We start from the raw sequence: 178572 nt of genomic DNA, 5'->3' as shown, positions 1-178572 counted from the left end.
CGAAGCAGCTTTATTATCTTACCACTCAGCTTCTTTTATGTCAACAACTTTTTTTAAGTCGTTTTTGAAGCTTTTTGTTGTTGTCTGCTGTTCATCAGCGACGTTTAATAATATAACACCCTTTTGAAAGTATGACAATAGTTTTTTTAAAAAAAGTCTCCGTTTATTTTCTTTCTTACTTATTTCAGTTTCTCTTCTATAGAAAGAATGCAGTCTTGTGGTTTGGTATATTTTCTTGTATAGTAAGATTGAACTAAATACTTGATGACCACAAGGGGAGCATTAAAGCTGAGAGTGAACGTTTTGTTCTGACCCTTTGAACCTGTTAGTTAACGCTGGCGTAGGGATGTGGCAAAGCCAAATGAATTGCAGTTTTGTAAGCAGCGCGCGGACCTTTTCCCATCCTTCCCCGCGCTGCTTTTTTGTTTATCCTTGATACGGTTGTCTGACCAGGGGGAAAACTATGAATCATTCAACACAGCTTGTGCGCTTAATAGAAATAGCGATTATGACCGGAGCGGCCGTCATTCTGGACATTGTGTCAGGTATGTTTCTCCGGATGCCCCAAGGCGGATCAGTCTCTATTATGATGATTCCGATTTTTTTGATTTCATTCCGCTGGGGAGTGAAGGCCGGGCTTACGACAGGCTTTTTAACAGGGATTGTCCAGATCGCCATCGGCAATTTGTTTTTACAGCATCCGGTGCAGCTATTTCTTGATTATATCGCGGCGTTTGCAGTTCTCGGTTTCAGCGGCTTGTTTGCTTCCGGTGTCCGTGAAACGGCATTGGCTAAAAAAAGAGGCGCATTAACGGTGTATGTGGTAAGCGGCGTTTTTATCGGCAGTGTACTGCGGTATGCGGCACATGTAATCTCCGGAGCGGTCTTTTTCGGAAGCTATGCTCCGAAGGGCACTCCGGTCTGGATTTATTCGCTCGTCTACAACGCGACTTATATGATTCCTTCTTTTATCCTTTCAGCCATTGTCCTTATCTTATTATTCATGACGGCGCCGCGGCTTCTTGAATCCAAGCGGGCAAATTGAAACAGCAGGCGGGTTACGCCTGCTGTTTTTTTATCCAGAGCTGCGTTCTTCTTTCGAATCGCTCAGTTCTTTTGTAAGTTCATTTATGCTTTGTTTTATGTTTCCTTTGCCTGAAAAATTCTCAATGATCTCTTTTACATTGATTCCGGAAGATGCTTTTAAACTTTCCTGAAGACCGGCCATTAAATTGGTTGCATAGCCCGTGACTTTATTGGCTCCGCCGTTTTCACCGCTTCCTCCCGTATCAACGACGGTTATTTTATCAATGTTGGAAAGAGGCGCCGAGACTTGCTTCGCATACTCAGGCAGCATTTTCACAATCATATCGAGGATTGCGGCCTGACCGTATTTTTCGAAAGCTTCCGCAATTTTCTCTTTAGCTTCCGCTTCCGCAAGACCTTTCAGGCGGATGACTTCCGCTTCGGTTTTTCCTCTCGCCTTTTCAGCCTCCGCTTTAGCAAGACCGTCAATTCTCACGCGTTCAGCTTCCGCTTTGGCCATCGCTTCAATACTATACTGTTCGGCATCTGCTTCTGCGAGCTGCTTCGCCTTTGCAGCTGCGGCCGCTTGCTCTACCGAATAACGGTCGGCATCGGCTTTTTTCTTCACTTCAGAGTCATACTGGCGCTCACGGCGGAGAATTTCTTTTTCTTCCAATTCAATCTGCTTTTGCCGCTCAATAATTTTAATCTGCATTTCCTGCTCTGTCACCTGCTGGCGGGCTTTTGCTGTTTCGAGGTCATATGCCTGGTCGGCATTGGCTTTTGCTGTGTCCTGCTCTCTTCTGTATTCCGCCATTTTCAACTGATTGATTTTTTCCGCTTCAGCTATTTCCGTCGCCCGCTCCAGCTCTGATTTTTTTGCGTCTTTATCAGCCGCCGCGCGTTTAATTCTCGTCTCTTTATCCGCTTCTGCCGTGGCAATGTCCGCATCCCGCTTGACTTGGGCGATTCTCGGCTTACCTAACGATTCTAGATAGCCATTTTTATCGCGGACATCTTTAATCGTAAAGGAAACGATCATAAGCCCCATTTTGGCAAGATCCTGAGACGCGACCCGCTGGACTTCCTGAGAAAACTTTTCCCTGTTTTTATAAATCTCTTCAACGGTCATGGAGCCGAGAATGGAGCGCAGATGGCCCTCCAGCACCTCACGCGCCTCCTGCTCGCGGTCTTGCTTAGACTTCCCTAAAAATTGTTCAGCGGCTGTTGCGATTTCCCCGATGGAGCCGCCGATTTTTATAATGGCGGTTCCGTCGGCCATTACCGGCACGCCTTGCTCTGTATAAACTTCAGGTGTAGAGACATCAAGTTTGCTTGACAGTAAACTGAGAGGTTCTGCCTGCTGGAATACCGGGAGCACGAATGTTCCCCCGCCCCGGACGATTTTCAAACGATTTCCGCCTTCATCAACGTGGACGTTCTTATTTCCCAAATAGCTTCCGGTTACGATAAGGGCTTCGTCCGGCCCCGCCGTCCGGTACTTCGTAATAAATACAGCAATAAGTGCGATGAGTAAAAAGAATACGATTCCGATAACAATGATAATCGGCATAGTCATAACAGTTCCCCCTTAGATATCAGATTGGTTCATGCGGCGTCACAAAAAGCACTCCGTCTTTCACATCAATCACTAATACGGCCGTTCCGTACTTGATCTGTTCTTGATCAAAGCTGACCGCAGATTTAGAAATGGCGCCTCCGATTCCCTCTATGATCACTTCCCCATAGCCATCTTTCGGAACGGAAGTAATAACCCTGCCGATTCTGCCCTTTAAATCCGACTCCCGATATACGAGCGATTCTTCCGCAGATGAAAGCGGTACAAGGATGAAGAAGTAAAGCAGGCTGACCAAAAAAACTGAAAGCACAAATGAAAGTAATGCAATGACAGGATTTGAAAGCGAAGTTGCGATTTCGCCGATGTAACCTGAGGCTGAAAAGATGGTCAAAAACGATAAAATCAACGTTGGATTTACGAATGAAACAGGAATGGCTTCCGAGAGGCCGTGAAACACATCTTGAAAAAACAGAATCAAAAGCGTGAGGCTCCCCGCAATAATCAGTGTGTAAAGATAGATCGTTTCAAGCGGCAGATGAAATATGTCCACATACTTTCCTCCTTTCGGCCGGGTCTCGGAGTGTTACTTTATATACGGGTGTAAAGGGAAATGGTTTCAATTTTCTGATAAAAAAGGCTGATTACATGATTATCCAATCCGGATATGGTATGTTTACTCCAAAGGAGGAGATAGAATGAGCATTTTTAATGAAGCCAGACAGCAGACTTGGGAAGAACTGAAAGGACTCTCTGATGAGGAATTCAACCAAAAGCCTGCGGCTGATGAATGGAGCGTGCGCGAAGTCCTTGACCATTTAAAGAAAATTGACGAATCAGCGCAGAATCTTTTAACAAAGCAGGCAAAAGACGCACCGTTTAAAAAAATCGAAGAAAAACCGATGGAGTTTATAGAGGACAGAACAAATAAACGGCCGGCGCCGTCACAGCTTGAACCTGAGCAAAACCGAATATCAGTCATTGAAGCGAAACAAGAATTAGATACGGCAAGACAGCAGCTGACCGCCGTTATTTCATCATTAAACGAGGAAGACTTTGAACGGGTGCTTCCGCATCCCGTTTTTCAAGAACTGACGATCCGCCAGTGGATTGATTTTATCGGCCATCATGAAAAGCGTCACATCAATCAAATAAAAGAAATCAAACAAAAAATCGAAAAGGTCTGAATCAGACCTTTTCGATTTTTTTCTTAACGCGTTTCGGTTCATAAGAATGAATGTCGACCGAATCACCCGTGCATATGTCTCCCGGCCGTTCAACAATACACACAATTCCCCTTCTGCCCATCGCGTGCCTCACAAACGCCGCAGCGAGTTTTGGCTGATCCGGGTAAAAGGATTGAATGATTTCTCCCGGCTGAATGCACGGATCATTTTCTCCCTCGCACAACAGAGACGCACCGCTTGGAAATATTATTCTGCTTCCTTCTTTAAGCGACGTCAGTGCAGAAAAACCGCTGATTGCGATATTAGCGCCGAGCCATTCGGGAAAGATATGAGAAACCCCCATCGCCGCCGCAATCTCATCACATTCCTCCATGGACACGATTGAAATTTGTCTCCGGTTAAAAATTTCCGTCCCTCTTTGATACATCGGCTCCCGCGCACCGGCTTTTTTTGTCAGTCCGAAATGAAGGTCACCGGGAAACCCGCCGTATTCCGCACGAAGCTTGTCCATCTTTTTGGTAACAAATTGTTCCGTATCCGCTATATATACGCCTTCCGCCTTTGCTGTTATGCACTTCCACATCACCCGTCACCGCCTTTTTCTTGACATTATCCTTAAAAAAACCCCGCTCTGTAAAGAAGCGGGGTTCAATTATTATACCGTTTTCGGCGTTAAGTCAAAGCAGCGTTTGTAAATCCAGTTGTATGCTTTCTCATTCAAGTCTCTTGGATTTCCGAAGGTTTGCGGATCTTTCATGGCTTCTTTTGATAAGCGCTCAATCATGTCCGGAGACACACCTTGTTCTTCTAAGCTCGGCACCTCTAAATCTTTTACAAGGTCATACATCCAATTGACGGACGCTTTGGCCGCTTCTTCGGTTGTCATTTTGCTTGTATCGATTCCGAATGCTTTGGCGATGCGGGCAAATTTTTCCGGATATCCCTTCCAGTTATATTCCATTACCGGCCCCATCATAGCTGCGACGCATTGCCCGTGAGCGACAGGGATGATGCCGCCAAGTGTCTGGCTCATTGCATGCGCAGCGCCTGCGGATTCACTGCCGTATGAAAGTCCGGCAAGCATCGCCGCCTGCGCCATGCCGTATCTCGCTTCCAAATCCTCTCCGTCCGCGAACGCACGCTTAATATAATGCGCCGCATATTCAATTGCCATTAAAGCCACAGCATCAGTGATCGGCTGCGCGAATTTCATCGTATAGCACTCAATGGCGTGCGCGAGGGCATCGATACCTGTCATAGCCGTCACATGCGGAGGCATGGACGTATGCAGCTCAGGATCAATGACTGTTAAATGCGCGGCGATAAGCGGTCCGCCCGTATTGAATTTAAATTCTCTTTCCTCATCTGTAATGACCGCCCATTGTGTGACCTCTGAACCTGTTCCCGCAGTCGTCGGGATCGTTGTCAGCGGAGGAATGCGGTTTTCCAGCGGCTTTTTGCCTTCCGCTGCTTCATAATCAAGCACGCTTCCTTCGTGTGTTGCTTCTACCCCGATCGCTTTCGCCGTATCCATGGAGCTTCCGCCGCCGACAGCCACAAGGCCGTTGCAGTTTTCTTTTTTATACAGTTCAGATCCTTCGTTCACAAGACGTACAGGCGGGTTCGGCTCCACTTTGTTAAACAGGACGACTTCGATGCCCGCTTCCTGCAAGGATTCAATAACCGGGTTTGCCACTCCCGCATTATAAATTCCCGGGTCTGTTACGAGCAGCGCTTTTGTGACACCAAGCGCTCTGACTTCTTTTCCCGCATGCTGAATCGCGCCGATTCCGTGCTTAATAACTGTCGGGATTTCGAATGTATGGAATTTATGCATGCTTTCTACTTTCATATTTAATGTCATATTATATCTCCTCCTTGTTATGCTTGAAACCAGTTAACAGGTGCAGGTTTCGTATTGCGGTAAATATGTTTGATTTCCGTGTACTCTTCCAGACCGATTTTGCCGAGTTCGCGGCCGAAGCCTGATTGTTTGTACCCGCCCCACGGCGCTTGCGCGAAATACGGATGAAAATCATTGATCCAAACCGTACCCATCCGCAGTTTCGCGGCTACGCGTTCGCATTTTTCAATATCCTTTGACCATACCGCTCCGGCCAGCCCGTAAATGGTATCGTTGGCGAGTCTGACCACTTCTTCTTCAGAAGAGAATGACTCGACTGTTAAAACGGGGCCGAAGATTTCCTCTTGGACAATTCTCATGTCAGACTTGCAGTTTGAGAAAATAGTAGGTTCATAGAAGAAACCGTTTTGAAGAGCGGGATCATCAGGACGTTTGCCGCCTGTTTCCAGCTTTGCCCCTTCTTCGATGCCGATTTCTACGTATTTTTCAACTTTGGCCCGATGCTCGGCGGAAATCAGCGGACCGCTTTCCGTATCTTCATGAAAACCGTTTCCTAATTTGATGCTTTTCGTGCGCTTGATCAGCTCGGCTAAAAATTCATCATGAATGGCTTCGTCCACTAAAAGGCGCGAGCCTGCAGAACAAACTTGGCCGGCATGAAAAAACACGGCGTTGAGCGCTTGATCTGCAGCTGTTTCGAGATCCGCATCTTTAAACACGATATTCGGATTTTTGCCGCCAAGCTCAAGGGCAATCTTTTTCACATTGCCGCTTGCCGCCTGCATGATTTTTTTGCCTGTTTCAATTCCGCCCGTAAAGGACACCAAATCGACGTCAAGGTTTCTCGCCAGCTCATCCCCGACAGAAGCGCCCGGTCCAAGCACAAGATTGGCGGCTCCTTTCGGAATACCGGCTTCTTCTATTAATTGAAAGACTTTAATCGTTGTCAGCGGAGTTATCTCGCTCGGCTTTAAAACGATCGTGTTTCCGGCCGCAAGAGCGGGAGCAATTTTCCAGCTCGCCTGAAGGAGCGGATAGTTCCACGGCGTAATTTGTCCGCATACGCCGATTGGCTCTCTGACGATTTTACTTACGGAATCGGGAATAGGAGATGAGATGACCTCGCCTCCGTCTTTATCCGCCAAACCGGCATAATACTGAAAAACATTTGCGATATCATCCATGTCGGCTTTGCTTTCTTCAATGGTTTTACCTGTGTCCAGCGATTCCAGCTCAGCTAATTCGTTCAGATCGCGTCTGATTAATTCCGCAATTTTCAGAACAAATTGACCGCGCTCCAGTCCGGAAAGCACCGGCCACTCCCCTTCATCAAATGCTTTTCTGGCTGCGGCGATGGCTTTCACCGCATCGTTCCGGTCTCCTTCGCATACTGTTGCAATTTCTTCCTGATTAAATGGATTGATGATACGGCGGGTCTGCTTTTTTTCTGCACTGATCCATTCGCCGCCGATATAAAGCGTTTTGCTCATAAGAGTCCTCCTTACCGAAAAGTAAGTTTGTTAAATAAAAATTTAATGTTTTTAACAATGTTAATTTAACACATGTTTTTTAACCTGTCAAAACCTTGTTTGTCCGCTTAGGTTTTGACATTTCGCCATGATTCGTTAAGATTAAGAACATAAAGAAATGACTTAATCAATTTAATCTTCAAGAGGAAAAGAGGGACAGTATGGATGAGAATCCAGAATTTGCAGCTATAGAACAAGCAAGGGATCTTGTCATTGATTCCATTGCTGAGACGATGGATCTGTACGGAATTACCCGGAGTGTCGGGATTTTATACGGAACAATGTATATGAGGGATGAAATGACGCTTGATGAAATGCGTGAGGAACTGCAGATGAGCAAACCGAGTATGAGCACAGGCGTCAAAAAGCTGCAGGATTTAAATGTGGTCAAAAAAACCTTTCACCGCGGCACGCGGAAGCATACATTTGTAGCGGAAAAGGATTTCTTTACGTTTTTCACGAATTTCTTCCCGCCGAAATGGGATCGGGAAGTTCAGGTGAATTTGTCCGCCATCGTACAGGCCCAGGCGGATTTGCAGGCCGTTTTGCTGGCAGAGGAAGGCAGCGCGGAATTACAGGAAGAAGCGCGGCAGTTATATGATCAGCTTGAAAGCTCGAAGGCCTATTATCATTGGCTGAAGCGGCTCGCCGATTCAGTCCGGAGCGGAGAGATTTTTAACTTTATTCCGATAGAAACAGACGAAAAAACGCCTGAATCGTAATCAGGCGTTTTTTCTTCGTCATTTTTCGACACGATTTGATCATTTTCGAGGAAATATAGGAACATAACCCCATTTACTTCCATTAAAATTGATGGTAAATTTTTATAGGTACGGTCGTTCTTTTTTAAGAACGATCGGCAAATTTTTTTAAGGGGGATTTTGATATGAAACAAAAGTTTTTCTCAACTGTCATGGCAAGTTTATTCGGCTTGGCTTTACTGCTTTCTCTGCCGACAGCGTCATTCGCCGCTGAATCAGGTTCAACCGTTCACGAGCCGGAAATGTCCACAAAGGCGACCGCTACTTTATTTGCAAAATACACAGGTGCCAGCCAGCAGGAATGGTCATTTTCTGATATCGAATTGACGTACCGCCCGAACACGATCCTAAGCCTAGGCGTTATGGAATTTACCCTTCCTAGCGGATTTGCGGCTACAACAAAAGATACAATCAACGGACACGCTTTGCGTGAAAGACAGATTCTGAATAACGGCAAAACAGTCAGACTTCCGTTAAACATTGATTTGCTCGGCGCAGCGGAATTTAAGCTTTCTCTTAATAATAAAACATTGCCTGCTGCAGGTACATATAAGTTCCGTGCAGAAAATAAATCATTAAGCATCGGCTCTAAATTCTATGCTGAGGACACAATTGTTGTTCAAAAACGCAGCACACCGCCGACACAGCCTTGCAACTGCAAATAATTGCGAAAAACGGACCGGCACAAGCTCCGCTTGTCAGCCGGTCTTTTTTTGTGCCGTTTTATCTTCCGGCTCTCACATTGACAAACCTTTGAAACAGGAGTACATTCTTGTTTGTTGTATTTGGAGTGACGAAAACAGTTTCTTAAGGAGTTATGAGGATTGGGAAAAATCAAAAATAAACAATTTGCCGTCATCGGACTCGGCCGTTTCGGCGGAAGCATCTGCAAAGAGCTTTTTAAAATGGGGCATGAGGTGCTGGCCGTCGATATCAGCGAAGAGCGGGTCAACGCATACTCCTCTTATGCCACTCATGCCGTGCGGGCAAATGCGACGGAAGAAAGCGAACTTCAATCGCTCGGCATCAGAAATTTTGAATATGTCATCGTGGCAATCGGCGCCAACATTCAGGCAAGCACGCTGACGACGCTGTTATTGAAAGAACTGAACATCCCTAACATTTGGGTGAAGGCGCAAAATTATTATCATCACAAAGTGCTTGAGAAAATCGGCGCTGATCGTATTATTCATCCGGAAAAGGATATGGGCGTAAGGATTGCGCAAAGCCTTTCGGATGAAAACGTCTTAAATTATATTGATCTGTCAGATGAATACAGCATAGTAGAACTGTCAGCCACGAAAAAACTCCATTTAAAAACCATTCTTGACCTCGGCGTCCGTGCCAGATTCGGCTGCACCATTCTCGCCGTGAAACATAATGGAGACATTCAGCTGTCCCCTTCTCCGGAGTCTGTCATCCATGAATGTGACTGCCTTGTGCTGATGGGGCATAAACGTGATATTAAAAGGTTTGAAACAGAGGGAATGTAAAAAAAGCCGGCTGCGGCCGGCTTTTGTGATGCTTATGTTTCTTCATTTAACTGGACGGCGGTTTGGTCAACCCAGCCGATCAGCTTGTCTTTCACCTGAAATTGATACCAGACAGATCCGCCGTTTTGCTTCTCAGAGACAACTTTAATATGCTGGCCGGTAAACTTTTGCGCCGATGCCAGTTTAATAGAATGCTGCTCTTTCGACGGCTTGGACCAAATGTCTTCCATGGCGTAGTCTTTGATGGCGCCTTTCTTATCAACTGCTTTAAGAGAGGCATTGATTTTGTCAAATTCATTCAGGTTATAGGTTTCTATGACATCTTTAATTTTTTCCGCATAGTCGGGATCTGTGGCATAGCCGGATTTTTGAAGGGCTGCCGCAGCTGATTTATAATCGTCCGCTTCTATGACGGGTTTATACTTCTTTTTATTCCAAGACGTTCCTTTGACAAATAATTTGGCGTGGTCATCCATGGATTCAAAAAACGTGTTGTACTTACGAAATTTTGCCCGAATCGTTTTTCGTTTCCCTTTTTCAAATTCATCTGTTTTCATCGTGACGTGTTTTCCTTTATAATCACCTTTTACACCGAACAGGTTGCGCGCTTTTCCCGCAAGCTCACTGTTCCCCCAATCCGATTCGAGAATGGCCTGTGCAAGGGTGATGCTCGGAAGGACATGATATTTCTCATATAAAATCTGAGCATGCCCGGAAAGGCTGTCAATAAAGACCTGCTGCCCGTCCACCTCTTCAGGCGGTTTTTCTTCCGTCGCTATGAATTTCGAAAACACCATTGATACCAGAAATAATCCGAATATAAGAGATACAGCAAAAAGGCATCCAAGCACCCTTTTGGTCTTTGCTTTCTTTTTCATATCAACCTTCCTTTAATTCCGGAATCACTAGATTTATAATTTTACTGGTCATTGATGAAAATTTCAATAAAATAGGGAAAAAGACGGAGAAAGAACATGTATGCAAAAAAAAAAACCCTCAAAGAGGAGTCTTTTTTTTTATGCCATGCTCAGCTGAGGACCGAACAATTCAAATTGAACGGATTCAGAGTTAAACCCGAGTGCAAGAATCATATCTTTCATTTGCGTCATAAACGGTGCTGAACCGCACAAGTAAAATTCAGCATCTTGATTCAGATGAAGCTGCTCTAAAAAGCTTTGATCAATCCGGCCGCTGTAAAAAGGCTTGTCTCCTAAGCGGTCTTGTTCTGACGGTTCACTGTATACATAAATGACGTTAATATTCGGATTGCCTGCCGCAGCTTGCTCAACTTCTTTGCGGAACGCGGCGTACTCTCCGTTTTTCGCGGCATGAATAAAAGTAATGGAACGCTCCGGCTGTTTTTCGGCGGCTGTTTTCAGCATGCTCATCATCGGCGTGATTCCGGAACCGGCACTGAGAAGGACAGCCGGTTTTTCGGCGGAAGACAGTTTGAAATCCCCGGCGGGTGCGCTGACTTCAAGTTTATCTCCTTCTTGAACTTCATTGTGGAGATGAGAAGAAACCGCCCCGTCCTTTTTCACGGAAATTCGATATTCGCCTTTTCGGGCAGCATCAGAAAGGCTGTATTGGCGAATGTGCGTATAAGGAGAATCTGCAATCCGCACTTTAATGCTGATATATTGCCCCGCTTCAAATTCAGGAAGCGCAGAGCCGTCGCTCGGTTTGATATAAAATGATGTGATGTCTTTGCTTTCTTCGGTTTTCTTTATCACCGTAAATTCTTTATATCCCTGCCATCCGGCCGCATTGTACATATCTTTTTCAATGCCGATGAAAGCCTCTGCAATGACGCCGTAAGCTTTTTCCCAAGCCTCCATAATGTCAGGAGTTGCGGCATCCTGCAGCACATCCTTGATCGCCAGAAGCAAATATTTTCCGACAATCGGATAATGCTCCGGCTTTACCCCGATGCTAGTATGTTTATGGCCGATCTGTCTGACTGCCGGAATGATTTGTTCTAATTGATCAATATTCGCCGCAGCCGCAATGACTGCATTTGCCAATGCTGCGCGCTGCGTCTGTTTCTTTTGGTTCGTTTGGTTAAACATATTTAACAGTTCGGGATGATCTTGAAACATCAGGTTATAAAAGCGTCCTGTGATGTTTTCTCCATGTGTTTTCAATACGGGTACTGTGCTTTTGATGATGTCTATTGTTCTCTCATCCAGCATGTTAATCCTCAACCCTTCTAAAGATGTATTTATAATATATCTTTATAGTAAGAGATATTTCGAATAAAAGATATATCTTAAATGAATCTTTAGAAAAGTCGTCACAATATTGTGGTCAGTTTGGAATCATTGGTTTTTATTCCCTTTTTCACCTATTGGAACCGGGACACATATTCTAGAAATTATACGTTTACACATGAAAGCAGGGGATTGTATGGTTTCTTATATGGATTACACGTCTCCGAATACACAGTTCACATATGATGTGAATGAGAGCCGTTTTTTCACTAAAGATCATCGGAACTTTATCAATGTATTGGGGATTAAACAATTAAACACGCTTGAAAATATTTCATTATTGGATATCTTTTTGAGCAAGACAAATGTGATTGAACCGCATACCCATCAAAATGCCGCTGAATTGGTGTACTGTATTTCGGGTTCCGCAACCGTGTCGATGCTGAATCCGTTCACCCAGAAAATACGTAATTACCCGATTACCCCCGGGCAAGTGGCGAATATTCCGCAGGGGTGGTGGCATTATGAGATCGCGACTTCAGATAATACCCATCTTTTGGCCATATTTGACGCCCATACGCCTGAAGTGATTTACGGGTCGGATATTCTCCGCCTCACACCGCCCGAGATCATGGCGCATACGTACTGTCTGAATGAACAGGAATGGGAAAAAGCTGTTTCACCGATCTGCAAATCAACTGTGATAGGTCCCGATAAATACTGCGGGCAGTCTGAAAATACGGGTATTCACGATATGAATAAACCTTATCAGCCAAATACGCATTATCCGAATGATCCGTATCGGCATTATGATCCGCCGTTATATTGGGGGTATTAAACGGAGAGCAGGAGCGGCATTAAAAAAAGCCCCTCATGAAAGAGGGGCTCTTAATCATTACGGTCCGGTTCCGCAGCTTACTTTGTACTCACCTTCGGGCAATTTTTTCGAATAACATAAGTGCGGCGTCTGTCCGGTTTCATCTTTCCAATCGAACCAATTTACATCATAAAGGTTCCCGGCCTCATTGCTGTTTTCTTCTTTTCGAAGAATCGCAAAGTAGCTTTGATACGGATAGCCTTTTTTATAAATGTCATGCCTGATGGCTCCTTTTTCTGAAGCAGACGTGAAGACGACAGGAGAAAGAGCGGGGAGCGCTGTTAAAAGAAGTGCCACTGCCGCTGAAAGAGTTAGTAGAAGATAGATTTTCTTTTTCATTTTCCTCTTTTTCCTTTCATTTAGTTGTTAAAAATGAAGCAGAACACAGAGGCTGCTGCAGAGGATTAAAAACTTATAAAGGTATGGAGCCAAGGGGCTCGCACCCCTGATCTCTACGCTGCCAGTGTGGAAATGATAGGGGTTGCTGACGAATCTTTCTGATAAAAAATCTTCTGTTTGGCGAAAAATGAACAAGTTGGTCCCCAAATAGGATTGTAAATGAAAGTTAATTCCCCACTAGACCTGCCATCAAAACGCCCATCACAATCAATAATAATAGTAAAAGTAAACAAAGTGCCAGGATAACAAAAGAAATATTCTTTGCGATTCCTTTAGGCGATTTGATTGCCAGAATACTCCCCGCGACAATTCCTAGCATTCCAAGCGCCCAATGAATATGAGGCAGAAAGCACAATGTGAATAAAAGGATGATAAGCGACACGATCCAAAAATACTTTCTCATTTCTCTCCTTTCTATTTTCCCTCCATTAAATTGATAAATTGAAAAGAAAATTGAACTTATAAATATTGAGTGCCATATTTTTTAAATATTAGCATAGATTTATCGTTCGAGCTGATGGCGACCGATACATACGCAAAGTTATCTGCGCAGTTCATTACGGGACCACCTACGGAAGGATTTCGTGTGAGGGACTTAAAGGGGGATACATGGCTTATTGTATTTGATTCTTTTTTATCCGTTGAGACTTATGAAGTTGGGGGATGATCAAATGACTGATTTTGAACGAAAAGTTATTATATGTCCCGCTTTGGGAAAAATCCCTCCATGGAACAATTGAAAAGAAAAACCAGGTGGATGTTTTGAATACGTTATAATGAAGAAACTAAAAAAGCCTTTTCCGAAGAAAAGGCTTTTTACGTTCAAGTTTGAAAACGATCAGAAGCTACTTTGATTGTATCCTGTGCTTGTTTTTCTACCGAGTTCATACCCATCCCACATACTAAAGTCAATGTCAGCCCAGGACGATGAAGATGCTCTTTTTAAAATTCATACAGGCACTCTCCTTCTTAGGTTTGATTACGATCAGATGAAACTTGATATGATCCATCAAATGAAACAGCCGAGGCCGTTAGACCGACCCCTGACATTAAAACGACAGCCGATACAATGATAAATACGCCTTTTCTAAAATTCATACAGGCATCCCCCCCTCTGAATTTGTTTTTGCGTTTGAATCATTTTTTGATGATAAACATAAGATTTGTCATATTGTTTTGACTCTGCATAAACAGCAGCCGTATCAAGAGCAATATCTTCCACATACGAATAGTTTTTATTTTTCTCAAGGTAATCAATTGTTTTTTTGATTCGCATTTGGTCTATTGCATTAATATATAAAGCATCCAAATATTTTTGCAGAGATTCAAACAGCTTATCCCCGTGATGTATCGCTGATGAAAGTCCCTTTTTGCTGATTTGAATCGCCTCATTTGTTTTCCCTTGTTTAAATAGAAGCTTTGCGTATGTAAACAAGGAATGCGGGAGGTTACCCAATTTATACTTTTCAGATATCTCCGCTGCTTTTTTTAAGTAGATTTCAGCTTTACTGTATTCTTCTAGGTCTCCGTAATTCTTTCCTATGTTGTAATAAGCAGAACTGAGCAGCCTTTCATTATTATTTAGTTGTTTCGACAACTCTAAAGCTTTTTCTAAATGCGGCAAACTTTTTTCAAAGCGTTTAAAGTCAACATAATTCCCCGATATGACGAATAGACATTGAATTTTCCGGACTTTATACAACTCATACTGATCGTAAATATCGAGCGCTTGCTTTACGTGATGCATGGAGACGTGGCTTTGTTTCATACCGTAATATGCTTCAGCCAATTTAAAATGAAACTCCGCTCTCTCAATTTCATCATGCACATGAACAAGTTGTTTTTCAGCCTCTCTATAAAAACCGATCGCCTTTACATACTGCTTTTGATCAAATTCATACATGCCGCGGAAAAATAAAGAGTAATAGCATAGCAGTCCGGAAATTCCTTTATTTGATGCTTCGATTTTTTCCAGCAGCTCGTCAATTGTCGGTCTCACGCGGGTAGTCACCGGTTCTAAATAATCCAGCATGAGCTGATGGCGGAATTTCATGAGGGTGTAGTAAATCAGTAGATACTCGTCTTCTTCCATCTCATTTATTTCTTGCTCCACTTCCGCTTTCAAAATTTCCGCATCCGGAACACTGAACTGACGTATCATTTTGTACCATTCATTAATTTTAACGCCTACCTCCGATGATGGTAAAACAGAACTCACAAGGCCACTCCTCCTTTTATATAATATTCTAACATTTCCAAATTATGTTTGGATAAAAAAACCGCAATTTGTTTACGGTCTGCCATATTACTTATTTTCACATAACTGTTGGAATCGTCCATTCCGTTTGCGATAATAAAACTAATGTATGGGGAATATAATTGGGAGGATTAAGGATGTGTCATTTTAAAATGAGCATTACTTGATCACTCAAATGATTTAAGCTCTATGAAAGTGTGTACTTTGAAATAGGTTTATAAGTAGACTCTCTACAAGTCTACTTTATTTTTTCTCATAAATAAACGAGGTGAAAATCAATGGATGGTATAGAATTTTTAGAAAATATGACACGACTCGGAGTAATCATTTTGGTCTTCTCCGGCTATGCTGTTTACTGGAAGTTAGGTAAAACAAAAAGAGAGCGAGGGCTTACAAAATTTGAAGCTTGTCTTAGGTTCTCTGTGATGTTCGGTATATTAGCTTGGGGGTTTTCGACTCTTGCTTTTAGTTTATGGTCATAATCCTTTTTGTCAATATTCGACTTATCCTGTCTAAACAGATTAAAACCAGATAAATGTACCCTAATTCGGAAAACCACCTAGACTCTCCTTATAGAAGCCGGTGAAAATATGAACGCCATTCGAAATGCGCCGGTCATGCAAGCCGAAGACATGTAACCGAAAAACTTGAAAATGAGACAGCTCAATATTTTGAACCATTCAATCTTAATTTGAAGGCGAGGCTTTTTTGGGGCTGTTGGCTCTGTTCCTGACAAATAAAAAAACCCTTGTAGAATAAGGGTTTAAAGGTATGGAGCCAAGGGGGCTCGAACCCCTGACCTCTACGCTGCCAGCGTAGCGCTCTCCCAGCTGAGCTATGGCCCCGTGCGGTAACGTCATGTTTTATTATAGACGAGTTTCCTTCGAATTTCAAGCCGAAAATTCAGTTTGCTTACATTTTTCCGAGACGTTTTTCAAACATAGAAAAGACCCTCCGGGGGCCTCTTCGTTTATCGCACGAGCATGATTAAAATGATGCCGAGGATGACACGGTAAATGGCGAACGGGACAAGCTTAATCCGATTAATAAGCCGAAGAAAAAATTTGACGACTAAGAGAGCGACGACAAAGGCGCAGATAAAACCGACAAGAAAAAACGGAATCATGTCAGGAGAAAGACTGCTCCAGTATTTCACCAGCTTCAGAAGGCTTGCACCCGCCATAATCGGAATGGCCATGATAAATGTAAAGTCTGCGGCTGCCCGGTGATTCAAGCCGAGAATGACACCTCCGGCAATCGTTGAGCCTGAGCGGGAAAAGCCGGGCCACAAGGCGAGACATTGGAATAAACCGACACAGAAAGCCTGTTTGTAGGTGATTCTGTCTACCGTATTGATCGTATCTTTTCTTTTATTGACCCAGTCCGCAATCAGCATAAGCACGGCTCCGGCAATTAGTCCGTAAGCGACCGTTCTGACGGAGAATAGATAGCGGTCAATGAAATCCTCAAATAAAAAGCCGAGCACTGCGGCCGGAACAAGACCGACAGCGATTTGCGCGATGGTCAGCCTGTATCCTTTCTGCTGGTCGCGCGTCACGTTTTTTTTGAGGCCGAGTAAATTTAATATCCGATCCTTAAACACAATGGCCACCGCCAGGATCGAACCGAGCTGAATCACCACTTTGAAGGAATTGGCGGCTTCAGGATTCATCAGGCTTCCGGATTTCAGCCAGATGTCATCCGCTATGATCATATGTCCCGTGGAAGAAACCGGCGCGTATTCCGTCAGCCCTTCCACGATTCCCAAAACGGCTGCTGTGAACATCTCCCATAGTGTCATCCTATTCTTCCCTTCATTTATCATTTACAAAAGAGAAGCTCTCCTCTGAAGGAAAGCCTGTCTTATAATAAATATCATGTCGGTTCCGATTTTATGACTTCGATACTTCATCATTTTTTTCTTCTTCATATAAATGCGAGCGCATTTTGAACCAATCAAACAGATGGGTCGTGACCACTTTGATGACCGCGTAGCCCGGGATGGCTAAAATAATGCCGACAACCCCGAACAGCTTTCCGGCGGTTAAAAGAACAAAGATGATGGTAATCGGGTGAATGTGAAGATTTTTCCCCATGATCTGCGGAGAAATTAATTTTCCTTCCACGAGCTGGACAACGGTCCATACAATCGCAAGCTTCAGCAGCATAAGGGGCGAAGTGACCAAAGCGATAATAATCGCCGGCGTGATGGCAATGGTCGGCCCTAAATACGGAACAACGCTCGTACAAGCGGCAATGACCGCAAGCAGTGACGCATAATCAAGTCCGATAATCAGATAGCCGATAAATAATAAAAACCCGATGCAGAAGCTGACGATGACCTGTCCTCTGATATAGGAGCTTAATCTGTGGTTCATTTCGCTCAGCATCGTATACGTTTGTTCTTTCAGACGGGTGGGCACAAATTTCAAGATATAGATTGGCAGTTTTTTGCCGTCTTTCAGCAAATAGAACAGAATAAACGGCACGGTCACAATCGAAATAATCACTTCCGTCAGCGCACCGATAAAATTCCCGACTCCGGTAAATGTGCTGTTTGCAATTGTCGCCGCCTGCGCCGATACTTTATTGGCAAGATCGGAAATGTTGATATTCATCGTCTTTTGCGCCTGATTTACAAAATCGCTTCCGATCAGGCTTTTCGTCTGATCTTCAACGATGTCCACATATTTCGGCAGATTGTCGATCAAACTCATGATCTGTTCCTTTAAAAACGGAATAATAGAAACGATCGTAATTGTAATCAGCCCTATAATAACGAGGTAAAGGAGCAGGATGGAATAGACTCTTTTCACTCTTATTTTTTCCAATATATCTACAATCGGATTAAGCAGATAATAAACAATTCCTGTCAAAATAACGGGGAGCGCAATCGTTTTGAGCAGGACGATAATGGGTGTGAAAATAAAAGATGTCTTCATAAAGACAAGGATATTGAGACCGATGAGCAGCAATACAAGCAAAAACAAGACAAATTTATTGTCTAAGAAAAACTGTTTAAATCTGCCGCCCCATGTTTGCAATGTTTCCACTATTGTTCCTCCATCATATGTATTTTACTTAAATTGTACACTATCGTTCCTGTAATGAAAAATAATAACCGGTCTCTATGGGAATTTTTCCTATACTTTTGGCGGACAGTCTTTTTTCCATTTATGTTTCCTTGAAAAAAAGCTATAATGTAAGCCAATACATAGAAGGAGCGATAGCAATGATTCGATTTGCAACAGTCGGAACGAATTGGATTACAGAACGATTTCTAGAGGCGGCTTCTGCTATTGATGATTTTCAATTAACGGCGGTTTATTCCAGAACTGAGGAACGCGCGGCGGAATTCGCCGGCAAACACGGCGCTGCTCATTATTTCACCAGCCTGAGAGAAATGGCGGAAAGCGAAGCCTATGATGCGGTGTATCTCGCCAGCCCGAATGCATTTCACAAAGAGCAGGCGATCCTTTTTATGGAACACGGCAAGCATGTACTGTGCGAGAAACCGTTTGCGTCTAACACAAGGGAAACGGAAGACATGATTCACGCAGCCAAATCAAACGGCGTTCTCTTGATGGAAGCCATGAAAACGACGTTTTTGCCGAACTTCAGCATGCTTCAACACCACTTACATAAAATCGGACCGATCAGGAGATTCACGGCAAGCTACTGCCAATATTCATCACGATATGATGCATATAAAAACGGAACGGTGCTTAATGCGTTTAAGCCTGAATTATCGAACGGTTCGTTAATGGACATCGGCGTATACTGCATTTATCCGGCCGTCGTCCTGTTCGGCAAACCGAAAAACGTCATTGCGACCGGTCACAAACTAGCATCCGGCGTTGACGGCGAGGGCACGGTTATTTTGTCATACGACGGGTTTGAAGCGGTACTGATGCATTCAAAAATATCAAATTCGTTTGCCCCGGCGGAAATCCAGGGTGAAAACGGTACAATCGTGCTGGACAGCATTCACGGGCCGGAGCGGGCGGAAATCCGCTATCGTGACGGACGGATGGAGGACATTTCCGTTCCTGATCTGAAACCGGCGATGTATTATGAAACGGCTGAATTCATCAGCCTTCTTCGGAACGGACAGCAGGAGTCTTCCGAAAATACCTTTGAACGTTCTTTCATTACGGCAAGCATTATGGAAGAAGCGAGAAAACAAATCGGAATTGTCTTTCCCGCCGATCAAAACTAAAAACATCCGCCCGGGTTTCGGGCGGATGTTTTTTATTTGGACGCTAACAAGTCAGCGAACGCTTTTGCATACTGCGGAAGGTCGGGCGGGCGGCGGCTTGATACAATGTGGCCGTCAGTTACGACAGCTTCATCCAGCCACTGTGCCCCGGCATTTGTCATGTCGTCTTTGATGCCGGGCGTGCTCGTTACTTTTTTTCCTGCGAGAATTCCGGCAGATATGAGCACCCAGCCAGCGTGGCAGATCTGGCCGATCGGCTTTTTCTGCTCGTTCATCGTACGGATGATGTCCAAAACTTCCGGATATCTTCTCAGTTTGTCAGGAGCCCAGCCGCCAGGCACGAGCACGGCATCATACTCCTGAATAATCAGGCTCTTAAAATCGTAATCCGCCGTCGCGGGCACGCCGTATTTTCCTTTGTATGAACGGCCGGCTTCTTCTCCTATTAAATGGACAATCGCGCCTTCCTCCCTCATCCGGTAGACGGGATACCAAAGCTCTAAGTCTTCAAAGTCGTCACTGACAAGCGCTATGACTTTCTTGCCTTCTAATCTCATCACTGCCACTCCCTTCTTTTTTTCAAGTGTATCGCTTTTTTCAGCTGAGGAAAAGAAACAGCTCGTTACAGCTGTTCTTCGTCTTCAGACTGAATCGTAAATTTCCGTGTGACCTGCTGCAGTTCTTCGGCCATGTGCGCAAGCGTTTCAGCAGAGGAACTGATTTCTTCCATGGAAGCCAGCTGCTCTTCGGCTGACGCGGCGATGTCTTGAATGCCGGCGGACCCTTCTTTGGCGACTGAGGTAATGTGCTCCACCGCGTTTGTCACGTTTTGCGACCCGGCCGCAAGCTGCTCAAGCGTTCCGTTCATATGCTGCAAAGCGCCTGAAATCTGAGTCGTCATTTCCGAGATTTTTTTGAAGCTTTCGGCCGTTTGGTCCGTAATATCAAGGCCTTCTTTCACGTCTTGATTCACCGCTTGGAATACAGAAAGCGATGTGGCGATTTCTTTGACGATTTCCTGAATCAGCGTTTCGATTTCTTTGGCGGAGTCGGCTGATTGGACAGCAAGCTTTCTCACTTCTTCCGCAACGACGGAGAAACCGCGTCCGTATTCGCCGGCTCTGGCTGCTTCGATAGCCGCGTTTAGAGCAAGCAGGTTTGTTTGATCGGCAATGCCGTTAATGACGTTCAGAATGCTCTTAATGTCGTGCGACTTCGTTTCCAGTCCTTTTACGACGGCTTCCGCCTGCTGTACGGAACGATCAATTGTTTTCATCTGGCCGACCGTTTTCGCCACTAATTTTTCTCCGCTTCCCGCCGTATCAGAGGTTTGAATGGCCGATTCGGTGATTTCCGCCGATACATTCGCCGTCTCGGCAATGCCCGTATTCATTTGGGACAGGTGATCAGCACTTTCTTCCAATTTCTCGCTTTGTGATTCGTTTCCGTTTGAGAATTGTTCAATCGCCAGTGTGATATGCTCGGTTGCCTTGCTTGTCTGACCGGCAGATGCCGTCAGCTCTTCGGATGAAGAAGCGACATGTTCGACGGATGATTGAATGACGCCGATGACAGACCGGAGTGATGCCGACATCTCATTGAAGCTTTGGCTGAGCTGACCGAATTCATTTTTCGACCTGATGTTAATCACTTCGGTTAAATCGCCGTCGCTGATTTTAGCTGATGTCGAGACAAGTTTTTTGAGCGGTTTTGAAATCGAGCGAATGATAAAGAAGATTAAAATCCCGCCGACGATAAGAGAAATCGCAAGAATGATCAGCGCCATTTTCATGACAGGCGCGGCTGCGTCATGTATCTCACTGACAAAGAATGTGCCGGCGATTTTCCAGCCCGTCAGTTTATTTGTCGTGAAGGCCATTTTCTTTTGCTGTCCTTCAAACATGTATTCAAACGATCCGCTTGATTTCGAAAATACTTCTTTCGTCCAGTCTCCGGAGCCTTCCGTTCCCGCTTTGATGGTCGGATGGGCGATGTATTTTTTATCTCCCGTTGTAATGAAAGCAAATCCTTTATGACCGATCTGTACGCGTTCGGAAGCGTTCAAAAGGTCGCCCAGTTTAATATCCAGCGCTACAACGCCTGAGCCGTCTTTTGTCTGCTGGGCAATCGTAACGACCGTTTGTCCGGTTGCAGCGTCCTTATAAGGCTCGGTAAACACCGGCTGTCCGCTTTTTTCAACCGCTTTTGTATACCACTCGCGTGTGAGCGGATTGAAATCGGACGGCACGTCAGCGGACGGATATGTCACAAACGCTTTGTCGGCGGACGCGGCATAAATTGATGTGACATCGTCATTTACGGTGACATACTGCTTCATATTTTCAAGCAGGTCGGATTTATTTTTTTTGTTCATTTTGTCCTTTGTGATTAATTCACTGTAATAGTCAAGTCCTTTCAGCTTGCCTTCGAGCATGTTTTCCAGCACGCTGTTCAGTTCGCTGACATTTCCTTGCGCGCTGTGGGTCAGTTCGTTTTCTAATGTACTTCCTGCCGTTTGGTAGCTGAAATAGGCAAGTATGCCGACCGGAAGCACCAATACGGCTAAAAATGCCGCGATAAGCGGCTTGCTGATGGATGGCTGTTTGATCCAATGTATCAGTTGTTTCATTTTTTCAGTCTCCTTCTTTGAAAAGCTAAATCTATTATCGACAGCTAGGACAAAAGATTTATTAAAAAAACTAAAAAAAACACCCAAACAGCACATTTGGGTGTTCTATGGACTATTATTCTATTTTAAATTGTTTCGTCATATCACGTAATTCTTCCGCCATCTGGGATAACGTTTCTGAAGACGAACTGATTTCTTCCATGGAAGCCAGCTGTTCTTCGGCGGATGCCGCGATATCCTGAATGCTGGCTGAACTTTCTTTTGCGATGGACGCGATTTGCTCGGAAGCACCTGAAATCTGCTGCGAACCGGCTGTCAGCTGTTCTACCGTGGCATTCATGTTTTGAATTTCTCCGGCGATCTGGTTCGTCATTTCCGAAATCCGCCTGAAGCTCGTTTCGGTCTGATTCGTAATATCCAGCCCGCTCTCCACCTCTTTGTTGACGGATTGGAACATGCCGAGAGATGTATTGATTTCGTTGACGATTTCTATAATTAAGCTTTCGATTTCTTTCGCTGAATCAGCAGACTGCACCGCAAGTTTTCTCACTTCTTCTGCGACGACGGAGAAGCCCCGGCCGTATTCACCGGCACGCGCGGCTTCAATTGCCGCGTTCAGCGCAAGCAGATTTGTCTGATCGGCGATTCCGTTAATGACACGGAGAATGTTTGTAATGTCTTTTGATTTTGTTTCAAGCCCGCGCACCACTTGTTCAGCTTCTTTCACTGACCGGTCAATGACGTTCATTTGACCGACTGTCTGATGAACGAGCTTTCCGCCTGAATTGGCGACTTCCGCTGATGTGACAGAGGATTCGGTAATGACAGCAGATGCTTTCGCCATATCTTTGAGCCCGCTGTTCATTTGGTAAATATGTTCCGCGGCGCTTTCAATTTTTTCACTCTGGCTTTCATTTCCGTTAGAAAATTGTTCGATTGCCAGTGTGATATGTTCGGTTGCCCTGCTTGTCTGCTCCGCTGAAGCCGTCAGCTCCTCTGAGGAAGACGCGACGTTATTCACGGAATCCTGAATGGCATGGATGAGAGACCTGAGTGAAGCTGCCATATTGTTAAAGCTTTTGCCAAGCTCTCCTAATTCGTCTTTTGACTGAATCTCGATCGTTTCGGTTAAATCGCCTTCACTGATCTGTTTCGATGATGTCACAAGCTGCTTGAGCGGTTTTGTGATTGAACGGATAATCAGCACCATGACGATGGTTCCGATGACAATTGCTAACACCAGAACGAGCAGGGACAGATGAAGGATCGGCAGCGCCGCTTCATGAATTTCGTCCAGATACATCGTTCCGCTGATTTTCCAGCCTGTCAGCTCGTTCGTATCATAAGCCATTTTCTTTTCCTGGCCGTCGTATTTGTACTGAAAATCACCTTTTTTGCTGCCGTACAGCTGTTCAGCCCAATCTCCGTCTAATGCTGTGCCTGACGTGCGGTTCGGGTGGGCGACCACTTTTTTGTCTTTCGTCAGGATGAAAGCATAGCCGGATTTTCCGAGTTTTACTTTCTTTGTCGTTTTCAGAAGTTCTTCGATTTTCATATTGATGGCGACGACCCCTGAGCCGTCTTTCGTCTGCTGGACGATCGTCACGACCATCGTATTGGTGGAAGCCGTGCGGTAAGGATCTGTTACAACAACTTTCCCCTTGTTTTCCACGGCTTTTTTATACCAGTCCCTTTCAAGCGGATTATATCCTTTAGGCATCTGCAGATCGGGATACCGTGTGAAATGGCCTTCCGTGTCACTCGTATAGATGGATTCCACATCTTTATTGATTTTCATATACTCTGTGAATTTATCGGTAATTTGCGATTGGTTTTTCGGCTTGTACCGATCCTTGGTGAGCCAATCGCTGAAATATGCCGTTCCGTCTTCCTTCTGGCTGATGCTGGTATTGATCATATCATTAATCTGCTGCACATTATCTAATGCGCTTCCCATCATCTGCTTGTCAAGCGTGCTTACCGCCGATTGATATGCGATAAAAGCCAGCGTTGAAATCGGCAGAATAAGAATGGCCAAAAAAGAAATGAGCAGTTTTCTTGTAAGCGATCTCTGCTTGATGATTTGCATGATTTTTTTCATCTGCTATATCTCCTCTTACGTGTTTACCCTTCATATCGGCGATTATGGGTAAATATACATATCCAAAAAGAAGAAATATAACAAAACATACTTTTTACCTATTACAAAAGTAGTCTTTTAGACTTAATTAAAAACTTATTTTAAAGCGTTTTGTCAGCTCGCGTAATTCTTCCGCCATTTTTTCCAGCGTGACGGCGGATGAGCTGATCTCTTCCATAGAGGCGAGCTGCTCTTCAGCAGAAGCCGCAATGTCCTGAATGCCGGCCGCGCTTTGTCTGGAGACAGCCGCGATATCCTCTGAAGCGTTCGATACTTCCTGAGATCCGGCGGAGAGCTGTTCTACGGTTGCATTCATATTTTGCAGTTCACCGGCAATCTGATTTGTTTTGACGGAAATGTCCCGGAAGCTTTTTTCCGTTTCGTCCGTCAGCTGAAGTCCGCTTTTCACCTCGTGATTGACGGATTCCAGCATTCCGAGCGATGTATGGATTTCTTTAACGATTTCATGGATTAAGGTTTCGATTTCTTTTGCTGAATCGGCTGATTGGACGGCAAGCTTTCTCACTTCTTCGGCAACGACTGAAAAACCGCGTCCGTATTCTCCCGCTCTTGCCGCTTCAATGGCTGCGTTTAAAGCGAGAAGATTCGTTTGATCGGCTATGCCGTTAATGACGCGCAAAATGCTGGTGATGTCCTGCGATTTGTGCTCAAGCCCTTTTACGACTTGTTCCGCTTTACTTACGGATTGGTCAATGGTGTCCATCTGGCCTGCTGTTTTCTTAACAAGCCGCTCTCCGGCACCGGATATCTCCGCCGATTCAATAGAAGTCTCCGTTACAACGGCTGCCGCTTCCGCCAGATCGCTGAGCCCGTCTTTCATGTCATTCACTTGGGCTGTCGCTTTTTCAATGCTCTCACTTTGGTCTTCCGTGCCATTAGAAAACTGTTCAATCGCAAGGGTGATATGTTCCGTTGCTTTGCTCGTCTGCTCGGCGGAAGCCGTCAGCTCCTCTGAGGAGGAAGCGACATGTTCAACAGAGTCCTGAATTCCCTGAATAAGCGTCCGGAGTGAATCTGTCATATGATTAAAACTTTTACTGAGCACGCCAAGCTCATCTTGAGAGCTGACATCAACGGTTTCCGTCAGATCTCCGCTTCTGATTTTTTCCGCTGACGCTGCGAGACGTTTTAACGGTTTTGTAATAGAGCGGATGACAAAATAAATGAAGACCATTCCTGCGGCAACCGCTATGGCCAAAATGATAATGGCTGTGATCAAAACCGGTCTTGCCGCGTCCTTGATTTCATCAACGGACATGGTTCCGCTGATTTTCCAGCCTGTCGCCTCATTGGTGACATACGCCATTTTTTTCGCTTTTCCGTTCATCGTATATTCAAAATCACCTTTTTCCCCGCTGTATAATGTATCAACCCATTTTCCCGATACCGCCGCGCCGGATTTTTCATTGCTGTAGGCAACGGCTTTTTTATTTTTGCTGAGGATAAAGGCGTATCCTTCTTTTCCGATATTGACTTCTTTTGTCATCGTAATGAGATCGTCGATTTTAATATCAATGGCGACGACCCCTGAGCCGTCCTGAGCCGCACGGGCCATGGTGACGACCATCTTTTTGTTTGAAATGGACTGGTAAGGGTCCGTGATGATGGTTTGGCCTTTATTCTCCATGGCTTCTTGGTACCAGTTTCTCTCAAGCGGATTGAAATCGGCCGGCATATCGGCATGAGGATAACGTGTAAACGTGCCATCCTTGCTGCTTGAAAATACGGCGGCAGCTTTATCATTGCTTTCTATGAACTGCTTGAATCTGTCTTTCATTTCCGTTTGGTTTTTTTCTTTAAATTTTGCGCTTGTCGCCCATTCGCTGAAATATGCTGAGCTTTTTGTAAACGTCCCGATCCGGTCATCAATCATATTGTTTAAGATTTGCACATTCCCTTCGGCGCTTTCCATCATTTGATTTTCAACGGATGAGGCAGCCGAACGATAGGCGCTGGCAGCCAGCACTGCTACCGGAATGATTAAGATCAGTAAAAATGAAATGATGAGTTTTCTGGCTATTGATTTTTTTGCGATGTTTTTTGCTGTTTTTTTCAATTTTGTAAACCTCTTTCAATCATTTACTGTTTATATCGGCAATCTCCCTTTTTATTACATTGAAAATTTAGTAATAAATGAAAAATAGTTCTATATGCTCTTTTTACAAGTAAGACTTTTTATTTAATTTTCTCGATGAAGCCATAAAAAAAGACGCCTTCCATCCGGAAAGCGTCCTTTTTTACTAGTTGATTTTAAATTGTTTTGTTAATTCCCGCAGTTCTTCGGCCATTTGCGCCAAAGTGTCGGCGGATGTGCTGATTTCTTCCATAGATGCAAGCTGTTCTTCTGCGGATGCGGCAATATCCTGAATGCTTGCTGCGCTTTCCCGTGAAACGTCCGCAATATCGGTTACCGCGGCTGAGACGTGCTGAGAGCTGTCTGACAGCTGTTCAACCGTGCCGTTCATGGATTGCAGCTTCTCGGCGATGTCGTTTGTCATGCCGAAGATATTCTGGAAGCTTTCTTTTGTTCGGTCCGTCACCGCAAGTCCTGATTGCACTTCTTCATTAACGGATGTAAACATGTGAAGCGACGTATTAATTTCAGACGTGATTTCCTGAATGAGTTTTTCAATCTCTTTTGCAGAACCGGCGGATTGGACGGCAAGCTTTCTCACTTCTTCCGCTACTACTGAGAAGCCCCGCCCGTATTCACCGGCTCTTGCCGCTTCAATGGCTGCATTTAATGCAAGCAGGTTTGTCTGATCGGCAATGCCGTTGATGACTCTTAAAATATGAGCGATGTCTTTTGATTTGGCCTCAAGGCCTTTTACAACAGCTTCCGCCTGCTGGACGGATTGATTGATGAGATTCATCTGCCCGACGGTTTGCTGCACATATTCTTCCCCGGTGCCGGCAGCTTCTTTCGATTGTTTAGATGCTTCCGTAATGGATGATGATGTGCGGGAAACGGCGGCGAGCCCGTCATTTATATGATTCAGCTTGGCTGAGCTTGAATCGACTTTTTCACTCTGCTCTTCGTTCCCGTTTGAAAACTGCTCAATCGCCATCGTAATATGCTCTGTCGCTTTGCTTGTCTGCGAAGCTGAAGCAGTCAGCTCTTCTGATGACGCAGCCACGTTGTCGACCGAGCTTTGGATCGCGCTGATCAGTCCGCGCAGAGATTCTCCCATTTCATTAAAGCTTGCGCCCAGTTCGCCCAGTTCATCTTTCGAGCGGATCTCAATGGTTTCAGTCAGGTCTCCGCCGCTGATTTGTTTAGACGAGCGGACAAGACGTTTCAGCGGTGATGTGATGGATCTGACAATAAACAGAATTAAAATTCCCCCGATGATAATGGATGCTGCAAGGACGATCATTCCCATCGTCAGCACCGGTTGTGAGGCGTCTTTAATTTCGTTGAGCTCCATACTACCCTCTATTTTCCACCCGGTCAGTTTATTTGTCGTAAATGCCATTTTTTTATTTTCATCATCAAGCTTGTATGAAATAATCCCGCTGTCTTTGCTGTATACCTCGTTCAGCCACGGGGTTGAGACTTTATCGCCCGGTTTGTGGTCTTTATGCGCGACATAAGTTTTATTTTTAGATGTGATAAACACGAAGCCTTTTTGCCCGATTTTGATTCCCTGCATTTGTTTCAGCAGCTGGTCAATCGTAATATCCATGGCCACTACGCCTGTTCCGTCCTGCATCTGCTTTGCCACGGTGACGACCATGCTGCCGTCGCTTGCCGCAGTGTAAGGATCGGTGACAACGAGCGTGCCGCCGGCCTTTACAGCGTCTTTATACCATGTGCGTGTTCTCGGATCGTAATCAGCCGAAATATTTTCCTTCGGCGCCTGTGTGTAGCTGCCGTCTTCCGTTCCTCCGTAAATACGGGCTACGTCCTTATGAATAGACGTGTATTGCCCGAACTTTTCTTCAAGAGCGGACATATTTTTCTTTGAGAATGATGACCCTTTTAAGGTTTCACTGAAAAATTCAATCGCCTTTGCTTTTGCGCCGATATCATTTGTAATGGTTGTGTTAAAAGATTCGATGTTGTTTTTCGCGTTGCCTGAAATCTGATCATCCAGCGAATTGCTCGCCGTATGGTATGAACTGAATTCTAACACGAGAATCGGTATGATTAAGATCACGATAAATGAAATGATTAATTTACGTGAAATCGATGCCTTTGTGCACCAATTGATGAATTTTTTCATATTAAGCTGCTCCCTCATGTGTGATACCTTATATATCGGCTCAGACTTCACATTTTGTTAACATTTCCTCCTTTTTTATGACTTGATTTTCATTTCCCAAGCTTCCTGCATATCTTATAAAAAAAGATAGGGGGGGCGCGCAGATGATTATCATTTCCGGCCAAGTGCTTCGGCCCCAGGACATTGCGAACTGGCAGACGGAAGAAAGCCTTGTTCCGTATCTAAATGAACTGACCCATTCTCCCGTACAATTTGATTACGGATCGATTGCTGAACTGATGTTTGAAGCCCGGGTGCGGCGCCATATTGTGGAAGCCGCAAGGGAACTGCACGGATCAGGTGCAAAATTTGCAACTTTCGCCAAAACATACGGAAATACGGCTTATTGGAGACTGACGCCGGAAGGAGCCCTGGAGCTGAAGTACAGAATTCCCGCTTCAAAAGCGATTCGGGATATTGTTGAAAACGGGGCGTTTTATGCATTTGAATGCGCGACGGCCATTGTCGTGATTTATTATCTGGCCGTTTTAAAGACCATTGGTGAAGAACGGTTTGACCGCCTTTTCCGGGATATTACTTTGTATGACTGGCACTATGAGCATCTGCCGATCTACACGGAAACCGGCAGCCACTTTTTAAGGGGAGATTGTTTATATTTTAAAAACCCTGATTTTAATCCTGCAAAGGCCCAGTGGCGGGGAGAAAATGTCATTGTGATGGGGAATGACCAATATTTCGCCCACGGTCTCGGGATTCTGACCGCTGAACAGATTATCCAGAAATTGAATTCTTTAAGAAAAAGAGATGCCGTGCAGTCGGCTTATCTGCTTTCTCAGGCGACAAGGCTTGATGCGCCCGCGCTATATCGGATGATGCATTAAAACAATCCCATCGTCTGTCAATGTGACGATGGGATGTGAAATGCTTTTCTTTTTCGGTAAAAAGCCGTCGTGCCGAGCGCTTGATTTGCCGCCCATTCAAACTTCTCTAAATCATGGCTGGTGACGGCTCTGTCCCGTCTGCTCCATTTAATGGCCCGGACAAAGTAATACCCTTTAATCGGCGCCATGGTGACTTTGGAATGCGGAAAATCTTCAAAGACAAATTCAATATTTCCTCTTTTTTTATAGGACATTTGAAGAATCTTCATCTTCCATCACCTCACAGCATCTTGATTATGATCGGCACAAGCGGTCCAAAACGGCTTTCACATCTGTCGGCCCTTCAAGCTTCGCGGCGGACTGGCCCGCCCATAAAGACATATACTCCGCATCTCCTGATTGAGCCGCATGCCCGCGCATCGGCTTTGTGAGCGTATTATGCAGCGGATAAGGCAGCGTTTTTCCCTCGTCAGCTTCATATGTTTTCATGAACTGATTCACGATTCCGCGCGCCTGTTTTCCCGAAAACAAGGTGGTCAGCCGTGTGTCGGCTCCTTTTGATTCGGCAATGGCTTTTTGATATGCCGGTGAAGCGCTGCTTTCTTCACAAAGGAGAAACGGCGTGCCGACTTGAACGCCGTCCGCACCCAAACATCGGGCTGCCTGCACCCCGCGGCGGTCAAAAATGCCGCCTGCCGCAATGACCGGGATATTCAGCGCATCTTTAGCCTGCGGAATGAGCGCCATAAGACCGAGAGCCGGTTCTCCTTTAACCGGCAGAAACGATCCGCGATGTCCCCCGGCTTCTATTCCTTGTAGGATAACGGCGTCCATTCCCCGCTCTTCAAAAGCCTTCGCTTCCTCCGGCGTTGTCGCCGTGCCGAACAGGAAGCAGCCGTTTTTCTTCAGCTTTTCCGCCGTTTCTTCCGGCGGCAGGCCGAAGGTGAATGAGCACGCTTTGACCCCGTAACGGATCAGAAGCTCCGCTTTTTCTTCAAAATCGTTCCACTCTTCTTTCAGATCGGAGAACGGCTTGGCATCTTTTGCCCTCGGGATGCGCGCTTTCCATTGTTCAACCAGTTCCTCCTCAGGCATCTGCCTTTCTTCCGGGACGAACAGATTCACTTGAAAGGAGCAGCCGGTCAGGTCTTTCATCTCGATAAGCTGTTTTTCAAGCGCCGGCGGGCTGACGTATCCTGAAGCGAGGCTTCCGAGCGCCCCTTCATTTGATACCGCCGCAGCCAGGCGCGGCGTGACAAGCCCTCCGGCCATCGGAGCCTGAATGACTGGCTTTGTTAATGATAATGCGTCCATCCACTCACTCATTTGCGGCTGCCTCCGTTTCAGCGTGGATTTTGATATAACATGTTCTGTTTCGCGGACCGTCAAATTCGCAAAAATAAATGCCCTGCCACGTTCCGAGGATCAGGCGCCCGCCTTCTATGATGACATGCTGGGATGCGCCCGTTGTACTCGCCTTCATATGTGCCGCCGTATTTCCCTCCATATGCCGGTCCAGTTCGTGCTCCCACGGATACACTTCGTCAAACCTGCGGAGCATATCCCTTTTCACATCTGGGTCGGCATTTTCATTGATGGTAATGCCGGCGGTGGTATGGGGACAGTATATGAGCGCCAAACCGTTTTTCACGCCTGTTTCGCGGAGAAACGCTTCGGCTTCATGTGTGATGTCGATCATTTCATCCCGTCTGTTTGTTTGAATCTGCAATTGTTTCAGCATATGAATGCCTCCTCTCTTTTTCTCTTCCTTTCCCATATTCGTTTCTGTATTTGTCTTTTCCTGTCGGATCGCGATGATAAACGCAGATCATAAAAAACTTCAGCCCCAAAACTGAAGTTTTTCACCATATATATACGCGGGCCTCATAAGGCTTTAAAAGGAAGGATGTCACATGCCGATGCGGCGGCGTTTCCATGTTTGCGAGCACGAGCGCATCGGCGTCAAGCGGATAACCGGGATGCCTGTATAATGCGGGAGTTTTAGTCAGATTGGTGATGATCAGGGCGGTTTCCGTTCCGTTTTTTCTTAAGTAGGCATAAATCTGCCGGTCTTTTGGAAGCAGCAATTCATAAGTTCCGCTGATCAATACGTCATGTTCTTTCCTGAGGGCGATCAGCCGTTTGTAGAAATGGTATACGGAAGTTTCATCCTTCATTTGCGATGCAGCGTTCAGCCATGTGTGATTCGGATTCACCCCGAGCCACGGAGAAACTTCAGAAAACCCGCCGTTCGCCGTCCCGCTCCATTGCATCGGTGTCCGTGAATTATCCCGGCCCTTCTTCCAGATCGTCTTCATCACTTTTTCATGCGGAACGCCGCGGGACGTCTCTTTTTCATACAGCTGTTTGATTGTGACGTCGTCGTAATCTTCAATGGATGGGAACGAAACATTGGTCATGCCGAGCTCCTGTCCCTGGTAAATAAACGGCGTGCCTTTCATCAGCATATACATCGCGGCAAGTGCCTTAGCGCTTTCTGTCAAAAACCGTTCGTCACCCCATACCGAAACGGATCGGGGCTGGTCGTGATTTTCCATAAATAACGCATTCCAGCCTTTTCCTTCAAGGCTGTTCTGCCAGTCGGACAAAACGCGCTTAAGCGTCGGGATGCAAATGCTTTGATCATCATCCGTATCCCAAAGGCCGAGGTGTTCAAATTGAAAAATCATATGGAAGACGCCGTTTTCTTCACCGGCCCAATCAGCTGCCTCCCAAGCCGTCACCCCGTTCGCCTCGCCGACCGTCATGATCGGATAATGTGAAAATGTTTCCCGCTTCAGCTCTTTTAAGAGATCCACGATGCCTTCTGTATTCATATGATACGGGAAGGACGGGACATACGGGAGACCGTCCGGATTCGGCATGTCAGGGAGCCCTTCTTTTTTCTTGATGTGAGAAATGGCATCCACCCGGAAGCCGTCAATGCCTTTATCAAGCCACCAGCGGATCATCTCATAAACGGACTGCCTCATCGTTTCGTTTTCCCAATTTAAATCAGGCTGTTTTTTATCAAACAGGTGAAGGTAATACTGGTTTGTCTTTTGATCATATTCCCACGCCGATCCGCCGAAAATGCTTTCCCAATTGTTCGGCTCTTTGCCGTTTTTTCCGTCTCTCCAGATGTACCAGTCCCGTTTTTCGGAATCTTTCGCTGAGCGCGATTCGATAAACCAAGGATGTTCATCACTCGTATGGTTGACGACGAGGTCTATAATCAGCTTCATGCCGAGTGTATGGATATCCGCGAGGAGCCGGTCAAAATCCTCCATCGTCCCGAATTCTTCAGCAATTTGTTTGTAATTTCGAATATCGTAGCCGTTGTCGGCGCCCGGCGAGTCAAAAACGGGGCAAAGCCAGATCACATCAGCCCCCAACTCTTTTATGTAATGAAGCTTTGCTCTGATGCCGTTCATGTCGCCGATTCCGTCCCCGTTCGAATCCATAAAGCTGCGGGGATAAATTTGATAGACGGACGCCGTTTTCCACCAATCCGTTTTCATACCGTCCACTCCTTTCTTTACAGCATATGAAGAAGCGGGATGAAGAAGCATTTTTTTCGCAAAAAAAGCCTCATTGCAAAAGCAGGAGGCTCAGAAATCTGTTTTTTTAATTTCAACAAAGCGGATATGGTGGTCTTCTGCTTCAAGCACCTTAAATTCGCACCCTTCAGCATGAAACACATCACCGTTTTTCAGCTCCATTTTTTGTGTGAGGAGCCAGCCCGCAATCGTGTCTATGTCTTCATTTTCGATCGCGATATCAAGAAGATCATTCACCTCTTCTATCAGCGCTTTTCCGTCCATCACATAATGATGCTCGCCTTTTTTGACGATGTGGGGCATTTCATCCTGGTCATATTCATCACGGATTTCGCCGACGATTTCCTCCAATATGTCTTCGACAGTCACAAGTCCCGCCGTACCTCCGTATTCGTCAACAAGAATCGCCATATGAATCCGCTCCTTCTGCATGCGGATCAACAGCTCTTGAACAGGGATGCTTTCAATGACTCTGATGACCGGACGCATAATTTCTTTTAATTCGATGGAACGGCCGAGAAAATACGCTTTAAATAAATCCTTGTTGTTAATAATGCCGAGAATGTGGTCTTTGTCTTCCTTAATGACCGGATATCGCGTATACCGCTCGTTGATGATCAGATGAATGGCTTCATCAACTGACTGCTCGAGCGAGATGGCGGCGATTTCGGTGCGCGGCACCATGATTTCTCTGGCGACACGGTTATCGAATTCAAATATTTTGTTGACGTAACGGAATTCGGATTGATTGATTTGACCTTTTTTATAGCTTTCAGACAAAATCAGCCGCAATTCCTCTTCACTGACCACGACTTCATGTTCTTTCACCGAATGAAATCCGAACAGCTTGACCAAAAATCCGGCTGAGCCGTTTAACAGCTTGATAAACGGATACATCACTTTATAAAAGAGGATGAGCGGTTTTGCCGTCCACAGACTGACGGCTTCAGCTTTTTGAATGGATATCGTTTTCGGCGCAAGCTCGCCGATGACGACGTGCAGATACGTAACGGCGATAAATGCCGCAATAAACGTGACGACGTGCGTAATGGGTGACGGCATTCCGATCAGACTGAAAACAGGATGAAGAAGCCGCTGAATCGTCGGTTCCCCGAGCCAGCCGAGTCCGAGCGCCGTAATCGTAATGCCGAGCTGGCACGCTGATAAATACTCGTCGAGATTTGTAATCACCCGGTGCGCCGCAAGCGCCCGGCTGTCTCCGGTTTCAACCAGCTCCGCAATTTTTGAACCGCGGATTTTGACAATCGCAAATTCCGCAGCGACAAAGATGGCCGTTAATCCGATTAACAGCAAAATGAGAATCAGTTTTAATATAAGCAAAAAAACCCCTACCGCAAACGGTAAGGGGCCACCTCCTTCGTGTTAATTCTCATCACGACCATTTAAGAAAATCATCACAAAACGAAGCAGCTCGAATAATGAAACGAGCGCCGCAGCCACATACGTCAGCGCAGCGGCGTTCAGCACTTTATTCACGCCGTGTTCTTCACTGTTGCGAATGAATCCTTCCGACACGATAATCCGCTTCGCCCTCGCGCTGGCATTAAACTCGACAGGCAGTGTGACAAGCTGGAAAAAAACAGCGGCAGAAAACAAAATAATGCCGAGCCCGATTAAATTCAAGCTGCCAAGGAGCATTCCGCCCAAGAAAAGCAGAGGGGCGACCCCGGAGGCAAAATTGACGACCGGAAAAATTTTGTGCCTCAGCACAAGCGCGCCGTAAGATTCCTGGTGCTGCAAAGCATGTCCGACTTCATGGGAAGCGACGGAAATGGCGGAAATGGAGCGGCCGTAATATACCGGCTCAGATAAACGCACCACCCGCTCCGTCGGGTCGTAATGGTCTGTTAAAGTGCCTCTTACCGGTTCTACCGGCACATCATATAAACCGTTTATATCAAGAATCCGTCTTGCCGTTTCCGCCCCGGTCCGCTGACTGGAAGCTTCCACGTCTGAGTATTTCTGAAAATTACTTTTCACTTTAAATTGTGCCCAAAACGACAATCCCAATGCAGCAATTGTTAAAAAGACAAACAGCATATTATCCTCTTCCTTTTTCTCTTATATCGTACGATCTGCTTATATATTATTTTAATGATTGCCCGCTTTCCTGTACAGAAATCCGCTTCTTTTTTCTGACAGGAATCAATCCTCCGAGCAAAATCAGAACACATCCGGCCATTGCAGTATAAAACGGAAACGTGCCGACAGTCCCTTTTGCGAAAGCGACCCATGAAAAGCTGCCGGACATATGATCATATCCATTTAAATCGAAAATAAGCAATACGGCCGCTGAAGCGAGCAGCTGCGCTCCGGCCAGCGCCGCCAGCAGTTTTTGAATAACTGTCATCTGACTCACCCTTTTTCGGTCCGCTTTCTTTATCATATGAAAAAATGAAGGTGAATATGTTTTCACTGATTTTTGAAAGACATCAAACGAACTGGGACATACTGTATAAAAAAGATACAGGTGTGATCCATCATGAAAGTGACAAATGGCGAAAAAGAAAAGCTGAGCAATGCGATAGACAGAATGAATGAGGGGCTTGACGTCTTCATCCAGCTCTATAATGAATCGGAAAACGACGAACCTCTCATTCAGTTTGAGGATGAGACGGCCGATTTAATCAGACAGGCGCGTGACTCATACGGGCAGGAACAGCTGAATGAAAAATTAAACACCATTATTAAGCAGATTTTGTCCATCTCTTTGTCGAAAGAGGAGCAGGCCGAATGAAATCAAACCGTATCTTTATTACCTGGCTGAGATGGCCGTTATATATCCGGATCGGACTGATCATTATCGCCTTGATCTTATTGTTCGGCCAATTGATTTACATGCTTGAACCGAAGCAATTCACGTCTGTGTTTGAAGGGGTTTGGTGGGCGGTTATTACGGTAGCCACGGTCGGTTATGGCGATTATGTTCCGCAGACTCCGCTCGGGCAGATTGCCGCCATGGTGCTTGTATTAAGCGGAGCGAGTTTTGTGACCGCCTATTTCGCTACGCTTTCTTCAGCCGTATTCAGCAAACAGCACCGTTATATCGAAGGGAAAGTCGCCTTTAAAGGCAAGGGGCACGTCATTCTTATCGGATGGAATGAGAAGTCGCATATGCTGCTGAAAGAACTGCAGCACATCGCACCGTCAAAAACTGTCGTCCTGATTGATGATTCATTAAGAGAAGGCCCGCTTATTGAAAATGTCCATTTCATCCGCGGACATGCTGCTGATGACAGCACGCTCAATAAAGCGAATATTACGGAAGCCGATACCGTCATTCTGACAGCAGACCAGCAGAAAAATGAATCCGAAGCTGATATGCTGTCGGTATTAACGCTTCTCGCCATCAAAGGGTTGCATCCGTCCGTTTATTGTATCGTGGAGATTTTAACGGAACGGTATGTCAAAAACGCCGAACGTGCAGGAGCCAATAAGATTCTGTGCACATCACGCCTGTCGAGCCGGGTGATGTTTGAGCATTACCGGGTCAAGATGCAGCTTGCCAAGCCGCAGACGCTGTCCGACCTGACGCTGGAGAAAAAGGTTCGCATCATTCCCGTCCCCGAGGAATTAAAAGGCTCCTCTTATCATGATTGTGCGCGCTATTATCTCAAACGGAATACAACGATTATCGGCATACAAAAAGAAGAGGGGCCGATGCTGACCCCTCCTCTGTCATACCAAGTGCTCAGTACTGATCTTTTTTTGGCGCTTTAATGCAGCAGGACATCTTCCAGCTCTTTCACGAGCGAGATGCCGATATCTATATATGAGCGGTCAATTGCCGCATCCCGGCGTTTCGGCTCGGAGAATTGGTTGAATAATGATTCAAAAACTCCGCCGCCTGCTGCATCATCCGTTTCCTGCTGATAGACGTGCCTCAGCAAAAAGGGTGTGCCGATTGTAACGGCCGTTCCCCGTTCATCAAGGCGTCCTTTATTTGCTTCAACAGGGATACGGAGAAACAAATAGCCGTCCTGATCGGAAATTTTGTAATCAAAGAATCCCCGGTCATATTCCCAGCCGCCTCCGATGGTATAACCGATCGGTTTCAGCACCTGTTCCAATTCGCGGAGTAAAAAAGACTGTCCTTCAAGTGAAGATGGTATGCTGATCATGTAAATACGCTCCTTTTAGTCTTTAGCGTCCCCGGTCTGCGATATCTTCATACGGCTTCCGCAAAGAATCAGGAGCAGCAGACAGACGCTGAAAAGAGGTAACGGCGCATTCAATCAGAACATACGTCACAATTGCGGAGAGAGCGGCATCCGGCGAAATGAGGAAAACGACGGCATACAGACAGCACTTCGTAATGAGCGAATGCATCCGGCCCATCTTCAGTTTCAGCCGGACCATATCCGTAAACAAGCCGAGGGGAAGAGCGAAAAAAAGATCGTTTGTAAGAGGGAAGCAGAGGACGGGTTCAGCGCAAAAAAGACAATAGCAGCGGAACAGAAGGAAATGACGGTATGCTTACATAAGAGCCGTGTCAATTCATCATCACACCTTTCACGGTTTAAAAAAGGCTGACCCGTCATGCGGGCCAGCCATTCTTTTTATTTCTCAAGGCGTTTTTCAAGCTCTGCTTTTTTCTCTTCAAAGCCCGGTTTGCCGAGAAGCGCGAACATGTTCACCTTGTAGGCTTCAACACCCGGCTGATCAAACGGGTTAACTCCGAGCAGATAACCGCTCATTGCCACCGCTTTTTCAAAGAAATAGACGAGATATCCAAATGTATATGCATTAAGCTCCGGAATGTTGACGATTAAGTTCGGCACTTTTCCGTCTGTATGAGCCAGCATCGTACCTTGGAACGCTTTTTTATTGACGAAATCGACCGTTTTGCCGGCTAAGTAGTTTAAGCCGTCGAGATCATTTTCCGCTTCTTCAATTGTCAGCTCATGCTTCGGTTTTTCTACGTTTAATACAGTTTCAAACAGATCGCGTCTGCCTTCCTGCACGTATTGGCCGAGAGAGTGAAGGTCTGTTGAGAAGTTAGCGGAGGAAGGATAAATTCCTTTCTCGTCTTTTCCTTCACTTTCACCGAAGAGCTGCTTCCACCATTCTGCAAAGTACTGCAGGGCTGGCTCGTAGTTAATGAGCATTTCAATGGTTCTGCCTTTATTGTACAGAACGTTGCGGACGACGGCATATTGGTAAGCCGCATTCTCTTCTAATTCCGAGCTGGAAAAGTCTTTGCTTGCATCAAACGCGCCCTTCATCATTTCGTCGATATCAGCCCCGCTTACCGCAATCGGCAGAAGACCCACCGCAGTCAGAACGGAGAAACGTCCGCCGACATCATCAGGAATAACGAATGATTCGAAGCCTTCTTCGTTAGAAAGCGTTTTTAAAGCGCCGCGCTCTTTGTCAGTTGTCGCGTAAATCCGCGCTTTCGCTTCTTCTTTTCCGTATTTTTCTTCAAGAAGTTTGCGGAAAATCCGGAAAGCGATGGCAGGTTCCGTCGTCGTTCCTGACTTAGAAATGACATTGATAGAGAAATCAGCGTCTTCCAAAAGATCCATAACGTCTTTCATATAAGTTGAGCTGATATTGTTGCCGATAAAGATGACTTGAGGGTTTTTGCGTTTATCTTTCGGCAGGACATTATAGAAAGAATGGTTGAGCGCTTCAATCGCCGCGCGGGCGCCTAAGTATGAACCGCCGATTCCGACGACGAGAAGCACGTCTGAATCTGATTTGATTTTTTCAGCGCTTTTTTTAATGCGCGCAAATTCTTCTTTATCGTAGTTTTCAGGGAGGTCCACCCAGCCTAAAAAGTCGCTTCCGGCGCCTGTTTTTTCATGGATATTATGGTGTGCCGTTTTTACGAAATCACGTGCGTATGTAAGTTCATGTTCATTGAAAAAAGGTAACGCTCTTGAGTAATCAAAGCGTACATGCGTCATTTGCTTGTCCCTCCATCACGGTGAATTGTTTTCTCTTCCACTTTATATGAACTCTACCTCTAAATCAAGTCATGAAGAAGGCCTGACGGATACGGGATTTGCGCTAAAGACGCATTCATTTTTTCATAAAATATCTCGGTTTTGAGATAGGTATTGTACAGAACGTTATATTTGTATGCATGGTGAGAAGGATCACTAATCAGATGACGAAAAATGCAGTAAAGGTGAATGCACGCACGATAAATCAAATACTTCCATTTTTAAAAATAGTGTCTATATTTGGGTTATCATGTTAAGATGAAAATAATTTCAAACCGGGAGGTGATTTTATGACTAAAACCATTGGTCTTATTTGTGGAAGTTTACGAAAAAACTCGTATAATCGAGCAATTGCTCAATCATTGATTGACTTGGATCATTCGGCGCAATTTCGTTGGATTGAAATAGACCGTCTTCCTTTTTTTAACGAAGATTTAGAAATGGCCGGAGCGCCAGAATCCGTAACATCCTTTAGAGCAGATATACAAGACGTTGACGGCGTCATCATTGTAAGTCCAGAGTACAATTCCGGAATGCCGGGGGTATTAAAAAATGCATTGGACTGGGCATCGAGACCTCGGACCTCTTCTGTGTTCAACAGAAAACCGGTTGGCTTAATCGGAGCAACCCCCGGAGGGTTCGGTACTGCCTTTAGCCAAATGCAAATGAGAGAAGTACTCGAAGCTATGCAAGTCAATGTGCTGCCCTTTCAAAAAATGCTGATTTCGCAAGTCCATGAGAAAATTGATTCCACTCAAAACATACTTACGGATGAACAAACAAACCGTTATCTTCAACGCTATTTACAACAGTTCATCCATTGGATTGATCATGCTCCGGTTCCCGTTCTAGATTAATAGAAGGATCATAACCCTCACTAAAAGTCACCTCAGAAGCTTTCTACATAATTCTTAGATGCCTTTGACAAACTTACTTAATGAATTTAAGGAGGATGATAAAATGTCTGATCTTTATTCCCGTCTTTCAAAAGATGATGCTGCTGTTCTTTTGGTGGATCATCAAACCGGCCTTATTTCCGGTCTAGTACGTGACTATGGTGTTGATGAATTTAAGAATAATGTATTGGCTCTTGGCGATACGGCTAAATTCTTTGATTTACCGGTTATTTTAACAACGAGTTTCGAAAATGGACCTAATGGCCCACTCATGCAGGAATTGACGGATCTCTTTCCTGATGCACCAAAAATAGCGCGTCCAGGACAAATTAATGCATGGGATAATGAAGACTTTGTGAAAGCCATTGAAGCGACTGGGAAAAAACAACTTATTATCGCAGGTGTAGTTACAGATGTCTGCGTTGCGTTTCCTGCACTTTCCGCAATCAAGGCAGGTTACGAAGTGTTTGTTGTGACAGATGCTTCGGGAACATTCAGTAAGCAAGTAGCAGATGCATCATTAACCCGTATGGCTCATGGGGGCGCACAGCTTATGAACTGGTTTAGTGTAGCATGCGAGTTACAACGTGATTGGCGCAACGATGTTGAAGGGTTTGGCGCATTAATTTCCAGTCATCTTCCTGGTTACCAAAACTTAATGGGGAGCTATATGGGGGCGCAGCGAGATCTTAGTACACAGAATGCATAAAAAAGAGCGCTGATTTAATCAGCGCTCTTTTTTATTCTTACTTTCCATAGTTGTTTCAGTGCAAGGAGTGTTTCACTTGCTCCTGATTCACTCATAGAAAATCCGGTAGATCTGCAGGATGGGATCTTACAGAGACGCCTTCAGGATGGCAAGCACGTCATCTTTGTTCAGTTTTTGGAAATTGCCGAATCCGCCGTGTTCCATTTCTTTTGCGGCGATATCTGCGATCAGCTCAAGCTTGTCTTCGCCGATGTCATAATCAGCAAGACGGGACGGCGCGCCGAGGCTTGACCAGAACGCTGATAACTTATCGATTCCTTCTAAAGCAATTTCTTTATCTGTTTTGCCTTCGGTATCAATGTCAAACATGTTGAGCATGAGGTTTTTAAAACGGTCTACATTTGTATCAAGCGTGTATCTCATCCAATTCGGGAACAGAATCGCAAGTCCTCCCGCGTGAGGGATGTCATAAACCGCTGATACGGCGTGCTCCATCGTGTGGGAAGCCCAATCGCCGAAATAGCCCATTTGCAGCGTGCCGTTTAAAGCGATCGTACCCGCGTATAAAATCGTTTCGCGATGCTTGTAGTTCCCGAGGTCTTCCAAAAGTTTCGGCGCTGTTTCAATCACCGTCTGAAGCACCGCAAAGCACATTCTGTCCTGAAGCGGCGTATTTTCAACATTGTGGAAGTATTGTTCGAATACGTGGCTCATCATATCCACCATGCCGTATACGGTTTGGTTTTCCGGAACGCTGAATGTATTCTCAGGGTCTAAAATGGAGAAACGCGGATGAGTGACATCGCTGCCCCATACGTATTTTTCATTCGTTTCCCAATTTGTGATAACGGAATCAGGGTTCATTTCAGAGCCTGTCGCCGCAAGCGTCAGCACCGTGCCGAACGGAAGCGCGTCCTGTGCCGTTACTTTTTTGCTGTAAATGTCCCATGCGTCTCCGTCATACTTCGCTCCGGCCGCAATCGCTTTTGTACAGTCGATGACACTTCCGCCGCCGACTGCGAGAAGAAAATCAATTTCATGCTGTCTGCACAGCTCAATTCCTTTATTCACCGTTGCCAGACGCGGATTCGGTTCAACGCCCGCAAGCTCATAAACGGCTGCGCCTTCTTCTTTTAAGATGCCTGTTACTTGGTCATACAGGCCGTTTCGCTTAATGCTGCCGCCTCCGTATACAAGCAGCACGTTTTTCCCGTATTGTTTCAGCTCTTTTTTCAATTGGTCGATTTGACCTTTTCCGAAAATCAGTTTCGTCGGATTGTAGTACGTAAAGTTCTCCATTTATCATAACCTCCAAAAAAATCGTAAGGGAATTACTATAACACAGAAAAAAAGGAGCTGCCAGTTCGGCCGCCCCCTTTATTCTATTACAATGATGCCTTCAGTATCGCAAGCACATCTTCTTTCTGAAGTGATTTGAACTGTCCGAATGCGCCGTTTGCCATCGCTTTATCTGCAATCGTATCCAGCTTTTCATCTGAAATATCATAATCAGCGAGTCTGTTCGGAGCGCCGAGGCTCGTCCAGAAAGCAGACAGCTTGCTAATCCCTTCAAGCGCGATCTCTTCATCTGATCTGCCTGCCTCGTCAATATCAAAAACACGGACGGCAAGCTGCTTAAAGCGGGCCGGATTTTCTTTGAGCACATGTCTCATCCAGTTCGGGAACAAGATCGCTAAACCTCCGGCGTGCGGTATATCGTACACCGCTGACACCGCATGCTCGATGTTGTGTGTAGCCCAATCCCCTCTTGCGCCCATTGACAGCATTCCGTTTAATGCGATGGTGCCTGTATATAAAATGGTTTCACGAAGCTCATAGTTCTCCAGATCATTGATCAGCTTCGGCGCTGTTTCAATCACCGTGCGCAGAAGTGATTCACACATCCGGTCCTGATACGGCGTGTTTGACGTATGGTGGAAATATTGTTCAAACACATGGCTCATCATATCGACCATGCCGTAAATGGTGTGGTCTTTCGGAACGGTAAATGTGTTTACCGGATCAAGAATAGAGAATTTAGGATAAACGAGCGGGCTTCCCCATCCGTATTTCTCCTGTGTCTCCCAGTTTGTGATCACTGATCCGGCGTTCATTTCCGAACCGGTCGCCGCAAGTGTCAGCACTGTTCCGAACGGCAGCGCTTCTTTCGGCTGGTGTTTTTTCGTGACGATATCCCACGCATCACCATCATATTTAGCGCCCGCGGCGATGGCTTTCGTGCAGTCAATGACACTTCCGCCGCCGACGGCCAATAAGAAATCGATGTTGTTTTCTTTACAGAGCGCAACACCTTTGTTCACCGTTGAGACACGCGGATTCGGCTCTACGCCTGCCAATTCATGTACCGTAACTCCTGCTTTTTTCAGCAGCTCGGTTACTTGATCATAAAGACCGCTGCGCTTAATGCTGCCGCCTCCGTATACGAGCAGCACGTTTTTTCCGTACGGCTTGATTTCTTCTGGAAGCTTTTCAACCTCTCCCTTTCCGAAAATCAATTTTGTCGGATTCCAATATGTAAAGTTTTGCATGACATCTCCTCCTTTGGATTTATATTATGCAGAAAGTTGACGTTCAATGTAAAGCAATCCGCTTTTTTGACGGCACATCACACGGTTTCATGACAGCGGGTTCACGGGAAAGGCACTGGTACAGCATGAGACAGGATGCGATTTTCACGCCGGAGAAGGAAGCATGTATAGTTTCTTTGCTTTGTCACAATCTATAACTGTTTCACGAATTCATAGAGGAGGTTGTTTACATGAGTGTTATTCAGCGGATCTGTCTTGTTTTAACCATTATCGGCGCGATTAACTGGGGACTGATCGGATTTTTCCAATTTGATTTAGTAGCAGCCATCTTCGGCGGCCAAGGATCAGCTCTGTCGCGGATTATTTACGGCCTTGTCGGCATCGCCGGTCTCATCAATCTCGGCCTGCTGTTTAAGCCGAACGAAGAAACATCCCGCGAGGAAGCGGCAAATCCAGAAGTCAGATAAACATAAAAAAAGCACCGAACATACATATCCGGTGCTTTTTTTGATGCTTATTTTTTGATAAGGTCTTTGCGGTTGGACTGTTCGATCCACTCTTCAAGCTTATCTTTCAATGTGTTGAAACCTTGCGGAGCAGATGTTTCTTCAGAAACTTGAGCCGCTTTCGGTTTTCTTGGCTTGCTTTCTTTTCTTTCAGGCGCTGCTTGAGTCGCACGGATAGAAAGGCTGATTTTGCCTTTTTCTTCGTCAACTGCAAGAACTTTTACTTGTACTTCGTCACCGATAGAAAGGTGCTCGTTAATGTCTTTTACGAAACCGTGAGTGACTTCAGAAATGTGAACAAGTCCTTGAGTTTCTTCATCTAATGCAACAAACGCACCATACGCTTGTAATCCTGTTACTTTACCAGTGTAAACACTGCCCACTTCAAATTTTGCTGCCATTCATAACAACTCCTAAGTTAAATTAAATACAGTTTATACGCAATTTAAAATTATATCATACAAGTTTGTTTTTCGCAAAGGGAACTTTTTTGTATGATGATGTTTAAGCACAGAAAAAGGTGGGTATACTATGACTACGAAGGCTTTCTAGTATTCCCCCCCTTTTATTTGGATGCGAACCGGGTTCGTATCTTTTTTTATGCCCTTTTTTCAACAAACCGTTTGATTCTGACGAGCGCTTCCTGAATCTGCTCAATAGATGTTGCATAGGAGCATCTGATGTACCCTTCGCCGCTCGGGCCGAATACATTCCCCGGAACGACGGCTACTTTTTCTTCAAGAAGCAGCTGTTCCGCGAACTCTTCTGAACTCATGCCTGTCGATTGAATGGAAGGAAAAGCGTAAAACGCTCCGCCAGGATGGTGGCAGCCGAGTCCGATTTCGTTCAGTGTTTCCACAATCAGATTTCGGCGTCTCCGGTAGCTTTTTTTCATTCGTTCGACGTCTTCCTGACCGTTTTTCAAACCTTCAAGCGCGGCGTACTGCGCCATAGAAGGCGCGCACATCATCGCGTGCTGATGAATTTTGAGCATGGCATCCCTGATTACGGGAGGCGCCGCCGTAAATCCGAGTCTCCATCCCGTCATGGCAAATGCTTTGGAGAACCCTGAAATCAGAATCGTCCGCTCCTTCATGCCGCGGATGGCCCCCATGCTCGTGAATGGCTCATCATACGTCAGCTCGGCATAAATTTCATCGGAAAGCACGATCAAGTCATGTTTTTCAGCGAAAGCAGCGATGGATTCAAGTTCTTCTTTCGAATAGACGGAACCGGTCGGGTTTGACGGCGAGCAAAGGAGCAGCGCTTTCGTTTTGTCCGTCAGGGCCGCTTCAAAATCGACCGGGGATGCTTTGAAACCTTTTGCAGCGACAGTCTGAATCGGCACCGGCTTCGCCCCCGTCAGCGTCACGAGTGATTCATATGCGACAAAACACGGTTCGGGAATTAACATTTCCTCTCCGGGATTCATAATGGCACGGACAGCGAGATCAAGCGCCTGGCTTGCCCCTACCGTAACGATCAGTTCACTGTCAGGCGAGTAATTCAGGCCGAACCGCTTATCTAAATAGCGGCTGATCTCTTCTCTCAGTTCATAAAGACCCGCATTTGCCGTATAAGCCGTGTAGCCCTGTTCTAAAGAAAGAATACTCGCTTCCCTCACGTTCCAAGCCGTCACAAAGTCAGGCTCTCCCACTCCCAGTGAAATGACGCCTTCCATCGTAGCGGCCAGATCAAAGAATTTGCGGATGCCTGACGGTTTAATCTGCTGCACATAATCCGATAAATAAGAAGTCTTCGTTTCCATTTACGGAGACACCACGATTCTTTTGTCATCGTCTCCGCTTTCAAAGACTTTGCCGTCATGCTTATATTTTTTCAGGATGAAGTGCGTTGTCGTGGAAACGACAGACTCAAGGGTGGACAGTTTTTCAGAAACGAAGCTCGCCACGTCTGACATCGTATTGCCGCGGATGACGACAGATAAGTCATACACCCCTGACATCAGGTACACTGATTCGACTTCCTGGAATCTGTATATCCGTTCAGCAACTTCATCAAAGCCGACATTTCGTTTCGGAGTGACTTTTACGTCAATCATCGCCGTGACGCCTTCCAGCCCGTCAACTTTGCGCCAGTCGATCATCGCCGCATAATCAATGATGACTTTTTCCTTTTCAAGCTTTTCAATGATGCTTTTGACTTCATCAGCGGGAATGTTCGCCATTTTGGCGATCGTTTCCGCATCAACGCGGCTGTTTTCGTCTAAAATTTCTAATATTTCTGTTTCTTTTTCGGTCAGCTTCATACGTTTCACACCTTTGCTTAATCAAAAATCTTCATGACATTATATCATGATTTTCGACAAATGCTAAGAAAAACCCGCAAGAAACCAGAGCTAAAATCTGACAATTAAAAAGCCATTACACTACAACACAGAAAGGACGGAGAAGACGCTCATGGAAGCTGTTTCACCGATTAAACGGGCCGCGATACACGGAGTTGAGCTGTATTACGAGCATTATGAGAATCCCGGCAGACAGACGCTCGTCTGCGTACACGGTTTTTTATCTTCGGCATTCAGCTTCAGAAAACTGATTCCGCTGCTCAGAAACCATTATGATATTATCGCCGTTGACCTGCCTCCTTTCGGACAATCGGAAAAGTCACGGACGTTCGTATACACTTATGCAAACCTCGCCAAGCTTCTGATCGGACTTTTGGAAAAGCTCAATATCAGCCGGGCCGCGCTCGTCGGCCATTCGATGGGCGGCCAGATTTCCTTATCCGCGTCTTTGCTTAAACCCGAGCTTTTTACTAGAATCGTCCTGCTGTGCAGCTCGGGGTATTTAAAACGCTCGCATCCGTCGATTATAGTCGGAACGCATATCCCTTGTTTTGACCTGTATCTTAAGTATTGGCTTTCAAAAGACGGCGTGCTGAAAAACCTGTTAAATGTCGTGCACGACCGGACGCTTATCGACCAGGAAATGATTGACGGTTATGAAAAACCATTTACAGACCGCCAGATTTTCAAAGCGATGACAAGGTTCATCAGACATAGGGAGGGCGATTTGGACTCCGAGAATTTGAAGAAAATACAAAACCCCGCGCTCTTAATATGGGGGGAAGAAGACCGGGTCGTGCCGGTTTCAGTTGGAAAACGGCTTCATCACGACCTGCCGGATTCTATTTTATATTCGCTTAAAGATACGGGGCACCTCGTCCCCGAAGAGCGTCCTGAGTTTGTTTCAGAGCGGATTTTTGAATTTGTCCAATAAAAAAACCGGCGTTTCCGCCGGTTTTAAGGGGTGCAGGAGCTGCTTTCTTTTATGAGCAGAAGCTGCGCGGCGGCCTTTTGACAGTCTTCGATCGGAAGCTTTTGTTCAAATGAAACTTCAAAGATGTCCTGTATGGCTTCTGCCAGCTTGCCGGCGCTGTCTTCACGATATACGGCCTGAACGATATCGACGGCTTCTGTTTCATAAAATTCTTCTCCATATTTAAACGGGTCCCACTTGGCAATGATTTTCATCATTTCCATGACCGCTTGGCTTTCTTCCATTTTCATCACCGCTTATAATAAAGTTTGAAAATCTATTTTATCATAGATACGATGTGAAAAATAATGATACAACAGGAGTGACATACATGAACTTTGACCTTCGAGAAAACCGCTTTGGCACTCAATCGGTGAAATGGGACAAGGCGGAAGCGTTATTCGGCGTATCGGACGCACTTCCGATGTGGGTGGCCGATATGGATTTCCGCGCTCCCGAAGCAGTCACAGAGGCATTAAAAGCCCGTCTTGACCATGGCATATTCGGTTATACGTCTCCTGACGAAAACACAAAAAAAGCCGTCGCTTCATGGCTTGATACACGGCACGGCTACCGGCCAGATCCCGCAAGCATCACGTTCAGCCCCGGAGTTGTGACGGCGCTCAGCATGGCCGTCCAGGCCTTTACCGAACCGGGAGATGAGGTTTTGATCCAGTCACCGGTATATACGCCTTTTTATCAGATGATCGAAGAAAACAAACGGCAGGTTTTACATAATCCTTTACGGGAAGAAAATGGAATCTACCGCATGGATTTTGAGGACCTTGAGAAAAAGCTGAGCGATTCCGAGGTTAAGCTGATGATTCTCTGTAATCCGCACAATCCGTCCGGCAGAGCGTGGAGCCGGGATGAGCTTTTGAAGCTCGGATCGCTGTGCGCCGCCCATAACGTCACCGTCGTTTCTGACGAGATTCACTCCGACTTGATGCTGTACGGAAAACCGCACACGCCTTTTGCTTCTCTGTCTGAGGATTTTGCGCGGATTTCCGTTACTTGTGTCGCGCCGAGCAAGACGTTTAATATTGCCGGCCTTCAGGCATCGGCCATTATCATTCCCGATCGGTATAAGCGGGCGAAATTCTCCGCGGCATTGCATCGGAACGGGATCTCCAATCTCAACATATTTGCGGTTGCAGCAATCGAAGCGGCTTATACAAAGGGAGGCCCTTGGCTTGACGCGCTGATTCCTTACATTGAGGGGAATATGAAATTAGCTGAGGACTTTTTTAAAAAAGAATTGCCGAAAGTCCGCATGATGAAGCCTGATGCTTCCTATTTGATCTGGATGGATTTCAGCGAATACGGATTTTCAGACGCCGAGCTCAAAGAAAGAATGCTCAAAAAAGGGAAAATCATTTTAGAACCGGGAACGAAATACGGACCGGGCGGCGAAGGATTTATGAGACTCAATGTCGGCTGTTCAGCCGCAGCTGTAAAAGAAGGGCTTGAGAGAATCAAAGCAGCGCTTGCTTCATAACGTAAAGGACGCCTTTATCAGAAGAGATAAGGGCGTTCTCTTTAGAGAAATGTATACTTTTTTTGCCGGTAAAGATGTTATAATAGGTTCATATTTACATAAGAAAGGATTTCGCATAAATGGAGATTGTAAAGGATTATCTGCTTCACTTCTCTTTTCTTTTATTTCCTATTTTTCTCTATCAAGTCTTCTGGCTCAGCAAGCCCGATTTGCTTGTGCCGAGAGCGAACCGCCTGCTGGTCGCCGTATTTGCAGCGGCATCTTCATTATTATGTACGGCTTTTCCCATCCAGGAGCTTCATTCCGTCCGTTTCGGATTGCAGCTGATTCCCATTATCGTCTGCCTGCTTTATTCCGGAACTGCCGCAGGACTTGCCGCAGGAGCAGCGTCTGTTTTGTTCCAGCTCATATGGTTTGAACCTTCCGCTCTTTTTTTCTTATCCTTAATTCCTTTTTTAATCATCATCTCTATCCAGCTCCAAACGAAATGGCCCTTTTTTTCAAAGCGGAAGAAACTGATTTTCGCTCTTCTCATCGGCTGTACTGAAGCCGCCTTATTAACCGCATCTGTCTTCATCTATTCCGTGACCAATATTTTCAACTTTCAAAATCTATCTTCCGTATATTATGAGGCGGGAGTATCCGTTTTTTTTCAGATCAGCGCTCTTGTGCTGTGCATTTATTTGATTGAAATCATTGATGAGAATGCGTCCATGCGGGCAAGGCTGATTCACTCAGAGAAAATGGCTGTCGTCAGCGAGCTTGCGGCAAGCGTCGCACACGAAGTCCGCAATCCGCTCACGGTCGTCAGAGGTTTCGTGCAGCTGCTGTTCAGCGGCGATCAGCTTCGGGATAAATCACACGCCGGGTATCAGAAGCTTGTGCTGTCCGAACTTGACCGGGCTCAGACGATCATAACGAATTATCTGGATATGGCGAAGCAGGATGATTATGAAAAAGAAAAGTTTGATATTTCTCTGCTTGTGAAGGAAACAGGTTCCTTAATGGAGTCATACGCCAATTTTAAATCGGTGACCGTTACTGTTCGAAGCGAGCCGGATTTATATGTGTTCGGGGATGTGAAAAAACTGAAACAAGCCTTCATTAATCTGATTAAAAACAGTATTGAAGCCGTGCCTTCCGAAAACGGCCGAATCGAGGTCTCCGTCCAAAAACAGGAACAGATGATTCTCATTCAGATTACGGATAATGGGATCGGCATGTCCGACGAAGAACTTCAAAAACTCGGCAAGCCGTATTATACGCTGAAGACTAACGGCACCGGACTTGGGCTTACTGTGACATTCTCCATTATTCAGCATCATGAAGGCTCCGTCTATTTCACCAGCGGAGAGCACTCGGGCACCACGGCCTCTGTCAGGCTTCCGGCAGCTGTTGTCTAGCCAATCGCGTTGATCTTATATAGAATAAACAGAGAGGTGAACGCAATGAATTCATTTGAAATCGGCACAATCGTAAAAGGGTTTTATAAAACAGGAGTATACATAGGGGAAGTGACAGACGTCAGGCCCAATCACTATTTAGTAAAAATTAAAGCCGTTCTGACGCATCCCGCTCAAGGAGATCTTCATCATCCGAAGCAGGCCGATGTTCCGTTTTTTCATGAAAGAAGAGCGCTGGCATTCGGAGAACAGACAAACATACCGCATCATATGGTCAAACCGTTTGAAGGCGAAGTTCCTGATTATACGGCTTCCTTACAAGCGGCGGCTGCCCGGCTGAAAGATCAGCTCACAGCGGACGGCTCAGAATGGGCGAAACGTTCGCTCGCCAACTTGGCCGTGTTAGAGCGCGACTATTTTAAAAGACTATGACCCAGTCGGCATGATTGGGTTTTTTTATGTGGCCCGGCGAAACAGTTCAGTCAGATCGACGCGATCGCCGATCGTCGGAGGTTTCGGTTTTTCAAGGTATTGTTTATCCCGTTCGACAAGCTTGAATAATTTATAAGTCGTCTGCGCATCATCAAGCGCTTTATGATGTGTGCCCGTCCCTTTATCGCCATACTCTTCAGCCGCTTTCCAAAGCCCGGTCAGTGTTCTGTCTCCGAAGAAGTTTTTATATTCAAGGGACAAATCCCGGAGTTCTCCTTTAAATGGAAAGGGGATGTGGTTAAACATGCAATTTTGCTTTAACACTTTCATATCCATATTGCCCCAGGTGACGATCGTGCAGTTTTTATCAGGGTCAAGCTCATTTAATTTGCGGATGAATTCATTAAACGTGATTCCGCCGTCCACGTCTTTTTGGGTGATGTTCAGAAAGGTTTTGCATCGTTTTGTCAGCTTCGGAAATTTTTTCGGTTTGATATAACTCGAAAACGTTTCAGTCACTTCATCATTCACTGTCTTGACAATCCCCGCTTCAATAATTTCGGGGAAGAAATTTTGCGGGCTGTATTTTCCGTCAGGCATCGTAAATTCAAAATCAATAATGAGAAGACTGCGCTGATCCACTTTTTTACACCTGCCTTTCCTCCGATCAAAAATGATATTTTATGATAGTATATCAGTTTCCCCTCTGAAACTTTCTTCATTTTCTAAAAATAATGAATTTTCCTATATCCGCATCGAAAATACAAATACCGGATTCATTCCTATATACTTATAATTAGACACACGAAAAGTAAAGAAGGTGATGTTATTTCTGTCCGTAAGAAGAACTTCGTCGTCATTTGGATTACAAATTTCTTTATTTCCGCCAGCATGACTATGATTGTTCCGTTTCTTTCGTTATATATTGAAACGATCAGCCCCCATTCGGGCGGGTATGTGCAGAGATGGAGCGGTTATGTGTTCGGCGTCACGTTTTTAATGGCGTTTGTGATTTCCCCGTTTTGGGGAAGATTCGGCGATAAGCGCGGCTACAAAAAAATTCTCTTGATTACCGGCACCGGCATTGCCGTCAGCATTTTATTGATGGGGTTTGTGACATCGGTTTATCAGCTGTTTGTCCTCCGGCTGCTTATGGGCCTTGTCACGGGCTTTGTTCCGACATCATTGGCGATGATTTCGGCGCAGACGCCGAAAGAGACTGCCGGGAAAACACTCGGCACGCTGCAGATGGGTCAAGTGTCAGGCACTTTATTCGGACCGATGCTGGGCGGGCTGCTTGCTGACAGCTTCGGGTTTACGTACACGTTTTTTATTACGTCTTTTGTCATTTTCGCATCTGTGCTTCTCGTTTTATTTCAGGTCAATGAGCAGCCGCTCGGCGAGAAACAAAGCAAGCGGAAAACCTACTCCAGAAAACAGGTGCTCTCTTATATTTTTCACCAGCCCGCGCTTTGGGCGATGATGGTGCTTACTATGATCGTGCAGACCGGCAATTTCAGTATTCAGCCGCTTCTCGCTTTATATGTCAATGAGCTGCACGGACCTGTTAATTTAGCTTTTTTCTCCGGAATGGCGTTTTCAGCGACCGGACTCGGAAGCTTGCTGCTGGCCCGGAAATGGGGAGACCTCGGCGACCGCTTCGGCCACAGCCGGATCTTAATCGTGCTTTTAATTGCCTCAGCGGTGTTTTTTATTCCGCAGGCGATCGCCTCCTCCCTTTCCATCCTTTTAGTCTTCAGATTTCTGTTCGGGATGGTCATGGGCGGGACGCTGCCTTGTATTACGGCAGCGATCCGCGTCAGGGCGCCGGGCAGCATTCAGGGGGAGGTGCTCGGCTATAACGTCAGCTTCCGTTTTCTCGGAAACGTAATCGGCCCTCTGCTCGGCGGTGCGGTATCGAGCAGTTTTTCCATTTCGGCCGCTTTCTACGTCACCGCCTTTCTCTTTTTGGCAGGCGCGGGGCTTTTATGGCTGACCGGACATTTGCAAAAAGATACAGCGTCTGATGCGGGCTGACCGATCAGCAATTACGATTTCTTCTAAATTTAACCTTCTCGTATTCTTAAAAGAATGATACGATATGGCTAGAAATCAGGAGAAAAGAGAGTGACCATGGTACGTAAAATAATCGGATGGATTTTGCTGCTCGGCATTATCCCGTTGTTTGCATTTACAGTTATTGCTTCCGGCAAAGAGGTAAAACAAATCAAGCCTTTTGATCAGGTGCTCGATAAACATATTGATTTAAAAGCGATCAACCTGGTTCAAAACAGTTACATGTATGACAGGGACGGAAGCCTTGTTTCTGAGATTGTCAGCGATCATGAGAACCGCGTGATCGTGCCCTTTAATAAAATACCGAATGAGGTAAAACAGCTGTTTTTAACCTCTGAAGACCGTCATTTTTATGAGCATAAAGGGTTTGACTTTATGGGGATGGTCAGAGCGGCCGCCTCCAATTTCAAAGATCATAAAATTGACCAGGGCGCCAGCACCATCACCCAGCAGCTGGCGAGAAATGTGTATTTAAGCCATGAACGCACCTTCAGCCGAAAACTGACGGAGCTGGCCTATTCCTATCAGCTTGAGAAAAAATACAGCAAAGATGAGATTTTGGAAGGCTACTTAAATACGATTTATTTTAATAACGGTGTATACGGTGTCGGTTCGGCGGCACAATTTTATTTCAGCAAGCCGCTGAAATCTCTCACCTTGGGAGAAATGGCCTTTATCTGCGCCATCCCTAATAACCCTACATTATATGATCCTCTCAAGCATTTTGACTATACGAAAAAACGACAAGTCAGATTGCTTAACGGATTAAAAAAAGCGGGTGTCATATCCGGAAAACAGCTGAAAAAAGCCGAAAAGGAAAAGATCAAGCTTGATATAAACGAAAAAACAAACAAATATCCTGACTATGTTTCCTATGTAAATGATGAATTCACACAGCTTGTTTCATCATCTGAAGGCTATGACAAACGCCTTGAAAAAGCTTCCGGAAAGGCGAAACAAAAAATACAGAGTGAGCTTTCCGATAGAGTCGGCACATTGTTAAAAGACGGTGTGAAGATTTATACGGCGCTGAATCCGTATATGCAAAATCAGGTCGTCGCCCAAGTGAATCAAAATCTGCCGTATGCAGGCGTTCAGGGCGGAGCGGCCGTGATTAATCATCAGACGCATCAGATTATCGCGCTTTCAGGCGGGAAAGATTATCATAAATATGATTTCAACCGCGCCTATCAGGCATACAGACAGCCCGGTTCATCCATTAAGCCGCTGCTTGATTACGGGCCTTACATTGAAAAGACCGGCGCAACGCCGCACAGCAAGATTGACGCAAGCAAATTCTGCAGTGCGGATTACTGCCCGCAGAACTATAATAACCGCACGTACGGGACGGTTACGCTGGAAACGGCGTTTAAATACTCGTACAATACACCGGCCATCAGAATCATGGACCGCGTGGGCGTCAATAAGGCGTTCAGCTATCTTGAACCGTTTCATTTCGCGAAGCTGGTCAGCGCGGATTACCGTCTGCCTGCGGCGCTTGGCGGTTTTACAAACGGCATGACGCCGCTTGAAATGACCAATGCGTACACCACGTTCGGAAACAACGGCGTTTATACGCCGAGTCACGCGATTACGAAAGTGACTGATTTAAAAGGAAAAACGATATTAAAATGGAAAGATGAGCCGACGCAGGTATTCAGCGTGCGGACCAACATGCAGATCAAAGAAATGATGAAAGCCGTCGTGAAAAGCGGAACAGGGAAAAAAGCGAACTTTAAAGCTCCGTACGTCGGCGGAAAATCAGGGACGTCAAATGACTATCACGATATGTGGTTTGTCGGCCTGACGGATGCTTACACGATGGGGGTATGGGTCGGCAAGGATACACCGTCAAGCGTCGAATATCTGCATGACGCAAGCCCTCAGCTTTCGATCTGGAAAAACACGCTGCAGGCAGCTTATTAAAGATAATGGAGGGGATCCGACTTGAAACCAGCTCAGCTTCCGGACCGCGTGCTTTTGTTTGACGGCGTCTGCAACTTATGCAGCGGCGCCGTTCAATTCATCATTAAACGCGATCCGGCCGGCCTGATCTCATTTGCATCATTGCAATCAGATACCGCCCGGGAGCTTTTGGCATCAGAAGGACTTCCGACAGAACAATTTGACAGCATGATTTTTATCGAAAACGGGCGGATCTACAAAAAATCCGCAGCCGTATTAAAGGCTGCCCGGCATCTCTCCGGGGCCTGGCGGCTGTCAGCGGTTTTTTTCGCAGTGCCCCGCCCTCTCAGGGACAGAGCTTATTCTTTCATCGCCCGGCGCCGTTATAAATGGTTCGGAAAGAAGGAAGCATGCATGCTCCCCTCCCCTGAGATCAAAAACCGATTTCTATCCTAATAAAAATGGCTAGCTTACACAGGTAAGCTAGCCATTATGCTATTATAAAGCTTGATAAAGATGTACAAAATACCGATAACAAAAGTAAACCAAAACAGAATCTCGAGCAATATGAAACCGATCAGCGAAACGACCGAGAGCGTTGAATAGATTCTGTACACCATGAAGATCAAATAAACGAGTGTGACAACGGCAAAAAACGCCGCAATCCAGAAACCATTCTGCACAAGCGCAAAGGAAAGAATTCCGCCGCCTACATAAATTAAAGAGCCTAATCTGATTTTTTTCAGGTTTTCCCCTTCAGGGTCATTTGTGAAAAACAATAGAGACAGCTCTGTCACTGTGTCTGCAATCAGCTTCAAAGCCGAAAAAAGCATAAAATACACAAGGGCGAACGCTGCAAAAAGCGCCAGTCTGATCCCTTTCTCAGAGAAATAATCCAGCATTCCCTGATACATGCCGAGCGTCTGAAGCATTTTCATGACATAAAGCGAGGTAGAAATGGATAATGACGAACTAAAAAGCAGAATCGCAACGAGCGGAAAATAACCCGTCCAATAAGTATTTTTCATATAAAAAGTCCCTTTCTGTAATCTACTTCACTTATTATGGAGGACTTAAAACACATTGACAAGATAAAAAATTCCATTTTTCCTCACTTTTACGAAATAAGAGCCCGATCTTCACAAACCGGCTTTTTCGGAGTAAAGTAGAACGCGGGAATGATAAACGTAAGGAAGGCTGTCATGAAAAAAACATTAAAATTGCAAACCCGATTAACGATATTCGTCTGTATTGTCGTTCTTATCGCACTTTGTATCACCTTTTTCACTATCAGCGTCCAGACCGCAGACCGCGTGAAAGAAGAAGAGCGGACAACCGCCCTGCGAACCGCAAAGCTGGTCGCGGAAACACCGAGTGTCGCGCAGGCATTGCAAACAAGAAAAGGGCTGCAAGAGCTCCGGCACTATACACTGGATGTCCAGCATACGACAGGAACCGAATTTGTCGTGGTGATGGATATGAACAGCATCCGTCTCACCCACCCCGACGCAAATAAAATCGGTAAGAAATTCACCGGCGGAGACGAACAGCCGGCGATGCACGGCCATATCAAAACGAGCACATCAGCGGGAACGCTCGGGAAATCCATGAGAGCCTTCGTTCCGATCTACGGAAAAGATAAAAAACAAGTGGGCGTCGTTTCGGTCGGAATTTCGCTTAACAAAATACAGGATGTCGTCAGCCACAGTTTGAGACCGCTTTATTTCATTATCTGCGTAAGTATTTTTGTCGGCGTTATAGGAGCCGTCATTGTCGCCCGCACCGTTAAAAACATTATGTACGGTCTTGAGCCTTATGAAATTGCCACTCTGCTTGAAGAGCGGAGCGCCATGCTCGAATCCACGAAGGAAGGCATCCTCGCGGTTGACGCGCGGGGAAAAATTAAGCTCGCCAATGCCGAAGCGAAACGCCTCTTTATTAAAATGGGTATTCCGACTAATCCGGTCGATCAAGATGTGAACGATATTCTTCCGAAAAGCCGGCTGAAGCAGGTGATTGAAACGAAAAAACCGCTTCAAGACAGGGATATCCGCATTAACGGACTTGAGCTTGTTTTTAATGAGGTTCCGATTCATCTGAAAGGACAAACCGTCGGAGCGATCGCCACTTTCAGGGACAAAACTGAGGTCAAACATTTAGCAGAACAGCTGTCCGGTGTTAAAATGTATGCAAACGCATTAAGAGCACAGTCCCATGAATTCATGAATAAGCTTCATGTCATTTTAGGACTTGTCCAGTTAAAAGAATATGATGATCTCGGCACTTATATTAAGGATATCGCCATTCAGCAGAAGACGGAAACAAGCGAGATTATCAGCGATGTCAAAAGTCCGGTTCTTGCAGGGTTTCTGCTGGGAAAACAAAGCTATATACGCGAACAGGGCGCTGACCTGGACATTCAGCTCGGCAGCATGATTCCGAATGCGGCGGACCCCGCCGTCATCCACGAGCTCATTACGATTATCGGAAATCTGCTGAACAATGCGCTTGACGCGGTGGCGCAGATGCCGAAAAAAAACATTACGTGTTCGATGCGGTTTCAGGATCGACTGCTTGATATAGAAATTACGGACACCGGGGCCGGAATGTCCGCCGAAGACCAAACCCGTATTTTTGAACAAGGCTATTCCACGAAAGGGACAAACCGGGGATTCGGTCTCTATTTTACCCAGCAGGCAACAGAAAATTTAAAAGGCCACATGATTGTGACAAGTGAAAAGAATGAAGGAACGACTTTCAGTCTTCGCATTCCGTATGAACCGAAGGAGGAAAATGATGATTAATGTACTCATAGTTGAAGACGACCCCATGGTGGGTGAATTAAATAAACGCTATCTCAGCCAGATTGAAGGCTTTCAGCTGAAAGGGATCGCTTCATCCTTTCAAAGCGCGCTGCACGTGTTAAGCGAGCATCATATCGACCTCATCCTCCTTGACATTTATATGCCGGGAAAAAACGGTCTTGAGCTTTTAACGGAAATCCGCAAACAAAATGAATCGGTCGATGTCATCGTCATTTCAGCCGCAAGCGAGCTGGATGTCATCAAAAAAACACTTCGGTACGGCGCCGTCGATTATTTAATCAAACCATTTGAGTTTGACCGCTTTCAAACCGCCCTTTCCGACTACAGACGCAAGCAGAAGGTTTATCAATCACACAGAAGCATGACACAGAAAGAATTAGATGCGGAGCTTTTTCAAAAGAAAGTAGCGGCGGAAAAGGTTCACCTTCCGAAAGGACTGACAAAAAGCACGCTTAAACTCATCTGGGCGAGCATCGAATCTTTCGGCGACAGCTCTTTTACTACGGAAGACCTCGCCAAGCATACTGAAATCTCGCAAGTCTCCATCCGGAAATACCTTAAATTTCTTGAAGACATTCAAGTGCTGAACGTAGAGATGGCGTACGGCACGATCGGCAGACCCGTCTTTCAATACCATATCAACACCGGCAATGTCAGCACCATAAAACAATATTTATAATGTCAAAAGCGCCGTTCCGCCGTGAACGGTGCTTTTTACTGTCATATCCCCTGACAAAAGGCTTGAGATTCCGTTTTGATATGCTATATAAGAATAATGACCCGACGGAGCCGCCGATGATTTATCCAAATGAGGAAACAGATTCATAATATTGATATTTTTTTAAAAATAAGCAAATTTCTATTTATTTATGCTGGGTAAAATGATAAATTATGATTGGTTAGCTGATCTTTTCAGATATGACATAAGTCCCGAACTAATACGAGACAGCCGCTCAAAGCGGGAAAAAGAGAGACGTCTCATCACTATTATCAGAAAGTTTTTCGATTCTGTATCCTATCGGCGGCTTAAGTCTGAAAAAAACGGTATCAGCCATATTTTACAGGGGGGTTATATCTTTGAAAAAACGCAAAATCGGAATGGCGGTTGCGCTCATCGCAGCGGCCGGAACCCTATTAAGCGCATGCGGTTCGAGTGACAAAGCAAACGGCTCCGGCAGCAAAAACTTTACCGTCGGCATGGTCACGGATATCGGCGGAGTCGATGACAAATCATTTAACCAGTCCGCCTGGGAAGGCATTCAGGCATTCGGAAAAGACAAGGGGCTTACAAAAGGCAAAAGCGGGTTTGACTATCTCCAATCAAAATCAGATGCAGATTACACAACGAACTTAAATAAATTAGCACGGGAACACTTTGACCTGATTTACGGCGTCGGGTACCTGATGCAGGATTCCATCAGCGAAATCGCCGATCAGCGCAAAGACACAAATTTTGCGATTATTGACGCCGTTGTCAAAAAAGACAACGTGGCGAGCCTTACATTTAAAGAGCAGGAAGGTTCATTCCTCGCGGGAGTAGCCGCTGCGTTATCGAGCAAAACGGGAAAAGTCGGATTTGTGGGCGGCATGGAGTCTGAATTAATCAAAAAATTTGAAATCGGCTTCCGCGCCGGTGTACAAGCCGCAAATCCGAAAGCGGCCGTCGAAGTGAAATATGCGGGCGGATTCGACAAAGCCGATGTCGGCAAAGCCACAGCTGAAAGCATGTACAAATCAGGCGTTGACGTCATTTATCACGCGGCCGGCGCAACGGGTACGGGCGTCTTCACGGAAGCAAAAAACCTTAAAAAAGAAGATCCGAAACGCAACGTATGGGTCATCGGCGTCGATAAAGACCAGTATGCGGAAGGTCAAGTTGAAGGCACAAAAGACAATGTCACACTTACATCAATGGTCAAAAAAGTGGATACAGCCGTGAAGGACTTAACGAAAAAAGCAAGTGACGGCAAATTCCCGGGCGGCAAAACATTAACTTACGGATTGGCACAGGATGCAGTCGGCATCTCGGATCACAAGGAAAACCTTTCTGACGATGTCATCAAAGCTACAGACGATTGGAAGAAAAAAATCGCGGACGGACTCGAGGTCCCTTCAACTGAAAAAGAATTGAAATCCTTCAAGGCTGAGTAAGAAATCAGGGGATAAGGAGACTTTCGTGCTTATCCCCTCTCTTTTTTGGAAAGAGCGGTGAAGGAAAAGCTGCATCTTCTTGCAGCTTTTCTTTTGCCAAGCTTTTTCATCAAAGCATCTCTGAAAAGGAGCGTAAAATCGGTGGATTATATCATTGAAATGCTTAATATACGCAAAGAGTTTCCCGGAATCGTTGCCAATGATGACGTCACACTTCAAGTGAAAAAAGGTGAAATACACGCCCTGCTCGGGGAAAACGGCGCGGGGAAATCGACACTCATGAACGTTTTATTCGGCCTGTATCAGCCGGAAAAAGGCGAAATCCGGGTGCGGGGTGAACGTGTTCACATCAACAGCCCGAACAAAGCCAACGATCTCGGCATCGGAATGGTGCACCAGCATTTTATGCTCGTGGATACCTTTACTGTCTCAGAAAATATTATTCTCGGAAAAGAGCCGAAAAAATTAGGACGGATTGACAGACAGCGCGCCGACCGGGACGTGCGCGATATTTCCGACCGTTACGGCCTGCAGATTGATCCTGAAGCTAAAGTTGCCGATATTTCTGTCGGTATGCAGCAGCGGGCGGAAATATTAAAGACCCTCTACCGGGGCGCGGACATTCTCATTTTTGACGAGCCGACCGCGGTGCTGACCCCGCACGAAATTCAAGAACTGATTCAGATTATGAAAAACCTGGTCAATGAAGGAAAATCCATTATCCTCATCACCCACAAATTAAAAGAAATCATGGAAGTCTGCGACCGTGTCACCATCATCCGGAAAGGAAAAGGCATTACAACACTTGATGTCGCACATACGGATCAGGATGAACTGGCAAGCCTTATGGTCGGACGCGCAGTTTCATTCAAGACGGATAAACAGCCGGCTGTACCGAAACAGGAGGTGCTTTCGCTTTCTGATGTAACGGTGAAAGACGCGCGCGGAGTTGAGGCGGTCAAACAGCTCTCCCTCTCTGTCAGAGCCGGTGAAATTGTCGGCATTGCGGGCGTTGACGGCAACGGCCAATCTGAATTAATCGAAGCCATTACAGGTCTCAGAAAAACACATGCAGGCACGATCACGTTAAACGGCAAACAGCTGCAAAACATACCGCCGCGGAAAGTCACTGAAGCAGGAATCGGGCATATCCCCCAGGACAGGCATAAACATGGACTCGTTCTTGATTTTCCAATCGGAGAAAATATCGTGCTGCAAAGTTATTATCAAAAGCCCTACTCTTCTGTCGGCATATTAAATAAACACGCGATTTATGACAAAGCGCGAAGCCTGATTGAAGAATACGACGTCAGAACGCCTGATGAATATACGCCCGCGCGCGCTCTCTCGGGAGGAAATCAGCAAAAGGCCATTATCGGCCGGGAAGTGGACAGAAATCCCGACCTATTAATTGCCGCCCAGCCGACGCGGGGGCTCGATGTCGGCGCGATTGAATTCGTCCATAGAAAGCTCATTGAGCAGCGTGATGCCGGTAAAGCTGTGCTGCTGTTGTCTTTTGAGCTTGATGAAATCATGAATCTCAGCGATCGCATCGCCGTCATCTTTGAAGGCAGCATCATTGCAAACGTCAATCCGCCGGAAACAGACGAGCAGGAGCTTGGTCTTTTAATGGCGGGAAGTAAGCAAATGGAGGCAGGGAACATACATGATTAATCGACTTTCTCATCTGGCTGTGCCGCTGATTGCAATCATTCTTGGCCTGGCTGCGGGTGCGGTCATCATGCTTGCCAGCGGCTACAATGTCGCAAGCGGGTATTCCGCTCTTTGGAATGGCATTTTCGGTGAAACGTATTATCTCGGGGAAACGATCCGGCAGATTACGCCTTATATTTTATCCGGATTGGCCGTGGCGTTCGCATTTCGGACCGGCCTGTTCAATATCGGTGTTGAAGGACAGCTCCTTGTCGGCTGGACGGCCGCGGTTTGGGTCGGGACTTCCTTTGACGCCCCCGCTTACATCCACCTCCCGCTTTCGTTATTGGCGGCGGCTGCCGCAGGAGGCATTTGGGGGCTGATTCCCGGATTTTTAAAAGCCCGTTTTTTTGTTCACGAAGTGATTGTCACGATCATGATGAATTATATCGCTCTTCATTTAACCAATTACCTCATATCCGATGTCATGACGGACCACAGGGACAAAACAGATAAAATTCATGAAAGCGCGTCGCTCCGCTCGCCGTTTTTAGAGCAGCTGACAGACTACTCCCGCCTTCATTGGGGGATACTGATCGCTCTGTTTGCAGCAGTCTTCATGTGGTTTATCATTCATAAAACAAAAAGCGGATTCGAATTTCGGGCTGTCGGCTTTAATCAGCACGCGGCACAATACGCCGGAATGAGCGTCAGAAAAAATATGATGTATGCCATGATGATTTCCGGCGCCTTCGCGGGGCTTGCCGGGGCGATGGAAGGACTCGGAACCTTTCAATACGCGGCGGTTAAAGGCGCGTTTACCGGAGTCGGATTCGACGGCATCGCGGTTGCGCTTCTAGGGGGCAGCACGGCAATCGGCGTGGTTCTTGCGGCCTGTCTTCTCGGCGGCCTTAAAGTCGGCGCCTTAAATATGCCGATTGAATCCGGTGTGCCTTCTGAAGTCGTTGACATCGTCATCGCCATTATTATTTTGTTTGTGGCATCAAGCTACGCCATCCGGCTCATCCTTGATAAATTGAAGAAAAAGGGGGCGAAGTAAGTGGACTTCCTGCAGATTTTATCCATAATTGTCCCGGCCACACTCGTTTATGCGGCTCCGCTTATTTTAACCGCTCTCGGCGGCGTGTTTTCTGAAAGATCGGGGGTTGTCAATATCGGTCTGGAAGGCCTGATGATTATCGGCGCCTTTACAAGCGTCATGTTCAACTTATTTTTCGGACGTGAGCTCGGCGCCGCTGCCCCGTGGCTCGCCCTGGCTGCGGCTATGATTGCCGGCGGACTGTTTTCGCTGATTCACGCGGCTGCCGCGGTTTCTTTCCGCGCCGATCAGACGGTAACCGGGGTGGCGATCAATATGCTCGCGTTAGGAGCGACGTTGTTTATCGTTAAGCTGATATACGGCAAGGCGCAGACTGATAAAATCCCGGAGCCCTTTTACAAAACGAACATTCCGGGGTTAAGCGACATTCCGGTTTTAGGAAAGATCTTCTTTTCTGACGTATATTATACTTCGATTTTAGCCATCGTACTGGCCTTTGTTTCTTGGTTTATTTTATTCAAAACACCGTTCGGCCTTCGCATCCGCTCTGTCGGGGAACATCCGATGGCGGCAGATACGATGGGAATCAACGTGTTCGCCATGCGCTATATCGGCGTCATGATCAGCGGGCTGTTTGGCGGGCTCGGCGGCGGTGTATATGCTTCCACAATCGCGCTTGATTTCACGCACTCCACCATTTCCGGACAAGGCTTTATCGCTCTTGCCGCGCTTGTTTTCGGCAAATGGCATCCGATCGGCGCGCTCGGGGCTGCGCTGTTTTTCGGATTTGCGCAGAGTTTGAGCATTATCGGCTCGCTTTTGCCCCTGTTCAAAGACATTCCGAATGTATACATGCTGATGGCTCCTTACATTCTGACCATTCTCGCGCTTGCCGGGTTCATCGGCCGCGCGGATGCGCCTAAAGCCAACGGCATCCCTTATATTAAAGGAAAACGCTGATCATCATACAAAAAGAGTTCCGCGCCCTGATGCCGGAACTCTTTTCATCTATAAACGATTCTAATATATTCACGCGGCTGAAACGGCTTTTGCATTGATTCAGCCGCACTCAGCTTGTCGTGCGCGTATTCTGTCCCGAGAAAAAAATACTCCCATTCATCTGCCTCCGTCTCCTGCCTCCCTTTGCAGAAATCGTCCGCTATGAATGTTCCTGAAATAATGGAACAAAATATTCCAATACAGGCTGCCGCCTTTCTTTTCATCTGACCAGCTCCTTTTGTAAAGCTTGATCTGAAAGCTAAATGTATATACAAAGATCCGGATATTTGATAAATTTATTTTAGGTTCAAAAGACCACAAAAACACAGAGAGGAATACATTATGCCATAGCAGGGTAAAAAAAAGTGCGATATAATTTGTACTGGGTCCTATGACCGTGAATTGATTTTTTCACTCTTACATAAAGCAGTTGCTTGATGAAAAACAAGCAAAGGAGGTCTTCTGTTGCAGCTGTTACATTTCGCGATTTTGGCGCCTTTTTTATTTGCATTTATCGTTCCCTTTCTTTATAAACGGGTAAAACAAGTCCATACAGGCTGGTTTGTGCTGATATTGCCCGTTGTGCTGTTTGTTTACTTTATCAGCAAGCTCCCGCTGACAATGGCGGGAGAAACCGTCCGGTATGCGGCCGAATGGATTCCTTCCCTCGGTATTAACTATACCGTTTATATTGACGGACTCGGGCTGTTATTCGCTTTATTGATTACGGGCATCGGTTCTCTGGTGACACTTTACAGTATTTTTTACTTATCGAAGGACAAAGAAAAGCTCGGCCCCTTTTACGTGTACCTGCTGATGTTTATGGGCGCGATGCTCGGCGTTGTGCTAGTCGATAACGTCATTGTGCTTTATATGTTCTGGGAGCTGACAAGCCTGTCATCCTTTTTATTAATCGGGTATTGGCATAAGCGGGAGAAATCACGCTACGGGGCGGAAAAATCACTGCTGATTACCGTCGGCGGCGGACTGTGCATGCTCGGCGGCTTTATCCTGCTGTATCTGATGACGGACTCATTCAGTATCAGGGAAATGGTCAACCAGGTGCATATTATCGCCGGCCATCCGTTCTTTATTCCGGCAATGGTTCTCCTGTTATTGGGGGCCTTTACGAAATCAGCGCAGTTTCCGTTTTACATCTGGCTTCCTGATGCCATGGAAGCCCCGACTCCTGTCAGCGCCTACCTGCACTCGGCAACAATGGTGAAAGCGGGCATTTATCTGATTGCCAGATTCAGTCCGGTTTTTGCGTTTTCACCCGTCTGGTTTTGGACGGTTGCCTCAGTCGGTCTGATCACGATGGTATGGGCTTCCTTCAACGCGATTAAACAAACCGATTTAAAAGCGATTCTGGCTTTTTCCACAGTCAGCCAGCTCGGTATGATTGTATCGATGCTCGGCGCAGGAGCCGCCGCGCTTCACTTTCAGCATTCGGAGTATTTCACGGCGGCTGTGACCGCGGCTGTGTTTCACTTAATTAACCATGCTACTTTTAAAGGAAGTTTATTTATGGCGGTCGGCATTATCGACCATGAAACGGGAACGAGGGATATCCGCAGGCTCGGCGGACTGATGGCGCTTATGCCGATAACGTTTACCGTTTCATTGATCGGAACGTTTTCCATGGCCGGCCTCCCTCCTTTTAACGGCTTCTTAAGTAAAGAAATGTTCTTTACAAGTATGCTGCGGATTGCTCATGCAGATATTTTCAGCCTGGATACGTGGGGCGTGCTGTTCCCCGTTCTGGCGTGGATCGGCAGCGTCTTCACGTTTATCTACAGCATGAAGCTGTTTTTCAGAACGTTCAGTGGCGCGCGCAAAACGGATCAGCTTGAAAAGACGCCGCATGAAGCTCCGCTCGGCATGCTGATTTCGCCGGTGATTCTTGCCGCTTGCGCCGTCAGTCTGTTTTTCGCACCGAATGTTTTGTCCTACAGCCTGATTGAACCGGCGATGAATTCCATTTATCCGGCTCTGTTAACCGGCGGAGATACATTCCATGTCCACATTTCCCAGTGGCACGGTGTGACGGCTGAAGTGCTGATGACCGTCGGCATTATCATTGTCGGCACGATCGGTTATGTGTCTCTGTCTAAATGGGAGCGGGTATACAGTCTGTTTCCGAAAAAACTGACGCTGAACCGGCTTTACAATGCGGTGACGGGCAGTATGGAAAAAAGATCTTACCAGCTGACGTCATCTTATATGACCGGATTTTTGCGGGATTATCTGCTGTATATTTTTGCGGCGTTTATCATTCTCATCGGAGCGGCGTTCGTAATGAAAGGCGGCTTTTCCATGACAACGAAAGGAATGGCTGAGATCGGTCTGTATGAAATCGTGCTGTCGCTCGTTATGGTGAGCGCAACGATTGCGACTGTGTTCGCCAAATCGCGGCTGACGGCCATTATCTCACTCGGAGTTGTCGGGTATACGCTCGCGCTGTTTTTCGTGATTTTCAGAGCGCCCGATCTGGCGCTCACGCAGCTTGTCATTGAGACGATATCCGTCGCCTTGTTTCTTCTTTGTTTTTATCATCTGCCGAAAATGCGGCGGAAAAAGAAGACCCGAACATTCCGGCTGACGAATTTTATCATTTCTCTCGGTGTCGGCGTCATCGTGACAATGCTCGGAATCGCGTCTTCCAGTGAAAAAACAAAAGACAGTATCGCCTCTTTTTTCACGGCTTATAGCCATAAGCTTGGCGGAGGCAATAATATCGTCAACGTCATCCTCGTTGATTTCAGGGGATTTGACACGATGTTTGAAATCACGGTGCTGTCGATTGCCGCACTCGGCATTTACAGCATGATCAGAACGAAAGTAAAAGAGGAGGGAGAAGAGCGTTGAGACAGCAAAAAACAAACGACATCATCCTTCAGACGGCAACGAAACTTGTATCTTTTATTATTCTGCTTTTCTCTTTCTATTTATTTTTATCGGGGCATAACGCTCCCGGCGGAGGATTTGTCGGCGGGCTGATTACATCTTCGGCCATTGTGCTTTTGCTTTTGGCCTTTGATTTAAAAACCGTCAAGTCGATTTTGCCCGTCAATTTTATTTATGTAGCGGGCGCGGGTCTGCTTATTGCGATTGCAACGGGTGCAGGTTCGTTCTTATTCGGAGCGCCCTTTCTCACCCATACATTCGGCCATTTTCATCTCCCGGTGCTCGGGAATACGGAGCTTGCGACGGCCACTTTGTTTGATTTAGGTGTGTATCTCGTTGTTGTCGGCGTGACGATGACCATTATTCAAACGATTGGAGAGGAAGAATAGTGGAAATCTTAATGTCTGTCATTGCCGGTATTTTGTTTATGGCGGCAACCTACCTGCTGCTTTCTAAAAGTCTGCTGCGCGTGATTATCGGCACCGCGCTTTTAAGCCACGGCGTCCATTTGCTGCTTCTGACCATGGGCGGACTGAAAAAAGGCGCCCCTCCCATACTGGGCGGAAAAAGCACATCGTTTGTCGATCCGCTGCCGCAGGCACTCATACTGACGGCGATCGTTATTTCGTTCGGCGTCACGTCCTTCCTGCTTGTGATGGCGTTTCGCGCCTATCAGGAACTGAAAACGGACGATATGGATCGAATGAGGGGAAATGATCAACATGAATAACTTTGTGATATTGCCTATTCTGGTGCCGCTGCTTTGCGCAGTGCTGCTGATTTTTATGAACAGGCACGTGATGCTGATGCGGATATTCAGCACTGCCGCTTCCTGTGTCTCCATCGCCATCAGCGCCGTTCTCGTTCAAACGGTTTTTACACACGGAATTCAGACGCTGACACTCGGCGGCTGGAAAGCGCCGTACGGCATTGTGCTCGCCGCTGATCAGCTCGCCGCACTGCTTGTTTTGACAACCGCCGTCATCGGGCTGCTCGTCATTTTGTACTCCTTCCGCTCTATCGGAGAAAAACGGGAGCGCGCTTTCTATTATTCAGGTGTGCAGTTTCTTCTGGCGGGTGTAAGCGGAGCGTTTTTGACGGGTGACCTGTTCAACATGTACGTCTTTTTTGAGCTTCTGCTTATCGCATCCTACATGCTGATCGTGCTTGGCGGAACGAAAATTCAATTAAGAGAATCATTGAAGTATATCGTGTTCAACATTGTGTCATCCGCGTTTTTTGTCATCGGTGTCGGTTACTTATATGCGGTGACGGGGACGCTGAATATGGCTGATTTAAGCGTGAAAATCAGCGAATCGGGCCAGTCCGGGCTGATAAGTGTCATCGGCGTCCTGTTTCTCGTCGTTTTCGGTTTAAAGGGCGGGATATTCCCGCTGTATTTCTGGATGCCGGGCTCTTATTACGCCCCGCCGGCTGCGATTTCGGCCTTATTCGGATCTCTTTTGACGAAAGTCGGCCTGTACGCCATTTTGAGAGTATTCACCTTGATTTTCATTCACGATGCAGGCTTTACCCACCAATTGATGATGTGGCTTGCGATGCTGACGGTGTTATTCGGCGTAATCGGGTCTATCGCCTTTTCGGATGTCATGAAAATCGTCATCTATAATATTATTACAGCCGTCGGCGTGATTTTGTTCGGCATCGCCATGAACACCCCGGCCTCCATTCAAGGAGCGGTTTATTACTTGATTCACGATATGCTGATAAAAGGAGCGCTGTTTATGCTGGCGGGAACGCTTATCACGCTGACCGGCACGGCCAGTCTGCATAAAATGAGCGGCCTGATCACCCGTTATCCCGTTTTGGGCTGGATGTTCTTTATCTCCGCCATATCTTTGGCCGGCATCCCGCCGTTCAGCGGATTTGTAGGCAAGCTGAAGATTGCTGAAGGCGGTTTTGATCAGGGGGAAACATTGTTTTCCGTATTGATTCTCTTGTCAAGCCTGCTTGTGTTGTATTCCGTGCTGAAGGTTTTTACGACGGCTTTTTGGGGAGAAGAAAAAGAAATCCCGGGCGCGGGCGGACGGTCCGCAAAAGGGCTTCTTTATCCGGCAGCCGCTTTTCTCCTTTTGTCGCTTCTGTTCGGGCTCGGAACCGAATGGGTTTCACCGTATGTCAATCAGACGGCTGAGAATCTGCTGAATCCGGAAAAATACATTGAAGCTGTTTTGAAGGAGTAGATGGCATGGCTTTGCAACTATTATTAAATGTTCTTCTCGCTGTTTGCTGGATGTTTCTCACAAACAGCCTCAGCGCGGCGGGATTTGTTACCGGATTTATCGCGGGCTTGGCGGCGCTGTTTTTTTTCCGGCGCTTCTTCTCGCGGCCGTTTTACATTTGGAAAATATGGTCGGTCATCAAACTGATGCTGATCTTTATAAAAGAATTATATCTGGCCAATGTCAGCGTGCTGAAAACCGTTATTTCGCCGAAGATGAACATCCGCCCGGGCATTTTCGCGTTTAAGACGGAACTGACGGAGGATTGGGAGATCACACTGCTCTCTCTGTTAATCACTCTGACGCCGGGTACGCTTGTGATGGATATCTCCGATGACCGGTCGATTCTCTATATACACGCCATGGACATTGAGGATGCGGAGAAAGCGATTCATGACATCCGCGTCTCTTTTGAGAAAGCCATTCAGGAGGTGAGCCGCTGATGTTTACGTTTATTCTGCAATTATCACTCGGCATTATGGCGGTTTCGACTCTTCTGTACGTCATTCGAGTCATTAAAGGGCCTACGATACCGGACCGGGTCGTCGCGCTTGATGGGATCGGCATCAATCTGATTGCCATGACCGCGCTCGTATCTATCCTCTTAAGAACAACGGCCTTTTTGGACATCATTCTGCTGCTCGGCATTTTATCATTTATCGGCACGGTTGCCTTCGCTAAGTTTTTGGAGAAAGGAGAGATTATCGAAAATGATCGAAATCGTTAAATGGGCCGTCGCCGTTTGTATTCTGATGGGATCGCTGATCTGCCTGGTCGCGTCTTTCGGCACACTCAGACTTCCTGACATGTATACACGCGCCCACGCCTCTTCAAAAGGCTCGACACTCGGCGTTAATTTAATATTGCTCGGGGTGTTAGGTTACTTGTGGATGCTGACCGGAGAAATTTCCGTAAAAATACTGCTCGGCATCATTTTTATCCTGCTGACAGCGCCGGTCGGGGCGCACCTCATATGCAGAGCCGCGTATAACTCGGGAACGGAGCTTGATAAACGAAGCGTTCAGGATGATTATAAAGGGATCAGAAACTTTGTGATCAAACGAAAAGAAGATTCATATTTGTAAAAACAAACAGCCGGACGATTCAGGGTTCCGGCTGTTTGTTTATTTTGTTATAACAGCCAGCGTGCAGCGGGACACACAGATCAGCCTTTCTCTTTCATCGAAAATGTTAATCCCGTACACAATGGTTGTCCTGCCCGTGTGAACGGGTTCCGCAATCGCCGTGACCGTACCGCCCTCTTTCACGGATTTTAAATGATTGGCATTAATCTCAAGCCCGACACAGGCCTGTTTCGACTGATCGATAAAATGCTGGGCACCGATGCTTGCAACAGTCTCCGCCAGCGCTGCGGACGCGCCTCCGTGCAGATATCCGAAAGGCTGCACCGTCCTCTTATCCACCGGCATAACAGCGACGCATCTCTCCGCCGTGTTTTCAGTGATTTCAATGCCGAGTGCGCCGAGCAATGTATGATTCAGATTCATAGATCATTCTCCTTTCAAGGTTTATAGTACATTATCTGACTTGGCGATCAGCACCGCTTCAGTGCGGGAGCCGACATTCAGCTTATTAAAAATGGATGTCAGGCTGTATTCAATCGACCGCTTGCTTAAGTGAAGCGCATCGGCGATTTCCTGATTGGTCAAACCTTTTTCGACCTCTTGGAGAATATGGCGCTCTCTCGGAGTTAACCGATCCTGCTCACTTTGAGGGGAAGAAGACGTTTTTGTTTTTTGCTGGGTCATCAGCTGTTTGAAATAGGAGAAATCAACTAAGATCTGTCCGTTGAGCACGTGATATATGTATTGCATGATTTTCTCTTTAGATTCGGTTTTGCTGATGGCGCCATGCAGGCCCGCGCGGATGGATTCTTCAAAATAATCTTCAACTTCATAGCCTGTGTAGACAATGATTTTACAGAGAGGATTCTCTTTTAAGATTTTCTTGGAAAGCTCTATGCCGCTGAGGTCATCACCCAGATTTAAATCCATTAATATGAGATCGTAAGCTGAAAAATCATGCCGGAGAACGAACTGTTCACTGGCATCGGGACTGAGACAATCGACAGAAAGATTCGTGTCTGTTTCCAGAATCGTCTTGGTGCCCTCCATGACAGCCGGATGATCATCAATCACTAGTATCTTTTTCATGGTTTCCTCCCTTTTACTCATTCATTTCCATTTTATTAAAAAGACTTGGCTTCTGCCAAGTCGATTTGGTGATAAATTGGTTACAATTCCATTTCAATATCCGCTTTAAAACCATTTCCTTCACTTGTGTCGATTTTCATCCGGCCGTCAAGCGCCCGGACGCGCTCCTTAATGCCCGAAAGCCCCATGCTCATCGACTGTCCGCCGCCTTCTTCCTGATTGCACCCGACCCCGTCATCTTCATAATGCAGAATCACTTTATTTTGAATGCTGATCAGCATAATCAGCACCTCATTGGCCTGTGAATGCTTCATGGCATTCGAAAGAAATTCCTGAATGATGCGGTACAAATTCAGCTGCGTATCCAAATCCAGCGCCGCCGTAAACCGGCCCGTATTCAGACGGATATGAAACGGCGCACGCTCCTGCTGCTGCGCGGCAAGCTTGGATACCGCCTTGACCAGACCCAAATCATACAGCAGCTGAGGCCGAAGCTCATGGCACGTCTCCCGGGTCATCAAAATAACATCCGACATCTGCTCATTCATCTGATGAAGCTTGTCCTGCACCTCTAACTGGCAAGGCTCTTCTCTTTTAAAATCAGCCAGAAACAGCTCACACTGGCGCTTCAAAGAAATCAAATCCTGCAGCACCGAATCATGCAGATCACGGGCCAAATCCGACCGCTGCTTTTCCTCGATCGTAAACATCAGCTTTTTGAGCCAGACCGGGTTTGAGCCTTGTTGTTTTAGGTCTTGTAAATGATTCATGAGTTCTTCGATCTGTATCACGTTTTCCATAGAGACACTCGTATAGAAAGACAATGTTTTCAGCCATGAAATCTCATCCCGTGTCAGTCTCGGTGTATTAATGGCGGACAAACAAAGCAAAACATAAGAACTTCCCCCGCGTTCTCCTATCTTGATTAAGAAACCGCGGTTTAGCTCAATGATTTTCCCAATCTCTGAAGTAACTTTCTTAAATTCTTTTGAATACATTTCCCAGTCAGGTTCGTTATCCTTTTTATCATGATATAATATGTCACCCTCAGAGGTAACTTCAAAGACATAAGCTTTACTGACGAGGAGAACATCCAGAATCGTCTTTTTTAGTTCTTTAAACATTTGTTTTAAAGATGTTATACTTCTGATGAGCTGAGTATATTTGAATATACTATCTTGATAATTAAATTTTTCAGAAAAACGTTTTAACCGAAATTTATAATCCATTACTTCTTTAAAATAAAAGATGACAAATATCACAATAAAGAAAAATACAGTTTGCTGAGCAGGATTCATTTGTATATCTATTGACTCGAACCAAGCTGAAATCCCAACAATAAAAAGGGCTGGAACTAAGGCAAGCAAGCCATAGTACCTCATCCTGCCTAAAATGAATTCAATATCAAAAATTTTGTTAGCTACGAACTGGTATACCAACCCCAATGGGATAAGTACGAGCAGGGATGCCGCTGCCAACGCATCTAATATATAACTTCCTGTCAAAATAATTGGGATTACATAAAAAAGCAAAAAGGGCGAAAAAGAGAGCGTGTTTGTTAAAATTAAAATCTTAAGAATATAAGCATGTTCTGAATACTTGAATTTATACAGATGATAGAAAACAGATATAAATGCATAGAGAGTCACGAAGAAAAACGATACTAAATTTAAATTTGTTGTGAAGTCATATGAATAAATATGTCGAAACGGTTCGTTTAAGAGATTAATTATCGGTATGATATATAGAAAAGAAATCAAGCGATTGGCAAATTTTTTACCTAATTCCTTGAAATACTCTTGAATAAACTGGAGATAAAATATAGGTGAGGCAATGAAGGTAAACAAATTTATATATCTGTTAAATTCATGACCTCTTGAGGGACCACCAGCACTCATATAAGCTATTGAGATATCTAACAGGAAGAGAATTAGGACATACCCAGCTATCGATTTTCTGGTTTGACTCACCTTTACAATATAAAATATACAAATTAAGCTCAAAAAATAAAATACAAGGGGAAGGACAAATAAAAAGTAACTGTAGTATCCATTTAAATTAACAATATCAAAATCATCTAAATGAATTTGCTGTCCATTTCTTTTTATATCTAAGCTCTTAACGTGATAGAGAGTATCCCCTTTTAGATATTTTAAAGATGGTTTTTTATTATTAATTTTGACAATCATATCACCTTGTTTTAAACCTACAAATTTTCCATACGAGGTTTTTGACATTTCAGCAACTTCGAATACTTTATGTTTATTTTCTACAATTTTCGTGCCTACAATAATTCCATTTATGTTAATAAAAGCGACATAACAAACATAGATAACACTTAAAATAATAATGGATATTGTAAATGGCTTTATAAGCTTCTTCAAGATTTACACCCTTCGCTTATTATTCATTATCCCATTTTTTATTGTCCGCACCCATCATTAAATAATTCTCAAACCCTTTAATGATAATTTGAGTTTGTATAGAGTCATAACCGATAAGGCTAGCTTCATTGCTTTTCAGTTTCTTTAATACATCAGGATAATTCAAAAAATAATTTATTAAATTCTGCATCTTCATCATCCTTCTTATTATTCTTATTATTCAACAAGTGTTTTTTTATTATTTTTATCTTCTTTATATCTAAATTTAAATTTTCAACTTCAGTTTCACACTTATGCATGTATAGTTGGTATAAAACCGAAACATATTGAGATGCTCCAGAATTATACAGCTTTTGAATAAACTCTTTTTTATTAAGCCGCAGTTGCGAATATAATTTTTGATCTGAGAATATACAAAGCAATTCTTGAGAAGACTTATTAAACAAGCGCTTAAGATATAAATTGATCAATGTATGTTTATCTTTCAGAATATCACTAGTATTATCCTTAAAAATAGCATGATAATCACCGGAAATTTGTTCAAATATCCCTTTATAATAGGAATAACTTTCAACAGACTTATTGAATTCTCCAGTTGCTAAAAGCGTACCAGTAACATTTGCTAACGCAAATAAACTTCCGCATTTTAACTTGATTACCTCTAAACATTCATCTTCTGTCTCTGGTCTATTGATTAAATCATCATGTTGACCCTGCATTGCATCTTGAATATATTTTAATACATACTTAATCACTAAAGGATTCGTACTAATCGATTTAATGCTTTGCAATCCTGCTGTGTATAATGAAAATGCTGCACTTAATGCTAGTGAACGATCTATCTTCATCCAAGGAGCATCTCGATTATCCTCATCTTCCAGATCATCAATTATATCGGAAGTAAGCGTAAGAATTTCAATAGCGGCACCCAAGTTCACTGCGGTTTCTTGATTTTCGCCGTCAAAGATCACATAATGCAAAACAGCTGATTCAGCTAGAGAAAAATTTTTTTTTGGTTCAATAAAACGAAGAAGAAGCTGTAGTAGATGTTCATTAAATATGTTCTGCTCTATTATACTCTTCATTCTATTCTTGATTTGGTCGGCATCTAAACACATTTGCTCAATAATTGTCTTCACCCTCCCATTCTATTTTACTAAATGCAGGTGATGAAAGACAGCGGGTTTTTGTTTTTTTAACAATCGTATAATACTTTATCCATGAAATGGGTGAAAAATGCACAAAAAAAAGACTTGTTTCCAAGTCTTTTTAAGAAATTTTCATTGCATATGAGAATTTATCGAGCTGATCAATGCTTTTGTTAATGTTTCGTAATGAGTCGGTTGTTTCTCTGATATCATTTTCAAGTCGGAATAATAATTGCTTTACTTCTTCTAATTTCTTTTCCACCGTTTCCACACTCCTTTTTTTGAAAGATCAATGAATTGTGTATGGTGAACGAGTCCTAGGTATTTGATCTGTTACTAATAGTGTAAACGTTTTTGCGGGATTTTTCACCGAAAAGTATGTGTAAAAGTATCTGCGTGACACCGCAAACCTCGATAATCCTATAGTCCCGAATAGAGCATTTAACGAACAGGACTATATAACTACGATAAAGGCAGAAGTTTAGGATGAAGCAGATCAATTTTGTGGTTCTGCTGTTTTTTTAACGGTTTTCCGACAAACCGACAAGGACTATAGTCCCCGTCGTCGCAATTTCAAAACAGAATGGGCGAACAGCGTCGCATATCCACCGACAAACACCGAAAAGACCGCAACCCCCGCATTGTGGTCTTTTTGCATGTCATAACTCGTTATCACGCGGCCTATACTCATATATAACGAATGTCATCTCAGGAAGGAGGCCGCCGCATGCATTATGTGTATCTATGCTGCCCTGTTTTCGCCGCGCCGTACCGCAATCCTGCGCCTGCTCCCCAGGCTTCCGCAAATATTTTGACAGCGTCCGCAAAAGACGCTGCGGGCATGCTGGAGGATGCCCGCCTGCTTCTTGCGCGGCTGTCGGCGTCAAAAGAGCTTGCGCGCCGCATCCTCACCGCAGCGGAATCATCTGACGCCGCAGCGGTCAAGCGGCTCATTAAGCAGACCGGCATCAAAAATGACTTTGACGTGACATTTAATCCCGACGGCATCCGCGTCAGTCTGATCAGGGAGCAAAGCCGGTTCATCATCGCCCTCAGGTGGTCAGCTTAAAGCATCAATCCACGATCAGCTGCCGGCACCATTCGATTGCCTGCAAGTAACATTCATACGCTGCTTCTTTGTCCAGTTCTTTTCCCCATTCGTCACAGTCCCAGTTGTTGCATTCAATGGCTTTGACGAGCCCGAGCATCTTATAATAATCGTTTTCATAACCGAGCAGCGCCTGTCCGACTTCATCAATTAAAGGCAGTTCTTTGACGATATCCTCCAGCTCCCTGTGGAGAAGCGTATCGATGAGTGAAAACATGCCGATCAGCATGTAGGAAGCGGGCTGCGGTCTTCCGGTCCTTTTCGCAAGCAGTTCGCACAGCTTAGCCCTGATTAAGGAAATCTTAATGATTTCTTTTTGGCTTGAGTGGCTTTTCGCCGTTAAATCTCTGAATGAAAGAATGTAAATCAAGCGCTTAATCTCATTCAGCCCAAGCATCATGATGGCCTGCCGGATGCTGTCTATCTTTTTTTTCAGCCTTGTCTGCGATCCGTTTAAAAAACGCAGAATCTGATACGATAATGTAACGTCCTGTTCTATGTATTCCGTCACGCGCTCTATATCGGGCTGGTCTTGGTTTAATTCGTTTAAAAGCTGGTAGTAAGAATGAAAATGAAACGTCAGATCATTCCCGCTGATGACACGCGGTTCACTGAAAAAATATCCTTGAAACAGGTGAAAGCCGTCTATGGCCGCCTGTTTGTAATCTTTTCTTGTCTCCACTTTTTCCGCTAAATAAATCAGGCTTTTACAGCTGTACGTCTGAATGATTTTTTTGCGTTCCAGACGCGAGGATTGCAAAAAGTCGATTTTTAAAATATCAATATATTTCATCAGCTGTTCCAATAATTCTTCATTTGCCGGATTGATGGCGTAAAAATCATCAAGTGCTAATGTATATCCTAGTTTCTTCAGCTGTCTGCATCTTGAGATCAGAGCCGGAGTGATCGGTATGTCCTCAAGAATTTCGATAATGAGCTGGTCAGGATCAAAGGAGGTAGGGAGATCTGAAAACATCAGGCTTTCTGTAAAATTCACAAAGCAGCGTTTTCCCTCAGTCAGCTTTTCGATTCCGATGTTGATAAAGCTGTTAATAATGAGATCAGTCGTAGCTTTATCTCCGTCTGCGGCCGAATAACGGTTCTCTTCGCTCTCCCGGTAAAGAAGTTCATAAGCAACAACCTGTTCATTCCTGTTGAAGATAGGCTGTCTGGCAACAAACACCTTCATTCATTTACCCCCTTAGATGCGGCCTTCGAACATAAGTATATCAAATAATTTGACGAATTTTGTCTAAATGTGAAAAATATTATCGCAAACAAAAAGCCTTTCCAGAGAAAGGAAAGGCTGCTTTGTCTTCTATTCAAGTTCCCGTTTCAGCTTGCTTTTGATCTCATGAATCCGCTGCATCTTGTTGCTCCAGCAGTCTTCGCTTAAATCAACCGGATATTCTTCCGGCTTGCTGATCCGTTTGTATTCCTCCCACAGAAGTTTGAGGTTATCCTGCACGTATTGCTGGATGTCGGTGATTTCGGGATTATCATAGCATAAAACGCCGTTTTCAAAAATCGGCTCATGCAGGTCTTTCGCATAGAAATCAGTGACGAATTTGCTGACGAACGTGTGAACGGGATGGAACATTTTTAAACGTTTCTGGTCATTTACCCGCTCGTCATAAAGAGCGATATAATCCCCTTCCGAGTGGTGGTTCAGCTTGTTGATAATCCGGTATACTTTCTTTCTTCCCGGCGTTGTCACTTTTTCAGGGTTCGACGAAATCTTGATGGTGTCGGTCAGTTTGCCGTCCTCTTCAATGGCGACAAGCTTGTAAACCGCGCCGAGGGCCGGCTGATCGTATGCGGTAATCAGCTTTGTGCCGACTCCCCATGTATCGATTTTCGCTCCCTGCGATTTCAGATTTAATATCGTGTGCTCATCAAGGTCGCTTGAAGCAATGACCTTTGCGTCTTTGAAACCCGCTTCATCAAGCATTTCTCGCGCTTTTTTTGACAGGTACGCCAAGTCCCCGCTGTCTAAGCGGATGCCGATGAAGTTGATCCGGTCGCCGAATTCTTTCGCGACTTTAATCGCATTCGGCATGCCTGAACGGATCGTATCGTACGTATCGACGAGGAACACGCAGTCTCTGTGCGTCTCCGCATATTTCTTAAAAGCCGTGTACTCATCGCGGTACGCTTGCACGAGTGCATGAGCGTGCGTGCCGGATACCGGTATATTAAAACGCTTGCCGGCTCTTACATTACTCGTCGCGCTGAAGCCGCCGATCAGAGCCGCTCTCGCTCCCCACATAGCCGCATCCATTTCATGGGCGCGCCGCGTTCCGAATTCAAGGGCGTCTTCATCACCGACTACGCCTTTAATGCGGGCCGCTTTCGTGGCGATTAATGTTTGGTAATTCACAATGTTAAGCAGAGCCGTCTCAATCAGCTGCGCTTCAATGAGGGGCGCTTCGACCCGCATAATCGGTTCGTTGTTAAAGACGAGCTCTCCTTCTTTCATGCTGTAAAGAGATCCGGTAAATGACAGATCCCGCAAATAATCAATGAAATCATCAGCATAGTGCAATTCCGTTTTTAAATAGTTCAGATCGCTGTCAGTAAACTTGAAGTTCTCCAAGTATTCGATTGCTTTTTCTAAGCCCGCAAATACCGCATAGCCGTTTTCAAAAGGAAGCTTTCTGAAAAAAAGCTCAAAAATTGCTTTTTTCTCATGAATGCCGTCTCTCCAGTACGTTTCGGCCATATTAATTTGATAAAGATCTGTATGTAAAGACAAACTGTCGTCTTTAAAACCATGCTCCACCAAAATTGTTTTCCCCTTCCTTACTCTGCCACTTGCGCTCCGATGCTGTTCTTAAAATGGGACAGCGCCCATTCATGCCCTTCCGGATTAAAGCTTGCCACAGCGTTTTGATGAATGACGATCTGAAAGCCCTTGTTGTAGGCGTCAACCGCCGTGTGAAGAACGCAGATGTCGGTGCACAGGCCCGCAAGATGCAGTTCAGTGATCTGCCGTTCCCGCAGTTTCAGCTCTAAATCCGTTCCAGCAAAAGCAGAATATCTCGATTTTTCCATGTAGCTTACGTTTTTTGCGTGTTTATGTTTCTCATAAAGAGGCGAGAGCTTTCCGTACAGCTCTTTGCCCTCCGTGCCGTTGATATTATGCGGAGGAAACAGGCGTGTTTCCGGATGAAAGTCATCGTCTGCATCATGTGAATCTACCGCAAAGACAACGTAATCACCATTTTCTATAAATGCTTGTGTCAAACTGACAATCTTATCCTCAATTTGCCTTGCGGGTTCTCCGCAGGTTAATGCTCCGTTCTCTGCTGCAAAATCATTCGTATAATCAATGCAAATAAATGCTTTTTTCATAGCCGGCCTCCCCGCCATTCATATGAAAACCATTATATCCTATCTCCACTTGTAAGTGAATTGGCATTATAAAATGACACTTGCTTTTCTAAGATTTCAGGAGTGAGCGCTTGAAAATGTCATCCTGAACGTAAATGCCGTCAAGGTTCACGGCATGATCGGCGGCAAATACCAGGCCGAGCGGCGTTTCGAATTGAAGATCCGAGATCACGGAGCTTCGGACACCTTCCAGTGCGGCAAGCTTCATATAGGGTGAATAAGCATGATACGGGAGCCTTCCGTTTATATAGAGCACCGCATCTTTTCGTTTTTTCAGCGCCTGTTTCACTTCTTCATACGGCTTCTTTTGCAGCACCTGCCCCTTCGTCAGGGCAATGATGACCCGTTCACGCAGCGAGCCTAAAAATAAATGCCGTTCATCCGGTTTCGTCTGCAGAGGGCCGTACATACCCTGCTGTAAATAAAGGTCAACCGTTTTGTCGCTCATCGGCCTTCCCTCCTCAGCTTGTTTTACAATTATCGCCCCGGACGGGACGCGGTAAACCGTCTTCGTTACATTTCAGCGACCCAATGGGAGATCTTGCCTGCGAGCTCTCCGGCGGGCTCTTCATCTATCAGCTTGCTGAATGATTGTAAAAGCCGCTGCGCCAGCGCCTTTTTCTCTTCCTCATAGGAAATGATCGTGCTCCACTCAAGTTCCGGAACGGCTACGAGGGTATGCTGTTCTTTTTTATTTTCATGCAGATACACGTCGCCGATCATTCCGGACTGAACGGTAATATTCGCTTTTCTGATTTTCATAAAAATTCCCCTTTTATAAAAGACTGATTCTATTATACTACAAAAAAGCGACAGCCTCCTAAAGGAGGCTGTCACGCGTTAAACCAATCAGGTTCGTCAAACAGATCAATGTCTTCAAAGCGCGTTTTGCTGAATTTATTAGTGACTTTGACAAAATCTCCGGAATGAAACGCCCCTGACCCCGCGCCTGAGTGGTCAACGGCTTTGGGAGAAATGGCAAACACGTCACCGAAGCTCGCCGCAGCATCTCCGGCTAAGCTCATAATATAAATCGGTCCCACAATTGCAGGCATACCCACACCTCCGCTTTTCTTTACAGCAGTTTATGCGCTGCGTCTGGAGTTGTGCCCGTTTTTATTTCGGCTTGCGGCTGTCTTCCAACTTCGATCGCTGACGAAGTTTGATAAGCCGGACGATATTTAAGACGAAGGCTTTTAAGACCGCGTAAACCGGCACGGCCAGAATCATTGCGAGAATACCTCCGAAACTGCCCGCTCCGATAAGCAGAAGAATAATGGTGAGCGGGTGGGTATTGAGCCGCTTCCCGATAACAAGCGGAGAAAGCAGGTTTCCGTCAAGCTGCTGGACGACAACGACAACAATCACGGCAAACAGCGCCTTAGCCGGAGAATCCATAAACGCGATAATGACCGCCGGTGCCGCCCCGAGAAACGGTCCCAGGTACGGAATGATATTGGTGACGGCGATCACCATCCCGAGAATTAACGCATACGGCAGGCCGATGATCCAATAACCGATAAAGCATGCCGTTCCGACAAAGAGACAAATCAGCAGCTGGCCTTGGAAATATGCGGCCAATGTGACATATAAGTCGTTAAATATTTTCCGGCCCTCCGCACGGTAGGAAGAAGGCAGAATTTTAACCGCCAAAAGCGGAAAACGCCGGCCGTCCTTCAGCATATAAAACAGAATGAACGGAACGGTGATCACGACAAGCGTAATATTCGTAACGACGCCGAACACGGCCGACAGGCTTGCCGTAATATTTTGCGGAAGACTTTGTAAAAATCCCGTCAGAGACTGCCGGATTTTTTCTATCGACACATAATCCTGCGTCATCATCCACGTAAACCATTTGGAATGGGATAATTGTGTAATCAAGCTTTGAATCTGATTAATGTAATCAGGGAAATTGTTAATCAGCCCCGTGACCTGAGAAGCTACGATCGGTCCGATTGCGGTGAACATAAAGGCGATCAGGCCGATGAAAACGAGATAAATGAGCAGGATCGCCAATGTTCGGGGGATTTTTTTCTCTAGCAGGCGCACGATCGGATTAAAAATGAAAAACAAAATGCCCGAGATCAAAATCGGAAAAAACAGAGTAGTGATGAAACCGAAAAACGGCTGAAAAATAAACGAGACTTTCGTTGATACGTAAATAATGAGCAAAACGAGCAAAATTTGCAGCGTCCAAAAATGGACCTTTGATTTCAACAAGCGGTTTCCTCCTATTGTCATGTGAACTTGTACTGTGATTGTACCAAAAAAAGGTGCCGTGCATCTATGTATCTCAAAAAAGAAGACGCACCGGGGTTCTGTAAGGGCCGCCTCCGGTCTGCGCCTTATCCTGGGCTGTTACACACGTTCGGTATAATCAGGCATGACAGAAACCACATGGCGGTTCCTGATATATAATACGCGGTCATGCGTTTCTTCAATGGCGATATGATCCGGAGCGGCATCAATCAGCCGTCCCCTGACAATCCGTCTGACGGTTTGAATGATAAACCTTGAGCCGATAAGCTTATGGATGGTCTGATAAACGTAAGGATCTACTAACGAGACGAGTTGCGGGCTTCCTTGATGGGCCATTTTCGCTGATCCCCTTTACTATGTTTTCCTTCATCATATGCAGCGGACAAAGGCTTTGACACAGTACGTCTATCGGAGGGGAAAAGGTGTTAGTGAGTTTGCGGGGTTATGTAAAGCGGAAAAGGCCGCATGAGTGGCCTAGACTGAGCTTCTTATGGGATATTGGGCTTGGTCAATTAACTGATCAAGCTTTTGGATTTGTTTGAGCGCGGCCGTGTGATCCATTTGGCGGTAATGATGATGTCCGCCAGGTTCTTCATCGAGTTCGTCCGCTTGTTTCACGATTTGCTGGAGCGTATTCTTGTCCAGTTCGCCTTCAGGCAGATAGGAATCGGTGTGGAGCAGAATCGCCAGCGCAATGTCTTTCGCCGCTTTCGGTTCTTCACCGAGCCGGATGAGCAGCTTATGCGCCCGTTCCGCGCCTTTTATGGCATGGATATCGTTTCTTCTGTACTTTTCATAGTCCCATTTGCCGTCTGTGTACCATTCGTAATGGCCGACATCATGCAGTAAAGCCGCTTTCGCCGCAAGATCGGGACTGACACCCGCTTTTACGGCAAGACGGTATGCATGAAACGCGCAGGCAATCGCATGGGCGACACCGGAGCGCTGTAAATACTTTTGTGCGATTGGATGGGTGAAGACATCCATTAACGTTACATTTCTCATGGAAACCCCTCCTTAATTATATTTTTAGAATCCTAACATAAATCGAGAAGAAACTCAATTCATCTGATACATTTCTTATACCCCTTACACGGTGTTTCATTCATAATATGCCGCCAGGCGCCGAAGTGATTGTACAAACAAAAAAAGAGCAGCGTAAAAGCTGCTCTACAAAAACTCTTTAATATCGTATATCCGTCCGTTTTCCGGCTCACCCGCGATCAGTGAGTGAATGACACTGGCGATGTATTCCGGGCTTCTGAGGTTTTTCGTTTCTTTCAGATTGCGGAACCGCTCGATGTCATGGAAATCTTCTTTTGACGAAGAACGGATGACAGCCTGCATGTCTGTATCCATCACTCCCGGCGAGAATGATATCATGCGGACCGGCAGCTCTTCATCTTCCTGTTCGAATCCGAATGTTTTCGTAAACATATCAAGTCCCGCTTTTGAGCTGCAATACGCGCTCCACCCTTTATAGGGATTTTTCGCCGCGCCAGATGTGATGTTGACAATTGTTTTGCTGCCGCTGAACGCTTCGAAACGCTTTGTGAACATTTGGCTGAGCAAAACGGGCGCCGTCAGATTAAGGGTGTAGTGGCGGTTCAATTCTTCCGCGGAAGCCTCTTTCGCCCGCTTGATCGGCTCCACCATTCCGGCATTATTGATCAGTGTGACGGCGGAATACCGCTTCTTCTCAGCTTGATCAAGAATCGCCTTCATCTGCCGCTCTGTATCTGCCAGATCAGTTAAATCAACACTGTATTCTGTCAGTCCCTCACGCTTTTCCCCGCTTATCGTTCTTGAAAGCGCGGCGACTTCGGCTCCTTCTTGCAGCGCCTGTTCCGTCAGCGCCCGTCCCAATCCTTTTGACGCGCCTGTTATAAGAAAAAACTGCATGAAACTCCTCCTTTTTTTCTTATTTTACGGGCTGTCTTCCCGCAAACACAAGCGATCCGTTTACCGCTTTGCCTTTTCCTGCGCCGTGACCTTCGGAATCAGATAGATCATTGCGGCGATGCCGAGGAGGATCAAGACGGCATAAATGACAGGCAGCAGAAAGGAAGTCTTTTTCTCATCCGTTTCCATGTCTGCTGAGGTGTGCCGCACGGCAGGCTCGGCAAATGTGATACCCAGTTTTTTCGATTGCGCTTTGATCGTATTCGGCTCCGTTTCTGACGATGTAAACAAATTTGATCTCAGTTTTTCATCCGGGTTTTCTGCCGGCTGATCGAACGTGATGTCCTTCTGCTCTTTCGGAAGCGCCGTTTTTTCCTCGGAATAGGCATCGTCATGAAGATAATCCGTACGAATTTCAATGTCCTTCTTTTCATATTCATTCGGCTTGACATCAGTATTGTCCTCATTCGCGGCTGCGGCTTGCGGGAGGAAAAGGAAAAAGGAGAGAGCAAACAGCAAAACTCCTTTTTCCACGATTGTGTTACGCCTCATAAGACTGATCACTTTCCTCCGTTTTTTCCGCAAGCAGCCGAATGATGAGCGGAAGCGCCGCCGCAATCAGCGTAATGATCGCAAGAACCGTTATGCCCATCGCAAACAGATGGCCCGTTCCGTATTGAATATCGATATACACTTTCGATACCGGGCTGTCAAAGCTGAAGTTCGGCATAATCAGGTCGATCAAAGGCGCCACATAAAAGAGAATGAGCGCTGATGAAGCGATCCATCCGGTGATTGAGCCAAAGACAAAGGCTGCCCGGATGAAAGCTGAACTCGCCGCAAGCAGGAGAATCGTAAAGACTGACCATTTAATCGTCTGATCGTCCGGAAGCGAGTAGATATTCAGACCGAACAGACTGATCATCAGTCCGACCATTATGTTTAAAATCCCAAAGAGCGCGCCTTTGACAAGAAGCGGCGCCTGCTGATAATACGAGCTGAAATAGCCGATCAGAAGACTGCTGATCAGAACGATTACCAAAATGACGACCGGCGGAACATTCTGAACCCGGTCTTCCGGCACCTCTCCGCTGATTTTAAGCGGATTGGCGAGATAATCATAAACATATCCGTTTTCCTGTCCGTCAACGAGCGCGTTCCCTAAAATGCCGTACACGTCATTTCTGATCAATTTCGTGGAATCGACGTTTTTGCCCCAGTTGCTGTTCAGGGTGTCCGCTTTATGCTGGACGTCATTTACGCTTTGCTGCATATTGTCGGTATAGCTGATGATGCCGGACTGGCGTTCTGACAGATGGCCCATCGTGTCAGACATTTGCAGCACTTCGCGGCCGACGGTATCCTGAGCGCCGAGCGCCATCGTTCCGGTTAATCCGTCTCCGCTGAATGCGGCCGCTTCCTGCACAGCGCCTTCTTCCAGCTGATCGGATGCTTTCGCCGCACTGTCTGAAATGCTGGCGAGCTCATTGAGCACTCCGGCTTGTTCATCTCTGATATACGAGCTGTAGTTGTCCGAGAATTCGGTCATGCCTTTAATGAAATTGCTGATGTCTTCATCTGTCTGCATCTTATTGTTTTTCAGGTTTTCCCAGCTTGCCGTTTCTTCCGGTTTGATGGCGAGAACGGTTTGGACTTCGCCTTGCTGGGCTTTCAGCACCCTGTTTTTCACATCAGGCAGCGAGCCTGCGTCAAGAGAGTGATAGAGTGTTGCCTCATACAATGATAAATCATTATAGTAACTCATTAAATCGGATATCTCTTTTGTATTAATGTCAGCGGCAAACATCTGTTCAAGAGCAGATTTGCGGCCGCTATCCAATGACGGGTAGTTCAGAATGTTCTGTTCTGTTTTTACAATCATTCTGTACACGGTATTGAAGTCTTGTTTTCTCTTTTCTTTTGATTCTTCCAGCTGTTCACGTAATTTGTCAGCCCGTTTTTGAACTTTAGCAATCTGGTCTTTAAGGCCTTGGATTTCTTCATCAAGAGCATCGAGACGTTTTTTCAGCTCTTCATTATGAGTCTGCTGTTTCTCTTCCAGTTCTTTTTCAATTTGCTGTATGCGCTCTGCGGCTTGGTTCAGCCTTTCTTTCGCGTCAGAAACTCCCGTGCCGCCGTCTCCTTCAGAATCGTTTGAATCGTCCTCTGGCTCAACAGCAGGCGGAGTGACGTTTTTAGCGGCCGATGCGGTTTGGACGGTTTTTGGCTCTTCGCCGCCAGTGTTATCGGAATCAGGCTGCTGATCTTTTGTGCCGTCTTCCGTTTTTCCGTCTTCTCCGGGAGCCGTTCCGTTATTCGGATCGGTACCTCCGGGTTTTTCACCGTCATCGCCTTGGCCCGGTTTTTCAGGGTCAGGATTTTCTTTTTCCGGTTCTTTTAGTCCGTCTGAAATTTGATTGATTTCAGCGGAGATGCGTTTTAATTCGTCACGCTGATCGTCAAGGTCAATTTTCAGATCACCGGGTTTTTCTTCTTCCGGTTTTTCTTCTTCTTTCGGTTCATCTGAGCCGTCATCCCCCGGATCATTTTCCGGAACGGTTAATGCCTGCCGATCCCTTTTCATCAGGGTTTGGATACTGTTCAGTGTTTCAAATCTTGCTTGAGCTTTATATTGAGTCAAATAATTGTCCAGTAAATTGGATTGAATATTTGCCATCCCGCGTTCCTGATCAGGCACCTGTGCTTCTCTCACCTGCTGGGCGGCAGACAGAGCCGCTCCTGTCTGGTCAAGCTGTGTCTGCGCCTGGTTTATGCCTGAAGACAGCCCGCTCATCATGGCGCTGAACTGATTGGCGGCCTGCTGTGCTTTAATGGCGTTCAGGCCGGTTGTGATTTGCTTTTGATTTTGTTCCTGCGCGGCCATCAGCAGTTTTTTCTGATTTTCCTGATATTGTTTATAGCGCTCAACCGTATCGGCAAAGTCTTTGAGCGTGTTTTTGGCTTCATCTGCCGAAGTCAATTTTTCTTTGGCCGCGCCTTGTGCTTCATTCATTGATTTTTTCAGTTCGTCAATCAGGTCTTTTTGCCGTTTGATTTCACCCGCTAAGTCATTTGAGCTCGGCTTGTAAAAGTTGTACATGACGTTTTGAAATTCTGATTCTTTATTGACGATCTTGTCAAAATCGCCTCTGACATTGTTCACTTTTTGTGAGACGAAATTCCAATACAATGCCGACATTTTTTTATTCATTGATTTTTGGGCGTCTTCAAGCTCACGCTGCACTTTTTCTTTGTTGACGGCGTTCAGGCTGCTTTGAATATTGAATGTCAGCGTGGCTTTTTGCGGACGCTCTTTGTCATAGCTTAAAATGTCTTTTGAAAAATCGGATGGAATGTAAACGACGGCGTCATACTTCTTAGCCGCCAGACCGTTTTCAGCCGCGCTCCTGTTGACAACCGTCCAGGAATAATCCGGACGGCCGCCGAGAGCCGCCGCCACTTCTTTTCCGAAATGGACGGATTCCTGCCCCTCATTTTCACCTGTTTGTAAGCCCATGTCTTCATTCACGACTGCGATTTGGCGGGTGGCATTGATTTTTTGTTTTCCCGGGTCATCGCCGATAAATCGGAAAAACAGCACCGGCAGCACCAGAATGATAACGACCGCGGCTATTAATTTGATCAGGCTTTTTCGTTGTTCTGTCATCTGACGGCCTCCCTTTCCGCTGAACATAGAGGTATTTGGATTTTTTGCTCCTTCCCGTTTTCAACCAAATAGCCGAAGCCCGGCTGAATGTCCGGTTCCTGCCTTTGGTAAGGCAGCGGAATGACGTTTTGTTCGGATTTTTTCACAAGCAGCATTGCGTGGCGGATCTGTTTCATTTCCGTCGTTAAGGAATCATAGCCTTTTGAGAATTCGCTGTGATTGCCCGCTGGGATAAAACTGAAGCCGACATGCGCGTAAGATTTCATAAACATCGCCAGCTTGTCCTGGATGGCGGTGTCGATTGTCTGCTGGAATCTTGTAATGCCGTCGGCCATTAACACGATCGGAGAGAAACTGAGTTTGTGCACATCACCATTTTTAACGGCCTGTGCATACTGGGCTTCACGCTCCGTGAATATGGCTTCAGCAGATTCGATCCACTGCTGTATGTCTTCTTTTGTGTCCAGATAACTGACCTTTGTTTCCTGCGCATATTGCGACAGTCCGCGGTCAATTGAGTCAAACAGTCCGATCTGTTCCGTTCCTTCACGCAGCAGGTGATTCAGCATGACTTTCAGGATGTTTGTTTTTCCACGCTGTGTCTGTCCTAAAATGAGGCAATGTTTATATTTACCCAGATCAAAGTACACGGGGCTGACCTTTTCCTCATGCAGCCCGACAGGAATTCGGAACGGTTCTTGACCCGGTTCGAGACGGAGCGAAAATTCGCCGGCCGTCAGCATGTCCGGGAGCATCGGAATCGGTTTTGGACCCTCCGTTCCGGCATGGCGAACAGCTAAAGCTTTGACATCGTCTTTCAGCGCTTGGAACATCTCGAGGTCATTTTCCGCTTCTGCCGGAAGAAACATTTGCGCGAAATACAGTTCTTCTTTTTGGATTATGACGCGGCCCGGAATCGGTTCGAGACTGAACGGCGGACGCCCGTATATGGAGTATCCTTCTGACTGATCCATTAAATAATGAACGACTTTCGTTTTTAAGTTGTTTAACAGCGACTGGCGGACGGCGTTTACCCTCGTTGCGGTCAGCAGGAAGTAAATGCCTAAGCTTTGCCCGTCGCGTGAAATCTGGATGAACTCCGTTTCCAATTCATGCATTTCGTCTTTGACGATATCGAAATTATCAATTGTGATAAAAATGAATGGCAGCTCTTCTTCACTGAGCGAATTGTACATTTTAATATGGCTGACTTCTTTTTCTCTGAACAGCCGTTTCCGCCGCTCGATTTCTTCCTTGATGCGGATCATGAATTTTTCAATCTTTCTCATTTGATCCATTAAGAAATAATCTGCGGTGTGCGGAAGCTTTGCCAATGGCAGAAGCGTTCCGTTTCCGAAATCAAAGATATACATGTGAAGCTCTTGTGGCGTGTATCCTTCCGCGAAGTTCATCAGGAACGTGATGGCAGAAACCGACTTGCCGTAGCCCGATGAGCCGAAAATACCGATGTTGCCGTCATCCATCATCGTATAAGCGAGAGGCGCCTGTCTTTGCTGATCAGGCTCATCCACGCAGGCGATGAAGAAGCGGTCTTTATCCTTCGAAGGATAAAGCGTGCGCGGAATACGTTCGGCAAGCGGCGGCAGCCAAGGGCTCGGCAGCTTTTCAATGCTCATTTCTTTTTGAATCCGCTCGATTTCTTCGACTACGGCCTCTATTTCTGCCGGGGCGTCTTTTTTCGCCGCATCATCCGCGTCCACCTCAGACAGCGGAATTAAGCCGGTATCGGTAACGATGGCAATGTCATCCTCGGTGCCGTATACATCTTCCATGTAAGGGGCGCCGCTCCAGGCAGACTGGAACTGCTCATACACTTCATTATTTCCGACTTGCAAATAGCCGCGTCCGGTGACGGTAATATTCGCCGCATCACTGTTTTTCAGGATTTCTTTACTGTCGCTTGCATCCTGCACTTTCAGCGCGACCTTAAAGCGTGAGTTGCTCCATATCTGGTCGTCAATGATGCCGCCCGGCTTTTGCGTGGCGAGGATTAAATGCACACCGAGGCTCCGCCCGATGCGCGCCGCGCTGACAAGCTCCCTGATAAAGTCAGGCTCTTCGCTTTTAAGCTCGGCGAATTCATCTGAAATCAAAAACAGGTGCGGCATCGGAATATCCGTTTCCCCCTGTTTATACAGCTTTGTATAGTCATTGATGTGATTGACGCGGTATTGATCAAACAGCCGCTGCCGTTTTTTCAGCTCGCTTTTGATGGAGGCAAGCGCCCTGATACTGAAGTTTCTGCTTCCTTCGATGTTCGTGATGGTTCCGAGAAGATGCGGCATCTTGCGGAACGGCTGCGCCATTCCTCCGCCCTTATAGTCAATCAGCAAAAACGCCGCTTCATGCGGGTGGAAATGAACGGCCAATGACAGAATATACGTTTGCAGAAATTCACTTTTCCCGGAGCCAGTCGTCCCCGCCAGCAATCCGTGCGGCCCGTGGGCTTTTTCATGCAGGTTTAAATACACGATATCGTCTTTTCCCTTGTAGCCGATCGGAACAGCCAGCGATTTAGCAGACTCACTTGTCTCCCACTTCTGCCTGATGCCGATTTCTTTTACTTCCTTCGCATGAAACAGTTCCAAAAATGAGACCGTTTCTGGAATGGAATTCGTCATCCCGACCTGATGGTGCAATGTCCGAAGCGTCCGGGAAAACCGCTCATTGTCTGTCCGTTCATGCCTGTCCAGCTTAAACGGGATTTGCACCGCTTTTTTCTTCTGAATGAGAATGTCGCCCTCATCCTCATTAATGTAGCGGACGAGAGTGTGAATGTTTTCTGCCAGGCTTTCCTTCGTTTCCGCGGCAATGATCGCCGAGATGCCGAGATGCTCATGCCGGCCTTCGATATATTCTAAAATGACGTGCTCTGCAATCAGCTGCTGATTTGTGATGACAAAAACAAAATGCGGCTGAAAAATCTTTTTTTCTTTCTCGTCTTCCAAATCCCGTTCCCGCAGCAGCTCATAAATGGACGATAACAATTGATCGCGCGTCTGTTCATTGTATATAAACCCTTTCGCATACATATGAGGCAGCTGAAATTGCGGCAGCCACTTCATCCATTCCCAATCCTTATATTCCTCTTCATGAAAGATAAAGACAAACCGCAGGTCATGATAGCTGTTGAAGAAAGCGAGCTGGCCGATCAGCTGATGAATTTCATTTTTGACGATCTGGGGTTTCCCGACGAGCCCCATCGGTCCTTCTTGTAAATCAACGGTCACGGGCGCATGGCGGATATCTTTATATACACGCTGCATATGCTGCGACTGCTCCATCAAGTCATCGACATCACGGTTCGCCAGGTCTCCGCCGCTCATCGAAATCTCGTAGCTTGCCGGAACCGTGCCCGTTCCGAGCCGGAGCATCAGGAAATCCCTGCTTTCCAGCGATTTCTCCCAAATGCGGCCGCTGATTTCAGAGGTTAAATATTTCATTTTTTCAAACGGGGGAAAGTGATGCGTCAGCACTTGCAATTGTTTTTCCGAAAGCGTCTGAAGCTCTTTCCGTTTGTTTTCTAAATACTGCTTGTACACACGCTCCCGCTTTTCCTCCCGTTTTTTTCGCTGCGTTTTTTCTCGGAAATACTGCACGGTGGACGTAATGAGAGTCATCATAAACATCGCCAAAGAGACGAGAATGAAAATACCCCTCGGCTGTATAATGGCGACAACCCCCATTACAATCAGCATGACCACAGGAGGCAGAATGACGAGCCACAGCCCCCGGTTATTCTGTTCGCTTTCCTGCGAAGGGAAACTGAATGACACGCGGTCTTCGGGAAGATCGTAGACCATCCGCGGCGTTCTTCGATATTGCGGGTATTTCTTTTTCATTTCGGTGCTTGGCTTTATCGTTTTGATTAAGCTGCTTTGAAATGTTTCGTGATGAATGACTTCTAAAAGGTCGTCCTCGGTCAGCCTCACACGCAGAAAATTCCACAGCAGCTCATCTCCCGTCCGAAGCTTTTCAGGAGCTTTTGTGAGCTCTCCGTTCAGATAAACTTCCCGGCCGCCAGGAACAACAGACCAGCTTCCTCCCGCTTTTCGCAGATAAAAATCGCCTGTTTGAGCGGACGACGGCTCTTTGTATATATCCGCTTCCTCTGTTGCTGATGAGAAAACGATCTCGTCCTTCCCGCCGATAAAGTAAACGGAGGATTCTTCCTGATCAGGAGTGAGAAGAAGCCGCAGCGTCTCTTCTTCAATCCGGCAGGGCATTTCATTTCCTATTGTCAATTCGCCGGCACAGTTATTTCCCAGGAAAACTTCGTAATGATCTGTTTCCTTACGATAAAGGGTTGCGGCAGGCTGCCGTAACGGCAGTGTGCCGAACGTGATCGTATCCTTTATTTCCGGGCCGATCGTAATCGGCTGAGACGGCGGGAGTTCAGACAGCTGAATCTTTTGTACATGCTCCCGGTAAAAGACCCATAACAGACTCATATGGCGAACCTCCTGACTGCCTGATCGTTATTTACGGCCAGTTGATATACGCTGTTATTTTTTTTCATCTTTTTTCTCATCTTTCTTGTCGCTCTCTTTGTTATCCTTTGCTTCGTCCTTTTTGCCGTCTTTATCCTGTCCTGCGGAAGCTTCAGCGGTGTTTTCGTCCGCTTCTTTGTTTTGCTCTTCCTGCTCTTTTTTCGCCTTCTCCAGCTCGCTTTCCACAGCGTCCAGTTCTTTCTGCTTTTCGTCGTCTTTCATACTGTCGTCCGCCAATAATTGCTGCTTATATTTTGTAAGCCCGAGCCAGATATACGGGTTGTACTCAAGATTGCGGCCGATATTGATGGCTTCTTCATTTTCCCCTCGGCCGATATCAATCCAATAAAGGAAGTGCTTCGGATCTGATTGCAGGGTGACCAGATTTCCGATGTTTTTCCGCTGTTCTTCGCTCAGTTTTTCTACTGCCACATAAGAAGAAGCAAGCTCGTACTGCACGGATTCAGGAAGGCTTTCCGCATCGTATTTGGCCAGTGTGTCAATGACTTTGCTGTACTGCTGATTTAAAAAATAGCGGTTGCTTTCGGTGATTGCCTCTTGCTTCGGTTGGGCGAAAAACAGTGCGTACAAGGAATACAGAAGTGCCGGCACAAGGAGGACGGCAAGCGCCAGTCCGGCGTATCTTTGAATTTTCCATTTCTTTTTCGGCAGTTTTATGTATGTCTTGTCCCTTGCTTCGAGGGAATCAATTACGGTTAGAATGGTTTCTTCCAGGTCCTCAAACGTTTCCGCTTCTAACACGCTTTTTACCTCGGGAGAGAATTGAAGTGTCTCCTTGTACTTCAAATATTCTTCGAAGGTGAAAGCCCCGTCAGCCGCAAGCGCCGCACATGCTTTGAGCTCCTTTAACACTCTTTCTCTGTCTTCCTCATAAGGCGGGAGGCTCTCCTTTACGCCGTAATGCAGAAAGTAAGGTGTCAGCGCTTTATCAAACACGATATTTTCCGGGGCCGCAATCAGATTGAGCCGTTTCAGCTTATGCTGTTTCACGGCTTGAACGAGACGGTAGGCAAATTGCCACCTGCTTTTTTTATCTTTTCCTTTTATATAGCGGAAAGCCTGGTAAGAAGAAGGGGGTCTGATCGTTATGGTTACTTCGTCTTCTGAGACTGAAACCTCTTTTTGAAAAAAAGGATCGGCCTCTTTAATCACGTTTGCTTCCAGCCCGTCAAGAAGTTTGACTTTTTCCCGCTGGAAGGTGAACGTGAAGCCTGATTCGGTTTCTTCCCGGACGGCGTCCAGTTCTGTTTCTAAATAAGATCTGTTATGACCTGTCATTCCACCATGTCCTCTCATAAAATTTCAAGGCGGTCTCCGTTCGTAATGCCGCAGTCAGATAATTTTTGCTCTCCGGAAAAAACCGTTTCTTTATTGACCACTCTGATCCAATAGCCTTCACGCGGCGGAACGGATACTTGCTGAGCCTGCCGGGCAATATCAATGACTTTTTTCACAGAATGGTAATCTGACAATCTGAGATCGAAGACGCTGCCGTTATAATGTGTTAAATCTATTGTAATATCGATATACATATTCATATCACCCTTACATAGAAAGAGCGCCGTCTTCTTGATTGAATCAGGCGCTCCGTTCTTCATTCATCTTATTATCCGCGAATTTGGTTAGCGATATCTTGGTCAGTAGACTCAAGCGTATTTGCCGTTTGATCGAGCTGATGATTCACATCTTGAAGCAATTCAGACATTTTAATAAATGAAGGTTTCAGCTGCTCATATTGATCCGCGAATGCTTCACTTGAAGCACCTTCCCACATGCCTTTCAAATCAGAAATCATGCGGTTCAGGCGGTCAACCTGATTCATGACTTCCTGACTTTCAACGCCATATTGCTTAGCCATCGCTCTTAGCTCTTCGGGTGTGACACGAATTAATCCAGACATATTCCTTATACCCTCCTGTGTCATCAGCCTAAATATGGGCTAATTCACTTATTTTTTGAACGTCATTATTATAAAAACAACAATTCGGCACAGTCAAACAAATCTGTTTTAATTTTACAAAATGAGTCTTATGATATATTGGATTTTTCGTTACATTTACACATTTTGTAAATATAATAGTATGATTATCTTATTCTTTTCCATTTTTTCAAATGATCCTATTTTCCTACTCCGCTTCCGTTCAAAGATGCCTTTCAGTCTGAAAAACAAGATGGTAAGATCAAGATATGAAGCTATGAAAAAGTAGGGATACAGATGACCAATCCAAAAGATCCATTTAAGTACAGTTTCGACAGGCTTGAAGATGTAGCCGACCATATCAGCGAGGTCCTTCAATGCCCCATTACAATAGAAGACGTTAATCATAAACTGCTTGCATACAGCACGCACAGCGATTGTACAGATCCGGCCCGGACGTCGACGATTATCGGGCGGAGGGTGCCTGAAAAAGTCATCAATAAACTGTGGAAAGACGGAACCATTCCGGCCCTTTTAAAAACGGACCAGCCGATCAAAGTGAAAGAAATTGACGAGGTGGGCCTGAGCAACCGCGTGGCGATTTCCATCTGGAAAAACAGTCAGGTTCTCGGATTTATTTGGGCGCTTGAGATCAAAAAAAAGCTCAATGACGAGGACCTGAAGACGCTTCAGCTGGCAGCCAAAGCGGTGCGGAACAAGCTTTTGCACCTGCAGATCCGCAAAACGAAAATCGAAGAGCGGGGCCAGGAGTTTTTTTGGAAAATGCTGACCGGCCATATTTATCAGGAAGCCGAGATGGCCGAAGGATTTCATAAGCTCGGAATGGCGCTGCCGTCCGTATTCAGCGTCATGATCATCCGTTTGCATGAGGAGCTGACTGAAAAGACGGAACAGCAGCTGCAATATTTGCAGGAAACGACACAGCAGATACATGTCATGCTGGCGACTGTCGATTCAAATGAATTAATCCTACTAGCTGCGCCGAAAACTGATCAGCCTTTTAAAGATTTAAAGCATTTCGCCCTCCATGTTCAAAAACAGCTGAAGGAACGATATAAAATTGAGGATGCGTCGATTGCGATCGGCGGTATTTACGAATCGATTTCTTACGTTTACCGCTCCTATCAGGAAGCGCTCTCCGTATTAAAAGCGAAAGAACGGTTTGTGAGAGAAACCAAACACCTTTTCAGTTTTTCTGAACTCGGCATTTATCAGTACCTTGATGTGTTGGATGAAAAACGCAAGCACAGCGGCTATATGAACTATTCCCTGTCAAAACTTGAGCAGTATGACAGAGAGCATCAGGCCGATATGGTAAAAACGCTCGAACATTTCATTGATGCCGACAGCAACGTCAACACCGCCGCTAAAGCGCTTAACATTCATGTCAATACATTGAATTACAGGCTGAAGAGAATCAGCCAGATCGCAGAAATCGACTTAAAAAACGTGAATGAAAAGTTTACGATTTACCTTGATATCAAGCTTCGCAGCATGGGTTCGTGAAATTTCACAAATCCGTGTTTTTTTATTTTCTGTTTCAAACAAAGAATTTTCGCAAAAATCGCGCTACACTTGAAACATCACACAAACATTGGGGGAAACAGACATGATTATCGGGGTTCCAAAAGAAATCAAAAACAATGAAAATCGAGTGGCATTAACACCTGGAGGCGTTTCACAGCTTATCGGAAACGGCCATCGGGTTCTTGTGGAATCCGGAGCGGGACTCGGAAGCGGTTTTACTAATGAAGATTATGTATCTGCAGGCGCGGAAATTCTGGAGGACAGACAGCAAGTATGGGATGCGGAAATGGTCATGAAGGTAAAAGAACCGCTGGCTGAGGAGTATGCGTATTTCCGTCAGGGCCTGATCTTATTCACTTACCTTCATTTAGCCGCAGAGCCGGAATTAGCTAAAGCGCTTACAAAAAAAGGCGTGACAGCTATTGCGTACGAAACGGTAACGGACGGACGTTCACTTCCGCTGCTTACGCCGATGTCTGAAGTGGCCGGAAGAATGGCCGCTCAGATCGGTGCTCAGTTCCTTGAAAAACCAAAGGGCGGAAAAGGAATTTTATTAGCCGGCGTACCGGGTGTATCCCGCGGGAAAGTCACGATCATCGGAGGGGGCGGCGTCGGAACAAATGCCGCGAAAATGGCTGTCGGACTCGGTGCCGATGTGACAATGATCGATTTAAACGCAGACCGCCTGCGTCAGCTTGATGATATTTTCGGGCATCAGATTAAAACACTGATCTCAAACCCTGTAAATATTGCAGACTCTGTCGCGGAAGCGGATCTTCTGATCTGCGCCGTACTCATCCCGGGAGCCAAAGCGCCGACTCTCGTTACCGAAGAAATGGTCAAACAGATGAAACCGGGTTCCGTCATTGTTGATGTTGCCATTGATCAAGGCGGCATTGTGGAAACCGTTGATCATATTACAACACACGATAATCCGACTTACGAAAAACACGGTGTCGTTCATTACGCTGTCGCCAATATGCCGGGCGCCGTACCGCGTACATCTACGCTCGCATTAACGAATGTGACCGTTCCTTATGCGCTTGAAATCGCCAATAAAGGCGCGGCGAAAGCCATTGCCGAGAGCCCGGCGCTTAAAGCGGGGCTGAATACGGCTAACGGACATGTCACGTATGAAGCGGTAGCCAAAGACTTAGGCTATGACTACGTGCCTGCTGAAAAAGCGATGCAAGGTTCAGCTGCAAAAGCTTAATAGATATGAAGAGGACAGCCTGATCAGCGGGCTGTCCTTTTTTCTTTCTCATAAAAGGAAAAACGGACACCTGTCTCGAATATCAATTCATATCCCGGAAGAAAAAGGAGGATTCATATGGCTGTTCAGCACTATGGTGTATTAAAAGGCACTGTGTTAGATATGAGAAGGGAAACAGATGATGATTCTCCGCATTTTCAAGTCGAGGTGCTAGGCGAGCCTGATACGCACTATCGCTGTGCGATCAATGTCATGTCAAGTTCAAAAGAATCAGAGGTTCTGTATGCGGCGCGCGATCATTTTGACGCAAGCGCGATCACCCTGCTGCCGAACATACCGTATGGGTACACCCCAATTGATGAAACGAGCCGTGAGCTGGCGCTGGATTATGTCCGCGGCGGATTGTTTGATCCCCGGAACATGGTGCCGCTCCCGCATGAAGTCACCGGGCCTGATAATGACTTAAATGATTTTATTGAGACGTATATGCAAAAAGCAAAATCGGAAAAAGCCGCCGTCTATATTTACGGCTCTAAATTCGGACCGGAGCCGGGCGCTGATAAGATTTTCGGATTCAAACCGACAAACGGCATGCATAATATTCATATGAATCAGGGAAATCCAATTGACACACGCTGGAAGAAGGATAACGGAACATGGCACGACGGCGGTATTTTAATTCAGTTTGCAGACCAGTGGGCCGCGGTCTTTTTGGCTTTTCTGTCTCAGTCATGGTGCACGAATGAAGAAGGACACCCTTATACATTTTGTGATCATACACAGCTTAACAGCTGATATCCGTATAAAAAGCCTGCCGAAATAGCGGCAGGCTTTAATTTATTACATCTTAGCGGCTTCGGCCTGTTTCAGGCTTTCCGGCCTCATATCACGCCAGTTTGTTTCAATATATTCGAGACAAACGGAGCGGTTTTCATTCATCAGGCGGGTTTCCCAGCCGTCCGGCACATCCAGATAGGCCGGCCACAGTGAGTACTGGCCTTCAGCATTGACTAGGACATGATATAAGCTGTCTTCCCGTTCAAATGGATTTGTCATAGCAGATTGATCCTTTCTTTACCGGACTGTACGCCGTCCGTTTAATTTCTCTGCCAGAATCGCGCCGATGTCGGCAAGCGGTCCCGGCTGGCACATATCCTTATGGCGGCAGTCTAAATCATACCGCTCGATTTTTCCCGTAATATACGGTTTCCAAGTATCCGGCTCAATCGGGTCAAACCATTCCGGGATAACCGTCGATCTGAAGAACAGAACATCTCCATGGAACGGCTTCGGCTTGTACTTCCCTAACAGCCCGACAGAATTGACGTATGTGTCTTTCAGATTCATCATCACTGACTCGTCCAGACTGGCTAATGCGCTTCCCTCACGGCGGAGAATGGTCAACGCGGTGTCAAAATCAAGCGGCTGATCCCCGAGGCTGTCCGGGTCGTACCCTCCCAGGGCAAGCAGCGCAATGACGGCTTCCTCGTCATCAGGCGCATTTTTTATCGGCAGAAAATGATTCGGGTACGCGTCAAGCATCACCAAAAGCGAAACCTCTTCGCCCCGGCTCTGTAATTGTGTCGCCATGGCCTGAATGACATTTCCCCCGAGAGACCAGCCGAGCAGACGGTACGGCCCTTTCGGCTGCACGGTGCGGATCTTTTCAATATAATCCGCCGCCATGTCATCAAGGCTTTCGGGAAGCGGTTCTTTTTTTCCGATGCCTCTCGCCTGTAAACCGTATATCGGATAATCGGCTTCTAAAGAAGACATCAGCCCGGCATAACACCAGCTGAGACCGCCGGCAGGATGGACACAAAACAGCGGTGTTTCTTCTCCGGCTGTTCTGAGCGGCAGAAGCACATCAAGCGCGCTTGTCCCTGTGCCCGTCTCAAGCCTTTCAGCAAGACTTGCCACCGTAGGAGCTTCGAATAATGTTCCGATACTGAGCTCGGCTCCCATCGCTTCCCGAATACGGCTCATTAAATGGACCGCAAGCAAAGAATGGCCGCCTAAATCAAAGAATCTGTCATCAATACCGACACGCGGCAGGTGCAGCACCTCTGCGAACAGCTCACACAGCATTTCTTCCTGAGGTGTTCTCGGTCCCCGCCCGGAGACCTCCATTTGGAAGTCAGGCGCAGGGAGCGCTTTTCGGTCAAGCTTTCCATTCGGTGTCAGCGGCAGTTCATCCATTTGGACAAAAGCAGACGGAACCATATAATCCGGCAGGCTTTCTCCGGCAAACCGGCGAATCTCTCCCGTATCTAAGCTGCTGTCAGAGCGGACAAGGTAAGCGGCGATCCGTTTGTCTCCCGGCCGGTCTTCACGGACGACTGCGGCCGCGTCCTCAACTCCCGGATGTTTGACGAGAACCGCCTCGATTTCTCCCAGTTCAATCCGGAATCCGCGGATTTTTATCTGGTGATCCGCCCTTCCCATATAATCAAGAGAACCGTCCGTCCGCAGGCGGGCTAAGTCTCCCGTCCGGTACATTCTCGTTCCCGGCGGGCCGTACGGATCAGCCACAAAGCGTTCCGCGGTCAGGCTTTGCCGCCCTAAGTAACCGCGTGCCACACCTTCCCCTGCAACATACATTTCGCCTGTGATGCCCGGAGGCACAGGCTCAAGCCGGTCATCAAGCACATATACGTTCAGATCAGGAATGCCGCAGCCGATGAGGCTGTTTGCCTTCAGTTCCGCAATGTTTTTGTCTAATTCAAGATAACTGACGTGCACCGTCGTTTCCGTAATGCCGTACATATTTATGAGCACCGGCTTATCGTCCGGATGGCGGCTGTACCAATCTTCAAGCCGGCCCAGCTCAAGCGCCTCGCCGCCGAAGATGATATATCTGAGTGCAAGCTGCCGCCCCAGTTCTTCGTTTTCTTTTTCCGCATGCATCAGCTGGTAAAACGCTGACGGCGTTTGGTTAAGCACGGTCACTCGCTCTTTCACAAGAAGATCCAGAAACGCTTCCGGCGATCTGCTGATGTCATGCGGCACGACGACGAGACGTCCGCCATGAAGCAAAGGCCCCCACATTTCCCAGACAGAGAAATCGAATGCGTAAGAGTGAAACATCGTCCATACATCATCAGAATTAAAGCGGTACCAGTGCTGTGTCGACTCAAACAGCCGGATGACATTGCTGTGCGGGATGATGACTCCTTTCGGCACACCGGTCGATCCCGACGTGTAAATGACGTAAGCCGGATGAAGCGGTGACAGCGGACAACTCCTGTCTGCGTCAGTCGGATTCGTGACGGCATATTGCTCAAGTGTTTCTTTTTTCTGCGGGTCATCCAAAATGAAGGACGGCATACCGCTTTCGGCAGGAAACTTACTTGCGCCTTCACGATTGGTAAGCATAAATACAGGCTTGGCATCCTGTAACATAAAAGCGATGCGGTCCGACGGATAATCGGGATCAAGCGGCAAATACGCAGCTCCCGTTTTCAGGACGGCTAACAGCCCGACAATCGTATCTAAAGAGCGCGGCAGGGCCAGCGCGACAAACTGCTCCGGGCCGACGCCGCGGGCGATCATCAAATGTGCGAGCTGATTGGCTTTTTGATTCAGCTCTTTATAAGTGAGCCGGCTCTCTTTATATACGGCCGCCGTTTCATCCGGTTTTTCGGCGGCCTGTCTTTCAAACAGTTCAGGCAATGTCTTTCGAGGCTGAGTGTGCTGTTTATTCCGTTTAACCGGCAATAGCTTTCGGCGCTCTTCATCAGAAAGAATCGTTAAGCTTCCGATCGGCTTTTCCGGATGCGATGCGGCATCTTCGAGCAGAAGAAGCAGACGTCCCGCAAGTGCTTCAGCCGTTTCTTTTTTGAATAGGTCCGTGCTGAATTCCAGTAGACCTTCAATACCGGCAGGCGTCCCGTCGTCATGGCGCTGTTCAGCCAATTCCAGCGTCAAATCAAATTTGGACGCTCCGACGCTGCTGATTTGCAGGCTTGTTTCCATGTCCGGAAGGCTGAGTACAGGATCAGGCGTATTTTGGAATGCGAGCATCACTTGGAACAGCGGATGTCTTGACCGGGAACGGACCGGATTCAATTCCTCCACGAGACGTTCAAACGGCACGTCCTGATGTTCATATGCGGCGAGATTTATCGTCCGGACCCTTTCAAGAAGCTCACAAAAGCTTGGATCGCCTGAGGTGTCAGTTCTCAGCACGAGAGTATTAATGAACATGCCCACAAGGTCGCCCAATGCGTCATCACTGCGGCCGGCTATCGGGCTGCCGATCGGTATATCAGTTCCGGCCCCAAGCCGGGTCAGCAGTGCGGAAAGCCCTGATTGAAGCACCATAAACAGGCTTACGCGCTGATTTCTGGCAAGTGAGAGAAGACGGGTATGAAGCTCTTGGCCGATTTTGACCGGAATGACGCCGCCTCTGTAGCTTGATTCGGCGGGTCGCGGAAAATCAGACGGCAGCTCCAGCTGATCCGGTACATTTTCAAGTGTTTTCTTCCAGAAATTCAGCTGGCGCGCTATTAAGCTCTCAGAATCAGATACGCTTCCTAAAAGCTGCTGCTGCCAAAGCGCATAATCAGCATATTGAACCGATAGCGGCGGCCATTCTGCTTTTTTGCCTGTTTGGCGGGCAATATAGGCTGCCGATAAGTCACGCATGAGCGGATTCAAGGACCAGCCGTCACCTGCGATGTGATGCAGGAGAACCATCAGCGCATATTCGCCGTAGCCAAGATCAAACAGCTCAGCCCGTACGGCCGGCTCTTTTGCGAGATCAAACCGGTAGCGTGCCGCAGCGGCAAGCATGTCTTGAAGCTCGTTTTCGTCTGCATGTGTCACTGTAAACACGGGACAGGCTTCTTCAGCAGGCAAAATGAGCTGATGAGACGAGCCCTTATTTTCCGGAAAAACGGTGCGCAAGCTTTCATGGCGGCTGACAACATCGTAAAAGGCGTGTTTCAGCGCTGTTTGGTTAAGCTTTCCTGACATACGGACAATCACCGGAATGTTGTAAGTCGGGCTCGGACCTTCAAGGCAGTAGAGAAACCACAGACGCAGCTGCGCGAATGACAGCGGGATATGCTGCGGACGGGCAAACGGCTTAAGCTGTGGCCGCGCGTTCTTTGCAGTGTCCAGCTGTGCGGCGAGCCCTGCAACCGTCGGTGTATCAAACAGACGGCCGATGCCTAGCTCTGCGCCCATCGTCTCCCGGATCCGGCTCATCAGGCGTCCCGCTAAGAGTGAATGGCCGCCCAGTTCAAAGAATCCGTCATCAATTCCGACCCGTGCAAGACCGAGAACCTCGGCAAACAGCTCGCATAATATTTCTTCCTGCGGCGTCCGCGGCCCTCTGTCACTCAGGACAGCGGAAAAATCAGGTGCAGGCAGAGCATTGCGATCGAGCTTCTTATTCGGTGTCAGCGGCAGTTCCTCCAGCTGTACAAATGCGCCCGGCACCATATAATCCGGCAGGCTTTCGCCCATATATGCACGAAGGCCGCCGATATCAAGGGGGTGATCCGCGACAGCATAAGCCGCCAGCCGCTTGTCTCCCGGCTGATCTTCACGGACAATGACAGCGGCCTGCAAAATACCCGGATAGTTCGACAGCACCGTCTCAATTTCCCCTAATTCTATCCTGAATCCGCGGATTTTAATTTGATGATCGGCTCTGCTGATATAATCAAGTGAACCGTCCTCACGCCAGCGCACGAGATCGCCCGTCCGGTACATTCTCGCACCTGCGGGGCCGTACGGGTCGGCAATGAATCTTTCCGCTGTTAAATCAGGCCTGTTAAAATAGCCTCTGGCAAGCCCCTCGCCCGCGATATAAAGCTCACCCGCAACTCCCGGCGGGACGGGCTGCAATGCGGCATCCAGCACATATACCCGCGTGTTCCAAATCGGCTTTCCGATCGGGGGCGTCCCTGTATAGTCTTTTGCAAGCGGCTGTGCGGCCGACCAGATTGTTGTTTCAGTCGGCCCGTACAGATTCGTCACCGTACAGCCTAATTCAAGCAGTGCATGCATTAACGCTTTCGGGAGCGCCTCACCTCCGACAAGCACCTGCAGCGACCGAAGTGAATCCGGTTCATTTGTGACTAATGAATGCCATAATGTCGGTGTTGCCTGCATGATTGAAATACCGTATGAGTGAATCATGTGCGCCAGCGCCTGCGGCTCCTGAATCGTCTCCTTTCGGGCAATGACGCACCCTGCCCCGCTGATAAGCGGAAGGAAGAGCTCAAGCCCGGAAATATCAAACGCCGCAGTCGTAACGGCGAGCAGGCGGTCTTGTCCGCCGAGCGGAAACATTTCCCGCATGGATAAGAGAAAATTGCTTACGCTTTTTAATGTGATGACAACGCCTTTCGGTCTGCCCGTTGAGCCCGAAGTATAAATGATATAAGCAGGGTTTAAAGGTGAACATTCCGTCAGAGCAGGACCGTCAGCATTTTGACCGGCAATGATTTTTACCGTATCCGGGTCATCGAGAATGATCCTTTTTGCATCACTGTCTTCCGGCATGCGGCCGGATAATTCCATCGTTGTAATCAGACAAACAGGCTGTGCATCTTTGAGCATGTATGTGATCCGCTCAGAAGGAAAATCAGGATCAAGCGGCAGGTACGCGGCTCCCGTTTTCAAAACGGCCAGCATGCTCACGGCCAAATCCTGTGACCGCGGAAGCAGTAAAGCGGCAAATTGTTCCGGCCCGAGCCCTTTTTGCTTTAACATGCCGGCAAGCTGGTTCGCGCGCTTGTTCAATTCGGCATAGGTGAGCTCTTCGTTTTCCGTGATGATTGCCGGGCGGTGCGGTGTTTTTACGGCCTGGTTGTAAAACAGCTCCGGGAGACTTTTCTGCCTTTCAGGTTTGCACGTGTCATTCCAGCTTTTCAGCACGCGGAGACGTTCGCTTTCAAGCAGAAGATTGAGTGTGCCGATTTTTTGTGTCTGGTCTTTCACAGCTGATTCCAGCAGCAGCAGGAAGCGTTTTTGATGGTTTTCAATATCTTCGGCGCTGTACACTTCCGGATTCGCATCAAAGTCCACACGCAATCCGCTGCCGTCGGCTCTGTCGTAAACGTTAATTGACAAATCATCAACGGGCCCTGCTGATAAGTTATGAACGATCCCCCGCGCTCCGGCGAAATCAAGCGCGTAATCAAACGGCATCACATTGACTTGCGGACCGAACAGCCTGCGGTTTTCTCCTAATAATTTAAGATCGCGGCGCAGGTCTTCATGGCGATATTTCTGATGACGCCGGATGCTTCGGATTTCTTTTGCCACTTGGCTGACCGCCTCGTGAAAATGCATATCCGGGCGGAGAGAAAGCCGCAAAGGCAGCAGATTCATCACCATACTCGGAATATTCAGTGAAATCGAACCGATCCGGCCCATCATCGGCAAACCGAGCACGATATCCCCGGCGCTTGTCATCCGATGAACATATACAGCTACCGCGGCCGTGACCGCCTCATGCCAGTTCGGAATCGCTTTCACATGCTGTAAAGCCGTTTCAGAAAGATAAGCCGTGCTCCTGTGAAAGCTTGTTGACGTTCTCGGCGCTCTTTCCGCCAAGCTGACGACATCAGGTTCATCTGCAAATTTCTCCATCCAAAATTCCCGATCTTTCAGGAATTGATCAGACGCGCGGTACTCTTGATCTTCTTTTACCAGATCCTCCAAAGAACCGAAGGAGCGCCCGTTATCCGGACGTCCCTCCCGCATTGCAGTGTACATTTGCGCCGTACGCCGTGCCAGCAGTGAAAAACCGTAGCCGTCTATCGCGATGTGGTGAATGCGCTGATACCAGAAAAAACGTTCCGGTCCGGCTTGGAATAAAATGTCGCGGTACAAGGGACCGGCCCCCATATCAACGGGCTCAGCCAAATCAGTCTGCATGATTCTGAGTGCGGTCTGCTTCGGATCAGCCGCTGCGCTCACATCTATGACCTCAATCGCGGCCTCACAAGAAGGAGCGATCGTCTGTCTCGGTCCGTCTGTTCCCTCTGTGAAGCGGGCGTGTAATGATCCAGCTTCGGTCAGCACACGTTCAAGAGCCGTTTTAAATATGTTCACATCGAGCGCGCCATTTATCTCAACATACTCGCCTGTATTGTAAATCGGATTATCAGGATCAAGCTGCTGCGCAAACCAGATACCGGCCTGTGCGCCTGTCAGAGGCAGCTGTTGTGTATCATGCATTCTATTCTCTCCCTTATAAATAATCTGCATTCGGCAAGACTTTTTGAGATCGGGAAGAAAGCAGTCTCCACCACTCTTCAAGCGTCGGATTCTCCGCCAGTTCCACAAACGTCACTTCAGCTCCGTCACGGCGCCATTGTTCGACAAGGCTCATGATTCTGACGGAGTCAAGGCCTCTGTCCAGCAGGTCTTCCTGATCCGGAATATCGGACGGAGATTCTTGAAGAATCGCCGCAATTTGCTCCCGAACCCGTTCTTTTGTCAATGCGGCGGGAGTCTTCTCTTTTCCGTCAGAAACCGGCGAGCCGCCCAGCACTTCCAGCACTTCGTTTGTCAAAGCTGTGTAAGCGCAGCGCTGGGACGCATATTCGATGGCCATCTTATGTTTTTCTGAAGAAAAGTCAGCTACGGCGTCTCCGATAAAGAAGCTTTGAATATCATCCATAAAAGCTTCACAGGCTGTGACGAGGCAGCCGATGTGTGCGTAAATTCCCGTAATAATGAGCTGATCTCTGCCCTTTTCACGCATGATATCAAGGAGATTCGTCCGTTTAAACGCGCTGTATCTCCACTTTGTGAGGACAATGTCATGATCTTCGGGGGCAAGCTCCGGAATGACCTTTTCTTCATAAGGACCGCTTTTAAGTCCCGGCCCCCAAAAATCCGTCAGCAGGGCGCGGTCTGCCGGGTCTTGGCTGCCCGGCTGCGCGGTGTACACCACCGGAATGCCGAGCGCTTTGCATTGCTCTTTTATTTTCTTGATATTCTGAGCCGCCTCCGTGATCGGAGCCTTCCCTTTCTCAAAAGCATCGACGAAATAATTCTGCATGTCATGGATTAAAAGCACCGCGCGTTTCGGGTTCAGCGTCCACGATACTTTATTTTCAGGCATATCTGACGCTGTCGGCAGCGCATATGCGGGAATAGCCGGTATAGCCAATGTAAACACTTCCTTTTTATGATTGTTTGATTTCAGCAGGCTTCAATTTTTGGGCGATCGTTTCGCGAAGGTCCTTTTTGCTGACCTTGCCGACGCCGGTTTTTGGGAAAGAAGCGATAAATTCAACCCGGTCGGGAATTTTATATGCCGCCAGCCCGCGCTCCCGTAAAAACGCTTTCAGCTCTCCCGGTTTCGGCGCTTCTCCTTTCGGAATGACGAACACACAGGACCGCTCTCCGAGAAAATCATCCGGCATTGAAACCATGGCCGCATCATGAACGGCAGGATGGGCCAGAAGGTGATTTTCCACCTCTTCAGCGGCAATCTTTTCGCCGCCCCGGTTGATTTGATCTTTCGCGCGTCCTTCGACGACGATATACCCCTCCGCCGTCACTTTGACGAGATCGCCGGTCTGATAAAAGCCGTCGTCTGTGAATGCTCTTTTATTATGTTCAGGCGCTTTATAATATCCGCGAATCGTGTAAGGGCCGCGTGTAAACAAATGTCCGGTTTCTCCGGGAGCCACGTCCCGCCCGTCATCATCTAAAACCCGCACCTCATCAAATGGTGACATCGGTCTGCCTTGCGTATTGACAATGATCTCCTCGGGATCATCCAGTCTCGTATAATTCACCAATCCTTCCGCCATTCCGAAAACCTGCTGAAGAGTGCATCCGAAAGCGCTTTTCACACGGCGGGCCGCTTCAGCGCTGAATTTGGCGCCTCCTACCTGAAGGACTTGAAGGCTTGATAAATCATCACGCCGCGAAGCGGATGCTTCCATCCACACCATCGCAAGCGGCGGGACGAGCGCTGTAATCGTGACACGCTCTTTTTCAATTAACGGGAAGCAGTCATCGGGACTCGGCGCGGGTGACAGAACAACCCGGCCCCCGGCATATAAAGTTCCCAGCACACCGGGTGAGCTGAGCGGATAATTATGCGCTGTCGGCAAAGCGGCTAAATAAACGCTGTGATGATCCAAGCCGCATATTTCCGCACTGAGGCGCAGACTGTATATGTAATCATCGTGTGTCCTCGGAATCAGCTTGGACAGCCCCGTACTGCCTCCTGAAAGCTGTAAAAAGGCGACTTCCGCCGGGCTGACGTCTTCCAGCTGGACGGGCTCTCTATGCAGGCTGCTCAGTTCCTGAAATTCCTCAGCCTCGCCGGCCACAATGACATGCGCCAAAGCCGGAAGTTTGTCTTTCACCTGTCTGGCAAGCGTTCTGTAATCAAAGCCTGAATGCGAATCAGGAATGATGTATGCTTTCGCCTCCGCAAACTCGCAGAAATACGTAATCTCACTGCTTCTGTGAGAAGGCAGCGCGAAAACAGGCAGCGCCCCGAGCCGGAACAGCGCAAAAATCACTTCAAAAAACTCAGCGATATTCGGCAGCTGAACGACAACGCGGTCTTCCTTTTGAATTCCGAGCTTGTGCAGTCCCGCCGCCAAACGGTCGGCCCTTTCATCCAATTCTTTGTAGGTCCAATGTACACCTTTACACGTCACGGCAGTTTGATCTCCGTATAAAGCCGCGCGCTCTTTCAGCACCCCTCCGAAAGTTTCACCCTTCCAGCAGCCGTCTTTGCGGTATTTGTCAGCCCATTCTTCCGGCCATGGCGTAAATCCAGTCAGCACGATCTGTTTCCTCCTTTTTTACATCTCATCTTGATAAAGCCCCATCGCCCGGAGCATGGTGCGGAATTTCGCCGATGTCTCGTCCAATTCGTCCTGCGGCTTTGATCCGGCGACAATCCCGGCACCCGCAAAGAGCCGGAGAGACCTTGTTTCCGCTTCGGCGCAGCGAAGTGCGATAATCCATTCTCCGTCACCTTCAGCATCACACCAGCCCGCCATTCCCGTGTAGAAATTGCGGTCAAACGGCTCAATATTTTGAATCGCTTCTCTCGCCGCATCCGTCGGCGTTCCGCATACAGCTGGCGTCGGATGAAGAGCGATGGCCAGCTCAAGCGATGTCGTTGACGGATCACTAAGCTCTCCCTTTACCTCGGTGGACAAGTGCCACATCGCCTCAGTTTTAATGAGTGACGGTTTTTCCGGCACATCAAGCACACGGCAGAACGGTTTAAGTGCGGCGGCAACTGCGGCAACGACTACGGCATGTTCATGCAGGTCTTTAGCTGATTGCAGGAGTTCCTCCGCTCTTCTCTGATCCTCAGCGGGATCTGTGCTTCGCGGTCTGGAACCTGCTAGCGGATTGGACAAAATGGATGTTCCGTTTTTCGACAGAAGCAGTTCAGGACTCGCGCCGAAAAGCGTTTTTCTTGTTTCTGACGTTCCCGTCACATCTGCAGCGAATGTATAGCCGCGCGGGTTGTGCTGCGCCAAATGCTTGACGGCCTGGGGAATGTCGATATCTCTTTCAGCGGTCAGATGCAGCGTCCTTGACAGTACAATCTTGCTGAGCGGACCGTCCGTAATGTTTAAAACGCCTTGTTCCACACCGCTCATAAAGTCCTCAGGGTCAGGAACGGGCCGGATGTCATATGTATTCGCTTGGGGTTTTTCTGCGGAAGCTTCCGTAAACGAAAGCGGACCTGCCGTTAGGACGGCTTTCGGTACAAAAAGCCGCGAAGCTTTTCTGCCGTCAAACGGAATGGCGCCGGCCGCAATCGGATGTTTGATGCCGGCTTGCTTTGCCTCAAGAAGCGTCTGTCTCACACGTTCAGACAGTGAGTCCAGCTGGTTCTCCCCGTCTGCATCCGGCACTTTTGCAAACACACCTTCTGCAAGGAGCGTACTTTTCGGGGAAGCTAAAAAGAACGCTCCGGGCTTGTAAGCGTCCAGCACCTCTTTTGCAGACACTTCCGTCAATAAATGTTGATTTGTCATGATTGTCCCTCCTTCTCGTTACATCAAATGCCTAAAGTAGCGCCGCCGTCCACGCATAAATCATGCATGGTGATATGGCTTGCCTGTTCAGAGGCCAAAAACAAAACGGCATTTGCAATATCAGAAGGCTTTGCCAGCTTTTGAAGCGGAATTCCCGTTTTATATGTATCAAGCGAACCTCTGATAACGTCCTGTGCTCCGTTTTCATCCCGCCACAGCGCACGCTGCATGTCGGTTTCCGTTGAGCCGGGAGATACGATGTTGCAGCGGATATGATAGGCCGCAAGCTCCAGCCCGAGGCATTTCGTAAACATGACGGCAGCCGCTTTCGACGCCGCATAAGCCGCCATGGAAGCACGCGGAACTCCGGCTGCATTTGAACCGACCGTTACGATGGCGCCTTTTTTCCGCTCCATCATGTATCGGCTGACAGCCCGTGACACATGAAATACACCGGTCGTATTAACTGAAAATGTTTGATCCCACTCTTCATCACTGAGGGAATGCACCGGCCCAGGCCGCAGCACGCCCGCAACGTTCGCCAATATTTCAATAGGACCCATGTCGTGTTCAACGGCGGCGATGATATCATTGACAGCCGCACTGTCTGATACATCTGCTGCGAAAGCCTGCGCCTGCACGCCTTTTTCCCGGAGTCTGTCAGTAAGCCCCCGAAGCAGGCCTTCATTCTTATCTATAGCAGCCACATTTACGCCTTGTTCAGCAAGGGCGAGCGCTGTTGCTTCTCCAATGCCTTGAGCGGCACCGGTGACAACCGCCGTTTTCCCTTTCATTCCCAATGCGTCCATATTATCATTCCCTTCCTATATTGATAATGATTATCATTATCAATTATGATTCAAGACAATCATATCCAAATCAAAACACTCCGTCAATTAGAAAATTAGAATCAGCCGCATTTAGTTCGAAGGGCCTGTTTTTTCTCAGGCAGGAGAATACGGGGTATGCGGCCCTCCCGGATTCAGGCAGAAACGCAGGGCCCTGCTGATTAAAACGGGCAGGACAGAGATATGGCCCTCTCCTTCAAACTCGCGGTATTCAGCGCGGACTCCGCCACCTTCAAACTCAGATAGTACAGAATACAGCGCCTCTGCGTGCTGCGGAATTCTGCTTTTATGTGTCTTTTCAATTTCTCCCGCTGCCAGCAGTACGCTGACTTGAAGATTGTCCTCAGAGAGCCGGTCTGACAAACGCTCCGCTTCTTCCTGAATGAAACGTTTGTTCCAGTGAATTGACGGACTCCCGGCAACATAGGTCTGGAACATGTCCGGTCTCGTCAAAAGCACTTGCAGCACAAAAAGACCGCCCAGCGAATGGCCGAAAATCGTCTGCCTGTCTCTGTCGATCGGATAATCCCGCTCCACCGCGGGCTTTACTGCTTCTTCTATAAATGCCAGAAACGCTTCCGCTCCACCCTGTTCGGGCCACGCCGCACCGCGCGGATGTACCGGCAGTTCTGATTCAGAGAGCGGCATCGTAAAATCACTGTGGCGTTCGGCGGAAAACGGCTGATCAGTCGGGTAGCCGATTCCGACAATCACTGCCGGGACAACGCCTGTTTTTTCCGGCCGGCGGCTTTGCACCCGCAAAGCTTCGGCCATTGTACCGAACACGGAATTCGCATCAAGCAGATAGATGACGGGAAAGCCGGATGGAGGCGGTTCTTCTTGAGGAAAAGAGACAAAGATACGATACGTACGGCCTCCTTTTGAACGCATTTCTCTTACTTCTGTACCCGGAATCGCGTATCGTCCGGCCTGCGCGAAATCCCGCTTTGTTTGTTTTCCGTCCATTATGAGTTCATCCCCTCTATGACATTCGCTCCGCTTATTGATAATGATTTTCAATATCAAAAGACACCTCAAATAATAGGTTTTTTGCCAAACAAAGTCAATGGATTTTGGATATAAAAAAAGCACCTTATTTCAATAAGGTACCTAAGAACTATATGATGGTATGTGTTTAATCCCATGTAAAGCGCTGATTTTTCCATGGATCTCCCCTCATATGGTAGCCGTTTTTCTCCCAAAAGCCGGGGTGGTTTTCCTTTGTGAACTGAATGCCGCGCAGCCATTTGGCGCTTTTCCAAAAATAAAGATGGGGGAAAACGCCTCTGAGCGGATAGCCGTGCTCGGGCGTTAACTGCTCGCCGTTATGCGCATATGCAAGCAGGGATGTATCCCGCGTAAAATCAGAAAGCGGCAGATTGGCCGTCCAGCCCTCTTCAGCGTGCAAAATGACGAAACCGGCTTCTTTGTGCACGCCCGCTTTCTCAGCGATGTCTTTCGCGCGTATGCCCTGCCAGACGTTATCAAGACGGGACCAGCCCGTAACGCAATGAATATCATTTTTCAATTCGGCTTTCGGAAAGGCTTTAATATCTTCAAAGCTTAACAGCATAGGACGATCGACAAGCCCGTACACCTGCAGGTTCCATTTTGACATATCTTCATAATAAGGAACATTTCCAGCGTGAAGCACGGGAAACTTCGTTGTGACATTTTGGTTTGGCGGAATCCGATCCGACTGTCCTGTTTGTTTCGTTTTCCCGAAAAACATAGGGCTCCCTCCATTTAGTAAACCTATATAAAATTCGTGTTGACAATTAATCATCCTTCGATTACGCTAATCTGGTACAAGTGTAAGGGGGAAAAACAAATGAAACAACGTAACCTTCGCGCGGGCGATATGGCGCTTATCGGCATGTTTGCCGCACTGATGGCCATCGGCGCCAACATTACATCAATGGCTCCCTTTTTGCAAGTTGCGGGAATTCCGCTATCGCTGCAGCCTTTCTTTTGTCTGTTAGCCGCGATGCTTCTCGGCGCAAGACGGGCGGCCGTTGCAATGACGGTATACGCATTGGCCGGACTCGCGGGGGCTCCCATCTTCGCCCAATTCTCAGCAGGCTTTGCGCCGTTTATCGGAAAGAGCGGGGGATTTATTCTCGCTTACATCCCGGCGGCATTTGCAGCAGGCTGGCTGCTGGAAAAGACAAAAGAACCCGGCCGTCTGCATTATGCATGGGCCTCTTTGATCGGTACCGCGGTCATTTATCTCATTGGCACGACCTATACGTATATTGCGCTGAAATTATGGCTTCATGCTCCAATCAGCTACGGAATTGCTTGGTTTTATATGATTTGGTTTTTCATAAAAGATATCATTTTAGCATTGTTATTGGCATCTATCGCGCCTGCCATTTACAGGTCCATTCATAAAGCGACGGGCTTCAATCGAAATCCGGCGTAAGTTTTTTCAAGCATTCAAAAAGGCTCCCGGAAAGGGGAGCCTTTTTTTACAGGACAACTGCGGCAATCCAGCCGAATATGACAAGCGGAATGTTATAGAAAATAAATGTCGGGACGCACGTATCCCAAATGTGGTGATGCTGCCCGTCGGCGCTGAGGCCTGACGTCGGCCCGAGCGTACTGTCACTTGCAGGAGAACCCGCATCACCGACTGCAGCAGCCGCTCCGATTACGGCGATCGTCGCCATCGGGCTGAATCCGAGCTGAGCGCACAGCGGAACAAATATAGTCGTAATGACCGGGACGGTTGCAAATGACGATCCGATTCCCATTGTGATTAATAAACCGACGATCAGCATCAGGAGCGCGCCTAACGATTGGCTGTGGCCGATAAAGCCTGTTGATGCTTTGACCAAGGAAGCCACATCCCCCGTTTTGTTCAATACATTTGAAAAACCGGCCGCAACGAGCATAACAAAACCGATAAAGGCCATCAGAATCATACCGTCTGTGATCAGCTTATCCGCTTCATTGCGCTTCATGACTCCGCTGATAAACAGCGTAAACAAGCCGGCGAGCGCGCCCATGATCATGCCTTCCACTCCGAGCACCTGTGACAGGTAGAGCTGAACGGCAAGCGACACGGCAATGGAGAACAGGGCGATCGCAATGCTTTTTTTCGTATAAGGAGAAGACGATAATCCGGCAATCTCCTTCGTCTCATATTTCTTCGGTTTGCGGAAGACGATGACGGATAAAATTAAACCGACTACCATCCCCGCCGTCGGGATGATTAAAGCATACGGGATATCACTGAGCGGCACCTTTAAACCGGCTGATGCCATATTATCTCTCAGCATCCCCTGGAAAATCTGTCCGAATCCGATCGGCAGAACAATGTACGGCGCAGTCAGTCCGAATGTCATCACACACGCGACCAGCCTGCGGTCCATTTCAAGTTCGTTAAATATTTTTAAAAGCGGCGGAATTAATACCGGAATAAACGCAATGTGAACGGGCACCACGTTTTGCGAGAAACAGGATATGATTAAAATAATCAGTACGATTAACACTTTAGACAGTGCTTTTTTCCGCGAATCTTCCTTTTTACCGATTAGTTTGACAGACGCTTCGACCATTGCATCGGGAAGCCCCGTCTTTGTCAGCGCCGCGGCAAATGCTCCGAGCAGCGCGTAGCTGACCGCGACGGTGGCATTTCCGCCGAGACCGTCAGTAAAAGCCTTCACCGTCTCTCCAAGGCCTAAGCCCCCTGTCAGTCCGCCGGCAAGCGCTCCGATCATTAAAGCTATAATAATATTGACACGCAGCAGGCTTAAGACGAGCATAAGCAATACTGCGACAACAACAGCATTCATTGATGAGTCCCTCCAAAAATCCTTTAGTTTGCTAATGTAGTAGATAATTAAAGTTAACATACATTCTGCGCTTTAGTCAACTAAAGATTTTGGAAATCAAAAAACCCGCTGCATCAAGGCAGCGGGTGCTGTTATCTTTCAGGCGTAAACCGCTCAGTCAAAACGGCCAGCGTCCTTGCCATGACGCCTGTTGCGCCGGCAGGGCCGAAGCATGTCGCTTTATTCGCCGTCGCGGTTCCCGCAATGTCGAGATGAACCCACGGGGTGTTTTCCGCGAATTCACCAATGAATGTGCCCGCCATAATCGCGTGGCCTTCTCTTCCCGGAGAATTGTTCAAATCAGCCATCTGACTGTTTCTCACGCGTTTTTTATCCTTTTCTGTAATCGGAAGCTGCCAGATCGGCTCTCCGGATTCCTTCGCCGATTCTGCCACCTGCTTATAAAACCCGGCGTGATTGGTCATGGCGCCCGTCATTTCGTTTCCTAAGGCGACAATGACACCGCCCGTTAACGTTGCGACGTCTACGAGGACAGAGGCTCCGTGCTGCTTGGCATATGTGATGCCGTCGGCAAGCACGAGGCGGCCTTCCGCATCGGTGTTCAGAATCTCAATGGTTTTTCCGCTGAGCGAAACGATGACGTCATCCGGCTTCATGGCATCAGACGAGATCATGTTGTCCGTAGACGGAATGACGGCTAGCACGTTTTGTTCAGGCCGCAGTTCGCCGATAATTTCCATTGCGCCCAATACCGAAGCCGCCCCTCCCATATCGCTTTTCATGCCGACGATGCCGGTTTTCGGCTTAATTGAATATCCGCCGGTATCAAAGGTAATTCCTTTTCCGACCAGGCCGATGACATCTTCCCAATAATCTTTGCCCTGATACTTCAGAACGATCATTTTCGGCGGTTCGGATGAGCCTTTGTTAACGGCTAGCAGCCCGCCCATTCCGAGCTCTTCCATTTCTTCTTTTTCTAAAATTTCACACTCAAAATCATATTTTGCCGCAAGCTCAGCTGCATATGACGCCAAATCGGTGGCCGTCAGCATATTTCCCGGCATGTTCACAAGCGTGCGGGCTGAATTCGTCCCTTGGCCGTATGCCGCGCCGACGTTCAGGCCGGCCTGCACTTCCCTCAAGTCTTCTTCGGTCACGGCGCAGACGGAAGTCAGTTCCTGATCCGGCTCATTCGATTTATGTTTATAATCCTGCACCTCATAAACCGCAAGCAGACAGCTTTCCGAAAGCGCATGAGCGGCATCGGCGGCAGGCACTTCACCGGAGACGAACGTATCAAGCAGAACGGATACTTCTTGTTTTTTATCTTGGTGAATCTGCTGAAACACGCGTGCGAAGCATTCTTTCGCATCTTCAAACGAATAATCCGCTTCCCTTCCCAAGCCGATAAAGTAAATACGTTTCATACCCGTCGCAGCCGGAGGGTATACTTTTGATACACGATTGCGTTTGGCAGACACATCACCGTCCTTTAACAGCTGTGTCAAATGTCCATCCAGTTTATCATCTAATTCCTTCGTAAATCCGCTCAGCATGCTTTTTTGAAAAAGACCGATGACCAGGGTTTCGGGATGCCGCAATTGATCAGATGCATAAAACATGAGTACACACTCCTTATGTGGGTATTTGTTATGTAAAGTGGTATAATGAAAAAACATTTTTCCATTGATTTTATTTTACCAAACTAAGGGCGTTTTCTGCAGTTTTTCGATATGATCGGACTTTCGCAGATACAGAAAGGATGTCGCATATGGATGTATTTATGAATTTTCCTTTACTGGCGAGTTTTGCTGCCATTATTTTTGCCCAAGTTGTAAAAGTGCCTATTCAATTTATCGTATCCAAAAAACTTGACTGGTCTCTTGTGACGAGCACCGGCGGCATGCCGAGCTCCCATTCCGCCGCCGTCACCGCGCTGTCAACCGGAGTCGCTTTGGAACAGGGACTGGACTCGCCTCTGTTTGCAGTCGCCGCGATTTTCGCCGTCATTACGATGTTTGACGCTACCGGTGTCAGGCGGCATGCGGGTGAACAGGCGACGGTCATTAATAAACTGGTCATCGACTTTAATCGGTTTGTCAGCGAAGCGAAGGACTTTCAGAAAGCGGAAGAGAAAGAAAAACAGAAGAAACTGAAAGAACTGCTCGGCCATCAGCCGATCGAAGTGTTCTTCGGCGGCGTCACCGGCATTGTACTGACACTGATTTTAAATTATTTCTTTATGTAAAAAACGCTTCAGCGGATGCTGAAGCGTTTTTATTCTTTTACCGTTTTGTATTGATTTCTGAAGACTTGAAGTGACTTTGTTTCGTTCAGCTTTACAAGTTCGTCCTCGGTCACTTTGCCGTTCCCTTTTTTGACAATGTAGACATCAAGTGTTTTTTTGCCCCAGTTGTTATAGACGTCCTTTACGGTGTCAAAGTAGAGATCCAGACGGCTGCCTTTAATTTTCGAGCCGGTATCGGCGACAACCCCATATCCGTAATTCGGTATAAACAGAATCGTCCCGATCGGGAAAACAGACGGATCGGCAGCCACTGTTGAATATAAATCGCGTTTGACCTTCACGCCTGAATATGTAATTCCATACTGCGGATGACCCGGAGATTTCCCCGTAGATTCCGCTCCTGCGGTATAACCGGTGGCCGTCACCTTTTTTGACGGATAGCGTTCCCAGTCAAAAGCCTCTTCCAGCGGTTTTACCTTGCCTGATGCCTGCTTTTCCGGCTGATTCTGTAAGGACTGAAACGGAGTGCCGATGTTTTTCAAAACGGCGCCGCGATGTTCCGTCATCCAATTTGTCAGATCCTTTGCTTCAACACCCGTTATGGAAAAGTATGTCGCATGGCATGCGCCCAAAAAAAGCGCAATCATGAATACGCGTCTGATTATCGTCAATCTGAAATCACTCTCCTCCGAGTCAGTGTTCCCAACCCGGTGAGGTGCTATACAAAAAGCGCCGAGGCACAAAAAAAGCTTTCTTTGAATAAGAAAGCGGCTTAAAACATTTGATATCCTCTTTTTCTCAGCGCCTTTATGGCAATGCCTGACATGATCGCTCCCGCCAGTCCGCCTGCCAAAATCACGACATCCGCAGCCGCTAATGACATGATCCGCTGAAACAGGCTTTGAAATGATTCCCCCGGCGCCTGCACGTAACTGATCATCTTTTTATTACTGATAATGAAAAGGCATACAATCGGATAGACAACAGCCATAATCCACGACATTCTCAGCAGCATGTTCAACAGAAAGCCAATGCCGAAAAACAGTACGAAAAATAGTACGATTGAGATCAGGACCACCGGCAAACTAATCACAAACATCCACCCCCTACAGCACTTTCAGTGTACCTCGGGGGCGGTAAAAAAGTCAACGTCTGGAAAATTCAGCGTCTCTCTTTGCCGCTTCCCTCGCAGGAGGGACATGTTTCGGAGCCGCCAAGAAGCAATTGAAAATACCCTTTACCTGAGCAGAACGGACACGCCGCCGTGCTTTTTGCTGTCGTTTTCATGCGGATCACCCTTTTTCTTAATTTTCTGATAATATATCATATTTACTTGTCAAGCACCAAGTCAGAATATGTAACGAATCATTTCATGTAAGCGGAAACATTCGTTTTTTTCTCTTACATGCTTTATATAACGCTCTTTTTTGAAAGAAGAAAAAACCCGCTCCTGCGGGTTTTTCAGAAGAATTTAAACTTCCCTTTTTTCAGTGTCAGGCCGAGTCCGCCGATCATAAATAACGAACGGTTGTCAATGACCTTTTTCATAAAGGACGCCGGCGTGCCTTTGAGCTTCCTGCCGTATACGACACCGACCGCGTTATGCTCACCGAGGGAGGCGACGGTTCCTTTAATGTCCGGCTTGAACTCTTCAAGCTGGCCTCCTTTAATCAGACGGCCCAGGTTTTTGGCCACGGTTTCTCCTTGCTGCATCGCGATCTGAGCAGTCGGCGGGTACGGCCGTTCCGTCTCTTCATTAATAAAGAGCGAGCTGTCACCGAGAATAAAAACGTTATCATGGCCGGGCGCCCGAAGATCGGGATTGACTTTGACGCGGCCGCGCATATTTTCAAAACCCGCTTCCTCCACGATCGGATGTCCGCGTACGCCTGCGGCCCAGACAACGGTCTGCGATTTGATTTCTTCAGGCTCTTCATCCTTCTTGCCGACTGTGACACCGTCCGCGCGGCATTCTTGAACCGCCGTGCCGATTTTAAACTCAACACCCTTGCTCTCAAGGTATTGAACGGCGTAATCGACAAGCTCCGGGTCAAATCCCGGCAGAACCGTCGGAGCGGCTTCGACGCAGACGATCCGGACGAGACTTTCATCTATATCATAATTTCTGCATAACTCCGGCTTGCGGTTCGCAAGTTCGCCGAGAAATTCAATTCCCGTAAAGCCCGCTCCGCCGACGACGATGGTTAAGCGGTCGGGGCGTTTTTCGGCCTCCGTATTGTATGTCGCAAATTGGAGCTCAATATGCTCTTTCAGCTGACGTGACGTATTAATATTAGCGATCGGAAAGGCGAACTCTTTTAAGCCTTTAATCCCGAATGTTTCAGGGACGGCACCCAGCCCGATAACGAGATAATCATAAGGGATGTCCCCTTGTGAAAGCGTCACCTTTTTATTTTGCACATCTATTGCTTTTACGGTATCCTGCACAAATTTGACCCGTGAATCATTAATTACATCTTTCACTTGATATCTGCAGCGGTCATGGTGGAGCGTTCCTGCGCTCGCTTCATGCATCCATGTCGTTTCATAATGATAATTGTGTTTATTGACCAAAGTGATTTCGGCGTCATTTGCCCCGATATGCTTCGGAAGCCTTGTTACTGTCATTAATCCACCATAACCTGCACCTAAAACCACGATTTTGGGTTTATTCAATGCCATCACATCCACCTTCTTTTTTTTGCTGTTAGACGCATAATCAAATCAACATTTGTATTAGCTTCAGCTTATTGGCGGGATTTTATGAAATGAATTATAAATTTTTTAGAAAACCGCACATGTCTGCATATCACCATACTATCCGGAAGCATCGGAAAACATTCAGGAAAAAACGGATTGGAATTTGTCCCCATATTAGCGGCAGGCGCAATTTTTTTCAATAATGAAGCGGCCGGGCGGTTTTCGGCACTCGTCATCCTTTCAAATTCTATGTTATAATTAATAACAATTTTCAATTAGGAGGCAATTTGGTATGCAAGAGGATTCAAAGGTTTATGATATTACGGTCATCGGCGGCGGCCCGGTCGGCCTGTTTACCGCTTTTTACGGGGGAATGAGACAGGCGAGCGTCAAAATCATCGAGAGCCTGCCTCAGCTTGGCGGCCAGCTCAGCGCGCTGTACCCTGAAAAATATATTTATGATGTAGCCGGATTCCCGAAAATCCGCGCCCAAGAACTTGTGAACAACTTAAAAGAGCAAATGGCAAAGTTCGATCAGACCATCTGCTTAGAGCAGGCCGTTGAATCTGTTGAAAAACAGGCTGACGGTGTGTTTAAGCTTGTCACGAATTCAGAAACGCATTATTCAAAAACGGTCATTATCACCGCGGGAAACGGCGCATTTAAGCCGAGAAAGCTTGAGCTGGAATCAGCGGAGCAATATGAAGGCAAAAACCTGCACTACTTCATTGACGACCTCAATCAATTCGCAGGCAGACGCGTTGCCGTTCTGGGCGGCGGCGATTCCGCTGTTGACTGGGCGCTCATGCTTGAGCCAATCGCCAAAGAAGTCAGCATCATCCACCGCCGTGATAAATTCCGCGCGCATGAGCACAGTGTCGAAAACCTGCACAATTCTAAAGTCAACGTGCTGACACCGTTTGTTCCGGCTGAACTTGTCGGTGAAGACCGGATCGAACAGCTCGTTCTTGAAGAAGTGAAAGGCGACCGCAAAGAAATCATTGAAATTGATGACCTGATCGTAAACTACGGCTTTGTTTCTTCTCTCGGCCCGATTAAAAACTGGGGCCTTGAAATCGAGAAAAACTCCATCGTCGTCAAAAGCACGATGGAAACCAATATCGAAGGCTTCTTTGCCGCCGGAGATATCTGCACATATGAAGGCAAAGTCAAGCTGATCGCGAGCGGTTTCGGCGAAGCTCCGACAGCCGTGAACAACGCGAAGGCTTACATGGACCCGAAAGCGCGCGTCCAGCCTCTGCATTCTACAAGCATGTTTGAAAAATAATAAAAAAAGAGTCTGTGTCCTGCCGGCACAGACTCTTTTTTATTTAAAGATCCACATATAATTCATGACGGTTCCGACAACGAGCGCAATCACAAGCGCCGACACGACCCAAATCGTGCCTAAAATAATCCGGTCCTGAATTTTCTGGGCTTTCGGGCTGTGCCCGGGCTGTTTTTGTTCCACACCGGCCCCTCCCTTCTTTGCAAATCTATCTATCGTAACAAATGTCTTACAACACCCAATACTACTATGATAACCAAACTGCAAAAGGATGACAAGCTGACGGCGTATGAGGCAGCATGAAATCATTTGACATTCCTGACAAAACAAAGTACATTATAAAAAGACGAACATTTTAATTTAATTATAATTTTATCATTCGCTTTTAGGGGTGTTATTTATGGAAAATGTATTTGATTACGAAGATATTCAGCTGATTCCTGCAAAATGCGTTGTAAACAGCCGATCTGAATGTGATACATCAGTTACATTGGGCGGACACACATTTAAACTTCCGGTCGTACCGGCCAACATGCAGACGATTATAGATGAAAACATCGCGGCCTGGCTCGCGGAAAACGGGTATTTTTATATCATGCACCGCTTCGAGCCGGAAAAACGCCTGGCCTTTGTCCAGGATATGAAAGCACGCGGACTGATTTCCTCGATCAGCGTCGGCGTGAAAGACAACGATTATGAATTCATCCGCGAGCTGAAAGCACAGGAGCTTGTACCGGATTATATTACCATTGATATCGCGCACGGCCATTCCAATGCTGTAATCAGCATGATCCAATTTATTAAAGAACATGTGCCGGAAAGCTTTGTCATTGCAGGGAATGTCGGGACGCCAGAAGCTGTAAGGGAGCTGGAACGCGCGGGCGCTGACGCGACAAAAGTGGGTATCGGGCCCGGGAAAGTATGCATCACAAAAATTAAAACCGGCTTCGGCACCGGCGGATGGCAATTAGCCGCGCTTCGCTGGTGTGCAAAAGCGGCAAGCAAACCGATCATTGCTGACGGCGGCATTCGTACGCACGGCGATATTGCGAAGTCCATCCGTTTCGGCGCGTCTATGGTTATGATCGGATCATTATTAGCCGGCCACGAAGAATCACCGGGGCAAACGATCGAAATCGACGGCAAGCTGTACAAAGAATATTTCGGCTCCGCTTCCGAATTTCAAAAAGGCGAAAAGAAAAACGTCGAGGGCAAAAAAATGCATGTCGAGCATAAAGGATCTCTGCAGGACACGCTGATTGAAATGGAGCAGGATCTGCAGTCTTCCATCTCTTACGCCGGCGGCAATACACTCGAAGCTATCCGCAATGTCGACTACGTGATCGTAAAAAACTCAATTTTCAACGGCGACAGATTTTAACACACAGCAGAGCCGCTCGAAAATAAAAAAAAATGACATTCAACATGAATGTCATTTTTTTATTAAATACCAAAATAAAGAGCCGCACTGGCCAACAGATTAATCACAAAAATAAACAAAAAGATGTAACGGATGAATTTGTTTTGCACCGGAGCAAATAAAAAGAGATACAGCCCCGCTGCCCCAAAAGTAAGAACAGGAAACAGCCACTCAAAGGATAAAGAAATGATATAACCGATAATCATAACAATCGGCACACCGATTAATGATAATTTACTTCTCATATGATTTCTGCCCCTTTTACTTAAAAATTGGTGTGATATAAGTTTCAATGATGGCGGCGGCGATCAGCAGACAAATAATAAACAGCACCAATATTCCGATATGCCTGAACATTGAAGCTATTATCCTTCTCTCTTTAGAAAAACACAGCCTGACGACCAATTCAACGCCCTTAAAACCAATGGCGCCACTTAATAATAACGCAGGAACTTCAAATATACCATGAGGAATTAGCAGTAAAATAATCTGATATAAAGGGATCCCGCCCTGCAGATTTTCGATAATAGAACCGCTTAAAATAAATCCATTGGTGAATAAATAAAAGATTGAGGTCAACCCAAAAGTAAAAAAACCTGCTGCTAAAAACAGACAAGCGATTGCATTATTCTTTAACAATTCAACTGCGCCTGACGAGCCATTATAAGACGCTGATGATACAAAGTGATCGGTAAAAACCGCAGCGATTGCACCGCCTGAAAAAAACAGCAATGACGCGGTTAACGGAATGGCGGACGTTCTGATTGCCGGCAAAATGCGGTTCATCATGTATAGATACGCTCAGCCATTTCTTCGATTTCTTCTAATGAATGCTCGGATGACTGATACTCCGCCGCAAAAACGCCGTCATGGATAATACCGATCGTATCGCACAACGAATGCGCCAGTTCCAGCAGGTGAGTCGATAACAGGACCGTATTCCCCTGTTTGACGTACTCCTTCAATAACGTCCGTATCGTTTTGCCGCTGATTAAATCAATGCCCGTCAGCGGCTCGTCAAGGATTAAGATCTTAGGCTGATGAATGAGCGCGGCAGCGATTGATAATTTTTGTTTCATTCCGTGTGAATAGGTTTTAATCAGCTGATTTCCGTCTTGTGAAAGCTTCAGCGTCTCTAACATATTCTTTATATAATCATTTGTCCGCTGAGACGGCACTTGAAACATCTCCGCTGTAAAACGCAAGTATTCGACTCCCGTTAAGTAATCATATAAAAAAGCATGGTCGGGCACAAAACCGATATCAGCCGATATTTGCCCCCCCTCTTCTGAATCTATTTCTTTACCGTCAATCACGACGCAGCCTGACGTCGGTTTAAGCAGGCCCGAAATGATTTTCAAAGTCGTTGTTTTCCCGACTCCATTGGTCCCGAGCAAAGCGTAGATTGAGCCTTTTTTCACCTCAAAGGAAATATCCTTTAACACCTGTTTTTCACTATAGTTTTTTTGTATATTCACTAATTTAATCATTGTTCGCAAACCTTTCCGCCATATTAATTCTGCGAAGAAACAGAAACATGACTCCATAGTTTAATAGTGTGAACAGGACAAATATACCTGATGCAGAATGAATAAGCAGCGTTTCAAGTTCCGGCTTTTTATAAATAAAATATGACGTGATCGCAGCAATTTGAAGCGACACAATGAAAATCAAAGAACCGTATAAGTTGTTGTACGTCTTTGCTTTCCCGGCTTCTCCGATTTCGTACAGGTGCTCCCAGTTTTTTTTAGGGTACAAGGCGGTGCTTGAAATCTGGACAAGACTGTATAAAAAACCCGAACATAAAAATACAATAAACAGGTAGACCGTCAGCGCAGCGGAGGACGGAAAAAACACCGTAATCAAAATGGTCATGATGAATGAATAGATAAGAGCCGCAAGATTATAAATACATACTTTCGGAAACACGAGCTGCCACGCATGCTTGATATTCCGGTGAAACAGATGCTGATTTTTTATTTCTCCATCAACGGATAATACGGTTTTGAGCGCGTCCCCGACAAGCTGATACGAAAAGTTCGCAATGATAACCGCGGCGGATACGATGGCAGCTGCCGAATACCCGGTAAAATGATGAGAAAGCAGCGGAACACAAAAACCTAAAAACAGCATGAACAAATAAAGCATACTGCCGAAATTCCTGATAAAAAACCCGTCAATTCTCGTTAAAAACAGAAGGTCCTTTTGAAAAACGGCATGAAATATTTTGTTATTCCTATATAATTTAAGCTTTGGCGTAAAAGCTGCGTTTGTCAAAAACATATAAGGAATAAGATCCATTTTCTTCAGGGTAGCCGCCCACAGCTTAAACAGTCCAGCCGTAAAAAGGACGGCGGCTGCAAATACTGCTGCGAAAACGAGCACGGAATCTGAGCGGAATACCAGCCATACATACGGTGTATTCATGAGGATGTTCCGGAAAGCCGGCGACTCCGTAAATCCGGAAATGTCCTTTACCGTATACTCCCCAAACACGAGAAGATAAACGGCATACCCCACTGCCAGCGGCACCAGCAGGCTGACGCTGAATAAAATGCCCTTCATGATTTTCAAGTAAAACCATTTGCTCCACATATTCGTAAGAAGATAAACAACGTAAGAAAACAGCATAGATAAAAATAAATTGAGAAGAAAATAAACGAAGCCCAGGAAAAATACGATGACCGCTGCAGATCCAGCCATGCCTGCGCCGGTTAAAAACAAAAAGACCGGAAAAACAAAAAGATACCATACGAAAATGGTTTTTTTGATCGCCTGGCCGGTAAAAACTGAAAACAGCTGTAAAAAACGAACCTTTTTTAATTGATGAATGACCTTGCGCGTATCCAGCAGAAAAGCATTTTGATGTTCTTTAAAGAAGCCGGCAGACCAAAAAAGCTGCTCCAATGAAACGGCGATTAAAACAAATTTCCCCCACGCGCTGATAGGAAGCTGAATCAGTTTTGTCCCGAATACAATGCCGCATCCCAGTAAAATAAGATAAACACATAACAGAGAAATGATAATGGCAGAAAGCAGTTTGCCGTTGAGTTGAGGAATTCCCCAATCTTCCTTTTTTTTGCGGAACGACGACAGGGTATTATATTTGATAAGAGCTGTAATTTGTCTGACTATCATACTTTCAATCCTTACATATGTATTTGGGAGAGAGGCTCTTTTTGCAGCTTGTACAAAAAGAGCAATTATTTATCGATCGATTTTACCAAGCAGCTGCGTATTTTTTGCCGTATTTCTTAATCATTGTTTTTGCTGTTGCAACGATTGCATAAGAAATCGCGCCTGCGCCTGTAACGATACCGATGAGAGAAATGATAGAAGCAATTGTTGAAGCCGCATCAATGATATCAATTGCTTTTTTAGCTGCTGCTGTAGAGATACCGAGAGTCGAAGCTAATTCAGCATTGGCTGAGAATGCATGAGCCGCCGCCACATTTAATTCAGTGCCAGTTAATAAAAGTGCATAAACCAACGTCGCTGCAGCAAGAGCCGCGCCAAACAAAATGAAAGATTTTTTATTAGATTTTACTAAGTTCATCTTAACATCCCCCTGCTCTGTTTTTAATATATAATAAAATTCAGCTTAATTGACTCTCTCCCGAGCTAAATTTTATCCGCCATAAAATAATTAAAGAAGATAGTGAAGAGTTTTAATAAAACAAAACATCCAGTTAAAATGATTCTCTTTCCTTTGCTGAGATCGGTAAGTTTTCCTGCGGCAGCATAAAGAGCCGCGATTGACAGAAGCAGAAATGGATCCAGCAGCTGTAAACTCAGTTTGGTGCCGCCGGCAGAATATATAAGTGAGGAATCAGCCGTTAAGTAGTTAACAACTGACAGAATCAACATTTTAAATGCCGAGATTAAAGAAGTCAGCGTATATAGAAGCAAATATATTTTTTTCGGTTTTTTTGTACCGAGAATAAAAGCGGCAACGAATAACAGAAACCCGCCTATCAGGATTTCCACAAAAGTGGTGAAGATCATAAACCCTTGCAGAAACATGACAATCGTACGAACACTTTTCTCCCCGATATCGTAGGTATTTTCTCCGACAGAAGAGTAATAAGACTGCAGCACTTTATCTGAAATACTGAATTGGAAGAGTAATGAACAGATCAAAATGATGAAAAAAGAACTTAAAAATATTTTTTTATTGCTCAATTGACCTATCATATTATCATCCTTTTCTTACAAAATAAATGAACTATTCTATACTTTTACAATTTAGTTTATTCCTATCAAAAAATCAATATCCTTTCGAAAAATATGACTTTAGAATGTGTTGACAAAGAGCATATTTTTCATAGTTTTTGATGCTATGTACCCTTTATTTTTTTCTGAATTTGCAAATAGTACGATTTAGACAATGGATTTGAGGTATTAGAGAAGAATGACCTGCGGAATGAGACGCAGGATCCAAAAAAGGAGGATATCGTTATGTATCCTCCGGATGTATGATCGCCAGCACCTGATGATCTTCCCATTTTCCATTTATTTTTACATTTTTTCTCGCAATGCCTTCTTTATGAAAGCCGGTTTTTTCGAGCACACGGATTGACGCCTTATTGTGCGGCATGACTCCGGCTTCTATCCGATGCAGGTTCAGCTCATTGAATGCATAATCGGCTGCCAGCTTGACAGCCTACGTCGCATAGCCTTTTCCATTATGTTTGCCATCTAAAAAGTAACCGATGAAAGCGCTTTGGATGTCGCCCCGAACCACCTGAAAAGGCTGATCGTGCCAATCAGGGCCTGATCCTGAAGAAAAATGCCGAAGCTGTATTCTGTGTCATTTTCCGCATTCTTCAGTGATTGTTCAATTCGTTTTTTCCGGCCTTCCAGCGTATAAAAATCCTCTTGTCTCGACATGGCAAACCGTTCAAAAAACATGCGGTTTTCCGTCTGCAAAATCAGTTCCTGCTCAGCATCATTCAGGCTGAGCGGCCTGATATCAACGCTGTTTCCTTCCTGCATATGCATCGCCGTCCTTTTGTTTTAATCAGAAACGTTTTTTAATTGCCTTTTTCCCATGTTATACGGTACGCTTTATCGCATCAAGAAAGATCCCAGAATTTGATCGGAAAAGGTTCTTTTGTTGACTTAAACCGCACTTTAAGCCGTATCATCATATTGTGACAAGGAAAGAATAGTTTTGGCGGGTTTCCCGATGATCCCAAAAAATATATTGATTGGATTGCAGCTGAAATGTCATCAAAGAAATGTAAACCAAATTGGAAAAGAGGAGTTCATATGAACCTGACGGGAAATACAATACTGATTACAGGCGGAAATGCCGGGATAGGATTGGCTTTCGCAGAACGATTTTTAAAAGCGGGAAATAAAGTCATCGTGACCGGACGGCGTGAACATGCTCTTCAAAAAGCAAAGGAAACATTTCCGGATCTTATTACCTATGTCAGTGATTTGAGCATTCCATCTGAACGTGTATCACTGTTTGATTGGGTGACAGAGAACTATCCGGAAGTGAATGTGTTAGTCAACAACGCGGGGATTCAACAACGTTTTCATGTGCTGAATGCGGATGCGAAGGACAATTGGGACTATTTCAATAAAGAAATCACAACGAACATTGAAGCTCCCTTCCACCTGTCTATGCTGTTCGCTCCGTTTTTTGCCGGAAAAGAAGATGCGGCTGTCATTAACGTCTCTTCGGGATTGGCTTTTACACCGCTTGCCATTGCTCCGATCTATTCAGCAACGAAAGCGGCGCTTCATTCATTTACAATGAGTCTGAGACACCAGCTTTCTGATTCAGCTGTAGAAGTGATTGAAGTTGCGCCTCCGGCAGTCAATACAGATTTAGGCGGAGCAGGGCTGCATACGCAAGGAGAACCGCTGGATGAATTCGCTGATGGGATTTTTAAAGGACTGAAAGAGGGCAAACTAGAAATCGGATATGGTTCTTCAGCGGAACGGCTGCGCATGTCCCGGGATAAAGCCGATGAACACACGGCAAATATGTACAATGCAATGAAACATACAATTGAATAACATCTTTGAAAAAGCAAAACCCGCTTCTGTTGAGCGGGTTTTGCTTTTATTAAACAAACGCCTTTCTTAACAATGGTGCAAGCGCCATCGAAAAGAAAGACGCCATATTTTTTCATCCTAAGAATGGCAGGTTGAGCCCTAGCACTCTTCCGGCGTACCGGCGTTTTTGGCCGTGCGGAAAGAAGATCCGCAGCCGCAGGAAGCGATGGCATTCGGGTTGTCAATGGTGAAGCCGCCGCCCATCATGGACTGTTTGAAGTCGATGATCGTGCCGGTCATAATATCGAGGCTGTCGCTGTCGACCAAAACGGTGATTCCGTGCTGTTCAAACATGCTGTCTTTTTCGCCTTTTTCATGCTCAAATCCCATTCCGTAAGACAGGCCGCTGCAGCCGCCGCCTTTTACGCCCACACGGAGGAACGCGTTTTCTTCTTCATGCTCTTTCATCATATCTTTTATATGCAAAGCTGCTGCTTCAGTGATGGTTACTGGAACACTCATAGGTAGACCTCCTTTTTTAAAAACGAATACTGATGTCTATTATAAACCTTGAGAAGCGTATTTCTCAAACGAGCTGTTTACAAATAATAGACGCCGCTGCATACGGTTTCGGCGGGCCCTGTCATCAGCACGTGCCCATTGTCCTGCCAATTAATCACAAGGTCGCCTCCCGCCAAATGAACAGTGATATCCCGGTTCCGTTCAGAAACACCGTTCAATACGGATGCGACAGCCGCCGCACAGGCGCCTGTTCCGCAAGCCTGTGTAATGCCGGAGCCGCGTTCCCATACACGGAAATGAAGTTCATCCGCGCTGACGGTTTCCACAAACTCGACATTGACGCCTTCCGGGAATCTCGGGTCTTTTTCAATGACGGGGCCGAGCGTTGTAAGAGGCGCTTGACTGATATCTTCAACCGGAAAGACAATATGGGGGTTTCCCATTGATACGGCAGTTCCTGAAAGCTCCGTCTCTCCAAAAACAAAGGTCTCATCGATCGTCCGTTCATCTTCATTGCCTAGCATCGGCAGCTCTTTTTTGGTCAGGCGGGGTTCGCCCATATCAACGGCGACTTCACGCACTATCCCGTTGTCCTCCGTAATGTCTGCTTTCACAAGACCTGAGAGCGTTTCAATGAAAAAGGACGTTTCTTCTGTCAGCTTATGTTCGTATGCGTACTTTGCCACACAGCGAAGGCCGTTGCCGCAATTTTTTCCTTCTGAACCGTCATTATTAAAAATCCGCATTTTAACGGGCGCTTTTTCTGACGGACAGATGAGGATCATGCCGTCAGAACCGATGCCCGTATGAATGCTGGACACTTTAACGGCAATCTCAGCCAGCCGTTCTTCCGGCAGCTTTTCTTCGAATTGATTTACATATATATAACTGTTTCCAAGACCGTGCATCTTGGTAAAACGGAATGAATTCATATCGGCCTCCAACTTTTTTTCTTTTACTTAGTATAAAAGCTCTTCCCCTCGGACACAATATAAATATCCCCCGTTTTTCATACATAAAAGCTCCCTGCATATGCAGGGAGCTTTTATCGTTTACTAAATAAACATGCCGGCAATCGCCGCGCTGAGAAGGTTAGCGAGTGTTCCCGCAATAACCGCTCTTAACCCGAGGCGCGCGATGTCTGAACGGCGGCTTGGGGCCAAACCGCCCAATGTGCCGAGCATGATCGCAATGGAAGAGAAGTTGGCGAATCCGCACAGCGCAAAGCTGATAATCGTAGACGTTTTTTTAGAAAAGTCCGCAATATGTGGACCGAAGTTGGAATAAGCGACAAACTCATTCAGCACAAGCTTTTGTCCGATATAGCTTCCCGCTCCGAGCGCTTCATGCCAAGGAACTCCGATAACAAATGCGATCGGTGAAAACACGTAACCGAGAATGGATTCTAATGTAATATGTTTGAAACCGAACCAGCCGCCGATTCCGCCGAGAATTCCGTTCACTACGGCGATGAGCGCGACAAACGCAAGCAGCATGGCGCCGACGTTTAGCGCAATTTGAAGGCCGGTGGACGCGCCTTTTGCCGCGGCATCGATCACATTAGCGGCGCCTTCGCCTTCTTCGTCCATATTAAAGTCACCTTTAACCGTCTGCGTTTTTTCTGTTTCCGGTATTAATATTTTTCCGAACACGAGACCGGCAGGAGCCGCCATGAAGCTAGCCGCCAGCAAGTACTCGATCGGAATGCCTAACAGGGCGTATCCGAAAAGCGTCGAACCCGCTACAGCCGAAAGGCCGCTCGTCATAATCGTAAACAGCTCGGAACGGGTCAATCCCGCAATCAGCGGTTTAATGGCAAGCGGTGATTCAGACTGTCCGACAAAAATATTCGCAGCCGCCGCAAGCGATTCTGTTCTGCTTGTCCCAAGAAGCTTTGACAGTCCGCCTCCGATGACGCGAAAAATAAGCTGCATGATTTTCAGGTGATACAAAACGGCAATCAGCGCTGAGAAAAAGATAATGACCGGCAGAACACTCAGCGCGAAAGCCGGGCTGCTGCCCACTTTTAACAGCGGGCCAAAAATAAAGCTGATGCCTTCGTTCGCATAATCAATGAGAAGCTGCACACGGCTTGAGAACCATAAAAATACGGCCCGGCCGGCGTCCCACTTTAATACGATGAATCCGAAGGCCATTTGTAAACATAAACCGACAATGACGGTTCGCAGTTTAATTTTGCTTTTCTTCTCTGATAACAAAAAAGCAATGGCTAATATAGCAACTGCCCCAAGCAGCCCCCAAACGATATTCAATGAATCCACCTCTAAAATTTTATTTAAAAAAAGTCTTTATTAAGATAACAATATTTATTTTTGCTGTCTACAAATTTTTTATTTTGCCAAATCCCGGGGCGCATAAAAAAAGAGGCCCGTTCGGAGCCTCTGATTAAAACATCGGATTTTCTTCTATGAATGTATATATGTTGTCAACCAATTCAGCAGGCGTGCCTCCCGTGACCACTTCGCCGTTAACCAGGGCGAACAGGGACTCCATGCATTTCCCGCAATAGCTTAAACAGCCGTATTCAAGCACGTCCAAGTTCGGATCCTTCTCTAAGATCTCAAGTGCTTCCTGGGAACCGCGCGCTAAATTGCTGACACAGAATTCAATCATCGGATTCATGCGGTTTCACCTCACATATGTACCTTATCCTAACGGAATTTCCTCTATTCGTCAAAGATCCGGTTTCACACTCAATGTTATCGTAACATATTAATTCAGGTTAAAGGTTTTACTATTACGCGTTTTCTGGTCAATTTGTAGGTTATTTTAAAACTATTATTGTGGTTTTAGATCAAATTCGATATAATTCTAGATGTTATTTTACATAGTTCGTTATTTTGTAACAACATTGACTACCATATTTTTCGGGCAAAAGGGGAATCATTATGAAAAAATTGGTCTTGATCGGCGGGGGTTACGGAAACATGCGGGTGCTGCACCGCTTATTGCCGAACCAGCTTCCGTCAGATACATCCATCACGCTGATTGACAGAAACCCGTATCACTGCTTAAAAACAGAATATTATGCGCTCGCCGCCGGCACGATTTCTGATCATCATATCAGAGTGTCCTTTCCAGAGCATCCGAATCTGGATGTTCAATACGGTGAGGTGGCTTCCATCGACACGAAAAACAAACAAGTTCTGTTTCATGACCGCGAACCGATTTCTTACGATGACGCGGTGATCGGACTGGGCTGCGAGGATAAGTATCATAACGTGCCCGGCGCGCCGGAACATACTTACAGCATTCAAACCATTGACCAGTCACGCGAAGCCTATCAAAAGCTGAACAACCTCGGCGCCAATGCATCTGTCGCTATCGTCGGAGCGGGATTAAGCGGCGTGGAGCTTGCCAGTGAATTAAGAGAGAGCCGTGACGATCTGAAGATTATATTATTTGACCGGGGCGATCTGATTTTATCAAGCTTTCCGAAAAGGCTCAGCAAATACGTTCAAAAATGGTTTGAAGAGCACGGCGTCACCATTATCAATAATGCGAATATTACAAAAGTGGAAGACGGTATCGTTTACAATCATGATGAAGCAATACCGGCCGATGCCATCGTGTGGACGGCGGGAATTCAGCCGAATAGAGCCGTCAGAGAACTGGACGCTGAAAAAGATCCGCAAGGCCGCATCGTTTTGACACCGCACCATAACCTTCCGGGCGATGAGCATGTTTACGTCGTCGGTGATTGCGCGAGCCTTCCGCATGCGCCGAGCGCTCAGCTTGCTGAAGCGCAGGCGGAGCAAATTGTGCAGGTTCTTTTGAAACGCTGGAACAATGAAGAGCTGCCGGAAACAATGCCGCAATTTAAGCTGAAAGGCGTCCTCGGCTCGCTCGGAAAAAAAGCGGGTTTCGGTCTTGTCAACGACCGTCCGCTGATCGGGCGTGTGCCGCGCCTGTTAAAATCAGGCCTTTTATGGATGTACAAGCATCATAACGGCTGATAATGGAAAAGCCGCTGATTGCGATCAGCGGCCATTTTTATGAGCCCGCCACATAGCCGCGCTTTTCCATTTCTTCATATATATCTTTTAAATGCGGATTCCCTTCTCCTACAATGACATCTTCCACCAGCACAAGCGGATAGAAAAATTCATCGTTTCTGATTCGCTCCGCAAGCTCTTTTGTCTCCTTTTGCTGAGGCGGTGTGTCAATATCAATATACTGCATGTTAAAAGGCTGCTCCGGATATTTCCGTTTCAGCGCCGCCTCCAGCCATTCAAACGTATCTTTGGCGCTCGGCATATTTACACAGCTTGCGCAGAGCGTTTCAGCGCCGTAAACACTGAGCGTCACCGGCTTTGTCATGTTTATCATCCCCTTTCCACCAGTATACAAAGGACGGGGCAGCTTTTGTATAAAAAACGGTTTTTATGTTCAAGTTTAAATATGCTATAATGAAGAAAGCAGCATTGCAAACCAAACATTAGATTTTTACCGTTACTGTGAATATAATGGTTTTATGCATATGAAAGGAGCGAATCTCATGACTGAGGTTGAAATGAAAGAGCAAGTACAGGAAGTATTGGATAAATTACGCCCGTTTCTGCTTCGTGACGGCGGTGACTGTGAGCTTGTCGACGTTGACGAAGGCATTGTAAAGCTTCGTCTCCTTGGCGCATGCGGCAGCTGCCCAAGTTCAACGATTACGCTGAAAGCCGGAATCGAACGCGCCCTTCTTGAAGAAGTGCCGGGTGTCGTTGAAGTAGAACAAGTATTTTAATAACAAAACCAGGCTGATGACAGCCTGGTTTTTTATTTTATTTTTGCAGATAGTCATTAAACCATGAACAAATATAACGGATGCGTTTGATCCGCTGTTCCGGATGGCCGCTTCTCGACAGCTCATGCGTGGCTTTCGGAAATCGGATGAACGCCGTCGTTTTGTTCAGCTTCTTCAATGCGATAAAGAGCTGCTCAGCCTGTTCTATCGGACAGCGGTCATCACGCTCGCCGTGCAGGATGAGAAGCGGCGTTGAAACGCGGGACGCATATTTTACAGGTGAACGGTCCCAAAGCTTATCCGCTTCCTCAAACAGATCATGGCCAAGCTGCCAGTCGGTAAAAAAGAAGCCGATATCGCTGACACCGTGGAAACTGAACCAATTTGAAATGGAGCGCTGCGTGACGGCTGCTTTAAAACGGCCGGTCTGCCCGACAATCCAATTCGTCATAAACCCTCCGTAGCTTCCGCCCGTCACGCCGAGACGGCCGCTGTCAATAAACGGATACGCCTGAAGGGCTTCATCCACCGCCTGCATGACATCACGGTAATCTCCGCCTCCGTAATCGCCTCTGACACGATTGACGAAATCCTGTCCATAGCCGTGGCTTCCCCTCGGGTTGACATAGACGACAGCATATCCTTGCGCGGCCAGCACTTGGAATTCATGAAAATACGTATGCCCGTACATCATGTGAGGCCCGCCGTGTATGTATAGAATGAGGGGATAAGTTTGATCTTCTTCAAAAGCCGCGGGCTTTAAAAACCAGCCGTGCACCGTCAGTCCGTCTTTCGTTTCATATTGCAGCTTCTCCGGCACGGATATGATGCGTTCCTCTGTAAAACAATCATTGTTGTTTGTCAATTGCTTCTCTTTACCGTTTTCAAATGAAATGCTGTAAAGCTCAGAAGGCCGGGCGGGTTTGGCAATTACGGCGATACAGCTTTTCTGATCGGGATGAAAAGCAAAACCGTTCACATACTCTTCTTCTAATCGGATCGGATAGACGAGGCCGTCAATCGAGATATAATAAATACCGGTGCTTCCCTGCTCGCTCCCGAGGACGTAAAATCCCTGCCCGTCATTTGTCCAAACCGGCCGGGGCGTCACTCCTCCTATGAGTGAATCGGCAATAAGCGCATCGCTCAAATGAACATCCAGCATGTCGGTTAAGCAGGACAGCCGCTCATTTTTCACATCGTACAGCCACGCTTTTTCTAAGGTTGCGTTGCGAAATTCATTCTCATGGCCCAGCATCGCGATATAAGAACCATCCGGTGAAAACACGCAGGAGCCGAAAGAACCGCTGTGCGGGGTAATCTGTTTGAGATCGCCGTCTGCCAGATTCATCAGGTAGACATCGCTCGGCTTTCCGGCGTCACCGGGCTCGCATAAATTGGCGGTAAACGCAATCTGCTTGCCATCCGGTGAAAATGCCGCGTCATCATGATCCGCTTCATGGTCTGTCAGCTGCTGAATCTCCCCCGTTTCAAGATGAATCAGCACAAGCTGTGTCCGGCTTCCGTTGAGCAGGCCCTTCCCGTCGCGTTTATAAGTTAATGACTGAATGTCGATTGGCTCATATTCGTCATGCTTCTTTTTTTCTTTCTCATCGGCGCGCTCCGCTGATGTCAGACTGACGGACACAAGCACGGATCTGCCGTCGGGAGCCCATATCGGATCTGACACGCCCCAAGGGATATCAGCCGCCTTTTCCGCCTCTCCCCCGGCAGTGTCTATGATGTACAGCTGAGGGACGCCATCCTCCCTGTCAGAAACAAAAGCAAGGCGCCGTCCGTCAGGCGACCACCGCGGGTTTGTATTTTTACCGCTTCCGAATGTCCACGGTTTTGAGGTGCGGGATTCTGTGTCGTACACCATAATGGCTGAGGAATAAGAGTCCCGTTTATCATTGACAGTTGTCCGGACGTATGCGGCCCGTCTGCCGTCAGGGGCGTATTGGGGATCTGTCACGGATACGAGAGACGCAATGTCCTCCTCGGTTATAAGTTTTTTCAATCGTTTCTCCTCCTTTTCTCTTTTATTTCGCTTCCCTAAATAAAAATCCTTCTCCAGAAAAAGAAAGCGTCCTTCTCTGATGGGAAGAACGCTTTTTACCATTATACACTTTTCATTTGCTTTAAAGGGTTCCGTTCGATTACGCTTCCTTCTGACGGGACGGTAAGCGACGCAATCTCACAGTGCGGAAAATGCTGAGAAAGGTGGCTTCTCATCTCTTCTCCTTTTCCTTTTGCAGTCAGGACAAGAATCGTCGGGCCCGCTCCGCTCAGCGCGGTCCCATAAGCGCCTTTCATTTCTGCCGCATGCTCTACCTTCGAAAGCTCAGGAACAAGCATGGCGCGGTACGGCTGATGCAGCATGTCTTTTCTCATCATTTTCCCCGCGAGCGCCCAGTCATTTGACATGATCGCAGCAACAAGAAGGTTGCTGACGGCGCTTGCTTTAACGGCGCCGCGGTACGGCAGTTCTTTCGGGAGGACGTCTCTTGCATCCCTGGTCAGAACTTCGTAAAACGGAATAACCGCAACAACGTCGATATCCGCTTCGGCAGTACGCACGATATGTGTTTCATCTTCTTCATGAAGGCCGATCACAAGCCCTCCTGCGAGAGAAGCGGCGGCATTATCAGGGTGCCCCTCTTCAAGACTGGCTAAGTGCAGCTTGTCGCTTTCCGGCAGCTGCAGGCCGCATAACTCATCCGCAAGCTCAATGGCGGCGACGATAGCGGCTGCGCTGCTGCCGAGGCCCCGCGCAAGGGGGATGTCACTCCACACCTTGACATGCGCGGGCGGCAGCTCTTTCTGATAACGGTCAGCCGTCCGTTTGGCGACTTGATAGATGAGGTTGTCCGTTCCTTGAGGGATGCCCGCGACAGTTTCCGTCTCCGCCGAAAACATCCATTCATCGTTTCGGAAAACCGAAAGCTTCAAATATCTGCTGAGCGCCATCCCGACGGAATCAAAGCCCGGTCCTAAGTTGGCGGTGCTTCCCGGAACCGTAATGGAAAACAGCATCTCCGCCTCATTCATACACGCGCCGCTCCATTTAAGTATTCGAGAATACTGTCTTCATCTGTCGGCAGCGTGATCGGTTTTATCTCAGATACGTCTACAGCCGTGTTCGGATCTTTCAGGCCGTTTCCGGTCAAGACTGCGACAACCTTGCTTCCTTTTGGAATTTCACCGGATTTCACCTGTTTTAAAACGCCGGCGATGGATGCACAGGAGCCTGGCTCGGCAAATACGCCTTCTTCACGGGCAATCAGCTGATAAGCGTGAAGGATTTCTCCATCTGTGACTTCATCAATTTTTCCGGCTGACTCTTCCGCTGCAAGCACGGCTTTGTCCCAGCTGGCAGGGTTCCCGATCCGGATTGCCGTCGCAACGGTTTCGGGATTTTTAATGACCTCGCCGCGAACGATGGCCGCAGAACCTTCCGCCTCAAAACCGCGCATCTTCGGAAGTCCGGTGCCGTTTTTCTCATGGTATTCTTTGAACCCTTTCCAGTAGGCCGTAATATTCCCGGCGTTTCCTACCGGGATCGCGAGAATGTCAGGCGCTCCGCCGAGCTGTTCGCATACTTCAAAGGCCGCTGTTTTCTGCCCTTCAATCCGGTACGGGTTTACCGAATTCACTAATGCAATCGGAGATTTTTCACAAATCGACCGGACGATGGCCAGCGCGTCGTCAAAGTTTCCGTCGATCGCGATGATTTCCGCTCCGTACATGACAGCCTGCGCAAGCTTTCCGAAGGCGATTTTTCCGTCCGGAATGATGACAATGCATTTCATGCCTGCTCTCGCCGCGTATGCCGCAGCCGCCGCGGATGTGTTGCCTGTTGAAGCGCACATGATCGTATCATTGCCTTCTTCTTTCGCTTTGGCGACCGCCATGACCATGCCGCGATCTTTAAAAGATCCCGTCGGATTAATGCCCTCCGTTTTCACATGCAGCTCAATTCCGAGCTTTTCGGAAAGCTTCGGAAGATGAATCAGCGGCGTATTTCCTTCATGCAATGTCAGGGCCGGCGTTTGTTCCGTCACCGGCAGAAATTCTTTATATTGATGGATGAGTCCTTTCCACATTAGCTCCAACCGTTCCCTTCTACGCGATATGTGCTTTTTACTTCCTGTACGACTTCGAGATCATTTAAGTTTTGCAGAATGTCGCTGAAATCTTCTTCTGATGCATGATGCGTGACAATCACGATTTCCGCAAGATCATCGCGGCCTTTGATCGGCAGCTGCAGAATTTTTTCAAAGCTTACACCGCGCTCTGAGAAAGCGGATGTGATTATTGAAAAAGAGCCGACCTGGTCTTTGACGTGAATTCTTAAAAACTGCTGAGCGTAAATATCTGACGGCTGCTTCAGATTTCTTTCATACTGCGGGGCGACAAAGCTGTTTCCGTTTACGCCGAGACGCATGTTTTTCATAACCGCGACCAGATCGGAAACGACTGATGTCGCAGTCGGCATGCTTCCGGCGCCGGGGCCGTAAAACATCGTTTCTCCGACAGCTTCTCCGTATACGTAAACGGCATTAAACTCGTTATGCACCGCAGCGAGCGGATGATGATCAGGGAGCAGTGTCGGCTGAACGCTGACCTCGATTTTATTGTCATCACGCTGGGCGATGCCGATCAGCTTCATTGTGTAGCCAAGCCGTTTGCTGAAGCTGATGTCTTCATCCGTAATGCGGGAAATCCCTTTTACTTTGACATCGTCCAAGTCGACATTCATAGAGAAACCGAGACGGGCTAAAATCGCCATCTTGCGTGCGGCATCGAGTCCTTCTACATCGGCGGTCGGGTCCGCTTCCGCGAATCCGAGATCCTGCGCTTCCTTCAGCACTTCTTCATACGGGCTTTTTTCTTTAATCATTTTCGTTAAGATGAAGTTCGTCGTTCCATTGACGATTCCCATCATTTTTGTAATCCGGTCAGAGGAAAGCCCGTCTTCGAGTGTACGTAAAATCGGAATTCCGCCGGCGACACTCGCTTCATAATACAAGTCACAGCCATTTTCCTTTGCGGCGGCTAAAAGCTCTGAGCCGTACACAGCGATCAGATCTTTATTTGCCGTCACAACATGTTTTTTCGCTTTCAAGGCGTCGAGCAGGTATTGCTTCGTCTGTTCGACACCGCCGATGACTTCAATAATCACATCGACCTCAGGGTCATCGATCACATCATAGACTTCCGTCGTCAGCACTTCTTTCGGCAGGTCTGCGTCTCGTTTTTTATCAATATCTTTAACTAGCACTTTTTTGATCGTCACCGGACAGCCGACCTGGTGCATAAGCTTATCCTGATGATCTTGTATAATTTTGACGACACCGCTTCCCACGGTTCCCAGTCCTAACAGTCCAATACGAATTGCTTCCAAAGAGAAACTCCACCTTTCTTCCTTTTGTCCACTTGAAAAGGACAATTGTTAACCCTTCACAGACATTTAAGTTACAAATATTATATAAGCCCGCTTTTGTTTTGACAAGCGGCTGAATATTGATTTCGCGGCCATGAAAACGCTTAACACACTGATATGACAAGATTCTCTATTTTCTAAATATTTTTGCGTTATATTTTCTTACGAAATGCTTCCTTTTCCGAGCCAGGCGACAGGCGGGACAAAAACCTGCGCCGCTCTGACATTCAGCATGTCGTGACATGTCTGCAAAAACTGTTCATAACGGGTGCAGTCGGCAAGAATGTAGTCCAGCTGCTCTTCGTAAAAATGCTTTTCAGACTCATCGGAGATGTAATAGCTCTCCACCGTCTCGAAAAAATGGAGCGGAAACAGCAGGCGGCTGTAAAACAGGCGTTTGGAAAAGGAGGATAACGGCGTAACTTGCTCATACTCCTGTAAAAACAAAAACCCGTCATTGAGCAAGTCGTCACGATGATACAAATATGTGCTGCGCATATATTCCGCAATATCACGGGCGGCATGGTCGAATACCCAATCGCCCGGAATGCGGATCAATGAATCAGCCGACCAGGTATCCCGCTCCATCCGCTGATGGCAGATCGTCCCCGAGTCTTCCGCGCCGGGATTGTCATCCAGCTCCGTATCCACTAAATATTGAATGGCATTTTCCGCTAAGCCTGAATAATAAGGAAATGCTTCGATCATTTTCTTTTCGAACGGTTCAAGCGGAGACATATGAATTTTCTGCATCCAAAATGATTCCAGCTGATCCACCCGTTTTCCCCATAAGTCTTTCCATTGACCGATTCTGCCCGCTTCTTTCACTTCGTAAGGAAAACCCCGCCCTTTTCTGTGGAATTCAGCAAGCTCCCCTCCGACAGAAAACGACCGGTTTGAGACGGGAATCGGCGCTTTTAAGAGCGCATATGTTTTGCCTTCGTCCTCAAAGGTCAGTTCTCCTTCCTTCGTAAAGATAAACACTGAAACGTATGGGTCACTTTGTTCTTGTAAATACTGACTCATGTAATAAAGCTCCGTCAGCTCTGATTGCGAAAAGCCGGAGACGGGAATAATAAGAAAGAAGGAATTAGGCGTCTGGAAGCATTGGTATTTCTGATAAACGGAAAGCTGTCTGACATGGATGCCGTATTTTTCTTTAATGATGCTTTTCATCATAATCACCTGCCTGAAAAATTAGAGCTATTCACATCGTAGTCATACGCCGGCGGAATTATGAATACATATTGTATTCCTTTGAATGAAGAGGAGAAACATCGTACACATCGGAAGGATGTTGTATAAACTAGTAAAAAAAGATTGGGTGAAGCAAATGTCAGAAAAGGAACAACTGAATCAGGTGGAAGCTGTCGCCAGAGCGCGTTTACAAGAACGGGGAGTTGAGACGGATGATATTGCCGAGCTTGTGTATTTCCTTCAGAAAAAATATCATCCTGATTTGACGATAGAGGTATGCAGGCTCAATGTGGACCGCGTCATCGCGAAACGCGAGGTGCAAAACGCGATTTTAACGGGAATAGAATTAGATGTGCTTGCCGAACAAAAAAAGCTGTCTGAACCGCTTCAGACTATTTTGGCGATTGATGAAAGCCTGTATGGGGTTGACGAGGTGCTCGCCTTCTCTATCGTGAATATATACGGCTCGATCGGCTTTACGAATTACGGTTATATTGACAAAGAAAAACCCGGCATTCTCGGGCGGTTAAATGATAAATCAACGGGCGAATGCCATACGTTTCTTGATGATATCGTCGGCGCAATCGCAGCAGCGGCTTCAAGCCGGCTTGCCCACAGCGCCAGAAATACAGAATAAGGACGGCCGTCATGGCCGTCCCTTTTTTATAGATGTTCAATCCATTCAGTTAAAGAGTCAATCGCATATGTCGGCTTCTGATCGTAACCGGCCATATGCTCACGCTTTGTCACTCCGGTATGAACGAGCAGCGTATCCATGCCCGCATTGATGCCGGCCATAATATCCGTTGCATAGTTATCACCGACCATGAGTGTTTCGGAAATATCCGTTCCGAGCACACGCATCGCCTGTTCCATAATAATGGATTCCGGCTTGCCGATAAAGACAGGCTCAACGCCTGTGGACACCGTCAAAACGGATGTCAGTGAGCCGTTCCCCGGCAAAAGCCCTCTTTCAGTCGGAATGGCGACGTCTCCGTTTGTTGAAATAAACCGGGCGCCGTTTCTGATCGCAAGACATCCCGTAGCCAATTTTTCATATGTAATGCCGCGGTCAATTCCCACAACGACAAAGTCCGCGTTTTCTTCTCCGAAGCTCAGCCCGTTTTCTTCGATGGCCTGGCGGATGCCTTCTTCGCCGATCACATATACCGACGCATCTTTTTTCTGCTGGGCGATATGCTGCGCAGTCGCCATGCTAGTTGTGAAAACCTGTTCTTCAGAGGCCGGAATGTCAAAGCTCATCAGCTTGTCCGCCACCTGCTTCGGCGTCCGGGAGGAATTGTTCGTCACGAATAAATACGGAATGCCGCGCGCTTTAAGCGTTCTCACGAATTCACACGCTTCTTCGATTTTTTCCGTCCCGTTGTACATTGTGCCGTCCAAATCAATCAAATATCCTTTATAATCCTTCATACTCAACACTCCTGTGGATTTTCTCACTTGTTGTTATTTAAATGCGGAAACAGGGCCTAACTCTGTTTCAAGGTAGGTTCTTACGCGGGCCGGAAAGGCTTTCAGCACGTCTCTGGTTGACGAGATCAGTGTAAACAGCTCCTGATGATCGACGTGCTGATATTCCTGAACAAGCTGCTTTCTGGAAGAGATCAATTGCTTCAGCTTATTTCCTTCTTCCTCAGCTACCACCTTTTCGTCCGTCAGAATATCCATGATGTCGTCATAACTTCCCGGATCGCGCATGATAAAGCCGTCAATCATATCATTTCCGACATCGAGAATGCATTCGATCATAAGATGGCTGATCCGCTCAAGCGCTCTTTTTTCGATCTCGTTCTGCCAAGCCGGCGTGCTGTCAAACAGCGCCAGCTGATTCTCAAAAAAACGGAGTGTTTGTTCGATATTATTTCTGTCAACAAAATACACGTGACAGCATCCCCTTCTGCATCAATTATTTTCTGATTCGTTTAAGAACAAAATACGCGCAGCCGAAATTGCAGTATTCGTAAATGTATTCGTCCAATGTGCTGATTTTCGTTTCAAAGGTTGCTTTTTGATTCTGGTCATCAAAGAAGCCTTTGAGCCGCAGCTGACTGTATCCCCAGTCCCCCACAATGTAATCATATTTATTTAATATGTCCGAATAGCGGGCTTTGAACGCTTCTTCATTAAAGCCGTTTTTAAAATCATGTACGAGTTCAAACTCGGCATTTTGAATAAGAATCATGTCTTCACCTCTTTTATCACTCTTTACTATCATAATTCATTGACTTCTGTGCATCAATTGCAAAATGAGACGCTTCGGATTGCGGAGAAGATTTTTCCCTTTTATATCCAGTTTAGCGGTTCAGACGGTCCTTATTCAAGAATGACTTTTTTTCGGCTGAAACGGCTCCATCACAAAAAACCCAAAACCTGCGGCGTTTTGGGTTTTTTCGGCTTATATTATGCTTGGGCCTGGCGCTTTTTAGACGCTTCGTTTACTTGTTCATCCGCATGATAGGAAGAACGGACAAGCGGGCCTGCTTCACAGTGGCTGAAGCCTTTTTGCATCGCGATTTCTTTCAGTTCGGCAAATTCGTCCGGATGATAATATTTTTGAACTTTTAAATGTTTTTTGGATGGCTGTAAGTATTGGCCGATCGCCATGATGTCGACATTGTTCGCAAGCAGGTCGTCCATCACTTCAATAATTTCTTCCTTCGTTTCGCCGAGACCGATCATAATGCTTGATTTCGTCGGGATGTCAGGCTGCATTTCTTTCGCACGGCGCAAGAATTCTAAAGAACGGTCATATGTTGCACGGGCGCGGACTCTCGGTGTCAGGCGGCGCACGGTTTCAATGTTGTGGTTCAGAATATCAGGACGGGTATCCATTAATGTTTTCAGGTTGTCGTAATTTCCGCCCATATCGGATGGCAGCACTTCAATCGTCGTGAACGGGCTTTTTCTGCGGATCGCCCGGACCGTTTCCGCAAAGACGCCTGCTCCGCCGTCTTTCTGATCATCACGCGCCACGGCCGTGATAACGGCGTGCTTTAAGTTCATCAGCGCAACCGAATCAGCTACGCGTTCCGGCTCCTGCAGATCCAGCTCAGTCGGCAGACCCGTTTTGACAGCGCAGAAGCGGCATGCTCTCGTACAGACGGAACCGAGAATCATGAATGTCGCCGTACGTCTGACAGCCCAGCATTCATGGATGTTCGGGCATTTTGCTTCTTCACATACGGTATGCAGATTATTTTCACGCATTAATTTTTTGAGACCCGTATAGTTTTCATTCGTGTTCAGCTTTATTTTGAGCCATTCCGGCTTTCTCAGATGCTCGTCTTTCTTTGCCATTTCCCCATCATCTCCATTATCCCTTTATTCATGTTTATGTGCGAAAAATTTCTATTTCACGATTGATATAAAACTCGCGGATTTCTATTCATAAGTCACTTTAACATAGGAAAAATTTCTCGACAAGGGAAGAGAATTACTTACATTTTCTCGGATTGTTGCCGCAAACTATTTGTATTCAATCCTGAAAGGAGATCATGTTGTGAAAGTTCTGTTATCTGCTCTTCTCCTTTTATCTGTTTTCTGTCCGGCTGCAAGCGGAAAAGAACAATCGGCTTCTGTCTACGACGGACGGATGCAATTGTACCGCAAAGCCGAGGCGGTCACACAGATTCCTTGGTATGTGCTTGCAGCGGTTGATCAATATGAAGAAAATGTCCGCTCGAACAGAAAGGATCTGCCTGAAAAAGCGGGAATCATCAGCATTTATATTCCGGATCATTTGTGGAGCGGGCCTGAAAATCCAAATCCTAAGGACGATGCGCCCCTCAGTATTAAAGTATTTGACGGCATCGGCCTGGACGGCGACGGTGATGGAAAAGCCGAGGTAAGCAATGATGAGGATATCCTTTATACATTTGCACAGTACTTAGCGGGATTCGGAACGGATCTTGACCATATCCGCATCGGCCTCTGGAATTATTACCGCCGTGATCAGACGGTCGGCATTATCACCGAATTCATGACACTGTTTAAGACATTCGGCCGCCTTGACCTCGGAGAGCACGCCTTTCCGCTTCCCGTAAAGACGGATTACAGCTACCGCAGCACTTGGGGAGCCGCACGGGGGTTCGGCGGGCGCCGGATTCACGAAGGAACGGATCTGTTCGCTCGTTACGGGCTCCCCGTCAGATCAACCTGCTACGGTATTGTCGAAATGAAAGGCTGGAACCGCTTCGGCGGCTGGAGAATCGGCATCAGGGATATCAATAACACGTATCACTACTTCGCTCACCTGAACGGCTTTGCAAAAGGCATTCATAAAGGCCAGATCGTCAAACCCGGTGAGGTGATCGGTTCTGTCGGAAGCTCCGGCTACGGCCCGCCCGGCACCGCGGGAAAATTTCCGCCGCATCTTCACTACGGGATGTATAAAGATAACGGCAGATCGGAATGGTCTTTTGACCCGTATCCTCATTTAAGGGCATGGGAACGGAAAGAAATCCGCAGGAAAAAGTAAACACACAGCCGCCAGAAGAGAATGCGGCTGTGTGTCTTTATTTGTCTTTCTCCTTTTTTTCATTCGGCAGCTGAACGGAAGGCGTCACACCTGATCCGCCGCTTCCGTTATAAAACTGCGGCACTTCTCCTTGAATGGCTTTAATGGAGACCGGGATATTATTTGTCACGACTGATGTTTTGCTGGCAAACGGGATAATCACCTTCACTTTAATCTCCACGAAAATACTGATATCAATCAGGGCATTGTTGATGCCGTACGGCTTTATTTTTGTTTTCACGTCAGTTAACGCATCGCCGATCAAGTTAAAGCGCACGGGGATTTTCGGCCCGAGATTCCCAAGAATGCTGTTACCCGTGACCTGCCCTAAAGGGATGTTAATCATAATTGCATCGGCCGTTTTGGCGCCTTTTTCTGTTTCATGCTGCTTATTGTTCGACTCCGCTTCCTTCAGATGAGCCTGAAGCTGCTTTGTCACTTTCGCCTTCATGCTGTTGACCACTTGTGTATTAAAATCCATCGTTGTGACTTTTCCGTTTTCATCCGTTTTCATATCGACCATATCTTTCACATTGTCGCTGTGAGACATGTATTCTTCAATGGATTCTGTAATGACCTCTGTCGCCACCCGTTTTGTTTCCATTTCTCCGATGTTCATCAGCACCGGTTTAATTGAGGAGTTGATCATCCAAAGGCTGATGACCGTCGATATGATAAAAAAAGCAAACGACAGAAGAAGCACATACCGAAAAGGCAAAGGCCCTCTCTTGCGAAGAGTGCTCCGGTATCTAGGCAAGAAAAATCCCCCCTTACATATCACAATGTATGCTTGTAAGAGGGGACATAGTAATTTATTTTTACTCTTAAAAAGTCACGCTTTCCTTCATTCAAGTGCCCGCGGCAGAAATGGACCGGCGAACGAACACCTCTGACATTACGGCTGCTGCGCAAGCTTCCAGGCGAGCAGATCTCTTAAAAACTCCGGCATAAAGTATTGTTTTTCTTTCGAATCACGGATCTCAGGGAACAGCTTTCCGAGTGTGAACATGTCGAGAACGGCAACCGAGTATATCCGGTCCGGATCAAGCTCTTCTCCGTTCACTTTCACATTGATGAGGTGCGTCACCCCGTCTTCAAGAATGTCAGTCTGCACCTCTGCTCCGGCATATACCATCCTGCCCATGACTTCTCCGCGGAAGCCGAGGCCTTTAATCCGCAGCTGCTCCATTTTTTCAGAGGCAGCCTGGCTGATTGTTTCTTGAAGTTCCCTGCCTGAAAGACGCACGGCGACCGGATTGATCGGATGGGGGCAGATGCGGTGCAGATCAAGCTTTGTGACAGGCCCCTTTCTTAAAGGCCCCAAAATGACACCCGAATTCACCATGCTGACTTCACAGCCGCACCAGCTTTTCAGCGCTTCGGCTAAAAGAAGCGGAAGGGGCGATTCTTCAAACCACTTCACGCCGGCTTCTTCATTCAGATCGGCGACTTGCACGGAGAGCAGGTTTTCCGCTTCCCGTTCTTTCTCTTTCAGATAAGCCGCTGTATCTTCAGATTCACCGTGCCAATCAGCCATTTTCTGCACAGATGCCTGTTTGCTGACGATGGTTCTTGATTCACTTTCGATCGTCAGCTCGACACAGCCGACATAGTTCCCGTATTTCTCCGCACAGGCAAGCAGTACGCCGTTTATATCCTGGCCGTCCTCAAGAAGGTGGTGCGTATGCGATTCAAGAATGACATCAATATCGGGGAATTTTTCCGCTGCGGCCCGGTCATCGATCAAGCCTAAATGCGAAAGCAGAATGATGATATCCGCTTTGCCCTTGATATCGTCAAGCGAGTCTTGAATGCTTTTTTCCGCATCCGTCACCGTCCAGCCAAGCTTTTGATAGACGGGATAATACGGCACCGTGACGCCGAGTATGCCTGCGGTCATCCCGTTTTTCAGTGTTTTGATCACGTATGGCTCGGCCCATTCCGGCCGCTGTCCGTCCGCGTCAAACAGGTTGGACACTATGACGGGAAACGCGGCATGATTATATAAATCCGCCAGTTCATCATGAGGCAGCGTAATTCCTTCATTATTCCCCACGGCGGCCGCATCAATCTCAAGACGGTTTAACAAGTCGACATTCGCTTTGCCGAAGGTCGCTTCCGTTATCATTTGAAATCGGTCCATATGGTCGCCGATGTCGAAAACGAGTGTTTCCTCCCCGTCTTTTTCATGCTCATGTTTCTTCTGCTCAATATAATGTACGATTTTCGGCCAATTTTCGAAATGGCTGTGCAAATCATTCGTATGATATAAACGGAGCTTCTCTAACATACCATCTCTCCTACCTTTTAGCTGAATATCCCTTGATAAATCAATTCACAGCCGATCAAAATCAAGACGATCCGCATGAAAAGCACGATCGTTTTCGTCTGCACCCGCTTGTTGACCCACGCGCCCATTTTACCGCCGAACCAAGCGCCCGGAATAAGGCACAGCGCATACAGCCAATTGACATGGCCCTCTGCGATATGTGACACGGAACCTGTCACGGAGGATAAGAAAATAATGAGCATTGACGTTGCCACAGCCACTTTCGGCGGGAACAAAAATAACAGCATCATGGCCGGAACCATAAGAGAGCCGCCGCCAATGCCGAAAAGACCGCCCAATAAGCCGACGAAAAAGGCAATCGCGATACCGGTAAACATACGGTACGAATATGTATAAAGCTCACCTGATTCATCCTCAAATGTCCGGATCATGCCTTTATGCGCTTTATTGACCGGTTTTGCTTTCGCCTTCAGCATTAATGTAATGGAAATCAAGATCATAAAAAGTCCGAACCAGACGGAAAACGTATGCGCATTAAAGAGTTTAGACAAATACGCGCCGATGATGCTTCCCGGGCCGGAACCGATAAAAAAGATCAGCCCGCTTTTGTAATCAACGGTTTTATATTTCATATAGGCCAGAGTTGATGACAGACCCGTAAATATAATCACCAAAAGGGACGTGCCGATGGCAGTCTGCGGTGTTACGTCATGGAAAAACGGAGTCATCGTGCTTAAATAGAGCATTGCGGGCACAATAATAATTCCTCCCCCAAGCCCGATCAGGCTGCCGACCGTTCCCGCGATAAATCCTAATATAATTAAAATAAGATAAGACATGTGTCTTGAAACCTCTTTTCTAGCTGAATAGGTCAAGCTGCTTCGGAGCAAGCCCGGTATATTGTATATCTAGCATTTCAAGCATCTCAAGGCCGTTGTCGGCGGCGTCTCCGCCTGAGTTATTATTGAAGAGCACGTACAGATTGCGCGACTGCTTTTTCAGCTCCTGAAGATTGTTTTTCCAATCTTTGAGTTCCTGTTTATTATAGCGGTATAAATATCTGACCTCACGCCAGTTTTGCCCGCCGTCAGGTTTGACCCAGCCCTGCTTGTTCCGTCCGTGAAAACGGACAAGCGTTTTTTCTTCATCCGTTGCTTTCAGGACGGCCGGAATGCTGCCCTCGCCGATTTGCGGCTCGTCACATATGGTGTGAATCCAGCCTTCCGACTTCATAAAGGAAAGCGTCTGCTCGTAAAACGGCGGGGAAAACCATGACCTGTTGCGGAATTCAAGCGCACACGGGATATCACCCATCTGCTGCCTGCACCATCTTAAATATGCGACGTTTTCTTTCTTGCAGTCAAACCACGGCGGGAATTGGAACAGCACCATGGCAAGCTTTCCATGCTCTATATACGGCGTCAATGACAGCTTAAACGCTTCAAACATCTCTTCCTTCGTTTCAAAAGGAATATCGCCGCGCTGATGGCCCGTCATCCCTTGATATGCTTTGATGATAAATTGAAAAGTTTCCGGCGTCTCTTTGACCCACCTCTCGTTATTACGGGCGGGCTGTATCGCGTAAAAGCTCGCGTCCAGCTCAACGATGGGAAAATGGGAGGAATACGCCTGCAGTTTTTGCGGTCCCGCCGTTTTAGGCGGATAGATGCTGTCATGATCCCCCCAACCCGTCAGTCCGATATAAATCACATTCCTTCACCTCTCACTCTAGTTTATCACAGGTGTTTTTCTCTTTCCGTCTCCATGTTTTGTCTGAATGCAGTTTTCAGATACCGGTATTGATGTTCATTGGTGTCCGAAAATGCTTCACTTCTGGTAGAAGGGATATGCTGATAGACGACCGGCTCCGAAAACTGTTCCCTCGTGAAATCGTATATCTCCCCTTCTATTCGGTTATAAAAATGCCAGCTTGTGCCGGTTTTTGTTTTGAGAATGTCACCGCCGTAAACATCTTGGATGACTAAAGCCGTCACGCCGCACTGGCCTTTGGCCGGGCATTCTTCCGTCCATTTTGTACTGGACTGCCGCGACCAGGATGCCGTTAATATGTTCAAGATTTGATCATACAATGTGTTTTACTCCTTTTTATAAAAAGATACCACGTTGATGAAATTTTAAAAACAAGCAGGGCGGAAATCAAAAAAACCCGGCGGTAAAATCCGCCGGGCTTACGAAGGAACGACCAGCGTTCCGTCAATGCCTTCTTTTGCTTTCTTCCCGTCACTGTACACGCACCGGCCTTTGCTGTATGTAGCCGAAATGCGGGAGGGAAAGGTATGTCCTTCGTAAAGGCTTAGCTTATGCTTTGCAAACATCGATTCTCTTGTGACAGTGTACGGCTCCATGCTGACGAGCACAAAATCCGCATCACACCCTGCTTCCAGCCGCCCTTTTTTCTGAAGGCCGAATCGCCGCGCAGGTGCTGCCGCTGTCCATTCAGCGATGGTTTCAAACGGAATCTGATGCTCAAGCGCGAGTTCCAGCATCCCTAATAAAGTAAACTGCCCGCCGCTGATTCCGCCCCATGATAAAAACAGATTATCCTCCCGCTTCAAGGATGGACGGCAAGGGGAATGGTCAGAGGAAACCATGTCAATGTGCCCCGCAATGAGCGCCTCGATCAGCGCTTCCTGCGACTCCCGCGGCCGGAGCGGAGGCGCGCATTTTGCGACAGAGCCCTTTTCCCGTAAATCGTCATGGCTGAACAAGACATAATGCGGGCATGTTTCGACTGAAACATCGAGCCCTTCCTGTTTCGCCTCTCTGATCAGCCGAACCGCTTTCGCCGTGCTGATATGAACAAAATGCACCGGGCACCCTGTCACCCTCGCATACTGAATGGTGCGATATACCGCTTCAGCTTCAGCTTCCTCCGGGCGGGAGGCGGCGTACGCATCCGCATCCACCTTTCCTTCATTGGCCAAAACCATCTGCAAATAACTTGTGAGCGCGTCGCTTTCCGCGTGAAGAGCGAGGATTTTCCCTGTTGCCGCGATTTCCGCCATGCCTTTGAGCAATGTCCGTTCATCAACAGAGCGGAACTCATCTGTGCCTGATCTTGATAAAAATGCTTTAAATCCGATCGCTCCCGCTTCAGCCATCGGACGGATGTCCTCGATATGGCCGGGCACCAGGCCGCCCCATAGCGCAAAATCCACGGCTGATTTTTGTCTGCCGAGTTCAGCTTTTGCGTGTAGATGCTCTGCCGTTACGGTTGACGGGATGCAATTGAGCGGCATATCAAAATAGGTAGTGCAGCCGCCTGCCGCCATCATTTGAGAGCCTGTTTCAATCCCCTCCCAGTCCTCTCTGCCCGGTTCATTGAAATGAACATGGCAGTCTATCGCACCGGGAAACACGTACTTTCCGTCTGCTTGGATGATTTCTGCCCCGCTTGTTTCAATGACAGAACCCACCTCGGCAATGATACCGTTTTGAACTGCGATATCAACTTCCTTCACACCATCTGGCGTAACTGCCTTCGCACCTTTTATCACCATATCGTAAGCCATACCGATCCCCCCATGTCAGGTTGACGATTTTTCATGTCAGTTTATGTAACACAATCCATTCTATTTTCAACAGTTTACTGCTACTATAATCGTATTACATCAGCAAAACCGCTAGAATTCCTATTGAAAATTATTCATCTTAACCAATCTTTTTATAGAAAAGGAGAATACGCTATGAATATTTTTGATGTGATGAGAATACCGGCTTTTGAAAACGCCCATTTAATCGCTGGAAAAGCAGGAGGGGAAAGAGAGGTTCAGCATGTCAATATGATGGACGCACCGGATATTGCAGACTTCCTGCACAAGAATGAATTGCTCGTCACCACCGCGTATCACCTGAAGGATCACCCGGACCAGTTATCTGAATTGATTCGGCAAATGGCAAAACGCGGCTGCGCGGGTCTCGGCATTAAAACAAAGCGCTACTTGGAGGATATCCCGCAAGAAATCATCGAACTGGCCGATTCATACGCGTTTCCGATCATTGAGCTTCCGGAACACATCCGTCTCGGCGATATTGTGAATGCAACACTCAGCCGTATTCTCGATATGCGTTCCAGCGAGCTTCAGCAAGCCATTTACGCGCACAAAAAATTCACAAACCACATTATGAGCGGCAAAGGGCTGCAATCTCTCCTCAAAAAGGTCTCAGACCTGCTTCAGATACCCGTACTGCTTCTGGACCAGCATGCCAAAATGCTGTCTGCGTCCCATCAGATCTCAATTGAGACCGAAAAGCTAAAAAGAGTCCTGAACACCGTATCCGGGCCGTTTTTCACTTGTTTTTCTGCAATCTCCGATCAGAAAACATATTCCGTCCTTCCTATTTATAATCATGAAAAAAACTGCGGCTTCCTGCTGATACCGGACATGGTGCAGGCCGGCGACAAAGGATTGATTCTCACCATAGAGCAAGCGGCCAACGTAATATCCTTTGAACTGCTGAAGGAAAATGCGCTGAAGCAATTCAGCCGGCGTGCGCGCAATGAGTTTTTCAGCAATTTTATTGAGCGCACATTTTCTTCAGATGATGAAATCAAAAACCGGGCGAAGGAATTCAAGCTGTGCTGGGATCAAAAATACATGTGCATCGCCGGCAAACTCGACCGGAATAACGATTCGATCAGCTTCACAGAAAATCAGCTCGCCTCCGACGGTGTCTTCGACTTTCTTGAAGGTGAATTATCAGCCTTCCCATTTCCACCCCACCTTTTTATAAAAGGAAATGTCGGCATTATTCTGATAGAAGCGACAGACAGCTGGAATGAAATGCACGCCTCGGTGATCAGCTTTTTAGAGCAGTTCCAAACACAGGTCAGAGCTCAATTTAAGCGGACGGTGTCCTTTGGCATCAGCAATATATGCCAAAAGCTCATTGACGTGCCCGACGCATTCACAGAGGCTTCTGATGCTCTGCACTCTGGGCATTTGTCAAGAAGCACGGAGTTTATCCAGGTGTATCACGCGAAAGATGTGCCCGAGCTTCTCCGCCTGCTTCCGGTTGAGGATTTGAAGAAGTTTTACAGCTCCACGCTTCAAAGCCTCGCTGAAAAACAGCAGGAGGATCAAAGCCTGCTTCATACCCTGTCCGTCTATTTAGAAACACACTGCCAAATCTCCGAGACGGCAAAGCGTCTGTACGTTCATCGCAATACGGTCATCTACCGCCTTGAAAAATGTGAGGATCTGCTGGGCAAAAGCTTAAAAGATCCTGAAACGACGATGCGTTTGCGGCTGGCCTTACGGATGCAGCGGCTGATCAGCTAGCATCCGTCACATAATCTTACAAACTAAATCGTTTTTCGTCACTTCCAGCAATAATGCCTGTCTTTTTCAGCTACTGTACCCAATGACACCTAAAAATCAGCACGCTATCATGTTACTAAAGTTTACATACAAGGAGGGACTATGTTGAAACAAAGATCGTTTGCGGTGTTTTCTCTTGGCCTTCAGCATGTGCTGGCCATGTATGCAGGTGCGATTTTAGTGCCCCTGCTTGTCGGCAGGGCGCTGAATGTAACCTCTGAACAGCTGTCTTACCTGTTGGCGATTGACCTGTTAACGTGCGGCATCGCGACGCTTTTGCAGACCTTGCGCGGCGCACACATCGGGATCGGGCTTCCCGTCATGCTGGGCAGTTCCTTTGTGGCCGTCACCCCGATGATCGCAATCGGCGCCAATTACGGCATTCACGCGGTTTACGGTTCCATCATCACAGCCGGTGTGTTCATCTTTTTGTTTGCGCGTTTTTTCGGCAAGCTGACCGTGTTATTCCCTCCTGTCGTAACAGGAACCGTTGTGACCTTAATCGGCCTATCACTTGTTCCGGCAGGTGTGAAAAATATGGCCGGCGGCGAAAAAATAAACGGCAGCGCCAACCCCGAATACGGTTCGCTCGAAAACCTTCTTCTCTCTGTCGGCGTTCTTGTTCTGATCTTAGTCCTCAACCGCTTTCTCAAAGGGTTTGCCCGAACGCTGTCTGTTCTGATCGGAATCGCCGCCGGAACAACGGCAGCAGCGATCATGGGCAAAGTCAGCTTTTCTGCTGCTGCTGAAGCCCCGTTCTTCCAAATCCCGAAACCGTTTTATTTTGGAGCCCCTTCATTTGAAATCGGACCAATCTTAACGATGCTGATCGTCGGAATGGTCATTATCGTCGAATCAACTGGCGTTTTCTACGCAATCGGCAAGATATGCGGCAGATCTTTAACCGAAAAAGATCTTGTCAAAGGCTACCGGGCGGAGGGAATCGCCATTCTCATCGGCGGATTGTTCAACGCCTTTCCTTATAATACCTTTGCGCAAAACGCCGGCTTATTGCAGCTCACGAAAGTGAAAACAAGAAATATCGTTGTTACAGCAGGCTGTATCCTTGTCTGTCTCGGGCTGATACCGAAGATTGCCGCCCTTGCTTCTGCCGTTCCTGCTGCTGTACTTGGCGGCGCAACCGTTGTCATGTTCGGCATGGTGATTGCCTCAGGCGTTAAAATGCTCAGCACAGCGGATCTCAAAAACCAATACCACCTCTTGACCATCGCATGCTCAATCGCACTCGGCATCGGCGCCAGCACGGTCCCCGGGATTTTCGCTGAATTCCCCGCTCCAATCAGAATTCTGGTCAGTGACGGCACGATCACCGGCAGCCTGACCGCCATCTTTTTGAATTTATTTTTCAGCCTGCGCGGCAAAAAAGAAAAAACAACACAGAATACTGAACTTCCGGCATTAGATCATACACTCGCATTAGAAAAAGAGGTGTAAAAAAGATGAAGAAACAGCAAAATGCCTTTCAGCTGGCGATACTCGGACTTCAGCATATGCTTGCCATGTATGCGGGAGCGATTCTCGTTCCGCTGATCGTCGGAGCGGCGATCGGGCTGAATGCGGGGCAGCTGACATATTTAATCGCGATCGATTTGTTCATGTGCGGGGCGGCGACTCTTTTGCAGCTGTGGAAAAACCGGCTTTTCGGCATCGGCCTCCCCGTTGTGCTCGGATGTACGTTTACCGCGGTCGGCCCGATGATTTCCATCGGCAGCACATACGGTGTCTCAGCGATCTATGGCTCCATTATCGCCGCAGGGCTGATTGTCGTCATTGCCGCGGGCTTCTTCGGAAAGCTTGTCCGTTTTTTTCCGCCTGTCGTGACCGGCTCAGTCGTCATGATCATCGGCATCAGCCTGATTCCGACGGCAATGAATAACCTGGCCGGAGGTGAAGGAAGCAAAGACTTCGGCTCACTGGACAATGTGCTCCTCGGGTTTGGCGTCACGGCTTTTATCTTATTGCTGTTTTATTTCTTTACAGGCTTTATCCGCTCCATTTCGGTTTTGCTCGGCCTTATCGCAGGTACAGCGGCCGCATTCTTCATGGGAAAGGCCGATTTTTCTAATGTCATGGAGGCGTCCTGGCTTCATATTCCGTCTCTGTTTTATTTCGGCATGCCGACCTTTGAGCTGCCGGCTGTTGTGACGATGCTGCTCGTTGCGATTGTCAGTCTGGTCGAATCGACAGGTGTTTACTTTGCGCTTGCCGATATCACAAACCGCAGGCTGTCGGAGAAGGATCTGGAAAAGGGCTACCGGGCGGAAGGCCTTGCGATCGTGCTTGGCGGCTTATTTAACGCGTTTCCCTATACCGCTTTCTCGCAAAATGTCGGTATTGTCCAGCTGTCAAAAATGAAAAGTGTCAACGTCATCGCCGTCACGGGAATGATGCTGATGGCAATCGGACTGGTTCCAAAAGCAGCGGCACTGACAACAGTGATTCCAACCCCCGTTCTCGGCGGCGCGATGATCGTCATGTTCGGCATGGTCATTTCTTACGGGATCAAAATGCTTTCCAGCGTTGATCTCGACTCGCAAGCCAATCTGCTGATTATTGCCGCTTCCGTCAGCTTAGGGCTCGGCGCAACGACAGTTCCCGCGTTGTTTTCATCTCTTCCGGGAGCGGCTTCAGTCTTGGCAGGAAGCGGAATTGTGATCGGCAGTTTGACGGCCATTGCATTGCACGCTTTTTTTCATACCAAACAGCCGGATCACGCTGAAATAAAAACGTAAAGGAAGATGCCAATGTTCACTATCGATGACCTGAATCAAATGGAAAGACACACACTGACAGACACGCTGGGATCTATTTTCGAACACTCTTCATGGATTGCGGAGGAAGCTGCGGAATTACGCCCGTTTTCTTCCCTTTCTGACCTTCACCGCAAAATGGCCGGCATTGTAAAAGCTGCGGACCGCCAGACGCAGCTTGATTTAATCAACAAGCATCCCAGGCTCGGAACAAAGAACATAATGAGTGATGCCTCAGTAAGCGAGCAGCGAAACGCAGGGCTCAGCAAATTAGAACAAGAGGAATACGAGGAGTTTCTCAAGCTGAATGAACACTATTATGAACGCTTCGGCTTTCCTTTTATTTTAGCGGTAAAGGGGAAAACGAAACAGGACATTCACCGGGCCCTAGTGAAAAGGCTCGAGAACGAACAGGAAACCGAGTTCCAGCAAGCCCTTATCGAAATTTACCGCATCGCCCGCTTTCGGCTGGCTGACATCATAACTGAAAAAGGAGAGACGCAAATGAAAAGAACCATGTCTTACGGCAAAGGAAATGTATTTGCATACCGAACGTTTTTAAAACCGCTCACAGGAGTAAAGCAAATCCCAGAATCATCTTTTGCCGGGAGAAGCAATACCGTTGTCGGCGTTGATGTGACATGCGAAATTGGCGGAGAAGCCTTCCTGCCGTCATTTATAGACGGGGATAACACCCTCGTTGTGGCTACAGACTCAATGAAAAACTTTATTCAGCGCCATTTCGCTTCCTATGAAGGGACTACAATTGAGGGATTCTTACACGATGTGGCTCACCGATTTTTAAATACGTATTCTCATATGGACACGATTACTCTGACAGGCGAAGAGATTCCATTTGAAGCAATGCCCGCATATGAGGCGCAAGAGCTCCGCACAAGCCGGCTCGTTTTCAGAAGATCGCGCAATGAACGGGCTCGTTCTGTGCTGAAAGCGGAACGAATCGAGGATACCATAACGATTAAGGAGCAATACAGCGAAATCATAGATCTCCAGCTCGTCAAGGTGAGCGGCAACTCCTTCGTCGGCTTTATTCGCGACGAATATACGACTCTCCCCGAAGACGGCAACCGCCCGCTGTTTGTCCATCTAAACATTGGCTGGCATTATGAAAACACAAATGACGCATACGCTTCTGATCCCGCCCGCTACGTCGCCGCTGAACAAGTCCGCGACTTGGCAAGCGCCGTATTTCACGAGCTTGAAACCCCTTCAATCCAAAATTTAATCTATCATATCGGCTGCAGAATTTTAACGAGATTCCCGCAACTCACTGAAGTCAGCTTCCAATCTCAAAATCACACATGGGACACAGTCGTGGAAGAAATTCCGGGGTCCAAAGGAAAAGTCTACACCGAACCGCGCCCGCCATTCGGCTTCCAGCGTTTTACCGTGACAAGAGAAGACGCCGAGAAAGAAAAACAGAAAGCCGATGAAGCCTTAGGGAGCCTGAAGGCTTGATGGGAAAGCTGACGACCCATATCTTAGATTTAACCTGCGGCAAACCCGCGGCGAACGTAAAAATCGAATTGAAGCGGCTGGGCGGCGGAGGCTTTAGGAAAGAGGCATACACTAACGATGACGGCAGAGTCGATGCGCCGCTTCTCGCAGGTGAAGAGCTGGTGTCCGGAGAGTATGTGATGGAGTTTCATGCAGGGGACTATTTCGCGAGTAGAAACGTGAACACAGCCGCTCAGCCGTTTTTAACCATCGTCACCGTCAGGTTTCACATTGCAGATTCTGATGCGCATTATCATATCCCGCTTTTGCTGTCGCCGTTTGGTTATCAGGTGTATAGGGGAAGTTAATTAAAAGGAAGCCCGCCGGTGAGGCGGGCTTCTCCAAGTATGTCTTACACTCTTTTTACTTGGCGGCATTCACAGCTACAAGGAAAGAGATGTATTCACTGCTGTTTGTGCATGAATGAAAGCCGTATCAAATAATGGCACTTCAGAATCCTCGGCTTTTACTAATAATCCAATTTCAGTACATCCGAGAATAATCCCTTCTGCACCTCGATCCACCAAATGATTGATAATCTTCTTATACATGGTTTTAGACGACTGTTTGATTTCGCCTAAACACAGCTCCTGATAAATAATATGATTGATTACTTCTCTTTCCTCATCAGCAGGCACAATGACATTGATATTGTGAGACTCAATACGTGATTTATAAAAATCTTGTTCCATCGTATACTTCGTTCCAAGTAAACCTACTGAACGAATACCTTGTCTTGTGATTTGATCGGCAGTTGCATCTGCAATATGTAAAATAGGGATGGTGATCATTTTCTGGATATAGCCAATCACTTTATGCATGGTATTTGTACATATGACGATAAAATCTGCACCGGCTTTTTCTAATGATCTCGCAGCCTCCCCCAAAGCTGCACCCGCCTTATCCCAAGCCCCTTCAGACTGATAGTGTTCAATCTCTTTAAAATCAACACTGTACAAAACGCATTTTGCAGAATGCAGCCCTCCTAGTTTCTTTTTTATCTCTTCATTGATCATTCGATAATATTCAGCCGAAGATTCCCAGCTCATTCCGCCAATAAGGCCGATCGTTTTCATATCACCACTCCTGAATTTTTCTCAGAATATAATCAATTATTCTAAAGTATCGATTAGTCTTATACAATTATTGATTTTCAGAAATGGCCTGCGGGGAAAATATCCCGAAGTTTTTTAGATACTAAAAGTCCGCTCTTAACAGCCGAACTCCCTTTTCCCTCTGTTGAGCTCTCTTCTAATCCTCCAAGCCGACCGCATAATTCCGCCATACCCGGTACACCGGCACAAATTCCCTGCCAGCCCTTCTTCTATGTCTTCATCTGTGGGATGCGGGTTTTCTTCGAACAATGCTTTAAGCGCAATGATCATTCCCGGCGTACAGTAGCCGCATTGGAAGCCGCCTTCTTCCAGGAAAGCGGTTTGGCACATGTCCAGCTCTTCTTTTTGAAGCCCCTCGATGGTTGTGATGGAATGGCCGTCTGCTTGATAGGCCATCGTCATGCACGCATTGGCAAGCTTCCCGTCAATTAAAATGGAGCATGCTCCGCAGCGGCCGATTCCGCAGGACACCTTTGTCCCGGTCAGCTGAAATTCCTTTCTAAGCAAATCACTCAGACGTGCCGTGGGAATGGCTGAAATCTCCCGCTCCTGCCCATTTACGGTCATTTGGTACTGTCCCTTTTTTACAGGAAGTGATCCAGCTTCTTTTACGTCCATTGCTTCAGCCCCTTTCTGTCTATCGCTTCAAGCAGCTCTTCTCTTGAAATCGGCAGCTTGTTTATCCAGCAGCCGACCGCATCATGGACAGCCTTTACAATAGCGGGAGTGATAGCGATCGTTCCGATTTCGCCAACTCCCCTCGGGCCATATGCGTCTCCCTTCATCAGTTCTTCTATTGCGATCACCTTCATGTTAGGAACATCTTTGACGACAGGGATTAAATAGTGATCGAGATTTTCCGCGGCATAACGGCCGTCCGTCATTTTGGCCTCCTCCATCAGCGTATAGCCGAGAGCCATGGCGGCGCCGCCTTCAATTTGGCCCCGATAACCCTGCGGACTGACAATCGGCCCTGCCGCAATAGCATGCTCACAATCTATCACTTTGACATCACCTGTTAACAGATCCACCTCCACTTCAACGGCGGCTGCTCCGAATGAGTAGAGAAAATGTCCGCCATCCACAGGATCAGGCGTTGTCGGAAAGTCAAATGCCGTTTCCTCTGCCAAAGGGCCTTTTTCAGCCAGCTCCTTATACGTCACCATGAGTGCCTCTGTGTGTTTGTCACGCAAGCCTTTAGCGCCGGGAATAAGGTTTTCCGCTGAACAGCCGCTCCATTCTGCCGCCCGTTTTTTCAAGCGGGAAAGAAACGGCTTCTTCAAACGCTGAATTGCGTGCCATACCATGCTTGTGCCGCGGGATGCCGTGGAGGAGCCTGACTTCGGCACCTTTGCGGTATCCCCGATCACAATGGAAATATCCTCTGCGGCACAGCCAAGCTCCTCTGTGACGATATGTTCAATCGCGGCCAGAATGCCCTGTCCGCATTCTTCAAATCCGAACGAAGCTGTGATTTTGCCGTCACTTGAAAGGGACAAACGGCCTCCCGCCGCATCCATTCGGCCATACCCCAGCCCGCCGCCGTGCATTGTTATTGCCGCTCCCGTGCCGCTCCGTATATACCCGGAGTACCGGCTTTTTCTTGTGAGAATGGGAGATTCAGAAATGGCATTTAACACCTTTGCCGCTCCGTCAGTCGGTGCAATCCGATGCTCCAGCGGCCCTAAGTCATACGGTTTTCTGATATTTTTTCTTCTCAGCTCCAACGGGTCGATACCAAGCCTATCACTGAGACGGTCGAGATGGGTTTCAAGGGCAAATGTGATTTGATTGCCGCCAAAGCCCCGGAATTCTCCCGCCACCCCGTTATTCGTAAACACAGATATCCCTTCCGTCCGGATATTCGGAATACGGTACGGCCCCGCGGCATGCTCGACAGAAAAATCAAGAACAGCGGGCCCAAGTGTGGCGTAAGCACCTGTGTCCGATACAATTTTCACGTCATGAGCCAAAAGCTTTCCTGTTTGATCAGCTCCCGTTTTTATTGTCACCTTCATCGGATGGCGCTTAATGCCAGAACGTACAGATTCCTTTCTCGTCTGATGAATTTTGACAGGGCGTCCGCTTTTCAGGGCCAAAAGCGCGGCATACGGCTGGATATTCAGCTCATCCTTTCCTCCGAACGAGCCGCCCATCGGACTCGACACCACCCTGATCTTCTCTTCAGGAATGTCAAAAATACGAGCAAGCTGGAAACGGTCTTTATAGCCGTGCTGTGTTCCTGAATACATCGTAAAGCTCCCATCATCCTCCGGAACGGCTGTGCCTCCTTCCGTTTCCATATACGTATGCATCTGCCGGGGCAGCTCATAGGTTTCTTCAAGAACTGTGTCACACACCCGAAACCCTTCTTCCGCATCACCGTGTGCAAAACATGCACGGTGCAGAATGTTGCCGTCCTCGTGCAGTTTATGCGCGTCCGGCAGAAGCGCTTTTTCCGGTGAATCAATGACCTCCAGTTCTTTATATTCAACGTGAATCAGCTCCAGCGCAGCCTCCGCGATTTCCTCCGTTTCCGCAGCCACGGCGGCAATCGCATCCCCGACATACCGTACTCTGTCCTCGCATAAAACCGGCTGATCAGGGATGACTATGCCAAATCGGTTTAATCCGGGAACATCTTTATGAGTGACGACAGCCCGCACACCTTCCATTTCTTCAGCTTTCATGGTGCAAATCGACACAATCTCCGCATGAGGATAAGCGCTTCTTAACACCTTGCCATGCAGCATTCCGCGAAAGCTGAGATCGGTCATATATTTCAGTTCCCCTGTGACCTTTTCTCTTCCATCCGGCCTGACTCTTGACGGTTTGTTGATCATCATTTATTCCCCTCCCTCAGCCATCAGCTCTGACATAATGACGTTAGCAGCCGCTTTTTTTCTGTATGCCGCTGACATAAAAGCATCTGCGGAAAATGGCAGCTCATGGATAAGCGTTTCGTACAGCTCGTGCGGATCACACCCTGACGCCATCCGCTTCGCTTCACTTTCCAGTAATCTTTCAGGTGTAATATCGGCATGGCCGGCAGCGAGACGAATGCCGCCGTCTTTCAAAAAACGTCCGGCCACAACAGCAGCCGCTCCTGTAAAAGCCTGGCGCCTCCCAAGCTTGCGGTAAAACACACGCTCTCCCTCCGCACGCGGGATGATGACACGCGTGACGATAGCAGCTCCATCGTTTTCATTTGCGAGCCAATCGCCAAGCGGCAGTCTGATCAGCTCGTTTTGATACACGACAAGCTCCGCATCAAGCACGAGCAAGAGCGGAAGCAAATCGCCGATTTTACTCGCGATGTTTCCGCCAATTGTGGCCCGGCTGCGGACACCCGGTGCGGCGACGGCGGAAGCAGCGTCGCTGAAACAGCCAAGCGCACTTTTGATGAAAGGATGCTTTCTGCATTCATTCAGTGTCGTGAGCGCTCCGATCGACACGTGGGTGTCACTGACGCTGATCCCCCTCATCTCTTCAATTCCTTCCAGACTGACAAGGTGCTGTTTCGGAAGAATTCCCTTATCCCACTGAAGCTGAAGCAGTGTGCTGCCCGATGCGGCACACACATCCGGGGCAAACTGCTCTAGAAGCGAATAGGCTTCATCGAGCGCTGCCGGTTTCCATAATTGAATGTTCATCCTCGCTTTTGGCACTTGCCCGTTCATACCATCACCCTCCTCACCATCTCATATTCCTCCGGTGTATCAATATCGTTCAGCTCCGCGTCTTCCTTTGCCTCCAAAACGGCTCCTCTTCCAAGCTGCCCGTTTTTCAGAAGTCTGCGGGCCCCTTCATCTCCCTTTAGCTTCTTTATATAAGGAAAACACGCTGCTGAGAAATAGATTGGCGGGGCAGGAGCGCCTAAAGATGAAGACACGGCAAACGACTCAGGTGCCATTGCCACAAGGGCATTGAGATGATCAACGGAAAGCTGCGGCTGGTCGGCTAACAAAATGACAACGCCGTCCGCTCCCATGCTTTCCGCTTTTCTCACCCCGCTGCTGACTGAATGCCCTTGACCTTTTTCTGCGTCTCGACAAACATGCAGATTCCAGCGTTTTCGAAAAGGCGGAGCGTGATAGGGTGCTCCCATCCATTCAAGGGAAGCATGTTTTGTCCGCTCGACGATCAGCACGTGATCAAGGCCGGACAGAAGAGCCGTTTTCAAGGAAAGCGATCCGATGGTTTCTCCTTTTAGCGGCAAAGCCAGCTTGTTTCGGCCCATCCTTTCGCTTTTGCCGGCAGCGAGAAACACGCCGATCAGATAGGGGCTTCTCATACAACCGCCAGCCGTTTTCTTGTTTGAATGATTTCGGCAACAACGCTGACGGCAATTTCCTCGGGGCCTTCCGCACCGATTGACAGCCCGACCGGACTGTAAAAGTGAGCCGGCGGCTGTTTACCGTTCAGCAGCCGCTTCGTGCGATTCGCCGAACCCAACAAACCGATATAATGAAGGTGTTGAGAAAATAAAAAGTCGATGATCGCTTGATCGTGCTGAAAATGGTGGGTTGCCACAACGGCTGCATCCTGCGGTAAAAACTGAAATTCACTGAGCATTTGTTCCGGAAAAGCGGTGATCAGCCGATCCGCTTTTGGGAATAGAGAGGATGTGCAATAAGCGGGACGCCAATCTGTCACGATCACAGAAAATCCTGTATCAGCCGCCAAATTGGCAAGCGGCACAATATCCGGTCCCGCTCCGAACAGAATGAGGCGCGGCTTCGGTTCAATCCGCTGCATAAACAGGTTGGCAGATGGATCAAAATGAGGTAAATGAAGCGCAGAAACGGTACGTTGTATGTCTTCCAGAGGCGCGCCCGGCCAATTCCCGAAATGCCCGTTTTCCGTCAGAAATAAAGAACGGGAGGAGTCAATCTGCGTAACGGCTGTTACTGCTTTGCCTGCATGAAGGCAGTCTCTCACTCTTTCATAGTGCCGTCTTTTTTCCTGAGTGATTGCTTCCGCATGAATATGAATCATGCCGTTGCACCCTGCTCCCATGCCCCAAGAAAGATCGTCCTCCGCCCGCATATCATAAGAAATCAGCGCTGACGTCAGCTGATCACCCAGCTCACTGATTCTGTGGAATAAATCTTCTTCCACACATCCGCCGCTCAGCAGGCCGACCCTTTCCCCATTTTTCTTAAAGAGCATAGAGGCGCCTGCTTTTCGATATGCGGAACCTTCTACTTGAACAATTGTCGCCAGCACAGCCTCTTCCTGATCTTCCAGGAGCGCATCTACCATCATGTGCAAATTTGCCAATGCTGTATCCCCCTCTCTCAAATTGTTGTGAGAATCAACAAGTTCAGCGTGATTTTATAGGTAACTTGTATAAAGAATAGATGATGGAAGAAAAAATGACTCATGCTTCGTCAGAAAATACAACACGGAGAAAGAAGATTTGTAAAAAGAGTCAAACGGAGAAAAACGGATTGGAGAAATAGCACATCATATGACTAAAAAAGCTTGCGGAGATTCCGCAAGCTTTTCTTTATACCGCCGCCTGACGGCCGGCGTTTTCATACACGTCAAGCGCCGCTTGGAGTGCTTTTCCCGCTTCGATCGCTGCACCATGCCTGAGCAGCACAGCCTCCAGCCCGGCAAGGACGAACAGCACGTTTTCTTTTCTGCAGCTGTAGCCCATCGTGCCGATTCTCCAGATCTTCCCCGCCAGCGGACCGAATGAGCTGGCGATTTCGATGCCGAATTGCGCCAGCAGCATGCGGCGGACAGACTCGCCGTCAATGCCGTCCGGAATTTCTACACAGGTGACAACAGGCATTTTGCAGCTGTCATCTCCAAACGGATTCAGCCCCATGGCCTGAATCCCTGCCGCTAATGCGTTCTCATGGCGGCGATGGCGCTCAAAGCGGGCTTCCAGACCTTCTTCAAGGACCAGCCTGACACCTTCACGCAAGGCATACAGCATCGTCGTCGCTTCTGTATGATGATTGAGCCGTCTTTCGCTCCAATAATCCTCAAGCTGGCTCAAATCAAAATAATTGCTTGTGATCGGCCGGTTTCCCGAAAGTGCTGCCCTATCCGCTTGTGTCGCAATCCCGCGCTCCACCTTTTTACGAGCCGCAATCACATCCGCCACCCGCTCATTATATGTAATCGGCGCCATTCCCGACGGAACAGACAAGCATTTTTGCGTGCCGCCGATGGCCGCGTCAATCTTCCATTCATCCACCTTTACCTCGCAGCCGCCGATCGTCGCGACTGCGTCGACAACAAACAATGCATTGTGTGCGCGGCAGGCTTCGCCGATTGCTTTCAGCGGGTGAATCCGCCCTGTCGAAGTTTCGCCGTGCACCATCGCCACGATTTTCGGCTTCACTTTTGTCATTTCCCGTATGATGTCCTCCGGGTCAAAAACCGTTCCCCATTCACACTCAAGCGTATGGACATTCGCCCCGTACCGCTCGGCAATTTCAGTCAGCAAATAACCAAAGCGCCCGTAAATGGGGACGAGCACATCATCTTCAGGTTCAATGATACTCGCCAGCACCGCTTCGATTCCCGCTCGAGAAGTGCCGTCAATCGGGTATGCCCAGCGGTTTTTTGTTTGAAACAGCTCCCGAAGCATTTCCATCGTTTCATTCATGATATCCGTAAACGCCGGATCAAATTGTCCGACAACAGGGGTGCTCATCACTCTTAATACACGCGGATCAACCTCAACAGGGCCCGGCGTCATAATCGTTCTTAACGGCGTGCATAATTCTTTTCTGCCTGACACAGCCATTCCTCCTTTATCAGTAAGCCAGTTTGTATAATAAATCAGTCAGTACGCGGACGCCGATCTCAAGCTGTCTGGCTGAGGTATATTCCTTCGGTGAGTGGCTGATGCCGCTTCGGCTAGGCACAAACAGCATACAAGCCGGATGGCGCCGTCCGATCATTTGCGCGTCATGCCCTGCTCCGCTCACCATTTCCTCACAGCTGATACCGTTTTCTGCCGCCGTTTCAAAAGCCGCATCCTTCAGCCTTTTGTCCATCGACACAGGCTCTATCCGCATATATTCATCAATCACGGCGTGAATTCCTTTTTGACGGCAAATTCGGTTGATCAAAACAGCCATGTCTTCATGAAATTGCTTCAGCACGCGCTGATTTTGATGGCGTATATCGATTGAAAACTGCACCCGCCCCGGAATGACATTGGCTACATTGGGTTCGGCCGTTATTTTGCCGCATGTCAGACGGAGCTCATCCGGCTGCTCTTCCGCGCGCAGAAGCAGTTCATGAATGATGCGGCTGCCTGCTGCGAGCGGGTCCTTGCGCCATTTCATGGAGGTAGTTCCTGCGTGATTGCATTCTCCTTCGAGCGTGACGAGATATCGTCTCTGCCCCGCAATACTTGTCACAATGCCGAGATCCCGTCCTGACATTTCCAACGTCTGCCCCTGTTCAATATGCAGCTCAACAAATGCGCTGATATCTGTCCTATATGCTGACTGAAACACACCTTTGCCAAAACCGCTCTCATGCATCGCTGTTTGGAGGGAGACTCCCGACTCGTCTCTTGGCTCTTTTGCATCTTGTTCTGAAAAAACACCCGTCATATTCCCCGACCCCCAATAGGTCATTGGAAAACGGCTGCCTTCCTCCTCACATAAGGAGACCGCCTCGAGCGTTTTTTTCGGCGCTCCGTATGTTTCCTTGAGCTGCTTGATCGCGAGCATTGCCGCCAGAACGCCATAAGCGCCGTCATACTTTCCCCCATTGATGACAGTATCAATGTGCGAACCGGTTACAATCACTTCATCCGGAGACTGGGTGCCCGAAAGCCTGCCGAAAACATTGCCGACGTCATCGAATCTTGTTTCAAGCCCGAATGAAGACATTTCCGTCTTCACTGCAAGCTGTGCGTCCATCCACTCTTTTGTGTACAAAAGCCTCGTTACACCGCCGTCTGCTGATGCGCCGTATTGGGCGAGCCATTCAATATAATCTGTGATGCTGTTTTTGACTGAAAGCTTCTGCTTCTCCATGTACTCCCCCCTCTGGCCGTTATGGTGACTTCATTATAGAAGGAGGAACACGACAGTTCATTGACAGATTAACCAAAAAAACGTTTATTTTTTGGTCACAGTATCTCATGTAAAGCCCAAAGAAAACACAGTAATCAGCCGCAATGGATGAAAGAACCAGCGAGAGGAAAAAGGAGGACAAAAAACCTTTCATATGAACAAGCCAAGCTTTGAGGGAGAAGCGCTGCGGAGATCGCGGGACGGATGAAAACAGAAATGCCGGCAGCTTGCCTCCCAACTGAAGCAAAAACCGGTCCTCAGGATATCCCCCAAAGGAACCAATTTACAATTTTAATGAAAAATATACAAAATGACACTTCTATCCTTTATATCAATTTTAGATAATAGATATGAGTTGATAAAAGGAGGGCAAGCGATGACAAAAAAAGCATGGTTTCTGCCGTTCGTCTGTGTATTACTGATTTCCGGATGGTTTGCGCCGGCAGCTTCAGCAAGCGCGCAAACCGCATTAAGCCTGAATGACCGATTGGCGTCTTCCCCTTCAGGAAAAATGAGCCTTCTCTCATTAGCCACACCCGCAGCACCCTACGCTGACACTGATACCTATTATGAAGGGGCTGACGGAAAAACAGGGAAATCGCTAAAAAGCGCCCTGCACCGCATCATCAGCGGACACACGATGCTGTCCTACAGCGAAGTATGGAACGCGCTGAAAGAAACCGATGAAGATCCGGCAAATCCGAATAACGTCATCCTGCTCTATACGAATGAATCACGGTCCAAAAACTTGAACGGCGGCAATGTCGGCGATTGGAACCGCGAGCACGTCTGGGCGAAATCCCATGGCAATTTTGGTACGGGCAAGGGACCCGGAACTGATATTCACCATTTGCGCCCGGCTGATGTCCAAGTTAACAGTGCCAGAGGAAATATGGATTTTGACAATGGCGGCACTGAATATAAGAAGGCACCCGGAAATTATTATGATGGCGATTCATGGGAACCCCGCGATGATGTAAAAGGCGATATTGCCCGCATGCTGTTTTACATGGCTGTCCGTTACGAAGGTGATGACGGCTATCCTGACCTTGAGCTTAATAATAAGACAGGCAACGGCTCGGCTCCTTATATCGGCAAACAATCTGTCCTGCTCGACTGGAATAAACAGGACCCGGTTGACGACCGTGAGCGAAAAAGAAATGAAATCATTTATGAGAAATACCAGCACAACCGCAATCCATTTATCGACCACCCTGAATGGGCCGGCGACATCTGGCCGTAAGAAAAAGGTGCTCCTTGTGAGGAGCACCTTTAGATAACTTTGGTAAACATATTCTGAGCAAAAGGGATACTCATTTAAGATAATTATACACACACAATACAAAATCATTCTTAGGAGGAGCTTTTAAAATACAAGACAAACAAAAAATAGACTAATTAGAAATTAAAATAACCGGTAGTTTTTAAGATTAATATCTTTCGAATATGAGCTTATTCGTAGGATACCAAAGAAAGTACGAAGTACCGGATTTATTGTGCAAAAGAGCTCTTACCTATTCCTTTAGAAAGACTGGCCCCTACCACTTGGATAGGTGTAACGAACGAATGAGATGCATTTGACAAGTTTTAGACATGGGAGCGAAAAGCTACAAGGGTTGCGTAGAGAATACGTACGACACATGGAAACTATTGGAGTTATTACTACCTTAAAATTCTTGTACTGTGGATAAGCGCTTGGCATCCAGCTCCAGCGCCTAGCCCCTCGAGGTCATAAGCGACTCATGAATTGAAGGTAAAGAGCACCTTCTATTCATGAGCGTCTTATTTGCCCGAGGCTGATCAAGGCACTTGCGCTTTTGTTCTTTCCTTTATATTTAAAATTATAGAAAATATCTTAGTAAACTAATAGTTATCATTCCTGCCACTACAGCACCTAGCAAACTCTTAGTTAATAAAACAACTAAAAAAGTTGGTATGATTCCTAATAACTCATGACTATTTGAGAGAGGTGAAAAATTATCATCTTCAAAAAGAAGTTCTTGACCCAACAAAGCAGTCATAACAGTAACCGGTACAAAACTTAGCCAACTCAAAAACCATTTAGGCAACTCTATTTTACTTAAAAAAAGGAGTGGGATTACTCTAGGTAATAATGTAACAATACCTGTACCTAAAACAATGAGTAAAATATCTAATCTCAATTCCATTTCTTAATCACCATCCCGACTGTTGAAGCAATAATAGTTGTCACCATGACGGCCCACATACCTGGCATTAAATAATTAACAGCGATCAAACAAAAAATTGTAAAGATAGCTATTGATATTTCGAGAGCTTTATTGGTCTTACTCAAAATCTGTAGAACCAATAGGCCAGCGAACATCGCAGGTAAAGCAAAGTCCATCCCTATAGACTCTGTATCTGTTACTAAACCTCCAAAAATACCTCCTAGGACATTAGCAAGTAACCAATTGATATATGCTGTTATATTTAATCCGAGTAGCCAAGAAAAACTCGCTTCCTTCCTATTTTCTAGATGATTGGATGCAACACCAAATGTTTCGTCCGTAATTTGCGAACCAATAACAAAGTTTTTCCAAGCGGAAAATTTACGACAATAAGGAGCTAAAGAAGCACTAAATAGCAAATGTCGTAGATTTACTAAAAAGATTGAAAAGAGAATGGAAGTAATTGCACTTCCAGCCAAAATCATTCCAGCTGTTACAAATTGTCCTGAACCTGCATAAAGGAATAGGGATAACAATGCAATTTCTAGAACACTTAGACCAGCTGTCTTTGCAACTACCCCTGCTGCAAAACCAATACTGAGATAACCAAACACAGTCGGCAAGCAAGCTTTCACACCATCCATAAAAGTTTCTTGGCTTTGTGCTGAACGTTTAAGTTGAAGAGCACTGTCTGACATACGAATTCCACCTTTTTATAATTTTCAAAATAAGTTATATTGTATGGTATGACCCTAATATAAACCAATAATTAGAATAACAGTCAACATAACACTATAACACCTTGATGGTTTTACGGAGGGATTAAATTTGAAAATTGAATTGAACAGATATAGTAGAATATCCCTTGTCCAACAAATATACGAAAATCTATCCGACAGAATACGGTCAGGGATATTAAATGAGGAGGAGTGTCTGCCTTCAATTAGGGAAATGTCCAAAAATTTAGAGGTGAGTTTTCTTACAGTTGTGAAAGCTTATGATCTACTTGAACAAAATAACCTTGTCAAAAGAGTACAAGGAAAAGGAACTTTTGTTAAATCGCATTCCATAAAGTGTGAAAAATCAAAAAACACGGGGAGTTCATACAAGTGGCAACTTTCAATACAAGATTATCTTCCAAGAACACATTTTGATACACATTACAATTCGTCAGATCATAGTTTACAATTTTCATTAGCAGCTATTGCTCCCTCTCTCTTGCCAAATAGATATCTAGAAAACGAGATTCATATAATGTTAGAAAAAAATCCTCTTATCTTATCAGAATATGGACCAATTCAGGGAGACTTAGATTTAAGAATAGCTATGAAACGAACTTTAAAGAAACAAAAAATTAATGTTAGCGAAAAGGATATTTTAGTTACAAACGGTACACAACAGGGAATAGACTTAGTAGCAAGGACATTTATTGGTCCAGGAGATGTAGTTATAGCAGAAGCGCCTACTTATCCAGCAGCATTAGACATATTCCGTTCGCGAGGAGCCTCAATTTTACCCGTTCCAATAGATAAAAATGGAATAAGAACAGACATATTAATTAAACTATGTGAAACAAAAAATCCTAAATTAATATATACAATCCCTAATTTCCACAATCCCACAGGAATAGTTCTTAGTGAAGATAGAAGAGAACAACTGTTAACAATTGCTCAAGAATTTAAAATAATAATTATTGAAGATGATCCTTGGAGTGAAATTTATTACAATGAAAAACCGCCAAATCCAATTAAAAGTTTGGATACTAAGGGGAATGTTATATATCTAAAAGGATTAAGTAAAACACTAATTCCTGGTTGTAGAATAGGATTACTAACTGCAGATGGGACTATTTTTAATCGTTTGGTATCATCAAAAATGAATGCTGACCTTGGAAGTCCTTTATTAACACAAAAAGCTTTATATCCACTCTTTCAATCTAAAAGAATGGAAGATCATATAAAAAAATTAAGAACTGCATTAAAAATAAGAAGAGATTTAGTAATTAGGTTGTTAAAGAAACATATGCCTGAAGGTGTTGAGTGGATAGAACCAAAAGGAGGATTAAATATTTGGATATCTATTCCTGAAAAGTGGGATACCAAACAGTTATTATTAGAATGTCAAAAGAAAAACCTATCTTTCCTACCAGGTTTTGTATGTTTTTCTGGTGAACCAGAAACAAATCATTTAAGATTAAGCTTTTCATATCTAAACGATAAGGTTTTAGAGACAGGAATTATAGAATTATGTAGAATCTTAAAAGAATTTTTATCAGTTACTCCTCCAGAGAATAGTCGACTAATATTATAAAATAGATATTTTAGTAACCTATTATCAAAAAAGAGCGAATATTAAAAATGTTCACTCAGGCTGTCGAGAAAATCTCGACGGCCTTTATTTTTCCTTAAAATATCCATTCTCCTGCAATAAAATAAAAGAAAGACTAAAAAGGACGGTGTCTTTCTCATGTTCCACACAAGAAACTCTTCTCAAAACACAGCCGAATTTGTTCTGCTTGACCAACTCGTCGAAGAAGATCATCTGCTTCGTAAAATAGACTTCTCTTTCATCATTGAAAAGGTGAAACCTTACTACAGCGAAAACAAAGGCCGCCCCTCACTTGATCCGCTGATTTTATTCAAAATGATGTTTATCGGATACCTCTACGGTACCCGTTCAGAAAGACAGCTTGAAAAAAAATTTACTACAATATGGCGTACAGATGGTTTTTGGGACTGAATATCAATGACCCAGTTCCGCACCACTCCACCATCAGCTGGAACAGACGAACACGCTTTAAAGATACAACTATTTTCCAAGACATCTTTGATGAGATCGTTCGCCAGGCCATCAATCATGACATGGTGGGCGGACGTGTATTTTTCACCGATTCAACTCAACTGAAAGCCAATGCCAACAAGCACAAATACACAAGAAAAACAATTGAACAGGATACACAAAACTATATCAAAGATTTAAATGAAGCCATCCAAGAAGATCGGGAGGAACACGGAAAAAAGCCATTACCCGCCAAAGAGGAGGTGAAAGCTGAAAAAGAGATCCGCCACAGTACCACTGATCCTGAAAGTGGATATATATACCGTGAAAACAAACCGGAGGGTTTCTTTTATTTAGATCACCGCACAACGGATATGAAATACAACATTATCACCGATGCCTATGTCACACCCGGAAATCTCCATGATTCTGTGCCCTATCTTGACCGATTGGATCTTCAAATCGCACATTTGGTTTTCAAGTAGAAGCCGTCGCTCTTGATTCCGGATATTTAACGACCCCGCATCTGTAAAGGATTAGCTGACCGCCATATTTTTGGCGTTATTGCCCATAGACGATATCACCCTACTAGAGGCTTGTTTCCAAAATGGAAGTTTCATTATGACAGTGAAAATGACAGTTATATTTTCCCGAACCAGCAAAAACTTACATACTCAACAACTGACCGAAAAGGCTAACGGTCATATAAATCAAATCCTGAAACCTGTTCCGTATGCCAGAACATGAAGAAGATTGCCACATACCTAGCCAAGCAGGGCTAGGCATGTGGGAGGGAGCGCTTTTTCTGCATCTGAAACCTGATGAATATCTAAAGAAACTGTATAAAACAAAAAAGCTTGTAGAAAAAACATCGTTTTCTCTACAAGCTGAGTGAACATTAAAAATATTCACTCTTTTTATATGGGGTGGCGGCAAACTTCTACCCTGAGGAACACAAGTTTATAAAAGGTTAGGCGACATTTGCTGAGTCTGCAATTCAAGATAAGTTAGGGGGAGAAGCAAAATCCTATAAATGGGAAATTTTCATAAAGGATACTGGCGTCCAATTCTTCACAAAACCTTATGTTCCGCTAATTAGCGAAACTAGGGTTAAAGAGCATAACTCTACTAAAAAATTCAATCATATAAAAAAATTTAAAAACAGTCAAGGAAGAGCAATAACACTACTTATAACACTAGGGAATTTAGAATAACACTTGTATTCGATTGTTATTTACAAATTTAGTCATATCTCGATAAACTGACACATGAAACACCACAGAAAAACAAGTAATAACGAAAAAAATATCAGAATGGGAGGATTGAAGTTTTATTGCATATGTTCCATGGAGCATTTACAAACAAAATCAAGAGGGAGAACTAACTTTCATATGGGTAAACTTTACACATTATCTATCGAGAAAGAAATGTTAGAAAAATTCAAGGACATTCACTTAACAGGAATTATCGTTAAAAACTTGAAGGTGAAAAGTATAAATCCTAATTTTTTTGAACCTTATATTTCCGGCTTAAATGAACTCTATAAACAACAGGATGTAACTGAAAATGAAGAAGTGAAAAAATGGAGAAATATATACAAAGAAATGGGACTAAAGCCAAGTAAATACCATTGTTCTTTTGAAAGTATTCTTCGAAGATATTTAAAAGGCTTTAATTTTCTGGGCATTAATAATGTTGTAGATTCCTATAACTCTGTGAGTCTATTACATCAAAAATGTATTGGTGGTTATGATCTAGACAAGATTCAAAATAAAATCACTCTCCGTTTTGCGAAGGAAGGTGAAACTTGCTTACCAATTGGAGCAAGCGAACCAATTTCTCTTTCTAAGAACTCTGTTGTATATGCGGATGAAGAAAAAGTGTTGTGTTCCTATTGGAACTATAGAGATTCTGAGTATACAAAAATTACTGAAAATACAAAAAACTCTATATTCTTTATAGATGAAATTGACGCAACACCTAAAAAAGGGAAAAATGCGATCAAGGACTTAGCAAATCTACTAAAAGATACATGTGATGCTCAAATTATATATCAATTTGAACTAAGTAAAGAGTATCCCACTAATTATTTCGAAGTTTAAATAAATTATTATTCGTAAGGGAGAGTTATTAATGGAAAATAAAAATAGAGGTTTTCAAACTAGTTGTATTCACTCTGGAGAAGAATGGAACAAGAGTGGTCATTTGAGTCCCCCAATATGTCAATCTACAGCATTTGAATTTCCCAACACTGAGGAAGGTGCACGTAGAGCAGCAGATATACATGCGGATGAGTTTTACGGAAGATGGGGTAGTAGAAATGAAAGGGAGTTTGAAGCGATTATAGCTGCATTAGAAGGAGCAGAAGATGCCGTATCTACTTCTTCAGGATTAGCAGCAATATCGATGGTATTCCATGCTTTACTGCAACCAGGAGACCATTGTGTTGCTGTACATAATTGTTATTCCGAGTCGAAAATATTAATCGAGGAATTATGCAAACAACATTCTGTTGAACTTACAATGATTAGTTCAGAGGATATTGAAAACTATAGGAATGCCATTAACCCAAATACAAAACTTGTATATGCAGAAACACCAGCAAATCCAACTATCACTCTTGTAGACATTCAAGAAGTGTCTAGGATTACAAAAGAACAGAGTGACGCAATCTTTGTAGTGGATTCCACTTTTGCAACACCATACAATCAACAACCTTTAAAGCTCGGAGCTGATATTGTACTACACTCGGCAACGAAGTATATTGGCGGTCACTCTGATGTTGTAGCTGGAGTTTGTGCAGGAAACAAAGACTTAATGAGCAAAGTGAGAAAAGCATTTTCGTTCCATGGTCCGAAATTAGATCCTTTTGCAGCATGGCTTTTATGCCGCGGTGTGAGAACTTTAGGATTGCGAGTTCAAAAACATAACGAAAATGCTTTGAAAATAGCTACATTCCTCGAAAATCACCCTATGGTAAATAAGGTATATTATCCATTCCTTAAAAGTCACAAACAACATGATATAGCCGCTCGTCAAATGACTGGTGGGGGGGGAATGGTTTGCTTCGAGGTAAAAGGTGGAATGAACTCGGGTCTTTCACTTATATCTAACGTGAAACTTAATAAGATGGCTGTTAGTCTTGGTGGTTATTCAAGCACCATTACACACCCTGCTTCTATGACTCACAATTTATTACCTCGTGAGGAAAGAGAAAAAGGTGGAATTACAGATGGAATGCTTAGACTTTCAGTTGGAATTGAGGAAGTTGAAGATATCCAAGCTGATTTAGAAAATGCATTAAATCAAGCAAATTTAGTAACAAATTAATATAAATAATAGGGTGCCATTCGGCTCCCTATTCTAATTAATAACGGAGGAAAAGTCATGTCTTCAGTGAACTCTATCTTTTCACAAGAAACTAGAAAAAAATTAACCAAACTTTACAAGAAAAATAACTGGTATAACTTCTTATGTATCTTCTTTAATTGGGGCGTGATAAGCAGTTCGATTTATTTATCTATGAAAACCCCTAATATTTGGATATACCTATTAAGTATTACCTTGATTGGAAGTAGAATGAGAGGTTTTGACAATCTCATGCATGAAGCAAGTCATAAAATGTTATTTAAGAATAAGCACTTAAATAAATGGGTTACTTGCTTTTTTATAGCCTTTCCTATATTCACTTCTTTTACAACGTACTGTAAGTCACATGTACTACACCACCGTTTCTTATGGGATCCTCAGAAAGACCCAGATACCAAACGATATGAGTTAATGGGGTTAGATAAACCACAGAAAAAAATGAGCACATTCTTAATTAATCATATTATTAAACCATTAACATTATTACATGTACCTAAGTATATATTTGGAACATTAAAAGTTAATCTTTTCTCAAAAGAAGAGCCATTGAGCGAACGTATCGCACGCCTCGGTTTTTGGGCAACTATTTTAGTAGTTACTGCTGTATTTAATCTATGGTTAGAGTTATTGTTATTTTGGTTTGTACCATTATTAACAACATTTCAAATCATTAGATATTGGGCGGAAATGGCAGAGCACTCAGGTTTAAAAACTGATCATCCCCTCTATTCAAGTAGAAACACACTTGGTAATCCTATCGAAAGATTTATCTTGCATCCACATCATGATAATTACCATCTTGTTCATCACTTATTTCCTGGTATACCGCACTACAATTTAAAAAAGGCACATATTATATTAATGGAAAATCAAGAATATAGAGAGGCGCATCATTGTATGGGCTTCTTTAAGTCCTTCTTACCTGGATTTTCATCGGTTATAGAGGACATATGCGGTAAATTTATATTTTTGCGAAATAAATAATACTACTTTATTGAAATAATGAATGCCACAAGTTAATTACAGAATACTTGTGGCATTCATTTTATATATAAATTGTTATTAGCAAAAGAGCTATAATAAAATATTAGGAGATGTAGATATGAAGGTAGTCAAATTTGGTGGTTCCTCGTTAGCAACAGGTAATCAAATCAAAAAAGTGTTTAATATAGTTGTGTCAGATCCAAACCGAAAAATAAATGTAACGGCAAGTGAAAGACTTAAAATCAGCAGGGCAGCTGTGATTACGGGATAATTAATTCGCTGAAAAGGACGGCCGCTATACCACGTTCTTTATTGAGTATTTCTTCTCTTAAAACTCCTCATACTCCGCGCGGGATCTTAACCGTTATGGGTACGTCCGGACAGGTAAGCGAATGATGATCTTCATGTCGTTTTCTTCAAGGAGAAATCAAAAACAGAGATATTTACAGGCTGGCTGTCTAGCGGTGCTGATTTTGGAATCGGGACAGCACCGGGCTAGATATGCCAGCGTAAGATCACTTAGAAATTGTTTTATGATGCTTTCCTGCAATTTGCTCAAGCTGAAGATGTCTTTTCAGGAGCACCTTTCCTAATACACAGCCTCTTCCGTCTCCGCATCGAAAAAGACGGCGTGATCCATTTTCACTGCCAGCGGAATCGAATCGCCTGCGGCAATTCGCGTGTTCCCATCCAGGCGCACCGTCAGCCGCTCGTCCCCGCTTGTGACATGGACAATCAGCTCTGATCCCAGATTTTCATTCACTTCCACCTTTGCTTTACACACTGAATCAAACAGCTGTTCATTCCCTGCCACATGTGTGATATGCTCCGGCCGGATGCCGGCAATCATCTGTTCTCCGGCGTAACCCTTTTGTCTAAGCCGCTTCGCTTTTTCTTCAGGAATGTGAAGCCGTATCGAAGAATTTGTGAAAAACAGCTCGCCTTGCTGCTCTTCTATGAAGCCTTTCAAAAAGTTCATTCCGGGAGAGCCGATGAAACCTGCGACAAACAGATTTGCCGGATAATGATAAATGTCATGAGGTTTCGCCACCTGCTGGATTTCTCCTTCATTCATCACGACAATCCGATCGCCCATTGTCATCGCTTCGGTCTGGTCATGTGTGACATAAATGATGGTAGCCTCTAAACGCTGGTGCAGCTTGCTGATTTCTGTACGCATCGTCACTCTCAGCTTCGCATCCAAATTGGAAAGCGGCTCGTCCATTAAAAAGACCTTCGGCTCCCTCACAATCGATCTGCCCAGCGCCACCCTTTGCCGCTGCCCGCCGGAGAGCGCCTTCGGTTTTCTCTTCAGCAAATGCTCAATCTCTAAAATTTGAGCTGCCGCATGAACCCGCTCGGTAATTTCCTGTTTGGACATCTTTCTGAGCTTTAATCCGAACGCCATATTATCAAAAACCGTCATATGCGGATAAAGCGCATAGTTTTGGAATACCATCGCGATATCACGTTCTTTCGGGGGGAGATCATTGACCCGCTCCCCATCAATGAGAAGGTTTCCTGCAGAGATGCTTTCCAGTCCCGCCACCATCCGCAGCGTGGTCGATTTTCCGCATCCTGACGGCCCCACCAGCACTAAAAGCTCCTTATCCTTTACATTTAAATCAAAGTCCTTCACCGTTAATTGTGAGTGATATGATTTTTTGACATGTTCAAATGTTAACGAAGCCATCAGACATTCCCCCTATCTTTTCATCTGTTATTTCGTCACTGGAAACAACTCGGTCTTTCTGTTATTTTTAAAATAATCAATTCCTATTTTTGTTATATTCCTAAAATAATAAATGCGAATTTGTATTATAACGTCATATTACATTATAATATGAATAACAGGTTAAAAGGAGGCTACCTTTTGTTAAACAACGGAAGTTCTACACCTTTATACATTCAGCTGAAACAAATCATCACTGATGATATCAAAAAGGGCGTGTATTCTCCCGCCGCCAAGCTGCCTACCGAAAACGAGCTTTGCAGCAAGTATAATGTCAGCCGCATTACCGTCAGGAAAGCCATTCTCGATTTAGTCGAAGAAGGCTATCTGATCCGGCAGCAGGGAAAAGGAACGTTCGTTAAAAGCCCTAAATTAAAACGGGAGCTGATTGCAGTAAACGGTTACTCGGAATTTATGGAATCAACCGGAAAAAAACCGAAGCACCATGTGCTGTCCCATGAGATCATTCCGGCGGCAAACCTCATTGCTGAGAAGCTTCAGATCAATCCCGAGAGCCCTGTCGTTGAACTAAAACGGATTTTATATAACGATGACCAGCCGCTCACCTTTGAAGTGACACATTATCCGCTGGATCTGTTTCCCGCTATTGATACGTTTATTGCTGACGGCGTATCCATGCATGATATTTTAAGACAGCAATACCAAGTTGTTCCGACCCACAATACGAAGCTATTAAATGTCGTATATGCCCAACAGGAGGAAAGCAAATACCTGGATTGCGATATCGGGGACGCGCTGTTTGAAATTGATAAAACGGCTTTTACATCAAATGACCAGCCAATCTACTGCTCACTGTTTTTGATGCACACAAACCGTGTCACCTTTACCATCAACAGCCCCTACACTTAATAGGCATAAAAAACGAGACACTGCTTACAGTATTCTCGTTTTTTCACTGCTTCCCCCGCCATCCTCCAAGCGATAAGGATGGCCATAGCCGAAAGCCCCGTACACGCTGCAAGTTTTCGCAGCCGTTTCCGCCGCTTGGCGCAAAGCAGGCGTTATGTCCTGCTTCTCACAAAAGGCAGTCAAAAAACCAGCGATAAAAGAATCTCCCGCTCCAAGTGTATCTATTATATCAATTTCCACAATCGGCTGATGATAGATTCGGTCTCCCGCAGACAGGATCGCTCCCTGGCTCCCGCGGGTCAGACAAACGAATTTGGCTCCGTACCCATGAGCTTTTTCAACAAGCGCACCGCACTCTGACTCACTCAAATCGCTTCCTGAGAAAAACGCATACGTCACATAAGGACAGACCTTTCTCAAATAATCATCCTCCCGATTGGTTGAAAAATCAAAAGAGACCGGGATCAGCCCGCACAGCTGCGGAAGATCGTTCTCAAGCCGGCTGTACACACTGGTATGCAGCAGATCATGCCCGCTGATAAAGACGAGATCTTTCTCCTGGAACACGAGCCGGAGCCGGGACTGAATGCCGCCTTTATTTGACCTGACAAAAATTCGGTCCCCCTGTTCATCAAGGGTAACAATCGCCATTCCGTTTTCTCCGTGCGCTTGGCGGATATAATCCGCATTAACCTTCTCTAAATTCAGTACGTTCAAAAGATGTGCCGCAGCTTCGTCATTGCCGACAATTCCGATATAAGAAGCCTCGTGCCCGAGCCGTTTGGCAAGCACAGCGACATTCAAGGCATTTCCTCCCGGGTAGAACGTTTCTTGATCCTTATAGTAATCGACAACGTTATCTCCGACCGCAATCAATTTCATTTCTCTTCCCCCTTTAACCTTTTACACTTCCGCTTGCAATCCCGCGGACAAAATATTTCTGCATCAATAAAAATAGAATGATAATCGGCGCTGCTGAAATCGTTAACCCCGCCAGCAGGACGCCCCAATCTGTCTGCAGCGCGTCTCTGAACTGCATCAGCCCGGCTGGAATGGTCCGCAAATTCTCATCATCTATGAAAATAATCGCAAACATAAACTCATTCCACGTATGATAAGCCGTCAAAATGCCGGAGGTGACCAGGATCGGCACACTCATTGGTAAGAAAATTCTGAAAAATACTCCGAAACTCGAACACCCATCTAAATAAGCTGCCTCCTCCAATTCTTTTGAAATAGAAAGAAAATAAGAGCGGATCAAAATGATGGTGAATGGAATCCGGTAAGCCGCATACGGGAGGATCAACGCCCAATACGTATTGTACAGGCCAAGCGACTGAATAATAGAATAAAGCGGCACAAGACTGACCTGCGGCGTCAGCATCAATCCGCCAAGACACAGCACCAAAAAGAATCCTTTTCCTTTAAACTCAAAACGGGAAAGTCCATACGCCGCCCATGCACTGATAAAGACAGTGATCACACACGTCAGCGCCGTGACAATGACACTGTTCATAAAATAAGAAGAAATCCCCTGATTCCAGGCCGATACAAAGTTCTCCGGATGCCACGAAGACGGCAGCGACCAGCTGTGCTCGAAAATATCATCCGAGTTTTTAAAAGCGCTCATCACCATCCATATAAGCGGGTAGGCGATCGCAATCAGATAAAGAAACAGAAAAACCCACACAGACGTTTCTCCGATGTACCATTTTCGTCTAGGCTTTCTTTTCTCCTCAATGCGCCGGTCAGGCACAGGCTCCAATCTGAACGAATCTGTCTTCTTCTGGGGCAGCATCTGTTAATCCTCCTTTCCGGTTTTAAAGAACTTCATTTGCATGAGCGACAATACGAGGGTAATGATTAACACAACGGTGGCAATCGCTGAGGCATAGCCCATCATATCCTTTGTAAAGGCGCTTTTATATAAAAATGTGCTTAAGACTTCTGAAGCGTTTCCCGGCCCGCCGCCTGTCAAGATGTACGGCTCATTAAATACCGTAAAGGCGCCGGTCAGCGTCATGACGACCGCAACAAATGACATCTCTTTCGTCTGGGGAACGGTAATATGAAAAAACTGCTGAATTTTTCCCGCCCCGTCAAGCCGGGCCGCTTCATACAGTTCATCCGGTATTTTTTGGATCGACACAATGTACAGCATCGCAATATAACCGACAGATTGCCATTGGGACACGAAAATAACAGAAAGCATAGCCGTGCTGTCCTCCCCAAGCCAAGCCCTCGTCAGCTGATCAAGACCTGCCGCCTGAAGCAGCTGATTCAAAAGCCCCGTCTCAGGGTTGTAAATAAAATCAAACAAAAGCGCGATCACCGTCATAGAGATGACGACCGGCAAAAAGAAAACGGTGCGAAAAAACGGCGACCATTTTCTGACCAGCTTATCCTCAAGCACCGCCGCCAAAATCAAACCGCCAAATACCTGGCATACAATGGAGATCACAGCGTAAAGCACATTATTGGAAAGCGCTTGGTAGAAGACAGGATCATGAAACAGTTCCACATAGTTCTTCAATCCGATAAACGTTTTTTCCGGAGAAAAAGAGCTCCACTGAAACAAGCTGAGGAAGACATTCTCAAAAATCGGGATATAAACGAAAAGTAAAAAAACGAGAGCGGGCACCAAAAACAAATAGGGGATTATTTTATTCTGATTGACCAAGGATATCTCATCTCCTTTATAAAAAGAAAAGGTGCGAAGCTTCACCTTTTCTTGATTTATTCAGCTTGCGCCCTCACTTGCTTCGCTGCTTTTTGAACGGCCTTCATCACCTGCTCCGGTGTCATGTCGCCGCCAAGCATTTGCTGGACGCTCGTTAGGTACGCATCTGCAATTTCAACATCGACATCCATATCAAACCATGGAACCATTGATTTGGCATCAACAATATGCTGAACGGCTTCACGCTGGACGGCTGTAGAATTTTCTTCAGTTGCCGTTCCTTGCACCGCACTGTATTTTCCGACATCTTTGACGAGCTTTTCCCCCATTTTCTTCGACGTCAGAAACTGCAAAAATTCCACCGCTTCCTTCGGATGTTTTGTTTTTGAGGAAATCATGAATCCTTCCGGCGCTCCCGTTAACGCTTCTGAGGATCCTTTTTGCCCGCTGATTTCAGGGAATGGGAACATCCCCAGATTCACCGGTTCAACCAGCTTGATTTCCGCTGTTTCCGCATATATCATCGCCGACTTTCCGCTCTTAAATTGCTGTCTTACATATTCGTGGTCGACGGAGTTTACATGTTTATTGAAGTAAGGCATCAGCTCCTGAAGCTTTTCAAGTGCTTTTACATAGCCTTCATCGGTAAATTCACCTGTTTTGGCGTTATAGTCCTTTTCCCGGGTTTTTTCATCGACCATCCGCTGATTGAGCGTGCCGATATAGTGCGAGATTGTCCAAGTTGCCTTTGTGCCGAAGCTGATCGGTGTGTATCCATGTGCTTTCAGCTTCTTTGACACATCGATTAATTCATCCCATGTCTTCGGCGGATTAAGGTTCAGTTTTTGAAAAATGTCTTTATTATAGAAGAATGATTTAGCGTCCATTTGCCACGGCACGCCATATTGCTTGTTTTCATAAGTAAATGGTGTGATTTG

The 178572-nt window shown here is 46.5% G+C and carries 170 protein-coding genes, 1 tRNA gene, 7 pseudogenes and 1 riboswitch (1 of these 179 cut by a window edge); of the genes and pseudogenes, 60 read left to right on the top strand and 118 right to left on the bottom strand.

From position 1 onward, the window contains the following. Positions 1 to 263 precede the first annotated feature (263 nt). Positions 264 to 364: riboswitch (TPP riboswitch) on the top strand. A gap of 99 nt (positions 365 to 463) precedes the next feature. Next, a complete protein-coding gene (gene thiT, locus ICW23_RS11610; RefSeq protein WP_016938183.1) occupies positions 464 to 1045 on the top strand; it encodes an energy-coupled thiamine transporter ThiT in 582 nt (193 codons plus the stop codon). A 30-nt stretch (positions 1046 to 1075) separates the two neighbouring features. Here the strand turns inward: thiT and ICW23_RS11605 are convergent, their stop codons facing one another. Together ICW23_RS11605 and ICW23_RS11600 are read right to left on the bottom strand one after the other, a co-directional pair. Then, a complete protein-coding gene (locus ICW23_RS11605; protein ID WP_188154525.1) occupies positions 1076 to 2605 on the bottom strand; it encodes a flotillin lipid rafts scaffold protein FloT in 1530 nt (509 codons plus the stop codon). Positions 2606 to 2624: 19 nt separating this feature from the next. Then, positions 2625 to 3155 (bottom strand): NfeD family protein, encoded by a 531-nt coding sequence (locus ICW23_RS11600; protein WP_016938182.1) that lies wholly within the window; start codon positions 3153 to 3155, stop codon positions 2625 to 2627. A 145-nt stretch (positions 3156 to 3300) separates the two neighbouring features. Here ICW23_RS11600 and ICW23_RS11595 point away from each other — a divergent pair, with 145 nt between their 5' ends. Beyond that, positions 3301 to 3789, top strand: coding sequence for a DinB family protein (locus ICW23_RS11595; protein WP_016938181.1), 489 nt, complete (start codon positions 3301 to 3303; stop codon positions 3787 to 3789). 1 nt (position 3790) lies between these two features. On the opposite strand, the gene ICW23_RS11590 is transcribed toward ICW23_RS11595, so the two are convergent. The 3 genes from ICW23_RS11590 to betB form a co-directional block, all read right to left on the bottom strand. Continuing rightward, positions 3791 to 4372: an MOSC domain-containing protein gene (locus ICW23_RS11590; RefSeq protein ID WP_016938180.1), complete on the bottom strand. Its 582-nt coding sequence runs from the start codon at positions 4370 to 4372 to the stop codon at positions 3791 to 3793. A gap of 72 nt (positions 4373 to 4444) precedes the next feature. Continuing rightward, positions 4445 to 5653 (bottom strand): choline dehydrogenase, encoded by a 1209-nt coding sequence (gbsB, locus tag ICW23_RS11585; RefSeq protein ID WP_016938179.1) that lies wholly within the window; start codon positions 5651 to 5653, stop codon positions 4445 to 4447. 17 nt (positions 5654 to 5670) lie between these two features. Continuing rightward, positions 5671 to 7143, bottom strand: a complete 1473-nt coding sequence (gene betB, locus ICW23_RS11580; protein ID WP_016938178.1) for a betaine-aldehyde dehydrogenase — start codon at positions 7141 to 7143, stop codon at positions 5671 to 5673. A 200-nt stretch (positions 7144 to 7343) separates the two neighbouring features. Between betB and cudC the strand changes: the two genes are divergently transcribed. The 3 genes from cudC (at position 7344) to ktrA (ending at position 9436) form a co-directional block, all read left to right on the top strand. Further along, the gene (gene cudC, locus ICW23_RS11575; protein ID WP_016938177.1) at positions 7344 to 7904 is read left to right on the top strand and encodes a transcriptional regulator GbsR; all 561 of its coding nucleotides are present in this window, start codon (positions 7344 to 7346) and stop codon (positions 7902 to 7904) included. Positions 7905 to 8068: 164 nt separating this feature from the next. Further along, positions 8069 to 8608, top strand: coding sequence for a biofilm surface layer hydrophobin BslA (bslA, locus tag ICW23_RS11570; RefSeq protein WP_016938176.1), 540 nt, complete (start codon positions 8069 to 8071; stop codon positions 8606 to 8608). 159 nt (positions 8609 to 8767) lie between these two features. After that, positions 8768 to 9436 carry a potassium uptake protein KtrA gene (gene ktrA, locus ICW23_RS11565; RefSeq protein ID WP_016938175.1) on the top strand — a complete coding sequence of 223 codons (669 nt, stop codon included), beginning with the start codon at positions 8768 to 8770 and terminating at the stop codon, positions 9434 to 9436. A gap of 32 nt (positions 9437 to 9468) precedes the next feature. Here ktrA and ICW23_RS11560 read toward each other — a convergent pair whose 3' ends face one another. Beyond that, complete coding sequence (locus tag ICW23_RS11560; RefSeq protein WP_016938174.1) at positions 9469 to 10314, bottom strand: glucosaminidase domain-containing protein; 846 nt, start codon at positions 10312 to 10314, stop codon at positions 9469 to 9471. A gap of 138 nt (positions 10315 to 10452) precedes the next feature. Continuing rightward, the gene (gene hmpA / locus ICW23_RS11555; protein WP_016938173.1) at positions 10453 to 11628 is read right to left on the bottom strand and encodes an NO-inducible flavohemoprotein; all 1176 of its coding nucleotides are present in this window, start codon (positions 11626 to 11628) and stop codon (positions 10453 to 10455) included. Positions 11629 to 11842: 214 nt separating this feature from the next. Between hmpA and ICW23_RS11550 the strand changes: the two genes are divergently transcribed. Continuing rightward, positions 11843 to 12484 (top strand): cupin domain-containing protein, encoded by a 642-nt coding sequence (locus tag ICW23_RS11550; protein WP_016938172.1) that lies wholly within the window; start codon positions 11843 to 11845, stop codon positions 12482 to 12484. Positions 12485 to 12541: 57 nt separating this feature from the next. Here the strand turns inward: ICW23_RS11550 and ICW23_RS11545 are convergent, their stop codons facing one another. Both ICW23_RS11545 and ICW23_RS11540 read right to left on the bottom strand, forming a co-directional pair. After that, positions 12542 to 12862 carry a hypothetical protein gene (locus ICW23_RS11545; RefSeq protein WP_016938171.1) on the bottom strand — a complete coding sequence of 107 codons (321 nt, stop codon included), beginning with the start codon at positions 12860 to 12862 and terminating at the stop codon, positions 12542 to 12544. Between the two features lie 1147 nt (positions 12863 to 14009). Beyond that, on the bottom strand, positions 14010 to 15140 hold the full coding sequence (locus ICW23_RS11540; RefSeq protein ID WP_016938168.1) for a Rap family tetratricopeptide repeat protein: 1131 nt from the start codon (positions 15138 to 15140) through the stop codon (positions 14010 to 14012). A 317-nt stretch (positions 15141 to 15457) separates the two neighbouring features. On the opposite strand from ICW23_RS11540, the gene ICW23_RS11535 reads away from it, so the two are divergent. Next, on the top strand, positions 15458 to 15661 hold the full coding sequence (locus ICW23_RS11535) for a hypothetical protein (RefSeq protein ID WP_016938167.1): 204 nt from the start codon (positions 15458 to 15460) through the stop codon (positions 15659 to 15661). Between the two features lie 290 nt (positions 15662 to 15951). On the opposite strand, the gene ICW23_RS11530 is transcribed toward ICW23_RS11535, so the two are convergent. The 3 genes from ICW23_RS11530 to ICW23_RS11520 all read right to left on the bottom strand — a co-directional run bounded on the left by ICW23_RS11530 (position 15952) and on the right by ICW23_RS11520 (position 18232). Continuing rightward, a tRNA-Ala gene (locus ICW23_RS11530) sits at positions 15952 to 16024 on the bottom strand. 125 nt (positions 16025 to 16149) lie between these two features. Next, a complete protein-coding gene (locus ICW23_RS11525; protein WP_045925819.1) occupies positions 16150 to 16980 on the bottom strand; it encodes an undecaprenyl-diphosphate phosphatase in 831 nt (276 codons plus the stop codon). A 91-nt stretch (positions 16981 to 17071) separates the two neighbouring features. Beyond that, complete coding sequence (locus ICW23_RS11520) at positions 17072 to 18232, bottom strand: AI-2E family transporter (RefSeq protein WP_016938165.1); 1161 nt, start codon at positions 18230 to 18232, stop codon at positions 17072 to 17074. A gap of 179 nt (positions 18233 to 18411) precedes the next feature. On the opposite strand from ICW23_RS11520, the gene ICW23_RS11515 reads away from it, so the two are divergent. Then, the gene (locus tag ICW23_RS11515) at positions 18412 to 19398 is read left to right on the top strand and encodes a Gfo/Idh/MocA family protein (RefSeq protein WP_045925820.1); all 987 of its coding nucleotides are present in this window, start codon (positions 18412 to 18414) and stop codon (positions 19396 to 19398) included. Positions 19399 to 19430: 32 nt separating this feature from the next. Here ICW23_RS11515 and ICW23_RS11510 read toward each other — a convergent pair whose 3' ends face one another. From ICW23_RS11510 to ICW23_RS19245, 8 genes and pseudogenes are all read right to left on the bottom strand, one after another. Then, positions 19431 to 19955 carry a type 1 glutamine amidotransferase domain-containing protein gene (locus tag ICW23_RS11510; RefSeq protein WP_016938163.1) on the bottom strand — a complete coding sequence of 175 codons (525 nt, stop codon included), beginning with the start codon at positions 19953 to 19955 and terminating at the stop codon, positions 19431 to 19433. Positions 19956 to 20020: 65 nt separating this feature from the next. Beyond that, positions 20021 to 20992: a methyl-accepting chemotaxis protein gene (locus ICW23_RS19270; RefSeq protein WP_395941067.1), complete on the bottom strand. Its 972-nt coding sequence runs from the start codon at positions 20990 to 20992 to the stop codon at positions 20021 to 20023. Then, positions 20987 to 22027 (bottom strand): annotated as a pseudogene (locus ICW23_RS19265) (cache domain-containing protein); the annotation flags it as partial. The pseudogene ICW23_RS19265 and the gene ICW23_RS19270, both read right to left, overlap by 6 nt. Before the next feature lie 115 nt (positions 22028 to 22142). Further along, on the bottom strand, positions 22143 to 24128 hold the full coding sequence (locus tag ICW23_RS11500) for a methyl-accepting chemotaxis protein (RefSeq protein WP_016938161.1): 1986 nt from the start codon (positions 24126 to 24128) through the stop codon (positions 22143 to 22145). 127 nt (positions 24129 to 24255) lie between these two features. Then, entirely contained in the window at positions 24256 to 25209 is a 954-nt protein-coding gene (locus tag ICW23_RS19260; RefSeq protein ID WP_395941065.1) for a methyl-accepting chemotaxis protein, read from the bottom strand. After that, a pseudogene (locus tag ICW23_RS19255) lies at positions 25204 to 26154 on the bottom strand (HAMP domain-containing protein); the annotation flags it as partial. The pseudogene ICW23_RS19255 and the gene ICW23_RS19260, both read right to left, overlap by 6 nt. 274 nt (positions 26155 to 26428) lie before the next feature. After that, positions 26429 to 27256: a methyl-accepting chemotaxis protein gene (locus ICW23_RS19250; RefSeq protein WP_395941064.1), complete on the bottom strand. Its 828-nt coding sequence runs from the start codon at positions 27254 to 27256 to the stop codon at positions 26429 to 26431. A gap of 117 nt (positions 27257 to 27373) precedes the next feature. After that, positions 27374 to 28414: pseudogene (locus ICW23_RS19245) on the bottom strand (cache domain-containing protein); the annotation flags it as partial. 143 nt (positions 28415 to 28557) lie between these two features. Between ICW23_RS19245 and ICW23_RS11485 the strand changes: the two are divergent. Next, positions 28558 to 29295: a protein-glutamine gamma-glutamyltransferase gene (locus tag ICW23_RS11485; protein WP_047477019.1), complete on the top strand. Its 738-nt coding sequence runs from the start codon at positions 28558 to 28560 to the stop codon at positions 29293 to 29295. 17 nt (positions 29296 to 29312) lie between these two features. Here the strand turns inward: ICW23_RS11485 and ICW23_RS11480 are convergent, their stop codons facing one another. From ICW23_RS11480 to ICW23_RS11450, 7 genes are all read right to left on the bottom strand, one after another. After that, entirely contained in the window at positions 29313 to 29564 is a 252-nt protein-coding gene (locus tag ICW23_RS11480; RefSeq protein WP_016938157.1) for a hypothetical protein, read from the bottom strand. 25 nt (positions 29565 to 29589) lie between these two features. Next, positions 29590 to 30621: an NAD(P)H-dependent flavin oxidoreductase gene (locus tag ICW23_RS11475; protein WP_188154523.1), complete on the bottom strand. Its 1032-nt coding sequence runs from the start codon at positions 30619 to 30621 to the stop codon at positions 29590 to 29592. Then, on the bottom strand, positions 30614 to 31036 hold the full coding sequence (locus tag ICW23_RS11470) for a secondary thiamine-phosphate synthase enzyme YjbQ (RefSeq protein WP_095241426.1): 423 nt from the start codon (positions 31034 to 31036) through the stop codon (positions 30614 to 30616). Before ICW23_RS11470 ends, ICW23_RS11475 begins: the two co-directional genes overlap by 8 nt. A 121-nt stretch (positions 31037 to 31157) precedes the next feature. Continuing rightward, positions 31158 to 32816, bottom strand: a complete 1659-nt coding sequence (locus ICW23_RS11465; protein WP_188154522.1) for a glycoside hydrolase family 13 protein — start codon at positions 32814 to 32816, stop codon at positions 31158 to 31160. A gap of 90 nt (positions 32817 to 32906) precedes the next feature. Continuing rightward, positions 32907 to 34196, bottom strand: coding sequence for a hemolysin family protein (locus ICW23_RS11460; protein WP_016938153.1), 1290 nt, complete (start codon positions 34194 to 34196; stop codon positions 32907 to 32909). Positions 34197 to 34238: 42 nt separating this feature from the next. Beyond that, the gene (locus ICW23_RS11455; RefSeq protein ID WP_007408641.1) at positions 34239 to 34916 is read right to left on the bottom strand and encodes a zinc metallopeptidase; all 678 of its coding nucleotides are present in this window, start codon (positions 34914 to 34916) and stop codon (positions 34239 to 34241) included. A gap of 46 nt (positions 34917 to 34962) precedes the next feature. After that, entirely contained in the window at positions 34963 to 35226 is a 264-nt protein-coding gene (locus tag ICW23_RS11450) for a YuzI family membrane protein (RefSeq protein ID WP_016938152.1), read from the bottom strand. Between the two features lie 132 nt (positions 35227 to 35358). Here ICW23_RS11450 and ICW23_RS11445 point away from each other — a divergent pair, with 132 nt between their 5' ends. Then, complete coding sequence (locus ICW23_RS11445) at positions 35359 to 35613, top strand: protein mistic (protein ID WP_047477013.1); 255 nt, start codon at positions 35359 to 35361, stop codon at positions 35611 to 35613. Next, positions 35610 to 36596 (top strand): potassium channel family protein, encoded by a 987-nt coding sequence (locus ICW23_RS11440; protein WP_016938150.1) that lies wholly within the window; start codon positions 35610 to 35612, stop codon positions 36594 to 36596. The genes ICW23_RS11445 and ICW23_RS11440 overlap by 4 nt, the downstream gene beginning before the upstream one ends. Here the strand turns inward: ICW23_RS11440 and ICW23_RS11435 are convergent. From ICW23_RS11435 to ICW23_RS11425, 3 genes and pseudogenes are all read right to left on the bottom strand, one after another. Then, positions 36593 to 36997, bottom strand: coding sequence for a YugN-like family protein (locus tag ICW23_RS11435; protein WP_016938149.1), 405 nt, complete (start codon positions 36995 to 36997; stop codon positions 36593 to 36595). The genes ICW23_RS11440 and ICW23_RS11435 overlap by 4 nt on opposite strands. Before the next feature lie 22 nt (positions 36998 to 37019). Then, positions 37020 to 37417, bottom strand: a pseudogene (locus ICW23_RS19180) (transporter). Positions 37418 to 37435: 18 nt separating this feature from the next. Next, the gene (locus tag ICW23_RS11425; RefSeq protein WP_016938147.1) at positions 37436 to 38788 is read right to left on the bottom strand and encodes a glucose-6-phosphate isomerase; all 1353 of its coding nucleotides are present in this window, start codon (positions 38786 to 38788) and stop codon (positions 37436 to 37438) included. A gap of 329 nt (positions 38789 to 39117) precedes the next feature. Here ICW23_RS11425 and ICW23_RS11420 point away from each other — a divergent pair, with 329 nt between their 5' ends. Further along, positions 39118 to 39684, top strand: a complete 567-nt coding sequence (locus ICW23_RS11420) for an NADPH-dependent FMN reductase (RefSeq protein WP_016938146.1) — start codon at positions 39118 to 39120, stop codon at positions 39682 to 39684. 103 nt (positions 39685 to 39787) lie between these two features. Further along, a complete protein-coding gene (gene ycaC, locus ICW23_RS11415) occupies positions 39788 to 40432 on the top strand; it encodes an isochorismate family cysteine hydrolase YcaC (RefSeq protein ID WP_016938145.1) in 645 nt (214 codons plus the stop codon). Between the two features lie 126 nt (positions 40433 to 40558). Here the strand turns inward: ycaC and ICW23_RS11410 are convergent, their stop codons facing one another. Both ICW23_RS11410 and ICW23_RS11405 read right to left on the bottom strand, forming a co-directional pair. Next, entirely contained in the window at positions 40559 to 41731 is a 1173-nt protein-coding gene (locus ICW23_RS11410) for an iron-containing alcohol dehydrogenase (RefSeq protein WP_016938144.1), read from the bottom strand. A gap of 86 nt (positions 41732 to 41817) precedes the next feature. After that, on the bottom strand, positions 41818 to 42981 hold the full coding sequence (locus tag ICW23_RS11405) for an iron-containing alcohol dehydrogenase (RefSeq protein WP_016938143.1): 1164 nt from the start codon (positions 42979 to 42981) through the stop codon (positions 41818 to 41820). A 230-nt stretch (positions 42982 to 43211) separates the two neighbouring features. On the opposite strand from ICW23_RS11405, the gene ICW23_RS11400 reads away from it, so the two are divergent. Next, positions 43212 to 43448, top strand: a complete 237-nt coding sequence (locus ICW23_RS11400) for a DUF378 domain-containing protein (protein WP_003152104.1) — start codon at positions 43212 to 43214, stop codon at positions 43446 to 43448. A 47-nt stretch (positions 43449 to 43495) separates the two neighbouring features. On the opposite strand, the gene yugI is transcribed toward ICW23_RS11400, so the two are convergent. The 3 genes from yugI to ICW23_RS11385 all read right to left on the bottom strand — a co-directional run bounded on the left by yugI (position 43496) and on the right by ICW23_RS11385 (position 45756). Continuing rightward, positions 43496 to 43888, bottom strand: coding sequence for a S1 domain-containing post-transcriptional regulator GSP13 (yugI, locus tag ICW23_RS11395; RefSeq protein ID WP_003152102.1), 393 nt, complete (start codon positions 43886 to 43888; stop codon positions 43496 to 43498). Positions 43889 to 44085: 197 nt separating this feature from the next. Beyond that, entirely contained in the window at positions 44086 to 45255 is a 1170-nt protein-coding gene (locus tag ICW23_RS11390; protein ID WP_016938142.1) for an aminotransferase, read from the bottom strand. Continuing rightward, positions 45256 to 45756, bottom strand: a complete 501-nt coding sequence (locus tag ICW23_RS11385) for an Lrp/AsnC family transcriptional regulator (protein WP_016938141.1) — start codon at positions 45754 to 45756, stop codon at positions 45256 to 45258. A 151-nt stretch (positions 45757 to 45907) separates the two neighbouring features. Between ICW23_RS11385 and ICW23_RS11380 the strand changes: the two genes are divergently transcribed. Then, a complete protein-coding gene (locus ICW23_RS11380; RefSeq protein WP_016938140.1) occupies positions 45908 to 46729 on the top strand; it encodes an alpha/beta fold hydrolase in 822 nt (273 codons plus the stop codon). A gap of 23 nt (positions 46730 to 46752) precedes the next feature. Here ICW23_RS11380 and ICW23_RS11375 read toward each other — a convergent pair whose 3' ends face one another. Beyond that, positions 46753 to 47013, bottom strand: a complete 261-nt coding sequence (locus tag ICW23_RS11375; RefSeq protein ID WP_045925833.1) for a DUF1871 family protein — start codon at positions 47011 to 47013, stop codon at positions 46753 to 46755. 86 nt (positions 47014 to 47099) lie between these two features. Here ICW23_RS11375 and ICW23_RS11370 point away from each other — a divergent pair, with 86 nt between their 5' ends. The 3 genes from ICW23_RS11370 to kapB all read left to right on the top strand — a co-directional run bounded on the left by ICW23_RS11370 (position 47100) and on the right by kapB (position 50101). Then, positions 47100 to 48266: a MalY/PatB family protein gene (locus ICW23_RS11370; RefSeq protein ID WP_188154521.1), complete on the top strand. Its 1167-nt coding sequence runs from the start codon at positions 47100 to 47102 to the stop codon at positions 48264 to 48266. Between the two features lie 119 nt (positions 48267 to 48385). After that, positions 48386 to 49669: a sensor histidine kinase gene (locus tag ICW23_RS11365; RefSeq protein WP_188154520.1), complete on the top strand. Its 1284-nt coding sequence runs from the start codon at positions 48386 to 48388 to the stop codon at positions 49667 to 49669. Between the two features lie 45 nt (positions 49670 to 49714). Continuing rightward, on the top strand, positions 49715 to 50101 hold the full coding sequence (gene kapB / locus ICW23_RS11360) for a kinase-associated lipoprotein KapB (protein ID WP_047476997.1): 387 nt from the start codon (positions 49715 to 49717) through the stop codon (positions 50099 to 50101). A 24-nt stretch (positions 50102 to 50125) separates the two neighbouring features. Here the strand turns inward: kapB and kapD are convergent, their stop codons facing one another. Next, on the bottom strand, positions 50126 to 50743 hold the full coding sequence (gene kapD, locus ICW23_RS11355) for a 3'-5' exonuclease KapD (protein ID WP_029575323.1): 618 nt from the start codon (positions 50741 to 50743) through the stop codon (positions 50126 to 50128). Positions 50744 to 50893: 150 nt separating this feature from the next. Between kapD and ICW23_RS11350 the strand changes: the two genes are divergently transcribed. From ICW23_RS11350 to ICW23_RS11340, 3 genes are all read left to right on the top strand, one after another. Continuing rightward, positions 50894 to 52138 carry an MFS transporter gene (locus ICW23_RS11350; protein ID WP_316936474.1) on the top strand — a complete coding sequence of 415 codons (1245 nt, stop codon included), beginning with the start codon at positions 50894 to 50896 and terminating at the stop codon, positions 52136 to 52138. A gap of 90 nt (positions 52139 to 52228) precedes the next feature. Further along, positions 52229 to 54103, top strand: coding sequence for a transglycosylase domain-containing protein (locus ICW23_RS11345; protein WP_016938134.1), 1875 nt, complete (start codon positions 52229 to 52231; stop codon positions 54101 to 54103). Between the two features lie 21 nt (positions 54104 to 54124). Next, positions 54125 to 54538: a thiol-disulfide oxidoreductase DCC family protein gene (locus ICW23_RS11340; protein ID WP_016938133.1), complete on the top strand. Its 414-nt coding sequence runs from the start codon at positions 54125 to 54127 to the stop codon at positions 54536 to 54538. Between the two features lie 14 nt (positions 54539 to 54552). On the opposite strand, the gene ICW23_RS11335 is transcribed toward ICW23_RS11340, so the two are convergent. Further along, positions 54553 to 55110 carry a YufK family protein gene (locus tag ICW23_RS11335; RefSeq protein WP_016938132.1) on the bottom strand — a complete coding sequence of 186 codons (558 nt, stop codon included), beginning with the start codon at positions 55108 to 55110 and terminating at the stop codon, positions 54553 to 54555. Positions 55111 to 55284: 174 nt separating this feature from the next. Here ICW23_RS11335 and malK point away from each other — a divergent pair, with 174 nt between their 5' ends. The 6 genes from malK to nupQ all read left to right on the top strand — a co-directional run bounded on the left by malK (position 55285) and on the right by nupQ (position 62731). Further along, positions 55285 to 56886 carry a malate sensor histidine kinase MalK gene (gene malK / locus ICW23_RS11330; protein WP_016938131.1) on the top strand — a complete coding sequence of 534 codons (1602 nt, stop codon included), beginning with the start codon at positions 55285 to 55287 and terminating at the stop codon, positions 56884 to 56886. Further along, positions 56879 to 57586: a response regulator gene (locus ICW23_RS11325; protein ID WP_016938130.1), complete on the top strand. Its 708-nt coding sequence runs from the start codon at positions 56879 to 56881 to the stop codon at positions 57584 to 57586. The genes malK and ICW23_RS11325 overlap by 8 nt, the downstream gene beginning before the upstream one ends. Positions 57587 to 57984: 398 nt before the next feature. Beyond that, positions 57985 to 59058: a BMP family lipoprotein gene (locus ICW23_RS11320; RefSeq protein WP_060964432.1), complete on the top strand. Its 1074-nt coding sequence runs from the start codon at positions 57985 to 57987 to the stop codon at positions 59056 to 59058. 141 nt (positions 59059 to 59199) lie between these two features. Beyond that, positions 59200 to 60732, top strand: a complete 1533-nt coding sequence (locus ICW23_RS11315) for an ABC transporter ATP-binding protein (protein WP_188154519.1) — start codon at positions 59200 to 59202, stop codon at positions 60730 to 60732. Then, the gene (locus tag ICW23_RS11310) at positions 60725 to 61771 is read left to right on the top strand and encodes an ABC transporter permease (protein WP_188154518.1); all 1047 of its coding nucleotides are present in this window, start codon (positions 60725 to 60727) and stop codon (positions 61769 to 61771) included. Before ICW23_RS11315 ends, ICW23_RS11310 begins: the two co-directional genes overlap by 8 nt. Beyond that, positions 61772 to 62731 carry a guanosine ABC transporter permease NupQ gene (nupQ, locus tag ICW23_RS11305; protein WP_016938126.1) on the top strand — a complete coding sequence of 320 codons (960 nt, stop codon included), beginning with the start codon at positions 61772 to 61774 and terminating at the stop codon, positions 62729 to 62731. Between the two features lie 44 nt (positions 62732 to 62775). Here the strand turns inward: nupQ and ICW23_RS11300 are convergent, their stop codons facing one another. Beyond that, positions 62776 to 62994, bottom strand: coding sequence for a hypothetical protein (locus ICW23_RS11300; RefSeq protein ID WP_188154517.1), 219 nt, complete (start codon positions 62992 to 62994; stop codon positions 62776 to 62778). A gap of 241 nt (positions 62995 to 63235) precedes the next feature. On the opposite strand from ICW23_RS11300, the gene ICW23_RS11295 reads away from it, so the two are divergent. From ICW23_RS11295 to mnhG, 7 genes are read left to right on the top strand one after another with little or no spacing between them, the layout of a single operon-like run. After that, the gene (locus ICW23_RS11295; RefSeq protein WP_188154516.1) at positions 63236 to 65638 is read left to right on the top strand and encodes a Na+/H+ antiporter subunit A; all 2403 of its coding nucleotides are present in this window, start codon (positions 63236 to 63238) and stop codon (positions 65636 to 65638) included. Beyond that, entirely contained in the window at positions 65635 to 66066 is a 432-nt protein-coding gene (locus tag ICW23_RS11290; protein ID WP_007613424.1) for a Na(+)/H(+) antiporter subunit B, read from the top strand. The genes ICW23_RS11295 and ICW23_RS11290 overlap by 4 nt, the downstream gene beginning before the upstream one ends. Beyond that, positions 66066 to 66407, top strand: a complete 342-nt coding sequence (locus tag ICW23_RS11285) for a Na(+)/H(+) antiporter subunit C (RefSeq protein ID WP_003152063.1) — start codon at positions 66066 to 66068, stop codon at positions 66405 to 66407. The genes ICW23_RS11290 and ICW23_RS11285 overlap by 1 nt, the downstream gene beginning before the upstream one ends. Continuing rightward, positions 66400 to 67881, top strand: coding sequence for a Na+/H+ antiporter subunit D (locus ICW23_RS11280; protein WP_188154515.1), 1482 nt, complete (start codon positions 66400 to 66402; stop codon positions 67879 to 67881). Before ICW23_RS11285 ends, ICW23_RS11280 begins: the two co-directional genes overlap by 8 nt. A gap of 5 nt (positions 67882 to 67886) precedes the next feature. Then, positions 67887 to 68363 (top strand): Na+/H+ antiporter subunit E, encoded by a 477-nt coding sequence (locus tag ICW23_RS11275; RefSeq protein ID WP_016938121.1) that lies wholly within the window; start codon positions 67887 to 67889, stop codon positions 68361 to 68363. Beyond that, entirely contained in the window at positions 68363 to 68647 is a 285-nt protein-coding gene (locus ICW23_RS11270) for a Na(+)/H(+) antiporter subunit F1 (RefSeq protein ID WP_188154514.1), read from the top strand. The genes ICW23_RS11275 and ICW23_RS11270 overlap by 1 nt, the downstream gene beginning before the upstream one ends. Next, positions 68631 to 69005 carry a monovalent cation/H(+) antiporter subunit G gene (gene mnhG / locus ICW23_RS11265; protein ID WP_049627262.1) on the top strand — a complete coding sequence of 125 codons (375 nt, stop codon included), beginning with the start codon at positions 68631 to 68633 and terminating at the stop codon, positions 69003 to 69005. The genes ICW23_RS11270 and mnhG overlap by 17 nt, the downstream gene beginning before the upstream one ends. Before the next feature lie 39 nt (positions 69006 to 69044). On the opposite strand, the gene ICW23_RS11260 is transcribed toward mnhG, so the two are convergent. The 5 genes from ICW23_RS11260 to degQ form a co-directional block, all read right to left on the bottom strand. After that, positions 69045 to 69428 carry a hotdog fold thioesterase gene (locus tag ICW23_RS11260; protein WP_016938118.1) on the bottom strand — a complete coding sequence of 128 codons (384 nt, stop codon included), beginning with the start codon at positions 69426 to 69428 and terminating at the stop codon, positions 69045 to 69047. Between the two features lie 21 nt (positions 69429 to 69449). Next, on the bottom strand, positions 69450 to 70094 hold the full coding sequence (gene comA, locus ICW23_RS11255; RefSeq protein ID WP_016938117.1) for a two-component system response regulator ComA: 645 nt from the start codon (positions 70092 to 70094) through the stop codon (positions 69450 to 69452). 80 nt (positions 70095 to 70174) lie between these two features. Further along, positions 70175 to 72478 (bottom strand): sensor histidine kinase, encoded by a 2304-nt coding sequence (locus ICW23_RS11250; RefSeq protein WP_188154513.1) that lies wholly within the window; start codon positions 72476 to 72478, stop codon positions 70175 to 70177. Positions 72479 to 72630: 152 nt separating this feature from the next. Beyond that, positions 72631 to 73617, bottom strand: coding sequence for a class 1 isoprenoid biosynthesis enzyme (locus ICW23_RS11240; RefSeq protein ID WP_316936463.1), 987 nt, complete (start codon positions 73615 to 73617; stop codon positions 72631 to 72633). Positions 73618 to 73747: 130 nt separating this feature from the next. Further along, positions 73748 to 73888: a degradation enzyme regulation protein DegQ gene (degQ, locus tag ICW23_RS11235; RefSeq protein ID WP_013353398.1), complete on the bottom strand. Its 141-nt coding sequence runs from the start codon at positions 73886 to 73888 to the stop codon at positions 73748 to 73750. Between the two features lie 465 nt (positions 73889 to 74353). Between degQ and ICW23_RS11230 the strand changes: the two genes are divergently transcribed. Continuing rightward, the gene (locus ICW23_RS11230; protein WP_049627267.1) at positions 74354 to 74695 is read left to right on the top strand and encodes a YuzC family spore coat inner layer protein; all 342 of its coding nucleotides are present in this window, start codon (positions 74354 to 74356) and stop codon (positions 74693 to 74695) included. Between the two features lie 4 nt (positions 74696 to 74699). Here ICW23_RS11230 and ICW23_RS11225 read toward each other — a convergent pair whose 3' ends face one another. The 16 genes from ICW23_RS11225 to ICW23_RS11150 all read right to left on the bottom strand — a co-directional run bounded on the left by ICW23_RS11225 (position 74700) and on the right by ICW23_RS11150 (position 92390). Continuing rightward, positions 74700 to 75923, bottom strand: a complete 1224-nt coding sequence (locus ICW23_RS11225) for an EAL and HDOD domain-containing protein (RefSeq protein WP_016938113.1) — start codon at positions 75921 to 75923, stop codon at positions 74700 to 74702. Positions 75924 to 76052: 129 nt separating this feature from the next. Next, complete coding sequence (locus ICW23_RS11220; RefSeq protein WP_095241408.1) at positions 76053 to 77519, bottom strand: nicotinate phosphoribosyltransferase; 1467 nt, start codon at positions 77517 to 77519, stop codon at positions 76053 to 76055. 17 nt (positions 77520 to 77536) lie between these two features. Further along, positions 77537 to 78088, bottom strand: coding sequence for a cysteine hydrolase family protein (locus tag ICW23_RS11215; protein WP_016938111.1), 552 nt, complete (start codon positions 78086 to 78088; stop codon positions 77537 to 77539). A gap of 88 nt (positions 78089 to 78176) precedes the next feature. Further along, positions 78177 to 78575, bottom strand: a complete 399-nt coding sequence (locus ICW23_RS11210) for a YueI family protein (RefSeq protein WP_016938110.1) — start codon at positions 78573 to 78575, stop codon at positions 78177 to 78179. Positions 78576 to 78640: 65 nt separating this feature from the next. Continuing rightward, the gene (locus ICW23_RS11205) at positions 78641 to 78889 is read right to left on the bottom strand and encodes a YueH family protein (protein WP_013353404.1); all 249 of its coding nucleotides are present in this window, start codon (positions 78887 to 78889) and stop codon (positions 78641 to 78643) included. 71 nt (positions 78890 to 78960) lie between these two features. Then, the gene (locus ICW23_RS11200) at positions 78961 to 79182 is read right to left on the bottom strand and encodes a spore germination protein (RefSeq protein ID WP_016938109.1); all 222 of its coding nucleotides are present in this window, start codon (positions 79180 to 79182) and stop codon (positions 78961 to 78963) included. 61 nt (positions 79183 to 79243) lie between these two features. Next, positions 79244 to 80350, bottom strand: coding sequence for an AI-2E family transporter (locus ICW23_RS11195; protein WP_095241407.1), 1107 nt, complete (start codon positions 80348 to 80350; stop codon positions 79244 to 79246). Positions 80351 to 80488: 138 nt separating this feature from the next. Beyond that, a complete protein-coding gene (locus ICW23_RS11190) occupies positions 80489 to 80725 on the bottom strand; it encodes a DUF2642 domain-containing protein (RefSeq protein WP_016938107.1) in 237 nt (78 codons plus the stop codon). A gap of 138 nt (positions 80726 to 80863) precedes the next feature. After that, complete coding sequence (locus ICW23_RS11185; RefSeq protein WP_007613450.1) at positions 80864 to 81394, bottom strand: HD domain-containing protein; 531 nt, start codon at positions 81392 to 81394, stop codon at positions 80864 to 80866. A gap of 165 nt (positions 81395 to 81559) precedes the next feature. Continuing rightward, positions 81560 to 82291 carry a (S)-benzoin forming benzil reductase gene (locus ICW23_RS11180; protein ID WP_016938106.1) on the bottom strand — a complete coding sequence of 244 codons (732 nt, stop codon included), beginning with the start codon at positions 82289 to 82291 and terminating at the stop codon, positions 81560 to 81562. A 60-nt stretch (positions 82292 to 82351) separates the two neighbouring features. Then, positions 82352 to 82825: a type VII secretion protein EssA gene (gene essA / locus ICW23_RS11175; RefSeq protein ID WP_188154512.1), complete on the bottom strand. Its 474-nt coding sequence runs from the start codon at positions 82823 to 82825 to the stop codon at positions 82352 to 82354. Positions 82826 to 82832: 7 nt separating this feature from the next. Then, on the bottom strand, positions 82833 to 85958 hold the full coding sequence (gene esaA / locus ICW23_RS11170) for a type VII secretion protein EsaA (protein ID WP_188154511.1): 3126 nt from the start codon (positions 85956 to 85958) through the stop codon (positions 82833 to 82835). Beyond that, the gene (gene essC, locus ICW23_RS11165; protein ID WP_188154510.1) at positions 85955 to 90430 is read right to left on the bottom strand and encodes a type VII secretion protein EssC; all 4476 of its coding nucleotides are present in this window, start codon (positions 90428 to 90430) and stop codon (positions 85955 to 85957) included. Before essC ends, esaA begins: the two co-directional genes overlap by 4 nt. Before the next feature lie 54 nt (positions 90431 to 90484). Further along, a complete protein-coding gene (essB, locus tag ICW23_RS11160; RefSeq protein WP_188154509.1) occupies positions 90485 to 91768 on the bottom strand; it encodes a type VII secretion protein EssB in 1284 nt (427 codons plus the stop codon). Between the two features lie 14 nt (positions 91769 to 91782). Further along, on the bottom strand, positions 91783 to 92022 hold the full coding sequence (gene yukD / locus ICW23_RS11155; protein ID WP_016938101.1) for an ESX secretion system protein YukD: 240 nt from the start codon (positions 92020 to 92022) through the stop codon (positions 91783 to 91785). A 74-nt stretch (positions 92023 to 92096) separates the two neighbouring features. Next, positions 92097 to 92390: a WXG100 family type VII secretion target gene (locus ICW23_RS11150; RefSeq protein WP_003152013.1), complete on the bottom strand. Its 294-nt coding sequence runs from the start codon at positions 92388 to 92390 to the stop codon at positions 92097 to 92099. Between the two features lie 315 nt (positions 92391 to 92705). On the opposite strand from ICW23_RS11150, the gene ICW23_RS11145 reads away from it, so the two are divergent. From ICW23_RS11145 to ICW23_RS11135, 3 genes are all read left to right on the top strand, one after another. Next, on the top strand, positions 92706 to 93935 hold the full coding sequence (locus ICW23_RS11145; protein ID WP_099744209.1) for a sporulation transcriptional activator AdeR: 1230 nt from the start codon (positions 92706 to 92708) through the stop codon (positions 93933 to 93935). A gap of 103 nt (positions 93936 to 94038) precedes the next feature. Next, positions 94039 to 95169, top strand: coding sequence for an alanine dehydrogenase (gene ald, locus ICW23_RS11140; RefSeq protein WP_188154508.1), 1131 nt, complete (start codon positions 94039 to 94041; stop codon positions 95167 to 95169). A gap of 117 nt (positions 95170 to 95286) precedes the next feature. Continuing rightward, positions 95287 to 95964 (top strand): YukJ family protein, encoded by a 678-nt coding sequence (locus ICW23_RS11135; protein ID WP_016938098.1) that lies wholly within the window; start codon positions 95287 to 95289, stop codon positions 95962 to 95964. Between the two features lie 45 nt (positions 95965 to 96009). Here ICW23_RS11135 and ICW23_RS11130 read toward each other — a convergent pair whose 3' ends face one another. From ICW23_RS11130 to ICW23_RS11095, 8 genes are all read right to left on the bottom strand, one after another. Then, the gene (locus ICW23_RS11130) at positions 96010 to 96225 is read right to left on the bottom strand and encodes an MbtH family protein (RefSeq protein WP_060964406.1); all 216 of its coding nucleotides are present in this window, start codon (positions 96223 to 96225) and stop codon (positions 96010 to 96012) included. Between the two features lie 18 nt (positions 96226 to 96243). Continuing rightward, positions 96244 to 103368, bottom strand: coding sequence for an amino acid adenylation domain-containing protein (locus tag ICW23_RS11125; protein ID WP_188154507.1), 7125 nt, complete (start codon positions 103366 to 103368; stop codon positions 96244 to 96246). A 13-nt stretch (positions 103369 to 103381) separates the two neighbouring features. Next, the gene (locus tag ICW23_RS11120) at positions 103382 to 104308 is read right to left on the bottom strand and encodes an isochorismatase (RefSeq protein WP_045925861.1); all 927 of its coding nucleotides are present in this window, start codon (positions 104306 to 104308) and stop codon (positions 103382 to 103384) included. A gap of 16 nt (positions 104309 to 104324) precedes the next feature. After that, positions 104325 to 105950 carry a (2,3-dihydroxybenzoyl)adenylate synthase gene (locus tag ICW23_RS11115; protein ID WP_188154506.1) on the bottom strand — a complete coding sequence of 542 codons (1626 nt, stop codon included), beginning with the start codon at positions 105948 to 105950 and terminating at the stop codon, positions 104325 to 104327. Between the two features lie 18 nt (positions 105951 to 105968). Continuing rightward, positions 105969 to 107165 (bottom strand): isochorismate synthase DhbC, encoded by a 1197-nt coding sequence (gene dhbC, locus ICW23_RS11110; protein WP_188154505.1) that lies wholly within the window; start codon positions 107163 to 107165, stop codon positions 105969 to 105971. Positions 107166 to 107188: 23 nt separating this feature from the next. Next, positions 107189 to 107974: a 2,3-dihydro-2,3-dihydroxybenzoate dehydrogenase gene (locus tag ICW23_RS11105; protein WP_188154504.1), complete on the bottom strand. Its 786-nt coding sequence runs from the start codon at positions 107972 to 107974 to the stop codon at positions 107189 to 107191. A 135-nt stretch (positions 107975 to 108109) separates the two neighbouring features. Continuing rightward, positions 108110 to 108979 (bottom strand): alpha/beta hydrolase, encoded by an 870-nt coding sequence (locus tag ICW23_RS11100; RefSeq protein ID WP_188154503.1) that lies wholly within the window; start codon positions 108977 to 108979, stop codon positions 108110 to 108112. Between the two features lie 169 nt (positions 108980 to 109148). Next, on the bottom strand, positions 109149 to 109745 hold the full coding sequence (locus tag ICW23_RS11095) for a sulfite oxidase-like oxidoreductase (protein WP_188154502.1): 597 nt from the start codon (positions 109743 to 109745) through the stop codon (positions 109149 to 109151). Between the two features lie 99 nt (positions 109746 to 109844). Here ICW23_RS11095 and ICW23_RS11090 point away from each other — a divergent pair, with 99 nt between their 5' ends. Then, positions 109845 to 110438, top strand: coding sequence for a biotin transporter BioY (locus ICW23_RS11090; protein WP_188154501.1), 594 nt, complete (start codon positions 109845 to 109847; stop codon positions 110436 to 110438). 46 nt (positions 110439 to 110484) lie between these two features. Here the strand turns inward: ICW23_RS11090 and ICW23_RS11085 are convergent, their stop codons facing one another. Beyond that, the gene (locus ICW23_RS11085; RefSeq protein ID WP_016938088.1) at positions 110485 to 111813 is read right to left on the bottom strand and encodes a Na+/H+ antiporter NhaC family protein; all 1329 of its coding nucleotides are present in this window, start codon (positions 111811 to 111813) and stop codon (positions 110485 to 110487) included. Positions 111814 to 111944: 131 nt separating this feature from the next. Continuing rightward, complete coding sequence (locus tag ICW23_RS11080) at positions 111945 to 113435, bottom strand: leucyl aminopeptidase (RefSeq protein ID WP_016938087.1); 1491 nt, start codon at positions 113433 to 113435, stop codon at positions 111945 to 111947. Between the two features lie 149 nt (positions 113436 to 113584). Here ICW23_RS11080 and ICW23_RS11075 point away from each other — a divergent pair, with 149 nt between their 5' ends. Continuing rightward, complete coding sequence (locus tag ICW23_RS11075) at positions 113585 to 114061, top strand: divergent PAP2 family protein (protein WP_016938086.1); 477 nt, start codon at positions 113585 to 113587, stop codon at positions 114059 to 114061. A 29-nt stretch (positions 114062 to 114090) separates the two neighbouring features. Here the strand turns inward: ICW23_RS11075 and ICW23_RS11070 are convergent, their stop codons facing one another. The 4 genes from ICW23_RS11070 to ICW23_RS11055 form a co-directional block, all read right to left on the bottom strand. Further along, on the bottom strand, positions 114091 to 114732 hold the full coding sequence (locus ICW23_RS11070; RefSeq protein ID WP_016938085.1) for a 3D domain-containing protein: 642 nt from the start codon (positions 114730 to 114732) through the stop codon (positions 114091 to 114093). A gap of 101 nt (positions 114733 to 114833) precedes the next feature. Beyond that, the gene (locus tag ICW23_RS11065) at positions 114834 to 115154 is read right to left on the bottom strand and encodes a YuiB family protein (RefSeq protein ID WP_029575317.1); all 321 of its coding nucleotides are present in this window, start codon (positions 115152 to 115154) and stop codon (positions 114834 to 114836) included. 68 nt (positions 115155 to 115222) lie between these two features. Beyond that, a complete protein-coding gene (locus ICW23_RS11060; protein WP_116746225.1) occupies positions 115223 to 115348 on the bottom strand; it encodes a YuiA family protein in 126 nt (41 codons plus the stop codon). Between the two features lie 174 nt (positions 115349 to 115522). Next, entirely contained in the window at positions 115523 to 116743 is a 1221-nt protein-coding gene (locus tag ICW23_RS11055; protein ID WP_047476951.1) for an NAD(P)/FAD-dependent oxidoreductase, read from the bottom strand. Positions 116744 to 117053: 310 nt separating this feature from the next. On the opposite strand from ICW23_RS11055, the gene yumC reads away from it, so the two are divergent. Continuing rightward, the gene (yumC, locus tag ICW23_RS11050) at positions 117054 to 118049 is read left to right on the top strand and encodes a ferredoxin--NADP reductase 2 (protein ID WP_007613496.1); all 996 of its coding nucleotides are present in this window, start codon (positions 117054 to 117056) and stop codon (positions 118047 to 118049) included. Between the two features lie 39 nt (positions 118050 to 118088). Here yumC and ICW23_RS11045 read toward each other — a convergent pair whose 3' ends face one another. Continuing rightward, positions 118089 to 118232 carry a hypothetical protein gene (locus ICW23_RS11045; protein WP_016938080.1) on the bottom strand — a complete coding sequence of 48 codons (144 nt, stop codon included), beginning with the start codon at positions 118230 to 118232 and terminating at the stop codon, positions 118089 to 118091. 217 nt (positions 118233 to 118449) lie between these two features. Between ICW23_RS11045 and guaC the strand changes: the two genes are divergently transcribed. Next, on the top strand, positions 118450 to 119430 hold the full coding sequence (gene guaC, locus ICW23_RS11040; protein ID WP_188154500.1) for a GMP reductase: 981 nt from the start codon (positions 118450 to 118452) through the stop codon (positions 119428 to 119430). Between the two features lie 62 nt (positions 119431 to 119492). On the opposite strand, the gene ICW23_RS11035 is transcribed toward guaC, so the two are convergent. From ICW23_RS11035 to ICW23_RS11005, 7 genes and pseudogenes are all read right to left on the bottom strand, one after another. After that, a complete protein-coding gene (locus ICW23_RS11035; protein WP_045926054.1) occupies positions 119493 to 119714 on the bottom strand; it encodes a DUF5970 family protein in 222 nt (73 codons plus the stop codon). A 16-nt stretch (positions 119715 to 119730) separates the two neighbouring features. After that, positions 119731 to 120258 carry a stage II sporulation protein M gene (locus tag ICW23_RS11030; protein ID WP_045926053.1) on the bottom strand — a complete coding sequence of 176 codons (528 nt, stop codon included), beginning with the start codon at positions 120256 to 120258 and terminating at the stop codon, positions 119731 to 119733. Continuing rightward, entirely contained in the window at positions 120255 to 120959 is a 705-nt protein-coding gene (locus tag ICW23_RS11025; RefSeq protein ID WP_016938077.1) for an ABC transporter ATP-binding protein, read from the bottom strand. Before ICW23_RS11025 ends, ICW23_RS11030 begins: the two co-directional genes overlap by 4 nt. Continuing rightward, positions 120952 to 122607, bottom strand: coding sequence for a hypothetical protein (locus ICW23_RS11020; RefSeq protein WP_188154499.1), 1656 nt, complete (start codon positions 122605 to 122607; stop codon positions 120952 to 120954). The genes ICW23_RS11025 and ICW23_RS11020 overlap by 8 nt, the downstream gene beginning before the upstream one ends. An 82-nt stretch (positions 122608 to 122689) precedes the next feature. Then, positions 122690 to 123025 carry an uberolysin/carnocyclin family circular bacteriocin gene (locus ICW23_RS11015; protein WP_003151973.1) on the bottom strand — a complete coding sequence of 112 codons (336 nt, stop codon included), beginning with the start codon at positions 123023 to 123025 and terminating at the stop codon, positions 122690 to 122692. A gap of 65 nt (positions 123026 to 123090) precedes the next feature. Further along, complete coding sequence (locus ICW23_RS11010) at positions 123091 to 123663, bottom strand: hypothetical protein (protein ID WP_016938075.1); 573 nt, start codon at positions 123661 to 123663, stop codon at positions 123091 to 123093. 262 nt (positions 123664 to 123925) lie between these two features. Beyond that, a pseudogene (locus tag ICW23_RS11005) lies at positions 123926 to 124464 on the bottom strand (GNAT family N-acetyltransferase). Positions 124465 to 124740: 276 nt separating this feature from the next. Here ICW23_RS11005 and ICW23_RS11000 point away from each other — a divergent pair. Beyond that, positions 124741 to 125502 (top strand): SDR family oxidoreductase, encoded by a 762-nt coding sequence (locus tag ICW23_RS11000; protein WP_188154498.1) that lies wholly within the window; start codon positions 124741 to 124743, stop codon positions 125500 to 125502. A 138-nt stretch (positions 125503 to 125640) separates the two neighbouring features. Here the strand turns inward: ICW23_RS11000 and ICW23_RS10995 are convergent, their stop codons facing one another. The 4 genes from ICW23_RS10995 to ICW23_RS10980 all read right to left on the bottom strand — a co-directional run bounded on the left by ICW23_RS10995 (position 125641) and on the right by ICW23_RS10980 (position 128646). Then, complete coding sequence (locus ICW23_RS10995) at positions 125641 to 126003, bottom strand: HesB/IscA family protein (protein WP_016938072.1); 363 nt, start codon at positions 126001 to 126003, stop codon at positions 125641 to 125643. 77 nt (positions 126004 to 126080) lie between these two features. Continuing rightward, positions 126081 to 126935 carry a diaminopimelate epimerase gene (gene dapF / locus ICW23_RS10990; RefSeq protein ID WP_049627289.1) on the bottom strand — a complete coding sequence of 285 codons (855 nt, stop codon included), beginning with the start codon at positions 126933 to 126935 and terminating at the stop codon, positions 126081 to 126083. A 123-nt stretch (positions 126936 to 127058) separates the two neighbouring features. Beyond that, positions 127059 to 128276: a NupC/NupG family nucleoside CNT transporter gene (locus tag ICW23_RS10985; protein WP_016938070.1), complete on the bottom strand. Its 1218-nt coding sequence runs from the start codon at positions 128274 to 128276 to the stop codon at positions 127059 to 127061. A gap of 133 nt (positions 128277 to 128409) precedes the next feature. Further along, positions 128410 to 128646 carry a YuzB family protein gene (locus tag ICW23_RS10980; RefSeq protein WP_007408721.1) on the bottom strand — a complete coding sequence of 79 codons (237 nt, stop codon included), beginning with the start codon at positions 128644 to 128646 and terminating at the stop codon, positions 128410 to 128412. Between the two features lie 266 nt (positions 128647 to 128912). On the opposite strand from ICW23_RS10980, the gene ICW23_RS10975 reads away from it, so the two are divergent. After that, entirely contained in the window at positions 128913 to 129980 is a 1068-nt protein-coding gene (locus ICW23_RS10975; RefSeq protein ID WP_060964386.1) for an NAD(P)/FAD-dependent oxidoreductase, read from the top strand. Positions 129981 to 130017: 37 nt separating this feature from the next. On the opposite strand, the gene ICW23_RS10970 is transcribed toward ICW23_RS10975, so the two are convergent. Next, positions 130018 to 130344 carry a YuzD family protein gene (locus ICW23_RS10970; protein ID WP_045926049.1) on the bottom strand — a complete coding sequence of 109 codons (327 nt, stop codon included), beginning with the start codon at positions 130342 to 130344 and terminating at the stop codon, positions 130018 to 130020. 79 nt (positions 130345 to 130423) lie between these two features. Here ICW23_RS10970 and ICW23_RS10965 point away from each other — a divergent pair, with 79 nt between their 5' ends. Further along, entirely contained in the window at positions 130424 to 130759 is a 336-nt protein-coding gene (locus tag ICW23_RS10965; protein ID WP_173363134.1) for a NifU family protein, read from the top strand. A gap of 37 nt (positions 130760 to 130796) precedes the next feature. On the opposite strand, the gene ICW23_RS10960 is transcribed toward ICW23_RS10965, so the two are convergent. From ICW23_RS10960 to cotNH, 5 genes are all read right to left on the bottom strand, one after another. Further along, positions 130797 to 132779 carry a S9 family peptidase gene (locus ICW23_RS10960; RefSeq protein WP_188154497.1) on the bottom strand — a complete coding sequence of 661 codons (1983 nt, stop codon included), beginning with the start codon at positions 132777 to 132779 and terminating at the stop codon, positions 130797 to 130799. Between the two features lie 101 nt (positions 132780 to 132880). Further along, positions 132881 to 133810 (bottom strand): homoserine kinase, encoded by a 930-nt coding sequence (gene thrB, locus ICW23_RS10955; protein WP_188154496.1) that lies wholly within the window; start codon positions 133808 to 133810, stop codon positions 132881 to 132883. Continuing rightward, on the bottom strand, positions 133807 to 134865 hold the full coding sequence (gene thrC / locus ICW23_RS10950) for a threonine synthase (protein WP_045926048.1): 1059 nt from the start codon (positions 134863 to 134865) through the stop codon (positions 133807 to 133809). Before thrC ends, thrB begins: the two co-directional genes overlap by 4 nt. Continuing rightward, on the bottom strand, positions 134865 to 136166 hold the full coding sequence (locus tag ICW23_RS10945; protein WP_049627291.1) for a homoserine dehydrogenase: 1302 nt from the start codon (positions 136164 to 136166) through the stop codon (positions 134865 to 134867). The genes thrC and ICW23_RS10945 overlap by 1 nt, the downstream gene beginning before the upstream one ends. Before the next feature lie 201 nt (positions 136167 to 136367). After that, entirely contained in the window at positions 136368 to 137384 is a 1017-nt protein-coding gene (cotNH, locus tag ICW23_RS10940) for a spore coat-associated protein CotNH (protein ID WP_155816742.1), read from the bottom strand. Positions 137385 to 137538: 154 nt separating this feature from the next. Here cotNH and ICW23_RS10935 point away from each other — a divergent pair, with 154 nt between their 5' ends. Then, on the top strand, positions 137539 to 138039 hold the full coding sequence (locus tag ICW23_RS10935; RefSeq protein ID WP_045926073.1) for a phosphatidylglycerophosphatase A family protein: 501 nt from the start codon (positions 137539 to 137541) through the stop codon (positions 138037 to 138039). Between the two features lie 26 nt (positions 138040 to 138065). On the opposite strand, the gene ICW23_RS10930 is transcribed toward ICW23_RS10935, so the two are convergent. The 4 genes from ICW23_RS10930 to lipA all read right to left on the bottom strand — a co-directional run bounded on the left by ICW23_RS10930 (position 138066) and on the right by lipA (position 140720). Next, positions 138066 to 138836, bottom strand: coding sequence for a TIGR01457 family HAD-type hydrolase (locus ICW23_RS10930; RefSeq protein WP_013353455.1), 771 nt, complete (start codon positions 138834 to 138836; stop codon positions 138066 to 138068). A gap of 33 nt (positions 138837 to 138869) precedes the next feature. Then, positions 138870 to 139304 carry a DUF86 domain-containing protein gene (locus ICW23_RS10925; protein ID WP_188154495.1) on the bottom strand — a complete coding sequence of 145 codons (435 nt, stop codon included), beginning with the start codon at positions 139302 to 139304 and terminating at the stop codon, positions 138870 to 138872. 25 nt (positions 139305 to 139329) lie between these two features. Beyond that, positions 139330 to 139605: a YutD family protein gene (locus tag ICW23_RS10920; RefSeq protein WP_003151928.1), complete on the bottom strand. Its 276-nt coding sequence runs from the start codon at positions 139603 to 139605 to the stop codon at positions 139330 to 139332. A 218-nt stretch (positions 139606 to 139823) separates the two neighbouring features. Beyond that, positions 139824 to 140720 carry a lipoyl synthase gene (gene lipA / locus ICW23_RS10915; protein ID WP_003151923.1) on the bottom strand — a complete coding sequence of 299 codons (897 nt, stop codon included), beginning with the start codon at positions 140718 to 140720 and terminating at the stop codon, positions 139824 to 139826. A 202-nt stretch (positions 140721 to 140922) separates the two neighbouring features. Here lipA and lytH point away from each other — a divergent pair, with 202 nt between their 5' ends. Then, on the top strand, positions 140923 to 141900 hold the full coding sequence (gene lytH, locus ICW23_RS10910; protein WP_045926044.1) for an L-Ala--D-Glu endopeptidase: 978 nt from the start codon (positions 140923 to 140925) through the stop codon (positions 141898 to 141900). 37 nt (positions 141901 to 141937) lie between these two features. Here lytH and yunB read toward each other — a convergent pair whose 3' ends face one another. The 6 genes from yunB to ICW23_RS10880 form a co-directional block, all read right to left on the bottom strand. Beyond that, complete coding sequence (gene yunB, locus ICW23_RS10905) at positions 141938 to 142696, bottom strand: sporulation protein YunB (RefSeq protein WP_076982791.1); 759 nt, start codon at positions 142694 to 142696, stop codon at positions 141938 to 141940. 138 nt (positions 142697 to 142834) lie between these two features. Continuing rightward, complete coding sequence (locus ICW23_RS10900) at positions 142835 to 144229, bottom strand: bifunctional metallophosphatase/5'-nucleotidase (RefSeq protein ID WP_064778672.1); 1395 nt, start codon at positions 144227 to 144229, stop codon at positions 142835 to 142837. A gap of 17 nt (positions 144230 to 144246) precedes the next feature. Further along, positions 144247 to 145068: a sulfite exporter TauE/SafE family protein gene (locus ICW23_RS10895; protein ID WP_016938058.1), complete on the bottom strand. Its 822-nt coding sequence runs from the start codon at positions 145066 to 145068 to the stop codon at positions 144247 to 144249. A 19-nt stretch (positions 145069 to 145087) separates the two neighbouring features. Further along, positions 145088 to 145939 (bottom strand): DUF72 domain-containing protein, encoded by an 852-nt coding sequence (locus tag ICW23_RS10890; RefSeq protein ID WP_099744811.1) that lies wholly within the window; start codon positions 145937 to 145939, stop codon positions 145088 to 145090. Positions 145940 to 145965: 26 nt separating this feature from the next. Next, the gene (locus ICW23_RS10885; protein WP_188154494.1) at positions 145966 to 146319 is read right to left on the bottom strand and encodes a YunG family protein; all 354 of its coding nucleotides are present in this window, start codon (positions 146317 to 146319) and stop codon (positions 145966 to 145968) included. A 99-nt stretch (positions 146320 to 146418) separates the two neighbouring features. Next, positions 146419 to 147762 carry an allantoinase gene (locus tag ICW23_RS10880; protein WP_045926039.1) on the bottom strand — a complete coding sequence of 448 codons (1344 nt, stop codon included), beginning with the start codon at positions 147760 to 147762 and terminating at the stop codon, positions 146419 to 146421. 174 nt (positions 147763 to 147936) lie between these two features. On the opposite strand from ICW23_RS10880, the gene pucR reads away from it, so the two are divergent. From pucR to uraH, 5 genes are all read left to right on the top strand, one after another. Beyond that, positions 147937 to 149532 (top strand): purine catabolism transcriptional regulator PucR, encoded by a 1596-nt coding sequence (gene pucR / locus ICW23_RS10875; RefSeq protein ID WP_188154493.1) that lies wholly within the window; start codon positions 147937 to 147939, stop codon positions 149530 to 149532. Between the two features lie 144 nt (positions 149533 to 149676). Then, entirely contained in the window at positions 149677 to 151026 is a 1350-nt protein-coding gene (locus ICW23_RS10870; protein WP_188154492.1) for a nucleobase:cation symporter-2 family protein, read from the top strand. A 5-nt stretch (positions 151027 to 151031) separates the two neighbouring features. Next, positions 151032 to 152324: a nucleobase:cation symporter-2 family protein gene (locus ICW23_RS10865; RefSeq protein WP_188154491.1), complete on the top strand. Its 1293-nt coding sequence runs from the start codon at positions 151032 to 151034 to the stop codon at positions 152322 to 152324. 12 nt (positions 152325 to 152336) lie between these two features. Next, positions 152337 to 153821: a factor-independent urate hydroxylase gene (pucL, locus tag ICW23_RS10860; RefSeq protein WP_188154490.1), complete on the top strand. Its 1485-nt coding sequence runs from the start codon at positions 152337 to 152339 to the stop codon at positions 153819 to 153821. Then, the gene (uraH, locus tag ICW23_RS10855; RefSeq protein ID WP_016938050.1) at positions 153821 to 154168 is read left to right on the top strand and encodes a hydroxyisourate hydrolase; all 348 of its coding nucleotides are present in this window, start codon (positions 153821 to 153823) and stop codon (positions 154166 to 154168) included. The genes pucL and uraH overlap by 1 nt, the downstream gene beginning before the upstream one ends. Before the next feature lie 75 nt (positions 154169 to 154243). On the opposite strand, the gene ICW23_RS10850 is transcribed toward uraH, so the two are convergent. The 8 genes from ICW23_RS10850 to allC all read right to left on the bottom strand — a co-directional run bounded on the left by ICW23_RS10850 (position 154244) and on the right by allC (position 162993). Beyond that, positions 154244 to 154936, bottom strand: a complete 693-nt coding sequence (locus ICW23_RS10850; protein ID WP_045926034.1) for an aspartate/glutamate racemase family protein — start codon at positions 154934 to 154936, stop codon at positions 154244 to 154246. 135 nt (positions 154937 to 155071) lie between these two features. Further along, positions 155072 to 155593 (bottom strand): xanthine dehydrogenase subunit E, encoded by a 522-nt coding sequence (gene pucE, locus ICW23_RS10845; RefSeq protein WP_016938048.1) that lies wholly within the window; start codon positions 155591 to 155593, stop codon positions 155072 to 155074. Next, positions 155584 to 157821, bottom strand: a complete 2238-nt coding sequence (pucD, locus tag ICW23_RS10840) for a xanthine dehydrogenase subunit D (protein WP_188154489.1) — start codon at positions 157819 to 157821, stop codon at positions 155584 to 155586. The genes pucE and pucD overlap by 10 nt, the downstream gene beginning before the upstream one ends. Next, complete coding sequence (gene pucC / locus ICW23_RS10835; protein ID WP_016938046.1) at positions 157822 to 158655, bottom strand: xanthine dehydrogenase subunit C; 834 nt, start codon at positions 158653 to 158655, stop codon at positions 157822 to 157824. Further along, the gene (gene pucB, locus ICW23_RS10830) at positions 158652 to 159269 is read right to left on the bottom strand and encodes a xanthine dehydrogenase accessory protein PucB (RefSeq protein WP_016938045.1); all 618 of its coding nucleotides are present in this window, start codon (positions 159267 to 159269) and stop codon (positions 158652 to 158654) included. Before pucB ends, pucC begins: the two co-directional genes overlap by 4 nt. After that, on the bottom strand, positions 159266 to 160258 hold the full coding sequence (locus ICW23_RS10825) for an XdhC family protein (RefSeq protein ID WP_016938044.1): 993 nt from the start codon (positions 160256 to 160258) through the stop codon (positions 159266 to 159268). Before ICW23_RS10825 ends, pucB begins: the two co-directional genes overlap by 4 nt. A 229-nt stretch (positions 160259 to 160487) precedes the next feature. Further along, positions 160488 to 161738: a (S)-ureidoglycine--glyoxylate transaminase gene (gene pucG, locus ICW23_RS10820; RefSeq protein ID WP_016938043.1), complete on the bottom strand. Its 1251-nt coding sequence runs from the start codon at positions 161736 to 161738 to the stop codon at positions 160488 to 160490. A gap of 16 nt (positions 161739 to 161754) precedes the next feature. Next, positions 161755 to 162993, bottom strand: coding sequence for an allantoate deiminase (allC, locus tag ICW23_RS10815; protein ID WP_095241382.1), 1239 nt, complete (start codon positions 162991 to 162993; stop codon positions 161755 to 161757). 415 nt (positions 162994 to 163408) lie between these two features. Between allC and ICW23_RS10810 the strand changes: the two genes are divergently transcribed. After that, entirely contained in the window at positions 163409 to 164275 is an 867-nt protein-coding gene (locus ICW23_RS10810; protein WP_095241381.1) for an endonuclease I family protein, read from the top strand. Positions 164276 to 164873: 598 nt separating this feature from the next. Here ICW23_RS10810 and ICW23_RS10805 read toward each other — a convergent pair. Next, positions 164874 to 165200: an AzlD domain-containing protein gene (locus ICW23_RS10805; protein ID WP_016938040.1), complete on the bottom strand. Its 327-nt coding sequence runs from the start codon at positions 165198 to 165200 to the stop codon at positions 164874 to 164876. Further along, positions 165191 to 165919, bottom strand: a complete 729-nt coding sequence (locus tag ICW23_RS10800) for an AzlC family ABC transporter permease (RefSeq protein ID WP_016938039.1) — start codon at positions 165917 to 165919, stop codon at positions 165191 to 165193. The genes ICW23_RS10805 and ICW23_RS10800 overlap by 10 nt, the downstream gene beginning before the upstream one ends. Positions 165920 to 166049: 130 nt before the next feature. On the opposite strand from ICW23_RS10800, the gene pdxR reads away from it, so the two are divergent. The 6 genes and pseudogenes from pdxR (at position 166050) to ICW23_RS10770 (ending at position 172623) form a co-directional block, all read left to right on the top strand. After that, positions 166050 to 167531, top strand: coding sequence for a MocR-like pyridoxine biosynthesis transcription factor PdxR (gene pdxR / locus ICW23_RS10795; RefSeq protein ID WP_188154488.1), 1482 nt, complete (start codon positions 166050 to 166052; stop codon positions 167529 to 167531). Positions 167532 to 167687: 156 nt separating this feature from the next. Beyond that, a pseudogene (locus tag ICW23_RS10790) lies at positions 167688 to 168694 on the top strand (IS1182 family transposase); the annotation flags it as partial. 696 nt (positions 168695 to 169390) lie between these two features. Continuing rightward, positions 169391 to 170101 carry a B3/B4 domain-containing protein gene (locus ICW23_RS10785; protein ID WP_223152290.1) on the top strand — a complete coding sequence of 237 codons (711 nt, stop codon included), beginning with the start codon at positions 169391 to 169393 and terminating at the stop codon, positions 170099 to 170101. Positions 170102 to 170132: 31 nt separating this feature from the next. Beyond that, positions 170133 to 171329: a trans-sulfuration enzyme family protein gene (locus tag ICW23_RS10780; RefSeq protein WP_017696706.1), complete on the top strand. Its 1197-nt coding sequence runs from the start codon at positions 170133 to 170135 to the stop codon at positions 171327 to 171329. 57 nt (positions 171330 to 171386) lie between these two features. Further along, positions 171387 to 172352 (top strand): fatty acid desaturase family protein, encoded by a 966-nt coding sequence (locus ICW23_RS10775; RefSeq protein WP_188154487.1) that lies wholly within the window; start codon positions 171387 to 171389, stop codon positions 172350 to 172352. A 118-nt stretch (positions 172353 to 172470) separates the two neighbouring features. Further along, complete coding sequence (locus tag ICW23_RS10770) at positions 172471 to 172623, top strand: hypothetical protein (protein ID WP_188154486.1); 153 nt, start codon at positions 172471 to 172473, stop codon at positions 172621 to 172623. A gap of 57 nt (positions 172624 to 172680) precedes the next feature. Here ICW23_RS10770 and ICW23_RS19175 read toward each other — a convergent pair. Together ICW23_RS19175 and ICW23_RS10765 are read right to left on the bottom strand one after the other, a co-directional pair. Then, positions 172681 to 172915, bottom strand: a pseudogene (locus ICW23_RS19175) (aldo/keto reductase); the annotation flags it as partial. A 26-nt stretch (positions 172916 to 172941) separates the two neighbouring features. Further along, positions 172942 to 174045 (bottom strand): ABC transporter ATP-binding protein, encoded by a 1104-nt coding sequence (locus tag ICW23_RS10765; protein ID WP_188154485.1) that lies wholly within the window; start codon positions 174043 to 174045, stop codon positions 172942 to 172944. Between the two features lie 180 nt (positions 174046 to 174225). On the opposite strand from ICW23_RS10765, the gene frlR reads away from it, so the two are divergent. Then, entirely contained in the window at positions 174226 to 174954 is a 729-nt protein-coding gene (gene frlR / locus ICW23_RS10760) for a transcriptional regulator FrlR (protein WP_188154484.1), read from the top strand. A gap of 24 nt (positions 174955 to 174978) precedes the next feature. On the opposite strand, the gene ICW23_RS10755 is transcribed toward frlR, so the two are convergent. The 4 genes in view from ICW23_RS10755 to ICW23_RS10740 are tightly spaced (at most 56 nt apart) and all read right to left on the bottom strand, a layout consistent with a single transcriptional unit that may run on beyond the window. After that, positions 174979 to 175836, bottom strand: coding sequence for a fructoselysine 6-kinase (locus ICW23_RS10755; RefSeq protein ID WP_045926021.1), 858 nt, complete (start codon positions 175834 to 175836; stop codon positions 174979 to 174981). Between the two features lie 13 nt (positions 175837 to 175849). Beyond that, complete coding sequence (locus ICW23_RS10750) at positions 175850 to 176752, bottom strand: carbohydrate ABC transporter permease (protein WP_016938027.1); 903 nt, start codon at positions 176750 to 176752, stop codon at positions 175850 to 175852. Between the two features lie 3 nt (positions 176753 to 176755). After that, positions 176756 to 177634 (bottom strand): carbohydrate ABC transporter permease, encoded by an 879-nt coding sequence (locus tag ICW23_RS10745; RefSeq protein WP_016938026.1) that lies wholly within the window; start codon positions 177632 to 177634, stop codon positions 176756 to 176758. Between the two features lie 56 nt (positions 177635 to 177690). Further along, on the bottom strand, positions 177691 to 178572 hold the 3' portion of the coding sequence (locus ICW23_RS10740; protein WP_188154483.1) for an ABC transporter substrate-binding protein. 387 nt of this gene lie beyond the right edge of the window; only the last 882 of its 1269 coding nucleotides appear in the window; the start codon falls outside the window, past its right edge; its stop codon occupies positions 177691 to 177693.

It is taken from the genome of Bacillus sp. 1021 (assembly GCF_014534735.1).
GTDB lineage: Bacteria > Bacillota > Bacilli > Bacillales > Bacillaceae > Bacillus > Bacillus siamensis.
The sequence above is the reverse complement of the archived record's forward strand: the minus strand, read 5'-3'. Positions and strand labels throughout refer to the sequence as shown.

Coding starts and splice junctions, on each gene's coding strand:
- thiT (WP_016938183.1), top strand. CDS start 464: ATGAATCATTCAACACAGCTTGTGCGCTTAATAGAAATAGCGATTATG.
- ICW23_RS11605 (WP_188154525.1), bottom strand. CDS start 2,605: ATGACTATGCCGATTATCATTGTTATCGGAATCGTATTCTTTTTACTC.
- ICW23_RS11595 (WP_016938181.1), top strand. CDS start 3,301: ATGAGCATTTTTAATGAAGCCAGACAGCAGACTTGGGAAGAACTGAAA.
- ICW23_RS11590 (WP_016938180.1), bottom strand. CDS start 4,372: ATGTGGAAGTGCATAACAGCAAAGGCGGAAGGCGTATATATAGCGGAT.
- gbsB (WP_016938179.1), bottom strand. CDS start 5,653: ATGACATTAAATATGAAAGTAGAAAGCATGCATAAATTCCATACATTC.
- betB (WP_016938178.1), bottom strand. CDS start 7,143: ATGAGCAAAACGCTTTATATCGGCGGCGAATGGATCAGTGCAGAAAAA.
- cudC (WP_016938177.1), top strand. CDS start 7,344: ATGGATGAGAATCCAGAATTTGCAGCTATAGAACAAGCAAGGGATCTT.
- bslA (WP_016938176.1), top strand. CDS start 8,069: ATGAAACAAAAGTTTTTCTCAACTGTCATGGCAAGTTTATTCGGCTTG.
- ICW23_RS11560 (WP_016938174.1), bottom strand. CDS start 10,314: ATGAAAAAGAAAGCAAAGACCAAAAGGGTGCTTGGATGCCTTTTTGCT.
- hmpA (WP_016938173.1), bottom strand. CDS start 11,628: ATGCTGGATGAGAGAACAATAGACATCATCAAAAGCACAGTACCCGTA.
- ICW23_RS11550 (WP_016938172.1), top strand. CDS start 11,843: ATGGTTTCTTATATGGATTACACGTCTCCGAATACACAGTTCACATAT.
- ICW23_RS11545 (WP_016938171.1), bottom strand. CDS start 12,862: ATGAAAAAGAAAATCTATCTTCTACTAACTCTTTCAGCGGCAGTGGCA.
- ICW23_RS11535 (WP_016938167.1), top strand. CDS start 15,458: ATGGATGGTATAGAATTTTTAGAAAATATGACACGACTCGGAGTAATC.
- ICW23_RS11525 (WP_045925819.1), bottom strand. CDS start 16,980: ATGACACTATGGGAGATGTTCACAGCAGCCGTTTTGGGAATCGTGGAA.
- ICW23_RS11515 (WP_045925820.1), top strand. CDS start 18,412: ATGATTCGATTTGCAACAGTCGGAACGAATTGGATTACAGAACGATTT.
- ICW23_RS11510 (WP_016938163.1), bottom strand. CDS start 19,955: ATGAGATTAGAAGGCAAGAAAGTCATAGCGCTTGTCAGTGACGACTTT.
- ICW23_RS19270 (WP_395941067.1), bottom strand. CDS start 20,992: ATGTCGGCATCACTCCGGTCTGTCATCGGCGTCATTCAATCATCCGTC.
- ICW23_RS11500 (WP_016938161.1), bottom strand. CDS start 24,128: ATGAAAAAAATCATGCAAATCATCAAGCAGAGATCGCTTACAAGAAAA.
- ICW23_RS19260 (WP_395941065.1), bottom strand. CDS start 25,209: ATGACAGATTCACTCCGGACGCTTATTCAGGGAATTCAGGACTCTGTT.
- ICW23_RS19250 (WP_395941064.1), bottom strand. CDS start 27,256: ATGGCGATTGAGCAGTTTTCAAACGGGAACGAAGAGCAGAGTGAAAAA.
- ICW23_RS11485 (WP_047477019.1), top strand. CDS start 28,558: ATGATTATCATTTCCGGCCAAGTGCTTCGGCCCCAGGACATTGCGAAC.
- ICW23_RS11480 (WP_016938157.1), bottom strand. CDS start 29,564: ATGAAGATTCTTCAAATGTCCTATAAAAAAAGAGGAAATATTGAATTT.
- ICW23_RS11475 (WP_188154523.1), bottom strand. CDS start 30,621: ATGAGTGAGTGGATGGACGCATTATCATTAACAAAGCCAGTCATTCAG.
- ICW23_RS11470 (WP_095241426.1), bottom strand. CDS start 31,036: ATGCTGAAACAATTGCAGATTCAAACAAACAGACGGGATGAAATGATC.
- ICW23_RS11465 (WP_188154522.1), bottom strand. CDS start 32,816: ATGAAAACGGATTGGTGGAAAACGGCGTCCGTCTATCAAATTTATCCC.
- ICW23_RS11455 (WP_007408641.1), bottom strand. CDS start 34,916: ATGCTGTTTGTCTTTTTAACAATTGCTGCATTGGGATTGTCGTTTTGG.
- ICW23_RS11450 (WP_016938152.1), bottom strand. CDS start 35,226: ATGACAGTTATTCAAAAACTGCTGGCGGCGCTGGCCGGAGCGCAGCTG.
- ICW23_RS11445 (WP_047477013.1), top strand. CDS start 35,359: ATGAAAGTGACAAATGGCGAAAAAGAAAAGCTGAGCAATGCGATAGAC.
- ICW23_RS11440 (WP_016938150.1), top strand. CDS start 35,610: ATGAAATCAAACCGTATCTTTATTACCTGGCTGAGATGGCCGTTATAT.
- ICW23_RS11435 (WP_016938149.1), bottom strand. CDS start 36,997: ATGATCAGCATACCATCTTCACTTGAAGGACAGTCTTTTTTACTCCGC.
- ICW23_RS11425 (WP_016938147.1), bottom strand. CDS start 38,788: ATGACGCATGTACGCTTTGATTACTCAAGAGCGTTACCTTTTTTCAAT.
- ICW23_RS11420 (WP_016938146.1), top strand. CDS start 39,118: ATGACTAAAACCATTGGTCTTATTTGTGGAAGTTTACGAAAAAACTCG.
- ycaC (WP_016938145.1), top strand. CDS start 39,788: ATGTCTGATCTTTATTCCCGTCTTTCAAAAGATGATGCTGCTGTTCTT.
- ICW23_RS11410 (WP_016938144.1), bottom strand. CDS start 41,731: ATGGAGAACTTTACGTACTACAATCCGACGAAACTGATTTTCGGAAAA.
- ICW23_RS11405 (WP_016938143.1), bottom strand. CDS start 42,981: ATGCAAAACTTTACATATTGGAATCCGACAAAATTGATTTTCGGAAAG.
- ICW23_RS11400 (WP_003152104.1), top strand. CDS start 43,212: ATGAGTGTTATTCAGCGGATCTGTCTTGTTTTAACCATTATCGGCGCG.
- yugI (WP_003152102.1), bottom strand. CDS start 43,888: ATGGCAGCAAAATTTGAAGTGGGCAGTGTTTACACTGGTAAAGTAACA.
- ICW23_RS11390 (WP_016938142.1), bottom strand. CDS start 45,255: ATGGAAACGAAGACTTCTTATTTATCGGATTATGTGCAGCAGATTAAA.
- ICW23_RS11385 (WP_016938141.1), bottom strand. CDS start 45,756: ATGAAGCTGACCGAAAAAGAAACAGAAATATTAGAAATTTTAGACGAA.
- ICW23_RS11380 (WP_016938140.1), top strand. CDS start 45,908: ATGGAAGCTGTTTCACCGATTAAACGGGCCGCGATACACGGAGTTGAG.
- ICW23_RS11375 (WP_045925833.1), bottom strand. CDS start 47,013: ATGGAAGAAAGCCAAGCGGTCATGGAAATGATGAAAATCATTGCCAAG.
- ICW23_RS11370 (WP_188154521.1), top strand. CDS start 47,100: ATGAACTTTGACCTTCGAGAAAACCGCTTTGGCACTCAATCGGTGAAA.
- ICW23_RS11365 (WP_188154520.1), top strand. CDS start 48,386: ATGGAGATTGTAAAGGATTATCTGCTTCACTTCTCTTTTCTTTTATTT.
- kapB (WP_047476997.1), top strand. CDS start 49,715: ATGAATTCATTTGAAATCGGCACAATCGTAAAAGGGTTTTATAAAACA.
- ICW23_RS11335 (WP_016938132.1), bottom strand. CDS start 55,110: ATGAAAAATACTTATTGGACGGGTTATTTTCCGCTCGTTGCGATTCTG.
- malK (WP_016938131.1), top strand. CDS start 55,285: ATGAAAAAAACATTAAAATTGCAAACCCGATTAACGATATTCGTCTGT.
- ICW23_RS11325 (WP_016938130.1), top strand. CDS start 56,879: ATGATTAATGTACTCATAGTTGAAGACGACCCCATGGTGGGTGAATTA.
- ICW23_RS11310 (WP_188154518.1), top strand. CDS start 60,725: ATGATTAATCGACTTTCTCATCTGGCTGTGCCGCTGATTGCAATCATT.
- ICW23_RS11300 (WP_188154517.1), bottom strand. CDS start 62,994: ATGAAAAGAAAGGCGGCAGCCTGTATTGGAATATTTTGTTCCATTATT.
- ICW23_RS11280 (WP_188154515.1), top strand. CDS start 66,400: ATGAATAACTTTGTGATATTGCCTATTCTGGTGCCGCTGCTTTGCGCA.
- ICW23_RS11275 (WP_016938121.1), top strand. CDS start 67,887: ATGGCTTTGCAACTATTATTAAATGTTCTTCTCGCTGTTTGCTGGATG.
- ICW23_RS11270 (WP_188154514.1), top strand. CDS start 68,363: ATGTTTACGTTTATTCTGCAATTATCACTCGGCATTATGGCGGTTTCG.
- mnhG (WP_049627262.1), top strand. CDS start 68,631: ATGATCGAAATCGTTAAATGGGCCGTCGCCGTTTGTATTCTGATGGGA.
- ICW23_RS11260 (WP_016938118.1), bottom strand. CDS start 69,428: ATGAATCTGAATCATACATTGCTCGGCGCACTCGGCATTGAAATCACT.
- comA (WP_016938117.1), bottom strand. CDS start 70,094: ATGAAAAAGATACTAGTGATTGATGATCATCCGGCTGTCATGGAGGGC.
- ICW23_RS11230 (WP_049627267.1), top strand. CDS start 74,354: ATGCATTATGTGTATCTATGCTGCCCTGTTTTCGCCGCGCCGTACCGC.
- ICW23_RS11225 (WP_016938113.1), bottom strand. CDS start 75,923: ATGAAGGTGTTTGTTGCCAGACAGCCTATCTTCAACAGGAATGAACAG.
- ICW23_RS11215 (WP_016938111.1), bottom strand. CDS start 78,088: ATGAAAAAAGCATTTATTTGCATTGATTATACGAATGATTTTGCAGCA.
- ICW23_RS11210 (WP_016938110.1), bottom strand. CDS start 78,575: ATGAGCGACAAAACGGTTGACCTTTATTTACAGCAGGGTATGTACGGC.
- ICW23_RS11205 (WP_013353404.1), bottom strand. CDS start 78,889: ATGAAAATCAGAAAAGCGAATATTACCGTTCAGTCCGGAATGATCGGC.
- ICW23_RS11200 (WP_016938109.1), bottom strand. CDS start 79,182: ATGCCTGCAATTGTGGGACCGATTTATATTATGAGCTTAGCCGGAGAT.
- ICW23_RS11190 (WP_016938107.1), bottom strand. CDS start 80,725: ATGGCCCATCAAGGAAGCCCGCAACTCGTCTCGTTAGTAGATCCTTAC.
- ICW23_RS11185 (WP_007613450.1), bottom strand. CDS start 81,394: ATGAGAAATGTAACGTTAATGGATGTCTTCACCCATCCAATCGCACAA.
- ICW23_RS11180 (WP_016938106.1), bottom strand. CDS start 82,291: ATGCAGTTTTTTCTTATAACAGGCGCGTCAAAAGGATTGGGACGGGCG.
- esaA (WP_188154511.1), bottom strand. CDS start 85,958: ATGACAGAACAACGAAAAAGCCTGATCAAATTAATAGCCGCGGTCGTT.
- essC (WP_188154510.1), bottom strand. CDS start 90,430: ATGAGTCTGTTATGGGTCTTTTACCGGGAGCATGTACAAAAGATTCAG.
- essB (WP_188154509.1), bottom strand. CDS start 91,768: ATGACAGGTCATAACAGATCTTATTTAGAAACAGAACTGGACGCCGTC.
- yukD (WP_016938101.1), bottom strand. CDS start 92,022: ATGTATATCGATATTACAATAGATTTAACACATTATAACGGCAGCGTC.
- ICW23_RS11150 (WP_003152013.1), bottom strand. CDS start 92,390: ATGTCTGGATTAATTCGTGTCACACCCGAAGAGCTAAGAGCGATGGCT.
- ICW23_RS11145 (WP_099744209.1), top strand. CDS start 92,706: ATGACCAATCCAAAAGATCCATTTAAGTACAGTTTCGACAGGCTTGAA.
- ald (WP_188154508.1), top strand. CDS start 94,039: ATGATTATCGGGGTTCCAAAAGAAATCAAAAACAATGAAAATCGAGTG.
- ICW23_RS11135 (WP_016938098.1), top strand. CDS start 95,287: ATGGCTGTTCAGCACTATGGTGTATTAAAAGGCACTGTGTTAGATATG.
- ICW23_RS11130 (WP_060964406.1), bottom strand. CDS start 96,225: ATGACAAATCCATTTGAACGGGAAGACAGCTTATATCATGTCCTAGTC.
- ICW23_RS11125 (WP_188154507.1), bottom strand. CDS start 103,368: ATGCATGATACACAACAGCTGCCTCTGACAGGCGCACAGGCCGGTATC.
- dhbC (WP_188154505.1), bottom strand. CDS start 107,165: ATGACAAATCAACATTTATTGACGGAAGTGTCTGCAAAAGAGGTGCTG.
- ICW23_RS11105 (WP_188154504.1), bottom strand. CDS start 107,974: ATGGACGCATTGGGAATGAAAGGGAAAACGGCGGTTGTCACCGGTGCC.
- ICW23_RS11100 (WP_188154503.1), bottom strand. CDS start 108,979: ATGGACGGAAAACAAACAAAGCGGGATTTCGCGCAGGCCGGACGATAC.
- ICW23_RS11095 (WP_188154502.1), bottom strand. CDS start 109,745: ATGTTTTTCGGGAAAACGAAACAAACAGGACAGTCGGATCGGATTCCG.
- ICW23_RS11090 (WP_188154501.1), top strand. CDS start 109,845: ATGAAACAACGTAACCTTCGCGCGGGCGATATGGCGCTTATCGGCATG.
- ICW23_RS11085 (WP_016938088.1), bottom strand. CDS start 111,813: ATGAATGCTGTTGTTGTCGCAGTATTGCTTATGCTCGTCTTAAGCCTG.
- ICW23_RS11080 (WP_016938087.1), bottom strand. CDS start 113,435: ATGTTTTATGCATCTGATCAATTGCGGCATCCCGAAACCCTGGTCATC.
- ICW23_RS11075 (WP_016938086.1), top strand. CDS start 113,585: ATGGATGTATTTATGAATTTTCCTTTACTGGCGAGTTTTGCTGCCATT.
- ICW23_RS11060 (WP_116746225.1), bottom strand. CDS start 115,348: ATGAAAACGACAGCAAAAAGCACGGCGGCGTGTCCGTTCTGCTCAGGT.
- ICW23_RS11055 (WP_047476951.1), bottom strand. CDS start 116,743: ATGGCATTGAATAAACCCAAAATCGTGGTTTTAGGTGCAGGTTATGGT.
- yumC (WP_007613496.1), top strand. CDS start 117,054: ATGCAAGAGGATTCAAAGGTTTATGATATTACGGTCATCGGCGGCGGC.
- guaC (WP_188154500.1), top strand. CDS start 118,450: ATGGAAAATGTATTTGATTACGAAGATATTCAGCTGATTCCTGCAAAA.
- ICW23_RS11035 (WP_045926054.1), bottom strand. CDS start 119,714: ATGAGAAGTAAATTATCATTAATCGGTGTGCCGATTGTTATGATTATC.
- ICW23_RS11030 (WP_045926053.1), bottom strand. CDS start 120,258: ATGATGAACCGCATTTTGCCGGCAATCAGAACGTCCGCCATTCCGTTA.
- ICW23_RS11025 (WP_016938077.1), bottom strand. CDS start 120,959: ATGATTAAATTAGTGAATATACAAAAAAACTATAGTGAAAAACAGGTG.
- ICW23_RS11020 (WP_188154499.1), bottom strand. CDS start 122,607: ATGATAGTCAGACAAATTACAGCTCTTATCAAATATAATACCCTGTCG.
- ICW23_RS11015 (WP_003151973.1), bottom strand. CDS start 123,025: ATGAACTTAGTAAAATCTAATAAAAAATCTTTCATTTTGTTTGGCGCG.
- ICW23_RS11010 (WP_016938075.1), bottom strand. CDS start 123,663: ATGATAGGTCAATTGAGCAATAAAAAAATATTTTTAAGTTCTTTTTTC.
- ICW23_RS11000 (WP_188154498.1), top strand. CDS start 124,741: ATGAACCTGACGGGAAATACAATACTGATTACAGGCGGAAATGCCGGG.
- ICW23_RS10995 (WP_016938072.1), bottom strand. CDS start 126,003: ATGAGTGTTCCAGTAACCATCACTGAAGCAGCAGCTTTGCATATAAAA.
- dapF (WP_049627289.1), bottom strand. CDS start 126,935: ATGAATTCATTCCGTTTTACCAAGATGCACGGTCTTGGAAACAGTTAT.
- ICW23_RS10980 (WP_007408721.1), bottom strand. CDS start 128,646: ATGAATCCGATGATTGAATTCTGTGTCAGCAATTTAGCGCGCGGTTCC.
- ICW23_RS10975 (WP_060964386.1), top strand. CDS start 128,913: ATGAAAAAATTGGTCTTGATCGGCGGGGGTTACGGAAACATGCGGGTG.
- ICW23_RS10970 (WP_045926049.1), bottom strand. CDS start 130,344: ATGACAAAGCCGGTGACGCTCAGTGTTTACGGCGCTGAAACGCTCTGC.
- thrB (WP_188154496.1), bottom strand. CDS start 133,810: ATGAATGAGGCGGAGATGCTGTTTTCCATTACGGTTCCGGGAAGCACC.
- thrC (WP_045926048.1), bottom strand. CDS start 134,865: ATGTGGAAAGGACTCATCCATCAATATAAAGAATTTCTGCCGGTGACG.
- cotNH (WP_155816742.1), bottom strand. CDS start 137,384: ATGATGAAAAGCATCATTAAAGAAAAATACGGCATCCATGTCAGACAG.
- ICW23_RS10935 (WP_045926073.1), top strand. CDS start 137,539: ATGTCAGAAAAGGAACAACTGAATCAGGTGGAAGCTGTCGCCAGAGCG.
- ICW23_RS10930 (WP_013353455.1), bottom strand. CDS start 138,836: ATGAAGGATTATAAAGGATATTTGATTGATTTGGACGGCACAATGTAC.
- ICW23_RS10920 (WP_003151928.1), bottom strand. CDS start 139,605: ATGATTCTTATTCAAAATGCCGAGTTTGAACTCGTACATGATTTTAAA.
- lipA (WP_003151923.1), bottom strand. CDS start 140,720: ATGGCAAAGAAAGACGAGCATCTGAGAAAGCCGGAATGGCTCAAAATA.
- ICW23_RS10900 (WP_064778672.1), bottom strand. CDS start 144,229: ATGTTAGAGAAGCTCCGTTTATATCATACGAATGATTTGCACAGCCAT.
- ICW23_RS10895 (WP_016938058.1), bottom strand. CDS start 145,068: ATGTCTTATCTTATTTTAATTATATTAGGATTTATCGCGGGAACGGTC.
- ICW23_RS10880 (WP_045926039.1), bottom strand. CDS start 147,762: ATGGCTTACGATATGGTGATAAAAGGTGCGAAGGCAGTTACGCCAGAT.
- pucR (WP_188154493.1), top strand. CDS start 147,937: ATGAATATTTTTGATGTGATGAGAATACCGGCTTTTGAAAACGCCCAT.
- ICW23_RS10865 (WP_188154491.1), top strand. CDS start 151,032: ATGAAGAAACAGCAAAATGCCTTTCAGCTGGCGATACTCGGACTTCAG.
- pucL (WP_188154490.1), top strand. CDS start 152,337: ATGTTCACTATCGATGACCTGAATCAAATGGAAAGACACACACTGACA.
- uraH (WP_016938050.1), top strand. CDS start 153,821: ATGGGAAAGCTGACGACCCATATCTTAGATTTAACCTGCGGCAAACCC.
- ICW23_RS10850 (WP_045926034.1), bottom strand. CDS start 154,936: ATGAAAACGATCGGCCTTATTGGCGGAATGAGCTGGGAATCTTCGGCT.
- pucE (WP_016938048.1), bottom strand. CDS start 155,593: ATGGACGTAAAAGAAGCTGGATCACTTCCTGTAAAAAAGGGACAGTAC.
- pucD (WP_188154489.1), bottom strand. CDS start 157,821: ATGATGATCAACAAACCGTCAAGAGTCAGGCCGGATGGAAGAGAAAAG.
- pucC (WP_016938046.1), bottom strand. CDS start 158,655: ATGAACGGGCAAGTGCCAAAAGCGAGGATGAACATTCAATTATGGAAA.
- pucB (WP_016938045.1), bottom strand. CDS start 159,269: ATGAGAAGCCCCTATCTGATCGGCGTGTTTCTCGCTGCCGGCAAAAGC.
- allC (WP_095241382.1), bottom strand. CDS start 162,993: ATGGAGAAGCAGAAGCTTTCAGTCAAAAACAGCATCACAGATTATATT.
- ICW23_RS10810 (WP_095241381.1), top strand. CDS start 163,409: ATGACAAAAAAAGCATGGTTTCTGCCGTTCGTCTGTGTATTACTGATT.
- ICW23_RS10805 (WP_016938040.1), bottom strand. CDS start 165,200: ATGGAATTGAGATTAGATATTTTACTCATTGTTTTAGGTACAGGTATT.
- ICW23_RS10800 (WP_016938039.1), bottom strand. CDS start 165,919: ATGTCAGACAGTGCTCTTCAACTTAAACGTTCAGCACAAAGCCAAGAA.
- ICW23_RS10785 (WP_223152290.1), top strand. CDS start 169,391: ATGGGTAAACTTTACACATTATCTATCGAGAAAGAAATGTTAGAAAAA.
- ICW23_RS10780 (WP_017696706.1), top strand. CDS start 170,133: ATGGAAAATAAAAATAGAGGTTTTCAAACTAGTTGTATTCACTCTGGA.
- ICW23_RS10775 (WP_188154487.1), top strand. CDS start 171,387: ATGTCTTCAGTGAACTCTATCTTTTCACAAGAAACTAGAAAAAAATTA.
- ICW23_RS10770 (WP_188154486.1), top strand. CDS start 172,471: ATGAAGGTAGTCAAATTTGGTGGTTCCTCGTTAGCAACAGGTAATCAA.
- ICW23_RS10765 (WP_188154485.1), bottom strand. CDS start 174,045: ATGGCTTCGTTAACATTTGAACATGTCAAAAAATCATATCACTCACAA.
- ICW23_RS10755 (WP_045926021.1), bottom strand. CDS start 175,836: ATGAAATTGATTGCGGTCGGAGATAACGTTGTCGATTACTATAAGGAT.
- ICW23_RS10750 (WP_016938027.1), bottom strand. CDS start 176,752: ATGCTGCCCCAGAAGAAGACAGATTCGTTCAGATTGGAGCCTGTGCCT.